This is a genomic window from Ferdinandcohnia sp. GQ5 (assembly GCF_059759275.1).
Map to the genome: position 1 here is coordinate 170,897 of NZ_JCAXEW010000003.1, position 172,811 is coordinate 343,707.

The 172,811-nt window shown below is 37.5% G+C and carries 165 protein-coding genes, 1 tRNA gene, 5 pseudogenes and 3 riboswitches (1 of these 174 cut by a window edge); of the genes and pseudogenes, 118 read left to right on the forward strand and 53 right to left on the reverse strand.

Features of this window, described 5'->3' with window-relative positions:
• From AC6CHV_RS05080 to AC6CHV_RS05095, 4 genes are all read left to right on the forward strand, one after another.
• Window positions 1-1,319, forward strand: the 3' portion of a protein-coding gene (locus AC6CHV_RS05080) for a carbon starvation CstA family protein (RefSeq protein ID WP_341330421.1). The gene continues 133 nt to the left of window position 1, outside the view; only the last 1,319 of its 1,452 coding nucleotides appear in the window; its start codon lies beyond the left edge, outside the window; it ends in the stop codon at window positions 1,317-1,319.
• Window positions 1,320-1,469 carry a hypothetical protein gene (locus AC6CHV_RS05085; protein WP_341330422.1) on the forward strand — a complete coding sequence of 50 codons (150 nt, stop codon included), beginning with the start codon at window positions 1,320-1,322 and terminating at the stop codon, window positions 1,467-1,469. It begins immediately after the preceding gene.
• A gap of 172 nt (window positions 1,470-1,641) precedes the next feature.
• Window positions 1,642-1,938 (forward strand): HesB/YadR/YfhF family protein, encoded by a 297-nt coding sequence (locus AC6CHV_RS05090; protein ID WP_341330423.1) that lies wholly within the window; start codon window positions 1,642-1,644, stop codon window positions 1,936-1,938.
• 129 nt (window positions 1,939-2,067) lie between these two features.
• Window positions 2,068-3,291, forward strand: coding sequence for a DUF438 domain-containing protein (locus tag AC6CHV_RS05095; protein ID WP_341330424.1), 1,224 nt, complete (start codon window positions 2,068-2,070; stop codon window positions 3,289-3,291).
• A gap of 38 nt (window positions 3,292-3,329) precedes the next feature.
• Here AC6CHV_RS05095 and AC6CHV_RS05100 read toward each other — a convergent pair whose 3' ends face one another.
• From AC6CHV_RS05100 to brfA, 3 genes are all read right to left on the reverse strand, one after another.
• On the reverse strand, window positions 3,330-3,779 hold the full coding sequence (locus AC6CHV_RS05100) for a hypothetical protein (protein ID WP_341330425.1): 450 nt from the start codon (window positions 3,777-3,779) through the stop codon (window positions 3,330-3,332).
• 14 nt (window positions 3,780-3,793) lie between these two features.
• Window positions 3,794-4,261: a DUF2243 domain-containing protein gene (locus tag AC6CHV_RS05105; protein ID WP_341330426.1), complete on the reverse strand. Its 468-nt coding sequence runs from the start codon at window positions 4,259-4,261 to the stop codon at window positions 3,794-3,796.
• Between the two features lie 381 nt (window positions 4,262-4,642).
• The gene (brfA, locus tag AC6CHV_RS05110) at window positions 4,643-4,849 is read right to left on the reverse strand and encodes a ribosome rescue factor BrfA (RefSeq protein ID WP_341330427.1); all 207 of its coding nucleotides are present in this window, start codon (window positions 4,847-4,849) and stop codon (window positions 4,643-4,645) included.
• Window positions 4,850-5,422: 573 nt separating this feature from the next.
• On the opposite strand from brfA, the gene AC6CHV_RS05115 reads away from it, so the two are divergent.
• The 6 genes from AC6CHV_RS05115 (at window position 5,423) to AC6CHV_RS05140 (ending at window position 10,300) form a co-directional block, all read left to right on the forward strand.
• Window positions 5,423-5,980 carry a TVP38/TMEM64 family protein gene (locus AC6CHV_RS05115; protein ID WP_341330428.1) on the forward strand — a complete coding sequence of 186 codons (558 nt, stop codon included), beginning with the start codon at window positions 5,423-5,425 and terminating at the stop codon, window positions 5,978-5,980.
• Window positions 5,981-6,014: 34 nt separating this feature from the next.
• Window positions 6,015-6,719, forward strand: coding sequence for a response regulator transcription factor (locus AC6CHV_RS05120; protein WP_341330429.1), 705 nt, complete (start codon window positions 6,015-6,017; stop codon window positions 6,717-6,719).
• Window positions 6,716-8,074, forward strand: coding sequence for a sensor histidine kinase (locus AC6CHV_RS05125; protein ID WP_341330430.1), 1,359 nt, complete (start codon window positions 6,716-6,718; stop codon window positions 8,072-8,074). Before AC6CHV_RS05120 ends, AC6CHV_RS05125 begins: the two co-directional genes overlap by 4 nt.
• A gap of 57 nt (window positions 8,075-8,131) precedes the next feature.
• Entirely contained in the window at window positions 8,132-8,851 is a 720-nt protein-coding gene (locus tag AC6CHV_RS05130) for a PepSY domain-containing protein (protein ID WP_341330431.1), read from the forward strand.
• A gap of 108 nt (window positions 8,852-8,959) precedes the next feature.
• On the forward strand, window positions 8,960-9,484 hold the full coding sequence (locus tag AC6CHV_RS05135; protein ID WP_341330432.1) for a PepSY domain-containing protein: 525 nt from the start codon (window positions 8,960-8,962) through the stop codon (window positions 9,482-9,484).
• Between the two features lie 162 nt (window positions 9,485-9,646).
• Complete coding sequence (locus AC6CHV_RS05140) at window positions 9,647-10,300, forward strand: PepSY domain-containing protein (RefSeq protein WP_498078259.1); 654 nt, start codon at window positions 9,647-9,649, stop codon at window positions 10,298-10,300.
• A 1,185-nt stretch (window positions 10,301-11,485) separates the two neighbouring features.
• Here the strand turns inward: AC6CHV_RS05140 and AC6CHV_RS05145 are convergent.
• The gene (locus AC6CHV_RS05145; protein WP_498078260.1) at window positions 11,486-12,511 is read right to left on the reverse strand and encodes a serine hydrolase; all 1,026 of its coding nucleotides are present in this window, start codon (window positions 12,509-12,511) and stop codon (window positions 11,486-11,488) included.
• A 203-nt stretch (window positions 12,512-12,714) separates the two neighbouring features.
• On the opposite strand from AC6CHV_RS05145, the gene AC6CHV_RS05150 reads away from it, so the two are divergent.
• Both AC6CHV_RS05150 and AC6CHV_RS05155 read left to right on the forward strand, forming a co-directional pair.
• Window positions 12,715-13,662, forward strand: coding sequence for a calcium/sodium antiporter (locus AC6CHV_RS05150; RefSeq protein ID WP_498078261.1), 948 nt, complete (start codon window positions 12,715-12,717; stop codon window positions 13,660-13,662).
• A 129-nt stretch (window positions 13,663-13,791) separates the two neighbouring features.
• On the forward strand, window positions 13,792-14,208 hold the full coding sequence (locus tag AC6CHV_RS05155) for a DUF1284 domain-containing protein (protein WP_498078262.1): 417 nt from the start codon (window positions 13,792-13,794) through the stop codon (window positions 14,206-14,208).
• A gap of 200 nt (window positions 14,209-14,408) precedes the next feature.
• Here AC6CHV_RS05155 and AC6CHV_RS05160 read toward each other — a convergent pair whose 3' ends face one another.
• Window positions 14,409-14,588: a hypothetical protein gene (locus AC6CHV_RS05160; RefSeq protein ID WP_498078263.1), complete on the reverse strand. Its 180-nt coding sequence runs from the start codon at window positions 14,586-14,588 to the stop codon at window positions 14,409-14,411.
• A gap of 345 nt (window positions 14,589-14,933) precedes the next feature.
• On the reverse strand, window positions 14,934-15,950 hold the full coding sequence (locus AC6CHV_RS05165) for a DUF1646 family protein (RefSeq protein WP_498078264.1): 1,017 nt from the start codon (window positions 15,948-15,950) through the stop codon (window positions 14,934-14,936).
• A gap of 244 nt (window positions 15,951-16,194) precedes the next feature.
• On the opposite strand from AC6CHV_RS05165, the gene AC6CHV_RS05170 reads away from it, so the two are divergent.
• The 6 genes from AC6CHV_RS05170 to AC6CHV_RS05195 all read left to right on the forward strand — a co-directional run bounded on the left by AC6CHV_RS05170 (window position 16,195) and on the right by AC6CHV_RS05195 (window position 22,928).
• Window positions 16,195-16,686, forward strand: a complete 492-nt coding sequence (locus AC6CHV_RS05170; protein WP_341330439.1) for an RNA polymerase sigma factor — start codon at window positions 16,195-16,197, stop codon at window positions 16,684-16,686.
• Window positions 16,679-17,260: a hypothetical protein gene (locus AC6CHV_RS05175; protein WP_498078265.1), complete on the forward strand. Its 582-nt coding sequence runs from the start codon at window positions 16,679-16,681 to the stop codon at window positions 17,258-17,260. The genes AC6CHV_RS05170 and AC6CHV_RS05175 overlap by 8 nt, the downstream gene beginning before the upstream one ends.
• Window positions 17,257-17,997, forward strand: coding sequence for a YfjL-like protein (locus tag AC6CHV_RS05180; RefSeq protein WP_341330441.1), 741 nt, complete (start codon window positions 17,257-17,259; stop codon window positions 17,995-17,997). The genes AC6CHV_RS05175 and AC6CHV_RS05180 overlap by 4 nt, the downstream gene beginning before the upstream one ends.
• A 147-nt stretch (window positions 17,998-18,144) precedes the next feature.
• A complete protein-coding gene (locus tag AC6CHV_RS05185) occupies window positions 18,145-18,606 on the forward strand; it encodes a MarR family winged helix-turn-helix transcriptional regulator (RefSeq protein ID WP_341330443.1) in 462 nt (153 codons plus the stop codon).
• A gap of 2 nt (window positions 18,607-18,608) precedes the next feature.
• A complete protein-coding gene (locus AC6CHV_RS05190) occupies window positions 18,609-21,746 on the forward strand; it encodes an MMPL family transporter (RefSeq protein ID WP_498078266.1) in 3,138 nt (1,045 codons plus the stop codon).
• Between the two features lie 123 nt (window positions 21,747-21,869).
• On the forward strand, window positions 21,870-22,928 hold the full coding sequence (locus AC6CHV_RS05195) for a redoxin domain-containing protein (protein WP_498078267.1): 1,059 nt from the start codon (window positions 21,870-21,872) through the stop codon (window positions 22,926-22,928).
• Between the two features lie 18 nt (window positions 22,929-22,946).
• Here AC6CHV_RS05195 and AC6CHV_RS05200 read toward each other — a convergent pair whose 3' ends face one another.
• Window positions 22,947-23,507: a DUF1836 domain-containing protein gene (locus tag AC6CHV_RS05200; RefSeq protein ID WP_341330446.1), complete on the reverse strand. Its 561-nt coding sequence runs from the start codon at window positions 23,505-23,507 to the stop codon at window positions 22,947-22,949.
• A 168-nt stretch (window positions 23,508-23,675) separates the two neighbouring features.
• Here AC6CHV_RS05200 and AC6CHV_RS05205 point away from each other — a divergent pair, with 168 nt between their 5' ends.
• The 5 genes from AC6CHV_RS05205 (at window position 23,676) to AC6CHV_RS05225 (ending at window position 29,018) form a co-directional block, all read left to right on the forward strand.
• On the forward strand, window positions 23,676-24,347 hold the full coding sequence (locus AC6CHV_RS05205; RefSeq protein ID WP_341330447.1) for an SGNH/GDSL hydrolase family protein: 672 nt from the start codon (window positions 23,676-23,678) through the stop codon (window positions 24,345-24,347).
• A gap of 150 nt (window positions 24,348-24,497) precedes the next feature.
• Complete coding sequence (gene def / locus AC6CHV_RS05210) at window positions 24,498-25,079, forward strand: peptide deformylase (protein ID WP_341330448.1); 582 nt, start codon at window positions 24,498-24,500, stop codon at window positions 25,077-25,079.
• Between the two features lie 37 nt (window positions 25,080-25,116).
• Complete coding sequence (locus AC6CHV_RS05215) at window positions 25,117-26,295, forward strand: PatB family C-S lyase (RefSeq protein WP_498078268.1); 1,179 nt, start codon at window positions 25,117-25,119, stop codon at window positions 26,293-26,295.
• Window positions 26,296-26,500: 205 nt separating this feature from the next.
• The gene (locus AC6CHV_RS05220) at window positions 26,501-28,012 is read left to right on the forward strand and encodes an extracellular solute-binding protein (protein ID WP_498078269.1); all 1,512 of its coding nucleotides are present in this window, start codon (window positions 26,501-26,503) and stop codon (window positions 28,010-28,012) included.
• Window positions 28,013-28,046: 34 nt separating this feature from the next.
• On the forward strand, window positions 28,047-29,018 hold the full coding sequence (locus tag AC6CHV_RS05225) for a pectinesterase family protein (RefSeq protein WP_498078270.1): 972 nt from the start codon (window positions 28,047-28,049) through the stop codon (window positions 29,016-29,018).
• Between the two features lie 82 nt (window positions 29,019-29,100).
• Here the strand turns inward: AC6CHV_RS05225 and AC6CHV_RS05230 are convergent, their stop codons facing one another.
• Window positions 29,101-29,529, reverse strand: a complete 429-nt coding sequence (locus AC6CHV_RS05230; RefSeq protein WP_498078271.1) for a DUF4064 domain-containing protein — start codon at window positions 29,527-29,529, stop codon at window positions 29,101-29,103.
• 379 nt (window positions 29,530-29,908) lie between these two features.
• Here AC6CHV_RS05230 and AC6CHV_RS05235 point away from each other — a divergent pair, with 379 nt between their 5' ends.
• The 4 genes from AC6CHV_RS05235 (at window position 29,909) to AC6CHV_RS05250 (ending at window position 35,589) form a co-directional block, all read left to right on the forward strand.
• Complete coding sequence (locus AC6CHV_RS05235) at window positions 29,909-30,916, forward strand: TAXI family TRAP transporter solute-binding subunit (protein ID WP_498078272.1); 1,008 nt, start codon at window positions 29,909-29,911, stop codon at window positions 30,914-30,916.
• Between the two features lie 258 nt (window positions 30,917-31,174).
• Window positions 31,175-33,181, forward strand: coding sequence for a TRAP transporter fused permease subunit (locus tag AC6CHV_RS05240; protein WP_498078273.1), 2,007 nt, complete (start codon window positions 31,175-31,177; stop codon window positions 33,179-33,181).
• A 169-nt stretch (window positions 33,182-33,350) separates the two neighbouring features.
• The gene (locus tag AC6CHV_RS05245; protein ID WP_498078274.1) at window positions 33,351-34,739 is read left to right on the forward strand and encodes a glutamate-1-semialdehyde 2,1-aminomutase; all 1,389 of its coding nucleotides are present in this window, start codon (window positions 33,351-33,353) and stop codon (window positions 34,737-34,739) included.
• A 1-nt stretch (window position 34,740) separates the two neighbouring features.
• Window positions 34,741-35,589: a MurR/RpiR family transcriptional regulator gene (locus AC6CHV_RS05250; protein WP_341330455.1), complete on the forward strand. Its 849-nt coding sequence runs from the start codon at window positions 34,741-34,743 to the stop codon at window positions 35,587-35,589.
• 30 nt (window positions 35,590-35,619) lie between these two features.
• Here the strand turns inward: AC6CHV_RS05250 and AC6CHV_RS05255 are convergent, their stop codons facing one another.
• Both AC6CHV_RS05255 and AC6CHV_RS05260 read right to left on the reverse strand, forming a co-directional pair.
• Complete coding sequence (locus AC6CHV_RS05255) at window positions 35,620-36,627, reverse strand: DUF3231 family protein (RefSeq protein WP_341330456.1); 1,008 nt, start codon at window positions 36,625-36,627, stop codon at window positions 35,620-35,622.
• A 69-nt stretch (window positions 36,628-36,696) separates the two neighbouring features.
• Complete coding sequence (locus AC6CHV_RS05260) at window positions 36,697-37,185, reverse strand: hypothetical protein (RefSeq protein WP_440273604.1); 489 nt, start codon at window positions 37,183-37,185, stop codon at window positions 36,697-36,699.
• Window positions 37,186-37,355: 170 nt separating this feature from the next.
• Here AC6CHV_RS05260 and AC6CHV_RS05265 point away from each other — a divergent pair, with 170 nt between their 5' ends.
• The 5 genes from AC6CHV_RS05265 (at window position 37,356) to AC6CHV_RS05285 (ending at window position 42,698) form a co-directional block, all read left to right on the forward strand.
• Window positions 37,356-37,961, forward strand: a complete 606-nt coding sequence (locus AC6CHV_RS05265; protein WP_498078275.1) for a dienelactone hydrolase family protein — start codon at window positions 37,356-37,358, stop codon at window positions 37,959-37,961.
• A gap of 513 nt (window positions 37,962-38,474) precedes the next feature.
• A complete protein-coding gene (locus AC6CHV_RS05270) occupies window positions 38,475-40,202 on the forward strand; it encodes a spore germination protein (RefSeq protein ID WP_498078276.1) in 1,728 nt (575 codons plus the stop codon).
• Window positions 40,150-41,256: an endospore germination permease gene (locus AC6CHV_RS05275; RefSeq protein WP_498078277.1), complete on the forward strand. Its 1,107-nt coding sequence runs from the start codon at window positions 40,150-40,152 to the stop codon at window positions 41,254-41,256. Before AC6CHV_RS05270 ends, AC6CHV_RS05275 begins: the two co-directional genes overlap by 53 nt.
• A complete protein-coding gene (locus tag AC6CHV_RS05280; protein WP_498078278.1) occupies window positions 41,237-42,469 on the forward strand; it encodes a Ger(x)C family spore germination protein in 1,233 nt (410 codons plus the stop codon). The genes AC6CHV_RS05275 and AC6CHV_RS05280 overlap by 20 nt, the downstream gene beginning before the upstream one ends.
• A gap of 25 nt (window positions 42,470-42,494) precedes the next feature.
• Window positions 42,495-42,698: a CLC_0170 family protein gene (locus tag AC6CHV_RS05285; protein ID WP_498078279.1), complete on the forward strand. Its 204-nt coding sequence runs from the start codon at window positions 42,495-42,497 to the stop codon at window positions 42,696-42,698.
• A gap of 49 nt (window positions 42,699-42,747) precedes the next feature.
• On the opposite strand, the gene AC6CHV_RS05290 is transcribed toward AC6CHV_RS05285, so the two are convergent.
• From AC6CHV_RS05290 to AC6CHV_RS05300, 3 genes are all read right to left on the reverse strand, one after another.
• Entirely contained in the window at window positions 42,748-43,713 is a 966-nt protein-coding gene (locus tag AC6CHV_RS05290) for a VOC family protein (protein ID WP_498078280.1), read from the reverse strand.
• A gap of 105 nt (window positions 43,714-43,818) precedes the next feature.
• Entirely contained in the window at window positions 43,819-43,968 is a 150-nt protein-coding gene (gene ypzF, locus AC6CHV_RS05295; protein WP_165918145.1) for a protein YpzF, read from the reverse strand.
• 144 nt (window positions 43,969-44,112) lie between these two features.
• A complete protein-coding gene (locus AC6CHV_RS05300) occupies window positions 44,113-44,460 on the reverse strand; it encodes a gamma-type small acid-soluble spore protein (protein ID WP_246006388.1) in 348 nt (115 codons plus the stop codon).
• A gap of 722 nt (window positions 44,461-45,182) precedes the next feature.
• Between AC6CHV_RS05300 and AC6CHV_RS05305 the strand changes: the two genes are divergently transcribed.
• Entirely contained in the window at window positions 45,183-45,896 is a 714-nt protein-coding gene (locus AC6CHV_RS05305) for an ASCH domain-containing protein (protein WP_440273601.1), read from the forward strand.
• A gap of 193 nt (window positions 45,897-46,089) precedes the next feature.
• Window positions 46,090-47,265 (forward strand): serine hydrolase, encoded by a 1,176-nt coding sequence (locus AC6CHV_RS05310; RefSeq protein WP_498078281.1) that lies wholly within the window; start codon window positions 46,090-46,092, stop codon window positions 47,263-47,265.
• Here the strand turns inward: AC6CHV_RS05310 and AC6CHV_RS05315 are convergent.
• From AC6CHV_RS05315 to AC6CHV_RS05330, 4 genes are all read right to left on the reverse strand, one after another.
• The gene (locus tag AC6CHV_RS05315) at window positions 47,262-47,708 is read right to left on the reverse strand and encodes a GtrA family protein (RefSeq protein ID WP_498078282.1); all 447 of its coding nucleotides are present in this window, start codon (window positions 47,706-47,708) and stop codon (window positions 47,262-47,264) included. The two genes, AC6CHV_RS05310 and AC6CHV_RS05315, sit on opposite strands and share 4 nt — an antisense overlap.
• Entirely contained in the window at window positions 47,677-48,708 is a 1,032-nt protein-coding gene (locus AC6CHV_RS05320; protein WP_498078283.1) for a glycosyltransferase, read from the reverse strand. Before AC6CHV_RS05320 ends, AC6CHV_RS05315 begins: the two co-directional genes overlap by 32 nt.
• 1,382 nt (window positions 48,709-50,090) lie before the next feature.
• Entirely contained in the window at window positions 50,091-51,782 is a 1,692-nt protein-coding gene (locus AC6CHV_RS05325; RefSeq protein WP_341330467.1) for a DUF6044 family protein, read from the reverse strand.
• Between the two features lie 138 nt (window positions 51,783-51,920).
• Complete coding sequence (locus AC6CHV_RS05330) at window positions 51,921-53,291, reverse strand: S8 family peptidase (RefSeq protein ID WP_341330468.1); 1,371 nt, start codon at window positions 53,289-53,291, stop codon at window positions 51,921-51,923.
• 314 nt (window positions 53,292-53,605) lie between these two features.
• On the opposite strand from AC6CHV_RS05330, the gene AC6CHV_RS05335 reads away from it, so the two are divergent.
• The 5 genes from AC6CHV_RS05335 to AC6CHV_RS05355 all read left to right on the forward strand — a co-directional run bounded on the left by AC6CHV_RS05335 (window position 53,606) and on the right by AC6CHV_RS05355 (window position 59,213).
• Window positions 53,606-55,090: a spore germination protein gene (locus AC6CHV_RS05335; RefSeq protein WP_341330469.1), complete on the forward strand. Its 1,485-nt coding sequence runs from the start codon at window positions 53,606-53,608 to the stop codon at window positions 55,088-55,090.
• Between the two features lie 43 nt (window positions 55,091-55,133).
• Window positions 55,134-56,222, forward strand: coding sequence for a GerAB/ArcD/ProY family transporter (locus AC6CHV_RS05340; RefSeq protein ID WP_341330470.1), 1,089 nt, complete (start codon window positions 55,134-55,136; stop codon window positions 56,220-56,222).
• Window positions 56,219-57,301 carry a Ger(x)C family spore germination protein gene (locus AC6CHV_RS05345; protein ID WP_440273598.1) on the forward strand — a complete coding sequence of 361 codons (1,083 nt, stop codon included), beginning with the start codon at window positions 56,219-56,221 and terminating at the stop codon, window positions 57,299-57,301. The genes AC6CHV_RS05340 and AC6CHV_RS05345 overlap by 4 nt, the downstream gene beginning before the upstream one ends.
• 93 nt (window positions 57,302-57,394) lie before the next feature.
• On the forward strand, window positions 57,395-58,159 hold the full coding sequence (locus AC6CHV_RS05350; RefSeq protein WP_445724482.1) for a (S)-benzoin forming benzil reductase: 765 nt from the start codon (window positions 57,395-57,397) through the stop codon (window positions 58,157-58,159).
• 100 nt (window positions 58,160-58,259) lie between these two features.
• Window positions 58,260-59,213, forward strand: a complete 954-nt coding sequence (locus AC6CHV_RS05355) for a Gfo/Idh/MocA family oxidoreductase (RefSeq protein WP_498078284.1) — start codon at window positions 58,260-58,262, stop codon at window positions 59,211-59,213.
• A gap of 225 nt (window positions 59,214-59,438) precedes the next feature.
• Here the strand turns inward: AC6CHV_RS05355 and AC6CHV_RS05360 are convergent, their stop codons facing one another.
• A complete protein-coding gene (locus tag AC6CHV_RS05360) occupies window positions 59,439-60,413 on the reverse strand; it encodes an ABC transporter substrate-binding protein (RefSeq protein WP_440273596.1) in 975 nt (324 codons plus the stop codon).
• Window positions 60,414-60,813: 400 nt separating this feature from the next.
• Between AC6CHV_RS05360 and AC6CHV_RS05365 the strand changes: the two genes are divergently transcribed.
• The 5 genes from AC6CHV_RS05365 (at window position 60,814) to AC6CHV_RS05385 (ending at window position 64,857) form a co-directional block, all read left to right on the forward strand.
• A complete protein-coding gene (locus AC6CHV_RS05365; RefSeq protein ID WP_341330475.1) occupies window positions 60,814-61,818 on the forward strand; it encodes a FecCD family ABC transporter permease in 1,005 nt (334 codons plus the stop codon).
• Window positions 61,815-62,873, forward strand: a complete 1,059-nt coding sequence (locus AC6CHV_RS05370; RefSeq protein ID WP_341330476.1) for a FecCD family ABC transporter permease — start codon at window positions 61,815-61,817, stop codon at window positions 62,871-62,873. The genes AC6CHV_RS05365 and AC6CHV_RS05370 overlap by 4 nt, the downstream gene beginning before the upstream one ends.
• A gap of 24 nt (window positions 62,874-62,897) precedes the next feature.
• Window positions 62,898-63,710: an ABC transporter ATP-binding protein gene (locus AC6CHV_RS05375; protein ID WP_341330477.1), complete on the forward strand. Its 813-nt coding sequence runs from the start codon at window positions 62,898-62,900 to the stop codon at window positions 63,708-63,710.
• Window positions 63,711-63,830: 120 nt separating this feature from the next.
• Window positions 63,831-64,637: an IucA/IucC family C-terminal-domain containing protein gene (locus tag AC6CHV_RS05380; RefSeq protein WP_341330478.1), complete on the forward strand. Its 807-nt coding sequence runs from the start codon at window positions 63,831-63,833 to the stop codon at window positions 64,635-64,637.
• Window positions 64,609-64,857, forward strand: coding sequence for a DUF2573 family protein (locus tag AC6CHV_RS05385; protein ID WP_121446237.1), 249 nt, complete (start codon window positions 64,609-64,611; stop codon window positions 64,855-64,857). The genes AC6CHV_RS05380 and AC6CHV_RS05385 overlap by 29 nt, the downstream gene beginning before the upstream one ends.
• 38 nt (window positions 64,858-64,895) lie before the next feature.
• Here the strand turns inward: AC6CHV_RS05385 and AC6CHV_RS05390 are convergent, their stop codons facing one another.
• Both AC6CHV_RS05390 and AC6CHV_RS05395 read right to left on the reverse strand, forming a co-directional pair.
• Window positions 64,896-65,249, reverse strand: a complete 354-nt coding sequence (locus AC6CHV_RS05390) for a spore coat protein (RefSeq protein WP_207899856.1) — start codon at window positions 65,247-65,249, stop codon at window positions 64,896-64,898.
• Window positions 65,250-65,264: 15 nt separating this feature from the next.
• Window positions 65,265-65,582, reverse strand: a complete 318-nt coding sequence (locus tag AC6CHV_RS05395; RefSeq protein ID WP_341330479.1) for a hypothetical protein — start codon at window positions 65,580-65,582, stop codon at window positions 65,265-65,267.
• Between the two features lie 222 nt (window positions 65,583-65,804).
• Between AC6CHV_RS05395 and AC6CHV_RS05400 the strand changes: the two genes are divergently transcribed.
• Window positions 65,805-66,722 carry a proline dehydrogenase family protein gene (locus tag AC6CHV_RS05400; RefSeq protein ID WP_341330480.1) on the forward strand — a complete coding sequence of 306 codons (918 nt, stop codon included), beginning with the start codon at window positions 65,805-65,807 and terminating at the stop codon, window positions 66,720-66,722.
• Window positions 66,723-68,244: 1,522 nt separating this feature from the next.
• On the opposite strand, the gene AC6CHV_RS05405 is transcribed toward AC6CHV_RS05400, so the two are convergent.
• Window positions 68,245-68,394, reverse strand: coding sequence for a YuzL family protein (locus AC6CHV_RS05405; RefSeq protein ID WP_077619272.1), 150 nt, complete (start codon window positions 68,392-68,394; stop codon window positions 68,245-68,247).
• Between the two features lie 252 nt (window positions 68,395-68,646).
• Here AC6CHV_RS05405 and AC6CHV_RS05410 point away from each other — a divergent pair, with 252 nt between their 5' ends.
• The 27 genes and pseudogenes from AC6CHV_RS05410 to AC6CHV_RS05540 all read left to right on the forward strand — a co-directional run bounded on the left by AC6CHV_RS05410 (window position 68,647) and on the right by AC6CHV_RS05540 (window position 97,230).
• Complete coding sequence (locus tag AC6CHV_RS05410) at window positions 68,647-71,031, forward strand: 3-hydroxyacyl-CoA dehydrogenase NAD-binding domain-containing protein (RefSeq protein WP_498078285.1); 2,385 nt, start codon at window positions 68,647-68,649, stop codon at window positions 71,029-71,031.
• Window positions 71,032-71,212: 181 nt separating this feature from the next.
• On the forward strand, window positions 71,213-72,391 hold the full coding sequence (locus AC6CHV_RS05415; protein WP_440274839.1) for an acetyl-CoA C-acetyltransferase: 1,179 nt from the start codon (window positions 71,213-71,215) through the stop codon (window positions 72,389-72,391).
• A 55-nt stretch (window positions 72,392-72,446) separates the two neighbouring features.
• On the forward strand, window positions 72,447-74,231 hold the full coding sequence (locus AC6CHV_RS05420; protein WP_341330483.1) for an acyl-CoA dehydrogenase FadE: 1,785 nt from the start codon (window positions 72,447-72,449) through the stop codon (window positions 74,229-74,231).
• Window positions 74,232-74,425: 194 nt separating this feature from the next.
• Window positions 74,426-74,785: a Spx/MgsR family RNA polymerase-binding regulatory protein gene (locus tag AC6CHV_RS05425; RefSeq protein WP_498078286.1), complete on the forward strand. Its 360-nt coding sequence runs from the start codon at window positions 74,426-74,428 to the stop codon at window positions 74,783-74,785.
• 109 nt (window positions 74,786-74,894) lie between these two features.
• Window positions 74,895-75,278 (forward strand): glycine cleavage system protein GcvH, encoded by a 384-nt coding sequence (gcvH, locus tag AC6CHV_RS05430; RefSeq protein WP_341330485.1) that lies wholly within the window; start codon window positions 74,895-74,897, stop codon window positions 75,276-75,278.
• A gap of 143 nt (window positions 75,279-75,421) precedes the next feature.
• Window positions 75,422-75,667 (forward strand): YusG family protein, encoded by a 246-nt coding sequence (locus AC6CHV_RS05435; RefSeq protein WP_341330486.1) that lies wholly within the window; start codon window positions 75,422-75,424, stop codon window positions 75,665-75,667.
• Between the two features lie 147 nt (window positions 75,668-75,814).
• Window positions 75,815-76,168: a toprim domain-containing protein gene (locus tag AC6CHV_RS05440; RefSeq protein ID WP_121446229.1), complete on the forward strand. Its 354-nt coding sequence runs from the start codon at window positions 75,815-75,817 to the stop codon at window positions 76,166-76,168.
• Between the two features lie 79 nt (window positions 76,169-76,247).
• The gene (locus tag AC6CHV_RS05445; RefSeq protein ID WP_341330487.1) at window positions 76,248-76,553 is read left to right on the forward strand and encodes a thioredoxin family protein; all 306 of its coding nucleotides are present in this window, start codon (window positions 76,248-76,250) and stop codon (window positions 76,551-76,553) included.
• Window positions 76,554-76,753: 200 nt separating this feature from the next.
• Window positions 76,754-77,530, forward strand: a complete 777-nt coding sequence (locus tag AC6CHV_RS05450) for a TerC family protein (protein ID WP_341330488.1) — start codon at window positions 76,754-76,756, stop codon at window positions 77,528-77,530.
• A gap of 103 nt (window positions 77,531-77,633) precedes the next feature.
• Window positions 77,634-78,975: pseudogene (locus AC6CHV_RS05455) on the forward strand (MFS transporter).
• Window positions 78,976-79,164: 189 nt separating this feature from the next.
• Window positions 79,165-79,265, forward strand: a riboswitch (SAM riboswitch).
• 70 nt (window positions 79,266-79,335) lie between these two features.
• Window positions 79,336-80,658, forward strand: a complete 1,323-nt coding sequence (locus AC6CHV_RS05460; protein WP_341330489.1) for an O-acetylhomoserine aminocarboxypropyltransferase/cysteine synthase family protein — start codon at window positions 79,336-79,338, stop codon at window positions 80,656-80,658.
• 105 nt (window positions 80,659-80,763) lie between these two features.
• Window positions 80,764-80,871: riboswitch (SAM riboswitch) on the forward strand.
• A 151-nt stretch (window positions 80,872-81,022) separates the two neighbouring features.
• The gene (locus AC6CHV_RS05465; protein ID WP_498078287.1) at window positions 81,023-82,048 is read left to right on the forward strand and encodes an ATP-binding cassette domain-containing protein; all 1,026 of its coding nucleotides are present in this window, start codon (window positions 81,023-81,025) and stop codon (window positions 82,046-82,048) included.
• A gap of 97 nt (window positions 82,049-82,145) precedes the next feature.
• A complete protein-coding gene (locus AC6CHV_RS05470) occupies window positions 82,146-82,745 on the forward strand; it encodes a methionine ABC transporter permease (RefSeq protein WP_246006403.1) in 600 nt (199 codons plus the stop codon).
• Between the two features lie 16 nt (window positions 82,746-82,761).
• Window positions 82,762-83,604 (forward strand): MetQ/NlpA family ABC transporter substrate-binding protein, encoded by an 843-nt coding sequence (locus tag AC6CHV_RS05475; RefSeq protein ID WP_341330492.1) that lies wholly within the window; start codon window positions 82,762-82,764, stop codon window positions 83,602-83,604.
• Window positions 83,605-83,871: 267 nt separating this feature from the next.
• Window positions 83,872-84,021 carry a YuzK family famiily protein gene (locus tag AC6CHV_RS05480; protein ID WP_341330493.1) on the forward strand — a complete coding sequence of 50 codons (150 nt, stop codon included), beginning with the start codon at window positions 83,872-83,874 and terminating at the stop codon, window positions 84,019-84,021.
• 372 nt (window positions 84,022-84,393) lie between these two features.
• Window positions 84,394-85,179, forward strand: a complete 786-nt coding sequence (sufC, locus tag AC6CHV_RS05485; protein WP_341330494.1) for a Fe-S cluster assembly ATPase SufC — start codon at window positions 84,394-84,396, stop codon at window positions 85,177-85,179.
• 17 nt (window positions 85,180-85,196) lie between these two features.
• Complete coding sequence (gene sufD, locus AC6CHV_RS05490; protein ID WP_341330495.1) at window positions 85,197-86,504, forward strand: Fe-S cluster assembly protein SufD; 1,308 nt, start codon at window positions 85,197-85,199, stop codon at window positions 86,502-86,504.
• Window positions 86,504-87,724 carry a cysteine desulfurase gene (locus AC6CHV_RS05495; protein ID WP_341330496.1) on the forward strand — a complete coding sequence of 407 codons (1,221 nt, stop codon included), beginning with the start codon at window positions 86,504-86,506 and terminating at the stop codon, window positions 87,722-87,724. The genes sufD and AC6CHV_RS05495 overlap by 1 nt, the downstream gene beginning before the upstream one ends.
• On the forward strand, window positions 87,714-88,160 hold the full coding sequence (gene sufU / locus AC6CHV_RS05500) for a Fe-S cluster assembly sulfur transfer protein SufU (protein WP_121446219.1): 447 nt from the start codon (window positions 87,714-87,716) through the stop codon (window positions 88,158-88,160). The genes AC6CHV_RS05495 and sufU overlap by 11 nt, the downstream gene beginning before the upstream one ends.
• Before the next feature lie 58 nt (window positions 88,161-88,218).
• Entirely contained in the window at window positions 88,219-89,616 is a 1,398-nt protein-coding gene (gene sufB / locus AC6CHV_RS05505) for a Fe-S cluster assembly protein SufB (RefSeq protein ID WP_498078288.1), read from the forward strand.
• Between the two features lie 79 nt (window positions 89,617-89,695).
• A pseudogene (locus AC6CHV_RS05510) lies at window positions 89,696-90,545 on the forward strand (DUF72 domain-containing protein).
• A gap of 95 nt (window positions 90,546-90,640) precedes the next feature.
• Window positions 90,641-92,032, forward strand: coding sequence for a bifunctional metallophosphatase/5'-nucleotidase (locus AC6CHV_RS05515; RefSeq protein ID WP_341330497.1), 1,392 nt, complete (start codon window positions 90,641-90,643; stop codon window positions 92,030-92,032).
• A 123-nt stretch (window positions 92,033-92,155) separates the two neighbouring features.
• On the forward strand, window positions 92,156-92,458 hold the full coding sequence (locus AC6CHV_RS05520; RefSeq protein WP_121446215.1) for a DUF1805 domain-containing protein: 303 nt from the start codon (window positions 92,156-92,158) through the stop codon (window positions 92,456-92,458).
• A 123-nt stretch (window positions 92,459-92,581) separates the two neighbouring features.
• Entirely contained in the window at window positions 92,582-93,340 is a 759-nt protein-coding gene (gene yunB / locus AC6CHV_RS05525; protein WP_341330498.1) for a sporulation protein YunB, read from the forward strand.
• A 94-nt stretch (window positions 93,341-93,434) separates the two neighbouring features.
• Window positions 93,435-93,617, forward strand: a riboswitch (Lysine riboswitch).
• Between the two features lie 127 nt (window positions 93,618-93,744).
• Complete coding sequence (locus AC6CHV_RS05530; RefSeq protein WP_498078289.1) at window positions 93,745-95,328, forward strand: Na+/H+ antiporter NhaC family protein; 1,584 nt, start codon at window positions 93,745-93,747, stop codon at window positions 95,326-95,328.
• Between the two features lie 250 nt (window positions 95,329-95,578).
• Window positions 95,579-97,120, forward strand: a complete 1,542-nt coding sequence (locus tag AC6CHV_RS05535) for a sodium-dependent transporter (RefSeq protein WP_341330500.1) — start codon at window positions 95,579-95,581, stop codon at window positions 97,118-97,120.
• Window positions 97,117-97,230 carry a methionine/alanine import family NSS transporter small subunit gene (locus tag AC6CHV_RS05540; protein WP_341330501.1) on the forward strand — a complete coding sequence of 38 codons (114 nt, stop codon included), beginning with the start codon at window positions 97,117-97,119 and terminating at the stop codon, window positions 97,228-97,230. Before AC6CHV_RS05535 ends, AC6CHV_RS05540 begins: the two co-directional genes overlap by 4 nt.
• Window positions 97,231-97,302: 72 nt before the next feature.
• Here AC6CHV_RS05540 and AC6CHV_RS05545 read toward each other — a convergent pair whose 3' ends face one another.
• Window positions 97,303-98,253, reverse strand: coding sequence for a peptidoglycan DD-metalloendopeptidase family protein (locus tag AC6CHV_RS05545; RefSeq protein ID WP_121446481.1), 951 nt, complete (start codon window positions 98,251-98,253; stop codon window positions 97,303-97,305).
• A 298-nt stretch (window positions 98,254-98,551) separates the two neighbouring features.
• Here AC6CHV_RS05545 and lipA point away from each other — a divergent pair, with 298 nt between their 5' ends.
• On the forward strand, window positions 98,552-99,451 hold the full coding sequence (gene lipA, locus AC6CHV_RS05550) for a lipoyl synthase (protein WP_341330502.1): 900 nt from the start codon (window positions 98,552-98,554) through the stop codon (window positions 99,449-99,451).
• Window positions 99,452-99,621: 170 nt separating this feature from the next.
• On the opposite strand, the pseudogene AC6CHV_RS05555 reads toward lipA, so the two are convergent.
• Window positions 99,622-100,266, reverse strand: a pseudogene (locus AC6CHV_RS05555) (YhcN/YlaJ family sporulation lipoprotein); the annotation flags it as partial.
• Window positions 100,267-100,391: 125 nt separating this feature from the next.
• Here AC6CHV_RS05555 and AC6CHV_RS05560 point away from each other — a divergent pair.
• Window positions 100,392-100,667 (forward strand): YutD family protein, encoded by a 276-nt coding sequence (locus tag AC6CHV_RS05560; protein WP_099352671.1) that lies wholly within the window; start codon window positions 100,392-100,394, stop codon window positions 100,665-100,667.
• Window positions 100,668-100,719: 52 nt separating this feature from the next.
• Here AC6CHV_RS05560 and AC6CHV_RS05565 read toward each other — a convergent pair whose 3' ends face one another.
• Both AC6CHV_RS05565 and AC6CHV_RS05570 read right to left on the reverse strand, forming a co-directional pair.
• Window positions 100,720-100,950 carry a cytosolic protein gene (locus tag AC6CHV_RS05565; protein WP_498078315.1) on the reverse strand — a complete coding sequence of 77 codons (231 nt, stop codon included), beginning with the start codon at window positions 100,948-100,950 and terminating at the stop codon, window positions 100,720-100,722.
• A 112-nt stretch (window positions 100,951-101,062) separates the two neighbouring features.
• Window positions 101,063-101,329 carry a DUF3055 domain-containing protein gene (locus AC6CHV_RS05570; RefSeq protein WP_099352672.1) on the reverse strand — a complete coding sequence of 89 codons (267 nt, stop codon included), beginning with the start codon at window positions 101,327-101,329 and terminating at the stop codon, window positions 101,063-101,065.
• Between the two features lie 182 nt (window positions 101,330-101,511).
• On the opposite strand from AC6CHV_RS05570, the gene hepT reads away from it, so the two are divergent.
• Both hepT and nucF read left to right on the forward strand, forming a co-directional pair.
• A complete protein-coding gene (hepT, locus tag AC6CHV_RS05575; protein WP_498078290.1) occupies window positions 101,512-101,949 on the forward strand; it encodes a type VII toxin-antitoxin system HepT family RNase toxin in 438 nt (145 codons plus the stop codon).
• Window positions 101,950-101,967: 18 nt separating this feature from the next.
• Window positions 101,968-102,738, forward strand: coding sequence for a 5' nucleotidase NucF (nucF, locus tag AC6CHV_RS05580; RefSeq protein ID WP_498078291.1), 771 nt, complete (start codon window positions 101,968-101,970; stop codon window positions 102,736-102,738).
• A gap of 1,154 nt (window positions 102,739-103,892) precedes the next feature.
• On the opposite strand, the gene AC6CHV_RS05585 is transcribed toward nucF, so the two are convergent.
• Window positions 103,893-104,375 (reverse strand): phosphatidylglycerophosphatase A family protein, encoded by a 483-nt coding sequence (locus AC6CHV_RS05585; protein WP_121446479.1) that lies wholly within the window; start codon window positions 104,373-104,375, stop codon window positions 103,893-103,895.
• A gap of 162 nt (window positions 104,376-104,537) precedes the next feature.
• Between AC6CHV_RS05585 and yutH the strand changes: the two genes are divergently transcribed.
• The 5 genes from yutH to thrB all read left to right on the forward strand — a co-directional run bounded on the left by yutH (window position 104,538) and on the right by thrB (window position 110,073).
• The gene (gene yutH, locus AC6CHV_RS05590) at window positions 104,538-105,542 is read left to right on the forward strand and encodes a spore coat putative kinase YutH (RefSeq protein ID WP_341330505.1); all 1,005 of its coding nucleotides are present in this window, start codon (window positions 104,538-104,540) and stop codon (window positions 105,540-105,542) included.
• Window positions 105,543-105,590: 48 nt separating this feature from the next.
• Window positions 105,591-106,574 (forward strand): NAD(P)-dependent oxidoreductase, encoded by a 984-nt coding sequence (locus AC6CHV_RS05595; RefSeq protein WP_498078292.1) that lies wholly within the window; start codon window positions 105,591-105,593, stop codon window positions 106,572-106,574.
• Window positions 106,575-106,800: 226 nt separating this feature from the next.
• On the forward strand, window positions 106,801-108,102 hold the full coding sequence (locus tag AC6CHV_RS05600; RefSeq protein WP_440274861.1) for a homoserine dehydrogenase: 1,302 nt from the start codon (window positions 106,801-106,803) through the stop codon (window positions 108,100-108,102).
• Entirely contained in the window at window positions 108,099-109,166 is a 1,068-nt protein-coding gene (gene thrC, locus AC6CHV_RS05605; RefSeq protein ID WP_341330507.1) for a threonine synthase, read from the forward strand. Before AC6CHV_RS05600 ends, thrC begins: the two co-directional genes overlap by 4 nt.
• The gene (gene thrB, locus AC6CHV_RS05610) at window positions 109,156-110,073 is read left to right on the forward strand and encodes a homoserine kinase (protein WP_498078293.1); all 918 of its coding nucleotides are present in this window, start codon (window positions 109,156-109,158) and stop codon (window positions 110,071-110,073) included. Before thrC ends, thrB begins: the two co-directional genes overlap by 11 nt.
• Before the next feature lie 196 nt (window positions 110,074-110,269).
• Here thrB and AC6CHV_RS05615 read toward each other — a convergent pair.
• Window positions 110,270-110,579: pseudogene (locus tag AC6CHV_RS05615) on the reverse strand (NifU family protein).
• A gap of 303 nt (window positions 110,580-110,882) precedes the next feature.
• Here AC6CHV_RS05615 and AC6CHV_RS05620 point away from each other — a divergent pair.
• Complete coding sequence (locus AC6CHV_RS05620) at window positions 110,883-111,212, forward strand: YuzD family protein (protein ID WP_341330509.1); 330 nt, start codon at window positions 110,883-110,885, stop codon at window positions 111,210-111,212.
• Between the two features lie 49 nt (window positions 111,213-111,261).
• Here AC6CHV_RS05620 and AC6CHV_RS05625 read toward each other — a convergent pair whose 3' ends face one another.
• Window positions 111,262-112,329 carry an FAD-dependent oxidoreductase gene (locus tag AC6CHV_RS05625; protein ID WP_498078294.1) on the reverse strand — a complete coding sequence of 356 codons (1,068 nt, stop codon included), beginning with the start codon at window positions 112,327-112,329 and terminating at the stop codon, window positions 111,262-111,264.
• Window positions 112,330-112,526: 197 nt separating this feature from the next.
• On the opposite strand from AC6CHV_RS05625, the gene AC6CHV_RS05630 reads away from it, so the two are divergent.
• The 5 genes from AC6CHV_RS05630 to spsC all read left to right on the forward strand — a co-directional run bounded on the left by AC6CHV_RS05630 (window position 112,527) and on the right by spsC (window position 116,393).
• On the forward strand, window positions 112,527-112,763 hold the full coding sequence (locus tag AC6CHV_RS05630) for a YuzB family protein (RefSeq protein WP_099361734.1): 237 nt from the start codon (window positions 112,527-112,529) through the stop codon (window positions 112,761-112,763).
• 268 nt (window positions 112,764-113,031) lie between these two features.
• A complete protein-coding gene (locus AC6CHV_RS05635) occupies window positions 113,032-113,397 on the forward strand; it encodes a HesB/IscA family protein (RefSeq protein ID WP_341330511.1) in 366 nt (121 codons plus the stop codon).
• Between the two features lie 340 nt (window positions 113,398-113,737).
• Window positions 113,738-114,964: an FAD-dependent oxidoreductase gene (locus tag AC6CHV_RS05640; protein WP_498078295.1), complete on the forward strand. Its 1,227-nt coding sequence runs from the start codon at window positions 113,738-113,740 to the stop codon at window positions 114,962-114,964.
• 263 nt (window positions 114,965-115,227) lie between these two features.
• Window positions 115,228-115,554, forward strand: a complete 327-nt coding sequence (locus tag AC6CHV_RS05645; RefSeq protein WP_121446198.1) for a YuiB family protein — start codon at window positions 115,228-115,230, stop codon at window positions 115,552-115,554.
• A 155-nt stretch (window positions 115,555-115,709) separates the two neighbouring features.
• Window positions 115,710-116,393 carry a stationary phase survival protein SpsC gene (gene spsC, locus AC6CHV_RS05650; protein ID WP_498078296.1) on the forward strand — a complete coding sequence of 228 codons (684 nt, stop codon included), beginning with the start codon at window positions 115,710-115,712 and terminating at the stop codon, window positions 116,391-116,393.
• Window positions 116,394-116,426: 33 nt separating this feature from the next.
• On the opposite strand, the gene AC6CHV_RS05655 is transcribed toward spsC, so the two are convergent.
• On the reverse strand, window positions 116,427-116,897 hold the full coding sequence (locus AC6CHV_RS05655; protein ID WP_498078297.1) for a divergent PAP2 family protein: 471 nt from the start codon (window positions 116,895-116,897) through the stop codon (window positions 116,427-116,429).
• A gap of 209 nt (window positions 116,898-117,106) precedes the next feature.
• Between AC6CHV_RS05655 and AC6CHV_RS05660 the strand changes: the two genes are divergently transcribed.
• Together AC6CHV_RS05660 and AC6CHV_RS05665 are read left to right on the forward strand one after the other, a co-directional pair.
• Window positions 117,107-118,612 carry a leucyl aminopeptidase gene (locus AC6CHV_RS05660; protein ID WP_498078298.1) on the forward strand — a complete coding sequence of 502 codons (1,506 nt, stop codon included), beginning with the start codon at window positions 117,107-117,109 and terminating at the stop codon, window positions 118,610-118,612.
• A 537-nt stretch (window positions 118,613-119,149) separates the two neighbouring features.
• A complete protein-coding gene (locus AC6CHV_RS05665) occupies window positions 119,150-120,493 on the forward strand; it encodes a Na+/H+ antiporter NhaC family protein (RefSeq protein ID WP_498078299.1) in 1,344 nt (447 codons plus the stop codon).
• Between the two features lie 43 nt (window positions 120,494-120,536).
• On the opposite strand, the gene AC6CHV_RS05670 is transcribed toward AC6CHV_RS05665, so the two are convergent.
• On the reverse strand, window positions 120,537-121,145 hold the full coding sequence (locus AC6CHV_RS05670; RefSeq protein ID WP_341330516.1) for a biotin transporter BioY: 609 nt from the start codon (window positions 121,143-121,145) through the stop codon (window positions 120,537-120,539).
• 277 nt (window positions 121,146-121,422) lie between these two features.
• Between AC6CHV_RS05670 and AC6CHV_RS05675 the strand changes: the two genes are divergently transcribed.
• Window positions 121,423-122,190: a sulfite exporter TauE/SafE family protein gene (locus AC6CHV_RS05675; protein ID WP_341330517.1), complete on the forward strand. Its 768-nt coding sequence runs from the start codon at window positions 121,423-121,425 to the stop codon at window positions 122,188-122,190.
• Between the two features lie 109 nt (window positions 122,191-122,299).
• Window positions 122,300-122,758, forward strand: a complete 459-nt coding sequence (locus AC6CHV_RS05680) for a helix-turn-helix domain-containing protein (protein ID WP_341330518.1) — start codon at window positions 122,300-122,302, stop codon at window positions 122,756-122,758.
• Window positions 122,759-122,902: 144 nt separating this feature from the next.
• Here AC6CHV_RS05680 and AC6CHV_RS05685 read toward each other — a convergent pair whose 3' ends face one another.
• The 3 genes and pseudogenes from AC6CHV_RS05685 to AC6CHV_RS05695 form a co-directional block, all read right to left on the reverse strand.
• A complete protein-coding gene (locus AC6CHV_RS05685) occupies window positions 122,903-123,064 on the reverse strand; it encodes a hypothetical protein (RefSeq protein ID WP_165918143.1) in 162 nt (53 codons plus the stop codon).
• Between the two features lie 114 nt (window positions 123,065-123,178).
• The gene (locus AC6CHV_RS05690; protein WP_341330519.1) at window positions 123,179-123,610 is read right to left on the reverse strand and encodes a YuzC family spore coat inner layer protein; all 432 of its coding nucleotides are present in this window, start codon (window positions 123,608-123,610) and stop codon (window positions 123,179-123,181) included.
• A gap of 79 nt (window positions 123,611-123,689) precedes the next feature.
• A pseudogene (locus AC6CHV_RS05695) lies at window positions 123,690-124,544 on the reverse strand (SDR family oxidoreductase).
• 116 nt (window positions 124,545-124,660) lie between these two features.
• Between AC6CHV_RS05695 and AC6CHV_RS05700 the strand changes: the two are divergent.
• Genes AC6CHV_RS05700 through AC6CHV_RS05710 form a run of 3 tightly spaced genes read left to right on the forward strand, consistent with a single transcriptional unit; the run spans window position 124,661 to window position 126,746 of the window.
• Window positions 124,661-125,263, forward strand: a complete 603-nt coding sequence (locus AC6CHV_RS05700; RefSeq protein ID WP_341330521.1) for a DedA family protein — start codon at window positions 124,661-124,663, stop codon at window positions 125,261-125,263.
• A gap of 16 nt (window positions 125,264-125,279) precedes the next feature.
• Window positions 125,280-126,341 carry a PQQ-dependent sugar dehydrogenase gene (locus AC6CHV_RS05705; RefSeq protein WP_498078300.1) on the forward strand — a complete coding sequence of 354 codons (1,062 nt, stop codon included), beginning with the start codon at window positions 125,280-125,282 and terminating at the stop codon, window positions 126,339-126,341.
• A gap of 21 nt (window positions 126,342-126,362) precedes the next feature.
• Window positions 126,363-126,746: a hotdog fold thioesterase gene (locus tag AC6CHV_RS05710; RefSeq protein WP_498078301.1), complete on the forward strand. Its 384-nt coding sequence runs from the start codon at window positions 126,363-126,365 to the stop codon at window positions 126,744-126,746.
• A gap of 40 nt (window positions 126,747-126,786) precedes the next feature.
• On the opposite strand, the gene mnhG is transcribed toward AC6CHV_RS05710, so the two are convergent.
• Genes mnhG through AC6CHV_RS05745 form a run of 7 tightly spaced genes read right to left on the reverse strand, consistent with a single transcriptional unit; the run spans window position 126,787 to window position 132,557 of the window.
• Window positions 126,787-127,164, reverse strand: a complete 378-nt coding sequence (gene mnhG / locus AC6CHV_RS05715) for a monovalent cation/H(+) antiporter subunit G (protein WP_498078302.1) — start codon at window positions 127,162-127,164, stop codon at window positions 126,787-126,789.
• Window positions 127,148-127,432: a Na(+)/H(+) antiporter subunit F1 gene (locus tag AC6CHV_RS05720; protein WP_099361750.1), complete on the reverse strand. Its 285-nt coding sequence runs from the start codon at window positions 127,430-127,432 to the stop codon at window positions 127,148-127,150. Before AC6CHV_RS05720 ends, mnhG begins: the two co-directional genes overlap by 17 nt.
• Window positions 127,432-127,908, reverse strand: a complete 477-nt coding sequence (locus AC6CHV_RS05725; RefSeq protein WP_341330525.1) for a Na+/H+ antiporter subunit E — start codon at window positions 127,906-127,908, stop codon at window positions 127,432-127,434. The genes AC6CHV_RS05720 and AC6CHV_RS05725 overlap by 1 nt, the downstream gene beginning before the upstream one ends.
• A gap of 5 nt (window positions 127,909-127,913) precedes the next feature.
• A complete protein-coding gene (locus AC6CHV_RS05730) occupies window positions 127,914-129,395 on the reverse strand; it encodes a Na+/H+ antiporter subunit D (protein WP_498078303.1) in 1,482 nt (493 codons plus the stop codon).
• Window positions 129,388-129,729 carry a Na(+)/H(+) antiporter subunit C gene (locus tag AC6CHV_RS05735; protein ID WP_309100307.1) on the reverse strand — a complete coding sequence of 114 codons (342 nt, stop codon included), beginning with the start codon at window positions 129,727-129,729 and terminating at the stop codon, window positions 129,388-129,390. Before AC6CHV_RS05735 ends, AC6CHV_RS05730 begins: the two co-directional genes overlap by 8 nt.
• Before the next feature lie 3 nt (window positions 129,730-129,732).
• The gene (locus AC6CHV_RS05740) at window positions 129,733-130,155 is read right to left on the reverse strand and encodes a Na(+)/H(+) antiporter subunit B (RefSeq protein WP_099361754.1); all 423 of its coding nucleotides are present in this window, start codon (window positions 130,153-130,155) and stop codon (window positions 129,733-129,735) included.
• On the reverse strand, window positions 130,152-132,557 hold the full coding sequence (locus AC6CHV_RS05745) for a Na+/H+ antiporter subunit A (RefSeq protein WP_498078304.1): 2,406 nt from the start codon (window positions 132,555-132,557) through the stop codon (window positions 130,152-130,154). Before AC6CHV_RS05745 ends, AC6CHV_RS05740 begins: the two co-directional genes overlap by 4 nt.
• Window positions 132,558-132,905: 348 nt before the next feature.
• Here AC6CHV_RS05745 and AC6CHV_RS05750 point away from each other — a divergent pair, with 348 nt between their 5' ends.
• Window positions 132,906-134,150 carry a cation:proton antiporter gene (locus tag AC6CHV_RS05750; protein WP_341330528.1) on the forward strand — a complete coding sequence of 415 codons (1,245 nt, stop codon included), beginning with the start codon at window positions 132,906-132,908 and terminating at the stop codon, window positions 134,148-134,150.
• 111 nt (window positions 134,151-134,261) lie between these two features.
• Window positions 134,262-134,486, forward strand: coding sequence for a hypothetical protein (locus AC6CHV_RS05755; RefSeq protein ID WP_440273814.1), 225 nt, complete (start codon window positions 134,262-134,264; stop codon window positions 134,484-134,486).
• 29 nt (window positions 134,487-134,515) lie between these two features.
• Here the strand turns inward: AC6CHV_RS05755 and AC6CHV_RS05760 are convergent, their stop codons facing one another.
• On the reverse strand, window positions 134,516-135,085 hold the full coding sequence (locus AC6CHV_RS05760; RefSeq protein WP_440273815.1) for a hypothetical protein: 570 nt from the start codon (window positions 135,083-135,085) through the stop codon (window positions 134,516-134,518).
• A 116-nt stretch (window positions 135,086-135,201) separates the two neighbouring features.
• Here AC6CHV_RS05760 and AC6CHV_RS05765 point away from each other — a divergent pair, with 116 nt between their 5' ends.
• Window positions 135,202-135,759: a DUF5366 family protein gene (locus tag AC6CHV_RS05765; protein ID WP_498078305.1), complete on the forward strand. Its 558-nt coding sequence runs from the start codon at window positions 135,202-135,204 to the stop codon at window positions 135,757-135,759.
• A gap of 13 nt (window positions 135,760-135,772) precedes the next feature.
• Here the strand turns inward: AC6CHV_RS05765 and AC6CHV_RS05770 are convergent, their stop codons facing one another.
• Window positions 135,773-137,641, reverse strand: coding sequence for a transglycosylase domain-containing protein (locus AC6CHV_RS05770; RefSeq protein WP_498078306.1), 1,869 nt, complete (start codon window positions 137,639-137,641; stop codon window positions 135,773-135,775).
• A gap of 175 nt (window positions 137,642-137,816) precedes the next feature.
• The gene (locus AC6CHV_RS05775; RefSeq protein WP_498078316.1) at window positions 137,817-138,998 is read right to left on the reverse strand and encodes an MFS transporter; all 1,182 of its coding nucleotides are present in this window, start codon (window positions 138,996-138,998) and stop codon (window positions 137,817-137,819) included.
• Between the two features lie 429 nt (window positions 138,999-139,427).
• Here AC6CHV_RS05775 and kapD point away from each other — a divergent pair, with 429 nt between their 5' ends.
• On the forward strand, window positions 139,428-140,051 hold the full coding sequence (kapD, locus tag AC6CHV_RS05780) for a 3'-5' exonuclease KapD (RefSeq protein WP_121446173.1): 624 nt from the start codon (window positions 139,428-139,430) through the stop codon (window positions 140,049-140,051).
• A 132-nt stretch (window positions 140,052-140,183) separates the two neighbouring features.
• Window positions 140,184-141,506: a LysM peptidoglycan-binding domain-containing protein gene (locus AC6CHV_RS05785; protein WP_498078307.1), complete on the forward strand. Its 1,323-nt coding sequence runs from the start codon at window positions 140,184-140,186 to the stop codon at window positions 141,504-141,506.
• A 160-nt stretch (window positions 141,507-141,666) separates the two neighbouring features.
• Here AC6CHV_RS05785 and kapB read toward each other — a convergent pair whose 3' ends face one another.
• Complete coding sequence (gene kapB, locus AC6CHV_RS05790; RefSeq protein WP_341330534.1) at window positions 141,667-142,050, reverse strand: kinase-associated lipoprotein KapB; 384 nt, start codon at window positions 142,048-142,050, stop codon at window positions 141,667-141,669.
• Between the two features lie 135 nt (window positions 142,051-142,185).
• Between kapB and AC6CHV_RS05795 the strand changes: the two genes are divergently transcribed.
• Together AC6CHV_RS05795 and AC6CHV_RS05800 are read left to right on the forward strand one after the other, a co-directional pair.
• The gene (locus AC6CHV_RS05795) at window positions 142,186-142,395 is read left to right on the forward strand and encodes a hypothetical protein (protein WP_341330535.1); all 210 of its coding nucleotides are present in this window, start codon (window positions 142,186-142,188) and stop codon (window positions 142,393-142,395) included.
• A gap of 14 nt (window positions 142,396-142,409) precedes the next feature.
• On the forward strand, window positions 142,410-142,670 hold the full coding sequence (locus AC6CHV_RS05800; RefSeq protein WP_121446170.1) for a DUF1871 family protein: 261 nt from the start codon (window positions 142,410-142,412) through the stop codon (window positions 142,668-142,670).
• Between the two features lie 812 nt (window positions 142,671-143,482).
• On the opposite strand, the gene AC6CHV_RS05805 is transcribed toward AC6CHV_RS05800, so the two are convergent.
• Window positions 143,483-144,286, reverse strand: a complete 804-nt coding sequence (locus AC6CHV_RS05805; RefSeq protein ID WP_341330537.1) for an alpha/beta fold hydrolase — start codon at window positions 144,284-144,286, stop codon at window positions 143,483-143,485.
• Window positions 144,287-144,451: 165 nt separating this feature from the next.
• Here AC6CHV_RS05805 and AC6CHV_RS05810 point away from each other — a divergent pair, with 165 nt between their 5' ends.
• The 5 genes from AC6CHV_RS05810 to AC6CHV_RS05830 all read left to right on the forward strand — a co-directional run bounded on the left by AC6CHV_RS05810 (window position 144,452) and on the right by AC6CHV_RS05830 (window position 149,893).
• Window positions 144,452-144,952, forward strand: coding sequence for an Lrp/AsnC family transcriptional regulator (locus AC6CHV_RS05810; RefSeq protein ID WP_099361766.1), 501 nt, complete (start codon window positions 144,452-144,454; stop codon window positions 144,950-144,952).
• Window positions 144,949-146,118 (forward strand): aminotransferase, encoded by a 1,170-nt coding sequence (locus AC6CHV_RS05815; RefSeq protein ID WP_341330538.1) that lies wholly within the window; start codon window positions 144,949-144,951, stop codon window positions 146,116-146,118. Before AC6CHV_RS05810 ends, AC6CHV_RS05815 begins: the two co-directional genes overlap by 4 nt.
• 289 nt (window positions 146,119-146,407) lie before the next feature.
• Window positions 146,408-146,794 (forward strand): S1 domain-containing post-transcriptional regulator GSP13, encoded by a 387-nt coding sequence (gene yugI / locus AC6CHV_RS05820; protein WP_121449589.1) that lies wholly within the window; start codon window positions 146,408-146,410, stop codon window positions 146,792-146,794.
• 135 nt (window positions 146,795-146,929) lie between these two features.
• Entirely contained in the window at window positions 146,930-148,093 is a 1,164-nt protein-coding gene (locus AC6CHV_RS05825) for an iron-containing alcohol dehydrogenase (protein WP_341330539.1), read from the forward strand.
• A gap of 453 nt (window positions 148,094-148,546) precedes the next feature.
• A complete protein-coding gene (locus AC6CHV_RS05830; protein WP_341330540.1) occupies window positions 148,547-149,893 on the forward strand; it encodes a glucose-6-phosphate isomerase in 1,347 nt (448 codons plus the stop codon).
• Between the two features lie 42 nt (window positions 149,894-149,935).
• Here AC6CHV_RS05830 and AC6CHV_RS05835 read toward each other — a convergent pair whose 3' ends face one another.
• Both AC6CHV_RS05835 and AC6CHV_RS05840 read right to left on the reverse strand, forming a co-directional pair.
• Window positions 149,936-150,928 carry a potassium channel family protein gene (locus AC6CHV_RS05835; RefSeq protein ID WP_341330541.1) on the reverse strand — a complete coding sequence of 331 codons (993 nt, stop codon included), beginning with the start codon at window positions 150,926-150,928 and terminating at the stop codon, window positions 149,936-149,938.
• Window positions 150,929-150,949: 21 nt separating this feature from the next.
• On the reverse strand, window positions 150,950-151,198 hold the full coding sequence (locus AC6CHV_RS05840; RefSeq protein ID WP_341330542.1) for an atypical membrane-integrating protein (Mistic protein): 249 nt from the start codon (window positions 151,196-151,198) through the stop codon (window positions 150,950-150,952).
• A gap of 124 nt (window positions 151,199-151,322) precedes the next feature.
• Here AC6CHV_RS05840 and AC6CHV_RS05845 point away from each other — a divergent pair, with 124 nt between their 5' ends.
• The 5 genes from AC6CHV_RS05845 (at window position 151,323) to AC6CHV_RS05865 (ending at window position 158,419) form a co-directional block, all read left to right on the forward strand.
• Window positions 151,323-151,502 (forward strand): H-type small acid-soluble spore protein, encoded by a 180-nt coding sequence (locus AC6CHV_RS05845; RefSeq protein WP_121449594.1) that lies wholly within the window; start codon window positions 151,323-151,325, stop codon window positions 151,500-151,502.
• A gap of 834 nt (window positions 151,503-152,336) precedes the next feature.
• Entirely contained in the window at window positions 152,337-152,489 is a 153-nt protein-coding gene (locus AC6CHV_RS05850) for a DUF2639 domain-containing protein (RefSeq protein ID WP_121449595.1), read from the forward strand.
• A 672-nt stretch (window positions 152,490-153,161) separates the two neighbouring features.
• Window positions 153,162-155,072 carry a PTS mannitol transporter subunit IICBA gene (locus AC6CHV_RS05855; protein WP_341330543.1) on the forward strand — a complete coding sequence of 637 codons (1,911 nt, stop codon included), beginning with the start codon at window positions 153,162-153,164 and terminating at the stop codon, window positions 155,070-155,072.
• Window positions 155,073-155,170: 98 nt separating this feature from the next.
• A complete protein-coding gene (locus AC6CHV_RS05860) occupies window positions 155,171-157,258 on the forward strand; it encodes a BglG family transcription antiterminator (protein WP_341330544.1) in 2,088 nt (695 codons plus the stop codon).
• A gap of 6 nt (window positions 157,259-157,264) precedes the next feature.
• Entirely contained in the window at window positions 157,265-158,419 is a 1,155-nt protein-coding gene (locus AC6CHV_RS05865; RefSeq protein ID WP_498078308.1) for a mannitol-1-phosphate 5-dehydrogenase, read from the forward strand.
• Window positions 158,420-158,639: 220 nt separating this feature from the next.
• On the opposite strand, the gene AC6CHV_RS05870 is transcribed toward AC6CHV_RS05865, so the two are convergent.
• The 3 genes from AC6CHV_RS05870 to AC6CHV_RS05880 all read right to left on the reverse strand — a co-directional run bounded on the left by AC6CHV_RS05870 (window position 158,640) and on the right by AC6CHV_RS05880 (window position 161,036).
• Window positions 158,640-159,320: an SIMPL domain-containing protein gene (locus tag AC6CHV_RS05870; protein WP_341330546.1), complete on the reverse strand. Its 681-nt coding sequence runs from the start codon at window positions 159,318-159,320 to the stop codon at window positions 158,640-158,642.
• A gap of 95 nt (window positions 159,321-159,415) precedes the next feature.
• The gene (locus tag AC6CHV_RS05875) at window positions 159,416-160,180 is read right to left on the reverse strand and encodes a CPBP family intramembrane glutamic endopeptidase (protein WP_341330547.1); all 765 of its coding nucleotides are present in this window, start codon (window positions 160,178-160,180) and stop codon (window positions 159,416-159,418) included.
• Between the two features lie 124 nt (window positions 160,181-160,304).
• Complete coding sequence (locus AC6CHV_RS05880) at window positions 160,305-161,036, reverse strand: glucosaminidase domain-containing protein (RefSeq protein WP_341330548.1); 732 nt, start codon at window positions 161,034-161,036, stop codon at window positions 160,305-160,307.
• Window positions 161,037-161,299: 263 nt separating this feature from the next.
• Here AC6CHV_RS05880 and AC6CHV_RS05885 point away from each other — a divergent pair, with 263 nt between their 5' ends.
• Window positions 161,300-161,821 (forward strand): N-acetyltransferase, encoded by a 522-nt coding sequence (locus AC6CHV_RS05885; RefSeq protein WP_121449602.1) that lies wholly within the window; start codon window positions 161,300-161,302, stop codon window positions 161,819-161,821.
• A gap of 249 nt (window positions 161,822-162,070) precedes the next feature.
• Entirely contained in the window at window positions 162,071-162,685 is a 615-nt protein-coding gene (locus tag AC6CHV_RS05890; RefSeq protein WP_341330549.1) for a YitT family protein, read from the forward strand.
• A 60-nt stretch (window positions 162,686-162,745) separates the two neighbouring features.
• Here AC6CHV_RS05890 and AC6CHV_RS05895 read toward each other — a convergent pair whose 3' ends face one another.
• Window positions 162,746-164,230, reverse strand: a complete 1,485-nt coding sequence (locus AC6CHV_RS05895; protein ID WP_341330550.1) for an aldehyde dehydrogenase family protein — start codon at window positions 164,228-164,230, stop codon at window positions 162,746-162,748.
• 375 nt (window positions 164,231-164,605) lie between these two features.
• Between AC6CHV_RS05895 and AC6CHV_RS05900 the strand changes: the two genes are divergently transcribed.
• Entirely contained in the window at window positions 164,606-165,520 is a 915-nt protein-coding gene (locus AC6CHV_RS05900) for a TetR/AcrR family transcriptional regulator (protein ID WP_341330551.1), read from the forward strand.
• A 73-nt stretch (window positions 165,521-165,593) separates the two neighbouring features.
• Here the strand turns inward: AC6CHV_RS05900 and AC6CHV_RS05905 are convergent.
• Window positions 165,594-165,665 (reverse strand) — tRNA-Ala (locus AC6CHV_RS05905).
• Window positions 165,666-165,852: 187 nt separating this feature from the next.
• Here AC6CHV_RS05905 and plsY point away from each other — a divergent pair.
• The 4 genes from plsY to AC6CHV_RS05925 all read left to right on the forward strand — a co-directional run bounded on the left by plsY (window position 165,853) and on the right by AC6CHV_RS05925 (window position 171,085).
• Window positions 165,853-166,422, forward strand: coding sequence for a glycerol-3-phosphate 1-O-acyltransferase PlsY (gene plsY, locus AC6CHV_RS05910; RefSeq protein WP_341330552.1), 570 nt, complete (start codon window positions 165,853-165,855; stop codon window positions 166,420-166,422).
• A gap of 16 nt (window positions 166,423-166,438) precedes the next feature.
• On the forward strand, window positions 166,439-168,037 hold the full coding sequence (locus tag AC6CHV_RS05915; protein ID WP_498078309.1) for an aminotransferase class V-fold PLP-dependent enzyme: 1,599 nt from the start codon (window positions 166,439-166,441) through the stop codon (window positions 168,035-168,037).
• A 144-nt stretch (window positions 168,038-168,181) separates the two neighbouring features.
• Complete coding sequence (locus tag AC6CHV_RS05920; RefSeq protein WP_498078310.1) at window positions 168,182-170,083, forward strand: beta-propeller domain-containing protein; 1,902 nt, start codon at window positions 168,182-168,184, stop codon at window positions 170,081-170,083.
• A 90-nt stretch (window positions 170,084-170,173) separates the two neighbouring features.
• The gene (locus AC6CHV_RS05925; RefSeq protein WP_341330555.1) at window positions 170,174-171,085 is read left to right on the forward strand and encodes a DMT family transporter; all 912 of its coding nucleotides are present in this window, start codon (window positions 170,174-170,176) and stop codon (window positions 171,083-171,085) included.
• A gap of 39 nt (window positions 171,086-171,124) precedes the next feature.
• Here AC6CHV_RS05925 and AC6CHV_RS05930 read toward each other — a convergent pair whose 3' ends face one another.
• Entirely contained in the window at window positions 171,125-172,081 is a 957-nt protein-coding gene (locus AC6CHV_RS05930) for a processed acidic surface protein (RefSeq protein ID WP_498078311.1), read from the reverse strand.
• Window positions 172,082-172,811: the final 730 nt, after the last annotated feature.

The window sequence follows — 172,811 nt, forward strand, 5'->3', positions numbered from 1 at the left end:
ATATTCCAATGAGCACAAAGAAAAACTCGTTGATTCAGTTACTTAATATTGCAGGTACTGGACCTGTATTCGGACCAATTATGGGAGCGCTTTACGGACCTGTCGCTTTCATTTGGATCGTAGTTGGATGTATTTTTGCAGGGGCAGTTCATGACTATTTAACTGGTATGATTTCCATTCGTAACAAGGGAGCTCACTTACCGGAACTTGCAACTAAGTTTTTAGGAAAAGCAATGAAACACGTCGTAAACGCATTTGCTGTTTTACTTCTACTATTAGTTGGTACCGTTTTCGTTTCGACTCCTGCTAGTCTATTAAATCTATTACTAGATGGGAAAGTTGCCTTAGGAATTCTGATTGCTGCCATTTTCATCTATTATATCTTGGCAACTTTATTGCCAGTAGATAAAATTATCGGTCGTCTTTATCCATGGTTTGGAGCGATCCTTTTAATCAGTGCTGTAGGTATCGGTATTGGTTTAATAGTTAAGGGAGCACCAATTCCAGAACTTTCATTATCAAATTTCCATCCTGATAATGCACCAATTTTCCCATTATTATTCTTTACAATCACTTGTGGTGCTTTATCTGGATTCCATGCGACACAAACACCAATTATTTCACGTACTACACAAAAGGAAAGCCAAGGACGTAAAATTTTCTACGGTATGATGATTGCTGAAGGGATCATTGCGATGATCTGGGCTGCAGCAGCAATGAGCTTATTCGATGGTTATGGTGGCTTACAAGAACTTCTTGCAGCTGGCGGACCAGGGGCAATTGTAAGTGAAGTTTCAACATTAATGCTTGGTGCTGTTGGTGGAACACTTGCAGTTCTTGGGGTTATCGTATTACCAATCACTTCTGGTGATACTGCATTCCGAAGTGCTCGTATGATTATCGCTGAGTATATTAATATGGCTCAAAAGAAAATGTCTAGCCGTTTATGGATTGCTGTTCCATTATTTGCGATCTCAGTTGTCCTAACACAAATTGATTTCAATATTCTTTGGAGATACTTTAGCTGGGCGAACCAAGCTACAGCAGTAATTGCCTTATTCGTAGGTGCAATGTACCTATACATTGCGAAAAAGAACTACTGGATTTCACTGATTCCAGGAACTTTTATGTTAACAATGGTTATCACGTATATCCTAAATGCACAAATCGGATTCCGATTACCAATGGACATTGCTTGGTACGGTGGTTTTGCAGGAACTGCAATACTTCTAGTGTTATTCTTCCGTCAAGCTAAGAAGTTAAGAGCAGCAAATCATCCGCTTGAAGTAGATATCTCAAACTATAATAAGGTGGCCTAAATGAGTTGCTGTAGTCCTGAATATCGGAAGGTAGTCGAGGCTCAGGAGCAGAAGGTCAATCAGCAAACAAATGACAAAGTTCCTGTTTGGGGAAAAATTGTGAGCATTTCCATTATAGTTGGAGCCATAATCATCTTTGTGCTCTTATAAATGAATCAAAAGTGCATGCATTCTTTTATGAATGTATGCACTTTTTTAATGTTTGAGAAAACTTTCACAAACTTATTGATTTCCTATACATGAAAACTTTAGTACTATAAAAGTAATAAAGGATTTCTTTCTGCACAAAATATCAGAAGGACATCTAGGGAGGTTCATACAGATGGAAATGACAATCAGTGAAGCAGCTGTAAAATGGTTCAAAGAGGATATAAGTGTAAAAGAAGGGGATAGTGTTCGATTTTATCCAATGTTTTACGGAACGAGTCCCGTACAAGAGAAATATTCACTTGCTTTTTCAACGCATGATGAACCCATCCAAATTCATGCAAGTCAAAAGATTGATGACATTGAATTCTATGTAGAAGAGGACGACATTTGGTTTTTTAACGGCCATAATCTCATTGTTGACTATAATCCCGATAAAGATGAACTAGAGTATCAATACCCAAAACCGTAGGCTCACAATAAGTGAGCCTATCTTTATTTTTACAATGTGATTCGAATCACGAACCTTTTCTTTAATCTATGCTATTTTCAAACATAACAGGTATTTTCAATATTGCATTGTTTGAAAGGAGAGATTCGTGTGAGTGAACTTATTAATAACCGTGAACAAAATAAAATCAGTGATCAAGAGCGTGAGGCTCTTATAAAACAAAGCTTTAAAGATTTACATAATGGTAAATCTGTTGAAGAGATAAAATCTCAATTAAAGGATAAAGTGGGCTATATAACCATTGGAGAAGTGTCCAGGCTCCAACATGTATTAATGGAAGAAGAAAATATTCAGGAACATGAGGCTACAGAAATTTGTTCAAAGCATAGAGAGATTTTTAAGGATTTTATAGAAGACACATTAAATCGTCATCCAGATGAACAACCTGGACATCCTGTTTATACGTTTAAGCTTGAAAATAGAGAACTTGAAAAGCAAGTAACTAAAATCAAGGAGCATTTGCAAGAATTCGAAGCAGATGATCAAAGTGAAAATAGATTGAAGTTACTCGGTGATTGTAATCTTTTAATGGATATCAGAAAGCATTATGAACGAAAAGAACAGCTCCTCTTCCCATATTTAGAGAAATACGGCATATATGGCCCAACAAATATGATGTGGAAGATTGATGATTTTATTGTAGACGCGATAAAAGATGCAAAAAGAATGCTTGTCGAATATGATGGGAATAAACAATCCGTTGTGGAGGTCATCAACTTTTTTACCGATCAAATTGACGAAATGATTTATCGTGAAGAAAATATCCTCTTTCCAATGTCGTTAAATAATTTAACAGAGGACGAATGGTTAAAAATTGCTCAAGAAAGTGATGAAATCGGTTTTTGTTTGGTTTCTCCCGAAGATTGGAAGCCTGAGCGAAGTGTGATTGATGATGAGCAAGTGGCGTCAAAAGGATTTATTAAAATGGAAACAGGTATCCTGTCCTTAAAACAACTTGAATTATTATTAAACCATTTACCGGTAGATATTACGTTTATTGATAAAGATGACGTCGTTCGCTACTTCTCAAAAGGAAAAGAGCGTATCTTTGCTAGGACGAAGGCTGTGATTGGGAGAACCGTTCAAAACTGCCATCCTCCTAGAAGTGTTCATGTCGTCGAAGATCTGCTAGATGATTTCAAAGCAGGAAGAAAAGATGTTGAAGATTTCTGGATCAAAGCAAAAGGCAAATATGTGTATATCCGTTATTTTGCGGTCCGCGATGAAGATGGGGAGTATATCGGAACGATGGAATTCTCTCAAAATATTGCTCCAATCCAAGAAATTGAAGGGGAAAAGCGGATTTTATCATAGGGAACATGAAAAATGCTGACATTTTGATGTCAGCATTTTTATGGTACATTGACAAACTCTGTAAATGCAACTTCTTCTCCATTTGCAACAAGAACGCCATGATTGTTCCCATTCAATGTAACTTTTATTTCGTTTGTACCAGATGGTAAAAAGTCCAGATGATAGTATTGCCCATATAAACGATTTACTTTTTCACCGTTTAAATAAATATGGGCGTGCCCTTCATTGTAGGTGGTTTCCTTAGTACCAGCCTTCTTCGGTTCAAATGTGAAATTTTCAGTATGAATTTCTAACAACCATGTTCCGGAAGGGTCTTTTATTACTGAACCAGAAATGGTAGGAGCAAGATGTGAAGGAGGAATAATGATTTGGTTTTCTTGATGCATCATTTCATGGTTACCGGCACTATAGTGGCTGCTCTGATTGTGAAAATATACCATCAATGAAACAGTCCCAAAAATAACAAAAAAACTAATGATTCTATACATAGCCCCCTCCTCATTCAAGAACTAATAGGTGAACTTTGTTTATCTTTTCGTTGTTTAATGAAATAGCCAATTATGAATAACAATAATCCGGATGCAAGAAATGCTAAGTCGTAGGCTAAAGCGTTGGGGTCCCCAGGCTTAACACGGTGGATCTGAAGGAGATGATGATTGACAATCCCCTCAACCATATTAAACACGCCACCCCCGATTAAAAACCAACCAACAAGCAAATGAACTCCCTTTGATAGATTGCTTGGATTTCCTGCCAGCCATAACAGTACACCACCAATGATAAGGGTGATTGTAACAGCAAAATGAAAAATACCATCACTCATGATTTGCCCTGGTCGATCTGTAGCCATATATACACTATGCCACTGTAATAACTGATGAAAAATAATCCCATCAAGTGCCCCTAAAAATCCAAAACCAAAAATAAAACTCCCTGTATTAATCAGTCTTCTTCTAGTATTTGTAGTCAAGATACGTCTCCTCTCTTTCTCTTTTGAACATTAATCTATTTTGTCCCTTTTGCTAGATTTATAAACAGTAACCTAGTAGGAAACTACTATTTTGATTTAAGAGAGAAGGAATCGTGCCCGATTGCCGGGGGAATATCAGTAAAGGGGAACGCAAGGGTAGGAATCGTGCCCGATAGCACGAGAAAGATTGGTAAAGGGGAACGCAAGGGGAGGAATCGTGCCCGATAGCACGAGAAAGATTGGTAAAGGGGAACGCAAGGGAGGAAATCGTGCCCGATAGCACGAGAAAAAGATTGGTAAAGGGGAACGCAAACGGTAGAATCATACCCATTGGCAAGTACTTCCCTAAAAAAGGTAACGCAAACAAAAATGCCTCTCAACTCACACCCCTAAAAATAAAAAAGAACCATCATTTCCATCACTGAATGATTGGTTCTTATGTTTATTGCGGTATAAGTGATCTTTTTTCGTTTTTGTCATTCTTGTTTGCATGTCGAATCCTACAAATGGGCTTCTTCCGTTTTCAGGATTTCGTTTTCCTTCGCGAACAAGCTTCTCGCGAATTTTTCTAGCTTTAGATTTCGCCATCCTCTATCACCTCTTCATCAAATGTGCCTTGGCGTGTTTGCGCCCGATTTTTTTAAAACCCGCGCGATATGGGTCACAAAGACGTTGCCACAGGGACGTGGCGTCCTTAGTCTTTGATCCTATACTCGAAAAATTCCCTTTGAAAAATCGTGGCATCCGCCGGAGGCTTTAACTTTATTCAGTCAGCAGCTGAATAAAGTTAATTATTTACATCTTCAGTATACATGTTTTCCCACATCACTTCCATATAGAAATTTTCAATAAAAATAGGCATTCTCCCATACAGATGCAAATGCCCAGAATAGGATATATACGACAAACAATTTGGGGAGGTGTCGGTATTGACTGATGAGAAAGAAAAAGATACCCGTGATGAGCAGGAGAACCAACGAGTAGATTCGTGGGAATTTTTCTGGGGAAGAAGACCAAGGTCCGAAGAGGAATCAATTGAAGAAGAGTAATATGCCTAGTGCAAAATTAAAAATAGGTCGCTTGGATTGTTTTGATCCACGCGGTCTTTTTTTAATCTAAAAATATGGCATAATAAGAGCAAGCATAATTCGGAGGATTTCCATGCAGGAAAAAATAGTAGATATTTTACTAAATTATGAGGCATATGCAGTAATCATAAGCCTGTTTCTAAATATCGTGATTAGCATATTTGGAGTTCTTCCAAGCGTATTTATTACTGCTGCTAATCTCCTTGTCTTCGGTGTTTGGAAAGGGACTTTCATCTCTTTTATCGGAGAGGTTGTGGGTGCGATTGTGGCATTTTGGTTATACCGTAAAGGATTTAAAAGGTTCATCGATAAGAAGAAACACGAACATTCGCTTATCAATAAACTTCTTTCCGCAAAAGGGAAAGAAGCATTCATGATGATTCTACTATTACGTTTCTTCCCTTTTATTCCTTCAGGGGTGGTTACCTTTACAGCAGCAATTGGTGATGTGAGTTTTATCATCTTTCTATTCGCAAGCTCGCTAGGGAAGCTTCCTTCCTTACTTATTGAGGCGTACTCGGTGCACAATGTCACTGCTGGAACAATGGAAGGGAAAATTATTTTAACAATGGTTTCAATTGTTGGAATCCTCTATATTTGGGCTAAACTAGTAAGAAAGAAAAATACATAGAGATAGTTACATAGAAATGAGGGGTGGATTGGAGATGCAAAAACAACGTATTTTAATTGTGGAAGATGAAGAGAAGATTGCAAGGGTATTGGAGTTGGAATTGACATATGAAGGCTATGAAACTGGGAAAGCCTTCGATGGTAGTACAGGGTTACAACTGTTTCTAGAAGAATCATGGGATTTGGTCCTACTAGATATCATGCTTCCGGGCATCAGTGGAATTGAGGTGCTTAGACGTATTCGTGCTGCAAACTCAGCTACACCGGTCATTCTTTTGACTGCAAAAGACTCCGTAGAGGACAAGGTCTCTGGCCTTGATTTGGGAGCTAATGATTATGTGACAAAGCCCTTTCAAATAGAAGAACTGCTTGCCCGTATTCGAGTAGCACTTCGAAGTAAACCTACTCATTTAACTTCCGGTCAAGAACAAACCGAAGACTGGTTACGTGTGGGGGACTTAAAACTTAATGAAGGAACATATGAGGTCATTCGTAGAGACGATGCAATAGAGCTAACACCAAGAGAATTTGATCTGCTTGCCTATTTAATGAAGCATCCAAGACAGGTGTTGAATCGGGAGCAATTATTAAATGCGGTTTGGGGTTATGACTATTACGGGGATACCAATATAGTGGATGTGTATATCCGATATTTACGAAATAAAATGGATAAGCCATATGACGAGCCATTAATTCACACAGTACGTGGCGTCGGCTATGTGATGAAGGAATCAAAATGAAACTAAGAACAAAGATTAATTTATTCACGGCTGTTTTGTTTATCATTTTGTTAATCCTAATTAATGTTGCGTCTTTTTTTACGTTTAGGCATATGATGTTCCAAAATGAAGTTGAGCGCACACATGCCGAAGCTGTGCATGCTTTAAATGGGATATCCAAATCAATAGATACAATACAGGCACAGACCTTACTTACTACATATATGCCGATTAACGGAATGCTTCGAGTAGTGCACCCGGATGGCGAGGTCGGTCCAAGAGCATATGTCCCAGAGCAGAAAGTGTTAAAAGATTTTCCAACCACCTACCAAAAATCAGAACGTAAACAAGTTGTTAATTATGATGGAAGACCCTACGCTTTTACTTCATTGCCAATCATTTGGAAAAATGGGGAAGTGGCTGAACTTCAGATGGTGGAAGATTTATCACAGACAGCTGCAAACTTGAAAACATTAAGTCTCGTCTTACTTGCTGTAACGATAATTGCAACCATACCTGTTATCGTTTCAACTAGGGTATTGAGTAATGTGATTACAAAGCCTATTACAGCGATGATTCAAACGATGCGGGAAATTCGCAAAAGCGGTCAATATAAACGGATTCGATTAACAAATGAATCGAACGATGAATTGCATGAAATGGGTCAAACCTTTAATGAAATGATGGATTTATTAGAAGTAAACTACGAAAAACAGGAGATTTTTGTCTCAAATGCGTCTCATGAGTTAAAAACACCATTAACCGTTATTGACTCTTATTCAAGTCTTTTAAAACGGAGGGGGCAGACAGACCCAAAACTTTTTCAAGAAGCAGTGGATGCGATACAATCCGAAGCCATTCATATGAGGGAATTAACTCAGCAGCTATTATTAATGGCAAAACATGATGAGCAATGGAAACTACAGATGGAAAACATTCCTCTACTGCAGCTAGTTGATGAGTCGGTAACTTCTTTCCGAGAGGGCTACAAACGCGACATTTCAATCATTGTGGAAGAAGAATCCATTGTAAAAACTGATAAGCAAAAGCTTAAACAAGTATTTTATATTTTAATGGATAATGCTCTAAAATACAGCGAAAAACCTGTGATTGTAGTGATTGGTAAGGAAAGGAATCAATCAAGCATAAAAATTATTGACCAAGGGATTGGGATTCCGTCACAGGATGTTGGAAAAGTATTTGATCGTTTTTACCGTGTTGATAAAGCTAGAGCGAGAAAAACAGGAGGCTATGGATTAGGACTTTCACTTGCAAAAGATTTGGCAGATGCAATCGGGGCGAAACTTGTTCTCGAAAGTGTTGAAGGGGAAGGAACGACAGCCAATATTCTGCTATCCAATGAGGATTCTCATTAATTTCTCATAAAATGCCGGTATTATAGTAGATAAAACGAAATCAATGGAGTGAGTGTAATGAAAAAAGGGACACTTCCTAAAAGTCTACTCGCTGTAGCAGGTATTATTATTGCAACTTTTGTGATTTGGCAGCTAACAAAGACCTTTACATCTGCAGAACCTTTAACTGAAAAGGATGCCGTTGACCTTGTAGAAAAGATGTATAGCGGTGAAAACACAGAAGTGAGCCGTGAAGGAGACATTTATAAAATTAAATTTGAAATAGAATCTGGCATTTATGAAATAGATGTTAATCGGAAATCGGGTGACGTTACTAACCTCACTCAAATTTCACATGAACCTCGGGAAAAAACAGAGGCTGAGATTCGAGATATCTTAGCCAAAGAGAAGGCCGGAGAAATTAAAACGATTGAAAAGAAGAATGAACAAGATAAAGCTTATTATTATGCAACTGTTACAAAAGACAAAACAGAAGCAACTTATAAATTAGAAACAACGACAGGTAAGATTGTGGATGTTGTAGTAAATAAGCAGCAACAACAGACACCACCTGAAACAAAGCCAAATAGCCAAGAGCCTGCACAACGTATCTCTGAGCAACAGGCAATTGAGCTTGCTCTAAAACAGGTAAATGGTGCTGTGGATGATGTTGAACTTGAAGAAGAAGCGGGCCAGCTCTATTACTTTATCGAAATTGAAGATGCCGGGGAAGAAGAATTCACCGTACAAGTTCATGCGATTTCTGGTGAAGTCAAAGCGATTATCTCAGAAGATTAATTCTTAGAAAAACTCATATGTTTCTCATCAATTTCTCATTTTATTATCTGAGTTTCCTCATTTTCATTGTCTATGATTAAGATAGTTCAAATAAAGGAGGAAACAAAAATGAAGAAAAAACTTGTGGTACTAGGAATCGTTGGAGCAGTTGTATTAGGAGGAGCAGTAGGAGTTGGTGCATTTGCAAAGGAAGCTGAAGTTCCATCTAAACAAGCTGAAGAAATTGCAATTCAAGAGGTAAAAGGAGCACATGTTGAAAAAATTGAACTAGAACGCGAAAACGGAGAGCTTGTTTATGAAGTTGAGCTAGAGGACGAATATGGTGACGATCTAGAGGTAGTAGTCAATGCAGCTACTGGTAAAGTAGTGAGAGTTGAGGATGATCTCGACGATGTCGATCGAGTTACTTCTCAACAAGCCGTTTCATCTGTAAAGATTTCAAAAGAACAGGCCATTTCAATTGTAACGAAAGATACCCCAGGTAAAATTGTTGAAATTGAGCTAGATGATGATAACCATTATGAAATTGAAATGATATATGATGGTAAAGAAGTCGAAATGGAGATTTCTGCAATAGACGGAACAATCTTAGAGAAGGAAATAGATGATCGTGACGACGATGACAGAGACTAAATTATTGTAAAGAAGAGGCCAGAACTTAAATTCTGTCCTCTTTTTTTATTTATATATTTACAAACTCTCACATGTTTCTCATCAATTTCTCATTTTATTATCTGAGTTTCCTCATTTTAGTTGTCTATGATTAAGATAGTTCAAATAAAGGAGGAAACAAAAATGAAGAAAAAACTTGTGGTACTAGGAATTGTTGGAACAGTTGTATTAGGAGGAGCAGTAGGAGTTGGTGCATTCGCAAAGGAAGCTGAAGTTCCATCTAAAAAAGCTGAAGAAATTGCGATGCAAGAGGTAAAGGGAGCAAATGTGAAGGAAGTTGAGCTTGAGCACCAGAATGGAGAGCTTATTTACGAAGTTGAGCTTGAAGGTACACATGATGACGATGTTGAGGTAGACGTCAATGCAACTACAGGTAAAGTTGTGAAAGTAGATGATGATCGTGATGACGACAATGTAAAGGTACAAAATAACGTAACATCTGGAACAGTTGTAAAAGCGGATGATGATGACGATGTTAATGTAAAAAACAATGTATCTTCTGAAAAAGTTGTAAAAGTAAATGCTGATCGTGACGACGACCGAGTTACTTCTCAAAAAGCTGTTTCATCAGTGAAAATTTCAAAAAAACAAGCTATTTCAATTGCAACTAAAGACACACCAGGTAAAATTGTTGAAATTGAGCTAGATGATGATAACCATTATGAAATTGAAATGATATATGATGGTAAAGAAGTCGAAATGGAGATTTCTGCAATAGACGGAACAATTTTAGAGAAGGAAATTGATGACCTTGACGACGATGATGACAGAGACTAATTTATAAAAAAGAGTGGACAGAACTGCACTTAACGCGTTCAGGTTTGGAGTGCCAAGCAGTAAGCGTGAATTCACAAACGGATTCACGTTTAATTTTTTTGATAAATTAACGTTTAATGCGGCTATATAATAAAATAGTTTAAATTCGCTTCACGTTATATAAAGGAATTACTTGATTTCGGACACACCCGCGACGATTTCGCCATCGCATGTCCGAAGATACTTAACCTTCGGACACACCCACAACGATTTCGCCATAGCAAGTCCGAAGAACGCTAATCTTCGGACACACCCACAACGATTTCGCCCTCGCAAGTCCGAAGATTGCTAATCTTCGGACACACTCGCAACGATTTCGCCCTCGCAAGTCCGAAGATCCCTAACCTTCGGACACACCCTCGAAGATTTCGCCATAGCAAGTCCGAAGAACGCTAATCTTCGGACACACCCACAACCATTTCGCCATCGCATGTCCGAAGATACTTAACCTTCGGACACATCCTTGATGATTTCGCCATAGCAAGTCCGAAGATCGCTAATCTTCGGACACACCCACAACGATTTCGCCAACCCAAGTCCGAGGATTGCTAATCTTCGGACACACTCACAACGATTTCGCCCTCGCAAGTCTGAAGATACTAAACCTTCGGACACACCCACAACGATTTCGCCCTCGCAAGTCCGAAGATCCCTAACCTTCGGACACACCCTCGACGATTTCGCCATAGCAAGTCCGAAGATACTAAACCTTCGGACACACCCACAACGATTTCGCCAACCCAAGTCCGAAGATACTTAACCTTCAGACACACCTACAATGATTTCGCCCTGACAAGTCCGAAGATCCTTAACCTTCGGACACCCCCACGAAGATTTCGCCATGGCAAGTCCGAAGATCCCTAACCTTCGGACACACCCACAACGATTTCGCCCTCGCAAGTCCGAAGATCCCTAACCTTCGGACACACCCTCGACGATTTCGCCATGGCAAGTCCGAAGATCCCTAACCTTCGGACACCCCCACAATGATTTCGCCATAGCAAGTCCGAAATACTCAACCTTCTTTGACACGCCCGCGATTTAATGACCGTAACGACGCCCCAGTGACGATGTCGATGATGATGACGATGACAGAAACTAATACCTAAAACAAATGAGGCCAGGGCAATCCTAACCTCATTTTTATTACATATTTTCTTCAAAAACATCAGTTACATCATGTGGACCATATGATTGATTGGAGGGGATGACTAGTGTGATGTCTGTAGCAGGATAATAAGAAGAAGCAAAACTTACTCCAGGATCATACCCCATCACATGATATTTATAAATCTCAGATTCTCTTTTAGAAATCCATACCCCATAGCCATAAAATTCATCATCCTCAGTATGTACGTGAGGTGTTAAAAGCAGGTTAGTGGTTTCCTTGCTTACTAATTTATGGCCAAAGAGAGCATCCCAAAATTTCATCATGTCGGGTGCAGTGATAAATGCTCCACCATCTGATCCTCCCTTAATCGGAATGGAGTACATATTTGTTCGCCATGTTCCATCTTCTTCGTTATCGATATACCCTATTGCTGTGTTTTTCGGAAGATTATCGAGAGAAAAGTATCCCGAGCCCTCCATATCACATGGTTTAAAAACATTCTCAATCACATAATCTGTAAATGATTTTCCGGTTTTTTGCTCGATGATTAACCCTAATAAAATATAGCCGGTATTGTTATAGTGAAATCTTTCACCAGGCTCAAACATCATACCGTTACTCTGGAACAATGGAAGAAAATCTTTCAATTCACGGATTAGGTACATCGGATTTTCTTTCCAAAGCTCCTCAAAATCATCCATTACGGCTTCATCAAAATAATCAGGGACACCGGAAGTATGAGTTAATAAATGGTGGATGGTAACATTCTCATGAAAATTAGGAAATTCCAAGTTCAAGCAATCTCTTAATCTTGTATCAAATGTTACGAAACCTTTTTCAACAAGCTGGCATACTGCAATGGCGGTAAAAAGTTTACAGCCAGATGCGATTCCAAACCTTGTATTGATCTTGTTCTCTAGTTCTTCAGCTCTATTGGAAAAGCCGTAAGCTGACTGGATCATTATTTCATCGTGTTGTTTGGCAAGAACAACTCCGGAAAACGTACTTTGGTTACAAAATTCATTTATTTTACTGTTTAAGTCTGAATTTAAAGTATTCATTCAATTAACTCCTTAGTCATATTCAATTGGCTTTAGCGAATAACAACAATAATATTCAGGGACTCTATTAAACTCTACCATAATTTTCTAGTTATATGTCGAAAGAATATTCAAACAGTCAAGTATCCTAATTTTAAAGATGAGTAATATTTATGCCTCGAAGTAAAATATAGTAAGTGAGGATGGTATAAGGAGGAGAATACATGACCTATCTTTTGCTATTAATTGGATTTGCATTATTAATAAAAGGTGCAGACTATTTTGTTGAAGGTTCCTCAAAAATTGCTGGACTTATGAACGTTCCTCCGATTCTCGTCGGGCTTACCATTGTTGCGTTCGGAACAAGTTCACCAGAAGCAACGGTAAGTATTATTGCGGCTATCGAAGGCAATGCCGATGTGGCAGTTGGAAATGTGGTCGGAAGTAATATCTTTAATATCACGTTCGTTGTTGGGATAACAGCCATGATTAACCCGCTGAAAGTTGAGAATGCAACGATTCGAAAAGAAATTCCCTTTACATTTTTGGCGAGCATTGCCCTATTTGTATTGATGGGTGATCTGGCATTACAAAATGCAACTGTTAATACTATTTCACGTACTGAAGGGATCCTCCTCCTCCTCTTTTTTAGTGTGTTTTTGTACTACATTATTGAGGTGGCTCGAAATAATCGTAATTCTGTAGTGGCTGAAACGACAGAAAAAAAATGGGGCAAAAATATTGCATTCACACTTGGTGGCTTAGCAGCAATCATTTTTGGTGGAGATTTAGTGGTAGATAACAGCATAAAAATTGCCTACTCATTTGGAATGAGTGAAACATTAGTTGGCTTAACTATTGTAGCCGTTGGAACTTCCTTGCCAGAGCTTGTGACATCAGTTACTGCAGCCATAAAAAAACAAAGTGAAATAGCATTAGGAAATATCGTTGGAAGCAATATCTTTAACATCTTCTTTGTACTTGGAGCTTCTTCAGTTATTTCACCATTACCGGTCGACGGTAAAATTTTCATAGATGTCATGGTAATGCTTATTTTAACAATCGTACTATTTGTATTCTCTCGAACAGAATTCAAGATTGCCAAATCTGAAGGAGGTATCCTTACAGTCGCTTACATTGCCTATATGGTATTTATCATATTAAGAGGTTAAATTTCACCGTGTAATGCGGTGTTTTTTATTTCAAATATATAGATTATTAGATGAAAAATATGTAAACTAAAGTAATACAATAGTTAACAAAGCAGATTTATATTTTATTTCAAAACAGGGGGAAAGTTGATGTACAAACTCCGAGGTCACCATCTTTTTTGCCTTTTAGGTTATAGGGGAATGGGTTATTCCAGAGAGTACGTGGAAAATATGACGATTGTTCACCAGACCCTTAGAAACAATCCGAGGACACTTATTCAGATTGTTAAAGGACCAGATCATCTATGCGAGAAGTACCCGAATACGGGTGAATACCATTGCCAAAATGCGTCCATTTTCGAAAGGGATGCTATGATTTTAGAAAGAATGGGACTTCGAGTCGGACAAATTTTAAGATGGGAAGACATTGAAAATAGAATCAAAAAGCATGTCATTCCTGCAGACATTCAAACAGTGTGTGAATCTTGCTCATGGCGCTCCTATGGCGTCTGTGAAGAAGGGGTACAGGAAATGATTGAAGGTAAAGGACTACGTGAAGTGAAATAAAGCAAAAAAAATGCCTACTACTAGTAACGGGTTCTGTATTGAAGTACAGAACTAAAAATAAAAGGGGAAATTGCAAGTTAAATCTCATACAAAAAAACACCGTATTAATTTCGGTGTTTTTTGTGTATTTATTCTTATTTAACGAAAGTACCTGTTAGTTTAAGTACACTTATTCACAAACCTAGAAGAACATATAGTTTTTACTGTTTGGCATTTCCTTTTTTAACTTTATAGAAAGCTAACGTTGAACCAATAATTAAACAAATAAGTCCACCTAATCCTGTTGTAATTATAGATAATTCCTCTTTAAAAAAGAACTCACTTATACCCAAAAATATAATAATTAACCAGCCTAAGACATTTATTTTGTTGGGTTTCATTCAACCACCCACATTGGTAGAAAATTAAATCCGTACTTTAACTCTACTACACCCTTAGTTAAATAACATCTCCTTTTATTTTAACAGAAATATCCAACAACCCAATATAATAAATAAGAAAATTAGTGCCTTTTTATCAAATGGATTAGCAAAGAAACACAAACTTCTGTCGCTTTACTGAAAGAGGTGCGAATTAGGTTACTAATTTACTTATAAACAAGCTAATTATCCCATTATATCAACAAAAGGAAGCAGTCAAAGTCATATACGAATTCGACTGCTATTTAATGTGTTATTTAACCATTTGTACTCGAAAACAGAATCTGTTATACGACTAGGCATTTTTTACATTAAGTAAATAATGATGAAATATCCCATCATAACGCAAAGCCCCATTGGCACTCCGAACTTTGCCCACTCTTTACTAGTAATTTCTAATTTCCCTGCTGCGATAATATTAGGGATATTACCAGGAATAAGCATTCCGCCACTAATTAATAATCCTAAGAGTATCGATTGAATCGTAAAATGGTCCATTGCTGGACTGATTTCGGCCGCTGCTAAAGTGGCATTATCAAGAATAGCTGAAATCATATTTAGCCAGTAAAGAAGTAACGGGTCAAGCCCTATGAAATAACGATTGATCATTGGCTCGAAGCCTGCACCTAGTAAGGTTAACCCCATGACGAAAAAATAGATCTTTAACGCTCGTACAAGAATTTCTTCATACGTTTCAAGATTTGATTCCTTTTCAACCATTCCTTTTTTACGATTTGGTGGTTCCACTACAAGAGTGGCCAATAACCCAAATAGAAGAAGTGCTGCAAAAATTTGAGGACCGATTAAGCTTATTAAAAAGAAAAACTCTTCATTAAGCTTACTGATTGCGATTGTTGATAAGGGCTCCCCTATGGGTGTTAATGCTGCCCCCATGCCAATTGAAAAACAGGCAATTATGACAAAGCGAATCATAGATGCACGTTCTAGTCTAAGTGAAGAAGCAACCAAAACAAGTACAAGTGCTGCGATGATGGCAGTTATGATACTTGAAATAAGCCCTAGGATAATGACGACTAATCCAATAAATAAGCGGAATGGGATTCTCCGACTCAGTCCAACAATGGATTTTTGCAATGGTGTATGAAACCATTTGAATAGCAACCCAGCTATAAAAACAGCTAACGTGATCTTAATGGGATCAACAGCTGCCCGTATAAATAGCTGACTGCTAAATACACCACCTACAACCGCAGCAAGAAGCCCCATAACAAACAGGAATAACTCCAGATTTTTCTCAACAACCCTGACCGAAAATGGTAAAAATAGCACAAAGATTAGAATTACTAAGAGTCCGATAATCATTCACATTACCTCAACTTTTCTTTTTGATGCGCCTAGAAGCAAGTATTATATTCATATGCAAAATTCGGACAAACTTGCTAAACAATTTTTTATCTTGTTTTATCAATGTATTTGATTTACAGAATATAAACACTAGATTAAGCTTTTGGAGAAACAAAAAAATTTAAAAATCGACTGTAACGAAATCGAACCTTAAGGTACTAATACATTGAACAAACAAAAATAAAATAGTGGGGAGAGGAAAATGGAGCTAGAGGAGCTATATAAAGAAATACAACCACGAATATATGCTTTTTTCTTTATAAAAACCTCTAGCAAAGAGATTGCGGAGGATTTAACACAAGAGGTATTTTATGAAGCCATTAAAAGCATGCATTCCTTTTCACAGCAATCGAGTATCCAAACGTGGTTATTCTCTATTGCAAGAAATCGGTTATTAAAGCATTATCGGTCAAAAAAATATAAAAATCAGCTTAACGAAATGCTTAAAAAGGAAACAGGAGAATCAATTACACCAGAGCAAGAAGTACTTAAGAATGAAGCCAAACAAAATCTGATCGAATATCTGAATCAACTAGATGAATTGTCAAAAGAGGTTGTAACACTAAGAATCTACGGTGAATTGTCGTTTAAAGAGATTGGCAGCCTGCTTGGAAAAAGTGAGAACTTTGCAAGAGTCACGTTTCATCGAGCAAAACTAAAGCTTCAAAAGGAAATGGAGGGATACCATGGATAAGCATCTTACACAAGCCATTATTGAAGATTTGCTTCCATTATACAATGAGGGCCTTCTAAGTACAGAAACAACAACATGGCTAGAAGGGCAAATACAAGAAAGTGAAGAACTTCAGAAACTGGTAACTCAATCAACAATACCGCTTGATAAAGAAGAGATTGATTCACCTGTCCAGCACGATAAAATGATTACTACCATCAAAAGAAGGCTTGCGTTTTATCAACTCATTTTTGTTGGGCTATCATTTTATTTAGCTATTCAGACATCCCTACTTAATGAAAGTTTTGGTTTTATTTTATGGTACGCGGTATTAGGATTACTCACTTACTTGTTTTATAAAGATATAAAAATTGTTTTTTATGTCTCTTTTATACCAATTTTTATTTGGTCAATTGGAGGCAATATAGCTGATTATATGAATGGTCAAATAGATACTACAGTTTCTTTAGGCAGATTCTTGTATCAATCCGTAATGGGTTCTACCTTAGTTACACTGATTCATTGTTTATTTGCATTCATTGGTAGCTTGATTGGTTTTTTCTATTTAAAAATAAGGAACGGTGAGGATCAATGAAAAAGCGAAAAGTTATTTATGGTGTGATTATCGGAGTACTCGTTGTGTTCGTCCTTTTCATCTATAATGCTTTTAATGGGAATCCAGTAAGTAAATTTTATTCAACAAAAGTTCTGGAACATTATTTGGAAGAAACCTACCCAGAACGCGATTTCCGTATGGAAGAAGTGTTTTATAATTTTAAGTTTTCAACATATGATTTTAAAGTAATTGAAATCGGCAATGCCAGTCCAAATGGAAATGAACCAAAAACGTATGAATTTACTGTTAGAGGATTTTTGAAGCCATATGTAAACTTAGATACCATTTATATAGAAAATCTTGACGAACCTTTAATGGAAAAATTAAGTGGAGAAGCCCAAAGTGAAATAACAGATTTGCTAATGCAATCAGTACCTGCAGTGAAAGGTATTGGAGTTTCCTTAGAGGTCTTGAAAGGAAAGTACAATTCAAATACCAATTGGAACAAGGACATGGAGCTTGAACGTCCAATAAGTTTGCATATTGTTCTGGATTCAACCAATTCAACGGTAGAAGATGTATTTAATGAGGCTGAAGTCATTCAAAAGATGTTAAACGAAAATGAGTATACCTATGAATCGGTCACAATTAATGGGAACATTATTGATAATCCAAATGCTGAATATGTAAAAGATGATACGGGCTATGTAAAATATTCTGTTTCATTTGAAAAAGATACAGAAATTAACGTACAGAATATTGAAGTGTTTGAATAGTGGAAAGAATAACTGACATCTCTCTTTTTAGAGGGATGTTTTTTATTGACTTTTAGGATAGTCGGAATTATAGTTAATCATGTTAATAGTTAAAGTGTTTAACTATTTAAAGTGTATGAATCTTATTTTGTGAGGTGATAGTGAAATATGGCTAAAACAAACATTAAGGAATTGGTTGATTTATATGTAGATGTATCATTTTCAGTGAACACCATTGCAGATTCGCTTGTGAAGGAACAACTTGGAACCGAACTAACCAATGAACAGCATTATACACTTCGCTACATAAATAAAGTAGGTTCGTGTACTTCAACTGAACTTGCTGAGGTTTTTGAAGTGAAAAAAAGCGCAATTACTGCCATCATAAATCGCCTTTTTGAAAAAGGGTTAATTGATAGATCACGTGATGAAAATGATCGAAGACTTGTCTATCTAACATTGTCAGATAGAGGGGAAAAGCTGTTTTTAAAGACAGAGGAGCGAGTTAATAAACTTGTAGAGTCTATTATTGGTGAATTCTCTGAAGAAGAGATTGTTCAATTTTTAAAAACGTATGAAAAGCTTAATGGAATCCTTCAAAAGATAAAACAGAACAAGGTGGTGGAATAAGTATGAATTTTATCATTAAACGGAAATGGTTTGTCCTAATAGCATGGGTTGTGATCGTAGCTGGACTATTTCTAGCAGCTCCAAATATGGGAGATCTTGTGCGTGAAAAAGGCCAGATAACTGTACCTGATGAGTACTCATCCTCCATTGCAGGTCAAATATTAAATGATGCACAGACCCAAGAGGGTGGCGGAGATGAAACACAGGTGGCACTTGTGTTTCATGATAAAAAGAAGTTAACTGATGACGAAATCAAAGAAGCTGAAAAAGCCATCCGACTTCTTGAAGAAAAGAAGGATGAAATCGGTATTACTGAAATACTTACTCATTTTAATGAGGAAACACTAAAGGAACAGCTTGTTTCAGAGGACGGAAAAGCAATACTTGCTTCTGTAACAGTTAGCTGGAATGACCGGGAGCCAAAAGAGCTCAGTGATGCTTTGTATCAAGCCATTAAAGATGTAAAGGTTGACCATTATTATACAAGTGAATGGCTCATTAGTGAAGATCTCGTGACTAGTTCACAAGAAGGGTTGAAAAAGACTGAAGGTATTACAGTTGTCTTTATTCTTGTCGTTCTTTTACTTGTCTTTAGATCCCTCGTAGCACCGATTATTCCACTGGTGACAGTTGGTTTTACTTATCTTGCGTCACAATCGATCGTTGCGATGCTGGTTGATAAATTTGATTTTCCAATTTCAACTTATACACAGATTTTCCTAGTCGCTATTTTGTTTGGAATAGGAACAGATTACTGTATTTTGCTTTTAAGTCGATTTAAAGAAGAACTATCACATCGAGAAAGCTTAACAGAAGCAATCGTTGCAACGTATAAGAATGCGGGTAGAACAGTATTTTTCAGTGGCGTTGCCGTCATGATCGGCTTTGCTGCAATAGGTTTTTCTCAGTTCATTTTATACCAATCGGCTGTGGCTGTAGCGGTAGGTGTTGCAATTTTACTAGGTGCATTATTCACGGTCGTACCATTCTTTATGGCCGTTTTAGGGAAAAAATTATTCTGGCCTTCTAAGCAGAATTTAGAACATGGAGATAGTAAAATCTGGGCAGTTGCTGGAAGATTTTCATTAAAGCGACCACTCTTATCTCTATTAATTGTTGCTGCTATCATTGTTCCATTCTTAGTTGTGTATGATGGAGAGCTATCTTATAACTCTTTAGAAGAATTAAGTGGAGATGTAAACTCGATTAAAGCATTCAATGCGATTTCGGATAGCTTCAGACCCGGTGAATCCATGCCAACTCAAATCGTATTGAAAAATGATGAGGCAATGGACTCCACAGAGTATATCGAATTAGCCGAAAAAATCAGCCGCGAAGTGGAAACAGTGGACCTTGTTGACGCTGTTCGCTCTGTCACAAGACCAACTGGTGAACCAATTGAGGATTTATTCGTTGCAAACCAAGCAAAAACGCTTGAGGAAGGTCTTGGTGAAGGAAAAGACGGATTAACTCAAATTAAAGATGGGCTTGAAGAGGCTGGTAGTGAACTTGCAAAATCAGAGCCAGAGCTTAAAACCGCTACAGATGGAATCGGTGAATTAATTACTGGAACTAATCAGGTAAAATCCGGCCTAACAGAGATTCAAACAAACCTTTCAAAGATTGAGTCGGGTATCCGTAGCGGTACAGCTGGAATCGATACGATGATTGCTGAAGTTGACAAAGCAAAGGCTGGATCAGAAGAATTATTAAACTATTATAATACGAAACTATTAGTCGGTTATAAAGATGCCCAAAGTGGAATTGCAGGATTGCAAACTGGCTACTCTGAAATAGCAAATGCGCTCCAACAATTAACCATTGGTGTGAACCAACTAAATGAAGGTGGATTTGCTTATTTAGAAGGCTCCTATATTCATGCAGAGAGTGGCCAAAGTATCGCTGGCGATGATGTGTATAATGGAATGAAGCAATCCTTACAAGGAATCCCACAATTGTCAGCGGGGATTCAAGAACTAAACGGTCATCTTTCTGAGGTAAATACCGGAATGACTCAAGCTAATGCAGGATTTGAACAATTGCTTAAAGAACAAGCAGCACTTCCAGCTGGTCTTGAGCAGTTAATTGCAGGACTAGGAGAACTAAAATCTGGGCTTGTTCAAGCCGCAAATGGCCAAGGTCAAATCGTTCGTGGTATGCCACAAATCACAAATGGCTTAACAGGCATTAATGATGGCCAACAGCAGCTCCTTGATGGATTTGGAAGTTTAGGTGGTCAATTAACACAATTAACGGATGGACTGACTCAAAGTGCTGATGGTCTAGAACAGGTTTCAGATGGATTAGGATCAGCTCAAGAATATTTATCAAATCTTTCAAACTCTGAAGAATTAAATGCTTTTTATATGCCAGAAGAAGTACTAGAGAGTGAAGATTTCGCACAAGTCCTTAATGTATACATGTCAAAAGATCGCAAAGTTATGACATTGGATGTCATCTTTGAAGCGAACCCTTATTCCAACGAAGCAATGTCACAAATAGAGGAAATTGAAGCAGCTGTTGCAAGAGCAACAAAAGATACTAAGCTTGAAAATGCAGATGTCGCACTTGGAGGTATCACAAGTACCAATACGGATCTAAGTAAAATGTCTGACCAAGATTACTCACGTACAATCGTGTTAATGTTTATTGGTATTGCGATCATCTTAATATTCTTGTTCCGTTCGTTAATCATGCCACTCTATCTAATAGGTTCATTAATATTAACCTATTACACATCAATGGCCATTAATGAAGTGATTTTCGTCGATATTCTCGGATATTCTGGAATCAGCTGGGCGGTGCCATTCTTTGGATTTGTTATCTTAGTCGCACTCGGCGTAGACTATAGTATTTTCCTAATGGATCGCTTCAACGAATACCGTGACATCCCAGTTGCAGAAGCAATGCTTCTTTCCATGAAGAAGATGGGAACTGTTATTATTTCCGCTGCTATCATCCTTGGAGGTACATTTGCAGCCATGATGCCGTCTGGAATGTTATCCTTGCTTCAGATTGCATCGATCACACTCATTGGACTCATGCTCTACGCATTTGTGATTCTGCCATTATTTATTCCAGTAATGGTCAAGAACTTTGGAATCGCCAACTGGTGGCCATTCAAACGACCAACCAATTAATCAAAAAACGAGGCTCCCTGTTTTATGGGCCTCGTTTTTTAGAATGAAATTTACTATCACTAACTAAAACTACATTTCTTCTGCATGGTACAATGATTGTATTAGACCCAGTGGAGGTACAAGATGCATTTCATACAAATTGGCTCTCTAGCCATCATGACAAAATGGATCATCCTTGGAGTTGGCATAATCGCAGGCCTTATCGTTGCACGGGTTAGGTTAGTAAAAACAACAACAACTGACAATACAAAAAGTATTATCAATCTACTTACTAACGGCATTTTCATTGGCTTTTTAGCGTGGAAGGGAAGTTTATTCCTTTTAGAACCTGGACTCGTCATAAAAAGTCCGATGTCTTTACTCTATTTTACTGGAGGAACCAAAGGATTAGCGATTACAGTTGTTATTATAATAGTCTATTTTCTATATCATATAAAAAAGAGGACCGTAACAACAGTGCACCTCATTCGCTCAATGCTTATTGTCGTCTTCACAACCTCTATGATATATGATTTACTAGCGCTATTTTTACTTAGTGATGACAGCGTTTTTCATTTTATAAAATCTATGGGTGCATTCTTTCTTTTATTGTTGACACTCTATAATAAAGGACAACAAAAAAAGGAAGTGTTTCATGATATGAAAAAAGCAGCGTTAATCGTAGGTTTAACAGGACTTATAGTGTGGACGGTCAATAGCAATTTTTCTTTCGCTAACCCGCAAGAGAATATAAAAGCAACAGAAGTCGAGGTTGGAATTTCGGAAGGACAGTCAGCACCTGATTTTACCTTGAAAACAACAAGTGGAAAGGAAATGAAGCTTTCTGAATTTAGAGGGAAGAAAGTTATTTTAAACTTCTGGGCAAGTTGGTGTCCGCCATGTAAAGCGGAAATGCCTCATATGCAAGAATTTCATGTGGAAAATAAAGAATCAAATGCCGCTCTGTTATCTGTAAATCTGACAACTGCAGAAAAAAAGAGCTCAGATGTTGCGAAATTTGTGGATGAATATGAGCTCACCTTTCCAGTCTTACTTGATGAGGAAGGTCATATTGGACAAATCTATCAAGCTTACGCCATTCCGACAAGTTATTTAATTGATTCCAGAGGTATCATCCGGAAAAAAATTGTCGGGCCGATGGATAAGGAAATGATGACAGAGTTAATCAAAAGTGTGAATTAAAAAAGAAAAGTGAGATGTTCACTTTTCTTTTTTTTCGCCCTGATTTTGAATGAGTTCGTCCACCAAGCCTTCTGCCGCACGACGATAAAATTGGCTTGCTGTAATAAAAGATAGAATTAAAAGCACCTTTTTCAGCTGTTCATCCTCGGAAGAACCGATTTCCTCTGAAACATCTTTCATTTTTGTATCCACATCTTCTTTGAATTCAGTTGCATTTTTTTTATAAAGAGCAAGATAGCTCTTATAAAATTCTTCTAACTCGAACCCTTCATCATTCATGATTTTGTGATTTACACCATCAAGCGTTGACTTGATATCATTGATTGATAGCCCACCTTTTAGTTGGTAAATCAAACTTAGTAAAATTAAATGCTCTCTTGAATATTTTTTGTTTTTAATCGGAATAAGCAATTTACCTTTTGCGTAATTGTTGATCATGGTTTTCGTGAGGACCTTTTCATCCTCATTTCTTTTTGTGGTGTTAAACGTATTTTCAAAAAGTTGGATGACCTGGTCCATGTATAAATCAATTTGTGGAATATCCTCTAAAAAGATATTTTTATCAATATCTATATTCATGGTAACGACCTCATTTATAACGATATTATTTGTTATCTAGTTTACTCTATAACCATTAGAAAGTAAATGTTGACTACGTGGTGGGATGTGTATATGATTATAAGTAGTATTAGAAACTACGTGAAATAGTATCCTTAATAAATTAAAATTAGATGAGCGGTGATAAATATGAAAATTGTATGTTTTGGTGATAGTTTAACCAGAGGTGTTTCTTTTGTGAAAGGTCGCATGCGAATCTTGAAAGAAAATTATCCAGCATTTTTACAGCAATTTGCTTCTGATCACTTCACTATTATAAATAAAGGTGTTTTTAATGATAACTCAGATTTACTTTTGTCCCGAGTTGAAAAAGATGTGGTGGCCGAACACCCTGATTACGTAATCATAAATATTGGTGGCAATGATTGCAATTTCAAATGGGACGAAGTGGCTAAGAATCCTGAAGATGAGCATCAGCCAATTGTTCCAATTGAACGATATATGGAAAATCTGAAAAAATTAATTCTTCGAATCCAAGAAACGAATAGTACTCCAATTTTGATGAACTTACCACCACTTGACCCTGTTCGTTATTACAAGCTACTTGCTCAAACGTATGGGAGCTCAATCAGTCATTGGATTAGTCTTCAAGGAGGCATCGAGCATTGGCACGGTCTCTATAATCGAAGCTTGAATAGTTTAGCAGAGCAATTAAATGTCTTAAAAATAGATGTTCGTACAGCTTTGAAGCAATCTGGTAACTTAAAAGATTTTATTAGTGATGATGGGATTCATTTAACAGGTGAAGGGTATAAAACAATGAGTAGTACCATTTTCTCTTCTCTAGTGAAAACGAAATAAAAGGAGTATGCCACTTGTATAATAGGTGGCATTTTTCTATTCAAAATGGAATACAACAAGAGGAATGTGAAAAACTGTATATCAATGGACATAAGCAAATAGTAAAGTTAAGATAAAAACATGAAAATGAGTAAAGGTAGATGAAAACAAATGAACTATTTTAAATCTGATTACATACTTACGATGAAGGATATTGTTCGTGAGGGACATCCGATTTTAGCTGAGAAAACAAAGGAAGTTCCTGTGCCGCTTGCAGAAGAGGACAAGGAATCACTAATAAGCATGATGAATTATTTGAAAAACAGCCAGGACCCAGCACTTGCGAAAAAGTACGGTTTACGCCCTGGAGTTGGCTTATCAGCCAACCAAGTTGGTCTCAATAAGCGAATGTTTGTTGCCTATTTTACTGACTTTGATGACAAATTGTATGAATACCACGTAGTGAATCCGAAAATCGTAAGTCATTCGGTTTCCATGACTTATTTGCCAGAGGGAGAAGGGTGCCTATCAGTCGATCGCCCAGTAGAAGGTTATGTTCCTAGGTATGAAAAGATTAAGGTGAAAGCATATGATATCGACGGACAGGAGTTTGTTCTTCGTCTTAAAGGATATGCATCTATCGTGTTTCAACATGAAATTGACCATCTCAACGGAATCATGTTTTATGATCATATCAGCAAAGAGAATCCATTTAAGCTTCCAGACAATGTAGAAATTAAGAGCCTCTATTAAACCATTGGTAATTCCAAAGAATTTTGGAGGGATAGGCGTGAAATATAATTTTGATGAATCAATTAATCGGTTGCAGACGAATTCAATAAAGTGGGATGAGGTAGAGAACCTATTTGGGGATAAAGAAATGCTTCCGATGTGGGTAGCAGATATGGACTTTAAATCACCAAAGCCGGTCATCGATGCTTTAATAAAACGAGCTGAGCATGGGATTTATGGTTATACAACAAGACCAGATGCCTATTATGATGCAACAGTTGGATGGATGAAACGACGTCACAATTGGACGATTGAAAAGGATTGGATTACTTTTTGCTCTGGCGTAGTCCCGGCATTACATATTATTGTTCAAAACTTTACTAACCCTGGCGATAAAATCTTGATACAGCCACCTGTTTATTATCCGTTCATGAGCGTAATTGAAAAGAATGGAAGGGAAATCGCCTATAATCCTCTACAATTTGAAAATGGTCGTTATACCATGGATTTTGATGACCTTGAGAAAAAAATTGATCCAAGTGTAAAAATGATTATACTTTCAAATCCACATAATCCGGTCGGTCGTGTGTGGACAAAAGATGAATTGTCAAAGCTAGGTGAAATTTGTTTGAAACACAATATCCTTGTGGTTTCAGATGAAATTCATTTTGACCTCGTTTATAAAGGGAATGTGCATACACCATTTGCTGCGATTTCTGATGAATTTGCTGAGAATTCTATTACATGTACGGCACCAAGTAAGACTTTTAATCTCGCGGGATTAAAAACATCAAATATCATCATTCCGAACAAAGAGTACCGAGAGAAATTTACGAAAGCAGTCGAAGACGCATTCATTAGTATGACCAATACATTTGGAGTAACCGCCCTTATTGCTGCCTATGAAGAAGGTGACGAATGGCTTGATCAACTCATGGACTACTTACAAGAAAATCTAAATTTCCTTAAGGAATATATTCAGACCCATGTTCCAGAGGTAAAAGTTATTGAACCCGAAGCAACGTATCTCGTGTGGCTGGATTGTCGACAGCTTGGCCTAGAAGCCAAGGAACTAGAGCATGTCATTCAAAAACAAGGGAAAGTCGCATTTGACGAAGGCTATATTTTTGGAAAAGAAGGAGAAGGCTTCACCAGAATCAACATAGCTTGCCCAAGAGCTTTATTAGAAGAAGGATTGAAACGATTTAGCCAAGCGGTTAAACAGAAAATTAAATAAAGAGATTCTAAGTGGAAAAAGATCTATTCTTTTTCCACTTTTTTAATATTCGAATAATAATCATCTTCTTAGATATTGTTGGATTTACCTGGTGATTTTTCTATTGAATGTATACGTGTTACATAATGATTATTAAAAGAATAAAGCGTTTTATATATATTTAAAAGCGTTCCCCAAAAAAATTTTAGAAAAGGAGTGGAAAAAAATGAAGAAAAAAGCTGTAAAAAAGTTTTACATGATTACTTGTTTGCTTTTAGTAGTTGCAATTATCTTTTCAGGGTGTTCAAGTTCAAGTAAAGAATCCTCAGCTGATTCAGAGGATTTAAAAAACATCGCAATGATGGCCAACCTGCATACTCCGGAGGTACCTTCAGACAAGATTGAAAAACTACTAGAAGAAAAGTCTGGCTTTGATTTAACCTTCAGCTGGACACCGGATTCAAACTATGAAGAAAAGCTTAATACTGCTTTTGCAACAGAAACACTTCCAGAAGCAACATTTTTGAAAAACCAGGCATCATTCATTAAATTTAAACAAGCCATACGTGATGGACAGTTCTGGGAGATTGGACCATATTTAGATGAATACGAAAACCTGAGCAAACTTTATGAACAAACACTAGCAAATACAGCAGTCGATGGTAAAATTTATGCGCTTTATCAAGGGAGACCGGCTGCTCGTTCAGGTATTATCTATAGAAAAGATTGGGCAGATAACCTAGGTCTTTCAACACCTGAAACCATTGAAGATGTATACGAAATGGCACGTGCCTTTACTGAAGGTGATCCAGATGGGAATGGTAAGGATGACACAATTGGACTTTCCGATTTCGCTGATTTATATTGGGGAGCTTTTAAAATTATCTCATCTTGGCACGGTACTCCAAATAACTGGGGAGTTAAAGACGGGGAACTTCTTCCTGAATTTATGTTCGATGAATATATCCAAACAATGGACTATATGAAAGATTTACGAAATAAAGGTTATATGAACAGCGATTTTCCTGTTACAAGTAAAGACGACCACAGGGCATTGGTGAAAAACGGTACTGCGGGTATTGTAATTGGACCGATGGGTGATATAAGCAGTATTCACGCTGATACTACTGAACTTAATCCTGACGCAACATTTAATATCACGAATGTAATCACTGGGCCAGATGGAGAGTATGGTATCTGGGCATTACCTGGATATGGAAATGTTGTATTATTCCCAAAATCATCTGTAGAAACAGAAGAAGAATTAAAAGAGATTCTTAAATTCTTTGACTATCTAATGAGCCCTGAAGGCTCTAACCTAGTTTTCTGGGGTATCGAGGGAGAACATTATGAATTACAAGACGGAAAAGCACTGGGTCTAGATACTGATCTGTCAACACGTGATGTAAAACCATACCAGTCTATCGAGATTGGAGAACCTACAACTAATGGAAGATACGATAGTATTTATACGCTAGATATTAAAGAAAAAGCAGAAAAACTAACGGTTGATAATGATCAATATTTAATCATGGATCCAACAGCTGCCCTGGATTCTGCAACCTATATTGAAAAAGGTGAAATGCTGAACCAAAAAATAAATGATGCAACTTATAAGTATATTCTTGGAGATATTGACTTAAATGGCTTTAAGGCTGCTATAGAGGATTGGAAAAAGTCAGGCGGAGACGCGATCATCAAGGAATATAATGAAGCCTATCAAAATATTAAAAAATAGTTTAAATACCCATTTTGAAGGGGTGGAAACTAAATTGGTAAATAACGTTGAAACTAATAAAATTGTAGTATCACAGGACGGAACTGGTGACTTTAAGACTGTTCAAGAAGCCATTAACTCTGTTCCAGAGAATAATCTATTTCCGGTAATTATTTATATCAAAAATGGCACCTACAAAGAAGTAGTAACGATTTCAGAAAACAGGAGGTTAATTTCACTTGTTGGAGAGAGTTCGTTAAACACCATTATTACCTATGATAATTTTGCCGGGAAAGTAAAGGAAAACGGAGAAAAAATCGGTACAAGTGGTAGCGCATCAGTGTACCTCCTCGCCGATGACACCCGTGTAGAAAACATTACTTTGGAAAATTCATATGATGATTCTTTTGAAATTGATCCTGTAAAGATTAATGGTAGACAAGCTGTTGCTGTATTTACATCAGGCCAACATGTATATTTCAATAATGTGAGATTTCTAGGAAAACAAGATACCCTATACGTTCACAAAGGAACGATGTACTTTTACAACTGTTATATTGAAGGGGATGTCGATTTTATTTTTGGTGCAGCTCAGGCTGTATTTAATCAATGTCGAATCCATTCTCTTGATAGGGGATCAAAGATTGATAATGGGTATGTAACCGCAGCTAGTACATTAATTTCAGAACCATTTGGGATTTTGATTATGAATAGCAAATTTACAAGCGATGCACTACCAAAGACTGTTTATTTAGGAAGGCCTTGGCCAGCTGGCGGGAACCCGGATGCCATTGGTAGTGTTCTAATAAAGGAATGTGAACTAGGTGAACATATTATCATCGAAGGATGGACTTCAATGAACGGGCGCTTAGAACCTGAAGATGCCCGATTATATGAATATAAAAACTTCGGTCCTGGTGCAGTTAATCATGTGAAAAGAAGACAATTATTTGAGGAAACAGTAAAAGATTGGTCGATACAAAATGTTTTAAAAGGTTGGGAAATTAGCGAACTAGTAAGTAAATAACAAATGAAGGGGCCGTCCGGAAGTCAATTTTCATGACCTTTTGGACAGCCCCTTTTTAATTTAGTTAATACGCATTTTAGACTTAAAATTCAGGGTTAAGTGTTTCCTTTTCTTTGCGTACTAAGCAAAGGATTCCTGCAATAAGGTATAGAATACTCGCAATAATGGAGATTAGGAATGTTGCAAGTGTTGAAAGTACAGCAACCACAATTAACAGAATCCCTGCTGCTTTTGGATGCTTATTCCCTTTAAGAAGAAATAAAGATACAATTCCGAGTATGATGGCTAAAATACTTACGATAATGAAATACCAGCCTCCGGATGTGACCATATCTGTAATGATTCCCATATCAACTCCTTCAAGAGCTGGATCTTCTGCGGCAATACTCTCCATTTCTTGTGTGAACTCATTATTGTCACCAAGACCTACAAACATAATTCCAAATAAAGTTAAAAATACAAAGAAACAAGCTCCAATAATGGTTAAAACAAATTCACCAGTACGTTTCATACATAGTTCCCCCTTAAAAAAAGTTTCATTTTGATTGTACTATACAGTATATAGTATACAATCTGATTTTCTTCCTAATCCTCTCCAAAAGTGGAATTAGTTTATTTACGAAAAAGAAGAAAAAAGGTTTCAAAATGGTGAAAATAATTTTTTCATTCGATTTACGCATATAAAAATAAGGGATATATATTTAATAAGTATTATTACGATTATATTAAAGAAATATTAAAAAAATTTTGCAAACGGGAGACGATTTATGTTAACCTAGATTTATAGGTTTGCAATTGGTAAATATACCAATTTAAGACAAAATAGTAGTTTGGTAGTAAACCTCGTTCTGGGGGTCTACATAATAAATATATAACTAGGGGGAATGCAAATGCTGAAAAAGTACTCATTTCTAACTTTGCTGCTAGCATTGGTTTTACTCATTGCTGCGTGTAGCAGTGATAACACGAATGGTGACGACAAGGATGATGAAGGAGGAAGCAGCGCTGAATCCGGAACAGTCGATCTTCTAATGGGTACAGGTAGCCAAGGAGGGACCTATTTTCCACTTGGTGCCGAAATGGCGAATGTATGGAACAAGAATATTGATAACGTGAACGTGACATCAACAGAATCAGGCGCTTCTGTTGAGAACCTAGCCAAAATTTCAAATGGTGAGTTTGACCTTGGAATGACGGTTAATCTACCTGCCTACAATGCACTTAATGGGACTGGTGATTTCGAAGGTAAGAAGGTTGAAAACTTCGCATTTATTGGGCATATTTACCCTGAAGTTCTTCAAATCATTACACGTGAAAGCACTGGTGTTGAGACAATTGCAGATTTAAAAGGAAAAAGAATTGCGATTGGACCTCCTGGAAGTGGAACACAAACTGCAACAAAAGCGGTTTTAGCAGCTTATGGAATCAACGATGGCGATTATGATGCCTACCAAGAAGGATTCGGTGATGCAAAATCGAAACTTCAAGACGGTACAATTGATGCTTCATTCGGATTACTTGGATTACCAGATGCAGGTATCGATGAGCTTCAAGCTTCAGTTGGAGATGTGAAGTTCTTAGAGGTAACTGGTGATGAATTAAAAACGGTAGAAGAAACAAGTGGATACACTGGCTATACAATTAAAGCAGGTTCTTACGAATGGTTAAAAGAGGATGCGAATGTTGTATCCGCATACGCTGTTCTTGTTGCAAATACAGACACAGTGGATGATGAATTAGCTTACCAACTTGCAAAAGTCATGCTGGAAAACGTAAGTGAAAATACACATGCTCAAGCAGCCCACATGACAAAAGAAAACGCACTTAGTGGATTAGGAGATTTACCAATTCATCCTGGTGCAGAAAAGTACTATAAAGAAGTTGGAATACTAGATTAATAGCTTTATCTTTATTCAGCGGAAGTCCCCTACTTCTATAAGTGGGGGACAAATGCAATTTTGAGCAGTAAGATCAAAGACTAAGAACGCCACATCATGTGGCAACGTCTTTAAGACCCACATTGTGTGGGCCTAAAATCGGGCGCAAATACGCCAAGGCGAATTTGATTAGAAGAAGGGCTTAACACTATGTGTTCTAGCCCTTTTTTTAACAAGTCCTACTCTTCAAATAAAATAGATTTACAGGTGGTGGTAAGAATGAATTGGTGGAAGAAAAAGGAGATGAGGGATTCGAACGAGCCTACTCAAAATAAAGAAAGTGTGTCTGCAGAAGAGATCCTAGAAAAATACGATCGGGAAAGTACCTATCGAAGGAATCTTGGAAAATGGAAATGGATTGTACTCGTTTTGGCTGTTGGCCTGACGCTATTTCATCTTTATACAGGGTATCGCGGTGCTTTTGAAGCTCGAATTCAGGGTCCTATACATCTAGGGACAGCATTGGGATTAATCTTTCTTCTTTATCCAATTAAAAAGGGACTTCATCGTAAACAAAAAGGAATTCCTTGGTACGATGTGATCCTAGCCATTATTTCATTAGGTGTTGGCTATTATAATGTTATTTTCTATGAGGAATTGGTTTCAGAGCGAATTGTATTCGGATATACAACCCCAGATTATATTGTTGGAACATTAGGAGTATTACTTGTCCTTGAAGCGGCCAGAAGATGTGTTGGCCTTCCGATTGTAATCGTATCGAGTGTGGCCATTCTTTATGCATTGTATGGTAACTTGATTCCTACGAAACTATTTGCTCACCGAGGTTTTTCTTGGAATACATTGGTTACTGATTTATATTTAACGACAAAAGGAATCTATAGTACGCCAATCCAAGTTTCCTCGACATTTATCTTTCTATTTTTATTATTTGGTGTCATGTTAATTCGAACTGGTGTTGGACAATTTTTTAATGATATTGCATTTGCGATCACTGGTCGGTTTACGGGTGGTCAAGCAAAAGCAGCAGTCGTAGCAAGTGCCATGCAGGGGATGGTTTCGGGCAGTTCTGTAGCAAATACAGTTGGTTCCGGTTCGTTTACGATTCCAATGATGAAAAAAGCAGGTTATAAACCAGAGTTTGCTGCAGCAGCGGAAGCCTCTGCATCAACTGGTGGTCAAATTATGCCACCAATCATGGGGGCAGCCGCATTTATCATGGCTTCCTATACAAATATCCCATATAGCCAAATCATGTTGGTTGCAATTATCCCGGCAGCCCTTTATTTTCTTGGCGTATTTTTTGGTGTTCACTTCGAATCTAAAAAGATTGGGATTGTGGGGGTTCCAAAGGAGACATTACCTAAAGCGAAGAAGTTAATGCTTGAACGTGGTTACCTATTGCTTCCTCTTATCGTTATTTTCTATACATTACTGACAGGAAAGACGCCAATGCGTGCTGCATTGCTTGCGATTCTTGTCTCATTTTTAGTGAGTCTTGTTCGTAAAGATACAAGAATGTCGTTAAAAAGTGTCATTAAAACACTTGAGGAAGGTGCAAGAGTTGCTTTGCCGGTTATCGCAGCCTGTGCGTCTGCGGGGATTATTGTTGGAGTAGTTGTTCAAACAGGTCTTGGTGGACGTATTGCTGATGGTATTATTGCATTGGGTGGAGGAAGCTTAATCCTTACTTTGTTCTTTACCATGATTGCTTGCTTAATCCTTGGAATGGGTTTGCCAACAACAGCAAACTATGTTGTTACAGCTACAATGGCTGCTCCCGCATTAATCCTTGGATTAGATGTACCAGTACTCGCAGCTCATATGTTTGTCTTCTATTTTGGAATCGTAGCAGACATTACTCCTCCTGTTTGCTTAGCCGCCTATGCAGGGGCTGGCTTAGCGAGGGCAAATCCATTTACAACGGGAGTAACAGCAACAAAGCTTGCGACAGCTGCCTATATTATTCCATTTATCTTTGTCATCAATCCGCAAATGCTATTAATTGACGTCAAGGTTCCATTCTTGGTCATTTCTGTCATAACGGCAATCATTGGTATGATTGGCATTAGTACAGCAATGATCGGATTTTTTATACGCAGGGCATTTGTATGGGAGAGAATTATTCTATTCGCTGCAGGCTTAAGTCTTGTGTCACCGAGTATTTATTTTGGAGCTGCAGGTGTAATTGCATTATTGGCAATTCTATTTATTCAATCTCGCCGACCTAAAGAAAATATTCAAGCACCAACGATGTATTTTAACTAATTTATTACCACCCTTTTCTAAAAGGGTGGTTTTTTTCTGCTATGTTTAGAGAAATTGAGTTTACTCTGAATAACCTATTTACTTCAAAGCTTGTCTCACTTTATAATGAAATTAATATTTCTTTATTTTTAAATATGAAATATTAATTTCATTAGAGGGGGCTTTTCGATTGACATTGATTCAATCTAACAAAGGTGATATTTCTGAAAAAGTTATCGGGTCTGCAAAATTATTTACGAATGCAAAATCTGTAATTCCTGGAGGAGTTTCAGCAAACATAAAATATTTTCCACCTCATCCCATCTTTATGGAAAAAGCAATTGGAAGTCGATTGGTTGATGTCGATGGAAATGAATATATCGATTATTTACTTTGCTATGGAGCACTTCTACTTGGCCACGGTCACCCAGAGGTTACGGCTGCTGTAAATAATCAATTGACCACAGCAGGAACAGCAGTTTTTGGTGCTCCACACAGATTAGAAGTTGAAATGGCAAATAAATTAATTGAGTATTTTCCCGGTATTGAAATGGTCCGCTATACAAACTCTGGATTAGAGGCTACATTATTAACGATTCGATTGGCACAAGCTTATACAGGAAAAGTAACCATAGCAAAATTTGAAGGACATTATCATGGAGGCTATAATGAGGTTTTGGTAAGTGTGAATCCCACCATTGATGAAGCGGGTGATGAAAACAGGCCGAACTCTGTACCAGAATCGAAAGGGATATCATCACATCACGTCGAAAATACAATAATTCTACCTTTTAACGATTTAAAAGCAACGGAGCAAATATTGAGAAAATACAAGGATAAAATTGCAGCTGTAATTATTGAACCTGTTCAAGGTGGATTTATCCCAGCTGAAGAGGGTTTTATGGTTGGGCTTAGGGAGCTAACCCAGAAACTTGGGATCGTTTTAATCTTTGATGAAGTTAAAACCGGTTTTCGCCTAACGCTTGGAGGTGCACAATCTATTTTTGGAATAAAGCCAGACCTTACAGCTTTGGGAAAGGTTTTAGGAGGTGGCTTTCCAGTTGGAGCAGTAGGTGGACAACAAGAAATCATGGAGATAATGGACCCTACAAAAGGCGGAGATATATTATCTGCAGGTGGAAAGGCTATAAAGAAAGATCATGTGCTATTTCATAGTGGGACCTATAATGGTCATCCAATTGTATTAGCAGCGGGATTAGCGACGATTAAAGTTCTTGAGGGAGATAATGTGTACCCAGGATTATTACAAAAAACGAAGAACCTTCGTTCAAGCCTCGAAAAACTTTATCATTCATATGGGATTGAAATGCAAACTGTTGGGATGGGAAGCATTTTTAATATTGTCCATACAAATCATCCTATTAGAAATTATCGTGACTTGTTAAAAGCGGATATGAAACTCCGTGAAAAAGTCGATTATGAATTATTAAAGATGGGGATTTATACAAAACCATTAAATCGATATTCAATGTCTATTGTCCATACAGATAAAGACATTGAAGAAACTGTTAGAATGCATGAAAAGGCGATTAAAATTGTGAAAGGAATCGGTTCATAAGATGCAAGAGGTGTATCAAAATATAACGAATAAATTACCTGAAATGAGTAAATCACAACGTAAAATTGCAAAATACGTATTAGGAAATACGGAATCTGTTCCATTTTTTACTGTTGGACAGCTAGCTAAAATGGCGGGTGTCAGTGAGGCAACTGTTGTCCGTTTTTCCACATTTCTAGGATATAGTGGGTATCCCGAATGGCAAAAAGCCATGCAGGATTCTGTAAAAAGACAGCTTACCACCGTTGAACGTTTAAAGATTACTGAGGATATTTATGATTCAGAGGATAAAGCTGTTTATGAAATGTTTCAGGCCGAAATTAAACGGATTCAAAAGATGGCAGACCAATTTGATATAAAGGCATTCCATCAAGCAGTCGAGGCTATTATTAATGCAAAACGAATCTTTATAGTCGCAAATCGTAGTGCAGTATCTCTAGGATCTTTTTTGGAGTTTTATTTAGATTTATTATTCGAAAACACCGAATTAATAAGGAACCCGAATGGAATTTCTGAAAAGTTATTTCGAATCAATGAAGAGGATATTGTAATCGGACTGAGTTTCGCAAGATATACAAAAAATACGATTGATGCGGTTTCGTTTGCCAAAGACCGCGGCGCAAATGTAATTGCGATAACAGATACGAGTCTTTCTCCGTTGATTCCATATGCAAACATTGTTCTTTGTTCACCAAGTGAGATGCCATCGTATATTGATTCATTTGTTGCTCCGTTAAGTTTACTTAATGCTTTATTAACAGCAGTAGGTCGAAAGAAGCGGAAAGAAATTGAAAAACATCTTACCGATATAGAGGAAGTGTGGGAAAGGTTTCAAATTTTTTATGGGTAAGCCGAAACGACGTGCGAATGGGCACGTCGTTTACTTTGAATGTTTTTGTAATTTAAGCCGATCAATCGTAGCTGGCGGCTCTTGAATCCACTTACGATTAACAAGAATACCAAATCCTTTAGCAGCGTAAAGGAAAATCTCACCAATGGTTTTTGAGTAAAATGCAACCAAATCTGCCCTCATGGATAATCCTTGGGCATGTCCAAGCAGAGTAATATCGATACTATTTAGAGCATGAAAGAGTGTAACAATGAGTTTATCAGAAAATGGTGAAACCGTAGAACCTGTTACCTCCATTGGAATGGACGTTGTTCCCATTAGATTTTCCTGTTTTAGAAGGTCATTAATAAAAGTAACTTGTTTTTCTGATATTTGTTTTCCTTCACTAATAAAGTCAAAGATTTCTTTATCCTTTACTACCTGCAGGAATCCCATGCAAAGAACAATCGCAAAATAATTTCGTTCGATATTAAAAAACATATCCGTGATTTCCAAGACATTTAATGGCCTTTTATCACCGATTAATCTTGTTAAGTAACTTTTCTTTTCAATATATTCGTTTTCAGTAGGATAGACAACCATAGGCGGTCGGTCATACAATCCTTTATTAAGCATTAACTCAGTCGCTTTATTATATTGTGTTGTAGCATCTGATAAGCATTTAGAAAATAATAATCGAATATCCTCTCTAGCCACACTTGAAGTTATAAAGCTAAAATTGATCATATTCATTCGACTCATAGAATAAACAAAGGTTAAAGAAAAAGGATCATAAAACAGTGGTGGTGCTGACAAATTAATATCCTCATCCGAAAATATATCAGGTAATGGTATGTTCTCATCCGAAAATATTTGCTTTATCTCTTTCATTTGCCCACTATATATTTGAAAAGATTCATTTAATAGCGGTTTAATTTCTTCATCTTTTAAGTGGTGTAGGAAATATTTAATCAAACAAATCGTCATACTGGCCTGTATTAAAGTCGTCCATAATCCACTGATTTCAGCACTGGATAAACGAATATTATGTTTCTCCATGAGGCACCCTCCCCAATACTTCATATATGGGTAGTATTGGTTAAATGAAAATTTCTATTCTTTGACAATTCAACCTTCCATATAGGATAATAATTGATCAAACTCTTTGTTAATGGATTTGATCTGATCATAACCCTCGTCTGTTTTGTTTGAATCCCCATTTATGATCCCCTGAAGCAGAGTATTCATGCCTTCCATATATCGTTCAATCGACGCTTGAATGCGAACTCTTAACTCGTACAAACTTTTATTACTCGGTTTATCATCAAGCTCAATTAGATTAAAAATGTACATCGCTTCCTCATTCGCAATTTGCATGGTTTCAACTGCTGCCTCTAATTCATCCTCTTTTTTCATTTCTTCTAAAAGCATATTTAATTCCTTATTAAGTTGAGTAAATTTTTGAACATGACTTTGAAGACTTTCTAAAATATCCTGATCCTTTTTTGAAAGATTTTGATCAAGGGTACTATATAGGTCTGAAGCATCTCTAGAAGGTGAGGAGCATCCTATTAATAATGTAAGTATGATGAATGGTAGAATGATTTTTTGACTCATATCGTCCCTCCCTAGTAACGTATATAAAAAGATATGAGACTTGTCCTTGTTATATGCTTGCGGTTTGACAAATAGATTCTAGTATATTATCTTGAATTAAAGATAATTTTTCTATTATTAAGTTCTCGTTAGGAGATACTAGAACAAGCATTTTGTTTAGGAGGAATACGATGAAGCATATTTTCCGAGAAGGTAAAGATAAAACAAAACCAACACTTCTGCTATTACATGGTACAGGAGGAACGGAGTCAGATTTATTGCCATTAGCACCACATATTGATGAAGATGCATCCGTATTAAGTGTACGAGGAAATGTATCTGAAAATGGCATGCCACGTTTTTTCCGTCGCTTAGCCGAAGGGGTTTTTGATATGGAAGACCTAATTTTCCGTACGAAAGAATTAAATGAGTTCCTCGACGAGGCTACATCAACTTACTCATTCGATCGAAATAATATTGTTGCAATAGGGTATTCAAATGGAGCAAATATTGCTGGAAGCCTACTGTTCCATTACAAAAATGCCTTAAAACGGGCCATTTTGCACCATCCAATGGTACCAAGAAGAGGAATAGAGTTACCCGACCTTACTGGTACACCTGTCTTCATAACAGCAGGTAAAAATGACCCAATTTGTCCAGCACAGGAAACCATTGACCTACAAGACCTTTTACAGAAAGCAAACGCAGACGTTGAGGTACATTGGGAAAATAATGGACATATGCTGACTGGCACAGAGGTTGCTGCAGCAGCAAAGTGGTATAAGAAACAAATCTAAGATTGGGTAGTTTCTTTTTGATTGCGTGTTCATGTATGTAATTGCGTAATAACAGATCTAAGACCCAAGATTGTGTTGCGAAGACACCAATCTTGGGTTATTTGCGTTTAAAATCTTATTTATTGTATTGCCTATAGCAACACACTTTCGCCAAACTATCTCGCCCCTAACTCCGTATTCCATACAAAATATTCCTACAAGAATAAAATACCATTTATGGAGGATTATATATAAAAATGTCTCTTTTAACTTTAAACAGCCGGTTCTTACTTCTATAAGTGGGGATGATTGAAAAAAGAGTAATAAAAGTGTTTTGGAGTTTATCCCAGTGCTGTATAAAGTTAAAGCCTCCGGCGGATGCCACGATTTTTCGAAGGATATTTTTCGAGTGTAGGATCAAAAGACTAAGAACGCTACGTCCTGTGGCAACGTCTTTGTGATACACATCGTGTGGGCCTAAAAAAAATCGGGCGCAAATACGCCAAGGCGTATTTGATAGAAAGAGGTATCGAAATGTCTTGGTCTACTATAAAGAGAAGTCCGAAACGAAGAAGTACAAAACTTTCACAACAACCAGCTGCGACAGCAAATGAAGATAAGATTCCTCATAAATTGGTTGAAGAACTGCCAACAGATCAGCTGGGTAGAAACCTTGATACCACGATTGAATTACTGAAAAATCTATTAGGGAAAAACGCTGATTTCTTTTGTCGAAAGTTTCAAATGTACGGTAAATTTAATGCGGCGATTATTTATTTCTCTAGTATTGTTGATAAAAACGCAATTAACAGTGGCATTATGAAGCCACTAATGTATGTTCCAGTTCAAACAGACCTTGAAAAGCTTACAGTAACAAATGTGTTGGATTTCATTTTGAATGAGGCCATGTTTCATACTGAAATAAAAAAAGAAGATAGTATTGAAAATATCATAAACGCGCTATTACGCGGAGAAACTTTTATTTTTATCGATGGGGTTAATTCTGGTATTCAATTTGCTGTAAAGAATATTGAAAAACGATCAATCTCTCAGCCAGAAACAGAACAGGTTATATTAGGACCGCGAGAGGGTTTTATTGAATCATTACAAACGAACATAGCATTATTGCGAAATCGATTAAAAACTGCTGACTTTCGCGTTGAAATTATGGAAATAGGTCGCATATCAAAATCTACCACAGCCATTTGTTATCTTGAAGGGATTGCAACTGATGACTTAGTAAAAGAAGTGAAGGATCGTTTAGGGAAAATTGATATTGATGCCATTTTGGATGTAGGCTATATCGAACAATTTATAGAAGATAATCATATGTCTCCCTTTCCACAGATTCAAAGTACAGAACGCCCAGATAAGACAGTAGGTAGTATTCTAGAAGGAAGAGTGGCTATTCTAGTTGATGGATCACCGTTCTCGATCATTGCTCCGGTTGTATTTAATCAATTTTATCAAACCTTTGAGGATTACTCTTCTCGATTTTTAATGGGTAGTTTTGTACGAATTGCACGTATGATTGCATTAGTTTTTTCTTTAATTTTTCCATCTCTATATGTGTCGTTTATCTCGTTTAATCCAGAGTTGCTTCCTACAGAGTTTGCTGTAGCCGTTGCGGGTGGACGTGCAGGTGTACCATTTCCTGCAGTGGTAGAAGTATTAATCATTGAAGTCGCGATGGAGATCCTCCGTGAAGCAACTGTTCGCCTACCTAAGCAGGTAGGCGGGGCTCTTTCCATTGTAGGGGTACTTGTTATCGGGCAAGCCGCGGTTGAAGCGGGAATTGCAAGTCCAATAACAGTTGTTGTAATTGCGATGACTACGATTGGTTCATTTGCTACTCCCGCATATGATGCAGCGTTTGCTCTACGCATGCTTAGATTTCCAATTGTCATAATGGCGGGCTTTTTTGGACTTTATGGAGTTGTTATTGGCGTAATTTTCATTTTTAATCATATGCTTTCGTTAAAATCCTTCGGAGTCCCTTACATGAGCCCAGTAACTCCTGGTAATTTCCAGGGTTTAAAGGATGTCATTATTAGAGCACCATTCTGGTGGATGCCAAAAAGGCCACAAATGCTACATTCTCAAAACTCTGATCGTTTAGGAAAAACAAAGGGAGAATCTAAAAAGGGAACAAGTAACACTTTGGATCCAGTAATGGTTGGGAATGAAAAATGGGAGGAGGACAAGTCTAGTGGAATATCCACGCGAGATAACAGTCATTCAAGCAACAACGATTCTAATTAGTACCATAATTGGAGTGGGATTATTGGCACTTCCACTCTTTGCAGTTCGGACAGCGGATACAGGTGCCCCACTTGTAACATTATTTGGTATAGCGATAGCATCTACTGGGCTTGGATTGATTACATTTCTTGGAATTCGTCACCCGAGGAAATCTATTATTTTGTATGGAGAAGACATCCTGGGGAAGTGGTTAAGTAGGGTGCCGAACATTGTTATCATTCTCTTTTTTGCAATATTAACTGGATTAACTTCGAGGGAGTTTGGAGCTGTAGTTATTACTGCCATTTTAAAGCAAACTCCGCTAGAAGTGACTGTAATTGTGATGCTGATACTCGCGGCACTGTCTACAAGGAATGACATGAATGTCTTTGCTTATATCCATAATTTTTATGTCCCGTTTATCTTGGCACCTGCTTTAATCATCGTTGCTTTGTCTTTAAAAAACGCAAATAGCTTATATTTACTTCCGGTAGTAGGAAATGAACCTGGAAGTTACTTAGTTGGAGGCCTTACCATTGCGGCATTATTTCAGGGTTCATTTATTTTTACAATGATTATTCCCTTTATGCGGAATCCACGAAAAGCGTTCAAGGCTAGTATTTGGGGAATGGTTATTGCTGGTGGTTTATACTTGTTAATTGTAATTGCAACTGTTGCGGTGTTTGGCCCTGTTGAAATAACGAACCTTCTATGGCCGACCCTTGAATTAGCTCGTACGACCTCAATACCAGGTAATATTCTTCAGAGATTAGATATTGTTTTTTTATCTGTGTGGGTAATAGCTGTATTCACTACATTGTTTTCTAGTTATATGTTCACGGTTCATTCGATTAGCCAGATGGCTGGATTACGTGATCATAAAATGCTTTCCTTTTTTATTTTGCCGATTGTTTTCGTGATTGCGATGATTCCACAAAATATATTGCATTTATACGATGTAATTGAAATATTTGGTAGATTAGGACTGATTCTAACAGTGGGTTATCCTTTGTTGTTAGTTAGTGTAGACCTTGTAAAGAAAAAGGTGAAAAAAAGTGGGAGTATCAAAGCATAGTTGGAAAACTTGTTTAAAAATTATACTTATCGCTTTGGTGCCTGGTCTATTCTTAACAGGTTGCTGGGATAGTGATGACATTGAACAACGAGCGACGGTTTTAGGTATTTCAATTGATAAGGTTGATGATGCAGACGGTGCAGACCTTGCTCAAATAACAGGTTTAGGAAATCAATTTCCAAAGCCGAAAGAAGGACTAATTAGATTAAGTGCTCAAATTGCTGTTCCAGGAAGAATTCCACTGGGACCGCAAACGGGTGGGGCTGGAGTAGATCAAAATCCACTTTGGGTAATCAGTGTAGTGGGATATACCTTAGATGACACGATAGCTGTGCTTCAACAAGAAGTGGCTGACCGGCTTTTTTTTGGCCACCTACGGACCATTGTCATTAGTGAAGAAGTTGCGAAGGATGGGGTAAAAAGGTTTAACGATTATCTTCGAAGAAATCCTGAGATTAGAAGGACTGCTTGGATGGTGGTATCGAAAGGGGAAGCGAAAAAATTTATGGAGGTGGCACCAAAACTAGAGCGGGTCCCTACTCTATATTTATCTGCAATGGTCGAAAATGCTGTTAGATTAGGTACATTTCCGGAAGATTTTATCGGTTTGTTTTGGACAAGGCTACAAAGCAAAGGGCAAGATACGTTTCTTCCATATCTTGAATTGAAAAAAGAGGATAATATACAAATTTCCGGTTTAGCGTATTTTAAAGATGATCGAATGATAGGTCGTACAGAACCAGTTGAAATAGGCTTATTTATGGCTGTAACAGGAGAGAAAAGAGGTGGTTATGAGGTCTTTGTTAAAGTACCTGATACAGATGTTAAGGTGATTGTGCGGGCAGAACATCGCAGGACATCAATAAAACCAACCCTACGAAACGGGAAACCTCATTTTGTCATCAAGATTCATTATGAAAGTACAATCGCCGAAGGAGCGGTTGGAATCGATTTAAACAATGCGGAAATTGTTCGGAAAATCGAGGAAGAGGCTACGAAGGGAGTAATTGAAGGAACCAATAGGTTAATTAAGAAAATGCAGGATGAACAATCAGATATTTTTGGATTTGGTGAATACTTCCGAGCAAAACAACCTGCTTACTGGAATAAAGAGATTCAAACAAAAGAGAAATGGCGTGAAGTATACAAGGATTTAACCTTTGATATTCATTGTACAACAAAAATTCGAAGAGTGGGTACAAAGGCAAAATAGCCTAATCGTACCGAAGGAGTACTATATGATCTTTATTGGGTATTTAAATTACGTAGTTGTACTATGTGTCATGACTGGGGTCTTTATACTCATGTTTGATGTGAAGGGATATAAAACTAAGAACATGCAAAAAGAAAAGAAGATAAGCAAGTTTCTAGGATGGTTCAATATAACTGCTGGGATATTTGCCTTTTTAATAAATTGGGCGTATCAGCAGATTTTCTGGTGAAAATCAAAACAAGCCCCTAGTCTTTAAATATTTTAGGGGCTATCTTCATTTAAATTTCCAACGGTCGTAAATTTGCTTCAATTTCACTTCGCTTTGGTTCTAAAAATGCAGGAAGTGCAAGTTTTTCTCCTAACGTTTCCAATGGTTCATCTATATCAAACCCAGGAGTGTCAGTTGAGAGCTCAAATAAAATACCATTTGGTTCTCTGAAGTACAATGCTTTGAAGTAATAGCGGTCTACCTTACCGGAGTTGGGAAGGCGTGTTTGTTTTATTTTTGTAACCCAATCTTCATATTCCTCATCGTTCGGAATGCGGAAGGCCACATGGTGCACACCACCACGACCCAAACGTTCTTTTGGTAGATCAGGTCGTGTTTCAATATGGAGTTCGGCTCCAGATCCACCCTCACCAGTTGCAAAGACTAGGATTTCAGGATAATCACCTGCAAGCGATGGGTAGCTGCCAACCTTCCGAAAGCCCATTACATCTGTCAAAATTTCCACGGTAGGTGCAGCGTTGGCAACGGTTAATGTGACTGGTCCAAGCCCAATTATCGCATGTTCAGCTGGGATACCGCTTATTTCCCATGGTTCACCTGCAGGAACTCCCGCTTCGCTATTATCTGCAACAAGAATGATTCTTGAGCCTTCGTAGTCTTGAAATGCCATAGTATCACGATTAGCTCGCTTCGTGATTTCTTCAGTTGAAATGTGATACTCTGCTAAACGCTTTTTCCAAAATTGCAAGGATTCAGATGACTTCACACGTAGTGAAGTAGAAGAAATGCTTGAAACTCCAGGGTGTGTTCGTCCAAGCCCAGGTATATCGAAGAATGTAATTTCGGTCCCCGGATTTCCTTTTGCATCTCCATAGAAAAGATGGTAGGATTGCGTATTATCTTGGTTAACTGTTTTCTTGATTAGGCGCATTCCTAATACTTTTGTATAAAATTCAAAGTTTCGCTCCGCTTTGCCAGTAAGTAACGAAACATGATGTAAGCCTAGTAATTGCATGCCCATTCCCCCAATAAAATAAATTATCTTGAATTCAAGATAATTATATCACAGAATAGATGATATAGAAAAGGCCAAGGAAAGGAAACCCCTGGCCTAAGTTGATTATTTCTTTTTCTTCTTTTGAACGTTTTGTTTTTCTGCCTCTACTTCCGTATAGGATGCGAATTCAACAAGCTCTTCACTAATTCTATTTCCTTTTTTTGCATTATTATTTCGTTGTGCATTTGCATTTCCACGCTTTGTCCTTCCCAATTCGTTCATCTCCATTCTTAATATTTCATTTTGTAGTATGAGTAGTTTGCCTCTTATAATGTAAGGCCTGAAGTAGGAAATTTAGCCAGTTAACTTGCTAAAAATACCCTCACAGGTGTGAGGGTATTTTTATTGGTAGGTGTACTAGCGATTTTTATTAGCCTGGGACTGCTGGTTCTGTTTACGAACTTCAGCAACATCCGTTTCGCTAGCAAATTCGGTACTGAAAGAGGAACCGGTTGAAGTGAATTGTTGTTGCCCAACAGATTGTTGGAGCTGCTGTGCGGACTGCTCTATCTGATTTAACTGCTGAGCAGCATTCAATTCACGTCCAGCAAATCCAGGGGCAGATTGTTGCACTTGTGGTGAGCTTTGTTGGAACTGCTGTGCATTCATTTGCTCTGTTTGAGCCAACTGCTTAGCTGTTTGTTTGATTTGATTAAGTGCAGCTTGAGCCTGTGCTGGAATTTGTTGATTGTTGTTGTTTTGCATTCGGAACCCTCCCAGACGAATTTTTGTGGATTCTCAAAAGGCCTTCCCTTTCAAAAATCCTTTCTTAATTTGTGTCTTACTAACCTTTTTAATGTATTGAAAAGAATGTTAAAAGAGTGACATTTTTCAGTGAATATAAGGAGATTTGTTTGTTCTCATTTTTTAAGGCTGTTATCATAAACTTTGTTGCTTTTTGATCCGATTATGCAAGGGGTTATTATTGTCCATTCACTGATTTCATTGATGGTACGAGTTCCTCGAAAATGCTGGCATTTTCTTCGTTCGATGTATGTTCAAGGAAGCAAATTCAACGTCCTGCGGGAATAGCGAGAAAGAAAAGACCCCGCTGCGACATAACGACTTGTCCAGTTGCAGCGGCTAGAAACTCGAGAAATTTCAACTCCTCCTTCAGAGGCAAAATACGCCTCTTTGTCGGAGTCTCCGACGCACAGGACGTGCTAGTGCCGACTTCGCCACAGGACGTGGCGCTTTAGTCGGCCAATTTTCTCGTTTCTGTGCAAGCCGCCTTCACATTTCGTTGAGGAGGCTTGTGGATCGCCCGCGGAAAGCGAGTGCCAGGAGCGGAAATCACCCTACATTTAAAAACAACAATCTGTTAGAAAAAGCCTTTTTTAAAACATCTATAGTAGGCTTACCGAGTTTTTTGTTGTTCATTTCAAACCATCCATTATATAATTCAAGTAATGGAAGAGGTGATTTGAATGAAACGAATCGATTTTTGGGGTAGAGATGAATATGATGAAAGACTTCTTGAAGAAGTACTACGTGGTGTGAAGACAGTCACCTGTACCCCAAAGGTTTGGTATGATCAATTGCCAGATGAAGAAAAAAGCGAAAAAGGCGATATCATACAAGCTTTTACGAAGCGGAATGAACATGTGGCAAACATCCAAATTACCGATTTTTATGAAATACGATTTGGTGAAATTCAAGGTGATGTGGGTAGAAGAATCGCGCAGGGCGAAAATTCCACGCTTGATGAATTTATAGAGGATCATATTTTCAGCTGGGAGAAACCACTACAAATGGATGGTTACGAACTGAATGAAGATACGGTGATAGTCGTTGAACATTTTACACTTAAGGACGTTTTTATAGATGTTAAGATAGATTTACACTTTGTCCCAATGTCCGAGGCGGAACGGTTTAAGGTCGCCAATTGGACAGATTTTGAGTTGTTTGGGATAGCTAGTGATTACTTTTATTCCGTATATAAAGAGAAAGATTTTGTGGCATTTGTTCGTTTTCGACAAAATGAAGAAATCACATTTATATACTACAAAGTAAATCCCGACTTTGAAGGGAAAGTGGACGAAAAAGAACTCTTGATTAAAGCTGAAAAGTACGCCAAAGATAACCTATTGGCAACCCAGTTGATTCATGAATGGAGCTCCATTTACACCTATCATAAATAAGAATACAAAAAGACGCTTTGCGTAATATACGCAGAGTGTCTTTTTTAGATGCCGCCAAAAAATCAATTTGACTTTCGAATACCTGTAAATGTAAAATCGTGGGACGAGGTGACTCACTTCTTGTCCTATTTAATAGATAATACAATATTGGGGCAACGAAATATGTCCATTAAGTCCAAAAGGGAGAAATGAAATGAAGCAGCTTTATATGATTTTGGTTCTAGTAGTTGTGATGGCTTTTGTTGCGCCTTTTCAAGCTTTTGCTCAAATGTCTCAACAAATTGATGCACCAACGATAAAGAGTGATTCAGTCATTTTACTAGATGCAAATACAGGTTCAATTCTATATCAGAAAAATAGTGATACGAAATTATATCCTGCAAGTTTAACGAAAATAGCAACTGCTGTTTATGCAATTGAAACAGGAAATTTAGACGATATTGTCACAGTTACTGAAAATGCCTATGAAACGGGTGGAACTCGCGTCTACCTGGAAGAAGGGGAAAAGGTTACCCTAAAACATCTTATCCAAGGGCTGCTGATTAATTCCGGCAACGATGCTGGTGTTGCAATTGCGGAGCATCTTGATGGAAGTGTGGAGAAATTTGCTAAATCCTTAAACTCATACCTGCAAACGAAAGTGGGTGTCAAACAGACCCATTTTACTAATCCACATGGTCTATTTGATGAAAATCACTATACAACTGCATATGACCTTGCTTTAATAACGAAATATGCTTTGGAAAATCCAGTTTTCCGTGAGATTTTTGGAACGAAGGAATTAGCCTGGAATGGTGAAAGCTGGGATACAACTCTCTATAGCCACCATTTAATGCTTAGAGGTGAAATCCCATATGAAGGAATCACAGGTGGAAAAACAGGCTTTGTCCAGGAATCGCGATTCACTCTTTCAACTACTGCGGAAAAAGGTGAAATGTCTTTAATAGCGATTGTATTAAAAGCAGATCGAAATGAAATTGCTTATGAGGATACAATTGAGCTTTTAGATTACGGCTTTGAAAATTTTGAGATAAAAGAAGTAGCTGCAGATAAATCCTTTATCGGTGACAAAAAAGAAAGCTATCATTTGAACAAGCCACTGAAATTTACACAAATGAAAAATGAAAAAGTTCAACTTGCGATGAACGACCAAGGTGTATTACAGGTACTTGGGGATGATGGCCGACTTCTTGCAACAAAACAGATGAAAATGGATATCCCAAAGGAAGCGTTAAATACCCGCGCTGAAATCAATCCAGCAAATATCAATCCTAAGGTTCCAGTACCAGCCATCCTAATGGTCCTGTTTTTTGGCGTTAGCCTTGTCTATCTACGAAAAACAATAAAAAACATAAAAAAGAGCACTTAATCAAAAGTGCTTTTTTTTTGTGGGACGAGGGACTTGTCCCTCTGTCCCGCAAACACAATATGCTTTTGTCCGAAGTAGTTTAGCATTGTGTAAAGTCCTGTTCCAAGCAAGACAGCTATTTCGTTTGTGTAGGGTAGTAAAATGAAACCTGCTATGAATTTACTTGCTGAATAGGAAAGAAAATAGCAGCTCAGAATGACTAAAATAAATAAAGGGATGCTTCTTCCAAATGTGGCATTGCTGTTAAATGTAAAGCGTCGGTTTAAGAGATAACTGACGAACGCACCAACTGAATTTCCTAGGAAAGTTGAAAGCCAGTAAGAGAGACCTACCGCATGCAAAAATAAAAAAATACTTGATAGTCCAACAATGGTATTCATAAGTCCAACTAGGAGAAAGCGGATGAATGTGTTAGTTGGTTTCAGATAATGGGCTGTAATCAATCAAGTGTCCACCCTCTTTCGGAGCTTCTGGTTCTTCCTCAGGTATTGCTAGATTGAACGTGTCGATATCGACAACGAACTTTGGCCGACGCTTTGTTTCCTTATAGATTTTTCCGATATATTCTCCGATAAAGCCTAAAGCAATTAACTGCAATCCACCAATTAACCAAATCGAGGTAATAAGGGAAGTCCAGCCTGTCTGGGTTTGTCCACTAAATTTCAAGTAAAAAAAGTAACCCCCAAAAAATAAGCTAATAAAGAATGAAAGCAGCCCCATTAATGAAATTAAGCGAATCGGAGTTACACTAAACGATGTAATCCCATCAAGAGCAAAGGAGAGCATTTTTTGTAATGGATACTTTGTTTCCCCAGCCATTCGTTCTTTACGGTCATAGAAGACAGATGTAGATTGAAAGCCGATTAGAGGAACCACTCCTCGTAAAAATAGGTTACTTTCATCGAATTGTTCGAGCGCATCCACGGCCCGCCTGCTCAGTAAGCGGAAATCGGCATGATTATAGACAAGGTTAACACCCATGAATTTCATTAACTTGTAAAACCCTTGTGCAGAATGCTTCTTAAAGAAAGTATCAGTCTTTCGTTCTTTACGTACACCATAAACAACTTCATAACCTTCCGAGAAGCGATGTAGAAATTGACGTATGACCTCAATATCATCCTGTAAATCGGCATCTATGGAGACGAGACAATCTGACTGACGCTTTGCGGAAAACAATCCTGCTAGTAGGGCATTTTGGTGGCCAACATTTCTGGATAACTTTAACCCTTTTATTTTATTATCTACAAGGCCTTGTTTATAAATGATTGACCATGTTTGATCCTTGCTTCCGTCATCAACAAATAAGAGTCTACTTTTTTCGGAAATTAACTTGTCCTCGATAAGATCATCCAGAAGGGCTCTAAGTTGTTTCATTGATTCAGGAAGAACTTCCTCTTCGTTATAGCAAGGGACAACAATTGTAAGTAAAGGTATGTTCATGATGAATCCCCCTAAAGAAAAGTTTGGTTATAATGTTTATTGAAACCTTGTTACTGGCAAAAATCTAAATTGAGAGGTTAAACGGTAGTAATTGGTTGATATTTAAGAGTCCTGTCCAACCAGATCAATTGTGTTATTGAAATGATTGTAAGATTGCGACACAAAGCATGTTCCCCCGTTCGCTTTGTGTTAGAATAAGCCCTTGATTGCGACACAGAGCATGTCACTCCATTCGCTTGTGTCGGAAAGAGCCCCTAATTGCGACAGTGAGTATGTCCTTCCGTTCGCCTAGTGTCGGAAAGAGCCCTTGGTTGCGACACAGGGTACGTTACTCAGTTCCAAAGTGTCAGAAAAACCCTCTAATTGCGACACAGAGCACGTTACTGAGTTACAATGTGTCGGAAAAAGCCCTTGATTGAGACAGAAAGCATATTCCTCGTTCGCAGTGAGTCGGAAAGGGCCCCTGGTTGCGACTGAGAGCAAGTCCCTCCGTTCGCAGTGAGTCGGAAAAAGCCCCTGATTGAGACAGAAAGCATATTCCTCGTTCGCAGTGAGTCGGAAAGAGCCCCCTGATTGCGACAGAGAGTATGTCTCTTTGTTTGCATTGAGTCGGAATAAACCCCGAATTGCGACAGAGAGTATGTCACTCATTTGCATTGTGTCGGAAAGCCCCCTGATTGCGACAGAGAGCATGTTCCTCGTTTCGCAGTGAGTCAGAAAGAGCCCCTGATTGCGACAGAGAGCATGTTCCTCGTTTCGCAGTGAGTCAGAAAGAGCCCCAGATTGCGACAGAGAGTATGTCTCTTTGTTTGCATTGAGTCGGAATAAACCCCTGATTGCGACAGAGAGCATGTCACTTTGTTTGCTTTGAGTCGGAAAGAGCCCTGATTGCGACAGAGAGTATGTCTCTTTGTTTGCATTGAGTCGGAATAAACCCCTGATTACGACACAGAGCAAATTACTCGGCGCCCTTTGAGTCGGAAATCCCCCCTGATTGCGACAGAGAGCATGTCCCTTTGTTTGCATTGAGTCGGAAAGGGGCCCTGATTGCGACAGAGAGCAAGTCCCTCCGTTCGCATAGTGTCAGAATAAGCCCTTGATTGCGACACAGAGCATGTCACTCCATTCGCTTGTGTCGGAAAGAGCCCCTAATTGCGACAGTGAGTATGTCCTTCCGTTCGCCTAGTGTCGGAAAGAGCCCCTGGTTGCGACAGAGAGCAAGTCCCTCCGTTCGCAGTGAGTCGGAAAGAGCCCCTGATTGTGACAGAGAGCATATTCCTCGTTCGCAGTGAGTCGGAAAGGGCCCCTGATTGTGACAGAGAATATGTCCCTCAGTTCCTTGAAAATTCCCACAGCCTATTGGCCGAAAATAACCTTATTACTTAATCGATTGAAACTCGATATAAATAAACCCTCCATGCAGATTCTGGAGAATCGAAAGTCTCTTCAAGGACTAAATGATTTTCGTCTGCATTTTGAATAGGCAGAGATGAAATGATAAACCGCCCGCCCATCTCATAAAATGCTTGCATGTTCAGTTCCATTTTCTTAATCTCTTTTTTCGACGTTTTTTTAAACATATAGTGCTTGCCAAGTTCATCTAAAAAGATGTAGCACCGGCCACCCCATTCATCAAAATATTGGCGCAGTTTCTTGTCCTTTTTCAATTCCTTGGCGATAATTTTCCGAAACTGATGTTTATAAGAAAGGGGATAAAAATTATTGTATGTATCCAGTGTATAAAACCCGTTATACTGAGCGATAGCAGGGTGAAGACCGATGCTAGCTACACGATACTCCTCTTGCGGCAAACCTATATAGTCCTTGATATCCTCGAATTGTTTTTCAGCAAAAAATTGCAGAAAAGATGGCTTGTTTTTATAAACAATTTCTTCATTAAAAGACGCCACAATTACTAGCTGTGCTGCTAGGAATACCAAACTTGCACGCTTCCACCCAACCCGGTATTCCCATAAAATTTTTAACGAAATAGCAAACAAAACATAAATAACCATTGGCCTTAGAAAATGGTATCTTGCAAAATTAAAGGTGTCTAAAAAGTGAAATCGTTCCGTTAAAGGAACCCACCCCTTATAAAACCAAAAGGCATACCAAACGGACAATACAGCATTAAGAACATGTAAGAAAAGGAAAACTTTCTCTTGTTTCCATTTTTTCTTCATGATAACAACATTCAATGCAAGTATGGTAACTGGCAAAATAACCAAGCCATGAACACTCATTACATGGGTATGACCAAGTACATAATTTTTTAGAGATAGACGGAGAGCACGTAAAAATGATAATCGTGCATGAAAATATTCATCCCGACTATTTGGTTCATCCATAAATAAAAAGGAGTATACAAGACGATATTCAACTACCATAAAAATGAATGTGAAATAGATGAGTGCCCATAAAAAGCGAAGGTTCAAACCCTTGCCGCGGAAGCAATCGATCAGCCATAAAATCCCCATTGCGCTTATAAAAAAGAAAAATCCAAGAACAATGCTCGCATAAAAGGGAAGTAAGGTCAGTGTCAACCAGTTTACCCATGATTTCTCCCCAGCTCGGATATTTAGGAGTGCCCATAAGGCAAGTGGCATCCCGAGTGTACTCAGCATTCCAGACGGCCAAAAAGGTGTTAAGGCAAAGGCTAGTGAAACCCCAACACGAATCCAAGACCATTCATGACGAGTGAGAAAATGCTTTCTTAGTAATAAATACATGCCTAAAAACGCAAAGATTCTCGTGATAAACTGGCTCAGTCCATAGGCAATCATTGGTGGAAAAACGGCATGTAGCCATACAATTCCGCTAAATTCGGTTCCAAATGCACCTCGTTGAAGATTACCATTAATAATTTGAGGGATTGTGGCATCAACTGACCCGAGCATTTGATTGCTTTCTGAAAGAACCTTATACCATGCAAGATTCGAATCTAAGTTGTCGTGAACTCGTAGATGAGCATTCTCACCAAGGATAAAATAAGGAGATACAAAAATGACGATAAGTAGGAAGGCAGCTATGATGAGACGAAACTCACTTCGTTGTTGAGTTCTAGTTTGCGACAATGTCCTCCCTCCATTAACAAAATTTCCATTATTGGATTTCCATTTTTTATCGTATCCATAATCGGATGTAATATGAATGTGAAAAGAAAAAAGTGGGGAAGCCCCACTTTTTCACGGTTATTTACTACTGATCAACAATTAACTGGTTCCTACTTTTGCTTTTTCGAGAGCTTGAACAATATCGATTAATCCCTCGCCAAAATAAATATCTTTCCCCGCTTTACCAAGATCTAGGCTTGTTCCCTTGATCATCTCCATGATTTCTTTATTAGAAAGGTTTGGATTAATGGAGCGCATTAAGGCAGCCAGCGCAGCAACATGTGGTGCTGCCATTGAAGTTCCAGACAATGCAGCATATTGCTCATCAATATAAGTGCTCGGTATTGTCACTCCTGGTGCTGAGACATCGATATAATCTCCATAATTGGAGAATTCTGCTTTATCACCGTTTAAATCAACAGCTGCAACACTTAATACTTGTGGGTACGCAGATGGGTAGCTCGGTTGGCTTGAATTATCGTTGCCAGAAGCAGCCACCATCACAACGTCATGTCTATATGCATAATCAACTGCTTGTTTCAGCAATTTTGATCCTTGGTAATTACCAAGACTAAGATTAATTACATCAGCCCCATGATCAGTTGCCCAAATGATACCACGAGCAATGTCAAAGGTTGATCCATATCCATCTGAGCCCATTACTTTTATTGGCATAATAGGGTTAAACCACGTGACTCCTGCAGTTCCTTCGTGATTATTTGTTTGCGAAGCAATGATTCCGGCAACATGTGTACCATGCCCGTTGTCATCATCTGGGACATTATTGTCTTTTAGGATGTTGTAACCCTCCGTAATTCGGTTCACTAAGTCGGGATGATCCAAATCTACCCCTGTATCAATTATGGCTATTTTAACTTTATCTGATCCCTGTGTTATACCCCAGCCATTTTCGGAATCAATCATACGTAGATTCCATTGGAAATCGTTATAAAGGAGGTCATTTGGTGCTTGCTGATTTTGCATCATTATATAGTTAGGCTCGGCAAACTCAACGTCCTTCCTTCTATCGAAATAAGAAATCATCTCAGGTGTTTTCATGTTATTTGATTCAAAAATATAAGAAGAATCTAGTTTGCGAAGTAGCTTTCCTTCGATATCTTTTTCGATTTGATTAATTTCATCCTTCTTTAAAAGATGTTTAAAATCAACAATAACTTGGTGATGATGGTAATGGCTTTTCTCTTTGCCGTTATGGTCAATTACATCGATTTCTTCATGGTTATCTAATTGCTTTTGCACATTGTTGTACAGTTGAATGGAGTCTACATTCATCACCTGTGGGGACGTATCGATTGTTTCATTTTTTAATGGGTGGAGAGCGCTATGAGTTGAAGATGTTTTTGAATTAGCTTGATCCCCATTATTGTCAAATAATCTAAAAGAAACGAAAATCGATAACCCAACAGCAATTATTAATGCTACTATTGCAAGTCTCTTTTTATTCCACATTGATATATCACCTCAACCACACTTTTCTTGTCTAGTTCCTGGCCGCATTGGCTCTCAGGTTCATTCGAGTCTCTTCGGAAGGTAAAAGCACCTTCTGTCAGTGGCTTGTCTTATGCTTGTCGCCAATAAGCAGGCACTTGCACTTTCCTCTTAGTATCTTGCTTACAACATACTTTCATGCCTTACTTTCATTCCAATAAATTGAAAGTAAGAAGAAATAGTATGCATAATTTCCATACATTTCATGGAATAACTAACAGGAGGGAAAGAAGTAGAAATTCAAGAAACATGTTAAAAGCAAAAGGGTGATAGCAATGGCAAATTGGTTCAAAAAGGAAGATAAGAAACCAAGGTTAACGGAGGAAATATATCAAACCTTTCGAAAATCAGAAGATTTCATTTGCCAATTCAATAAACAAGCAATTCGCCCGTATTGGATTTGTTATCAACGAAATATTATTGATACAAAAACCATTAACGAACAAATACTACCTTATTTACTTTATGCGAAAGTCTATTCAATTCGAGACCTTAAAGCAATTATTCCAAATAAGGAAATTGTGATTTCAAAAAATCCTAGGGAAATTGAAGATAAGATTTTACAAGGTAGTATTATGATTCAATTTCACAAAAGTGACGGTTATTGTGCACTTGTAGATGCAGTGAAATTTGAAAAAAGATCAGTCAACTCCCCTGAAGTGGAATTTAGTGTTACTGGACCAAAAGAGGCATTTGTTGAATCACTTGATACCAATTTAAACCTAATCCGAAAGCGACTACCTGTGCCTGAATTACGGGTAAAGGAACTGACTGTTGGTAAATTATCAAAAACTAAGGTAGCAGTGGTTTATATTGAAGATATTGTTGAGAAGGAAAATGTACAAACTGTATTACAACGAATTAGCGATATTGACTTTGACCAAATAAGTGATAGCTCTTATATATCACAAATGATTGTTGATAATACGAATTCACCCTTCCCACAAATGCTTGAAACGGAACGGCCTGACAGGGTTGCGTCTGTATTAGTTGAGGGGAAGGTAGTGGTGCTTTCAGAAGGATCACCACAAGCCATCATTACTCCAACTACACTTGTTGAGTTTTTCTCATCATTTGAAGACTATTTCTTGAACTGGTACATCGCTTCCTTTGTTAGGTTACTTCGCCTTTTTTCGGTCATCTTTTCAATATTAATAACGCCGATTTATGTCGCTGTACTAACATATCATCATGAATTAATTCCTAGGGATCTACTGGCCACTTTAGTTATCTCAAGGCGTGAAGTTCCTTTGCCACCGATTCTAGAGGCATTGTTTTTAGAAATCGTCATAGAACTCCTTCGGGAAGCAGGAGCAAGGCTTCCTGCAAAAGTTGGTCAAACAATCGGTATCGTGGGCGGTATCGTTATAGGAACTGCTTCTGTTGAAGCAGGTCTTACGAGTAATGTATTGTTGATTATGGTTGCACTGGCTGCATTAGCATCTTTTACAACACCCGTTTATACGATGGGTAATACAATTCGTATCATTCGTTTTCCATTTCTTATCTTCTCTCAGTTATGGGGATTAATCGGAATTGTTCTATGTTTTTGTTTTCTATTAGCCCATTTAATACGATTAACATCTTTAGGTCGGCCATTCTTAGAACCAATTTACCCACTACGTGTTGGAGATTTAAAGGATGCATTTATTCGGCTACCATATTCTCAGCTTGCAAAACGTCCGGGTTATTTACGTCCGGAAGATAAAAAACGTTTTAATCAAAAGAAAGCAGAAACAAAAAAAGATATTGATGAATAGCTTCACCGTATTCATGCGTATTTGATTCCAAGGAGTTGCAACGATGGAAAGGATCAAAGAATCATTTTTAGTTTCTCCTATTTTTGTCTTTTTCTTAATTCATTCCATGCAAGTAGGGGTAGGAATGCTCGGTTTCCAACGGATCATAGCGAAATCAGCAGGGTATGACAGTTGGATCTCCGTCATACTAGCCGGGGTGGCTGTACACATCATTGTATGGATTATTTATAAAATCTTAGATTATTCAGGGGGAGACGTTGTTGATGTTCATAAAGAGATTTTTGGAAAGTGGATAGGGGGCCTTCTTAGCCTATTATTTATTCTCTACCTTATGGCATTAGCGGTAACCGTTTTACGAAGTTATATTGAGGTCATTCAGGTATGGATGTTCCCAGAATTCAATAGTTGGGTTTTTGGTTTTTTCACTATTGTGCTAGCGTACTATATTATCTTAGGTGGTTTTAGAACGGTAACGGGCATTAGTTTTTTTAGTATTGTCCTCCCATTATATATACTTCTTTTAGTTTTCTTTCCTTTGGATTATGGCCATGTGCGCAATTTGTTACCAATTATGAATCATTCGGTAACAGAAATTGCAAGAGGAACAAAGGATATGTCCCTAAGCATCATGGGTTTTGAAGCGCTTTTGCTATTTTATCCATTTATTAAAAATCCGCCAAAGTCCCAAAAATGGGCCCACCTAGGTGTCTTAGCAACAACGAGTTTATATCTAATTGCTAGCGTTACAGCAACCATGTATTTTAGCGCTGACCAAATAGATAAAATAATCTGGGCAACTCTAACCATGTTTAAAAGTATCAACATGCCGTTCGTAGAGCGATTTGAGTATGTTGGAATCGCATCATGGTTTCTTGTAATCCTACCCAATATTTGTATTGCATTGTGGGGAGCTGGCAGAGGAATCAAAAAAGTATTTTCGGTGCAACAACGAAAATCGTTACTTTGGATTTTACCAATCGTATTAGTTGCTAGCAGTCTTATTAAATCTCGTCAACAAATAGACATGCTCAGTGGATATATGGCAAATTTTGGACTTTATTATATTTTTGCTTATATTCCAATCCTCTTCATAATTACACTAGTTGTTCGTAAAATGAGGGAGAAAAAATGAAAAAAGTACTTACAGGAATTGCGCTCTGTACCATTACATTAATAACAATCTTATATGGAAGAATATCTGAAGAAATAATAGACGAAATTAATATGGTGGCAGCAGTTGGATTTGATAGAGCTGAGGGTCAAAAAATTAAAGGTACGGCTGTTATCCCTGTTTTTAAAGCAGACAAAAGCATCGACAATGCTAGCTTCACTGGGGAATCAGTGTTAGCCAAAGAAATTATTAATGTGCTACAAAAAAAGTCAGCGGATCCATTAGTGACAGGTGCTGTCCGCGTTGTTTTGTATGAAAATGAGCTTGCAAAAAACGGAATACTACGATATATTGACGCCCTTCAACGTGATGCAAGCATCGGATCGAAAATCAATCTAGCGATTGTTGAAGGAAAGACAAGTGACGTATTAGAAAAGAGTTTAGGAAACAGGGGAACTGGGGAATATTTATCAATCATGTTACAACATAATATCGAGAAACGAGATTTACCTAGGTCTGATCTTCATACTTTTATGTATAGACATTATATGGAGGGTATGGATCCCTATCTCCCAACTATGAAACTGCTTTCTAATAAGATGGAGATAACAGGGCTTGGACTGTTTCAGCATGGTAAAATGGTGGCTAAAATCGATGAGCCTGATTTGTTCTTTTTTAAGGCGCTGGTCGAAGATTATGGTGAAGGTGCATATACTATACGATTAAAAGGTACAGATGAGTATGCATCTATCAGGCGCATTAAATCAAAAAGAAAAATAAAGATCGAGGAAATAAATGGGGAGCCAAAGGTAAACATTACCATTAAATTTCAAGGGATATTGAGTGAATTTTCTGGACAAACAACAAATCCCAAATTGATTCAAAAGATAGTAGAAGAACTCGAAGGCACAATAAAAGATAAATCCGAAGCAATGTTAAAAGATTTTCAAGAAAAAAATATTGACCCAGTTGGGATTGGATATATGGCTAGACACTCAACTCGTGGTTTAGACTTTGAAAAATGGGAACTAAATTACCCAAATATAAATATAGAGGTTCATTCAGAGGTAACGATTACTGAGACTGGTATTACGCAATAAATTTGTGACAAAGAGCTTCTTTTATAGCAACCAGTTTTCGGTAGTGTATGATATACTTACTAGTAAATAGTGGCAAAGATAAAGGTAATAGGAGTGTCTTATTTGAAATATTTTATTATAACTGGGACATCTAGGGGATTAGGAGAATCCATTGTTAAGCAGATCTTGGACAAGGATCATACTTTATTTTGTATCTCTAGAAAGCAAAATAATGAGTTAAAAGAATTAGCGTTTGAAAAGGGCATCAATCTTTATTATTTTTCTTGTGACCTCCAAAAGAGTGAAGAAATCGAAAAAGTGATGGAGCGAATTTTTTCATCTATTGACTTCTCAAATGCTGAAGGAATTTACTTAGTAAACAATGCTGGTATGATTGATCCAATTAAACCAATTGGAAAGGCAAGTCCAAAAGAACTAACCGCAAATATGCATGTGAATCTGTTGGCACCAATGTTGTTAAGTTCATACTTCATTCGCCATACGGCATCGTTTTCAACTAAAAAGGTAATTGTGAATATTTCTTCAGGTGCTGCAAACCGGGCTAGACATGGATGGACTGCATACTCTTCATCAAAAGCAGGAATCGATATGTTCACAAAATCAGTTGGCTTTGAGCAGGAAACCACTGAAAATCCAGTAACTATGATCTCATTCTCACCAGGCGTTATGGATACAGAGATGCAGGAGATAATCAGAAAGACAAACAAAGAGGACTTTATTGAGGTTGACCAATTCATCGAATATAATGAAAAAGGGATGCTACGATCACCAGACTTTATTGCAGGTGTTATCCTAGACCTCATTGTTAACCAAGAATTAATCAATGGTCATATCTATGATATAAAATCATTTTTATAAGAGGACTCCTACCTTCCTGAGTGAATTTCAGGGGGGATTTTTTTGTCGTGATAGACGATTTTACTGGCTAGAATTATAATGGGGAAAGGGGAGGAGAGATATGATGAAACATGTAAGAGTAGGAGTAGTTGGCCTTGGTGCAATTGGAGAAAGATTAATCCAGGGTTTTAATGCGAACAAACATACAACAGTAACAGCAGTCGTTGATAAGGAAAAAGAACGAGCTGTAGAAATGGCTGAAAAATCAGGTGATATCAATTGGTATGATAACCACAACGATATGCTAGTTAATGAGGATTTGGACCTTGTCTATGTAGCGGTCCCGCCTAAATATCACCATGCTGTTACAATGGATGTCATTGAAAAAGGAATACATATCTTATGTGAGAAGCCTCTAGCAAATTCAGTTGAAGAGGCGAGGGAAATGTTAGAAAAAGCAGAGCAAGAAGGAATCATTCATGCTATGAATTTCCCGCTAAATTATAGCAACCCTGCTAATAGCTTTGATCGGTTGATTAAGGAAGGGTACATAGGTAAATTAAGAAAGCTTGAACTTTCAATGAATTTTCCAAACTGGCCACGTTTATGGCAACAGAATGATTGGGTTGCAGGTCGAGAACAAGGTGGATTTGTACTGGAGGTAGGGGTTCATTTGATTCAATTAACCCAACGAATTTTTGGTTCAATTACTTATCAAAATAGTATATTGGAACTTCCTGAAGATAAGACAAAGTGTGAAACAGGGATCATTGCTTCATTAGAACTAGAGGGTGGTACCCCATTTTTAATAAATGGAATCAGCCAAATTGCTGGAGCTGAACGAATCTCTTATACTGCATATGGTACAGAAGGAACACTAAAACTAATAGATTGGGCAAAGCTTGAGGGCGGCAAGCTAGGAGAAGAAATTCAACAGATTGAGATTGAAACGACTGAAACAGCCACACTCATTGACAATCTCTTTTCCGCTATTGAAGGTAAAGAAAACCGACTCTATACCTTTAAGGATGGATATGAGGCGCAAGTTATTTTAGAAAAGCTAAGACATAACTAAAAGAAAAGCTCCCGCCAAAAAGGTGGGAGCTTTTCTAATGTCCAGTTCCAGCGCCTAGCGCCTATCTGGTCTAGCCAATCCAAAAGAATGATAAAATGCATCCTTCTCGCTGTCTTTTGTTATGCTGGTCGGACTAACACAGGAAGTGCTGACATTGACGTTTGCCACAGGACGTGGCAGCAGTTAGTCAATGTTCCGCATTCAAGGCACTTACACTTTGTGTTTTTACTTTGCTAAGTATTTTTCAATGTCATCTAGCATGAGGTTTGCTGCTAGAACGCCACCTGCAGTATTCCAAATAGGGTCACTTACTTTGTGCACTTTGCCTTCCTTCACGGCATTTAAACCTTGCCATAACGGATTGTTAATCCAGTCTTCCTCGACCTTTGTAGCTTCCCCATTACCGGTTTCGTATGTGAAATAAAAGATTTCATCAGCATCCATTAATGGGATTTTTTCTTGGTCCACTTCTCTTGCAAACTGATCTTCAGGATTTTCAGCAAATAAATCAACCTGATGCTGTGGACGTTTCAAGCCTAATTGTTCGAAAATCACACCTGAAAAGGAATCAGTATAATAAATCCGTGTTCTTCCTTCCATAAAGCGTACGACTGACACTTCAGCATCGGTATTGATATTTTCTTTAACCTGATTTAAATGGTCTTCAAATTCAGCAAGGACTTTTTTACCTTCTTCTTCTTTATTGATGGCTTTTGAGTAAAGGGTAAAGTTCTTTTGCCAATCTCCACGTAAATCCTCAGCAAAAACAGTTGGAGCAATCGCTTTTAGTTGCTCATAAATATTTTCCTGGCGCATTTTATTACCGATAATTAAATCTGGCTCTAGTGCAGCAATAGCTTCGATATTTACATTGCTTTCTTCACCGACAACCTCGACACCTTCCATTTGGTCCTCGATATGGTCGTACCATGGGTCGCCAATCCAAGAACGAACAGCGCCAACTGGTTTAACTCCCATTGCTAATAGGGCTTCTGTCCCTTCGTTTGTTAAAATGACAATTCTTTCAGGATTTTTGCTGATTGGAGTTGTACCCATGGCATGTTCAACCGTGTATGTATTAGCTCCCTCAGTTTCGTTATTGCCTTTGTCTGTATTATCTGCTTCACCACAAGCAGCTAAAAGAAGTGATAATACAGCCAATGTTAGGAATCCTAGATAAGCTTTCTTTCTAAAGTTCATTATGTACCCTCCTATTAATTGATAATGATTTTCAATTATTCACTTATGATGATAAAATGAATTAAATCTTTAGTCAATATAAAATTGAGAATGGTTTTCATCCCATTGACAATCATTCTCAATTCAAATAGACTAAAAGAGAACTAACTTACTAATTTCGCTTTCTTATTAAGATGAATAAGAAGACATATGAATAGTAAAGCCTAACAAAAAACGACCTAATATATAACATAAACATGTTTAACTAAAGTCATACATGACTTTTTCACAACGTCTAGCCCAAGAAGCCATCGGCTCGAGGCCATAAGTCAATCGCTTCATAAGGTTGGGGTCGTCTTATGCTTGTCGCCTAATACTGTGCACCTTGCGCTTTTCTAATCATTCAAGGAGTCTTACTATAATGGTTTTGAAATCAAATCAAGCTAAATCTGCAGGCCTTATAATCGGAATTTTACTATTACTTTTTTCAATGTGTGCAAGTATTGTGTATGGATATACCGATACATCTTGGAAAATGGCCTATCAAACATTCACGGCATTTGATGGTTCAAATGAACATATTATCATTGAAACAATTCGCTTACCTCGCGCACTTATTGCTACAGCTGTAGGAGCAAGTTTAGGAATAGCAGGGGCACTCATGCAAGCTTTAACGAAAAATCCATTGGCATCACCAGGTATCTTCGGCGTAAATGCAGGAGCGGGATTTTTTTTAGTAGCAGGTGTCTCAATATTCTCGATAAACTCCTTACAAGCATTTACTTGGGTTGCTTTTTTAGGAGCAGCGATTGCTGCGTTTATCGTTTATTTTATTGGTTCACTAGGTAGAGAAGGCCTTACTCCAATGAAGTTAACATTAGCAGGTGCTGCAATGGCTGCGATGTTCTCATCCTTTACACAAGGATTACTAGTTATTGATGAAATGGCATTAGATCAAGTATTATTTTGGCTTGCGGGCTCTATTCAAGGACGAAAGCTTGAAATGTTAACGAGTGTTCTTCCTTATTTAGCAGTGGCATGGGTAGCATCCCTTTTATTAGCCAATAAAATCAACGTTCTTACAATGGGAGAGGATGTTGCAAAAGGCTTAGGACAGCGAACTGGAACTGTCAAGCTATTAACAGCCTTTACGATTATTCTACTAGCTGGTGGTGCAGTGGCAGTTGCCGGACCAATTGGATTTATTGGGATAGTTATTCCACACCTTGCTAGGAGTTTAGTTGGAATTGATCATCGATGGATCCTGCCATACTGCGGAATCCTTGGTGGTGTTTTACTTCTACTGGCTGATATAGCTGCCAGATATATTGTCATGCCAGAAGAGGTGCCAGTCGGTGTTATGACAGCTTTAATTGGAACACCTTTCTTTATTTATGTGGCAAGAAAGGGGTTTCATAAAGCGTGAATAAATATCGATCCATTCGATTTGGAAAAAAGGGAAACATCTCTTATCTAATCGATCATAAATCACTAATAACGGTATTCGTTCTAATAGTAATAACAATTATTTTATTTTTAGTCAGTACAGGGTTAGGTGAAATGAAGATAGACCCCGTTACTGTTGTAAAAACATTGTTTGGATATGGCTCAAAAATGGAACAGTTGGTTGTCACATCCTTTCGTTTACCAAGGATTATCATTGCATTCTTAGTGGGAATGGCCCTTGCAGCTGCTGGGAGTATTCTACAAGGAATTATTCGAAACCCATTAGCCTCACCAGATATTTTAGGAATTACAGGTGGTGCGTCTGTTGCCGTCGTTGCCTTCTTAACCATTTTTTCTAATTCCAGTAATGCACTAACCGTCAGTATAAAATGGATGCCTGTGGCTGCATTTATTGGTGCAACTGTTGTCGCATTTTTGGTCTATGTGTTGGCTTGGAAGAATGGTGTTTCGCCCATACGCCTTGTGCTGATCGGAATTGGTGTTTCTGCACTCACACAAGCATTGACAACAACACTTATGGTAATGGGACCAATCTATCAAGCTAGCCAGGCGAATATTTGGATTACAGGTACTGTTAATGGGTCAACATGGGCAAATGTACAAATACTTAGTCCTGTTGTCATTATTTTATTGATTATCTGCTTCATGCTTGCACGACACCTAAACATTCAAGAACTAGGTGAAGAGTTAGCAACCGGAGTGGGAAGTGCGGTACAAAAACATAGATTTCTTTTATTGTTAGTAAGTACTGCATTAACAGGTAGTGCAGTTGCGTTTGCCGGAGGGATTGGTTTCGTTGGATTAATGGCACCACATATGGCACGGAGATTAGTCGGTTCAGCATTTGGAGCATTGCTCCCCACAGCTGCCCTTTTAGGGGGGATTCTTGTCATGCTAGCGGATTTAATTGGTAGAACTGCTTTCTCTCCAACCGAAGTACCAGCAGGCGTGTTTACCGCTGCCATCGGAGCACCTTATTTTATCTACTTGCTATACAAGACTCGGAACAGCTAGAAAAAGTAAAAGGGGGCGTTTGGGATGAATGCACTTGAAACGGAAAGCTTAACACTATCGTACGGAGATTCCATTATCATAGAAGACTTGCATCTTGAAATTCCAAAAGGGGAGATCACCGTTTTCATTGGTGGAAATGGATGTGGTAAATCAACCTTGTTACGTTCTTTAGCAAGATTACTAAAACCAAAACATGGGGCTGTTCTCCTTGAAGGGGAAAGAATCGCTAAGCTTCCGACAAAAGAAATAGCTAGAAAGCTTGCCATCCTTCCCCAAGGACCAACTGCACCAGAAGGATTAACCGTCCTCCAGTTAGTAAAACAAGGTCGTTATCCATACCAAAATTGGCTTAAGCAATGGACAGAAGAAGATGAAAGAATGGTTAATCACGCACTAGAAGCTACCAATATGCAGGATTTCGCAGAACGCACGGTCGACTCTCTCTCGGGTGGTCAACGTCAACGTGCTTGGATTGCAATGACACTTGCACAGGAAACCGATATTATCCTACTTGATGAACCAACAACATATCTCGATATGACACACCAAATCGAAATTTTAGACCTGTTATTTGAACTTAATGAAACAGAACAACGAACTATCATCATGGTATTGCATGATTTGAATTTAGCATGCCGCTATGCCCATCATATTGTCGCGATTAAAAACAAACAAATTTATGGACAGGGCAAGCCTGAATTTGTTGTCAATAAGAGTCTGGTCAAAGATGTGTTTGGCATGGATTGTGATGTTGCCACTGATCCATTGTTTGGAACGCCTCTATGCATTCCTCACGGCAAAGGAAGACGTATTAATCTTATTCAGCAGAAATGCTGAATAAAATTAAAGCCTACGGCGGATGCCACAGATTTTCAATGGAAGTTTTCGAGCAAGCTCGAAAAAATCTGGGCGCAAATACGCCAAGGCGCATTTGATTAGAGAAGGTAGGAGTTTAATATGTCAAACCTCCTTTTGGAAACAGAAATCGAACAATTAAAGGAATTTCGTTTTAGTAGTCAACAATTTCGATCAAACCTATCAAGTCCTGTGATAGAGCTTTTAAAGGAAGAGAAGATTAAACAATATTTGGAGAATGTCCAGCAGAAGATATCTGCGCCAGATAAGCGAGTAGCGGCATCCATGTTCATGAAACGTTATGGATTTTTTGCTGTCCTGAATTTGTATGCAATGACAGTTTTTAATAAGCGATTAGATGTTTCATTGACTAATATTTCATTAGAGACAAGTAATGAAGAGGAAATCTGGTATTGGAATCCGAAGTTCTACTTTTTTAACCTGCATACTGTATCTGGTCCTTCTGAATCTAGAGAGCAATGGCGTAACGAAACAATTCGGGCTATTTTTCATGAGAATATCCATAAAGTCTTAACTGCTCTTTCTGAGTATTCCGGCCTCTCGAAAAAAGTACTTTGGGAAAATATCGCGATTTATGTGTATTGGCTCTATGAATCTGTACTAGCAAAACCGAAGTTTGATGAAAAACGAGAGACAATTGAGGATGATTTTAAGTATCTTGTAAAATATGCGGAAGGGGAACTATTTGGTCCAGTAGATTTTAACCCATTGTCACGATACTACGGTATAAAGGTGTATCGTCCAGAATACGAACAGAACATTCGAACAAGAACAACATGTTGTCTTTACTATAAAACCAAAAGTACCGGAGACCGTTGCAAAACATGTCCCCTAAACTGCAAAATAGGAGTTAATAAAAATGGATCAAAAAATAGAAGAACAAGTTGATGGATTACTAGAAAAATACACAGAGCTTTTACTTGGAGAAAGTTCCCCAGAACTAAAGGAAAAAGTAAAGCTATGGTCCTTATACATGCATATTTCAAAGTCAATGCCGCCTCTTGCAAAGCACTGGAACGAAACCTACCCAGATGCAAAAGAAGGCATTAAGGAAATCATCGCTGAAATCAAAAAACTAAATGAAGAACACCGCTTAAAAAATAAATAAGAGATGAGGCACCAATAAGGGGCTTCATCTCTTTTTTCTTATTGAATAGTATTATGGTTTGGAAATTGCGTTGTTGTGTAATTATAAAATTGTTGAAGCTTTTGTTGCACCTTTTGAGTTTCTTCTTCTTCAAGCTTATACCAGCCATTCTTGAACATAAGATTGTATAGCTCTCTTTGGCAGTCCTGTGTTTCATTGAAGATCGAACGAATATCCTCATAAAGTCCATCATGACTCATCTCATTCAAAGCTGTGCTGTAGGCAGCAGTCATATATTTTTCCGTTGCTAGCATGTCATTTATAAAATCACGATCATTCATTGCTGGTGTTTTTGGAACTTTTGTTTTTGGATTACTTACCTGATTAGGATTTTGGTTCATTTGTTGATTCATTATGTAGCCCTCCTTTTATTGCATTTGCTGGCTTTGCTGATTTTGGCTCGGTTGCTGCGGTGCTTGACCTGTATGCTTTTGCATATGATCTAAAATTTGACGATAATGGCGCTCATGCATTTGGCACGCTTTTTCGAGCGCTTGAGAGATCTCCGGCATTTGACATTGGCCCGCAAAGAAATGCGCCTTTTTTAAGGCTAAAAGGTTCCAGGACATCATATCTGTTAAGTATAAGAGGTCCTTTGATGTAATAACTGCAGGAGTTTCTGACATTTGCCCTGTCTTTGGAGTATAAAAAGGTTGTTGTTGTTGTTGTGATTGCTGTTGTTGCATAATAAAACCCTCCTTATCCTATTTTTCATTATTAGGTTGCCAACAAAACGTTTATTGTATGCAATGCATATAATGAAATAGGGTACTGTTCAGGAAAATGTAAGCGTTCGACAAAATTTTTTCGAGCATATATTCAAAGCAATTTAAACGTGATAAAATAAATAAGGATTTAGGTAGATTGCTAGATTACAGCTAAGATTGCATTTCGAGGGGGAAATTGAAATGGAACAACTTTTACGTAATTTCTTTTTGTTTTTATCAAAAAATAAAGCGTTTACAAAATTAGCTAGGAAATATGGCTTGCGCTTTGGTGCAGCTAGATTTGTTGCCGGAGAAACAATAGATTTAGCTGTAAAAAAAATCAAAGAGTTAAATGCAAAGGGCCTCGCGGTCACCATCGATTATCTTGGTGAATTCGTTGACAGTATAGAAGAGGCGAATCTTATGGCTGACGGTTCAATTGAAGCAATCAAAGCAATTGGTAGAGAAAAGCTAAATGCACAATTATCCTTAAAAATGACCTCGATGGGATTGGATATTTCAGATGAGGTCGTTATGAATAATATGCGTCGAATCCTTGATGTCGCAAAAGAAAATGATGTCTTCGTAACGATTGACATGGAAGACTACTCACGATGCGCTAAGACAATTGAAATTTTTAAAGAACTACGAAAAGATTACGATAATGTTGGAACTGTAATCCAAGCTTATCTATATCGGACTGTCCAAGATATAGAAGACTTAAACGAATATCATCCAAATCTTCGTCTTGTAAAAGGTGCTTATAAAGAATCACCAGAAGTAGCATTTCCTGACAAGAAAGACGTCGATGAGAACTTTAAGAAAATCATTAAAATGCATTTGTTGAACGGAAACTATACAGCAGTTGCTTCACATGATGAGGCCATGATCCAATATACGAAGGAATTAGTAAAGGAACATAATATAAGTCATGACCAATTTGAGTTTCAAATGCTCTACGGGATTCGATCAGAACGCCATGAGGAACTTGTAAAAGAAGGATATACAATGCGCGTGTATGTACCGTATGGAACGGACTGGTATGGCTATTTCATGAGACGTCTAGCAGAACGGCCAGCAAATGTAGCGTTTGTAGTAAAAGGGGTTCTTGGGAAGTAGGTAAATCTGAAGCAGTGCGAGTGAAAACAAAGTGTGTTTTCTTGCGCTGCTTTTTTTGTTTGCTTCAAGATTATGAAAAGACTACAGGGTTTGAACGGATGAAGGGGATGTGGGTAGAATATTTGTTGCAAATTGCCTGTCATTGAAGTGACGAAGGGGAGTGAGTTGAAGTATTTATTGCGAATTCTCTTTCATTGAGGTGATGAAGAGGATTGGGGCGAAGTATATGCTGCGAATTGTCTTTCATTGAGGTGATGAAGGGGATTGGGGTTAAATATTTGTTACAAAAACCCTTTCATCGAGGTAATGAAGGGGATTGCGCTGAGGTAATTGTTGTTCAACCCTCTTCATCGAGGTAATGAAAGGGATTGGGGTTAAGTATTTGTTGCCCAACCCTCTTCATCCAGGTAATGAAGGGGATTGCGCTGAGGTAATTGTTGTTCAACCCTCTTCATCGAGGTAATGAAAGGGATTGGGGTTAAGTATTTGTTGCCCAACCCTCTTCATCGAGGTAATGAAGGGGATTGCGCTGAGGTAATTGTTGTTCAACCCTCTTCATCGAGGTAATGAAAGGGATTGGGGTTAAGTATTTGTTGCCCAACCCTCTTCATAGAGGTAATGAAGAGGATTGGAGTTAAGTATTTGTTGCCCAACCCTCTTCATCGAGGTGATGAAGAGGATTAGACTGAAGTATTTGTTGCCCAACCCTCTTCATCGAGGTGATGAAGGGGATTGGGGTTAAGTATTTGTTGCCCAACCCTCTTCATCGAGGTGATGAAGGGGAAATGGCTGAAGTATTTGTTGCCCAACCCTCTTCATCGAGGTGATGAAGGGGATTGGGGTTAAGTATTTGTTGCCCAACCCTCTTCATCGAGGTGATGAAGGGGATTGGGGTTAAGTATTTGTTGCCCAACCCTCTTCATCGAGGTAATGAAGGGGATTGGGGTTAAGTATTTGTTGCCCAACCCTCTTCATCGAGGTGATGAAGGGGATTGGGGTTAAGTATTTGTTGCGAATTCCTTTTCATCAAGACGATGAAGTCCCCACCGTCCAAGAGTTCACAACGTAAAGTCCTTCATCAAGTCGATAAAGTCCCCACCGTCCAAGAGCTCACAACGTAAAGTCCTTCATCAAGACGATGAGGTCCCCACCGTCCAAGAGCTCGCACCGTAAAGTCCTTCATCAAGACGATGAAGTCCCCACCGTTCAAGAGCTCGCACCATAAAGTCCTTCATCAAGTCGATGAAGTCCCCACCGTCCAAGAGTTCGCACCGTAAAGTCCTCCATCAAGACGATGAAGTCCCCACCGTCCAAGAGTTCGCACCGTAAAGTCCTTCATCAAGACGATGGAGTCCCCAACGCCCAAAAGATCACACGGAAAAGTCCTTCATCAAGTCGATGAAGTCCCCACCAAGAGTTCACAACGTAAAGTCCCTCATCCGGTCTTATGAAGTCCAGAACGCAACGCAAGAGCCGCCGTAAAGTCCTTCATCACCATAGCCACCGTAAAAACCACTACCTATTATTCTTCCCCGCCCGTATTATGAGCCCCGTATTGTTGGTTTGTAGATTGTGTTTTTCCGCTTCGCGCTCTTGTATCAGGACCAGCATTTCCCTTTACACTTGCTGCACTAACCGCGCGTTTAGATGGATTTTTATCAACTTTAGCCATTTGATTCACCTCCAGTTATTAGAATCACCTGAATCTCAACTTTCAATGCGAAATCGAAAGAAAACCAAAAATTGTTTGTTGAATATATTGCGAAAATTAAAATATTGCTTTATATTTAGATATAAAGGAACTCATTCTTTTGGTTGTTCAAAAATCCATTAGCTAAATTTGAATAGGGGATATTTTTTTTGAAGCAAAAATGAATGAGTGTTCATTCAAATGTTCAAAAAGCATAAAAGGAGGAAACTGTGAATGATCCAAAGCATTAAAAGAGCTGCAGTTCTTGGTTCGGGAGTTATGGGATCGGGTATTGCTGCTCACTTAGCTAATCTCGGAATACCTACATTACTATTAGATATTGTTCCTCGTGAACTTTTAGAAGTAGAAAAAAAGAAAGGGTTTACATTAGAGGATAAACAAGTTCGAAATCGTCTGAGTGATTCAGCAGTCCAAAAGTTGTTGAAACAAAAGCCAGCTCCGCTTACTTCTAAAGAAAATATCGCTCTAATCACAACTGGAAACTTTGAAGAAGATATGGAAAAGCTTTCGGAAGTTGACTGGATAATTGAAGTGGTTGTTGAAAACCTTGAAATTAAGAAAAAGGTTTTTAGCCTAATCGATAATGTAAGAAAGCCAGGAAGCATTGTGAGTTCAAATACATCTGGTATTTCGGTTGAGGCTATGGCTGAAGGACGTTCAGAAGATTTTCAGAAACACTTTTTAGGAACACACTTCTTCAACCCACCTCGTTATTTAAAATTGCTTGAAGTGATTCCAACAAAAAACACAAGCCCAGAAGTACTTTCTTTTATGAAAACATTTGGAGAGGATGTACTTGGAAAAGGTGTCGTTGAAGCAAAGGATACACCAAACTTCATCGCAAACAGGATTGGAACATATGGGTTGCTTGTTACCGTTCGTGAAATGCTAAAAGGCGGATATAGCATAGGAGAAGTAGACTCAGTTACAGGTCCAATGATTGGACGTCCGAAGAGCGCAACATTCCGTACTCTCGATGTTGTTGGGCTAGATACATTTATACACGTAGCCAATAATGTTTATGAACAAGTTGAGGGAGCAGAAAAAGAAGTTTTCGATGTTCCTGACTTTATGAAAGTCATGTTGGAAAAAGGATGGTTGGGAAGTAAATCAGGGCAAGGTTTCTTCCTGAAAAAAGGTAAGGAGATTTTAGAATTAAACCCTGAAACTCTCCAATACCAAGAGAGAAAAAAGCTACAAACTCCAGTTACTGCTTCCATAAAGCAAGTGAAAGGAACAGCTAATAAGTTAAAGACACTATTATACGCAGAGGATCGTGCCGGAAAGCTTTTATGGAATATTACCAGCCCAGCACTTATCTATTCAGCCGCTCTTTTAGGTGAAATTGCAGATGATATCGTTGCTATTGATGAGGCAATGAAGTGGGGCTTCGGTTGGCAATTAGGTCCATTTGAAACGTGGGATGCAATCGGCCTTGAAAAATCTGTGAAGAAGATGGAAGCAGAAGGTGCCCAAGTGCCAGAGTGGATTAAAGAAATGATAGCAAACGGACATACTTCGTTCTATAAAAAAGAAAATAACTCTGTTTCTTATTACCATAACGGAGAATACAAAGCAGTTAAGGTAAATCCAAAGAATATAAATATCAAGACATTTAAAGAAACAAATGGCGTCATTAAGAAAAATAGTGGTGCTAGTTTAATAGATTTAGGAGATGATGTAGCACTTCTGGAATTCACATCACCAAATAATGCAATTGGATTCGATATTATTCAGATGATCAATCACTCGATTGATGAAGTGGCAAAAAACTATAAAGGCTTAGTGATTGGTAACCAGGCGAAAAATTTCTGTGTCGGTGCTAACCTAGCGATGATCTTAATGGAAGCCCAGGATGACAATTTTTATGATATCGAACTTGTTGTTCGTCAGTTCCAACAAGCGATGCTGAATATTAAATATAGTGAAAAACCAGTGGTCGTAGCACCATTTGGCATGACACTTGGTGGAGGAGCAGAAATCTGTTTACCTGCTGCCAAGGTTCAAGCATCAAGTGAAACCTATATGGGGCTAGTAGAGGTTGGTGTAGGTGTAATCCCTGGCGGTGGTGGAAATAAAGAACTTTACCTTAACCATCTTCAAGGAATGCCATCAGGAGTAGAGGTAAATCTCCAAAATGTCGCAAACAAAGTTTTCGAAACAATAGCAATGGCGAAGGTTTCAACATCAGCCGATGAAGCACGTGCAAATAACTTCTTAACAAAAGAAGACGGCATAAGCTTCAATGGAGATCATCTCATCCATGATGCGAAAAAATCAGTGTTAGCATTATCTGAACAAGGGTACAAAGCTCCAGTACGTAAGAAGGTACCGGTTGTTGGTGAGTCAGGATACGCAACCTTGTTATTAGGTGCACAAGCAATGAAATACTCTGGTTACATTTCAGACCATGACCTTAAGATCGCGAAAAAACTTGCTTGGGTACTTGCAGGTGGAAATGTTCCATATGGTACTAAGGTAGATGAACAATACTTATTAGACCTTGAACGTGAAGCATTCCTTAGCCTTGTCGGTGAGCCAAAGACGCAAGCTAGAATGCAACACATGCTTGTAAAAGGAAAACCATTACGTAACTAATAAGCATAGATAAAAGGTAAAAGGGAGGATGAAAAGATCCGAGAAGGTCGAGGAACGATAGCGCCGAGGACCGGAGCGTATGGATTAATACGTGAGGACCGTAGGGGCAGAGTGACGAAGAAATTCGACAGAGATTTTTATCCGTACTTTTACCTTCCTTAAAAAGTTAGGAGGGAATGTGTTGAGAGAAGCAGTCATCGTAGCGGGTGCGAGAACCCCTGTTGGAAAAGCGAAAAAAGGTACACTAGCAAATGTAAGACCAGATGATTTAGGAGCTCTAGTAGTTAAAGAAACATTAAAACGAGCGGGTAATTATGAAGGGAATATTGATGATTTAATCATCGGATGTGCAATGCCTGAGGCAGAACAGGGCTTAAATATGGCAAGAAATATAGGGGCATTGGCAGGATTGTCACATACAGTTCCGGCAATTACGATTAATCGTTATTGTTCATCTGGACTTCAATCTATTGCCTATGCAGCAGAAAAAATTATGATAGGACATTCTGATACCGCAATTGCTGGTGGAGCAGAATCTATGAGTCTAGTACCAATGATGGGCCATGTTGTCCGTCCAAATGCGAGGCTTGCAGAAACAGCACCTGAATACTATATGGGAATGGGCCATACAGCAGAGCAGGTCGCTGTAAAATACGGTGTAAGTCGTGAAGATCAAGATGCTTTTGCTGTAAGAAGTCATCAAAAGGCAGCTGCAGCTATTAAAGCTGGTAAGTTTGTGGATGAGATAGTTCCAGTAGACGTACCTCTTCGACATGTGGATGTAAATAATAAATTAGTAGAAAAACATATCCTTTTTTCTCAAGATGAAGGTGTCCGAGAAGATACGAATCTTGAAGTGCTTGCAAAACTAAGACCAGCTTTCTCAGTGACAGGTTCAGTAACAGCAGGAAATGCTTCACAAACAAGCGATGGTGCAGCTGCTGTAATGGTAATGGACCGTGAAAAAGCAACGAGCCTTGGCCTGACTCCATTCGTGAAGTTTAGATCGTTTGCCGTTGCTGGAGTTCCACCAGAAGTTATGGGTATTGGTCCAGTTGCAGCGATTCCTAAAGCACTCAAAAATGCAGGTCTTGAGCTCTCAGATATAGGGTTATTTGAGTTAAACGAAGCATTCGCGTCCCAATCTCTTCAAGTTATTCGTGAATTAGGACTTGATGAAGATAAAGTAAACGTAAATGGTGGCGCAATTGCACTCGGACACCCACTTGGATGTACTGGAGCAAAATTAACTCTTACATTGATGCATGAAATGAAGCGACGTAATGTACAGTTTGGTGTTGTAACAATGTGTATCGGTGGCGGTATGGGAGCTGCCGGAGTGTTTGAATTATTAGCTTAAAAAGTAAGGCTAACAAAGAGTTAGCCTCTGAATAAAACTTTTAGGGGGAAACCAAATGTCAAATGCAACTGATAAAGTCGTTTTAGGTGGGGGCTTTTTGATCGAAGATTTAGAAGCGGACCGTGTCTTCACACCAGAAGATTATACAGATGAACATAAAATGATCGCAAAAACTACAGAAGACTATATTGCAAACGAAGTTTTGCCACAGGTTGAGTATCTTGAAAACCATGAATTTGATCGCTCAGTAAAATTATTGAAAAGCGCAGGGGACCTTGGTCTTTTAGGTGTAGACGTCCCAGAAGAGTATGGTGGATTAGGTCTAGACAAAGTAAGCTCTGCTTTAATTGCTGAAAAAATGGCAAGAGCAGGCGGATTTTCTATTTCACATGGAGCACATGTTGGAATTGGTTCACTTCCAATTGTTCTTTTTGGTAATGAAGAGCAAAAACAAAAATACCTTCCAAAATTAGCTACAGGTGAGCTACTAGCAGCGTATGCGTTAACAGAACCTGGTTCAGGTTCCGACGCTCTAGGTGCAAAGACGACTGCAAAATTAAATGCAGAAGGGACGCACTATGTATTAAATGGTGAAAAGCAATGGATTACAAATGCAGGCTTTGCGGATGTATTTGTTGTCTATGCCAAAATTGATGGCGATAAATTTTCGGCATTTATAGTTGAGCGTGAGTTTCCTGGTGTTTCAACAGGTGCTGAAGAAAAGAAAATGGGAATCAAAAGTTCCTCAACACGTACACTAATTCTCGAAGATGCACTGGTACCAGTCGAAAACCTTTTAGGTGAAGTCGGTCGTGGTCACGTAATTGCATTTAATATTTTAAATATCGGTCGTTATAAGCTAGGTGTAGGTGCGGTTGGCGGTGCGAAAAGTGCATTTGAACTAGCTGTAAAATATGCAAACCAACGTCAACAATTTAAAACGCCAATTTCAAAGTTTGGCCTTATCCAAGAAAAATTAGCGAATATGGCATCAAAGATATATGCGGCTGAATCTAGCGTGTATCGTACAGTTGGTTATTTTGAAGACCGTATGGGCCAATTATCCGAAGAAGAAGTAAAGAATGGTAAAGAAGTTGCAAAATCAATTGCTGAATATGCAATTGAGTGCTCAATTAATAAATTCTTCAACACTGAAGTGTTAGACTATGTCGTTGATGAAGGTGTTCAAATCCATGGTGGCTATGGATTTATGCAGGAGTACGAAATCGAAAGAGCATACCGAGATTCTCGAATTAACCGTATTTTTGAAGGAACAAATGAAATCAACCGTCTACTTGTTCCTGGAACATTCCTACGTAAGGCATTAAAAGGGGAATTGCCTTTACTTGAAAAAGCTACACAGCTACAAGAGGAGCTAATGATGCTGATGCCTGAAGAGGTGGGCGAGGGCGTTCTAGAACAAGAGAAATTTCTAGTTCGCAATGCGAAGAAGATTGGCCTTATGATAGCTGGGCTTGCAGCACAAAAATTTGGTCCTAAACTTGAGAAAGAACAAGAGATTCTTGCAAATATTGCCGACATTGCTGCAAATATTTATGCGATGGAATCTGTAGTTCTTCGTACAGAAAAAGCAATCAAAAAATCAGGTGAAGATAAAAATCAACAAAAGATCCTTTATACTCAAGTATTTGTTCAAGAAGCATTTAATGAAATTGAAGCTCATGCTAAAGAAACACTTGTTGCAACAGAAGAAGGTGATGTTTTACGGATGATGACATCTGCACTCCGTAAATTAACTCGTCATACCCCTGTAAATGTAATTGCGAAAAAACGCGAAATTGCGGCAACACTTATCGAGGCTGAAAAATACACTGTGTAATTCCCAACTTGAACGGCTAGAAAAAGCTCCTATAATAGGGGCTTTTTTTCTTGAAGTAAGAGGGTTTTTTCTTTTTTTAGCAGGATAAACGAGAAATGAGTCGAAATTATTCTTGGGAATCTAGAGAATCGTTGTTATTTCAAAATTTTATATGTTAAAATATTTGGGGAGTATGTTGTAGGGGTGGTGAGAATATGGCTTTAACATTTTACTGGTATCCAAAATGTGGAACCTGTCGAAAAGCGAAAAAATGGCTTGAAGAACATCAGGTTACCTTTGAGGAAATACATATTGTGGAGAATCCCCCATCAAAAGAGCAATTAAAAGAAATGTACCAAAAAAGTGGATTGGAATTAAAGAAATTCTTCAATACAAGTGGTCAAAAATACCGTGAACTTGGATTGAAGGACAAAATTGGTACAGCCTCCGAGGATGAATTGTTAGAACTTTTAGCCTCTGATGGAATGCTAATTAAGCGCCCACTCACTAGCGATGGTAAGAAGGTAACTGTTGGTTTTAATGAGGCTCAGTTTGAAAGCACTTGGGCAAAATAAATCGGATGAAAGACCTTAATAAGGACTTTTACATAATCCATTTTATTGAGACTATTCATCAAAATGGACACTAATTATTTCATAATATCGAATTAATGGAGGGTACAAGATGAGCACGCCAAAAGAATTACGTTATTCTGAAGAACACGAATGGGTGAAAGTCGAAGGGGAAAAAGTACGCATTGGGATTACTGATTTTGCACAATCTGAGTTAGGTGATATCGTATTCGTTGAACTACCAGAGATAGGCGATGAAATACAAGCAGATGAGCCATTCGGTAGTGTTGAATCTGTTAAAACGGTTTCTGAACTTTATGCGCCTATCAGCGGTAAAGTTGTAGAAATAAATGAAGACCTTGACGACAGCCCAGAATTCGTAAACGAATCTCCATATGAAAAAGCTTGGATGATCGTAATTGAGCCTGCAAATGCTGGTGATATTGAAAATCTAATGACAGCTGAACAATATGAAGAAATGATAAAAGAAGACTAAGATTTCTATAAAAAGAGCCGAAAACAGGAAAAAGTTCCTATCGGCTCTTTTCTTTTTTTATCCCTACAAGGACAATGACAAACAGAATGAAGTTTCTCTTAATGGACACTCTAAAATTAAATACCGATGGAAGGGTGTTCGTAATGGTATTGAAACATACTCGAATTGAAGTGACTGACCGAGTGGTTGGAAAGCTTGGAGATAATGAAATGAAATTATATGTTGAAAAAGAACAAATCGGAAAGATCCGTTTTACAAATGAAGGGGCTCAATATGAATTAAAGCAGGGATATGAGCAAGAAGAGAGCAAAATTTTCACATATGCTGATATACCTTCTAACCCAGATATGAAATATGTCGATTGTGATGATGAAAATGGTTGGTGTTAAGACAGTGGTTACCCACTGTCTTTTTTTCCCTATTGTTTCCTTATGATTCACCAAATTATATTCTTCGCTATAAAATGAAGGAAAAGCAGTTGTATACATCGAAGAAGTATATATCAGATTAATGTACACTTGAAACAAGGTGATGAAATGGTGGCTTTTGACGATAATGAAAAAGTAATCATTGTTGAGGGGAGAACAGATAAAAAGAAAGTCGAAGCGGTTGTGAATGAACCAGTTGAGATTATTTGTACTAACGGAACGATTAGTATCTCCAAACTGGACGAATTAATTGAGCATTTGTTTAATAAAGATGTTTATATCTTAGTTGATGCCGACCGTGCAGGAGATAAGCTTAGAAAACAGTTTAAACGCGAGTTTCCAGAAGCACGGCATTTGTTTATCGATAAAATGTATCGGGAGGTTGCGACTGCCCCTGAACAACATATTGCTACGGTACTACTTTCAGCAAACATAGATGTGCACGCTGAATACTTACTTTAGGCCAAGCGTGTATCCTATACTTTTTCAATAATTATGGTAAAATAAACAACAATTAACAAGATAAAAGGTTGTTGTAAAGATGAAGGAATGGAATGAACACGAAATTGATACTCACCTCACGAACACGGGGGAGTTTTGGCTTTATTTATTCACTCCGATGTGCGGAACCTGTCAGGTAGCTTCGAAAATGATGACTGTCGTCGCTGAATTGTTACCAAACGTAATAATCGGTAAGAGCGATCTTAATTATTTACCAAAGAAAGCAATCAATTGGCAAATTGAAAGTGTTCCTTGTTTAATGCATGTAAAAGAAGGAAAAGTTGCGCAAAAGTATTATGCCTTTCACTCAGTTCCTTACTTGGTTGAAATCTTATCAAAAACATAAGCCCAGGAATGGATATCAGCATTCTTGGGTTTTTTTATTGAATGTGCTATGCCTTACAATTTTCTACCCAAGGAAAATTTTAAACATATTACCTAAAACAACTCCGTTTATCGTGCTTCTTTGTACTCATACTAAAAAGAGTACTATAAAAAAGGGAAACTCATGAATTGGAAATTTCCTAAAAGTTGGGGGAGACATTCATGGAGTCAATATGGCTTGAATATGCCTGGGCATTGTTAATCCTAATTGGTTTGGAAGGGTTATTATCAGCGGACAATGCTCTAGTTCTAGCAATCATAGCCAAGCATTTACCTGAAGAACAGAAAAAAAAGGCAATCAATTACGGAATACTCATGGCTTTTGTTTTCCGTTTTGGAGCACTTTTTGCTATTTCCTTTATAGCAAACGTTTGGCAAATACAAGCGATAGGGGCAGCTTATCTTCTTTATTTAGGATTAAAGCATATCATCCAAGCAAAGTTTGGTAAGGAAAATAAGGACATTCATAAGGATGATGAAAAAGAATCTGCTGGTAAAGGATTTTGGCCAACTGTAGGAAAAATTGCATTAGCGGATCTTGCTTTTGCTATTGATTCAATCTTAGCTGCGGTTGCTCTAGCCCTTGGTCTTCCAGAATCACCTCTTGGCAATTTCGGTGGTATGGATGGAGGGCAATTCATTGTTATTCTTCTTGGGGGTATTGCTGGCCTCGTATTGATTAAGTTTGCTGCAACTTGGTTTGTGCAACTTCTTGAGAAGCGACCTGCATTGGAAACAACCGCATATGCAATTGTCGCCTGGGTCGGTGTCAAACTTGCTGTAATTACCCTTGCTCATGAGGATATTGGTATTTTAGACCATGATTTCCCGCATAGTACTGTTTGGACAATTATCTTCTATGGAGTATTAGTTGGCATTGCACTACTCGGTTGGTTTGCACCAAGTAATAAGAAAACGCTTCAAGAAGGCAATGCATAAAAAAAGCGAAAGAATAATGTCTGTTTAACTGCGATAATCCAATTGGGTTATCGCTTTTATTTATTTTAAAAATATACATCATTTTTGTATTCGGTATATTGCAATTTGTCTAAAAAGTTGTATGATATTTAGGGAGTCGAAATATCATATTTATCACATAATTATAGGAGCACATATGAGCATTGTCACCGGATGGAAAACGCAATATAAAGCATACAATCAAAACATCAAACGATTTATCCTAGCAACTGTTTTTACACAATTAGGCATGGGTATGTACACAATCATGTATAACTTTTATGTAAGAGAGCTAGGTTACTCCGAGCAAACGAACGGAACAATTATTGCAATGACTGCTTTAGCATCTGCCTTAATTCTCGTACCCGCAGGGCTTATGAGTGATAAATTTGGCAGAAAGAAAGTGATGGTTCTTGGAGTTGCGATTTCTACATTCGCCTTTTTTGCTAGAAGTATACTAGAAATTGATCAGTTACTGATTGGAACTGCATTTATTACAGGGGTGTCGACTGCATTTATTCAAGTATCTGGAATCCCGTGGTTAGCGGAAAACTCCACATCTTCACAAAGGGTTCACCTTTTTAGTTTTCATTCAGCAATCATGATGGCCGCACAAGTAGTAGGAAATATTGCGGGAGGGGCATTTTCTGATGCCTTTCAATTTATCTTTCATTTGAGTGGACTTTGGAGTGTAAGAATCACATTATTAATTGCAACTATCATTTATATGGCTGGTATTTTACCGATACTTAAAATGAATGAACAGCCAAGGAAACAACCTGAGATTAGTGGCGTCATTTAGGCAGAAGCTGCGAACAAATAAATCACAAATAAAGTTAATTGCGATGTTTGCATTTGCTCAAATGATCATAGGGTTTGGATCAGGATTAGTTATTCCTTACCTAAATTTGTATTTTGCTGACCGGTTTTTAGCAAGTAATACAGTAATTGGTCTCATTTTATCATTGGGACAAGCAGCAACAGCGATCGCGATGATTATTGGACCAGCCATTGTTAGTAAGGTAGGAGAAGTTCGAGCAGTTGTTTATCTACAACTATCATCATTGCCTTTCCTCTTGCTGACAGGGTATACCGAAAATCTTTACATAGCGGCCATTGGCTTTTTATTTAGACAAGCCTTAATGAATGCAGGAAACCCGATCCAAGCATCTCTTGTTATGGGGCGGGTTGATGATTCTATGAAAGGACTGGCCAACTCTGTTAACCAAATGGTATTTTCATTAGGCTGGGCTTTAATGGGGCCAATATCAACCTCGATTGTGATGCTGTATGGTGCTTATTGGGGCTATGCTTATGTTTTTACAATTACATCTGTCTTATATTTAATAGGTTCTCTCTATTTCCTATTTGTTTTTACTGGGAAATCCTTTCAGAAAGAGGAAAAACAAATCGCGAAAATATCTTAATATGTCGTATTTCCCGGGAAAAATGGACGAATTTTGTAGCATTAACATGAATGTTTAATTAGTGTTGTCGATTTTCACAAAAAATACAAGTAATTTGGAATATCTTGTTTTTTCAAAATATTTTCATTGACTTGTGAATGAAAAAGGGTTAACATCAAATTAATCATAAAAGTAAAAACTTAATAGTTTATCTTATCAAGAGTGGTGGAGGGAATGGCCCTATGAAACCCGGCAACCGGTATTTACACGGTGCTAAATCCAGCAGGCTTTTTTTGCCTGAAAGATAAGAAGAGAGACCATACATACAACCTCTTCTTATCGAAGAGGTTTTTTTATTTAATCAAAGAGGGAGAGATTAATATGAGTGAAAAACAAAAAAATTTCAGACCAGAAACGATTGCAATACATGGGGGTCTTGAGGCAGATCCAGTAACCGGTGCTAGAGCAGTTCCTATCTACCAATCAAATGCGTTCAAATTTAATACTACTGAACATGCAGCAAATCTCTTTGGATTAAAGGAAAACGGTTATATTTATACTCGAATCCACAACCCAACTACTACTGTTTTTGAAGAAAGAGTAGCTCAATTAGAAGGTGGAGTAGGTGCATTAGCAGTTGCTAGCGGAATGGCAGCCATTACGACTTCAATCCTTAACATTGCGGGAGCAGGAGATGAGATTGTATCTGCTTCTACTTTATACGGTGGAACGTATAATCTATTTGCTAATACTCTACCTAAATATGGAATTAAAACGCATTTAGTAGATCCAAAAAATCCTGAAAATTTCCGTCAAGCAATAACACCAAATACAAAAGCAATCTTTGCTGAAACAATCGGAAACCCTAGCTTAGATATACTAGATATTGAGGCAGTTGCTAACATTGCTCATGAAGCAGGTATTCCACTAATTGTTGACAATACTTTTGCAACACCATATTTATGTAGACCAATTGAGCATGGAGCAGACATTGTTATCCATTCAGCTACAAAATGGTTACTAGGTAATGGAACAACCATGGGTGGAATTATAGTAGACGGAGGTAAATTCGATTGGAATTCACCAAAGTTCCCTGGATTTACAACTCCAGATCCTAGTTATCATGATTTAGTCTTTGCGGAAGCATTGGGACCAGTAGCCTTTATAATTAAAGCAAGAGTTCAACTACTACGTGATTTAGGTCCAGCTATTAGTCCATATAATTCATTCCAATTCAATTTAGGTTTAGAAACATTGCATGTTCGAATGAAGGAGCATATTGCGAATACGAAAAAAGTTGTTTCTTATCTTAAAAATCACCCTGGGGTTGAATGGGTGTTGTATCCAGGTGAAGAGGACCATCCAAATAAACAACTAGCTGATAAATATTTACCAAAAGGTGCAGGAGCGGTAATTGTATTCGGTATTAAAGGTGGAAGAGAAGCTGGCGAAAAGCTAATCAATAGTGTTGAGCTTTGGTCACATGTTGCAAATGTAGGAGATGCAAAAAGCTTAATTATTCACCCTGCTAGTACTACACACCAACAATTGAGCCCAGAAGACTTAAAGGCATCTGGTGTATCAGAGGACTTAGTCCGCTTATCTGTTGGTATTGAAAATGTGGAAGATATTTTAGAAGATTTAGAGCAAGCCATTAAAGCTGCAAATGGAACCAGTTCAGCCTTATCAGTGCCGACTGCATAACTGAAAAATTGTTCACAATATTTTCGTTGACACCCTTATATAGAGATGATAAGATTACTCTCGTGTTGTTTTAGTATGATAATAAAAATTAAATAAATCTGATAACTCTTATTTAGAGTGGTGGAGGGATGTGCCCGATGAAACCCAGCAACCGTCAACGTCTGTTGAAAAGGTGCCAATTCACACAAAGCTTTGGGCTTTGGAAGATGAGAGGAAGGAATCACAAAATTGTGCCTTTCTGCTCGTTTTTGCAGAAAGGCATTTATTTTTATATGCGTGGCATATTTGAATAATTATTATCTTTATTTATTTACATTATCGCATACACTAAACATAGTTTTCTCTGAATAGAAGGTGTGACAACGTGATAACACTAAAAAATGTTAAAAAGATTTATCAAACAAATACAAATTCTGTAACAGCAGTTAACAATATTGACTTTCAGATAAATGAAGGTGAAATTTTCGGAATCATTGGATACAGTGGCGCGGGTAAAAGTTCACTCATCCGTTTATTGAATGGGCTTGAAACTCCAACAGAAGGGAATATTTCTGTTGCTGGTCATAATATCACGTCCATTAAAGGAAAAGCATTACGTGATGCTCGTAAAGAAATAAGTATGATCTTTCAGCACTTTAACCTACTATGGTCGCGAACAGTTAGGGAAAATATCTCCTTTCCCCTGGAGATTGCAAAGGTGCCAAGAACTAAAAGAGAAGAACGGGTAAATGAGCTTATTAAGCTTGTAGGACTGGAAGGAAGAGAAGATGCTTACCCATCACAGCTAAGTGGTGGTCAAAAGCAAAGGGTTGGAATTGCAAGAGCACTTGCCAATAATCCGAAGGTTTTACTATGTGATGAAGCAACATCTGCATTAGACCCTCAAACAACTGACTCTATTTTGGACTTGCTAGTTGATATTAATGAGCGTTTAGGGTTAACAATCGTATTAATTACCCATGAAATGCATGTGATTCGTAAAATCTGTCATCGAGTTGCAGTAATGGAAAATGGGAAGTTTGTTGAACAGGGAAGAGTGCTTGATGTATTTAAAAAGCCTCAAGCCAACATTACAAAACGCTTCGTTCAGCAAGTGACAGAGCCTGAAGAAACAAAAGAAACGGTTGAGAATTTATTAGATCGTTATCCAAATGGAAAAATGGTTCAGCTTAGCTTTGTTGGTGAAGATGCTGAAATGCCATTAATTACAAGATTAATCCGAGATTTTAAGGTGGAAGTGAATATTTTACAAGGGAAAATTTCACAAACCCAAAATGGATCTTATGGAACATTATTTATACATCTTGATGGTGATGCTAATGAAGTCACTTCAGCCATCGAATTTATTCGACAACAACGAGTAGAAGCTGAGGTGATTGAAAATGCTTGAACAATTTCAAGAATTACTTAAATGGGAAAAACAAGTTAATGATTATCAAGCACTCAATTGGGGGAATCTTTGGGAAGCAACTTTAGAGACTTTATACATGACCTCAATCTCCGTGCTTGCTACTTTTATAATTGGTTTATTTTTAGGTTTAGTTCTCTTTTTAACAGATAAAGGAAATGCATGGGAAAATACAGTGGTGAATCGGATTGTATCTGCATTTGTTAATATTTTTCGTTCCATACCATTCATCATCCTGATTGTCCTATTGATACCTTTCACGAAAATTATGATGGGTTCCATGCTAGGACCAAATGCTGCGTTACCATCTTTGATTATAGGGTCAGCACCGTTTTATGCCAGAATGGTTGAAATTGCTTTGCGTGAAATCGATAAAGGAGTTATTGAGGCTTCTCATTCAATGGGAGCTACTAACTCGACAATCATTTTTAAAGTGTTAATTCCTGAATCTTTACCAGCCCTAATTTCTGGGATTACCGTTACTGCGATCTCATTAGTAAGCTTTACCGCAATGGCTGGAGTTATCGGTGCAGGTGGGTTAGGACATTTTGCATATTTATATGGTTTCCAGAGCAATAAACCGATCATTACATTTATTGCTACTGTTGCAATACTAATATTGGTATTTATCATTCAATTTGTGGGTGATTTCTTTACAAAACATACAGACAAGAGATAACAGGAGGAAAAACACAATGAAAAAATTACTTTATGTACTACTATTTGGACTACTTTCATTTGCCCTAGTTGCTTGTGGCGGAAATGACGATGCTGGTGATGGAGGAGACACTCAAGAAGCAGAAGGAAATAAAAAGCTTGTTGTAGGTGCGTCAGCTGTTCCACATGCAGAAGTCCTTGAACAAGCAAAACCTTTATTAAAAGATAAAGGAATTGACCTTGAAATAGAAGTTTTTACAGACTATATTTTACCGAACGTTGCATTGCATGAAAAAGAACTTGATGCAAACTACTTCCAAACACCAGGTTATTTAGACCTGCAACTAAAGGACAACCCTGACTTTGACTTTGTAAGTGTTGGAGAAATTCATAAAGAGCCTATTGGGATTTATTCTAAAGAATACAAAAGTTTAAAGGAGCTACCAGATGGTGCAAAAATTATTATGAGTAACTCTTTTAGTGACCATGGCCGTATTTTACCGATTTTTGAAAGAGAAGGTATTATCAAACTTAAAGAAGGGGTTGGCGATCAAGCAAGAGTTGAAGACATCGTCGAAAATCCAAAAAATCTAGATTTTTCTACATTAATTGAAGCAAAACTTCTTGCTACATCCTTTGAAAATGGTGAAGGAGATGCGGTTGTAATTAACACAAACTACGCTCTTGAAGGTGGAGTGAATATTGCAGAAGACGGTATTGCCTTTGAAGGTGATGATGTAGTACCTGCAAACCTCGTTGTTGTGAATAAGGGCGATGAAGATCGAGAAGAAATCAAAGCACTAGTAGAAGTGTTAAAATCTGAAGAAATTCAAAAGTTTATTGAAGAAAAATACGCTGGTGCTGTTACTGTAGTTGAATAATAACAAAAGAGGCTTGCCTATTGGTAAGCCTCTTTTCGATTTTTGAATATTCTCGAGGAAAACAAAGGAAATTGATTGAATTGTATCTCCTGTGTTCCTAGTGTTATCCATTTAGTCAAATAAGGATTGGGAGCTTTAAATACTCCGAAATCAAGCTGTTGAGGCAAAAGGATGATGGTGATAGCATTAAATATGTGCAAGTAAGCACGATAAAAAAGAAGGGATTGGTCCAATATCAATCAAATCCGTTTGAATTATACGGGCGAAATGGAAAAGGCAATGCATCAGGCACATGGGATTGGTTACAAAGATTACTGTCGAAAGTTCAAAGAGCGTATGCGGGTTGAGGTTAATCGAGAAAAGGACTATAAACAAGGTCTAATGATTATTGCTCAAATAGGCAAAGTGAACATCTAAATAGATATATTACGATTGCGAAACCCAGTGCCCACCACACTGGGTTTCTATATTATAGAATGAATTATCGGAATCTGTGAAAAATATACTGAGGATTTGAATACTTACCATTGGATAACATCTATTCTCCCTTACATATCCTTGTAATTTATGTTATCTTAATTGTTGGACAAGATTTAAATTTTTTCTTCTCATTTAATGCATAATACAACAAAACTTATATTAAAAAAATGTATCACGAGTGTGAATGTGTAAAGGTTGATATCACTTTGAATTTGATATAAGATTGTAATGAGAATAAAATGAGAATGAAGTTTTGACTTAATGTGTCAATACTATACAAAATATTTTCGTTTAATGGAGGTAGTAGTTATGGCAGGATCAACTTTAGTTATTAAGGATCTTCATGTCGAAATCGAAGGCAAGAAGATTTTAAAAGGGGTTAACCTTGAAATAAACGGTGGAGAAATTCACGCAATCATGGGACCAAATGGTACAGGTAAGTCAACTTTATCATCTGCAATCATGGGCCACCCTAAATATGAAGTAACAAGCGGAAGCATCACTCTTGATGGTGAAGATGTGTTAGAAATGGAAGTTGATGAGCGTGCACGCGCTGGACTTTTCTTAGCAATGCAATATCCAAGTGAAATCAATGGTGTAACAAACGCAGACTTCCTTCGTTCTGCAATTAATGCACGTCGTGAAGAAGGTGATGAAATTTCATTAATGAAATTCATCCGTACAATGGATAAAAACATGGAATATCTAGAAATGGATCCTGACATGGCTCAACGTTACCTTAACGAGGGCTTCTCAGGTGGGGAAAAGAAACGTAACGAAATCCTACAATTAATGATGTTAGAGCCTAAGATTGCAATCCTTGATGAGATTGACTCAGGACTTGATATCGATGCGTTGAAGGTTGTTTCTAAAGGAATTAATGAAATGCGCGGAGAAGAGTTTGGTTGCTTAATTATCACTCACTACCAACGCTTACTTAACTATATTACACCAGATAAAGTTCATGTAATGATGCAAGGACGTATTGTGAAATCAGGTGGACCAGAACTTGCACAACGTCTAGAAGCTGAAGGATATGATTGGATTAAGAAAGAATTAGGAATCGAAGATGAAACTGTAGGTCAAGAAGCGTAAGCGTAAGGAGGATTATTATGACAATCGATACGAAATTACCATTTGATAAAGATTATGTCAGAGGTTTTTCGTCTACTCTTGGTGAACCAAGCTGGTTACAGGAACTTCGCTTACAAGCTCTTGAAAAAGCAGAAGACCTTCCAATGCCAAGACCGGATAAAACAAAAATTGATAAATGGAACTTTACACAATTTGCAAATCATGTTGTGGAAAGTGCACCTTATAACTCAATTGACGAACTACCTGAAGAAATTAAATCATTAATTCATGTTGAAGAAGATAAGAATATATATATTCAACGTGACAACACTCCAGCCTTTATCTCACTTTCAGATGATTTAAAAGCAAGTGGTGTTATTTTTACTGATATTCATACAGCTGCTCGTGAACATAGTGACCTTCTTCAAAAGTATTTTATGAAAGAAGCCGTCAAGGTTGATGAACACCGTCTAACTGCACTGCATGCTGCATTGGTTAATGGTGGTGCATTTGTTTATGTTCCTAAGAATGTTGAAGTGTCCGTTCCACTTCAAACTGTATTTATTCAAGAGAATGGTGCATCCGCACTATTTAACCATGTAATCGTAGTTGCTGAAGATAATAGTTCAGTTACTTATGTTGAAAACTATATTTCTACAACAGATTCTGCAAATACAGTTGTAAATATTGTTTCAGAAGTTATAGCAGGCAGCAATGCTAAAGTTACTTACGGAGCTGTTGATGCTTTAGCTACAGGAAACACAACTTACGTAACTCGTCGTGGAGTAATCGGTCGTGACAGTAAAGTTGAATGGGCTCTCGGACTTATGAATGATGGTGATACCATTTCCGAAAATATCACTAACTTAGTTGGAGACGGCTCATATGCTGATACAAAGACCGTTGTTGTAGGTCGTGGCGAGCAAAAGCAGAACTTTACGACAAGAATTACTCACCATGGTAAGAATTCTGAAGGATATATTCTTAAACATGGTGTTATGAAGGATAGCGCAAGCTCTATCTTTAATGGTATTGGGCATATCGAACATGGCGCTTCTAAATCGAATGCTGAACAAGAATCAAGAGTATTGATGCTTAGCGAAAAAGCACGTGGAGATGCAAATCCAATTTTACTTATTGATGAAGATGATGTAACAGCAGGTCACGCTGCATCTGTTGGTAGGGTTGACCCTGTTCAATTATATTACTTAATGAGCCGTGGTATTCCACAGATGGAAGCAGAGCGCCTAGTCATTCATGGTTTCCTTGCACCTGTTGTAAACCAACTTCCAATTGAAGGAGTTAAGAAACAACTTGTTGAGGTAATTGAAAGGAAAGTAAAATAATGAATATCCAAGATATTCGTTCCATGTTCCCAATCTTACATCAAGAGGTAAATGGAAAACCGCTTGTCTATTTAGACAGCGCTGCTACATCTCAAAAACCTGTTACTGTAATTGAAACGCTGGATCGCTATTATCGAGAATACAACTCAAATGTTCACCGTGGTGTTCACACCCTAGGTACAAAAGCAACTGATGCTTATGAGAATGCACGTGAAAAAGTTAGAAAATTTATCAATGCATCTTCTATTCAAGAGGTTATTTTTACCCGGGGAACAACATCTGCAATCAATACAATTGCAGCAAGTTATGGACGCGATAATCTCGGTGAGGGCGATGAGATTGTCATTACCTATATGGAGCACCATGCCAATATTATTCCTTGGCAACAAATTGCTAAACGAACAGGTGCGAAGTTAAAGTATATTCCTCTACAAGAGGACGGTTCGATTGATCTCAAGGATGTTGAAGATATTGTTACGAGTCAGACAAAAATTGTTGCTGTGATGATGGTCTCTAACGTTCTTGGTGCAATAAATCCAATTAAAGAAATTGCAGAAATTGCACACCGAAATGGTGCTGTCATGGTTGTTGATGGAGCACAAGCTGCGCCACATCTAAAAATCGATGTAAAAGACCTCGATTGTGACTTCCTAGCTTTTTCAGGCCATAAAATGTGCGGACCTACTGGTATCGGTGTATTATATGGCAAAAAAGCATTGCTTGAAAAAATGGAGCCAGTTGAAACAGGTGGGGAAATGATCGATTTCGTTGACCTATACGAATCAACATGGAAAGAGCTCCCATGGAAATTTGAAGCTGGAACTCCTATTATTGCAGGAGCAATTGGTTTAGGTGCTGCAATCGACTTTTTAGAAGATATTGGTTTAGACAATATTCTTGCGCATGAGCACAAGTTAGCATCACATGCTATCGAGCGATTGTCACAAGTAGAGGGTTTAACTATTTATGGCCCTAAGCATCGTGCGGGAGTAGTAACTTTCAATATTGAAGATGTCCACCCACACGATGTTGCAACTGTTCTAGATGCTGAAGGTATTGCTGTAAGAGCTGGACATCACTGTGCCCAACCACTTATGAAATGGTTAAAGGTATCAGCAACTGCCCGTGCAAGTTTTTACCTCTATAATACAGAAGAAGAAATTGATAAACTAGTTGAAGGACTCATAAAAACAAAGGAGTATTTCAGCAATGGATTCTAGAATAAACCTTGATACCTTGTACCGACAAGTAATAATGGATCATTATAAAAAGCCAAGAAATCGAGGAGTTATCCAAGATGGGGCATTAACAATTGATATGAATAACCCAACCTGTGGAGACCGAATTCATCTTACATTAAAAGTTGATGATGGAGTCGTTCAAGATGCTAAATTCGATGGAGAAGGTTGTTCCATTTCAATGTCATCCGCATCAATGATGACTCAAGCGATTAAAGGCAGAAAAATTGAAGATGCATTAAAAATGTCACAAATCTTCTCAGAAATGATGCTAGGAAAAGAATATGATGATAGCATTGATTTAGGAGACATTGAAGCACTTCAGGGCGTTTCAAAATTCCCAGCACGTATTAAATGTGCGACATTAGCTTGGAAGGCAATGGAAAAGGGATTTAAGAACGAACAAAATGAATCGTGATTGATTTCTCCTAACATTTTGTTATGAGGATTCCTCACATAGAATGGAGTGAAGTAGAATGGCAAAGAAAATGCCTGAAATTGGCGATTATAAATATGGCTTTGCAGATAAAGACGTTTCCATCTTCCGTTCAGAACGTGGTTTAACAAAGGAAATTGTTGAAGAAATCTCACGCATGAAAGAAGAGCCTCAGTGGATGTTAGACTTCCGTCTTAAATCCTTAGAGCATTTTTACAACATGCCTATGCCACAATGGGGTGGAGACCTTAATAGCTTAAACTTTGATGAGATTACGTATTACGTAAAACCATCTGAGAAATCCGAAAAGTCATGGGACGAAGTTCCTGAAGAAATTAAAGCAACTTTTGATAAGTTAGGTATTCCTGAAGCTGAACAAAAATATCTTGCTGGTGTTTCAGCCCAGTACGAATCAGAGGTTGTATACCATAATATGAAGGAAGACCTGGAAGAACTAGGAATTGTATTTAAGGATACAGATTCTGCTCTTAAAGAGAATGAAGATATTTTCCGTGAGCACTGGGCAAAGGTTATTCCTCCAACTGATAACAAGTTCGCGGCATTGAACTCAGCAGTTTGGTCTGGTGGATCATTTATCTACGTACCACCAGGTGTTAAGGTTGATACACCACTTCAAGCATATTTCCGTATCAACTCTGAAAACATGGGGCAATTCGAGCGTACATTAATTATTGTTGATGAGGGTGCAAGCGTACATTATGTTGAAGGATGTACTGCTCCTGTTTATACAACAAACTCACTACACAGTGCTGTTGTTGAAATCATCATTAAAAAAGATGCGTACTGCCGTTATACAACTATTCAAAACTGGGCTAACAACGTGTATAACCTAGTTACAAAACGTGCAGTTTGTGATGCGAATGCAACAATGGAATGGATCGATGGTAACATTGGTTCAAAATTAACAATGAAATATCCAGCTGTTATCCTTCGTGGTGAAGGAGCGCGTGGTATGACTCTTTCCATTGCAATTGCTGGTAAATGTCAACACCAGGATGCGGGTGCGAAAATGACTCACCTTGCTCCAAATACGTCTTCTACTATCGTATCGAAGTCTATTGCTAAACACGGTGGTAAAGTAACATACCGTGGTATTGTACACTTCGGACGTAGAGCACATGGAGCACGTTCTAATATCGAATGTGATACGTTAATCATGGATAATCAGTCGACATCTGATACAATTCCATATAATGAAATTTTAAATGACAATATTTCATTAGAGCATGAAGCTAAGGTATCTAAAGTATCTGAAGAACAACTATTCTATCTAATGAGCCGTGGTATTTCTGAGCAAGAAGCTACTGAAATGATCGTAATGGGCTTTATCGAGCCATTTACTAAAGAGCTTCCAATGGAATATGCTGTTGAAATGAACCGCTTAATCAAATTCGAAATGGAAGGTTCTATCGGTTAATAAGAAAACTTGCAATAACTCGTTTGAGATACTCTCAAGCGAGTTATTTTTGTACATAATCGTAATAGGAGGTGACTCCATGATTTATATTGGTGTAACTGGCTGGGGTGACCACGATAGTCTATATACAGCAGGAACTACACCCAGTGATAAACTAAAAGAATATGCTGGTCACTTTCCAATTGTCGAGGTGGATGCGTCTTTCTATGCCATTCAGCCTAAACGTAATGTGGAAAAATGGCTGAGAGACACACCTGAATCTTTTCAATTCATTGTTAAAGCTTATCAGGGGATGACAGGTCATCAACGTGGAGAAATTCCATTTGAATCAAAGGAAGACATGTTTGATGCTTTTCGTTTGTCACTGGAACCTTATCAACAAGCAAATAAGCTTGCCATGGTTTTATTTCAATTTCCTCCATGGTATGATTGTAAACGAGAAAATGTAGACTACTTAAGGTGGTGCAAGCAACAGATGGGAGAAATTTCCTGTAGCGCTTGAATTCCGCCATCAATCATGGTTTTCACCACAACTAAAAAAACAAACATTACAATTTATGGAACAGGAAGGCTGGATTCATAGTATTTGCGATGAGCCACAGGCAGGCCAAGGGTCAATTCCGACAGTCCTCCATCCAACCGATAAACTAAAAACGCTCGTACGTTTCCATGGCAGAAATGTTCATGGCTGGACAAAGCCAAAACAAGGCAATTGGCGTGATGTGCGTTATTTATATAAGTATAATAAAGAAGAGCTAGAAGAATGGATCCACCATGTGCAGAAACTTAATCAATCAAGTGAGACCATCTACGTATTGTTTAATAACAATTCAGGTGGGGATGCGGCAGACAATGCTAAACAATTTATTGATATGCTCGGAATCGAATATAGAGGTTTAGCGCCGAGGCAATTAGACTTTTTTAGCTAGTAAAAACTATACTAAATTTAAATTGAAATACAAAAGTGAAGTACCTAAAGAAGAAGTCCATAGCATTTTAAACAGGCAAAAAGGAGGTGTAGGGATTGATTGAAACCGTACATATTTATCATACAAACGATCTCCATAGCCATTTTGACCGATGGCCTAAAATCACAAAATATATCACAGAAATGAGAAAACTTCATCAGGCTAACAATGAGGAAATGCTCTTAATTGATATTGGTGACCATATTGATCGCTTTCATCCAATTTCAGAAGCATCCCATGGCAAATTGAATGTGCAGCTCTTAAACCAACTTCAATACGATTATGCTACTATCGGTAACAACGAAGGAATTACGATGTCTTATGAACATCTGGATTCTTTATATGAAGAGGCAGAATTTAAGGTCTTGCTTGCAAATCTATTCGACCGAAATGGGAAGTTACCTAACTGGGCAGATCCTTACCATATTCATGTCTTGCCAAGTGGATTTAGGATAGGAATCATCGGTTTAACGGTTCATTATATGGGGCTATATAAGCTGCTCGGCTGGAACGTCAAAGATCCTTTTGTTATCCTACAAGAAACAATCAATGAATTAAAAGACAAAACAGATATGATGCTTCTGATGTCCCATTTAGGAATCAATGAGGATGAGCAAATTGCAAGAGATTTCCCAGATGTTGATGTGCTACTTGGTGGGCACACACATCATCTTTTAGAAAATGGAAAGAGAATCAATAACACACTTCTATGCTGTGCGCAAAAATACGGGAATTATATTGGACATGTTACTCTTAAAATTGATACTGAGCACAAAAAGCTCATTGAAAGTGCTGCAAGTGTAATCCCTACGAAATCACTGTCAGAAAGTAAGGAAACAACTGAAATCCTTTCAGAGTACATGGCAAAAAGTATACACACCTTACAAAATGATGTTATTGCAGAAATTGACCAACCACTTCTAAGTGATTGGTTTGCGGAAAACTCATTTTCCAAGCTTTTAGCTGAGGTCCTTCGCGAATGGTGTGCAGGAGACATATCGATGGTGAACTCAGGGCTATTGCTTGACTCGCTTCCACCAGGAAAGGTAACAAGAGAAGACTTGCATCGAATTTGCCCACATCCTATTAATCCATGTAAGGTCTGGGTTAAGGGCGATGAACTGAAGGAAATTATTTTACAAGCAAACACAAAGGAAATGGAAAACCTCCATATTAAGGGTCTAGGATTCCGTGGAAAGGTAATGGGCAAAATGGTATATGACGGCGTAGAGCTTTACACTACAAAGCTTTCGGATGGATTAGATCACATTACCGATATTAAAATCAATGGGGAGGACCTCGATCCTGACAAAACGTATTCAATTGCTACCATTGATATGTTCACATTCGGTTCACTCTTTCCTGTCATACGGGATGCAAAGGATAAAAAATACTATATGCCAGAATTCTTACGAGATCTTTTAGCTGAAAAATTAAAAAACAATTAGCAAAACGTACTAAAGATACTTAGTCAAAAGGATTAGAGAAAGATAGGTCTATGACTAGTACTATTTCAAACACAAATCACTTTCCCGTTACATAAATTAGTTAGGGAAAGGAGTGTGCTAGGAATGGTCTCAATGACACCAATCGTAATTGATAATCATCAATTTACAGCCATTACCGTTAACCTGCCTAAGACAAATTTTATGGCAGTCACGAATGAAAATGGCTATATTATGTGCGGAGCTCTCGATGTTGCATTATTAAACGAAAAACTTAAAGAACGAGGCATTATTGCTGGTAGGGCAGTTGGTGTTCGTACAATCGAGCAATTACTGGAAGCCCCTCTTGAATCAATTACAATTGAAGCCGAAAACCGAGGCATTACAGTAGGCATGAAAGGCAGAGACGCCCTACTAAAAATGATCTAAAATTAACCTGAGAAGGTATACCATATAAAAGAACGTGGCATCACTTGAACATTGTCGAACAAAATAGTTATCGTACATCCCTCCTTACTTGCATACACATAGCTTGTAAGGGGGGATTTTCGTTTGGGAAAGTATAGAGCTCGTCTACAACCAAGAAGGAAAGGGCCCTTGCCTTTCCGTTACGTCTTCTTATTAACATTCGTATTTTTTATTCTCTCAACTGTTATTGGTTTATTCATTATTAACAAAGCGATAGAGCCCGCACTCATGGCATATGCTGAAAATGAAACGAAGAAGGTTGCTGCCACAGTTATTAAAAACGCTATTAACCAACAATTAAACGAGGAAGAATTGGTCCAAGAGGATTTAAGTATTGTGCAAACAGATGAAAATGGGAAAGTGATTAGTTACAATACTCAGGTCGTCAATAAAATGGCGACAAAGACACTCGGAAATATTGAGCGGTACTTAAAGTATGTAAATGAAGGTGAAATTAATAAACTTGAATATCCTGATTTAGAAATTGAAACGGATGATGCCAGTGGACAAACGGGCTTTGTTTTTAAAGTACCCCTTGGGGAAGCAACCAATAATGCCCTCTTAGGAAACTTAGGTCCACAAATACCAATTCGTTTTCATATGATTGGATTTGGAGAAACTACGCCACAAGGAAGAATTGATGAGTGGGGGATTAATAATGGGTGGTTTCAATATAATGTTCTTGCGACAGTGACGATGCAGGTTATTTTACCTTTCTCAACAGGAGAGGTTGAAATTGAAACAATTATCCCTGTAATCAATCAAAACATTTTACATGATGTTCCAGACTTCTATAATAATGGTGGGGATTCATCTCCTTCGATAGAGATACCGACAAATTAGTAAAAAATACTATACTAGAATAGTTGAATCTAAGTGAAAAATCAGATATACTAGCGATGGAATTAATAAAAATGAATACACCACCTTATCGGATCGATGAGGTAGAGGTGCAGAAAATAAGAGTAAACTATGTGAGGATGACAACGTAGATCATAGTTGAAAGGATTTTTTGCCGAAGCAAAAATAAACACGTCAATGTTATTTTTGTTGGGGTTGCCTTGAAAAAGGGTAACACTGTCATTATAGAAATGATCTATAATGGAGGGCTACTGATCGTGATGGAGGATAACATAACATTACAGAGAGTAATGATAGTTATTTTCTATCATACTCTCTTTTTGTCTTCTAAAGAGTATCTTCTTTCACCACGCCCTCCAAAATAACACTTGGAGGAATCACATATCATGTCTGGAACAATATATTCAATTATCCCACCGATCATTGCGCTTCTCATGGTTGTTTTAACAAGAAGGGTTTTACTATCACTTGGAGTCGGCATTGTTTCGGCTGCATTCATATTACATGGAAATGTACTAACGAATGAAGGAGTCGGATTTTGGCTACAAGACGTTTTACTCACTATCTGGAATAGCATTAAAGGAGTCTTCGTTTCAGAAGGCGCACTTAATACATGGAATGTATATATCATATTGTTTTTATTCTTATTAGGAGTTATTACTGCCTTTATCTCCATCTCTGGCGGTAGCCGTGCTTTTGGTGAATGGGCGCAAACAAAAGTAAGAACGAGAACGGGTGCACAGCTTTTAGCAGCTGTTTTAGGTGTTATTATTTTTATTGATGATTATTTTAATGCCTTGGCTGTTGGACAAGTAAGTAGACCAATTACAGACCGAAATAAAGTTTCACGTGCAAAGTTAGCCTATATTATTGATTCAACATCCGCACCAATTTGTGTTGTCTCACCAATTTCTAGCTGGGGTGCTTATATTATTGCAATCTTGGCACCTATCTTAGTAACACATGGTGTATCGGAGTTTTCTCCGTTATCTGCATTTATTCGAATGATTCCGTTAAACCTTTATGTACTCGTTTCGATTTTAATGGTAATAGCTGTAGCCATTTTTAATATTAATTTTGGTAGTATGAAAACCCATGAAAATCGTGCATTAACAACAGGGGAAGTAACAGACCCTGAAAAACCGGTATTAGGGGAATTAAAACAGGAATTACCTCAAAGTGAGAAAGGTACTGTTGGTGATTTGGTTTGGCCGATTATTGCATTAGTCGTCGGTACGGTTGGTTCCTTATTATGGACAGGCTATAGAGCTTCTGAAGGTAATATAACCATTTTTACAATTTTTGAAAATACGGATGTAACAGGATCTCTATTATCTGGTGGAATCCTAGGTATTCTTGTAACACTTATTTTATTCTTTGTTCAGGTTTATGCAAAAAAAGCTTTAAACATTGGACTTCTTCCTAAGGGAATTGTTGAAGGGATAAAATCAATGCTCCCAGCTGTATACATTTTACTATTTGCTTGGGTAATTGTTGACTTGATTGGACAAATTGAAACAGGTAAATATCTAGCGAGCCTCGTAGAAAGGTCTAATTTAAATATTGCATTTTTACCGGTCATATTATTTGTTGTAGCCGGCTTTATGGCATTTGCGACAGGGACGTCTTGGGGAACTTTTGGAATGATGCTTCCGATTGCAGGAGACATTGTAGCGGCATCAGATATTAATTTACTACTTCCTGCCTTAGCTGCTGTCCTAGCGGGTTCCGTGTTTGGTGATCATTGTTCACCAATATCAGATACAACTATTCTGTCCTCCACTGGAGCTGGAAGCCATCATATTGATCATGTAATGACACAGTTACCATATGCCATCACTTCCGCCGTTATCGCTATAATCGGATATATAGTACTAGGTCTTACAGGCAATACCTTATTAGGAGTGCTTACTACTTTACTGTTATTTGTTATTTTTGTTTTCACTATGAAAAACAGACAAAACGCATAGAATTACTATTCAAATGGTAACAATCAAACTTAACTAGTATATAAGAGACAAAGGTAATTAGAACCTTTGTCTCTTTTTTTTAAAAAGTATATTTCATTTTAAAATAACTTTTGACATAGAGATAAAGACTGGCTATACTAATAAATAGATTATAGAAAATAATCTGAAAATAGAAAAATTTCCAACTTCAGTCTAGTGCTAAAGGGCTAATACGGTAACGGGCTAAAGTGGAAAAGGGGAGGTTTGTTTTATGGATAATCGTCCACAGTGGGGGACGCGGGCAGGCTTCGTAATGGCTGCAATCGGTTCTGCGGTTGGTTTAGGTAATATATGGAGATTTCCATATGTTGCTTACGAAAATGGAGGAGGCGCATTCTTTCTACCATACCTATTTGCGATTTTAACAGCTGGTATACCAATCCTAATTCTCGAATTTACAATCGGACAAAAGTTTAGAGGATCAGCACCTTTGTCATTTTTCCGTTTAAATAAAAAGTTAGAATGGCTTGGGTGGTGGCAGGTATTAATTTCTTTCGTTATCGCCACCTATTATGCAGTTATTATCGCATGGGCAATTTCGTATACATTCTTTTCATTTAATAAAGCGTGGGGAGAAGATACAGGAGGATTCTTATTCTCTAAGTACTTACATTTAGCTGAAACTCCAGGAGAAGTTGGAGCGCCAGTACTTGGGGTTTTTGGGCCTTTAGTCGTTGTTTGGGCTATTACACTATTTATCCTATTTAAAGGCGTGAAAAAGGGGATTGAAAAAGCGAATAAGATTTTCATTCCTACACTATTAGTTATTTTTACGATTATCGTTATTCGTGCAGTAACACTTGAAGGAGCAAGCACGGGTCTAAATTCATTCTTCCAACCTAACTGGGATAAAATTATGTCTGGAGAGGTTTGGGTAGCGGCATACGGGCACATTTTCTTTAGTTTATCAATTGGTTTTGCAATTATGATTACTTATGCAAGTTATTTACCTAAAAAGTCCGATGTAGTAAACAATGCATTTATTACCGGTTTTGCAAACTCAGGTTTTGAACTATTAGCAGGTATCGGGGTATTCGCGGCATTAGGCTTTATGGCAGCACAAGCGAATGTACCTGTAGAAGAAGTAGCTAGTGCAGGTGTTGGTCTAGCATTTGCGGTCTTCCCGCAAATTATTAACCAAATGCCATTTGGCGAATTTTTCGGAGCGCTTTTCTTCTTGTCATTAGTATTTGCCGGATTAACGTCATTAATTTCGATTTGTGAAGTGTTCATTGCTGCAGTTCAAGACAAATTTAATCTTACACGTAACAAGGCAGTCATATATGGTGCAGGGTTAGCATCACTTATTTCAATCCTATATTCTACAAATGGAGGCTTATACTTCCTAGATGTAGTTGACTACTTCATTAACCAATTTGGTATTGCTGTTGCCGGTTTAGTTGAAGTAATACTTATTGCTTGGGTATTCAAGCAAATGAATCCATTACAAGCACATGCAAATGCGATTTCCGATATTCGTGCAGGTGGTTGGTGGAAGATTTGTTTAGGCGTAATTACACCAGTCGTTTTAGGATATATGATGTTTGACTTATTCAAGCAAAATATCCTTCAACAATTTGACAATGCAACTGGAAACTATGAAGGGTATGCAACTTCATTTATACTCTTCCCAGGTGTTTTCATTGCAGCAGGAGTCATTATATTAGGGATTGTGTTTTCACTTAAAAAGTGGGGAAGTGCAGCTTTAAATGACAACTACTCTTCTGGTAGTGACAAGGAGGTAGGACTATGACCGGTGGAGCAATTGCGATGATGATCATTGGGATGGTTATCTTATGGGGAGGATTAGTAGCAAGTATTGCACATGCTGCTAAAAAGGCTAAACAAGCGAAACAAGGTTAAAGAAATAATTATAAAAAGAGGGTCAAAATAGAACGGAGAAAGGCTGTGGTGAAAAATTTCCACAGCCTTTAATCATTTACGTTTTCTGGCTTGTCTTTCTGATCTTTCCCAAGCCCTTAGATGCGGATATGGATCAAAGGACCATTCTGTATACCCGTTGTCTTTGTACATTCCGTAGTGAAGATGTGGAGGGAACTTTCCGGCAGTTCCTGGTGGTCCATAGCCAGAACTTCCAACAGAGCCAATCACTGTACCAGGTTCAACAACTTGCCCGATTGCTATATCCTTCGCAAATCCATTTAAGTGAGCAAAGTAATGGTACGTATTATTAACATCGCGGATACCGATACGCCATCCACCAAAACGGTTCCAACCTTTCATTTCGATGACCCCATATGAGGTTGCCCTTACCGGTGTTCCGTAGCTTGCAAAGATGTCAGTGCCTTCATGCATTCTACGACCTCCCCAGCCACGCGCATCTCCCCAAGTATTTTTATAGCTGTGATTATAGCCAAGAGGAACCGGAAAGGCATGTTTATCTAAATCAAGTGTGCCATATGTTGAATAGATTTTAGCAATTCCCGTAATCAGTGAAACCGATTTGTCCCGTTTGTAATAATCCCATAAACCGATTCTGATATTATCAGGATCAGTCCCGTACGCTAAAATTTGCTCTGAAATCGTAAGTAGGATATCCTCATCATTCGTTTGATCTGCAACTCCATCCCCGTTACCATCAAGACCTATTCCTCCAAAAAGTTGAATACTATAAGGGTTCGAATCATTTGGATTTGGGTTTAAAGCCCCCGCCCAAGTCTCTGGTTTAATATAAATTCCAATTAACCCGGTTTCTTTCGGAATATCTTTTCGGGAACGACGGATGCTTCTTTCATACTGGTCAATAGCCGCATAATAGTACCAAGGAATCTGTGTTACTGTTTCCATCTTTGTATAGAGGTTCATTCGTTCCTGAAAAACTTTTTGTTGATCCTCATTTGCACTTGCATCCAAAGGCATACACATTAAAAGTAAGCAAATAACAACAACTATACCAAGTTTTCTGTTCACGCACGCAAATCTCCTTTCACTAAAATAACACAAGGAAGTATTGTTTTAAAAAGGCATCTATAGGCATTTAATAAGTCGAATTTGTCTAATTTGAATTAAATAAAAATGTCTCTTCCTTGTTAGTTTGTTAAATCATCTCATTTTCATAATCACTAATTGTTGGAAGCTAAAAAATACAAATAAATCGAATACTTGGATTCTTAAAGTAGTTAGGAGTATAATAGGGATAGCCTTTGCAATGGAGTGATGAAGTATGTCAAAAAAACAAGAATATCTTCGAAAGCCGGAATGGCTAAAAATAAAACTGAATACGAATGAAAGCTACACTGGCTTAAAGAAAATGATGAGAGAGAAGCAATTACATACCGTTTGTGAGGAAGCTAAATGTCCTAATATTCACGAATGTTGGGCTGTAAGAAAAACAGCTACTTTTATGATTCTTGGGGACACTTGTACTCGCGCTTGTCGCTTTTGCGCGGTTAAGACAGGCCTTCCAAATGAATTGGATTGGGCAGAACCAGAGCGGGTAGCTGATTCTGTCGCAATGATGGGATTAAAGCATGTTGTTATTACAACAGTTGCTCGTGACGATTTGAAGGACGGTGGAGCTGCGGTATTTGCAGAAACAGTACGTGCAATTCGTAGAAAGAATCCATTTACCTCAATTGAAGTGCTACCATCTGATATGGGTGGAGTGCACGAAAATCTAAAAATCCTAATGGATGCAAAGCCCGACATTATGAACCATAATATTGAAACGGTTCGCCGTCTATCTGACCGTGTTCGTGCACGTGCAAAATATGAACGTTCACTTGAATTTTTACGTCGTGCAAAAGAAATGAATGCAGAAATTCCAACAAAATCAAGTATCATGATCGGCCTTGGCGAAACGAAGGAAGAAATCATTGAAACAATGGACGACCTTCGAGCAAACAATGTAGATATCATTACAATTGGTCAATATTTACAACCAACGAAAAAGCATTTGAAGGTTGAAAAATACTATCATCCAGATGAATTTGCAGAATTAAAAGAGATTGCATTAAGTAAAGGTTTCAGTCATTGTGAAGCCGGTCCTCTTGTACGTTCTTCTTACCATGCGGATGAGCAAGTAAATGCAGCAAAATCAAATCAACAAGTTAAACAAGCATAAAAAAAGGGGGAAATCCCCTTTTTTTAATGCGTTCCTTTTTGCAATAATTCTCTTCCATCATCTCTCTTTTGGTCTTCATTCCCTTTATTATCAGTTGTGCGATCTATTTCAGGATTGAATTCAATTCCACCTTTATTGTTGATACTAGGGTTACTAAGGAAGTCTTGGTTCTCTCTCGCCCTACGTTCATACTCAGGGTTGAGGCCACCTTCCATTTCCCCATTTTCATTTTCACCATCACTGACTTTATATCCTTGTGGCGATTTAATCATTTGTTGAATGGTAGATGTAATAATTTGATCGACATTTCGGCTGTCTGAATCAAGTCTTCCGAATCGCTCAATTTGATTCATCATGTCAGGGTTATCAGAAACGTATACATGGAAATACCTCGGAACAACTGACATTGCGGAACGTTTTACCTGGTCTGCTGTTAACATACGGTCTTTAGAATCCGTATCATATGCGACAAGGACCTCTTCATCCGTTACTAGCGTACCAACATCTTTGACGTTCGGAATAGTTGTACAGATTTTACTGATTAAATCTGCAACTTTTTCCCTGTTCATGGTTGGCAAATTACTGTATACATTTGCACCGCCAGGGACGGGATTTTTTTGGTGACGAACATAGCCAAAGTTCGTCATTTCTTTACCATTGTTTTTGACGCCATTCGCATTGTAAAGCTCATTTTGGTCAGTTCGATATATTTTATTTCCGCTTTCATGGTAGACACCTGCATTATCGTCAGAAGTACCGCAACCTGTTAAAGCGGTTAAGGCAATTAAGCCTGAGATGATTGTGTATTTTTTCAATCTTGACACCCCCTCAGTTGTAGGGTGACCAATTAAACAAAAATTTCGCATAGTAATTGATGGATTGATTGGCTATAATGGATATATAGTGAACATCCTCTAGTATGGGGTACGAGGTGATTGAAGTGATTAGCATAGGTAATACTACATATGAGCTCATTGATGAGCTAAAAGATGGATTTAATGAAGAAGCTTTTCGTGCGAGATACAGCGATATCTTAGCGAAGTATGATTATATAGTTGGGGACTGGGGATATGAACAGCTTCGCTTAAAGGGTTTTTTTGATGATAAAAACCAAAAAGCGTCATTTGATACAAAAATAAGTACCCTTTCTGAGTACCTATACGAATATTGCAATTTCGGTTGTGCCTATTTTGTCTTAAAAAAGGTAAAAAAATAAAGTACAGGCTAATTTAGCTGCCTGTACTTTTATTATGGCTTGAACCTTCTTATTAGTCATAAGGCGGTTCGGCATTTTCATCCTTGTCATCATGTGTGGGATGAGCCCCAGGGAATTGTCTTGGAAGATCCTGGTGAAGTGATTTGAACTCATAGTTAAAGCTGCTATATGTTCGTTGTCCTTCTTTCCATGGTGTACTTTTGTTCTCAACAGGCGTATCCTTACCACGCGGTGTGCCATATGGCCCTTCCGGATATTCCTCAAAGGTTAAGAAATTTCTCATCGTCTCCACATTTGAAAAGTCGGTATACTTTATTTCTTCTTTATCTTTTTCTGCCACCTGAAAAACACCTCACTTCTTACTTCTAGTGTTTTCGCAGCATTGCGTAATTATGTTAGACAATTTCATACAAAAAAGAACGCAATTCCTCTGCTTCCTCTTCAGATAGCTGATAAGCATGTTCAATATAGCCGGGCTCATCAAGGTCATCTCTACCGATAATAGCAAAACGATTGCTCAAAATATTTAAAACAATATGCTTGCCATAATAGCGGTCAGATTTGACAACAGCTAAGTCGTAGCGCTGGTGTTCCCCCATAAAACTTACAAATCGGGTTTGTGTGTCGATTGTATCATCATATAAGAAAAATCGTTCAGACATAATGGATTCTCTCCTTTTAAGAAACAGTCATTATCCTTATCATAACAAAGGTGTACGAATTAGAAAACGAATTTATAGATACGGTAGGTAAGAGGGATACCATGAATCATTATAAACTTTATGGTAAAATAATGTGGTATATAAAAGATGGTGGGTAAAGATTATAAACTGTAGGTGATACTATGTATTTTGTTGACCGAGAAAAAATTGAAAAAACCCTTCTTTTTTACGAAGAAAATTTACAATTAATTGAAGCAAATTCAACTTGGACAAGCGTGGTTGAAAAGAAAGCGTTAGAGAGAATCTCTCATCTTACAATTGAGGCAATTTTAGATGTCGGAAATTCGATGATTGATGGCTTTATTATGCGTGATCCAGGTAGCTATGAGGATATCATAGACATACTTGAAGATGAAAAAGTAGTGACAACTGAAGTAGCGAATGAACTTAAAGAAATTATCCGTTTTCGAAAAGTAATAGTTCAAGATTATCTTGAGATTAATCACGACGAATTAATTTCGAGCCTTCAAAAAAATAAAGTAAGTCTTGCTAGCTTTCCACAAGCGGTACGATCTTATCTTGAAAATGAATTAGGACCGGTTTCCGCATTTAAAAACTAAAAAAAGGTGATAGAAGTAGTGAAAACATACAAAGGATATTTATTTGACTTAGACGGTACCATGTATCGTGGAACAGAGCGTATTAATGAAGCGTGTGATTTTGTAAATAAACTAAATCAAAAGCAAATACCATATTTATTTGTTACGAATAATTCATCTAGAACACCTGAACAGGTGGCAGCCAAACTTCGTGACTTTGATATTGCGTGTTCAGAGGAGCAGGTTTTCACCACAAGTCAAGCTACGGCAAATTATATGTATGATATGAAACCGGGTGCAAGTGTATATGTAATTGGTGAAGATGGTATCTACCAAGCATTAGAGGAAAAAGGCTTTACATTTCAAGAGGAAAACCCCGATTTTGTGGTTTGTGGAATTGACCGTTCCCTTACATATGAAAAATTCGCCATTGCTTGTTTAGCCGTACGAAATGGTGCAACCTTTATTTCAACAAATGGTGATATTGCCATTCCGACTGAACGTGGGCTTCTTCCAGGGAATGGTTCATTAACTTCGGTAATCACTGTTTCAACAACAGTAAAACCCATTTTTATTGGGAAGCCTGAAAAAATCATCATGGAACAAGCGCAAAAGCAACTGGGGATTCCAAAAGAGGATACTATCATGATTGGTGATTACTATGATACCGATATTATGGCAGGTATGAATGCTGGTATCGATACATTGCTTGTCCACACCGGTGTTACTACCCCTGAACTATTAAAAGGATATGACCGACCTCCAACCTACGCAATCCATAGCTTAAAGGAATGGATGGATCAAATTTAAAAACGCTCAATTTGAGCGTTTTTTTACATGGCCAAAATTGTTTTCAAATTAAAAAGACCGAGGTAGTTGGAGTAACGTGTTCCGTTATTAGCTGCAAACTGTTCTACCTAATTAATGCTGAGGTTGAGGTATTTTCGGACATGAGATGGCGAATTCATGTGGACTGTGTCCGAAGTTTGAGTACCTTCGGACAAGGGAAGGCAAAATAATCGAAGTTGTGTCTGAAATCTAAGTATCTTCAGACAAGGGAGGCCAGATCCTTCTAGTCTGTGTCCGAAGTTTGAGTACCTTCGGACAAGGATAGGCAAAATTACTGCAGTGATGTCTGAAGTTCAGGCATCTTCAGACAAGGGAGGTCAGATCCTTCTAGTCTGAGTCCGAAGTTTGAGTACCTTCGGACAAGGATAGGCAAAATTACTGCAGTGATGTCCGAAGTTCAGGCATCTTCAGACAAGGGAAATCAGATTCATCGAGTCTGTGTCCGAAGTTTGAGTATCTTCGGACAAGGATAGGCAAAATTATCGCATTAGTGTCCGAAGTTCAGGCATCTTCAGACAAGGGAAACCAGATTCATCGAGTCTGTGTCCGAAGTTTGAGTACCTTCGGACAAGGATAGACAAAATTACTGCAGTGATGTCTGAAGTTCTGGCATCTTCAGACAAGGGAGGTCAGATCCCTCTAGTCTGTGTCCGAAGTTTGAGTACCTTCGGACAAGGATAGGCAAAATTACTGCAGTGATGTCCGAAGTTCAGGCATCTTCAGACAAGGGAGGTCAGATCCTTCAAGTCTGTGTCCGAAGTTTGAGTACCTTCGGACAAGGATAGGCAAAATTACTGCAGTGATGTCCGAAGTTCAGGCATCTTCAGACAAGGGAGTTCAGATCCTTCTAGTCTGTGTCCGAAGTTTATGTATCTTCGGACAAGGATAGGCTAAATAATCGCAGTTGTGTCTGAAATCTAAGTATCTTCAGACAAGGGAGGTCAGATCCCTCGAGTCTGTGTCCGAAGTCACGTAATTCCTTTAATGTTAGGTTTTCCTACACTCAGAAATTTTAAAAAAGCGTGAATTCGTTTGTGAATTCACGCTAAAAATGTATTATGATTTTACTGCTTTGCACTGGAACCCGTGACGCTTGGATTTGGTCTTTTACATCCTTATTCTACGTTAGCTGCTCTATGTGCTAAACGACTTGAAGCTGCGGCTGCAATCGCGCCCACAATATCATCTAAAAATGTATGACATTCCCCAGTTGATTTATCATTTAGGCGTTCTAATATACCAGGTTTTTTCTTATCAATATATCCGTAGTTTGTAAAACCGATCGAGCCGTAAACGTTCACAATTGAAAAGGCAAGGATTTCATCTACACCATAAAGTCCTTCGTCCACTTTGATTGTTGAGAGGAGTGGCTCCTCAAGTAAGCCTTTCTCTGCAAGTTTATCTAATTGGATCCCTGTTAACACTGCATTTTGGATTTCACGCTTTGTTAACACGCGGTCAACATTATGAATACATTCTTCCATTTTTAAATCTGGGTGATATTTGCTTTGTAGATAATACACCAACTCCGCAATATCCTGAATGGTGACGCCCCTTTCCTCCAACCATTTTCTGGCTGTTTTTTCAATCGCGTTCATTTTATTTTCTTGACTCATCTTGTTCACCCAATTTCCTTTGATTTCAAAATAATTTTTTACTAATATTTCCTAGTTTACCACAAGTAATGATGTTTTGTTTCATATAGATGTTTTATACAAATCAATACGTTTCTTAATAGTATGAACGGGGAGTGATGTTTTATGAGAGAAACACTTTTGGAGCAATACAAATTAAAAGTGGATCGATTTGTAAAAGTATTCGGATATGAAGGGATCATCTATCGAAATATAGTATATTGTATTGTGCCAATATCATATTTGGAACAAGAGGAACTGTTTGAAATTAAACATCTTAGTGAGTACATGATTCAAAAGGGAGATATTCGTGTAGGCTCCATTTTACCTACGACAGATGGGAAATTAAGCACCATTATTAATGATGAAGAAGCAGTTATTATTAGATGTCCAGTATATAGCCATAGAGTTTCCAATTCATTAGGGTATGAGTTGGCTAGGTTTCATAAACGTGGTAGAAGCTTTCCTTACCAAGTAAAAAAGGTTAACCGAATCGGACAGTGGAAATTCTTATGGGAAAAAAGATTGGATCAAATGGAACTGTTCTGGAAGGAAAAGGTAAAGCAGCATCCTCAAAATGAGTTTGAAACCTTATTTGTCGAGGCATTTCCATATTATATAGGATTAACAGAAAATGCAATCCAATATCTTGTTGATACAGAAATAGATGAAACACCAACTGCAATTGATTCAGCTACTGTATGTCACCATCGTTTTACGGAAAATTCTTGGGATCGGAATTCGTATACGAAGCTACCTACGGATTGGGTTTTTGATCATTATACAAGGGACCTTGCAGAATTCATTCGAGACCAATATGTTAATGGAGAAACTAAGCAAAACGGGCAAATCGTGCATTTTTTAAAGGAATATGAGCGAATCACCCCACTTTCTGCTTTCTCTTGGAGACTTCTATATGCACGCCTTTTATTTCCACTGCATTTTTTTGAGTGTATTGAGGAGTTTTATATGACAGGATCAGAGATGCAAATGGAAAGGCATTGTAAAAGATTAGAATCCATTCTGAAGCATTCCAGTGAACATGAACGCTTTTTAGCAACTTTTTTATCAAGTGCAGGAGTAAAAGAAAAAAGACTAACAATTCCAACTATCAGCTGGCTTCAAAAATAAAAATGTATGGTACTATAGAGAAAGATAATTTTTTCTTAGAGGTGAAACATGACTAGGCCATATGTTTTTATTACTAGAAAACTTTCCGATAACGCAATTCAACCATTAATGGAAGTAGCAGATGTACATATTTGGAATGAAGAAGAAAAGGCTGTTCCAAGAGAAATCCTGCTTGAAGAGGTAAAAAAGGCAGATGCTCTTTTAACAATGCTTTCAGATAAAGTAGATAAAGAGCTTCTGGATGCAGCACCAAAATTAAAGGTAATCGCAAACCTTGCTGTGGGTTATGACAATATCGATGTAGAATATGCAAATCAAAAGGGAATTGCGATTTGCAATACACCTGATGTTTTAACAAATACTACAGCAGATTTAGCCTTTGCTTTATTACTTTCAACTGCAAGAAGAGTGGTGGAAGCAGCTGAATTTATAAAAAAAGGCGAATGGAAAAGTTGGAGCCCATTATTGCTAGCAGGAAGCGATGTCCACCATAAAACCATTGGAATCGTAGGGATGGGTAAAATCGGGGAAGCAGTTGCAAAACGCGCAACAGGGTTTGATATGAATATTTTGTACCATAACCGCTCCCGTAATGTAGTAGCAGAAGAGCGCATTGGCGCTTCTTATACTTCCTTTGATGAGCTAATTGAAACCTCTGATTTTATTGTTTGCCTAACTCCACTAACGGACGAAACAAGAGGTTTATTCAGTAAGGAAAGCTTTATGAAAATGAAAAATTCTGCAGTTTTTATTAATGTCTCTAGAGGGCCAGTTGTTGATGAAGATGCTTTATATCAAGCGTTAGTTACTGGTGAAATTGCAGCAGCTGGACTTGATGTTTTTGAAAAAGAGCCTGTAGATGCAGATCATCCATTATTAACACTTCCAAATGTCGTAGCATTGCCACACATCGGAAGCTCAAGTACTGAAACACGTGAAAAAATGATGAAACTGTGCTGTGAAAATATTGAATTAGTTCTAATCAATCAACAACCAAAAACACTTGTTAACAAGGAATGGGTCTTTCAGTAATCATATGTTTGTCGGAGGCACCTTCGTAAAGAAGGTGTTCTTTTATAACTTGAATTTTTACAAAATAAAAACTTTTTTATAAAATATTTCCCTTTTATATCAGTGAGTTAAACGTTTTCAAGCAAAAAGTCTAAAAAAAAGCACTTGTAAAAGCATAGTATTACCACTATAATGTCTTTTATAGAAAGACAATTGTATTTCCTAGAAATACAAAGGAGGCGGAAGAATTATGAAAAAAATTTCAGTAGGATTATTAGGTTTAGGTACGGTTGGTAGTGGCGTTGTTACGATTTTAAAAAATCATCAAGATAAATTAATGCACCAGGTTGGTTGCCCAATTGAGGTTAAAAAAGTATTAGTGAAAGACATACATAAGCATAGATCGGTAGACATTGAACCTACCCTTTTGACAACAAATGCAAACGAGGTAATTGAAGACCCAGAAATCGATGTTGTCATTGAAGTTATGGGGGGAGTAGATGACACTAGGCAGCTTATACTTCAATCTTTACGTAATAAAAAACATGTTGTTACAGCCAATAAGGATTTAATGGCATTATACGGTTCAGAGCTATTAACTGTCGCTAGTGAAAATGGCTGTGACCTATTTTATGAAGCAAGTGTTGCCGGTGGGATTCCAATCCTTCGAGGGTTAGCAGATGGCTTTGCGTCAGATCGAATCATTAAAATGATGGGAATCGTGAACGGAACTACTAATTTCATTTTAACAAAAATGACAAAGTTTGGCAGTGCTTATGAAGAAGTATTAAAAGAAGCCCAGGATCTTGGCTATGCAGAAGCAGACCCTACAGCAGATGTTGAAGGTCTAGATGCAGCAAGAAAGATGGCAATCCTTGCAACATTAGGATACTCCATGAATATTGACCTTAAAGATGTTCGTGTTCAAGGAATTTCAACTGTAACAAGTGAGGATATCGCATACAGTAAACGATTAGGTTATGTTATTAAGTTGATTGGTACTGCCCATCGTAAGGGGGAAAAAGTTGAAGTAAGTGTTCAACCAACACTTCTTCCTGAAACACACCCACTTGCTGGAGTAAATGATGAATTTAATGCGGTATATGTGTATGGAGAAGCAGTTGGAGAAACGATGTTTTACGGACCTGGTGCAGGTAGCCTGCCAACTGCAACTTCAATTGTTTCCGATTTAGTCGGGGTCATGAAAAATATGAGACTTGGGGTAAATGGTAAAAGTAGCGTGTCCCCTCAATTTGAGAAAAAGTTAAAAGATGATTCTGAGATCTTCTCAAAATACTTCTTACGTATTCACGTAAAAGATCAAGTGGGAGCATTTGCAAAACTTACATCCCTATTCTCAGAACGCGGTGTAAGCTTTGAGAAAATTCTTCAATTACCGTTGAAAAATAAAGATTTAGCTGAAATTGTTCTTGTTACTCATCAAGCATCATTACGAGATTACGAGGAAATTTTAGTACAGCTTAGAGATTTACAGATTATACAAGAAGTTAAGAGCTCTTACCGAGTTGAAGGAGGAAACCAAGCATGAGATGGCAAGGACTACTACAGCAATTTCGTGAATATTTACCGGTGAATACAAATACTCCAATGCTTTCCTTAAACGAAGGGAATACACCATTAATACCGCTACATTCCATTTCAGAGGATCTTGGGGTTGAGCTATATGTAAAAGTAGAAGGTGCGAACCCAACTGGATCCTTCAAGGACCGTGGAATGGTAATGGCAGTTGCGAAAGCAGTTGAAGAAGGCAGCAATACGATTATCTGTGCATCAACAGGAAATACTTCAGCAGCTGCTTCAGCATATGCAGCACGTGCAGGACTCCGTTGTATTGTTGTCATTCCTGAAGGCAAGATTGCGATGGGTAAACTAGCTCAAGCTGTCATGTACGGAGCTGAAATTATTTCAATTGAAGGAAACTTTGACCATGCCCTACAGATGGTTCGTAATATTAGTGAAACAGCACCTATTACTCTCGTAAACTCTGTAAATCCATATCGAATTGAAGGACAAAAAACAGCAGCATTTGAAATATGTGTACAGTTAGACGGAGCTCCTGATGTATTAGCGATTCCGGTTGGAAATGCTGGAAACATTACGGCATACTGGAAAGGTTTTAAAGAATATAACGAGCGTCATAATACAGGTCTTCCTGAAATGCGTGGGTTTGAAGCAGAAGGTGCAGCGGCAATTGCAAAGAATAAAGTCATTGAAAATCCTGAAACAGTTGCAACTGCGATCAGAATCGGAAATCCAGCAAGCTGGGATAGTGCAGTTGTTGCTGCAAGTGAGTCAAAAGGTAAAATTGATGAGGTTTCAGATGATGAAATCCTTGAAGCATATCAATTATTAGCTAAAAAAGAAGGCGTGTTTGCTGAACCAGGATCTTGTGCCTCCATTGCTGGAGTAATCAAACAAGTACGCAGTGGTGAAATTAAAAAAGGTAGCCGAATTGTTGCTGTTCTAACGGGAAATGGATTAAAGGATCCTAATATTGCAATCGAAGCAACTACTATCAAGCCTGTGGTATTGCCGAACGATGAAAAGCTTGTCTATGAACATATCAGAGGAGCCGTACTTCATGAAGTTTGAACAAGCATTTCAAATTAAAGTACCAGCGAGTACGGCAAATCTTGGACCAGGATTTGATTCAGTTGGGTTAGCGGTTAATCGCTATTTAACTCTCCAAGTTGAACCAAGTCAAGAGTGGGAGTTCGTTCTACAGTCAAAAGAAATTGAGCATACTCCAACTGGTAAAGATAATTTTATCTATCAAATTGCAGAAAAGGTGGCTCGTGCTTTCTCCTACGAGCTGCCTCCCTGCAAGGTATATGTTCAAAGCAATATTCCACTAGCTAGAGGTCTGGGAAGTAGTGCAGCAGCCATAATCGCTGCAATCGAACTGGTTAATGAACTTTGTAATCTCCAATTAACAAGCCAACAAAAACTTGATTTAGCCTGTGAGTTTGAGGGACATCCCGATAATGTAGGGGCTTCCTTATACGGCGGCTTAGTCGTTGGCAGCCATCGCGGAAGCAAAGACACTGATCTCGTCCATGTGGACGATTTATCCTTTGATTTGGTGGTTGTCATTCCACCGTATGAACTAAAAACAAAGGATGCCCGAAGTGTGCTGCCGAAGGAATTATCCTATCCGGAGGCAGTGAAGGCAAGCTCAATAAGCAATGTAATGATCGCTGCTCTTTTAACTAAGGACCTTAAATTAATGGGGAAAATGATGGAACTCGATCTCTTCCATCAACAATATCGTGCAAAACTCATTCCTGAGTTCAATCAGATCCATCAAATTGCAAAAAACGGAGGAGCATTTGGTGTTGCCATAAGTGGAGCGGGACCAACAATCATTTGCTTCACTGAATGTGGACATGGAAAACAGCTAAGAGAAGAGTTATCATCTGTCTTTGAAGGGTATCAGGTTGAAGAAGTATCAATAGAGAAAAACGGAAGTGTGTTAACTTCACTTTCATTGCATGAATAAAGAAGCGAAACCGAAATGGGTTTCGCTTTTTTGAGTACAGAATACTTAATACTGCCGCTAATTCAGAAATACTGTCACTAATTCGAAAATACGGCCACTATTTCGGGAATACTGCCATTATTTGAAAATTACTGCCACTAGCTTTTTATTGCATAAAAAAATGCCTCAAAAACTTGAGGCATCACAGAATTATCTATTAGAAAACTTGTTCAACTTCAACTATACCTGGGACTTCTTCTAATAATGCACGTTCAATCCCAGCTTTTAAAGTAATTGTAGAGCTTGGGCAGCTTCCACAAGCACCTAAAAGACGAAGCTTTACAACACCATCTTCTACATCAACTAAATCACAGTCTCCACCATCACGAAGTAAAAATGGACGAAGTTTATCTAAGACTTCTTGTACTTGCTCTTTAATATCTAGTTCAGCCATTTCGATTGACTCCTTTCCTCATACCTTTATAATTATTATAATCTGTTTGCTGGAAAAAATCTATTAACTTTATTTAGTAGATGTTCCACTCCCAAACGTAAATAATTCTAATAAATGTATACAATTTTAGTTTGAGTTTCGACTAAATAAAATTAATGTCTCCGGCGGATGCCGCAGATTTTCAGAGGTGATTTTTCGAGCATGCTCGAAAAAAATCTGGGCGGGAATATGCCAAGGCATATTCAATTAATAAACCCTTATTGAGAATCCTAAGATGTGTTATTACTATCTTTTGGTGTCTATTCTAACAGATTTTTAGTACAATGGAAAAAGAAATGATTGTAGACGATTTAGTTGGGGAAAAGGAGAGCATGAAATGGAAAAGCAAAAGGTCGAGATCTGTGTGTACGGTGCAGAAATATTATGTCCGAGTTGTGTCAATCTTCCTTCATCAAAGGAGACTTATGAGTGGCTTGAAGCGGCATTAAGCAGAAAGTTCCCGAATCAACCATTCGACATTACTCATGTTGATATTTTTGATCCACCTGGGGACGAAGAGAAAAAAACATTTGCCACACGAGTAATCGAGGAAGATATGTTTTACCCAGTTGTTGTTCTAGAGGGAACCATTGTCGGAGAAGGAAGCCCGAAGCTAAAAACCATTTATGCAGAAATGGAGAAATACGGATACGTAGCAGCAGAATAATCAATAGTAAAAAAGCACGGAAAGTCATTGACTAACCGCGCTTTTTTTATCACCCATTATGATACTTATACATCCATAATACCCCTGATTTTAACATACGAGGTACGCGTCCTGTGAGAGCTCGTTCTGCAACTAATCCAAATCCTTCTTTTTTACCAAGAGAACCAAGAACACCTTTTAGTTTAATTTTAGGAAACTCAGCTGGAGGTTCTTCACCCTTCCAACGTTTTAAAAGGACCTGAACAATTTGTTCAGCCTGACCTTCGGCTAGTTGAGCACTTGGTGCATGTGGTAAGCTTGCACAGTCACCAACAACATATACATGTTCATCATTTGGAAGATTGTGTTGTTTTGTTAATACTACTCGGCCGCTTCCGTCTTTTTCAACATCTAAGTCACGAACAATTTTATTAGGCTGGATACCAGCTGTCCACACAACTACATCACTTTGAACAGGTTGGTCGTTATTAAAGAGTACATTCTCTTCCACTCTTGTAATATTTGAGTTATTGATAATCTCTACTTCGTTTTTATCAAACCAGTTTTCTACATACATACTCAATTTTTCAGGGAAAGCTGAAAGTATATGTTTCCCTCTATCGAATAGTTTGATTTTTAAGTCAGGTCTGCTTTCATACAGCTCACTCGCTAGTTCAACTCCACTTAGGCCTGCACCAACAATGGAAACAGTAGCACCAGCAGGAAGATTATTAAGCTTTTGATAGGTTTTTCTTGCTTTATCGATGGTTTGGATGCTATCTGTGTATTCTTTCGCACCTGGAACATTGTGATATTTGTCCTCGCATCCAAGTCCAATTATTAAATCATCATACTTAACTGGTTCTACATCATTAATGTGAACAAGTTTTTCATTTAAATCGATGCCTGTAATCTCCCCATACTTTACGTGCAAACGTGGATGTTCTGGAAAAGTTACACGTACATGTGAGTCTGAAATAGTCCCTGCTGCTAGCGCGTAAAATTCCGTTTTTAAACTATGATAAGGCGCACGGTCAATTAAGGTAATCTGTATATCCTCGGGTAATTGACTTGGCAAAAGGCGGTGTAAAACCCGCATTCCACCATAACCTCCACCTAAAATGACAAGATTTTTCATGATGATTATCCCCTTTGTTACTCTCTTTAGTTAAAGCGTATTCATCCATTGTTAGTACAAAGTTTATAGCTAATTCGTTATCCTTTTCAAACACTAAAAGTATAGCGAAATTATGACAAAATAACAACCGATATTCTAAAAATTGACGAATCGAAAAAAAGAGAGTACGATAAATAGTTGTAGTGAGGTGAATACCAGTGAATCCTATCATTGAGTTTTGTGTTAGTAATTTGGCAAGTGGCTCACAGAAAGCTAAGGAAATTCTTGAACAGGATCCAAATCTTGATGTGATTGAATACGGATGCCTTAGCTATTGTGGACAATGCTTTGAGTCGCTATATGCTCTTGTAAATGGGGATGTAGTTACTGGTGAAACAGCTGATGAGCTTGTTGAAAATATCTATACCTATTTAGAAGAAAACCCAATGTTCTAATACAAAATATTATATATACGAGAAAGCAGTCTATTTTGACTGCTTTTCTTACATTTTGGGCAAAAAAAGAAAACCCTTCATTAAATGAATGAAGAGTTTCTAAAAAAAACGGGGGATAATCTTATTGTGCTCCAAATAATACCATTTTATACTAGAAGTAATAAAAAAAGTTAGCATTAGACAGATTATTTGTAACAAAACCCGATTACCATTATACTAATAGTAATAACCTATTTTAGTAAGCTTGAAAAAGAAGGAGGTTACAAACATGACAGATCGTGTGGTTACCATTTCTGAAGCGGCTGCTTTTCAAATTAAAGATATGATGAAACAGAATGAAGAAGAAGGATCATTCTTACGTGTTGCTGTAAAGGGTGGCGGTTGTAGTGGGCTTTCTTACGGAATGGGCTTTGAACAAGAAGTAAATGAAGATGATCGCCAGGATGAACAGCATGGTATTAAGATTATCATTAATAAAGAAGATGCTCCAATACTATCTGGTGTGAAAATAGACTTTAAACAATCCCTTATGGGTGGCGGTTTTACTATCGATAATCCAAATGCAATTGCATCATGTGGGTGTGGTTCTTCCTTCCGTACAGCAAAAGTTACGGGTACACCTGAAAACTGTTAATTGTAAGTTGGGCTTCTAGTGTGGGCCCGACTTTTTTATCCTAAATATGGCAAGTTTTAGTCTAAAAAAATAACAAATTTCCAACAACCTCCAAAAAGGGTTGTTTTTTTATTTTTTTAATATTTAAAAAGGTCCTCAAACACTTGAAAAATCAATATAAAAGGCATAATATAGGATGTGGGTAATAAATAGTACAACTTATCGACAAATATCGGAATCTTTTTTGTCCAATAATGGTATCTTACGTGAAAGATATCACAAACTATTTAATCAATAAAATTAGAGCATACAGTTGAAAATAGAAATAAGTATTTTTGACTGCAAAAAAGAAAAGGTGGGCGTGATTACAGTGAGAAAGCCAAAAATCGTAGTTTTAGGTGCAGGATATGGTGGATTAACCTCTATTGTTAATTTACAAAAGACTTTGGGTGTAAATGAAGCTGATATTACACTAGTTAATAAAAATGATTACCACTATGAGACCACTTGGTTACATGAAGCTTCTGCTGGTACTTTAGAGGCAGATCGTGTACGTTACCAAATTGAAGACGTAATTAGCGGACATAAGGTTAAGTTTGTAAAAGGCTCTGTAGCAAAGATTGATCGTGAAGGCAAACGTGTAATTCTTGAGGACGATTCACAGGTTGAATATGACTATTTAGTTGTCGCACTTGGTGGAGAATCCGAAACTTTTGGAATTAAAGGCCTAAAAGAATACGCATTTTCAATTTCAAATGTAAATACAGCTCGTCAAATTAAAGAACATATCGAATATCAATTCGCAACATATAACACGGAAGAAGAAAAAGACGATACTCGTCTAACAATCGTTGTTGGTGGAGCAGGATTTACGGGTATTGAGTTCTTAGGAGAACTTGTTAATAGAGTTCCTGAACTTTGCCGTGAATTCGATATTGACCAAAATAAAGTAAAGATTATTTGTGTGGAGGCTGCACCAACCGCATTACCTGGATTTGATGCTGAATTAGTTGAATATGCAGTGAACCACTTGGAGAAAAAAGGTGTGGAATTCAAAATCGGAACTGCGATTAAAGAAGGTACACCTGAAGGAATCATCGTTGGAAAAGACGATGTAACAGAAGAAATTAAAGCGAAAACTGTTGTATGGGCAGCGGGTATTCGTGGAAACAGCGTAATAGAAGCTTCTGGTTTTGAAGCAATGCGTGGTCGTGTGAAAGTTGAAAAAGACCTTCGTGCACCGGGTCATGAAGATGTTTTCTTTGTTGGAGATAGCTCACTTGTTATTAATGAAGAAATCAATCGTCCATACCCTCCAACTGCACAAATCGCAATGCAACAAGGTGCATTAGTTGCGAAAAACATTGCGGTACTAGTTCGTGGACAAGGAGAACTTGGTGAATTTACCTTTGATAACAAAGGAACTGTATGTTCACTTGGTGAGCATGATGGAATCGGTGTAGTATTTGGCAGAAAAATTTGGGGCTCAAAAGCAGCATTCATGAAGAAAGTAATTGATAACCGTGCTCTATTAATCGTAGGCGGACCATCACTTGTTCTTAAAAAAGGTAAATTAAAATTCATTTAACATAATAAAAAAGGAATGCTTTTATCTTAGCATTCCTTTTTTACATAATTGTCCGTTTTGCTAAGTGAAATCAATTGACTCATTAATCATACCTTTAGTAAACTAGGAAGGGATTTGTCCTTATTCGTCCAGCACAAGTGCCTAGCCCTCTAGGTCACAAGCCAATCTGTCATTTAGGTCAAACAGTGCGCCTTTTGCCAGTTCGTCTTGTGCTGTCGCGGCTGATCAAGGAACTTGCGCATTTGTAATGGAGGTGAGTTGCCATGTCACTCAGTTTTTTACCGATATTTTTAATTTCGATGTTATTATTTTTCGTTTTATTTTTTGGAATAGGATTCATTCTTAACATGCTATTACGTATGTCGTGGATTATGGCCATTATTTATCCAATAATTGCCTTGGCAATCATTCAAGAGGTATCCTTTCTAGATTATTTTACATCACCGGCTAGTGCATTTAGTTCTTTAGGAGAGAGTATTACGACATTAGCTCCGCTAGATATTGCGATTTTACTTAGTGGTCTTGCTGGTGCAATTTTATCAGGAGTAATCATAAAACTCCTACGAAAAAAAGGATACAGAATGTTTTAGGTAGTCACTTCTATTGAGAATTTCCAAGAGGAAACGTAAGGATTTAGTTATAAAATCTTTACGTTTATTTTTTTTCTACAATTATCTTCCACTCATAAACGAATATTTTTTTGCCAAATTGGAAAGAAATAGAGTCGTGAGAGGAGTGGAAAAATGTGTTTCGTTTAAACACAATGATAAGAAGAAGTGCAATGACATTCCTATTTGCATTAGCACTAATTACTACGTTCCAATCTTTTTCCGGAGTGCAGACGAAAGACCTTACAAACTGGATAGGCAACCAATTTCAAGAGAAATCGCAATCAGTAGGAATTAAAAGTGTAGAATGGGTATCACAATTATTATTTATAAATAATGGAAATAAGGCGGTCTCGGCCTCTGGCTTAGAAACCACATTACCAATTGAAGAAGCGATTGATTTTTCAAAATACCCAACACAAACAGTTGTCGCGACTGGATATACGGCAGGTGTTGAATCAACAGGTAAGGATGCGAAACACCCTTCCTATGGGATTACCTATTCAGGTGTTAAGGTGAAACGTGATTTGTATTCAACCATTGCTGCGGACTTAGATGTGTTTCCAATAGGAACAATTCTATTTATACCCGACTACGGGTATGGAGTAGTCGCTGACAAAGGCGGAGCTATTAAAGGAAATAAAATAGATTTGTACTATGATACAGTTGATGATGTCTATAAAAAATGGGGGAAGAAAACCCTTGATGTTTATATCATCAAGATGGGTGACGGAAGAATATCTGAAGAAGAAATTGCTGCAATGAATGAGGATAAGTCAATGCAAGTATTTCGACAACAAATTTTAGGTGAAAAAAGTTAAAGGCTAATCATAAAGATTAGCCCATTTTGTATTTTAAAGGCTATGAAGTAATAAAGTTAACAAGACCCCAGTTAATCCACCAAAAAATACCTCAATCGGTTTGTGACCTAATAACTCCTTTAATTCTTTTCTTTTACTAGCCTCATCAAGCTTAGGCCATAGTTTTGCATCCTCTGCAAATTTCTGGAAATCCGCAACAAGCTGATTGAGAACGGTCGCCTGTTCACCAGCATGTCTACGAACGCCAGAAGCATCAAACATGACAATGACAGCAAATACTGTTGATATCGCGAAGAAAGGGGAATCTACGCCTTGTTCGAGGGCGATACCGGTTGTTAACGCAGTAACTGCTGCTGAATGGGAGCTGGGCATCCCACCAGTACTTGTAACTAACGACCAATCAACTTTTTTTGTTACAAAAAAATGTAGTGGGACTTTAACAAATTGTGCAAATCCTATTGCAGCAAGTGCAGCCCAAAGTGGAAAATTTGTAAAAAGCTCCATGTAAACTTCTTCCTCTCGTTAACATCCATTTTCTAACTTTGTTTTTGTTTAAAAAAGTTTTGACATTTCATGTAATATAAAGTTACTTTTTATCATTATAAAAGAATTTGGTTGAGCCTGCAAAATGAATTTTAAACTGGTGGATTGATGATGAAATTTAGTGCCTCGAAGTTTATAATAAAAAGGTAAAATATAATGGAGGTGTAACAGTGTTTAACGTTAAAAATGAAGCAAAAGCAATAGAAGCAAATGAAGCATTACTAATCGGCATTTTCGCGAAAAACCAAAAGACAACAGGTCTTACAAAAGAATTAGATTTATTATTAGATGGACAGATTACAGAACTGTTAAAAGAAGGCGACATTCGTGTAGAACAAAATAAGGTTTCAAAGGTACATACTTTAGGGAAGACACCGATAAAAAGAGTTTATTTTTTAGGTCTAGGAAAAGAAGAAAAGCAAACCCTTGAATCTCTCAGAGAGGCGTTTGGAAAAGCTGTTAAAATAATCTCAGAAACAAAGGTTGAAAGCTTTGCCGTTAGCTTAGATTCCTTTGTATCTGAGGAATTAGATGCACTTGATGTTGCCCATGCGTTCGGAGAAGCCCTTGCATTGTCTACATATAAATTTGCAGATTACAAGCAAAAGTCAAATGAACCAGAAAAGAAAATTGAAGAAGTCGTTGTTTATTCTAGCGGCGATTCAGAAGAAATCAAGGCAAGTATAACTGTCGGATATGCGTATGGACAGGGAACAAACTCTGCCAGAACCCTAGTAAATCTTCCAGGTAATATGTTAACAGCTACAGATTTAGCAAATTATGCAGCAGAGCTCGGAAAGAAATATGGATTTGAAGTGGAAATACTAGAAAAAGAGGATATGGAAAGGCTCGGGATGGGCGCACTCTTAGCGGTTAATAAAGGTTCTGCAGAGCCTCCTAAAATGATCGTCCTTAAATATCAAGGTAAAGAGAACTGGGAAGATGTCATTGCACTAGTTGGAAAAGGAATTACCTTTGATACAGGTGGATACTCCATCAAGCCAAAGGACGGCATTGTTGGCATGAAATCAGATATGGGTGGAGCAGCAGCTGTTTTAGGAGCTATGGAGGTCATTGGGGAATTAAGACCTGATAAAAATGTTGTTGCTGTCATCCCATCAACCGATAATATGATTAGCGGTGATGCATTCAAGCCAGATGATGTAGTAACCTCTATGAATGGTAAAACAATTGAAATCTTAAATACAGATGCAGAAGGTCGACTTGCATTAGCAGATGGCATCACCTATGCGAAATTTCATGGTGCCTCTTATTTAGTAGATGTTGCGACATTAACTGGAGGAGTGATTGTCGCTTTAGGTAATGATATTACGGGTGCAATGACAAACAACGAAGCCTTTTTTGAGGAGGTTTTAGAAGCATCCATTGAAGCTGGTGAACCTATTTGGCGTTTACCGATCACTGAAAATCATAAGAAGCGTGTTCGAAAAAGCCTGGTTGCCGATTTAAATAATTCACCTGGTCGCGATGGTCATGCAATTTTCGCTGGCACATTCATAGGTGAATTCGCAGAAGATACACCATGGGTACATCTAGATATCGCAGGAACAGCAACGACGACTTCAGCTCACAATCTTGGCCCAGCCGGTGCAACTGGGGTTATGGTCCGTACACTCGCAACCCTAGTTGAGCGTTTTGGAGAAACAGAAGAATAAATGACAGAGAAGTCTACCTAACGGGTAGGCTTCTTTTTAATAGGAATGCGTATCATCATATCGCTATATGATAACTGAAATGGCGTATTGGCCGATTTATGATATATCTCTATATCGCAGCCCGATATGTGGTGTATAGAAACCGTTTAATCGGTCTATCAGCATACCGCAATACGCTTACTTAATAGTGTATTGGCACCCGATATGTGGTATATCGCAATATATGAAACGATATATCGGCAAAATACTTAAATGTTAATGCTATAACCACAACCTGATTTATCGAAATATATCCCTATATCGCAACCCGATATATCGGAACATCCTTATATCACAAGCCGCTTTTATAAGTTTCGTCCTATGAAATCCCAATCAACAAAAAAGTGTTCCACCAGGATCATAACCAACTTCTCCTATAAAAAACCATTGACGATTTCTAATATCATATGGTATTTTAGTTTAGTATTTTAATTCTCTACCAATTTAGCAAACTAAAGTATTTGAAGAATAATAACCATACTAAAAGGAGTTTTCACCATGAATGCAGTTGTTATAGCAGTTCTTGTCATGCTAATTCTAAGCTTATTCCGTATAAATGTGGTTGTAGCTCTTGCTATAGGGGCAATTGTTGGGGGACTAACAGGTGGTCTCGATATTGCAACAACAGTATCTACATTCACAGAAGGCTTAGGTGGAAATGCTACAGTCGCATTAAGTTATGCACTACTTGGAAGTTTTGCAGTAGCTATTTCAAAAACAGGATTACCAGATGCGATGGTAGACCTTGCCATCAAACTTGTTGGGAAGCAAGGAGATAGCAAACGGAAAACCTATTCAAAGGTACTAATCATCTTAATTATTCTAGCAATTTCTATTTCATCACAAAACTTAGTACCGGTTCATATTGCTTTTATTCCTATTTTAATACCACCTTTATTAAAGGTATTTAATGAACTCGAAATTGATCGTCGACTTATCGCTACCGTTATTACTTTTGGTTTAACAGCTCCATACATTGCGCTACCAGTTGGATTTGGAGAGATTTTCCACGGACTTCTGCAGCAATATATGCAAGAAAGTGGATTAGAAGTAGTAAAACGAGATATCCCAATTGCCATGTTGATTCCATCTTCAGGGATGGTAGTTGGTTTACTTATCGCAGTTCTATTTTCCTATCGTAAGCCAAAACAATATAAAACGATCGAAATTGCAAATGAGTCAGGTTCAGGAGTAAACACAACTTATACTAAAAAGAGCCTTAGCTTTGCTACACTTGCCGTGATTGTTACATTAGGTATACAGTTAACACTTTCGCAAGTATTTGATGTGGATGGCATGATTTTTGGAGCATTAGCCGGAATAGCTGTTCTTTATTTCAGTGGCTCGATGAAAGTAAGTCAAGCTGACGAAGTCATAACTAGTGGTATGAAAATGATGGCATTCATTGGATTTGTTATGATCACAGCTTCAGGGTTTGCATCTGTTATTAAAGAAACAGGGCATGTTGAGGCACTGGTTTCACAATCTGCGGATCTTATCGGTGGAAATTTATCACTTGCTGCTTTAATGATGTTAATTGTAGGTCTTTTGATTACCTTAGGAATTGGTTCATCATTCTCAACGATACCAATCATCGCAACGATTTTTGTTCCATTATGTATTGAAGTTGGATTTAGTCCAATGGCGACAATTGCTCTTGTAGGAACTGCGGCAGCTCTAGGAGACGCTGGATCACCCGCATCAGATAGTACGCTAGGTCCAACGGCTGGATTAAATGTCGATGGTCAGCATAATCATATTTGGGATACTTGTGTTCCAACATTTTTACACTATAATATTCCACTCATTATTTTCGGCTGGATTGCTGCGATTGTCTTATAAAAACTTACCCCCACGAATTTTCGTGGGGGTATTTCACTTAATTTCATAGATTTGTTGAAGACGGATTTACAGAGTTCCTAGAAACTGCTCGATAAATTCTTGGTGAAATAAGTGCGGCGAAAATGGTAAAAGCAAGGTCCTTTACAATAAACCAAGCCATAACAGCCCAAGCTGCTCCATAGCTCATTTTAACCTCTAACCAAAAATTGAAAGCAAAGTACATATAGTTCGTGCCAATGAAATAGTTCATAAACAAACCAACAAATGCAGCAATCACGAATGTTTTTAAGGTTGGATATCCCTTAGCATGCTCAACGATCTTTCCTGAGAAATAAGCTGTTGCAATGAACGAAAATATAAACCCACCCGTACCGCCAATGATTGGAGCAAGCCCTGCTTCGAACCCTGAAAAAACAGGTGCTCCAGCAATTCCAATTAACATATACACAGTCATAGAAATCGCGCCTAATCGACTTCCGAGAAGAAGCCCAGCCAATACGGCAAAAAAGGTTTGCATTGTTAAAGGTACACCCGCAACCTGTAAAAAAGGTACCATTGAGGTAATGTTTGCACCAATCGCCATAAGTGCTGCAAACATCCCAACATATGTAATTTCGATTGCTCGAATGCGTGGTTTTGATAGTGTTGTCATTATGTGTTAACCTCCGTGTATTTTAGTTAACAAAATCGTAAAACAAGATTCATTATATGTCAACAAAAAAATACAGAAGTTAACAAATGAAAGTGAAGTCATATGATTAAGATGACGTTGATAAAATAGATGTAGATAATCTTAAAGAATGACAAGTAATCATCTCTAATTGTTATATTTAAAAAATTTTTTTGCCGTTCAAAGTAATAAAAAAGTGTCAAAAGGGATGTCTTTTAAATATAATGCCCATATCCGAAAATGTTGGGAGCGGTCGGAAATGAGTATTGGAATTGTATTAATGGGCCTTTTTGTCGGTTTTTTGGTCGGACTAACAGGTGTTGGTGGAGCGGCATTATTAACCCCATTCTTGATCTTAATTGGTATTAATCCACTAATTGCAGTTGGAACAGACTTTGTTTATAACTCAATTACGAAATTTTTTGGATCTGTACAGCATTTTCGGCAGAAAACAATTAATTTTAAGCTTGTAAAATATTTGGCTATAGGCAGTGTTCCTAGTGCAATTCTAGCGGTGACTACTTTACATTTTGTTGGAGGAGATAAACTCCTGCAAGGGGAAATCGTAAAGCATGCACTTGGATATGTTCTTATGATGGTTGCCGTTGCGACCGTAATAAAAACCTTGTTCAGTTCTCGTTTTAAAAGCAGGTCCTATAGTATAAAACCTATTGAGGATAAAGCAAAAGCAACCATTCTTTTAGGTGCCATCCTTGGTTTTATAGTAGGGTTAACCTCAGTTGGTTCCGGGTCGTTATTTGCCCTGGCCATGTTGTTATTTTATCAGTTGCGTGCTTCGGAGTTAGTTGGAACGGATATCGCACATGCGTTTATATTAGTCACGGTAAGTGGTTTTTTTCACTTAGGTTTTGGAAATGTTGACCTGCTATTAGTTGCAAATTTACTTTGCGGTTCGATTCCAGGTGTAATCATTGGGAGTACCCTGTCTGCAAAGGTTCCTATGAAACCATTGCAAACGGTAATAGGAGTCATCATTTTTATAAGTGGTTTGAAGTTAATTTATTAGTCCAAAAAAGGTGAAAATATTGCTTACTATACTGCCTTAGTGTAAAATTACACTAAGGCTTTTGTGTTTGTTATAATAAGTAGCAGTACTTTTGAAATAGGTGATTAACATGGATAAAGAACAATTAACGAAATTGCTTTCTGAAAAAATGAAGCTTATAAGGATTGAAAAAGGATATACACAAGATAAAATGGCAGAAATCTTGGGGATCTCAAAAAAGACGTTGGTGCAAATTGAAAAAGGAAGAATTCAAGCAGGTTGGACTTGTGTTGTCGCTGTTTGCGCATTATTTCGGGATAGTGAAATTATTCAAACGACGTTAGGAGGAGATCCAGTTGATGTCATTGAAATCGTTGGTCGCAACGGGATTGACCGGGCTAAGGAACGTACCCTAGGCGGAAAGCTTTGGTGGAAAGATCTTCAGAGGGAGGGGAAGTTTCGTCTCCAACAAAATGTAATTAGCCAGCATTATCGTATTTTGGATGAAGCTAATTTTCGATGGTATTCTTCGTTTGACAAAGAGGAAGCTTACATTAGACTAACAGAATTTTCAATTGAATCCAATTAAAACGGGGCAAATTACTTAGCCCCATTTTTCTTTTTCTTTGCGGTTTTACTCTTTGAATACGTAGATGAAGTTAAGTTGTTGTTTACCGCTGCTTCTTCGTTAAGACGTTCTTTATTAGCCATTTAACTTCCTCCATGTCATTCATTAGTGGTCGATGGAAAAATCGTCGAAGCGTTCATTTAAGTATTCATTTTCGCCTGTTGCGAAATTTATATTTCGAAGATCAAGCTCTGGATCAAGCTGATTAACAAGCTGTTCTTCCTTGCTTCGTTTTAGTCTAAACATGTCTCTATCTCTATCATTCATTGTTTTTTTACCTCCTCGTATTTTATCATGTCCTAAACCGAATAACTTTCATTCTTTAAATAAAAAAGAACGATAGGCAATTTTTTACCATCGTTCCACAGCAGGGTATTCATACTAACGCCATCTTAATGCAATTGTTAACTCACTGGCTTTAGTGCCGCCTACACTAGCTTCTAATTTAAGATTTAAACTATCTGGATTATAGGTCGCCTTAACATCTGACTTAATTCCTGTCGATTTTAACAGGCGAACTACTTCCTTACTATTTGATGCCTGTGCAGCAGCCATTACTTGTTTCGCAAACTCCTTTGAGCCAGCTAATTTAGCCAGCATTTTGCTTGCATCCAACATTAGAATTCTCATTTCTTGTGCGGATTCCTTAAATAAACTCGGGTCGACCTCGGGTAATTTTCGATAATATGGGGATGGATAATTCGTCTTTGGGTCAGGAAACACGGAATGGTGTGTGATGTTTGAATTATAACCTGGATATAAAACCGTCCTTGGTGGCCCTTGATGCCCATAGTTAAACGGATAATAGTACAATTCTAGACCTCCCTTATCAAAATTCCCTTACAATATATGTTAATTTTTTGATAAGGTGCTTTTTACCTATGTTCTTCTGTTACTTCCGTTCAATGCCCAACATCTTTAACACCAGCCTTTCCCACATGGTCCAAGGAAGAACATTCTTAAGAAATATAGAGGTTCTTACTCCTTTTCCTACAGGGTAGCGAAGTTTGGACAAAGATTCCTTTTGGGCTAGCTTTACAATGAATTGCGCAACCACATGCGGGTCTCCGTATGATGCTTGGCCTTTTTCAAGTCTTGCTTCGATTTTTTTCATCATATATTAATATGGAGACGTGAGTTGCATTGATTGTTCCGCAATCTTTGTTCCACTGCTCCAAATATTGGTTTGGAATGAACCAGGTTCAATTAGGGCAACGTCTATACCAAAGGGTCTTACTTCTAGTTGTAATGACTCACACCAGCCTTCTAAGGCGAATTTAGAGGCAACATAAGGAGATAGACCTGGAAATCCGATTTGTCCACTGATACTACTAAGATTGATGATTTTTCCCGATCCTTGATTTCTCATAAATGGAAGAATAAGTTTTGTAACCTCGATTAGACCAAAAAAGTTTGTTTCAAATTGGGCTTTGTATTCATTCAGTGAAATTTCCTCGACAAACCCACCTGTTGCAAATCCCGCATTGTTCAAGAGGATATCAATTCCCTTTAGCTTATTTAAAGTTCGCTTAAAATTATGTAAGGACGTAGCATCCGTCACATCTAACTGACAAAAAAGAAGATTTTCTTCTAAAGTAGAATCATTTAATTTATGTAGTACGTTTTTTTTCTTTTCTAAATCTCTCATTGTTGCTACAACAAAGTATCCTTTTTTCAGAAATTCAATTGAAGTTAAGAGTCCGAATCCACCTGAAGCACCGGTTATGATCACAATGGGTTTTTTCACATTTTTCTCTCCTTAAACCATTTAAAAAGGTTTCTAATATTATCCATTTAATCTTATAATAGAAAGAAGTAAGTATCTACAATTTAGTAACTTCAACCTGATAAGGCAGGGATAAGATGGATATAAATGAAATCGTGTCAATTATTCAGGAACACGGATATATAGGACTTTATTTATGGTTGTGGGTGGGGGCCTTTATCATTCCAATCCCTAATGAGGTCATTGTTTCAACAATTGGATTTTTTGCTTCAGAGGATGTTTTTGTACCTTGGAGGATCTTTTTAGTTACATATGCTGGCATTCTCACAGCTGTCACTACCAGTTATATCTTTGGTCGCTTTGCAGGACATGCGATGGTTGTCCTCTTAAATAAACAAAACAAAATGAGAAAAAAAATTGCACGTGGATTATCTCTTATTGAAAAATACAATACGTTTGCGTTGGCTTTTTGTTACTTCGTACCAGGCTTTCGTATTCTATTTCCGTTCTTATTCGGTTTTAGTAAATTATCCTTTTTAAAATTTGCAACTACGCTTTACACAGCTATATTTTTATGGGTGTCCATCATTTTTTCAGTTGGGTATTTTGCAGGTGAAGAGTTCATAGAGGGTTTTATTAAATATTATGATATTGTTATTGGAATAGGTGTTGCAGCATTTGCAATAATTGTGTTGGTTAAGTTAAATAAGACGAGAAAACAACGTAAGCTTTCACATTGAGAGGATGTCCTAAAAAATGAAAAAGCTGTCTTTATTACTAGTATTTTTAATAATAGCAGGTTGTTCACAGAAACAACCCCTTGATGAACCTATAAAGGAAACTGATTCAAACCCGACTATTATTGCGACAAACCTTACCATTCCATGGATGATAACCATAACAGACGGTACCTTCCTCATACCTGAACGTGTAGGGAGGTTGTCGGAAATTGAAGAAGATACAGGTAAAATAACTTCACAACGGCTAAACCTTCTTAAAGAAATTGTACACCAAGGGGAAGGAGGTTTTCTTGGGTTTACGCTTGCACCTGATTATGAGAATTCTAAACAGGCATATTTGTATCATACATATATGGAGGACGGGGAAATATTAAATCGCGTAATCCTTGTCGAAAGAAGCGATACAACCTGGGAAGAGAAAAGCATTTTACTTGAAGGAATTCCCGGAGGTAGAATCCATAATGGGGGACGAATTAAAATTGGCCCAGATCAAAAACTGTATGTTACTGTAGGTGATGCAGGAGTTCCGGAAAACTCCCAAGACATAACAAGTCTTGCAGGCAAAATCCTTCGAATGAACCTAGATGGCTCTATTCCGAATGACAATCCTTTTCCTAACTCCTATGTTTATTCATATGGTCATCGGAACCCTCAAGGGCTTGCATGGAATGAAAAAGGAACATTATACAGCACAGAACATGGACAAAGTGCACATGATGAGATTAATCTGATTGAACCGGGTAAAAACTACGGATGGCCTGTTATTGAAGGGGATGAGACTGAGGCTGGTATGATAACACCAATTTATCATACAGGCGAGGAAACATGGGCACCTTCTGGCATCGATTATGCAAATGGCAAGCTTTATATCGCCACGTTACGTGGATCGAAAGTGAGAAGCTATGATGTTGAGTCAGGTAGAATTGACACGATCCTTGATATCAATAGCCGAATGAGAGACGTGTACGTAGAAGATAGCACCCTTTATACCATTTCAAATAACACAGACGGACGCGGGAATCCAAAAGAAGATGATGACAAACTTCTTTCAATCCCATTATCAGCAATGCGGAAATAAACGAGAACAAGGAGAAAAAGAATGGTAGAAAATTCGTTAATCAAGACTTTAGGGATTACAATTGTAGAGGTGACACCTGACCGAGTGACAGCGACTATGCCAGTTGATGAACGCACACGTCAGCCTTTTGGTGTTTTGCATGGTGGGGCATCTGTTGCGTTAGCGGAAACTGTTGCAAGTATAGGCACATACAATTTAGTAGATCGCGATACTCAAGGCTGTGCAGGTCTTGAAATTAATGCGAACCATATTCGCGCAAAAAGGGATGGCATCGTAAAAGCAATCGGCACCCCCCTCCATAAAGGAAAAACAACAATGGTCTGGGATGTAAAAATAGTCGACGAAGAAAATAACCTAATCTGCGTATCACGCTGCACCACAGCAATTATCAACTTAAAAAAATGAAGCCCGAAAAAGCGAGGACCCCAGGTGTCCTCGCTTTACTTTATTGAGTAACTTTTTCTTTTTCTTTTACCTTTGAATGGTGTGCCTTATCTTTTAAGTCATCTTGAGAGCTTTTTTCCCAAAGTGGAACCTTTGTATTATAGGCAGCACGGCTAATTAAATGTCCGGCAACTGGTGATGTCAGAAAGAGAAAGACGAATCCCAGAATCAACCTCGCATTCATATAGCCTTCGATGAGCCAGAAGTATAGAAACGTTCCAAGTAATATTGAAAGAACCCCTAATGTCCCACTTTTAGATACTGCATGGTTTCTTGTGTACACATCTGGTAAACGAAGTATTCCTATCGCACTTAACACGCTTAAAAGCGCTCCGAACAAAATAATGACTGCAAATAATATCTTAAGCGTCTCGGTCATGTTCAATTACGACTCCTTTCTCAAGGAACTTCGAAAAGGCTACCGTGCCAACAAAGGCTACAATCGCAATCAGTAAGATGACCTCAAGGAATGAATTTGAGCGTAGAATGACGGATATAATCGCCGTAATTCCAACTAAATTGACTCCAATTGCATCGAGTGCAATGACCTTGTCAGAAATCGAAGGTCCCTTAATGACACGGTATAAATAAGCAATCGTTGAAACCGATAAGCAGACAAGTGCAATATTAAGTATAATCTCAAACATTATCGGCTCACCTCCATAATTGCTTTTTCAAATGTACTTTTAATTGAATCTATTGCCTCATCCACATCTTGTAAATCCATGGCGTGAACATAGATTAATTTTTTATCATCTGAAATATCCATTACCAAAGTACCGGGAGTAAGTGTAATTAAATTTGAGAGCACCATGATTTCCCAGTCTTTTTCGACTTCGATAGGTAATGCAAAAATCCCAGGTTTGATATCAAGCTTTGGCTTTACAACTACCTTCATAATGGCATAATTTGATAGAATTAATTCTCTAAAGAAAATTAGGATTAGTTTAATCACTGCCCACACATTATTGAGATAAAATCGGTGTGCAAAGGACCGACGTAAGACAAAAATTAGAAAAAGACCAATCAAATATCCGCCAAAAAAGGCCCCAAAGTCATATGAATTCGAGATAAACATCCACGACACGGCAATAAATATATTTAAAACTAACTGCAACAACATAATATCTACTCCTTTAAGACAGCTTGGACATAGATGGATGGGTCCGTTAAATCTTGAGCTGCTTGCGAGATATACGGATAGAACCATTCAGCACCAAATCCAAGTGCAATTGAGAGTGAAAGTAGAAGAGTGATCGGAAATAGCAGTCCTTTTGTTGTTCCTTTTTCTTCTTCTTTCCTAAGCTTTGCTTCGCCCCAGAAACCATTAATAAAGATTTTCATTACCGAATAGAGGACTAGAAGACTTGAAATTAAAATTGCCGCAACCAGTGCATAATGCTCAGCAGCAAGGCTACCTTTAACAATTAGAAGTTTGCCGATAAAACCACTAAATGGAGGAATACCTGCAAGTGAAATGGTTGCAATGAAGAACATCCAGCCTAAATATGGATGATGGTTAATTAAACCGCCCATTTTCTTCAAATTGCTTGTTCCAGTTATGACAATCATCGCCCCAACTAATAGGAAGAGGGCCGCTTTGATAATCATGTCATGAATTAAATAATAAATCGAGCCAGTAAGTGATGTCGGTGTTAAGGTTGCAACACCTACTAAAATCACACCTACTGCGGTTAAAATATTGTAAATAATAATTTGTTTAACATCCCAGTATGCAACAGCTCCAATTACTCCTACTAGAATTGTAAAACCTGCAAGGATGCCGATTAAGGTATGAGTAAAACCCGTATCGTGATAAAAAATAATTGTAAACGTACGAATGATTGAATATACCCCAACCTTTGTTAATAAGGCTCCAAATAGAGCGGTAATCGGTGTTGGTGGAGCATTATAAGATCCAGGCAACCAGAAAAATAGCGGGAAGATTGCACCTTTTAATCCGAACACGACTAAAAATAGGATTGAGATAACAGTCACAATACCTGGCTGTCCAAGTTGACTAATTTTTGTTGATAAATCTGCCATATTAACTGTTCCAGTTACTGCGTATAAATAGGCAACTGCAATAACAAAAAGGGCAGATGAAATCACGTTTACCAAGATGTATTTAATGGATTCTCGTAATTGTGGCTTTGTCCCACCATGAACAATTAGGACATAAGAAGCCATTAGCATGACCTCGAAAAAGACGAAGAGGTTGAAAAGATCTCCTGTTAAGAATGCACCTAGTACCCCAACCATTAGGAATTGTACTGCCGCATAGTAGAAGAACGCTTCTCTTTCTTTCCCGATATTCTTGAATGAATAAATTGTACATGCTAAGACTACAATACTGCCTGTTGTAACTAGTAATGAAGCAAGCATATCGGCTACTAGTACAATTCCAAAAGGAGCGTCCCAGTCACCGAGGTTAAGAGTTTGAATCCCATTATGATATACCTGATTAACAAGGCTTAATGACACAATGACAGTTAGGATTGTTGAGATCAAGCTGATAACTCTTGATGCTTTCGTATATTTATTTACAAAGATAAGTATGATTCCCGTCATAAGAGGAATCAATATTGGAAGGATTACAAAATTATTCATCGCTATCATTTCCCCTTAATTTATCCATGTTATCCGTTCCTAGCTCTTGATAGGAGCGATACGCAAGCACTAGAATAAACGATGTTACCCCAAAGCTAATTACGATCGCTGTTAAGATAAGGGCTTGTGGAAGTGGATCAACATATGCCTTCGTACCTTCTACTAAAATAGGAGCAGCTCCATGCTTTAACCCACCCATTGTTAAAATCAATAAATGGGCTCCATGACTTAGCAAACCTGTCCCAATAATGACACGAATAAGACTTTTTGAAAGCATCAAATATGTCGCTGCCGTAAATAAAATACCGATAACAATAGCCATTAAAATCTCCATTAATCATTCATCCTCCCCGATTGTTTGGATAATGGTCATGGTTACTCCTACAACAACTAAATAAACACCGGTATCGAATAATACAGCAGTGGCAAGTTCTGTTTTCCCGAAAATTGGTAAATTAAAGTAACCAAATGTATGGGATAAGAAGGGAACATCGAAAAAGAATGAACCCATTGCAGTTAAAGTTGCAATTAATAACCCGAGAGCCGCAACCTTTTTAAAGTCAAAAGGCAAGGCTTTTTTTACTGTTTTCATATCGAATGCTAATAGGAGAAGGACGATTGCTGCAGCAGAAATCAGTCCACCGATAAATCCTCCTCCTGGAGTATTATGACCTGCAAAAAAGAGATTCAAGGAATAGGCAAGAATAATGAAAACAGTTATTTTTGTTGCTGTTTGTAGGATTAAATCATTTGTTTTCATCCTTCTTTCCTCCTTGTTAAACGTAATTTGATCATTGTAAATATACCTAGTGCAGCAATACCAAGCACGGTAATTTCAAACAATGTATCAAAGCCACGGAAGTCTACTAATATGACGTTAACTATATTTGTACCTCCGCCTTTTTTATAACTATTTTCTACAAAATAACTTGAGATAGAATCAATCAATCTTGTGCTATTTGCTGAAATTGCAAGCAAAGTGACAATGGTTCCAACCCCTAATGAAATAATTAGGTTTGTAAGACGAAAACGCATTGGTTTTTCTTTTTTGTGTAGCTTTGGTAAGTGATAGAAACACAAAAGGAATAATGAGACTGACACTGTTTCAATTACGAGTTGAGTCAACGCTAAATCAGGTGCTCGGAATAGCACAAAGAATAACGAAACTGAATAACCAACTGCACCAAGTGCGATAATTGCCGTAAGCCTTGATTTCGCGAAAACAGTTGTCGCAACTCCACCAACCAGAACAAATGCTAGCACAGCTTCAAAAAGTCGAACTGGCGCAACATGAGTTATATCAAAAGCAAATGCATTTTTAATAATAAGCGAACTTCCAATTGCTAAGATAAAGAACGCAAACATAATCACTAAGTAGTCACGAATAACTCCAGTCATATAGAAGCGATTTATCTTTGATGCAGACCTCTCCATTCCAATAATCCCATTGTCATAAAGATTGTTTAAAGTTAAACGCTTGGAAAAGACATTATAAATGCCTGTCCATTTTGCAAGCGAGAGAAACATAAGAGTTCCTAATACAACAACTCCAATTGACATAAAGAGCGGTGCATTCCATCCGTGGAAATATTCAAAATGAACATGATAGGTTGAATCGCCAACAAGTAAGCTTGGAACGATGGATGTCACAGCTGGTTCAATTAAACTTGGAGCCAGAATGTTTGAAAATAAACCGAAAATGATAACAAGTGAAGCTAGGATAATTGGTGAAATTAACATCCCAATTGGTGCTTCATGTGGTTTTTTATCTAGCTTTTCAAACTGAGCCTTTCCAGTAAAGGTTTTAAAGACAAGGATCATACTGTAAATGAACGTGAAAACACTGGCAACCCAACCAATGATAGGGAAAAGAATACCTAATGTTTCCATATTGAAAATATCAAGTGTTGTTGCATTTACAATTGCTGTAAAGAATGCTTCTTTACTTAAGAAACCATTAAATGGTGGTAGACCTGCCATTGAAAATGCACCAATTACAGCCAATGTGAATGTAATTGGCATTACGGTCATTAATCCACCAAGTTTGCGAATATCACGAGTACCGGTTTCATGGTCGACAATACCTACAACCATGAACAAACTTCCTTTGAATGTCGCGTGGTTTATTAAGTGGAAAATAGCGGCTACTATTGCAGCCAAATAAATATTGGTATCAAGATGATCATAATGAAGAGCAGCTGAACCAATTCCTAGTAGGGACATAATCATCCCCAGTTGACTTACTGTTGAAAATGCAAGAATACCTTTTAAATCTGTTTGTTTAACCGCACTAAAGGAGCCCCAGAACAAGGTAATGATTCCGAAGGTTGATATAATCCAAAACCATTCACTTGATCCAGCAAAAATAGGACTTAAGCGCGCAACTAAATATATACCTGCTTTTACCATTGTCGCTGAGTGTAGATACGCACTAACAGGAGTTGGTGCTTCCATTGCATCCGGTAACCAAATATGGAATGGAAATTGAGCTGATTTTGTAAAAGCACCTAGTAATATTAATAGCATCGCCGGAATGAATAGTGGATTTGATGGTAATGTGTCCACTTGAGCAATCATTTCACGAATACTGAATGTATTCGTCATGAGTGATAGTAAAACAAATCCAGCTAGCATGGATAAACCACCGAACACGGTGATTAACATCGATTTTTGTGCACCATACCTAGACTTTTCCCGATTATGCCAGTATCCAATTAGTAAAAAAGAAGATAGGCTTGTTAACTCCCAAAACGTATAAAGCATAATCACATTATCTGAGAGGACAACCCCAAGCATAGCTCCCATAAAACAGAGCAAGTACACATAAAAGTTATGTAGGGATTCTTTTTCCTTTGATAAGTAGTAGATAGAGTAGAGGACAACTAATGCACCAATACCTGTAATCAGTAAGGCAAACAAGAGTCCTAAACCATCAATGTACGCAGTGAAATTTACACCAATGGAAGGTATCCACTCCGCAGTACGAATGATCGGATTTCCATTCATCGTATCCTTCATAAATGGAAAGAAATAAGAAAATAGTAGTACAGGTAGAATTAGTACAAACCAACCTGTATGAATCCCTCGCAAATATTTGCGTAAAAAAGGAATAAAGATAGCCAATATAAATGGAGATAATATGGCCAAATGTAAAAGTGACAAAACAGTACCCCCTTAACCTATTCTTTTTTAGAGTATATAACAATTAGTGAGAACTTGCATGCCTTGCAATTCCTAGTGTTACCAAGAATTTCAGTTGTTATTAAATATGTAGGAACACGTATTTTTTGACTGAAAAAAGTTTTTAAAATGATAGTAAAAATAGTGCTTATAGTTCTTTTTTAGAAAATATTATTGTTTCAAGCTAACTTGAGAAAGCTTGTTTGCTATCAAACTTATGTCCTATATTTAGATTCTAGCATTTAGATAGAATTTTGTGATATGTTAGTAGTGTAATAAAGTACAGTGTGAAAGGAGGAGGTTAAGGTTTTGCCTTAACTATATAATTTTATGAATATCTGGGATTCTATTGTTACTTCCGTTCAGGAAGCTAGTGGTTTTTATTTTTTATTTGAATTGGCAATCATCGTTTTTGCAGTAAAATTGGTAGGGCATCTCAGTACCAAAATCGGACAACCTTCTGTTTTTGGAAAACTATTAGTCGGAATTATACTAGGTCCTTCCTTATTAGGAATCATCCACCCGAATGAATTAATTAGTGAATTGGCTGAGGTTGGGGTAATTCTATTAATGTTTTTAGCGGGGCTTGAGACAGACCTGAAAGAATTTAAGAAAAATGCATTTGCATCTACATCCGTAGCTATCGGAGGGGTCATTTTACCATTCTTAGGTGGAATGGGATTATCGATTGCTTTTGGATTTGATACAACCGTAGCTATCTATATGGGTGTCTTATTGGTTGCGACGAGTGTAAGTATTTCTGTTCAGACATTACGGGAATTAGGTAAGTTAAAATCAAGAGAAGGGGTTACCATCTTAGGTGCAGCTGTCCTTGATGATGTTTTAGGTATTATTATCTTATCAGCCGTTTTAGGATTAATGGCCGGTGGTGCAGCAGGTGCAGGCGGAATCAGTTCTATTTTAATATTACTTGTTAAAATCGCCCTCTTCTTTGTCCTAGCAATTGCAATCGGTTATTTTGTATTACCAAAATTATTAAAAGTTTTCCAACGCTTTAACGTTTCACAAACTGTGCTATCATTTGCTGTAATTGTTGCGTTGTTATTCGCATATATGGGAGAGGTCTTTGGAGTTGCAGGAATCGTTGGTTCCTATGTTTGTGGTCTAATGCTTAGCTTAACACCGCAAAGTGAGGAAATGACACATAAAGTGGAAACCTTCAGTTATCCATTTTTTGTACCACTTTTCTTTGTGAACATTGGACTGGTTGCAAACTTTAGAGAAGTTAACCCAGAAATCCTCTGGTTTAGCATTCTATTAGCTCTTGTTGCAATCGTAGGTAAAGTTCTAGGTGGTGCATTAGGGGCTAAAGTCGCTAAGTTTAGTACATCAAGCTCATTCGGTATTGGGGCAGGAATGGTTGCCCGTGGTGAAGTGGGATTAATCATTGCGATGATTGGTATTGAAAGAGGCATCATTTCAAATGATCTCTTCAGTTCAGCGATTATTGTCGTAATCGCGACAACACTGGTAACGCCTCCACTTATCAAGCTCTTGATGAAAACAGAAACGGATGGAAACCAAATTGAAACCAAAAAAAGTGTAGGCTTCTAACAATTAAATGTTAATGAAAGAGGGACATGGGTAACCCATGTCTCATTTTTTTTTAAAAGTTTGTATAAAACCTCTTTTTATAATAAATGCTAGTAGCAAGAGGTGAGTTTTGTGAATGTAAAAAAAGGAATTGTGGCAATTGCGATTTTTGCCTTCTTGTTTACTATAGCGTGGGTGATTCACGACCAAACGAAGAGAGAATATATCGTAGAAGAACAAATCGATAGCCAGCAGCAATTTCAAATACAAACAATTGATTCTACACAAACTGAGGAAACCACGGTCTATCCAAAGTTCAAACCCCGTGAATACATTCGGATTGAACATCGAAAATAAAAAAAGGATGGGACAAAAAGCATCTCATCCTAAAACGTACTGTTATTTCTTACCATTGGAACCGGAATAGCCTTATTATGGAACATCATAATTAAGATAGGACATCCAAGAAGAGCCAAGAGAATAAATAAACTAAATAATAAATTCGAGGTTAATGAAATACCAGCTTCATAACCAGCATTCATATAATCATCGTATAGTGCAGCGATTTCTTGATCATCAGGGAAATTTGAAAGCATTAGGAATTCTTGGTTTTCTGTATCATAATAAAAGAATTCATGTTTTTGAATATAAAAAATGCTATCGCGTTTTAATTTATATGCTACGTGCCCTACGACAACATTTGCTTTATACGTATCAATTTCTTCTTCATTTTTCTCTGTGCTTGGATCATCCGCGGTGATGACTTTTGTAATTTCTGCTTCCTTTGTAATGGTATTAATCACATCAGCAGAACCTTCCGCATAATAATTTATTTCCTTCAATTTCTCATTAACCGCTTTTGTGAAATCTGATTCACCAGAAGCACCTGCCGTACTTAAGAAGGTGAAAAAAGCAAAACAACAGATAAGTATTAAAAAGAATAACCCTTTTTTCATCTAACCCCTCTTTTCTCAGAATAGTAGTCCTTACTCTATATGTATTTACAAAAAAGAGATTTACCACTAAAATCGAAAAGAACAACACAGTGAAGTATTGATATGAGGAATTGAAAATGAAGAATACATATTTTACGAGTTACTTTCCGCTTATTTCTATTATCCTTTTTAGTGTCTCTTTTGCGATTTTGACGGAATTGAATACATTAGAGCTACTTAAGCAAATTGGTATTTACCGTGGCATGCAGGAGTTTTTCTCCCCAACCTGGATTAATTTTGCGATTTTTTTTGTGTTTTTCCTGATTTATTTCATGATATTTGCCGCTTTAAAATTAATCTCGAATACATTGCTTGAACTTTCTCTTTTGTTTTTCACGAGGGACAGTAATGGAGAGAGTTTACCAAAAATCCGAGTAGGTTCCTTCTTCTATCTTTTTGGAGGTACGGTTTCACTTGCTTTTGTCCAGTCCTTTTATGGCATCGTCATTGTCCTGTTACTTGCAACTCTTGGATATTTTATTTTTTTCGTCTATAAAATTCAGGACACCTTAACTTTCGGTGGATTAATTGGATTAGTCTTTTTTCATACACTAAGCTGGTTCACGTTTTTTATGACGGTAACCTATGTATGTATACGGTTATACAACAGTATTATCGCTAGCTTACCAATCTAAAAAAGCGAGCCAATTATTGGCTCGCCTTCATAATATCCTTCCATATATAAATTTGCGGTTTGCTTGATTCCATATAGTAAATGCTTTTGTTTTGATCATGCCCAACCCATACACCAGCTGTGTATTTTTCGGTTAATCCGACAAACCATAGATCTTTTACATCATTTGTGGTTCCTGTTTTCCCACCAATATAATCACTTGAAAAATTCGCTTCTTTAGCTGTTCCAGATTTTACTACGTCCTCAAGTAATGACTTTACCTTTTGATTAGCTGAAGGACTCCAAACCGGTGAAGGTTGTTCCTTCCATTCATATAGGATCTTTCCTTGTAAATCAGTTACCCTCGTAATTCCACGAGCTTGAATAAATTCACCATTATTTGCAAATGTTGCAAATGCATTTGTCATTTCTAAAGGGGACATTCCGTATGTAAAACCGCCAATGGCCGCGGGTAAATGGTGGTCTTCTTTTACCACCTTCGAAAAGTTAAGTTTATCTAAATACTTGAAACCATTCTCAACCCCAACCTTTTCAAACAGTCGAACGGCAGGGGTATTATAGGAATACTTGAAAGCCGTTTGTAAACTAACATTTCCATACTGGCCACCGCCATAATTTCGCGGGCAATATCCGTTCTTGCAATAATTGTTTGCATTAATAGTCTGTGAGATAGAGGAACCGGTTTGATCAAGATAAGGTGCATAAACAAGCAATGGTTTAATCGCTGAGCCAGGTTGACGGAATGCTTGGTATGCACGGTGAAAGGAAAACTTTTCGTAATTTTTCCCTCCAACAATGGCGACAAGTTGATTCCTGCCATGTTCGATAACTGCAGCAGCACCTTGAACGTTTGCGTTTGGTAAATATCGTTTTACGGAATGGATAGCGGCTTCCTGTATTGTAGGATTCAATGCTGTTTCGATGATGATCCCAGATTTAAGAATTTCTGCTACCTTAGTATCTAATTCTTTCTGCAGTTTTTCTTTTTCAGTAATTGAAGATATTGAATTTATTTTTTGATTAAATCCTTCTTTTTCAGCAATTAATTCCTCAAACTCTTGATAAATATAGGTTGTATAATCAGGATACCGGTCGATCATGTTCTCCTTTTTTGTAAGTTCGAGTGGTTCATGTATGGCTTTTTCATATTCCTCTTTTGTGATTTTGCCTGCATCGACTAAGTTAAGTAAAATTCGCTCTTGTCTTTCTTTTGTATTTGAAAAATGCGTAACTGGATTATAAAGTGAGGGATTATTTGGTATGGCACATAAAAAGGCAATTTTCGCAAGTGAAACATCTTTGATGGATTGATTAAAATAAAGCTGAGAAGCAGTTTCAATCCCATATGCCCCATTTTGAAAATATATTGCATTTATGTACAATGTTATTATTTCTTCTTTAGAAAGGTTCCGCTCAAGTTGGTACGAATACAAAAGCTCACTTAACTTTCGGTTATAGGTTTTTTCGTTGGTTAAATAGAGATTTCTTGCTAGCTGCTGCGTAAGTGTACTTCCACCTTGGTCAATAGAATCATTTTGTAAGTTAACAAGAGCAGCCCTGCTTATTCCGGATATATCAAAGCCTAAATGCTCATAAAAATGCTGATCTTCAATAGTAATAAACAATTCCTTCACAATTTGCGGAATCTCGTCCTTAGTGAGAGTGAGCCGATTCTCACTATGGTGAATCTCTGAAATAACATTTCCTGTTCGATCAGTTATGTAACTTGTTTGCGGTAACACTACTTCATTAATTGGGATTTTTTCATCCAGCACAGCTGGAAAACTTTTTGCAACTTTTAATTCTCCAGTCAATTGAAATAGCACAAACAAAAACAATAGAAAAAGAAAAAAAGTGATAATGTATCCTGTTTGTCTTCTCATAAACTAACACTCTCTCAAAAAGTTATACTTTTATTATATATAATCAAATGCGCCTTGGCGTATTTGCGCCCGATTTTTTTCGAGCCGCTAGAAAAATTCCCTTAGAAAAATTGTTGCATCCACCGAAGGCTTACACCCACGGATAAAATTAAAACAGATGGCAATCGCCATCTGTTTAAGCAGCTTGTTGAGTTGATTTTTGAGAATGACGAACAACACTTAGCCATAAGATTATTGCACCGGTTAAAAAGAGACCACTTGTTACAAAAAAGACAGTAGAAATTCCGAAAAATCCACTAAGAATTCCACCAGAAATCGGACCGATAACATTTCCTAAAAACCGAAAACTTACATTATAGCCCTGAACTTCGCCTTGCATAGAAAGTGGTGCGACCTGACGGATATAAGCGGTCATGCAAGGAATGAGTCCTCCAACCGCCATACCAAATAAAAATCGGCAAACCACAAGCTGCCATAATTCGGTTACGAGTCCTTGCGGAATAAACATTATCGAGGACGCAAGCAAGAGGAATGTTAGGATTTTTTCATGACCAATGCGGTCACCGACTTTACCCCATTGTCTCGTGAATAATAAATTTCCAAAACCGGTCGCGGAAAATGCCATTCCAGCTAAAAACACAATATTACTACTGTCTGTTAAATGCGTGACATATAATGCAAGTAAGGGCTGAATACTAAAATTAGCGACCTGGATGAGTGTTGAGATAAGCATAATAGTTAGTAAAACAGGATGTCTGAGAATATGGATTAAAACCTCATTGCGTGTATACTTTTTTGCAGTAGTACTTGTTTCATTGGTCCGTACCTCTTTAATACCAATAGCAACGAGTCCGACTGCCCCTAAAATGACGATTGCAGTAAGGACAAAGGTATATTGGAAACCGACTGCATCTGCAAGCAATCCACCTAATAAAGGGCCGAATAATGCGCCTGACACATTTCCCATTTGAAGTGTTCCTAACGTTTTTCCGGCAATTTCTTTAGGAGTTTGTGCAGAAATGAGGGCAAGGGAGGTTGGAATAAAACCTGTCACAGCACCCATGAAGAGTCTTAAGAAAAATAATTGCTTTACAGAGTGCACATAGCCCATTAAAAAAATACTAATGGCAATACCAATGCCTGTAATGATAAGAATTTTTTTATAGCCATTTCGATCACCAAAACGTCCCCATATCGGTGAAATAAAAAAAGCCGTAACAAAGGTTGCTGCAAAAACTAATCCAGCCCACCGTTGTACAAAGCTATCTGAATAATCACCAAATGTTTCGATGTATAAAGAGAGAAATGGCATTATCATTGTAGCACTTGCAGCAACAAAGAAATTGGCAAACCACATAATCAAAAGATTTCGCTTTGCTGTTTGAATCGGAAACACCTTCTTAACTCGAATATTTCGACTTACTAAATATTATAGAATATTATTGTTACTTAATCAAATACGCCTTGCCGTATTTGCGCCTGATTTTTTAGGCCCACAGGATGTGGGTCACAAAGACGTTCCCACAGGAAGTGGCGTTCTTATTCTTTGATCTTAAGTTCGAAAATTTCCTCTGAAAAATCATGGCATCCGCCGGAGGCTATAATTATATTCAAACGGGCCCAAAGCCCGTTTGAATATAGTTAAGGAGAAATAGCATATATATTATAAATATATTCTGAAAAATGCAGTAAACCGTGCTATAATATTTAAAAGATGTTCGTCGGTTTTGTATTGTAAAGGTAGTATTTCATATTAATAGACTGATATGACAAAGGAGGTTAAGGAGTGGATAATCAGCATCAATACTTGTTTATTGATTTTGAATTTACTATGCCAGAGAAAAAAAACAACCCACAAGGATTTTACCCCGAGATTATTGAAGTTGGCCTTGTTTGCGTGAGAAACCAAAAAATAATCGAACAATACTCATCATATGTGAAACCAATAAAATTTCCTACATTAACAGAACGATGTAAATCCTTTTTAAACATTTCTCAAGAGCAAGTCGATCATGGTATCACGTTTCAGGAGTTGGTTAATAAGCTCGCAGGGTATGAAAATCATTCATCTAGCACCATCATCACATGGGGAAATATGGATATGAAGGTATTGCGCCATAATTCTCAACGGGCTGGAATTCCTTTTCCTTTTAAAGGAAAACAAAGGGACTTGTCCATGGAATATAAACGCTTTTTTGGGGACCAAAATCAGACAGGTCTTTGGAAGGCGGTTCAAGAGTACGGCAAAGAAGGGACAGGCAAACATCATTGTGCCCTCGATGACGCACTTACAACCTTTAATATATTCAAATTAGTCGAAAATGATAAACGCTATTTAGCCAGACCCGAGCCAACAACTATCGGCGATCGAGTGGATTTCTCGAAAGTATTAAATAAGTTTGCATTATAAAAAACCAATTCGCTAATCAAGTGAATTGGTTTTTATTTTTATCATTTGAAAGCACTGTCGAATTTTTACAATTGATTTGAAAAATAATCGCATCCCGTTAGGATATCCTAATTTCAAAAGGAGGGATGCGTTATGTTTATTGGCCATAAAATAGAAAATCCACAAACTGTATGTTTATATATAGATCCCCAGTTGGAGGAATTTTCAAGTGAAATTGGTATACCGGAACATGGAAAAAAGCTTCATCTAAACGAAAGCATTCGAATGTACCTCAAAGAAAAAGTCCCTACCCTAAATCCGAATATCGTAAAAGTCATGATGGGGACAATGGTAATCGCTACAATTACTTTAGTGGGAGGACACCATTCCTCTAAAGTAGAAGCAGCGAGCAATAACCAAGCAAGTACCCAAACAACACACACGGTTGCAAACGGTGAAACACTATATGGAATTGCAAAACAATACAATTTAACCGTGTCCCAGGTAAAACAATTGAACCATTTAACTGGTGATATGATCTACCCAGGACAAACACTTGTAATTAGTGAGGCCAAACCTCCACAAAAGACAGCAACGTATACGGTAACCCGTGGAGACACACTTTACTCCATTGCTAATTCTTATAACATGAGTGTTGATCAAATAAAGCAATTAAATAATCTAACTTCAAACACCATCCATGTGGGACAAACCCTACAAGTAATCGGTACTGCACCTCAGACTACTCAAATACAAGGCAACACTTATACTGTGCAACCAGGGGATTCTTTGTATTCGATAGCCCAGCGAGCTAACACAACGGTTGACCAAATCATGAAAAATAATAACTTAACATCATCGATGCTATATGTGGGACAAAAATTACAACTAGGAACTACAGCGAAAGCCCCACAGCAAAATGTAGCAAGTGCTACATATACTGTAAAAGCAGGAGATACCTTGTATGGAATTTCTCGAACTTATAATATGAGTGTGACAGAGCTTAAAAGCATCAATAATCTGGCAACAGATACACTTTCAATTGGACAAGTTTTAAATGTGAGTGGGACTGCTCAAGCTGAACAAGGAACACAAAATCGTGAGCAGGTGCTTCAAGATTTAGTGAATGACTCTTATAACTTTGTAGGAATTCCGTACCTGTGGGGAGGAACGACAACAGCAGGATTTGATTGTTCTGGTTTCGTTTCTTTTATGCATGCACGGCATGGAATTGACATCCCAAGAACCACCTCAGCAGGCTATTATACGATGGGTTCGCCTGTCTCTAAATCAAATTTACAACAGGGAGACCTCGTGTTTTTTGCGGTCAATGATACAGGCCGAATCTCCCATGTTGGCTTTTATGTAGGGAATAACAAATTTATTTCCGCCACATCCTCAAAGGGAATAGACGTTGTATCGATGGATAATACGTATTGGTCCAAATACTATGTAGGAGCCAAGCGGGTTTACTAAAAAAGAAAAACCTACGGAACAACTTAATCCGTAGGTTTTCTATGTTTTCGGTCAATAATTGTGATTTATGGCCGATAAGCTAAAAATATGGCCGATAAAATAAATTTACGGCCAATAAATAAATTTGATGGTCATTAGCCCAAAATTCAACTGGAATGACTTATTTAAAATAATCTTTCTCCAACACGTTCATGTTTTCAAGACTGCGCAGTGCCCATTCGGTTCCTTCAGCTTCTAAATCATTTTTTGCTTTTTCCACTGCTTCCCTTAATGAGGATTTATATTCTGGAACGTCCTCTGTGTAATGACGTACCATCTTTTTTGGAACATTTGTCTGCTCGTTAAATGCAAGTGCTCTCCGTTCTTGAAAAAGTGGAACATGAACATCCTTCGGTGAATGTATGTCCCCTTGCATTGGATGCTTTAAGACAGCCTTTACCTTTACAAGATAATGCTCAGGCTTAATTGCTGTAATTTCTCCAATATATTTTCCAGTCTTATAAATTCCAGTTACAATGTCACCGACTTTAAATTCATCAGACATTTCAAATCACTCCTTCTGCATATTTATAACTCTATCCATTATAACCGACGTAATTCGAACAAGCATCTTATAACACGTCTTAGGTTTGTGTTATAATGTAAAAAGCTATCATTCTAGGTTGAAAGGTGTGTAGGAATGCTGCTTTTACCAGTATTAAACCTGTTTCTATATTTCCCTGAGGATAAAACAGAATATATTCCAGCTGCAATAACCACTGTTATTTGCTTAATTGTTGCGTTTATTGTGTTCCGTTTATTTATCAAGCATTCGAAAAAAGAACAAGCGAAAGCTGAGGAACTAGAGAAGCAATTAATAAAACATGACAAAAACAATCTCACGAAGTAATTTTAGGTGATTCTATGGAAAATCAACAGGCCAATTTACAAATTATGATTGTGCTGCAAGAATGGGATCCACTAGGTTATGGAGTCGGTTCCTATGAAACAGAAGCGGTGGATGTTTTACAGGCAGCCCATCAATTTGATAATCCAAGTAAATTAGCAAGAAAAATACAGTCTATTTTTGAATTCTCTTTTGAGGAAGTCATCCCGCTAAAAGAGTGTGAGAAAATGGCTGTGAAACTCTTAGCCATTTTAAATAATGCAACGTGCGAACTGTAAAAAAGATGGGGCAACCCATCTTTTTTGTTTATTAAATTTGTTTTGTACGGGTCATTGCTGATTTGGACGAGGAGGGATATTGGCTCTCTCGGTTTGTCCTTCATAGACGTGATGAAGAGGACTGGAGCGGAAACTTTTGTTACAAATCCCCTTCATGGACGTGATGAAGAGGAAATAATCTAATATTGACGCACCCAACCCTCTTCATAGATGTGATGAAGAGGACTCGGGTGCGAAAAGCCGCACCCAATCCCCTTCATAGACGCGATGAAGAGGAAATGAGTGGGAAAAGCCGCACCAAACCCCCTTCATAGACGCGATGAAGAGGAAACGAGTGGGGATTGCCGCGCTCAATCCCCTTCATAGACCTAATGAAGAGGAAATGAGTGGAAATAGCCGCACCCAATCCCCTTCATAGACGTGATGAAGAGGAAATGAGTGGGAATAGAGGTACCCAATCCCCTTCATAGATGTGATGAAGAGGAAATGAGTGGGAATAGAGGTACCCAATCCCCTTCATAGATGTGATGAAGAGGACTCGGGTGCGAATAGCCGCACCCAATCCCCTTCATAGACGCGATGAAGAGGAAATGAGTGGGAAAAGCCGCACCCAATCCCCTTCATAGACGTGATGAGGAGGAAATGAGTGGGAATAGAGGTACCCAATCCCCTTCATAGAGTGATGAAGAGGACTCGGGTGCGAATAGCCGCACCCAATCCCCTTCATAGACGCGATGAAGAGGAAATGAGTGGGAAAAGCCGCACCAACCCCCCTTCATAGACGTGATGAAAGGGGATTGGACCTAGAACAGCTAGATAAACTGTGAAATATATTCGGATACCTTCTCAGGACATTCTTCCGGAACCAAATGTCCTGTATTCTTAATGGCAACAAAACTAGAATTAGGCAGGTCCTGATGAAGCCTTTTTCCTACAGAAATTGGAACGACTCGATCTTTTTCTCCCCAAATTAATAAGACAGGATGCTTGATCTTTTTTAATTCCTCAGACGGTAAATCTCCCTCACGATGGCGAATCATTCGTGTTAATCCCATAAAAATTCGGTTATCCATAAAGGGCTCTGTATATCCATCAATCATTTCTTGGTCAATGAGCTCATGGTTATGCACGACATTACGTAAATTATGTAATACCCCTTGCTTAGCTAGCTTCCTTTTTACAATAAAATGAAAATAGGGAAGATAGGAAGAATAGATTAAAGACTTTGGCATTCGTTTCATATAGCCTGAACTGCACAACAGTATTAATTTATCTACTAAATCAGGTGCTTGCTTTGCAATGTATAGACATATTTGTCCACCCATCGAATGGCCAACTAAATTCACTTTTGAAAAATGAAAAGACCGAATCAAGTCACATACCACATACGCGATATTTGAATAGGAATATGTAAAGCTAGTCGATTTTTCACTTTTCCCAAAAGGGGGAAGGTCAATTGATAAGATGGTATACTCTTCCTCTAAAAAGGGAATCAGTCTTCGAAAGCTAAATGAGGATGATAAAAAACCGTGCAACATGACAAGAACGGGCTTCTTTTTATTATGTTGGTATAACTCATAATGAAGATTTACTCCTTTAATTTGTATCGTATCCATTGATAAACGTCCACATCCTACACTATTGATTTATCCCTATTTTTACCTAAGGGGATAGAAAAACTCATAAAATTTCGAATGAATATAAAATAATTCAATATACTATTCATTTATCTGATATAATAAATGACAAAAATTCATTTCAAATTACTAGGAGTGACCATTATGCAGTTACAGGAAAATGAAATTGAAATACTTGAGATAATTGAAAACAACGGACGACTTCCTGTGGAAACAATTGCAAAATTAGTTGGCAAAAGTGTTGATGAAGTCGATGGCATTATTCAAAAACTTGAAGATCAAAAGATTATTGTGGAGTATAACACAATCGTTGACTGGAAGAAAGTTGAAGGTCATGAAGGTGTAACAGCTATGATTGATGTCAAGGTAACCCCGAAAAAGGGTGTAGGCTTTGATGAAATTGCTAAACGCATCTATCATTTTAAAGAAGTAAAATCGGTTTATTTAATGTCTGGTGCATATGATTTATCTGTGGTAATTGAAGGTAAAACGATGTCGGAAGTTGGTTCTTTCGTATCTGAAAAGCTTTCAACACTTGATTCTGTTCTTTCGACTACAACACATTTTATTTTGAAAAAATACAAACATGATGGAACTATTTTTGATCAAGGTGAAGATGACAAACGGATTGTGGTGACACCATGACTTCTCAGTACCTTTCTAAAAAAGTTCAAGAATTACAACCTTCCGGAATCCGTCGATTCTTTGATTTAGCGGTAACGATGGAAGGTGTCATCTCGTTGGGTGTGGGTGAACCTGATTTTGTAACACCTTGGTCAATTCGGGAAGCAAGCATCCAATCTATCGAGTCAGGAATTACATCTTACACTGGAAATGCAGGACTTCTTGAACTACGACAGGAAATTTCAGCTTATTTACATAGGTCATTTGGGGTGAAATATACTCCTGAAAATGAGGTTATTGTGACGGTTGGCGGAAGCCAAGCAATTGATTTGGCATTGCGTGCAATTGTCGACCCAGGTGATGAAGTTATCATTGTAGAACCAACCTTTGTTGCGTACAGCCCAATCGTTTCGCTTGCAGGTGGAGTTCCAATCCCTGTACACACTAGACCTGAAAATGAATTTAAGCTACAGCCAGAAGAAATAGAAAAAGTAGTAACAGAACGTACAAAGGCCATTATTATTTGTTCTCCAAATAATCCAACAGGAACTATGTTGAAGAAGGAAGAACTTGAAGCAATTGCTAAAATTGTGGAAAAGCACGATCTACTTGTGATTTCAGATGAGATTTATGCTGAGCTTTCCTACGAAGGCAAATATACAAGTTTTTCAAGTATCCCTGGGATGTTTGAGCGCACAATCCTGGTATCTGGATTTTCAAAGGGTTTTGCTATGACTGGATGGCGCTTAGGTTATTCTGCTGCTCCAAGGGAAATTTCGGAAGCAATGTTGAAAATTCATCAATATACAATGATGTGTGCTTCGACTATGGCTCAGTACGGAGCAATCGAAGCACTTCGAAATGGACATTCAGATGTAGAATATATGAGAAAAAGCTATCGTCAGCGTAGAAACTTTTTTGTATCTTCGTTACAGGAAATTGGACTAACTTGTCATATGCCAGGCGGTGCTTTCTATGCATTTCCGTCTATAAAAGCAACAAGATTATCATCTGAGGAATTTGCGCATCGTTTACTAATGGAGGAAAGGGTAGCAGTTGTCCCTGGTAATGTATTCGGTGAAAGTGGTGAAGGGTTTATTCGCTGCTCATATGCATCCTCACTAGAGCAACTCCAAGAAGCAGTCAAACGAATGGGCCGATTCTTGAAAAACAACAATCTTTTATAAAAAACTGTATAAAAAAATGGACAAAACCAATTTTGGTTTTGTCCTACATACAAAAGGGGAATACTAGAAAGCCTTTGAAAGTAGTATCTCCAATAATCACCTATTTTAAACACCGCACAGATCCCGCTATTATCGAAATGATAAATATTACCTCTTTCATAATTTCATCTCGAAATGGTAACTCTAAAAGCGAAAAGGTTCTTTTTTTGAATAAATGGCCATTCTGTGTTATAATTATTTATTGCGTATATAAAAGGTATGTAAACTAAAGTTTTAGGAGTTGGGTAGCATGACAGAAAAATTCGAAGTAGGAAGTGTTGTTAAGGGTAAGATTACAGGAATTCAACCTTATGGAGCATTTGTTGCTTTAGACGAAAATACACAAGGTTTAGTTCATATTTCAGAAGTAACTCATGGTTTTGTTAAAGATATTAACGAACATGTTAAAGTTGGCGATGAAGTAAATGTAAAGATTTTATCTATTGATGAAGGAGCAGGAAAAATCGGTCTATCAATTCGTGCAACTGAGGAAGCACCAGAAAAGCCGGCACAAAGAACTGCTAAGCCAAAAAAACGTCCAGCACAAGCACAACCAGCAAATGCTGAAAGCCCTCAAGGTTTCAACACTTTAAAGGATAAGCTTGAAGAGTGGATTGAACAATCGAATTTTAACTAAGAACCAGAAAAAGAGGCATTCACTGAATAGCCTCTTTTTTTACATATATAAAGAAAAATAGAAGATAATGTTAAGAGCAAACTGCTTTACAACATGTTGTAACATTGCCATAATTTTTTACAGGAGGCGATAATTTTGGAAAACTTTACATATTACAACCCAACTAAGCTTATCTTTGGTAAAGGTCAGGTACAAGAACTTAAAACTGAAATACCCCAGTACGGAAAAAAAGTATTGCTTATATATGGTGGCGGTAGTATCAAGAGAAATGGTTTGTACGACCAAGTCATTGACCAATTAAATGAAATAGGGGCAGAGGTACACGAGTTTTCTGGAGTAGAACCCAATCCTCGTTTGTCTACAGTCAGAAAAGGAATCGAAATTTGCCGTAAGGAAGGCATTGAGTTTTTGCTCGCTGTGGGCGGTGGAAGTGTTATTGACTGTACAAAAGCAATTGCAGTGGGCGTAAAATATGATGGTGATGTATGGGATTTTATGTCTCGAAAAGCAGTGGCTACTGACGCTCTACCTTTAGGAACAGTTTTAACAATAGCTGCGACAGGTTCAGAAATGAATTCAGGATCTGTCATTACAAATTGGGAAACGAATGAAAAATATGGATGGGGAAGCGCTGCGGTGTTTCCAAAGTTTTCAATATTAGATCCAGTTTATACATATTCACTGCCAAAGGATCAAACGGTGTATGGAATGGTGGATATGATGTCACATGTGTTGGAACATTATTTCCATCATGAACCTAACACATTAACCCAAGATAGATGGTGTGAGTCTATACTAAAGACGGTCATTGAAACGGCGCCAAAACTAATTAATGACTTAGAAAATTATGATTACAGAGCAACCATTATGCTTAATGGAACGCTTGCACTAAATAAAATGTTAAACATGGGATATAGTGGGGATTGGGCTACACATAATATTGAACATGCCGTATCCGCTGTTTATGATATTCCTCATGGTGGTGGACTTGCGATCCTATTCCCGAATTGGATGAAGCATGTTCTGGATGAAAATGTAGACCGTTTCAAGCAATTGGCGGTTCGTGTCTTTGAAGTCGATACTGAAGGAAAAACGGAACGTGAAGTAGCACTTGAAGGGATCGAAAAGCTAAGAGAATTTTGGAGCAGCATCGGTGCACCATCAAGATTGGCAGATTACGACATTGGTGAAGAAAACCTTGAACTAATGGCTGACAAAACAGTTGTATTCGGTGAATTTGGTCGCTTTAAACTATTAGGCAAACAAGATTCGCTTGAAATACTAAAAGCATCTCTATAATTGATCGTTATAAACTGTGAAAAAGGCTCATACTACATGTGTGAGCCTTTTAACTTTATTCACCCCCATGGCTATATAAAGTTAAAGCTATCGGCGGAAGCCACTATTTTTCGATGGGAGTTTTTTCTGTAATTAACTGGTGCTAAGCCCCCATGAAGGGCAACTACCAGTAAATGCCCGATTGGTTCAACTAACAAACGGCAGAATAATTTCTACTGATTGAAGCTTCACTGTATCTCGCAGTAAGTTCAAAGACTAAGAACACCACTGCTTGTGGCAACTTCTTTATGACCCACGTGGGCCTAAAAATCGGGCGCAAATATGCCAAGGAAGATTTGCTTTAATTATTTTTTCAATGGTTACGCTTACAGTAAGCCGGCGGTCTTGATTTAACAGAAAAGTTTGGTTACAGTGAAAAGAGGCATTGAAAATTAAAGGGTGGAGGTATTAATAATGACACATGTTCGTTTCGATTATTCAAAAGCATTAACTTTTTTTGGAGAACATGAAATTACATATCTACGTGATGCGGTTAAGGTCGCACACCATTCTATACATGAAAAAACAGGCGCAGGTAGTGATTTCTTAGGATGGGTAGACCTTCCTTCCGAATATGACAAAGAAGAATTTTCACGCATTCAAAAAAGTGCTGAAAAAATCAAATCAGATTCTGACATTTTACTAGTAATTGGTATCGGTGGTTCTTATCTTGGTGCTAAAGCAGCTATTGATTGGTTAAACCACTCCTTCTATAATTCCCTAACAAAGGAACAGCGTAAAACCCCACAAATCGTATTTGTAGGGAACAATATCAGTTCTACATATATGAAAGACCTTATGGACTTACTTGAAGGTAAGGATTATTCAATTAACGTCATTTCTAAATCTGGAACAACAACTGAACCAGCACTAGCCTTCCGTATCTTCCGTAAAATGTTAATTGAAAAATACGGAAAAGAAGAAGCACGTGGCCGTATCTTTGCAACAACTGACAAAGCACGTGGCGCATTAAAAACTTTAGCAACTGAAGAAGGCTATGAATCCTTCGTTATTCCTGATGATGTTGGTGGCCGTTACTCTGTTTTAACAGCTGTTGGACTACTTCCGATTGCCGTAAGTGGTGCAAATATTGAAGAAATGATGAAGGGTGCACAAGCAGCAAGTGTTGATTTCTCTAAATCAGAGCTTGAAGAAAACGCTGCTTACCAATATGCTGCGGTTCGTAATGCACTATACAACAAAGGCAAAACAATTGAAATGCTAATCAACTATGAACCAGGTCTTCAATATTTCTCTGAATGGTGGAAGCAATTGTTTGGCGAAAGTGAAGGGAAAGACCAAAAAGGAATTTACCCATCATCAGCAAACTTCTCAACAGACCTCCATTCACTTGGACAATATGTTCAAGAAGGACGACGTGATTTATTTGAAACAGTCATTAATATCGAGAAATCCCGTCATGAATTAATTGTTGAAGCTGAAGACAATGATTTAGATGGATTAAATTATTTAGCTGGAAAATCAGTGGATTTTGTTAATAAAAAAGCATTCGAAGGTACAATGCTTGCTCATACAGACGGAGGCGTACCAAATCTAATTGTCCATGTACCAGAAATGGACGAGTATTCATTTGGATACCTTGTGTACTTCTTTGAAAAAGCATGCGCGATGAGTGGATACCTCTTAGGTGTAAATCCATTCGACCAACCTGGTGTAGAAGCATATAAAGTAAATATGTTTGCACTATTAGGTAAGCCTGGCTATGAAGAGAAGAAGGCTGAACTAGAAAAACGCTTATAAGCTGAATCATTGTAAAAGGGATTCCCGAATGGAGAATCCCTTTTAACTTTTTATAATTAGAATGTGATCATTTTTTCGTATTTCAAGTGAAAGAGGAGGATTAATTGTTATTTCTTCGCCTCGCTTAATTCCGATTAATATTTTTCCTTCCTTTAATAAAGTTTCACTCGCTTTTTGAAAAGTCAGTCCCACTAAATCAAAAGTAGTTTCCAAAAACTGAAGTTTAACACCTTTTAAATCAACCAACATGGACAGTAATGCATCAGACACTCCATGTGAAAAAATACTATTGACCATCACCAAACTTGAAAGCCGGTTTGTTTGGATAATTTCATCAGCACCACCACGCTTTGCATTTTGAATCTGATGAGTGGTTAATATTTCTACAATTGTATAAACCGTTGGATTCAACCCTTTTATCGCGAGTAGTGTCAGGATGGTTAGCATATCAGCATGTACTTCATCCTTGCCTTGGTCGGCAGTAACTAAGACCATATCTGCATTCTGAACATTTGCTTGTTTTAATGTTTCATCACGAGTCGGATCCCCTTTAATAAAATGAAAATGATTGCCAGGCATCGGGTTCTTTTCTAAGGAATCATCAATTAACAAAATTTCAGTTGCTGAACCTGGAGCTTTAAGAAACGAAATGGTTTCCCTTACACGTTCATTCCATCCAATGATAATTATGTGTTTTTTTCCGTGGAATCCTGACGTGCCTTCAAGGTATGCATTTTGGGTAACGAAGGTTGCAGTTGAAATTGCAGCGAAATACCGGGTTACAATGCCAGCACCGATAAAGATAAGAAACATCCCCACAATTCTTCCTATTAATGAAGTTGGAGTATAGTCACCGTACCCTACTGTTGCAGCGGTGACAATCGACCACCAAACCCCATCGAAAACGGTTGGAAAGTTTTCGGGCTCAATTAAGTGAATAATGGAGCCAAAGATGATGATGACTAATAAAACAATCCCAACGAGCTTGGCTATCAAAAAGCGCTTAAAAAAGGAAGCTAAGATACTTGTTAACAAACACTCCACTCCTTTTTACATCTATTTTTTTTCCTCTTTTGGTAGAAAGGCAAAGATCTCTTTTATAATTGTATTAATCCTACGAGTAATCTCCTCTTCTCCAAAGGTTTCCTTCGCTTTTTCAATGGCTTCAATAACTTCTTGATCAAATTCAATCAGGGGCTTGTCTTCTTCTGCCTCATTGTATAACTGAATGACAACATCTATGCCTTCATTTAACCGATCAATCGAATCACTAAGTGTCTTCTTCTCATTTTCATTAAGCTTCATACGTTTACTCCTATCCTTGGTCCTTTCCTATATAGTGTGTTCAAAAACTTGCTATCTTTGCATAAATTTCCTAGAAATTCGGAAACTATTGGAGGGAAGAAAATATTAATTTGGAGTGAGTAGAATGGATATTCGTAGAGCAAAGCAAATCTTATCTTCATCAAATGAAGTAACCGTTCATTATCAAGGTACTTCAGTATGGATTGATAGCTGTGATGAGCAGGGGAATATGTGCACAGTACACCTAAGAGGTAGGGAGCATGAAAAAAATATTGTCCCAGTAGCTGAATTAGAGGAAATGTAAGTACATAAGTCTTTTGAGCCGGTTGAGTTTAGTTGGTGTAACCTGGTGTTACTCTGTCTGAATCATCCGGGCATAGTGTCTTGATTTAGAGGTAACTGGTGCTCAGAGTAAATGAGCCTAGAATTCTTACATAGAGTACAAATTACATGTTAAGGCTGTCAGAAAACCCTTGTATTCGGACTCACCGTAGGGTTTTCAGGTTACTGAGTCCGAATTCTCCTGTCATTCCGACACAAGGAAGTATTTTATAGTTCACAGAGTCCGAATCACCAGGGCCTTCAGACACCAAGTAGAAATTCTAGGTTCACAGAGTCAGAATCAACACAAAGCTCCAGTTTTCGCCGGGGAACTTCCAGGTTCCCTACATAAAAAATTAAAGAACAAAACAAAAGCTCCCATTTTACTCAAAGGGGAGCTTTTTTTAATCCCAAAATCCACTAATGAATTTTGCGAAAATATCCGAACTAAAATAAAAGAATGAGCAAAGAAAAAAAGCAATCACTAGACCAGTTAATATCCAACTAAGGGTCTCCTTCTTCACACAATCACCTCTTTTATATACTATTTGCATAATGGAATCTTTCATACAACCCAAAAAACCTCTAGGACACCCTAGAGGTTCTTTGTATATATAAATGATAGGGGAAATGAAGTAAAAAATGCCTCTAATTATGAGAGAGTAATTAGAGGCAAGAGAGAAATGAAAACTTCATTGAATTAGACGAACTGTTTTGTAAAAGGTTACAAACCCTATAAAAATTTTTTTTGATACTCATTCTTTTTCTTTTCCATGCATACATATAGGACAAGCGTAAAAAAAGAGGGGGATTTGATATGGCTTATCCAGGATCAAAAGGTTGGTACGTGAAACAATTAAAAGAAAAAGGGATTTACCAGCATCCAGTTGAGCGAAAAAAACTAGAAACGTATAAAACATATATCTTACGAAAATTATATTTCGAATTAGTAGTTGATAAAGACAAATAAATAAATTTCTGTCTCAGAGAAAGTCCTAAAGGGGTGTTTTGAGATGCATTTCTTGAGATATAAAGAACGGCACTCAATGAAATAACAAGTAATAATATAATATGAACGTTTGTTAACATATTAGGACGTTCTCTTTTGAAAAAGGAATTGATAAAAACAGGTATAGAAGCAGTGTATTTCACTTCAGAAATAACACTGCTTTTTTGTGTTTATATAGAACTTTTATAATCAAATTAATTGAAGACTTATTGCACTAGCGAAATTGGATTTTTACCAGCAGCCTAGATTTAATGGTAAAGTGACGGAGTAGAACCGAATGATGAGGATATAAGAAATTTATATAAAATACGGTTCTGGTGAATTAACTTCTTTATTTTTACTGTAGAAATAAATGGCTTCGATTAAAAAAGCGTACAATGTTATTTACTTTTGGGTTATTGTTCGATAATTAATGTATGAAATATGAAATTTAGTAATAAAGAAGAATAAAAAAATAAGGAATCGTTAACATTAAGGTTAGGATTCAGGCAATAGCATAAGGCTACATCAGATTAATTAAAGTTTTGGCATAGATAGCTGAGACAAAATTAGTTCTACTTTTCATTGTTTGAAAGCGGTTTACTTCCTAAGATTAATATATAGGTATTATGATTTTGAAAGGAAGTGGGTCAAATGACTCAACAAGATAGAGGGATTAAAGTTGGCGTGCAGAAATTCGGTAACTTTTTAAGCTCCATGGTTATGCCGAATATTGGAGCATTTATAGCATGGGGGTTAATTACAGCTCTTTTTATTGAAGCAGGATGGTTTCCAAATGAGGAATTGGCTTCATTAGTGGACCCAATGGTAAAATATTTGTTACCATTATTAATCGGTTACACTGGCGGTAAACTTATTTATGACGCTCGCGGTGGTGTCGTTGGTGCGATTGCAACAATGGGTGTCATTGTTGGAGCAGAAATACCAATGTTCCTTGGAGCCATGATCATGGGTCCGATTGGTGGATGGGTCATCAAAAAGTTTGACTCGTTAATAGAAGGAAAAGTAAAAACTGGTTTTGAAATGTTAGTAAATAACTTTTCTTCCGGGATATTAGGTGGCATACTTGCTATTCTTTCATACTTGTTAGTAGGACCTGGAGTAAGTGTCCTTACGGGCTGGTTAGTGACTGGCGTAGAATGGATGTTAGGAGTAGGCGTTCTGCCATTAACAAGCATTTTAATTGAACCAGCAAAAATATTGTTCTTAAATAATGCAATAAATCATGGTGTTTTATCACCAATTGGGATAGAGCAGGTTAAACAAACTGGAGCATCGATCTTATTCCTGCTAGAAGCAAACCCTGGACCAGGTATCGGAGTTCTTTTAGCATATTGCTTCTTTGGAAGAGGAACAGCTAAGCAAACAGCGCCTGGTGCAAGTATCATCCATTTCTTTGGTGGGATTCATGAAATTTATTTCCCATATGTATTAATGAATCCTCTATTGTTTATTGCTGTTATACTAGGTGGAATAAGCGGAGTATTCACCTTATCTGTTCTTGGTGGTGGTTTAGTAGCTCCATCTTCACCTGGAAGTTTTCTAGCTATTCTTGCTGTAACGCCTGCTGGTAACTATTTTGCTAATATTGCGGGTGTAGTAGTAGCAGCACTAGTTTCACTTCTCATTTCTTCAATCATATTAAAAACAAGTAAAACAAAAGAAGGAAGCATTGAAGATGCATCGCAAAAAATGCAAGAGATGAAAGGGAAGAAAAGTAGTGTAGCAAGTGCATTAAGTGCAGAAGACGTGAACGGAGATTTCACATCTAAAGATATTGACCATATCATTTTTGCATGTGATGCGGGTATGGGTTCAAGTGCTATGGGAGCTTCTCTTCTAAGGAAAAAAGTAAAAGAAGCTGGATTAAATATGAAGGTTACGAACACAGCTATAAGCAACCTTCCAAGTGATGCAAAACTTGTTATTACACAAGAGGAACTAACTCCACGTGCAAAACAAAAAGTACCAAATGCATATCATATTTCAGTTGATAACTTTTTATCGAGTCCCAAATATGATGAATTGATCCAACGTCTAAAAACAGAGGATGTTGTTGTTGAGGCCCCTAGTGATGAGAAGGTAGAAGATCAGTCACCATCAGGCAATCAAGATGTTTTAAGGAAAGAAAATATTTTCGTAAATCAACAATTTTCTTCTAAAGAAGAAGCCATTCGATTTGCAGGAAGGGTTTTAGCAGATGGTGGTTATGTAGATGAATCCTATATTGAAGCGATGATTGAAAGAGATAAAATAACAACTACCTATATGGGGAACGATGTAGCGATACCTCATGGTACAGATGAAGCAAAGAAGAGTGTTCGAAAATCAGGTGTTACCATCATTCAAGTTCCAGAGGGAATTGATTATGATGGACAAAAAGTTCGTTTAATCTTTGGAATTGCTGGAAAGGATGGCGGACACTTAGAAATACTGTCTGCAATTGCTATTACCTGTTCTGAGATGGAAAACGTTGAAAAAATGGCAACTGCAAAAACAGCGGATGAAATCCTAGATATTATAGGAGCTTCATTTGAAAATTAAGTTAAGCAAGAAAGATGCAACATGCATCTTTCTTCTTCCATTTTATGAAGAATCTCAATCATTTATCGAATAATTTTGATTGAAAAGAGTTGATGGACATGATGATGACAGCAAGAGAGAAGGCAATAGTTGACCTAATGGTAAAAAAAAGTGGAAATCATACGATCTCTTCCATTGCTGATTTTTTGCATGTCAGCACCAGAACCATTCAAAGAGATATTAAAAGCATAGAAAAGATTCTAAAGAAATTTGATTTATCGGTAGAAAATGATAACGGGTTATCGATAGTTGGAACCAATGAAAACTTTTATCGACTGATTCAAGAATTGAATAAGATTAAACCAATCGATTTTACAATAGAAGAAAGAAGATTACTTGCTTATATTAAACTATTAGATGCAGATGGCCCCATAAAACTAGCTCCATTAGCAAATGAGCTAGGCATTTCAATAACAACCTTGGGCACAGATATCGATGATTTGATGGAGTGGTTGAAAAACTACGATATTATCCTTAATCGTAAAAAAGGCGTAGGAATTGAAATCGACGGATTAGAAGAAGACAAAAGAAATGCCTTGGTTAGTTATTTACTCATTCATTTTAATAAAGAACTGATTGAAAGCATATTTTTACTTTCCAATGATAGGCTACAAAATGACAAAATCTTATTTTTTCTTAAAAAGGATTACTTAAAGACAACAGATAAAATTGTATATTCATACATAAATCAATCAGAAATAAAATTAGCGGATAGTGATTATATTGCGTTCATCATCTATATCTGTATTTCCTTGCAAAGAATTGAAAAGGGACATACTCTTTCTGAACGAAAACAAGATGTTGATCGAATAAAGAATTCTGAAGAATATTCACTTCTGATTAAGATATGTGGTGAATTATCAAATTTATTATCTATCGAGTTAAACGATCATGAAATTTCTAATTTTGTAACTGTTTTTAGAGGTTCAAAAATAGTAACAACTGAGAATACATACTATGATCAAATCCTCATTAGTCGCTCAGTTAAGAAATTGATTTATGATGTTTCTGAGCAATTGAATGTTGACTTATCTGCAGACTTTTCTTTGTTTCAAGGGCTTATGGCTCATATGGAACCAACAATTTATCGAATGACTAAAGGGTTAACTCATTTTAATCCTTTAACAGAAGAAATTAAGCAAAAGTATCCTCTTTTGTTTATGGCTGTACACACAAGTGTTAATAAGATTTTCACCCAGATTCCATTTTATGATGATGAAATTGCTTATATTGTCTTGCATTTCGGATCAGCTTTGGAATTAAAAAAAGAGGAAGTTCAGATCCATGCTTTAATCATATGTCCTACGGGAATTGGTACTTCAAAGATGCTGGCTAGTCGTATTAAAAAAGAGGTACCAGAGATTACTTCAACCGATATTATTTCATTAAAAGAAATGCATACTATGGATTGGAGTCAATATCAAATCATTGTCTCGACTGTCTTACTACCGCTACAAGAAAAATTTGACTATGTTTATGTAAATCCACTACTTTATGAAAAAGACATTGAGTCAATTCAAGCATATTTACGCACTCATGTTCAAAACATTACTAAACATTCTAGTTATCCAACGAAACAAAATGAGCAACAGAAGATAATTAAAAGTCCGACATCTCTTACTGCTTTAATGGATGAAGTAGATATTTGTCAAGATAGTATTCGTGCTATCTTTCGCAATTTTTCCATAAACAAGATGAAAAATGAGTCCTCCTATGATCTTCTTATCCAGAAGATGCTAGGATACGAAAAGCAAAGAGGAAGAATAACGAATAGTAAGGATGTCTTTCGTCAGCTTAAGCTACGTGAAGCAAAAGGAGGATTGGGGATTCCTCAAACAAGTATGGCTCTTTTTCACTGCCGACATGACAGTGTAAAAGAACTCATTTTTCAAATCGCACATTTGGATTCCCCATACAAGTTAGTAGGCATGGATGGTAAGGAAATGGAAGTATATACTATTCTTTTGCTTCTTGCTCCACAAACATTAAATGATGGTGAATTAGAAATTATAAGCATGGTAAGTACGACTATAGTTGAAAATAAAGAAAATATAATGATCTTTTCTTCTGCAAATGAAAAGATGATACGTATAAAGTTAGAAGAAACATTTTTAAACTTCTTACAGCTTAAATTTGGAAGGGAATGAATTTTTGTGAAAAAAGTAGTACATTTTGGCGCTGGAAATATCGGTAGAGGTTTTATTGGGGCATTGTTTTCACAAGCAGGTTATCACGTAACGTTTGTTGACATAGCAGATGTGATTATCAACCAATTAAATAAAGATGGAAAATACAAAGTCATAACAGCAGAAGATGTTCCTCAAGTGACAGAAATTAACCATGTTTCGGGATTAAACAATATGAAACAAGAAGAAGAGGTAATCAAGGTAATAGGAGAAGCAACCTATATCACAACTGCAATTGGTCCAAATATTTTACCTCATATTGCTCCCTTAATTGCAAAGGGCTTGAAAACTCGGATTGAAAATACAGACGAAAAAGTCTATGTAATTGCTTGCGAAAATCAAATCTCAGCAACAGAGCTATTAAAAGGTTATATCCAAAAAGGATTTAGCCAGGATGAAATCGCAAAAATGACAGATAAAGTATATTATTTTAATTCAGCAGTAGATCGGATTGTACCAATACAAGATAATAAGAATTCTCTAGATGTTTTAGTAGAGCCCTATTTTGAATGGATTGTTGAAACAACCTTGGATATTCCAAAGGTTGAAGGAATGACCAAAGTTACAGATCTAGCACCTTTTATTGAAAGAAAATTATTTACTGTAAATACTGGACATGCCGTAACTGCTTATTTTGGTTACTTGGCAGATAAAGAAACCATTGATCAAACACTGAATGACCCAACTATCTATGAGAAAGTTAAATCAACCATTGAAGAAACAGGATCATACTTAATAGAACGTTATCAATTACATGAAGCAGAGCATCAAAAGTATATTGAGAAAATATTAGGACGTTTCCAGAATAAACATTTACATGATGATGTGACGCGCGTTGGTCGCTCTCCTCTCCGTAAGCTAGGACCAAATGACAGGTTAATAAAACCGATGGTAGAAGCCCAAAAGCTTGGATTGTCTTACCGAAACCTTGCTAGTGCAGCGGCAGCCTGTCTGTTATTTGACGTTAAGGATGATCCTGAGTCAGTTGAATTACAAAAAATGATTCAAGACCAAGGTGTCACATTTGTATTAAAAGACATATGCAAGTTAGACGAGACAAATGAGATCGCACAAGTAATCATTGAGAAATACGAAGAATTTAAAGTACAATATAGTAAATAATAAGATAAGACTCATCCGATAGGATTGAGTCTTTTTTTAAAAGCAATAAGAGAATCCAAAAAATATACCACTTATCTATTTAAACACTCAAAACTACATAACATTGAAATGGTGCTGATTAGTTATTAATAATTAAACCTGCATGCCATTACTTCCGGGACTTAATAGAAACTGATTAAAACAAGAACGAAAAAGGCACCGAATTCAGTGCCTTTTATTTCTAAACTGTATATAAGAAGGTCGCTTCCACCCTAGCAGTAATTGTCAATTCCCCAGCCTGTATCGGTGTAGCAGCCTCACTTTTGGCAAACATTGCAGTTTGATACGGAATAGGTGGGCTTTGCTGTGAAAGCTCCTTAATTTGAAGGGGAACCTCTTGAAGTGCAACTCCTAGTTTTTTGGCGATTGTCCTTGCCGTATCTTGTGCATCTTGAACGGCATTCTGTAGTGCCCGTTCATAATAAATGCGTGGATTGCGTACTGTGAAATTAATATTCGTCACCGTATTGGCTCCGTTCTGAACGGCTGTATCCACAACGGTACCCACAGTTTGGATGTCCACATCGGATATTTGTAACATATGAGTGACTCGGTAGCCCCTTAAGGTCTGTTTAGAGTTTTCATAGTCATATATGATGTCGATTCGAAAATCTACTGTTTTAATATGTTCATTTGGTATCCCTAGTGCTAATATAGAATCTATGATCTTTTTTGTTAGTTGGTTATTTTCATTTTGTGCTTCAGTAACTGTGTTACTTTCTGTGATGACACCCAATGTGATGGTGGCGATATTCGGCGCAGTTGTAACAATTCCCTCACCATTCACTTTCATTCTATGTGTATTCGTACTATTGTTCCTTTTAGGTTGTGAACGCATCATCCACGGTTCATAATAATACATAGAAGAGCTCCTTCCCAAAATGATCTTTTTGGTATTGTATTACTTCGAGAACCTTTCTGTGTGCATTCAAAAAAATAAAGCCCACGAATTCGTGATTAGCCTGCCATTCTTTTTCTATACAATGGTCCAAAAATGACATGTAAACAAATATCCCCTGTAAAGTGAGCAATCATCGCGATTTCAATTCCAAACTTCCAATATAAATACCCAAACAAAATTCCAGGTATGGCATTAAGTAAAACTGTACGGATGATCACGATTTTTGATTTGCCGAAAACTCCAAAAGCAGCTGGTAAATGTCCTACGCCAAATAAAACGGCAGCAAAGATGATTCCAATCCAATATGAAAGATCTCCAAGCCCTAAGAAGCTTGATGCATAAACCGCTGCGGTCATCAAGAATAAGCGGGTTAAAACCTCCTCTGAGATTCCACCATAGAAAGAAGCCAAAAACGATTGAAATCTTGAAGGTTCATCCATTTGAACATTAGGTATCTTTTTCATGAAAAGAATATCCAAACCGATGATAATAATGGATGCAACAAATCCAATCACAATACTCAGTAGAATGGCCCCTGAAATGGAGTATGGAATAGCGCTCCCAACTAACCAGGAATCAATTAGCCACCAATGTAAGTCAACTTTCGGAGCGAGCCATGTTCCAATAAATGCGGATACTCCTAATAATACAACGCTTTGAATGATACTCATAAAAACAAGTACGGGAGTAGGAGGAATTTTTTTAGTGGGATTCTTTTTTGCATCCTCCTCAATTTTTCCTTTTAACATATTAAACTGATAGGGCATAACCACGATTGCCCCAATTGATGCAGCTATCCAAAATATAAAAAACTCTGTCATAATGAGCCCCCTCATTCGTTATCGTTATCATTTATTTTCCGTAGATAATACGAATGAAGTGATGAGAAAGTTCATTATTATTTTTTTAACTCAACAAAAAAAGGTACCCTTTCAGGCACCTTAATCATACTTGATCTTCTTTAACATTATTCATAATGGATACAATATTCTTTACCCAATGATTATTTAGGCCAGTGGCGTCATTCGCTGCTTGATTTGGAGCATAGATTGTTTGGATTTCACCAATTGTTTCATTTCCATTCTCTACATAGTATTTCTTTAAATAGATTGCTTTAAAATGGATACTATCTTCAATAGAAAGAAACTTTTGCCATTCTGTTCCACCTTCGACTAGTTCCTGGCAACCAGGGTTTGGATAATCTTCACCAAAAACATCAGCGTAAATATCGGGCATACATGTTATGCCTCCAATATTATTCCAAGGTGAGGTTGAAATATCAGAATTGCCCCAACCGGTTTCCTGAGCAGCTAATGCTGCTAAAAATACAGGATCAATTTCGTGCTCTTCACCGGACTTTACAAAGTTTGGTCCTAAACCCTTTAAATTTCCCTTTAAATGCTTGTCCAATTCTAAACCAGTAATGGTATTTTCCTGTTCTATATTATAATTTTTTGAAGCCATTTGCACAGGCTTGCTTTCGCCTTGCGGTTTTTGATTATTTATTTTTTCTTTCTTTAATTCTTGTACTGGATTGATTGCTGGTGTGTCTTTCTTTTCAAGTGTTTCAGCATTTGAATGCTGCATGGTAGCGAAAATACTTGTACCTATAATGATTACAACACCAATTATATAAATAAGAGCTGGTTTTTTGAGTATAAGGTTTGAAATTTTCAAAGTATCCTACCTCCTTCATAAGACCTTTTTCCCACTTATGGAACTATCCTAACATAGTAAAATGACAGTTATGTTACAAAGAGGTTATAACAATCTTATAAAAAGATGACAGATGGTATAGGTTGTTTGCAAATATAGTACTAGTCTAGTATAATCAGAAATTGTATGTTCGTTGTCAAAAACGTAAACATTTCCCATTTTTATCAATAAAATGGAAGTAAATTGCTTTTAAGGCAAAAAATATACAATGAAAGGTGTTAGTCATGTATTTTCAAAGTTTGCTAATGAAAGAGGATCTGAACAAGAGCCCGTCAGAGGTCAAACAGGATTTAGAGGATTTACAGTTTCAGCTTTTTCGTATGCAAGATAACATTAAAGAAATCTCCAAAAAGCATCAAATCATCGGTATTGACCAAACAAAGGATGAGAAATGGGTAATTGTATCTGCCTTTGATGATGGAAATCGTTGCCAAATCATGGTGAATGATTGTGACACAGCCTATAGAGGTAACTGGGATTTCTCACTTCAGGCACAATACAAAGATGAAGATCATGCAATTCATATCGGTGATATCAAAGGACCTGCGAACCAGGGCTATGGTTCAATTTGCATGAATCATTTAAAGGAGATTGCGCGAGAACAAAACATCCCTGTTATTACAGGTGATATCGCAAAAAGAGACTGGGACCATGTTGATCGTCTGATCTATTTTTATGAAAAACACGATTTCGAAGTTGAAATCGATCCTACAACAAAATCGGGTGAAATTATTTGGAAAGATTAATTAAAAAGAAAGAGGCCTGCTTACCAGCTATCTTACGGTAAAGCAGGTCTTTTTATTATGGAATTATTAAATGTCCCAAACGATTGATGACTTTGATGCGATAAAAGGGTGATTATGTGCCATATGAAGCATATAGAGTGAGACCATATGAACTATTAGCAAGATTTGAAGGTGGTTAGTTACTTTTTAACTTTCATAAAAGATGGTACCATAATAATAAAATCTGGTTTAGTCATAGGAGCTCACGTCATGAAAATAATAAACAAAGGTCTAATACTTGGAATTGCAGCAATCATTCAGGGCTTTGCAATGGCAACCTTTTTATTCCCGCATTATATTCCAACTGGAGGAGCTGCGAGTGTCTCAGTACTGGTCAATTTTTTAGCGGGTACTCCTTTTGATATTACGCTTTGGGTACTAAATGCGGGTCTCTTATTTGCAGCGATTAAATGGCTTGGTAAAGATGCTGCGCTTTGGACGCTGTACTGTGTCACAGTTACAGCATTCACCATCCGTCTGATCACTCCATTGATAACAAATCCAATATCAAATGTAATCGTAGATTTAATTGTAGGTTCTATCATCTTTGGTGTTGGAATTGGGATATTATTTCGAATGGGTGCATCATCAGGTGGAATGGATATTTTGGCTTTAATCATTTCAAAACTTAAAGGGTTTTCACCAGGAAAAACACTGTTTGCCATTAATGGTACAATTTTGCTTACCACAGGAATCATCGTCGATTGGAAAATCATTATTTTTGCGCTCGTTAGTCAATTTATAAGCACACGGATTATCGATCTTTTATATAAGGTCCAATTACCAAAAACGCAAATTCAAAAACATGATACAAGTACGTTTTAACTAAAAAAAGGCGGGAACCCTCAATGTGGTTCTCGCCTTCTGTGGATTGCACTATTCTTTTTAATTCATAGCAACCCAGACACTCTTAACTTCTGTGTAGTTATTTAGGGCATAGGATCCCATTTCACGGCCGATACCAGATTGCTTGTAGCCACCAAATGGAGAAGCTGCATCGAATGCATTGTAGCAGTTCACCCATACTGTACCAGCTCGTAGGTTGTTTGCGATATAATGTGCTTTTCCAACATCTCGTGTCCATACACCTGCCGCAAGACCATACTCAGAATTATTTGCACGTGCAATTAATTCATCAAGGTCTTCATATGGCATTGCCGAAATAACAGGACCAAAGATTTCTTCTTTCGCAATTGTCATTTCATCTTTTACATTCGCAAAAATAGTTGGCGATACGAAATAGCCTTCTTCAAATGGTTTTTGACCACCTACTACTAGTTCTGCACCTTCGTTAATTCCTTTTTCAATATATCCTAAAACACGATTTTGTTGTTCAATTGAAACAAGCGGTCCAATTTCTGTATCAGAATGTAAACCTGCCCCTTGTTTAATCTTTTCAGCATGGCTTGCCATGTCTGCCACAACATTATCAAATTGTTTCTTTTGAATGAAAACACGTGACCCGGCACAACATACCTGACCTTGGTTAAACATAACCCCATTTAATGCACCAGGGATTGCCTTTGAAAGATCAGCATCAGGTAAAATAATATTTGGAGATTTTCCTCCTAATTCTAATGTTACACGTTTTAATGTTTTGGAGGCTCTTTCCATAATGCTTTTTCCTACTTCTGTTGAACCAGTAAATGCAATCTTATCAACCAATGGATGATCAACTAGAGGTTGACCAGCTGTTTCACCAAAGCCAGGAACGATATTTACTACCCCAGCTGGGAATCCTGCTTCTTCCATTAGCTCTGCTAAATAAAGAGCAGAAAGAGGAGTTTGTTCAGCTGGCTTTAATACAATCGTACAACCAGTTGCAAGGGCTGCACCAAGCTTCCACATTGCCATTAATAGAGGGAAGTTCCATGGAATGATTTGTCCCACAACACCAACTGCCTCATGACGAGTATAGTTTAAGAATGGTCCATTTACAGGAATAGTTTGCCCTACAATTTTCGTAGACCATCCAGCATAATAACGCATATGTTCGATTGCTAGAGGAATATCTGCATTTGATGTTTCACGAATCGGTTTTCCATTATCCAATGTCTCCAACTGTGCTAGCTCATCTTTATGTAGCTCCATCAAATCTGCCAGTTTATACATGATACGGCTTCTTTCGGCTGCGGACATTTTTTGCCAAGGGCCTTCATCAAAAGCTTTTCGGGCAGCTTTTACCGCACGGTCAATATCTTCTGGTCCAGCTTCACTGACAGTTGCTAAAACTTCCCCGGTAGCTGGATTATAGGATTCGAACGTTTTACCAGAAGCACTATCAACAAATTCTCCATTGATGTAAAGCTTCTTAGTCCCTCTTAAAAATGACTCAACCTTTTCTCGTAATGCAAAAATTAATTGGCTCATTCTCTTCCTCCTTTTTAATATGAAACTAGCAATACAGGTGCTAAAAACACCTTCAATACTAATGTTAACATTTTAAAACTAGTAATCAACCAACTTTTGGTAAAAAATTCCGACAATTCATGACGGGTTTTTTCGACACAAGGGATGATTGATTAATCAATTATTCTACTATTAAATGTATAAATGAAGAATTGTTACTGTGCATGGAGCATCATGAAATACGATGGAAGTTTTAATGTAGAAGCAGATGCGGTTAACAAAATTGTTGAAATAATTTCGAATTTGCAAAAGTTATTCCATATGTTATTTGAATTCTTTATTTAAATCATATACTATAAAATTTAAAAAATGGTAGTACAAAAGTAGGGATTGAACATGAATGAACGAAAACAATATGTCTTAGAAAAGGCTCATCAACTCTTTATGGAAAAAGGTTTCCAAGCCACATCAATCCAAGATATTCTAGATTCTAGCGGGATTTCAAAGGGGACCTTTTATAACTATTTTTCTTCAAAAAGCGAACTGTTCATGGCCGTTTTTAACTCAATACAAATCAAAAACGAAGAAGAACGGAATAAATTATTAATAGGCGAAAACCTTGCGAATATTGATATCTTTAGTAAACAACTAGGTCTCTTTTTCCGTCTAAATAAGCAAAACAAACTTTATGCACTAATTGAAGAGGCGCTCGTATCGAATGATCCAGACCTAAAGCAGTTTGTAAAACAATTTCAATTATTGCAACTAAGATGGCTTTATTTTCGTTTTATTGACTTATTTGGTGAAGAGAAACGTGAGTATTTATTGGATTGTGCCATTCTTTTTTCCGGAATGCTACAACAATCATTTCAGTATCACTTTTTTACATACGGTCCGAAAGTTGATCATGAAGCCATCATTCAATATTGTGTTGATCGCTTAATAACTTTAGTCGATGATGTCGATAAGACAAATAGTAAGCTATTGAATCCTGAGTTACTAGAAACATGGTTGCCTCAAAAGAATGCAGGGGGAAAGAATGTTCAAAATCAATTTTTCGAAGTATCAAATGATTTGAAAAAGGCAATTATGAAGATTCATCAAAATGAACCTGAAAAGGAAAAATTTCATCAATTAGTGGACTTCATTCAAGAAGAAGCTATGAATAACAAACTTCCACGTCTTTTTCTCATCGAGAGCTCACTACTATCACTAGTGATGAGCAAGGAGCTTCAACGAACCGAGGAGCTTGCTCAGTTTGCTCACTTTGTGAGAGAGCATATCTTAAACCAAGAACAGACCCAATCCTAACTGAACGGGTCTGTTCTGCTTTTATCGAAAAAGAAAAGTCACTCAATGTGGAATAAAAGAGTGACTTTAATGATGGAGTTGATGGGAATCGAACCCACGACCCTTTGCCTGCCAGGCAAATGCTCTCCCCCTGAGCTACAACCCCGTATGAATTTAGCAAAATTATATCATGTGGCTTTTTAATAGACAATATTTTATTCGTTTTTTTTGCATGAGGTTGTCCAAAATTTCATATAATCTATTAAAAAAGCTGTAAACGAATCATATTATTTTGATATAAATAACCAGAAATAAATGGTAAAATTGATTAAACCTAAAATGGTGGTGGACTTGTGAGTTATTTATATGTATTAGCTTCTTATTTTATAGGAACGATTATGACCGGATATGTCGTCATGAAGATTATGAAGGGCGAGGATATTCGCAAGCTCGGAAGTGGGAACGTAGGGGCTCGGAATGCTGGTAGATTGCTAGGAAAGAAGGGATTTTTGCTAACAGCCATTGGTGACGTTTTAAAAGGGATGGCTGTAGTTTTAGGTGCAAAATACTTGAATTTTTCATTTGAAATTCAAATTCTCGCTTTAATCGCAGTCGTTATCGGACATATTTGGCCAATTACCCTCAAATTTAAAGGCGGAAAAGGAATAGCAACCGCGGCAGGTGGATTAGTTGTATTGGCTTATCAACCATTTTTAGTATTTGGTGGGATCTTCCTTCTTTTATTATTGATAGTAAGAAGCTTTACAATTGCTGGAATGTCTGCCTTTCTAACTGTACCAGTCATCTATTGGTTCATGGATTATTCCATCCGTGAATGTATCCTTATTTTTATTGTAATCGCCCTATTATTAGTGGCACATCGTGACAACCTAAAGGAAAAATTATTGAATAAAAACAAATAAGCGGAGTGATTCCAACGTGACATTTGTATATAAAATAGCACGGACAAAACAAGAATTTAATCAAATCCATCGTTTAAACTACAAAACATTTGTTGAAGAAATTCCACAGCATGAAAAAAATGAAGAAAAAATGCTAATTGATAAATTCCATGATGAAAATACGTATTTAATTTGCGTAAAGGATACTAAATTAGTGGGTATGATTGCTGTAAGGGCAAACAGACCGTTTTCACTTGATCATAAGCTCTCAAATCTTGATGAACAACTGCCAGTTAAACCAAATAGTCCTTGTGAAATTCGTTTGCTAGCTGTTGAGGAAGAATATCGTAATAATGGGAGGATTTTCTTCGGTCTTGCCCAGCTTATGTCTAATTATTGCTTGAAAGAAGGCTATGATGTCGCCTTAATCTCTGGAACAACAAGACAAGAAAAATTATATCGTCAATTGGGATTCAAACCATTCGCATCTCTAACTGGGACGTCAACTGCATCGTTTTGGCCAATGTATTTAACAAAACAAACCTTCGATGAATCTTTGGCTGGGAGAATATTAAAAGAACCTGTTAGCTTTTTGCCTGGCCCAACTAAAATAAGCGGGAATGTAAAAGTGGCTTTTGCAGAGGAGCCAATTTCCCACCGTTCGAACGAATTTTTGTTTCAAATGAAGTCTGTAAGAGAGAAATTATGTAAAATGACAAACTCAAAGCATGCCGAAATTTTAGTTGGATCTGGTACTTTAGCAAATGATGTTATTGCTGCTCAGCTATCTGTATTAGGGGGTAAAGGCCTAATAATTAGCAATGGAGAGTTTGGTTCAAGATTAATTGATCATGCAAATCGAGCTGGTTTAACTTTTACAAGATTAGAAAAAACATGGGGAACCCCTCTTACAGAGGCTGATATTCAGAGTGAACTTGAAAAAGGTGAGTATACATGGCTTTGGAGTGTCCATAGCGAAACCTCTACAGGTATGCTCATAAACTATGAAAATTTAAAAGAAATCTGCATGATGAACAATATCAAGCTATGTTTGGATTGTATTAGTACAATTGGAGCAGTTAAACTTGATTTCAAGGATATATATTTAGCATCAGGTGTGAGCGGGAAAGCAATTGGTGGCTACACTGGACTCTCATTTGTCTTCCATAATCATGAAATCGAGCCAAATCAGACAATTCCAAGATATTTAGATCTCGGAATGTATGCCATTAATCAAAGTATTCCATATTCCCATTCCTCGAACTTGCTAGAGGCATTAAATCAAGCTCTTAATAAATATGAAAAAGATGAATTTTATTCTGAAATAAAAACAAGATACAAGTTGATTCGTGAATATCTTGAAGGTCTTGGTTTACAAATTTTAACACCACAAGAATCTTCGTCACCTGCAATCATGACGGTATTACTACCAAAGCATATTTCTTCAAAGGACTTTGGAGATGATATGGCACTTCAGGGGTATTACCTTCACTATGAAAGCAGCTATTTACAAGAAAAGAGATGGATTCAAATCTCCTGCATAAGCAGTCACGATGAAAAGAAAATAGTAAGAATGCTACGCGTGTTTGAGTTATTATTAAATCAATATACAAAATTAGGAGAACCTTCGGTATAGAGGGTTTTCTTTTTTTCTAGATTTAGGCGCTATTGGCTCTCTGGTATAAGCCAATTACTTCGAAAGGCAGAAGGGTGCCTTCAGCATTTCTTTTATGTAACATTTCTTTCCAAGTTTCGTCTAAGTGGAAAAGGGGTGAAATGGATGAAGAAAAGATGGTTCATTTATCTTGCTTCAGTTATTATAATCACGGCCATGACTTTATTTTTTACGGCTTCAAAACCAGCCATCGTCAGCCAAGTGGATACTGAAATCCAACCCGTTACAAAAGAAAAACTCCAAGAGATATTTCGGGAAGCACTAAAGGAAGAAAAACGGAATAGAAGGTTTAGTATTTTCGGAAGGGACACCGCTAGGGAAGATATGTCTGTAACGAATGAATCTTCTGCAGTTGATCAAGCCACTGAAGGGGGAAATGATCATTCAGAAACGAATACACAGGTTCAGGGTGTTGATGAAGCAGACATTGTAAAAACAGATGGAAAACATATATTTCAAATCATTGATGGAAAGCTCAATATCATTAAAGCAGCACCTGCAAAGGAAATGTCTTTAATAAAATCCATACCATTCACACACTCATTTTCACCAAGCCAATTATTTTTGTATGAAGACCAGCTCGTGGTAATTGGGTATACATTCCGTGATAGTACACCTAAAGTAAATCCAAATCAGCGAAAGATGATATACCCTCCTAGACATTTTGAAGCTACAACAGCCATTATTTATGACATAAATGATCCAAGTAATCCCGAGGAAATACGCAGGGTAGAAGTGGAAGGCAATCATGTAACATCACGGAGAGTAGACAGCTACGTATATTTAGTATCTAATCATTATCCAAATTATTGGATAATGGAAGACATGAGGGCCGATGAGGTTGAATTAAGGCCACGTTTTTCTGATACAGCACTAAAAGATGAAAGCACGCTGATCCCATATGAAAGCATTAAATATATACCAGGGTCAAAAGAAACTAATTTCACTTTAATTGCGGCATTCGATTTGAATGAGCCTAAAAAAGAAGCCACGATTACTTCATATATAGGTAGTGGAAATCAAATGTACATGTCAAAGGAGAACATTTATATTGCGGTTTCAAACTACTATGCCGTACCTTTTATGGAGGGTGGGGCTGATAACTCTCCTAATACGAGCTTGTATAAATTCTCAGTGGAAAAGGACAAAGTCGAATTCCATAGTTCGACTGAAGTACCAGGAACGATTTTAAATCAATTTTCAATGGATGAGTTCAAAGGTACTTTCCGGGTAGCTACAACGAAAGGAGATACTTGGAATGCCAACAAACCTTCAGCGAATAATTTGTATATTTATGATGAGAATTTAAAGCAAATTGGTTCCTTAAGTGATTTAGCTCGAGGAGAACGAATTTATTCTGCAAGATTTATGGGGGAACGGATCTATATTGTCACCTTTAAACAAGTCGATCCATTGTTTGTGATTGATGCTAGCAATCCCAAAAAACCAAAGGTACTAGGTGAGTTGAAAATACCAGGGTTTAGTAATTATCTTCATCCGTATGATGAAAACCATATAATAAGCTTTGGTCATGACACAAAGGTTGTCGCTGATAAAACAAGTACAGGTGAACCAAGGGTGTATACCGATGGGATCAAGATTTCTTTATTTGATATTCGAGATGTGAATGCTCCAAAGGAGAAATTTACCGAAATCATTGGTGGTAGAGGAACATACTCGCCTTTAAATTATGATCATAAAGCTCTTTTATTTAATAAGGAAAAAGGAATTTTTGCATTCCCTATTACTGTTTTTCAAAATATAGAAGGAAAACACTACGAGCAAAGCTTCGAATTTCAGGGAGCTTATGTGTACGATATCAATTTAGAAGGAATTGAATTAAGAGCAAAGCTCTCACATGACGTTCCTGGCCCATATGAAACATGGGAAGGTGAGATTCAACGAGTCCTTACCATCGAAGATACTTTATATGCCATTTCGCCGACAAAAATTTCTGCATATAACTTAAAAAACTATGAGCAAATTACTGAATCTTCATTGCATTAAAAAAGGGTAGAATTTCTTCTATCCTTTTTTGGTATTTATCTTATATACTGAATAAGATTATAAGATTATATAAGGAATGAAGGGACAAACATGAATCAACCGAAAATAAATCCATACTTAGTATTGGCCATTGGTGCTGTTGCGGTTTCCACCTCGGCTATTTTTGTTAAATTAGCAAATGCTCCTGCACCCGTTATCGCGTTTTACCGGCTATTTTTTACAGTTCTGCTGATGCTTCCTGTTTTTTTATGGAAATATAGAAATGAACTGAAGGTGATAAAGAAAAGAGATTGGCTCTTTTCTAGTATCTCAGGGGTATTTTTAGCTCTACATTTCATACTATGGTTTGAATCACTTAACTACACATCTGTAACTAGCTCGACTGTTCTCGTGACAATGCAGCCTGTCTTTGCTTTTATCGGAACTTATTTCTTGTTTAAAGAAAAAATAGGCTTAGGTGCTATTTTAAGTACTTGTTTAGCTTTATGTGGTAGCATCATTATTAGTTGGGGTGATTTCCAAATAAGTGGGAGTGCGTTATATGGAGACTTTTTAGCGATTGTTTCCTGCATAATGGTTACAGCCTATCTATTATTTGGGCAAACAGTACGAAAACGCCTAACGCTTGTCACCTATACATTCGTTGTCTACAGTATAAGTACAATTACCTTATTCTTATATGTAGTAATCCTCAAATATCCATTAGGTGGATATGCAGGCCAAGATTGGATGTACTTTTTACTACTAGCAATTGTACCAACTTTACTCGGTCATAATCTTTTCAATTGGTCATTAAAATGGGTAAGTACCTCAACCATTTCGGTAAGTATCCTATTTGAACCAGTTGGTGCTGCGATACTAGCATATTTTATCCTTTCAGAAAAAATCATCCATACACAGATATTCGGAGGAGTCATTATAATACTGGGTATTTGGCTATACTCCATAGGTGAAAGGAAGAAAAAACAGCGGGTTCAACTATCGGAGCAAAGTGTTGGGTAAAGAAAAGCCATGTCTATGGGCGTAGACATGGCTTCATTTTTAAGTGAATTTTCGAGTCATAAAAACGGAGCCGATTCCCATCACTATTAATAAAGCCCCAATTAATAGTAGATTGGAATAAGGACTAGCCGTTGTAGGAAGCTTATTCCCCTGAACTTTTACACTCATCTCTGTAGCCAGAGTTGCTACCGTAAGTAACTTTTCTCCACGTACAAGGATAAAGTCAGAAGCTAGCATATCCTCGGAAACCTTAAGATCCAGCAAATACTCATCATTTGTCCGATAAAGTTCAACTAAAAGCTCTGCACCATCAAGTGAACTTTTCTCGAGAAGCTTATTATATGCTACAGCTTCCTTAACACCATCTTTTAATAGATAGTACCGGGGCTGTAATTCAAAGATTTCAATCATTTTATCATACATCACGAGAAGTTCTTTTTGCTGCTCTGCCGATAATCCCTCTGCGCTATTATAGGAGAAATATTGCTCTAAATTAGAACTAAGAGACTTCATATTTTCCTCAAGATTCATATCATTTAGACTTAAAAAATGAAGAAATAAACCATCAATTTCATCTTCCGTTAATCCAATTTCTGAGAGCATCCGCTCTGCCTCTACTATTACCTCAGCATGATTTAAATAGAAGTTAACCGTAGTTTCGAGGTCCTTAATAAATAAATAATCATGGATTGACTCCCCAAAACCACCGAGGATATGCTGTAACTCATCCTCATTTAAATTATGTTTTGATAATAGAGTCTGGATGGTCTCTTTGTTAACAGGTTCGCCTAAATAGGAAACCAATTCATCAACAGTCTCAAAATCCTTTACGGACAAATCATAAATTGCTAAATAATCCTCAAGGTCACTCTCAGTAAAACCTGTTTTTGAAGTATAATCTTTTAATCCCTCAGGGGTTACCACAGCAAACACAACATTAGATAAAAACGAAAACTGGAATAAAAAAATAACCCCAATTAGCAATAACTTCTTCATTCCTCTTCCTCCAAGCCATTATATTCATAGGTCTAGTATTTTCAACTTTTACCAAATAATGCATATGAGAGAAGAATAAACATAAAAAACTGACATCCAAAAGAATGGAATGCCAGATTAAAATCTGAAATTAATAAAATGAACTAGCAAAAAAGCTAAAAACGAAGGCCATAATGATAGACGAAACAAAAGTGATAAAAGTGCTGGCCTCGATTCTTCCTTCATTATTACTTATTCTCAAGCCTTCAATATATACGAATGAAAACAAAAATAAGCACATAGCCAATGATAAAAACATTCCTACTGCTTGCAAAAAGTCAAAAATCAAAACCTTTCCTCCTTCCAATTCCATTACTATTAATAAAATATATGAGTCATTCTAGTAAATATGAATAAAATAATAGAGGACATAGATGGTTTGAAAAACTTAATAGAACCAGCTTTACTAATACTTATAAAAAGTATTTCATCCTAAAACTATTTCTTGTATAATAATTATGGCTTTATCACATGATGAATTAATAGAGAAAAGAGAAGATAGTTCATTTTAAAAAATCCTTAAAACTTTTTAAAAAAAGGTATTGAAAAAGGTTAAAAGAGATGGTATATTAATTCTTGTCGCTAAAACAAGCGACACAGAAATTGAATGAGTGATATAAAACTTTTTAAAAAAAGAATTGACACTCAAAATTAAAAATGTTATATTAGAAAAGTCGCTTCTGGGCGACAG

Coding starts and splice junctions, on each gene's coding strand:
- AC6CHV_RS05135 (WP_341330432.1), top strand. CDS start 8,960: ATGAAGAAAAAACTTGTGGTACTAGGAATCGTTGGAGCAGTTGTATTA.
- yutH (WP_341330505.1), top strand. CDS start 104,538: ATGAGAGAAACACTTTTGGAGCAATACAAATTAAAAGTGGATCGATTT.
- AC6CHV_RS05810 (WP_099361766.1), top strand. CDS start 144,452: ATGCAGTTACAGGAAAATGAAATTGAAATACTTGAGATAATTGAAAAC.
- AC6CHV_RS05285 (WP_498078279.1), top strand. CDS start 42,495: ATGATCTTTATTGGGTATTTAAATTACGTAGTTGTACTATGTGTCATG.
- AC6CHV_RS05565 (WP_498078315.1), bottom strand. CDS start 100,950: ATGAGAAATTTCTTAACCTTTGAGGAATATCCGGAAGGGCCATATGGC.
- AC6CHV_RS05090 (WP_341330423.1), top strand. CDS start 1,642: ATGGAAATGACAATCAGTGAAGCAGCTGTAAAATGGTTCAAAGAGGAT.
- hepT (WP_498078290.1), top strand. CDS start 101,512: ATGTATTTTGTTGACCGAGAAAAAATTGAAAAAACCCTTCTTTTTTAC.
- AC6CHV_RS05130 (WP_341330431.1), top strand. CDS start 8,132: ATGAAAAAAGGGACACTTCCTAAAAGTCTACTCGCTGTAGCAGGTATT.
- sufC (WP_341330494.1), top strand. CDS start 84,394: ATGGCAGGATCAACTTTAGTTATTAAGGATCTTCATGTCGAAATCGAA.
- AC6CHV_RS05540 (WP_341330501.1), top strand. CDS start 97,117: ATGACCGGTGGAGCAATTGCGATGATGATCATTGGGATGGTTATCTTA.
- AC6CHV_RS05895 (WP_341330550.1), bottom strand. CDS start 164,230: ATGAGCCAATTAATTTTTGCATTACGAGAAAAGGTTGAGTCATTTTTA.
- AC6CHV_RS05230 (WP_498078271.1), bottom strand. CDS start 29,529: ATGAAACGTACTGGTGAATTTGTTTTAACCATTATTGGAGCTTGTTTC.
- AC6CHV_RS05175 (WP_498078265.1), top strand. CDS start 16,679: ATGGATAAGCATCTTACACAAGCCATTATTGAAGATTTGCTTCCATTA.
- AC6CHV_RS05530 (WP_498078289.1), top strand. CDS start 93,745: ATGTCTGGAACAATATATTCAATTATCCCACCGATCATTGCGCTTCTC.
- AC6CHV_RS05240 (WP_498078273.1), top strand. CDS start 31,175: ATGAATTGGTGGAAGAAAAAGGAGATGAGGGATTCGAACGAGCCTACT.
- AC6CHV_RS05850 (WP_121449595.1), top strand. CDS start 152,337: ATGGCTTATCCAGGATCAAAAGGTTGGTACGTGAAACAATTAAAAGAA.
- AC6CHV_RS05730 (WP_498078303.1), bottom strand. CDS start 129,395: ATGAATAATTTTGTAATCCTTCCAATATTGATTCCTCTTATGACGGGA.
- AC6CHV_RS05120 (WP_341330429.1), top strand. CDS start 6,015: ATGCAAAAACAACGTATTTTAATTGTGGAAGATGAAGAGAAGATTGCA.
- AC6CHV_RS05410 (WP_498078285.1), top strand. CDS start 68,647: ATGATCCAAAGCATTAAAAGAGCTGCAGTTCTTGGTTCGGGAGTTATG.
- AC6CHV_RS05160 (WP_498078263.1), bottom strand. CDS start 14,588: ATGAAACCCAACAAAATAAATGTCTTAGGCTGGTTAATTATTATATTT.
- AC6CHV_RS05900 (WP_341330551.1), top strand. CDS start 164,606: ATGAATGAACGAAAACAATATGTCTTAGAAAAGGCTCATCAACTCTTT.
- AC6CHV_RS05115 (WP_341330428.1), top strand. CDS start 5,423: ATGCAGGAAAAAATAGTAGATATTTTACTAAATTATGAGGCATATGCA.
- AC6CHV_RS05680 (WP_341330518.1), top strand. CDS start 122,300: ATGGATAAAGAACAATTAACGAAATTGCTTTCTGAAAAAATGAAGCTT.
- AC6CHV_RS05180 (WP_341330441.1), top strand. CDS start 17,257: ATGAAAAAGCGAAAAGTTATTTATGGTGTGATTATCGGAGTACTCGTT.
- AC6CHV_RS05815 (WP_341330538.1), top strand. CDS start 144,949: ATGACTTCTCAGTACCTTTCTAAAAAAGTTCAAGAATTACAACCTTCC.
- AC6CHV_RS05830 (WP_341330540.1), top strand. CDS start 148,547: ATGACACATGTTCGTTTCGATTATTCAAAAGCATTAACTTTTTTTGGA.
- AC6CHV_RS05375 (WP_341330477.1), top strand. CDS start 62,898: ATGAATGCACTTGAAACGGAAAGCTTAACACTATCGTACGGAGATTCC.
- AC6CHV_RS05150 (WP_498078261.1), top strand. CDS start 12,715: ATGACCTATCTTTTGCTATTAATTGGATTTGCATTATTAATAAAAGGT.
- AC6CHV_RS05625 (WP_498078294.1), bottom strand. CDS start 112,329: ATGAAAAATCTTGTCATTTTAGGTGGAGGTTATGGTGGAATGCGGGTT.
- AC6CHV_RS05740 (WP_099361754.1), bottom strand. CDS start 130,155: ATGAAAACAAATGATTTAATCCTACAAACAGCAACAAAAATAACTGTT.
- AC6CHV_RS05270 (WP_498078276.1), top strand. CDS start 38,475: ATGTCTTGGTCTACTATAAAGAGAAGTCCGAAACGAAGAAGTACAAAA.
- sufB (WP_498078288.1), top strand. CDS start 88,219: ATGGCAAAGAAAATGCCTGAAATTGGCGATTATAAATATGGCTTTGCA.
- thrB (WP_498078293.1), top strand. CDS start 109,156: ATGAAGTTTGAACAAGCATTTCAAATTAAAGTACCAGCGAGTACGGCA.
- AC6CHV_RS05620 (WP_341330509.1), top strand. CDS start 110,883: ATGGAAAAGCAAAAGGTCGAGATCTGTGTGTACGGTGCAGAAATATTA.
- mnhG (WP_498078302.1), bottom strand. CDS start 127,164: ATGACCGAGACGCTTAAGATATTATTTGCAGTCATTATTTTGTTCGGA.
- AC6CHV_RS05645 (WP_121446198.1), top strand. CDS start 115,228: ATGTCACTCAGTTTTTTACCGATATTTTTAATTTCGATGTTATTATTT.
- AC6CHV_RS05085 (WP_341330422.1), top strand. CDS start 1,320: ATGAGTTGCTGTAGTCCTGAATATCGGAAGGTAGTCGAGGCTCAGGAG.
- AC6CHV_RS05920 (WP_498078310.1), top strand. CDS start 168,182: ATGAAGAAAAGATGGTTCATTTATCTTGCTTCAGTTATTATAATCACG.
- AC6CHV_RS05360 (WP_440273596.1), bottom strand. CDS start 60,413: ATGAACTTTAGAAAGAAAGCTTATCTAGGATTCCTAACATTGGCTGTA.
- AC6CHV_RS05320 (WP_498078283.1), bottom strand. CDS start 48,708: ATGAACATACCTTTACTTACAATTGTTGTCCCTTGCTATAACGAAGAG.
- AC6CHV_RS05520 (WP_121446215.1), top strand. CDS start 92,156: ATGGTCTCAATGACACCAATCGTAATTGATAATCATCAATTTACAGCC.
- AC6CHV_RS05345 (WP_440273598.1), top strand. CDS start 56,219: ATGAAAAAAGTACTTACAGGAATTGCGCTCTGTACCATTACATTAATA.
- AC6CHV_RS05845 (WP_121449594.1), top strand. CDS start 151,323: ATGGATATTCGTAGAGCAAAGCAAATCTTATCTTCATCAAATGAAGTA.
- AC6CHV_RS05290 (WP_498078280.1), bottom strand. CDS start 43,713: ATGCAATTACTAGGCTTACATCATGTTTCGTTACTTACTGGCAAAGCG.
- AC6CHV_RS05685 (WP_165918143.1), bottom strand. CDS start 123,064: ATGAATGATAGAGATAGAGACATGTTTAGACTAAAACGAAGCAAGGAA.
- AC6CHV_RS05785 (WP_498078307.1), top strand. CDS start 140,184: ATGTTTATTGGCCATAAAATAGAAAATCCACAAACTGTATGTTTATAT.
- AC6CHV_RS05670 (WP_341330516.1), bottom strand. CDS start 121,145: ATGACAACACTATCAAAACCACGCATTCGAGCAATCGAAATTACATAT.
- lipA (WP_341330502.1), top strand. CDS start 98,552: ATGTCAAAAAAACAAGAATATCTTCGAAAGCCGGAATGGCTAAAAATA.
- kapB (WP_341330534.1), bottom strand. CDS start 142,050: ATGTCTGATGAATTTAAAGTCGGTGACATTGTAACTGGAATTTATAAG.
- AC6CHV_RS05255 (WP_341330456.1), bottom strand. CDS start 36,627: ATGGAGAAACATAATATTCGTTTATCCAGTGCTGAAATCAGTGGATTA.
- AC6CHV_RS05775 (WP_498078316.1), bottom strand. CDS start 138,998: ATGTGGTTTGCCAATTTCTTTGTTGCTGCAAGTGCTACAATGATAATG.
- AC6CHV_RS05870 (WP_341330546.1), bottom strand. CDS start 159,320: ATGTATTATTATGAACCGTGGATGATGCGTTCACAACCTAAAAGGAAC.
- AC6CHV_RS05395 (WP_341330479.1), bottom strand. CDS start 65,582: ATGCAACAACAGCAATCACAACAACAACAACAACCTTTTTATACTCCA.
- AC6CHV_RS05125 (WP_341330430.1), top strand. CDS start 6,716: ATGAAACTAAGAACAAAGATTAATTTATTCACGGCTGTTTTGTTTATC.
- AC6CHV_RS05470 (WP_246006403.1), top strand. CDS start 82,146: ATGACCTCAATCTCCGTGCTTGCTACTTTTATAATTGGTTTATTTTTA.
- AC6CHV_RS05380 (WP_341330478.1), top strand. CDS start 63,831: ATGTCAAACCTCCTTTTGGAAACAGAAATCGAACAATTAAAGGAATTT.
- AC6CHV_RS05855 (WP_341330543.1), top strand. CDS start 153,162: ATGACTCAACAAGATAGAGGGATTAAAGTTGGCGTGCAGAAATTCGGT.
- AC6CHV_RS05760 (WP_440273815.1), bottom strand. CDS start 135,085: ATGAAAAAAGGGTTATTCTTTTTAATACTTATCTGTTGTTTTGCTTTT.
- AC6CHV_RS05585 (WP_121446479.1), bottom strand. CDS start 104,375: ATGAACGCGATTGAAAAAACAGCCAGAAAATGGTTGGAGGAAAGGGGC.
- AC6CHV_RS05635 (WP_341330511.1), top strand. CDS start 113,032: ATGACAGATCGTGTGGTTACCATTTCTGAAGCGGCTGCTTTTCAAATT.
- AC6CHV_RS05450 (WP_341330488.1), top strand. CDS start 76,754: ATGGAGTCAATATGGCTTGAATATGCCTGGGCATTGTTAATCCTAATT.
- thrC (WP_341330507.1), top strand. CDS start 108,099: ATGAGATGGCAAGGACTACTACAGCAATTTCGTGAATATTTACCGGTG.
- AC6CHV_RS05335 (WP_341330469.1), top strand. CDS start 53,606: ATGGCAAATTGGTTCAAAAAGGAAGATAAGAAACCAAGGTTAACGGAG.
- AC6CHV_RS05885 (WP_121449602.1), top strand. CDS start 161,300: ATGTATTTTCAAAGTTTGCTAATGAAAGAGGATCTGAACAAGAGCCCG.
- AC6CHV_RS05365 (WP_341330475.1), top strand. CDS start 60,814: ATGGTTTTGAAATCAAATCAAGCTAAATCTGCAGGCCTTATAATCGGA.
- yugI (WP_121449589.1), top strand. CDS start 146,408: ATGACAGAAAAATTCGAAGTAGGAAGTGTTGTTAAGGGTAAGATTACA.
- AC6CHV_RS05800 (WP_121446170.1), top strand. CDS start 142,410: ATGGAAAATCAACAGGCCAATTTACAAATTATGATTGTGCTGCAAGAA.
- sufD (WP_341330495.1), top strand. CDS start 85,197: ATGACAATCGATACGAAATTACCATTTGATAAAGATTATGTCAGAGGT.
- AC6CHV_RS05165 (WP_498078264.1), bottom strand. CDS start 15,950: ATGATTATCGGACTCTTAGTAATTCTAATCTTTGTGCTATTTTTACCA.
- AC6CHV_RS05340 (WP_341330470.1), top strand. CDS start 55,134: ATGGAAAGGATCAAAGAATCATTTTTAGTTTCTCCTATTTTTGTCTTT.
- AC6CHV_RS05700 (WP_341330521.1), top strand. CDS start 124,661: ATGGATATAAATGAAATCGTGTCAATTATTCAGGAACACGGATATATA.
- AC6CHV_RS05725 (WP_341330525.1), bottom strand. CDS start 127,908: ATGTTGTTGCAGTTAGTTTTAAATATATTTATTGCCGTGTCGTGGATG.
- AC6CHV_RS05405 (WP_077619272.1), bottom strand. CDS start 68,394: ATGGCTAAAGTTGATAAAAATCCATCTAAACGCGCGGTTAGTGCAGCA.
- AC6CHV_RS05795 (WP_341330535.1), top strand. CDS start 142,186: ATGCTGCTTTTACCAGTATTAAACCTGTTTCTATATTTCCCTGAGGAT.
- AC6CHV_RS05140 (WP_498078259.1), top strand. CDS start 9,647: ATGAAGAAAAAACTTGTGGTACTAGGAATTGTTGGAACAGTTGTATTA.
- AC6CHV_RS05235 (WP_498078272.1), top strand. CDS start 29,909: ATGCTGAAAAAGTACTCATTTCTAACTTTGCTGCTAGCATTGGTTTTA.
- AC6CHV_RS05385 (WP_121446237.1), top strand. CDS start 64,609: ATGGATCAAAAAATAGAAGAACAAGTTGATGGATTACTAGAAAAATAC.
- AC6CHV_RS05925 (WP_341330555.1), top strand. CDS start 170,174: ATGAATCAACCGAAAATAAATCCATACTTAGTATTGGCCATTGGTGCT.
- AC6CHV_RS05200 (WP_341330446.1), bottom strand. CDS start 23,507: ATGAATATAGATATTGATAAAAATATCTTTTTAGAGGATATTCCACAA.
- AC6CHV_RS05145 (WP_498078260.1), bottom strand. CDS start 12,511: ATGAATACTTTAAATTCAGACTTAAACAGTAAAATAAATGAATTTTGT.
- AC6CHV_RS05445 (WP_341330487.1), top strand. CDS start 76,248: ATGAAGGAATGGAATGAACACGAAATTGATACTCACCTCACGAACACG.
- AC6CHV_RS05570 (WP_099352672.1), bottom strand. CDS start 101,329: ATGTCTGAACGATTTTTCTTATATGATGATACAATCGACACACAAACC.
- AC6CHV_RS05435 (WP_341330486.1), top strand. CDS start 75,422: ATGGTATTGAAACATACTCGAATTGAAGTGACTGACCGAGTGGTTGGA.
- AC6CHV_RS05720 (WP_099361750.1), bottom strand. CDS start 127,432: ATGTTTGAGATTATACTTAATATTGCACTTGTCTGCTTATCGGTTTCA.
- AC6CHV_RS05355 (WP_498078284.1), top strand. CDS start 58,260: ATGATGAAACATGTAAGAGTAGGAGTAGTTGGCCTTGGTGCAATTGGA.
- AC6CHV_RS05595 (WP_498078292.1), top strand. CDS start 105,591: ATGACTAGGCCATATGTTTTTATTACTAGAAAACTTTCCGATAACGCA.
- AC6CHV_RS05930 (WP_498078311.1), bottom strand. CDS start 172,081: ATGAAGAAGTTATTGCTAATTGGGGTTATTTTTTTATTCCAGTTTTCG.
- AC6CHV_RS05265 (WP_498078275.1), top strand. CDS start 37,356: ATGAAGCATATTTTCCGAGAAGGTAAAGATAAAACAAAACCAACACTT.
- AC6CHV_RS05195 (WP_498078267.1), top strand. CDS start 21,870: ATGCATTTCATACAAATTGGCTCTCTAGCCATCATGACAAAATGGATC.
- gcvH (WP_341330485.1), top strand. CDS start 74,895: ATGAGCACGCCAAAAGAATTACGTTATTCTGAAGAACACGAATGGGTG.
- AC6CHV_RS05460 (WP_341330489.1), top strand. CDS start 79,336: ATGAGTGAAAAACAAAAAAATTTCAGACCAGAAACGATTGCAATACAT.
- AC6CHV_RS05185 (WP_341330443.1), top strand. CDS start 18,145: ATGGCTAAAACAAACATTAAGGAATTGGTTGATTTATATGTAGATGTA.
- AC6CHV_RS05420 (WP_341330483.1), top strand. CDS start 72,447: ATGTCAAATGCAACTGATAAAGTCGTTTTAGGTGGGGGCTTTTTGATC.
- AC6CHV_RS05205 (WP_341330447.1), top strand. CDS start 23,676: ATGAAAATTGTATGTTTTGGTGATAGTTTAACCAGAGGTGTTTCTTTT.
- AC6CHV_RS05475 (WP_341330492.1), top strand. CDS start 82,762: ATGAAAAAATTACTTTATGTACTACTATTTGGACTACTTTCATTTGCC.
- AC6CHV_RS05300 (WP_246006388.1), bottom strand. CDS start 44,460: ATGCAAAACAACAACAATCAACAAATTCCAGCACAGGCTCAAGCTGCA.
- AC6CHV_RS05545 (WP_121446481.1), bottom strand. CDS start 98,253: ATGTGTATGCCTTTGGATGCAAGTGCAAATGAGGATCAACAAAAAGTT.
- AC6CHV_RS05440 (WP_121446229.1), top strand. CDS start 75,815: ATGGTGGCTTTTGACGATAATGAAAAAGTAATCATTGTTGAGGGGAGA.
- AC6CHV_RS05710 (WP_498078301.1), top strand. CDS start 126,363: ATGGTAGAAAATTCGTTAATCAAGACTTTAGGGATTACAATTGTAGAG.
- AC6CHV_RS05310 (WP_498078281.1), top strand. CDS start 46,090: ATGAAGCAGCTTTATATGATTTTGGTTCTAGTAGTTGTGATGGCTTTT.
- AC6CHV_RS05890 (WP_341330549.1), top strand. CDS start 162,071: ATGAAAATAATAAACAAAGGTCTAATACTTGGAATTGCAGCAATCATT.
- AC6CHV_RS05190 (WP_498078266.1), top strand. CDS start 18,609: ATGAATTTTATCATTAAACGGAAATGGTTTGTCCTAATAGCATGGGTT.
- AC6CHV_RS05260 (WP_440273604.1), bottom strand. CDS start 37,185: ATGAGTCAAAAAATCATTCTACCATTCATCATACTTACATTATTAATA.
- AC6CHV_RS05860 (WP_341330544.1), top strand. CDS start 155,171: ATGATGATGACAGCAAGAGAGAAGGCAATAGTTGACCTAATGGTAAAA.
- AC6CHV_RS05840 (WP_341330542.1), bottom strand. CDS start 151,198: ATGAAGCTTAATGAAAATGAGAAGAAGACACTTAGTGATTCGATTGAT.
- AC6CHV_RS05250 (WP_341330455.1), top strand. CDS start 34,741: ATGCAAGAGGTGTATCAAAATATAACGAATAAATTACCTGAAATGAGT.
- AC6CHV_RS05655 (WP_498078297.1), bottom strand. CDS start 116,897: ATGGAGCTTTTTACAAATTTTCCACTTTGGGCTGCACTTGCTGCAATA.
- AC6CHV_RS05705 (WP_498078300.1), top strand. CDS start 125,280: ATGAAAAAGCTGTCTTTATTACTAGTATTTTTAATAATAGCAGGTTGT.
- AC6CHV_RS05400 (WP_341330480.1), top strand. CDS start 65,805: ATGGAACAACTTTTACGTAATTTCTTTTTGTTTTTATCAAAAAATAAA.
- AC6CHV_RS05875 (WP_341330547.1), bottom strand. CDS start 160,180: ATGACAGAGTTTTTTATATTTTGGATAGCTGCATCAATTGGGGCAATC.
- AC6CHV_RS05535 (WP_341330500.1), top strand. CDS start 95,579: ATGGATAATCGTCCACAGTGGGGGACGCGGGCAGGCTTCGTAATGGCT.
- AC6CHV_RS05170 (WP_341330439.1), top strand. CDS start 16,195: ATGGAGCTAGAGGAGCTATATAAAGAAATACAACCACGAATATATGCT.
- AC6CHV_RS05425 (WP_498078286.1), top strand. CDS start 74,426: ATGGCTTTAACATTTTACTGGTATCCAAAATGTGGAACCTGTCGAAAA.
- sufU (WP_121446219.1), top strand. CDS start 87,714: ATGGATTCTAGAATAAACCTTGATACCTTGTACCGACAAGTAATAATG.
- AC6CHV_RS05675 (WP_341330517.1), top strand. CDS start 121,423: ATGAGTATTGGAATTGTATTAATGGGCCTTTTTGTCGGTTTTTTGGTC.
- AC6CHV_RS05155 (WP_498078262.1), top strand. CDS start 13,792: ATGTACAAACTCCGAGGTCACCATCTTTTTTGCCTTTTAGGTTATAGG.
- AC6CHV_RS05765 (WP_498078305.1), top strand. CDS start 135,202: ATGAAGAATACATATTTTACGAGTTACTTTCCGCTTATTTCTATTATC.
- AC6CHV_RS05735 (WP_309100307.1), bottom strand. CDS start 129,729: ATGGAGATTTTAATGGCTATTGTTATCGGTATTTTATTTACGGCAGCG.
- AC6CHV_RS05330 (WP_341330468.1), bottom strand. CDS start 53,291: ATGTGGAATAAAAAGAGACTTGCAATAGTAGCATTAATAATTGCTGTT.
- brfA (WP_341330427.1), bottom strand. CDS start 4,849: ATGGCGAAATCTAAAGCTAGAAAAATTCGCGAGAAGCTTGTTCGCGAA.
- AC6CHV_RS05480 (WP_341330493.1), top strand. CDS start 83,872: ATGGAAAAGGCAATGCATCAGGCACATGGGATTGGTTACAAAGATTAC.
- AC6CHV_RS05495 (WP_341330496.1), top strand. CDS start 86,504: ATGAATATCCAAGATATTCGTTCCATGTTCCCAATCTTACATCAAGAG.
- AC6CHV_RS05665 (WP_498078299.1), top strand. CDS start 119,150: ATGAATGCAGTTGTTATAGCAGTTCTTGTCATGCTAATTCTAAGCTTA.
- AC6CHV_RS05770 (WP_498078306.1), bottom strand. CDS start 137,641: ATGAGAAGACAAACAGGATACATTATCACTTTTTTTCTTTTTCTATTG.
- AC6CHV_RS05220 (WP_498078269.1), top strand. CDS start 26,501: ATGAAGAAAAAAGCTGTAAAAAAGTTTTACATGATTACTTGTTTGCTT.
- AC6CHV_RS05805 (WP_341330537.1), bottom strand. CDS start 144,286: ATGGATACGATACAAATTAAAGGAGTAAATCTTCATTATGAGTTATAC.
- AC6CHV_RS05390 (WP_207899856.1), bottom strand. CDS start 65,249: ATGAATCAACAAATGAACCAAAATCCTAATCAGGTAAGTAATCCAAAA.
- def (WP_341330448.1), top strand. CDS start 24,498: ATGAACTATTTTAAATCTGATTACATACTTACGATGAAGGATATTGTT.
- AC6CHV_RS05305 (WP_440273601.1), top strand. CDS start 45,183: ATGAAACGAATCGATTTTTGGGGTAGAGATGAATATGATGAAAGACTT.
- AC6CHV_RS05100 (WP_341330425.1), bottom strand. CDS start 3,779: ATGTATAGAATCATTAGTTTTTTTGTTATTTTTGGGACTGTTTCATTG.
- AC6CHV_RS05750 (WP_341330528.1), top strand. CDS start 132,906: ATGAATATCTGGGATTCTATTGTTACTTCCGTTCAGGAAGCTAGTGGT.